This is a genomic window from Paenibacillus sp. VCA1, from assembly GCF_031583795.1.
Taxonomy (GTDB): domain Bacteria; phylum Bacillota; class Bacilli; order Paenibacillales; family Paenibacillaceae; genus Paenibacillus_AQ; species Paenibacillus_AQ albilobatus.
The window spans coordinates 57,672-288,357 of sequence record NZ_JAVLSX010000005.1; the positions used below are offsets into that span (position 1 = coordinate 57,672).

218 protein-coding genes and 2 pseudogenes (2 of these 220 only partly in view) are annotated in these 230,686 nt (G+C 53.1%); 176 read left to right on the plus strand and 44 right to left on the minus strand.

The features are described 5' to 3' along the window. The 15 genes from RJP21_RS12120 to RJP21_RS12190 form a co-directional block, all read left to right on the plus strand. A protein-coding gene (locus tag RJP21_RS12120; protein ID WP_310859514.1) for a spore germination protein crosses the window boundary here: on the plus strand, nucleotides 1–1,286 show its 3' portion. It extends 286 nt beyond the left edge of the window; the window shows 1,286 of its 1,572 coding nt (coding positions 287–1,572); the start codon falls outside the window, past its left edge; it ends in the stop codon at nucleotides 1,284–1,286. Beyond that, entirely contained in the window at nucleotides 1,283–2,491 is a 1,209-nt protein-coding gene (locus RJP21_RS12125) for a Ger(x)C family spore germination protein (protein WP_310859515.1), read from the plus strand. The genes RJP21_RS12120 and RJP21_RS12125 overlap by 4 nt, the downstream gene beginning before the upstream one ends. After that, entirely contained in the window at nucleotides 2,488–2,712 is a 225-nt protein-coding gene (locus RJP21_RS12130; protein ID WP_310859516.1) for a hypothetical protein, read from the plus strand. The genes RJP21_RS12125 and RJP21_RS12130 overlap by 4 nt, the downstream gene beginning before the upstream one ends. Nucleotides 2,713–2,729: 17 nt before the next feature. Continuing rightward, nucleotides 2,730–3,836 (plus strand): GerAB/ArcD/ProY family transporter, encoded by a 1,107-nt coding sequence (locus RJP21_RS12135; RefSeq protein ID WP_310859517.1) that lies wholly within the window; start codon nucleotides 2,730–2,732, stop codon nucleotides 3,834–3,836. Nucleotides 3,837–3,997: 161 nt separating this feature from the next. Next, nucleotides 3,998–4,981, plus strand: a complete 984-nt coding sequence (locus RJP21_RS12140; protein WP_310859518.1) for a hypothetical protein — start codon at nucleotides 3,998–4,000, stop codon at nucleotides 4,979–4,981. Between the two features lie 287 nt (nucleotides 4,982–5,268). Beyond that, nucleotides 5,269–5,829, plus strand: coding sequence for an ECF-type riboflavin transporter substrate-binding protein (locus RJP21_RS12145; RefSeq protein WP_373309139.1), 561 nt, complete (start codon nucleotides 5,269–5,271; stop codon nucleotides 5,827–5,829). Between the two features lie 43 nt (nucleotides 5,830–5,872). Beyond that, nucleotides 5,873–7,579 carry an ABC transporter ATP-binding protein gene (locus RJP21_RS12150; protein WP_310859519.1) on the plus strand — a complete coding sequence of 569 codons (1,707 nt, stop codon included), beginning with the start codon at nucleotides 5,873–5,875 and terminating at the stop codon, nucleotides 7,577–7,579. After that, nucleotides 7,572–8,402 (plus strand): energy-coupling factor transporter transmembrane component T family protein, encoded by an 831-nt coding sequence (locus RJP21_RS12155; protein WP_310859520.1) that lies wholly within the window; start codon nucleotides 7,572–7,574, stop codon nucleotides 8,400–8,402. The genes RJP21_RS12150 and RJP21_RS12155 overlap by 8 nt, the downstream gene beginning before the upstream one ends. Nucleotides 8,403–8,712: 310 nt before the next feature. Continuing rightward, the gene (locus tag RJP21_RS12160; protein ID WP_310859521.1) at nucleotides 8,713–9,861 is read left to right on the plus strand and encodes a TolC family protein; all 1,149 of its coding nucleotides are present in this window, start codon (nucleotides 8,713–8,715) and stop codon (nucleotides 9,859–9,861) included. A gap of 152 nt (nucleotides 9,862–10,013) precedes the next feature. Continuing rightward, nucleotides 10,014–11,627 (plus strand): efflux RND transporter periplasmic adaptor subunit, encoded by a 1,614-nt coding sequence (locus tag RJP21_RS12165; RefSeq protein ID WP_310859522.1) that lies wholly within the window; start codon nucleotides 10,014–10,016, stop codon nucleotides 11,625–11,627. A gap of 33 nt (nucleotides 11,628–11,660) precedes the next feature. Continuing rightward, nucleotides 11,661–12,380: an ABC transporter ATP-binding protein gene (locus RJP21_RS12170; protein ID WP_310859523.1), complete on the plus strand. Its 720-nt coding sequence runs from the start codon at nucleotides 11,661–11,663 to the stop codon at nucleotides 12,378–12,380. Further along, nucleotides 12,377–13,588, plus strand: a complete 1,212-nt coding sequence (locus RJP21_RS12175) for an ABC transporter permease (protein ID WP_310859524.1) — start codon at nucleotides 12,377–12,379, stop codon at nucleotides 13,586–13,588. The genes RJP21_RS12170 and RJP21_RS12175 overlap by 4 nt, the downstream gene beginning before the upstream one ends. Before the next feature lie 65 nt (nucleotides 13,589–13,653). Then, nucleotides 13,654–14,412: a TrmB family transcriptional regulator gene (locus RJP21_RS12180; protein WP_310859525.1), complete on the plus strand. Its 759-nt coding sequence runs from the start codon at nucleotides 13,654–13,656 to the stop codon at nucleotides 14,410–14,412. Nucleotides 14,413–14,603: 191 nt separating this feature from the next. Next, complete coding sequence (locus RJP21_RS12185; protein ID WP_310859526.1) at nucleotides 14,604–15,791, plus strand: MFS transporter; 1,188 nt, start codon at nucleotides 14,604–14,606, stop codon at nucleotides 15,789–15,791. A 15-nt stretch (nucleotides 15,792–15,806) separates the two neighbouring features. After that, entirely contained in the window at nucleotides 15,807–16,376 is a 570-nt protein-coding gene (locus tag RJP21_RS12190) for a hypothetical protein (RefSeq protein ID WP_310859527.1), read from the plus strand. A 246-nt stretch (nucleotides 16,377–16,622) separates the two neighbouring features. Here RJP21_RS12190 and RJP21_RS12195 read toward each other — a convergent pair whose 3' ends face one another. The 5 genes from RJP21_RS12195 to RJP21_RS12215 form a co-directional block, all read right to left on the minus strand. After that, nucleotides 16,623–17,198, minus strand: a complete 576-nt coding sequence (locus RJP21_RS12195; RefSeq protein ID WP_310859528.1) for a PadR family transcriptional regulator — start codon at nucleotides 17,196–17,198, stop codon at nucleotides 16,623–16,625. 268 nt (nucleotides 17,199–17,466) lie between these two features. Further along, entirely contained in the window at nucleotides 17,467–17,706 is a 240-nt protein-coding gene (locus RJP21_RS12200) for an MFS transporter (RefSeq protein WP_310859529.1), read from the minus strand. A gap of 43 nt (nucleotides 17,707–17,749) precedes the next feature. Next, nucleotides 17,750–18,100 carry a VOC family protein gene (locus RJP21_RS12205; RefSeq protein WP_310859530.1) on the minus strand — a complete coding sequence of 117 codons (351 nt, stop codon included), beginning with the start codon at nucleotides 18,098–18,100 and terminating at the stop codon, nucleotides 17,750–17,752. 341 nt (nucleotides 18,101–18,441) lie between these two features. Beyond that, nucleotides 18,442–19,077: a LysE family translocator gene (locus RJP21_RS12210; protein WP_310859531.1), complete on the minus strand. Its 636-nt coding sequence runs from the start codon at nucleotides 19,075–19,077 to the stop codon at nucleotides 18,442–18,444. A gap of 94 nt (nucleotides 19,078–19,171) precedes the next feature. Next, nucleotides 19,172–19,717, minus strand: a complete 546-nt coding sequence (locus RJP21_RS12215) for a hypothetical protein (RefSeq protein WP_310859532.1) — start codon at nucleotides 19,715–19,717, stop codon at nucleotides 19,172–19,174. 437 nt (nucleotides 19,718–20,154) lie between these two features. On the opposite strand from RJP21_RS12215, the gene RJP21_RS12220 reads away from it, so the two are divergent. Further along, entirely contained in the window at nucleotides 20,155–21,630 is a 1,476-nt protein-coding gene (locus tag RJP21_RS12220) for an MDR family MFS transporter (protein ID WP_310859533.1), read from the plus strand. 71 nt (nucleotides 21,631–21,701) lie between these two features. Here RJP21_RS12220 and RJP21_RS12225 read toward each other — a convergent pair. Further along, nucleotides 21,702–22,207 (minus strand): annotated as a pseudogene (locus RJP21_RS12225) (RrF2 family transcriptional regulator). Between the two features lie 371 nt (nucleotides 22,208–22,578). On the opposite strand from RJP21_RS12225, the gene RJP21_RS12230 reads away from it, so the two are divergent. Then, nucleotides 22,579–23,238 carry an FMN-dependent NADH-azoreductase gene (locus RJP21_RS12230; RefSeq protein WP_310859534.1) on the plus strand — a complete coding sequence of 220 codons (660 nt, stop codon included), beginning with the start codon at nucleotides 22,579–22,581 and terminating at the stop codon, nucleotides 23,236–23,238. Between the two features lie 164 nt (nucleotides 23,239–23,402). On the opposite strand, the gene RJP21_RS12235 is transcribed toward RJP21_RS12230, so the two are convergent. From RJP21_RS12235 to kduI, 6 genes are all read right to left on the minus strand, one after another. Next, nucleotides 23,403–24,170, minus strand: a complete 768-nt coding sequence (locus RJP21_RS12235) for a MerR family transcriptional regulator (protein WP_310859535.1) — start codon at nucleotides 24,168–24,170, stop codon at nucleotides 23,403–23,405. Further along, nucleotides 24,145–25,071 carry a DUF2268 domain-containing putative Zn-dependent protease gene (locus RJP21_RS12240; RefSeq protein ID WP_310859536.1) on the minus strand — a complete coding sequence of 309 codons (927 nt, stop codon included), beginning with the start codon at nucleotides 25,069–25,071 and terminating at the stop codon, nucleotides 24,145–24,147. The genes RJP21_RS12235 and RJP21_RS12240 overlap by 26 nt, the downstream gene beginning before the upstream one ends. Nucleotides 25,072–25,210: 139 nt before the next feature. Continuing rightward, nucleotides 25,211–25,522, minus strand: a complete 312-nt coding sequence (locus RJP21_RS12245; protein ID WP_310859537.1) for an NUDIX hydrolase — start codon at nucleotides 25,520–25,522, stop codon at nucleotides 25,211–25,213. 222 nt (nucleotides 25,523–25,744) lie between these two features. Then, nucleotides 25,745–26,497, minus strand: a complete 753-nt coding sequence (gene kduD / locus RJP21_RS12250) for a 2-dehydro-3-deoxy-D-gluconate 5-dehydrogenase KduD (RefSeq protein ID WP_310859538.1) — start codon at nucleotides 26,495–26,497, stop codon at nucleotides 25,745–25,747. Nucleotides 26,498–26,529: 32 nt separating this feature from the next. Beyond that, nucleotides 26,530–27,294: a DeoR/GlpR family DNA-binding transcription regulator gene (locus tag RJP21_RS12255; RefSeq protein WP_310859539.1), complete on the minus strand. Its 765-nt coding sequence runs from the start codon at nucleotides 27,292–27,294 to the stop codon at nucleotides 26,530–26,532. A gap of 169 nt (nucleotides 27,295–27,463) precedes the next feature. Beyond that, a complete protein-coding gene (kduI, locus tag RJP21_RS12260; protein WP_212957631.1) occupies nucleotides 27,464–28,297 on the minus strand; it encodes a 5-dehydro-4-deoxy-D-glucuronate isomerase in 834 nt (277 codons plus the stop codon). A 283-nt stretch (nucleotides 28,298–28,580) separates the two neighbouring features. Between kduI and RJP21_RS12265 the strand changes: the two genes are divergently transcribed. From RJP21_RS12265 to RJP21_RS12355, 19 genes are all read left to right on the plus strand, one after another. Continuing rightward, nucleotides 28,581–29,771, plus strand: coding sequence for a glycine C-acetyltransferase (locus RJP21_RS12265; RefSeq protein ID WP_310859540.1), 1,191 nt, complete (start codon nucleotides 28,581–28,583; stop codon nucleotides 29,769–29,771). A gap of 58 nt (nucleotides 29,772–29,829) precedes the next feature. Beyond that, a complete protein-coding gene (locus tag RJP21_RS12270; RefSeq protein WP_310859541.1) occupies nucleotides 29,830–30,792 on the plus strand; it encodes an L-threonine 3-dehydrogenase in 963 nt (320 codons plus the stop codon). 224 nt (nucleotides 30,793–31,016) lie between these two features. After that, nucleotides 31,017–32,831, plus strand: coding sequence for a S9 family peptidase (locus RJP21_RS12275; RefSeq protein WP_310859542.1), 1,815 nt, complete (start codon nucleotides 31,017–31,019; stop codon nucleotides 32,829–32,831). Nucleotides 32,832–33,092: 261 nt separating this feature from the next. Continuing rightward, a complete protein-coding gene (locus RJP21_RS12280) occupies nucleotides 33,093–34,220 on the plus strand; it encodes a GntR family transcriptional regulator (protein ID WP_310859543.1) in 1,128 nt (375 codons plus the stop codon). Between the two features lie 508 nt (nucleotides 34,221–34,728). Beyond that, a complete protein-coding gene (locus tag RJP21_RS12285; protein ID WP_310859884.1) occupies nucleotides 34,729–36,138 on the plus strand; it encodes an ABC transporter substrate-binding protein in 1,410 nt (469 codons plus the stop codon). A gap of 91 nt (nucleotides 36,139–36,229) precedes the next feature. After that, nucleotides 36,230–39,202, plus strand: a complete 2,973-nt coding sequence (locus RJP21_RS12290; RefSeq protein ID WP_310859544.1) for an extracellular solute-binding protein — start codon at nucleotides 36,230–36,232, stop codon at nucleotides 39,200–39,202. Nucleotides 39,203–39,270: 68 nt separating this feature from the next. Beyond that, nucleotides 39,271–40,179 (plus strand): carbohydrate ABC transporter permease, encoded by a 909-nt coding sequence (locus RJP21_RS12295; protein ID WP_310859885.1) that lies wholly within the window; start codon nucleotides 39,271–39,273, stop codon nucleotides 40,177–40,179. A gap of 2 nt (nucleotides 40,180–40,181) precedes the next feature. Next, nucleotides 40,182–41,054, plus strand: coding sequence for a carbohydrate ABC transporter permease (locus RJP21_RS12300; RefSeq protein WP_310859545.1), 873 nt, complete (start codon nucleotides 40,182–40,184; stop codon nucleotides 41,052–41,054). A gap of 15 nt (nucleotides 41,055–41,069) precedes the next feature. Next, nucleotides 41,070–43,127, plus strand: coding sequence for a YIP1 family protein (locus tag RJP21_RS12305; protein WP_310859546.1), 2,058 nt, complete (start codon nucleotides 41,070–41,072; stop codon nucleotides 43,125–43,127). Between the two features lie 21 nt (nucleotides 43,128–43,148). Further along, the gene (locus RJP21_RS12310; protein WP_310859547.1) at nucleotides 43,149–45,731 is read left to right on the plus strand and encodes a DUF5696 domain-containing protein; all 2,583 of its coding nucleotides are present in this window, start codon (nucleotides 43,149–43,151) and stop codon (nucleotides 45,729–45,731) included. 1 nt (nucleotide 45,732) lies between these two features. Then, entirely contained in the window at nucleotides 45,733–46,629 is an 897-nt protein-coding gene (locus tag RJP21_RS12315) for a carbohydrate ABC transporter permease (RefSeq protein WP_160040015.1), read from the plus strand. Nucleotides 46,630–46,644: 15 nt separating this feature from the next. Next, nucleotides 46,645–47,598 carry a carbohydrate ABC transporter permease gene (locus RJP21_RS12320; RefSeq protein ID WP_310859548.1) on the plus strand — a complete coding sequence of 318 codons (954 nt, stop codon included), beginning with the start codon at nucleotides 46,645–46,647 and terminating at the stop codon, nucleotides 47,596–47,598. A gap of 83 nt (nucleotides 47,599–47,681) precedes the next feature. Next, a complete protein-coding gene (locus RJP21_RS12325) occupies nucleotides 47,682–50,510 on the plus strand; it encodes an alpha-mannosidase (protein WP_483874788.1) in 2,829 nt (942 codons plus the stop codon). A 251-nt stretch (nucleotides 50,511–50,761) separates the two neighbouring features. Then, a complete protein-coding gene (locus RJP21_RS12330) occupies nucleotides 50,762–52,591 on the plus strand; it encodes a sensor histidine kinase (RefSeq protein ID WP_310859550.1) in 1,830 nt (609 codons plus the stop codon). Next, on the plus strand, nucleotides 52,584–54,179 hold the full coding sequence (locus RJP21_RS12335) for a response regulator (RefSeq protein ID WP_310859551.1): 1,596 nt from the start codon (nucleotides 52,584–52,586) through the stop codon (nucleotides 54,177–54,179). Before RJP21_RS12330 ends, RJP21_RS12335 begins: the two co-directional genes overlap by 8 nt. 162 nt (nucleotides 54,180–54,341) lie before the next feature. After that, nucleotides 54,342–55,745: a carbohydrate ABC transporter substrate-binding protein gene (locus RJP21_RS12340; RefSeq protein WP_310859552.1), complete on the plus strand. Its 1,404-nt coding sequence runs from the start codon at nucleotides 54,342–54,344 to the stop codon at nucleotides 55,743–55,745. 128 nt (nucleotides 55,746–55,873) lie between these two features. Beyond that, nucleotides 55,874–56,758: a carbohydrate ABC transporter permease gene (locus RJP21_RS12345; protein ID WP_310859553.1), complete on the plus strand. Its 885-nt coding sequence runs from the start codon at nucleotides 55,874–55,876 to the stop codon at nucleotides 56,756–56,758. Between the two features lies 1 nt (nucleotide 56,759). Next, nucleotides 56,760–57,650: a carbohydrate ABC transporter permease gene (locus RJP21_RS12350; protein WP_310859554.1), complete on the plus strand. Its 891-nt coding sequence runs from the start codon at nucleotides 56,760–56,762 to the stop codon at nucleotides 57,648–57,650. 136 nt (nucleotides 57,651–57,786) lie between these two features. After that, on the plus strand, nucleotides 57,787–59,544 hold the full coding sequence (locus tag RJP21_RS12355; RefSeq protein ID WP_310859555.1) for a glycoside hydrolase family 35 protein: 1,758 nt from the start codon (nucleotides 57,787–57,789) through the stop codon (nucleotides 59,542–59,544). A 38-nt stretch (nucleotides 59,545–59,582) separates the two neighbouring features. Here RJP21_RS12355 and RJP21_RS12360 read toward each other — a convergent pair whose 3' ends face one another. The 3 genes and pseudogenes from RJP21_RS12360 to RJP21_RS12370 form a co-directional block, all read right to left on the minus strand. Beyond that, nucleotides 59,583–60,476: a cation diffusion facilitator family transporter gene (locus RJP21_RS12360; RefSeq protein WP_310859556.1), complete on the minus strand. Its 894-nt coding sequence runs from the start codon at nucleotides 60,474–60,476 to the stop codon at nucleotides 59,583–59,585. Nucleotides 60,477–60,836: 360 nt separating this feature from the next. Beyond that, on the minus strand, nucleotides 60,837–61,484 hold the full coding sequence (locus tag RJP21_RS12365) for a metal-dependent hydrolase (protein ID WP_310859557.1): 648 nt from the start codon (nucleotides 61,482–61,484) through the stop codon (nucleotides 60,837–60,839). Nucleotides 61,485–61,787: 303 nt separating this feature from the next. Beyond that, nucleotides 61,788–61,979, minus strand: a pseudogene (locus tag RJP21_RS12370) (helix-turn-helix domain-containing protein); the annotation flags it as partial. 305 nt (nucleotides 61,980–62,284) lie between these two features. On the opposite strand from RJP21_RS12370, the gene RJP21_RS12375 reads away from it, so the two are divergent. The 19 genes from RJP21_RS12375 (at nucleotide 62,285) to tdh (ending at nucleotide 83,801) form a co-directional block, all read left to right on the plus strand. Continuing rightward, the gene (locus RJP21_RS12375; protein ID WP_310859558.1) at nucleotides 62,285–63,016 is read left to right on the plus strand and encodes a tyrosine-protein phosphatase; all 732 of its coding nucleotides are present in this window, start codon (nucleotides 62,285–62,287) and stop codon (nucleotides 63,014–63,016) included. Between the two features lie 53 nt (nucleotides 63,017–63,069). Further along, nucleotides 63,070–63,819, plus strand: a complete 750-nt coding sequence (locus tag RJP21_RS12380) for a YveK family protein (protein ID WP_310859559.1) — start codon at nucleotides 63,070–63,072, stop codon at nucleotides 63,817–63,819. Continuing rightward, the gene (locus tag RJP21_RS12385; RefSeq protein WP_310859560.1) at nucleotides 63,800–64,477 is read left to right on the plus strand and encodes a CpsD/CapB family tyrosine-protein kinase; all 678 of its coding nucleotides are present in this window, start codon (nucleotides 63,800–63,802) and stop codon (nucleotides 64,475–64,477) included. Before RJP21_RS12380 ends, RJP21_RS12385 begins: the two co-directional genes overlap by 20 nt. 308 nt (nucleotides 64,478–64,785) lie before the next feature. Next, nucleotides 64,786–65,685 (plus strand): UTP--glucose-1-phosphate uridylyltransferase GalU, encoded by a 900-nt coding sequence (galU, locus tag RJP21_RS12390; RefSeq protein ID WP_310859561.1) that lies wholly within the window; start codon nucleotides 64,786–64,788, stop codon nucleotides 65,683–65,685. Nucleotides 65,686–65,699: 14 nt separating this feature from the next. After that, complete coding sequence (gene wecC, locus RJP21_RS12395; protein ID WP_310859562.1) at nucleotides 65,700–66,950, plus strand: UDP-N-acetyl-D-mannosamine dehydrogenase; 1,251 nt, start codon at nucleotides 65,700–65,702, stop codon at nucleotides 66,948–66,950. A 253-nt stretch (nucleotides 66,951–67,203) separates the two neighbouring features. Further along, on the plus strand, nucleotides 67,204–69,018 hold the full coding sequence (locus RJP21_RS12400; protein WP_310859563.1) for an alginate lyase family protein: 1,815 nt from the start codon (nucleotides 67,204–67,206) through the stop codon (nucleotides 69,016–69,018). Next, nucleotides 69,015–70,361 (plus strand): hypothetical protein, encoded by a 1,347-nt coding sequence (locus RJP21_RS12405; protein ID WP_310859564.1) that lies wholly within the window; start codon nucleotides 69,015–69,017, stop codon nucleotides 70,359–70,361. The genes RJP21_RS12400 and RJP21_RS12405 overlap by 4 nt, the downstream gene beginning before the upstream one ends. After that, nucleotides 70,358–71,482: a glycosyltransferase family 4 protein gene (locus tag RJP21_RS12410; RefSeq protein WP_310859565.1), complete on the plus strand. Its 1,125-nt coding sequence runs from the start codon at nucleotides 70,358–70,360 to the stop codon at nucleotides 71,480–71,482. The genes RJP21_RS12405 and RJP21_RS12410 overlap by 4 nt, the downstream gene beginning before the upstream one ends. After that, nucleotides 71,466–72,953, plus strand: coding sequence for a lipopolysaccharide biosynthesis protein (locus RJP21_RS12415; protein WP_310859566.1), 1,488 nt, complete (start codon nucleotides 71,466–71,468; stop codon nucleotides 72,951–72,953). The genes RJP21_RS12410 and RJP21_RS12415 overlap by 17 nt, the downstream gene beginning before the upstream one ends. After that, a complete protein-coding gene (locus RJP21_RS12420; RefSeq protein WP_310859567.1) occupies nucleotides 72,950–74,071 on the plus strand; it encodes a GNAT family N-acetyltransferase in 1,122 nt (373 codons plus the stop codon). The genes RJP21_RS12415 and RJP21_RS12420 overlap by 4 nt, the downstream gene beginning before the upstream one ends. Before the next feature lie 55 nt (nucleotides 74,072–74,126). Then, nucleotides 74,127–75,338, plus strand: coding sequence for a hypothetical protein (locus RJP21_RS12425; protein WP_310859568.1), 1,212 nt, complete (start codon nucleotides 74,127–74,129; stop codon nucleotides 75,336–75,338). A gap of 16 nt (nucleotides 75,339–75,354) precedes the next feature. Then, nucleotides 75,355–76,647 (plus strand): hypothetical protein, encoded by a 1,293-nt coding sequence (locus tag RJP21_RS12430; protein WP_310859569.1) that lies wholly within the window; start codon nucleotides 75,355–75,357, stop codon nucleotides 76,645–76,647. A 12-nt stretch (nucleotides 76,648–76,659) separates the two neighbouring features. Further along, the gene (locus RJP21_RS12435; protein ID WP_310859570.1) at nucleotides 76,660–77,499 is read left to right on the plus strand and encodes a glycosyltransferase family 2 protein; all 840 of its coding nucleotides are present in this window, start codon (nucleotides 76,660–76,662) and stop codon (nucleotides 77,497–77,499) included. Between the two features lie 7 nt (nucleotides 77,500–77,506). After that, nucleotides 77,507–77,956 (plus strand): PssD/Cps14F family polysaccharide biosynthesis glycosyltransferase, encoded by a 450-nt coding sequence (gene pssD, locus RJP21_RS12440; protein ID WP_310859571.1) that lies wholly within the window; start codon nucleotides 77,507–77,509, stop codon nucleotides 77,954–77,956. Then, a complete protein-coding gene (locus RJP21_RS12445) occupies nucleotides 77,953–78,456 on the plus strand; it encodes a glycosyltransferase (protein WP_310859572.1) in 504 nt (167 codons plus the stop codon). The genes pssD and RJP21_RS12445 overlap by 4 nt, the downstream gene beginning before the upstream one ends. A 24-nt stretch (nucleotides 78,457–78,480) precedes the next feature. After that, on the plus strand, nucleotides 78,481–79,632 hold the full coding sequence (locus RJP21_RS12450; RefSeq protein WP_310859573.1) for a glycosyltransferase: 1,152 nt from the start codon (nucleotides 78,481–78,483) through the stop codon (nucleotides 79,630–79,632). A gap of 189 nt (nucleotides 79,633–79,821) precedes the next feature. Further along, nucleotides 79,822–81,393, plus strand: coding sequence for a right-handed parallel beta-helix repeat-containing protein (locus tag RJP21_RS12455; protein WP_310859574.1), 1,572 nt, complete (start codon nucleotides 79,822–79,824; stop codon nucleotides 81,391–81,393). A gap of 104 nt (nucleotides 81,394–81,497) precedes the next feature. After that, nucleotides 81,498–82,682, plus strand: a complete 1,185-nt coding sequence (locus RJP21_RS12460; protein ID WP_310859575.1) for an acyltransferase family protein — start codon at nucleotides 81,498–81,500, stop codon at nucleotides 82,680–82,682. 18 nt (nucleotides 82,683–82,700) lie between these two features. Then, complete coding sequence (tdh, locus tag RJP21_RS12465) at nucleotides 82,701–83,801, plus strand: L-threonine 3-dehydrogenase (RefSeq protein WP_310859576.1); 1,101 nt, start codon at nucleotides 82,701–82,703, stop codon at nucleotides 83,799–83,801. A 75-nt stretch (nucleotides 83,802–83,876) separates the two neighbouring features. Here the strand turns inward: tdh and RJP21_RS12470 are convergent, their stop codons facing one another. The 4 genes from RJP21_RS12470 to RJP21_RS12485 all read right to left on the minus strand — a co-directional run bounded on the left by RJP21_RS12470 (nucleotide 83,877) and on the right by RJP21_RS12485 (nucleotide 87,515). Further along, complete coding sequence (locus RJP21_RS12470) at nucleotides 83,877–84,881, minus strand: ABC transporter ATP-binding protein (RefSeq protein WP_310859886.1); 1,005 nt, start codon at nucleotides 84,879–84,881, stop codon at nucleotides 83,877–83,879. 87 nt (nucleotides 84,882–84,968) lie between these two features. Beyond that, nucleotides 84,969–85,769: an ABC transporter permease gene (locus RJP21_RS12475; protein WP_310859577.1), complete on the minus strand. Its 801-nt coding sequence runs from the start codon at nucleotides 85,767–85,769 to the stop codon at nucleotides 84,969–84,971. Continuing rightward, nucleotides 85,766–86,542, minus strand: a complete 777-nt coding sequence (locus tag RJP21_RS12480; protein WP_160039988.1) for an ABC transporter permease — start codon at nucleotides 86,540–86,542, stop codon at nucleotides 85,766–85,768. Before RJP21_RS12480 ends, RJP21_RS12475 begins: the two co-directional genes overlap by 4 nt. A 145-nt stretch (nucleotides 86,543–86,687) precedes the next feature. Next, nucleotides 86,688–87,515 carry a hypothetical protein gene (locus RJP21_RS12485; RefSeq protein ID WP_310859578.1) on the minus strand — a complete coding sequence of 276 codons (828 nt, stop codon included), beginning with the start codon at nucleotides 87,513–87,515 and terminating at the stop codon, nucleotides 86,688–86,690. 378 nt (nucleotides 87,516–87,893) lie between these two features. Here RJP21_RS12485 and rhaD point away from each other — a divergent pair, with 378 nt between their 5' ends. From rhaD to RJP21_RS12510, 5 genes are all read left to right on the plus strand, one after another. After that, the gene (rhaD, locus tag RJP21_RS12490) at nucleotides 87,894–88,700 is read left to right on the plus strand and encodes a rhamnulose-1-phosphate aldolase (protein WP_310859887.1); all 807 of its coding nucleotides are present in this window, start codon (nucleotides 87,894–87,896) and stop codon (nucleotides 88,698–88,700) included. Nucleotides 88,701–88,981: 281 nt separating this feature from the next. Next, nucleotides 88,982–90,241: an MFS transporter gene (locus tag RJP21_RS12495; RefSeq protein ID WP_310859579.1), complete on the plus strand. Its 1,260-nt coding sequence runs from the start codon at nucleotides 88,982–88,984 to the stop codon at nucleotides 90,239–90,241. Nucleotides 90,242–90,536: 295 nt separating this feature from the next. Then, a complete protein-coding gene (locus RJP21_RS12500; protein WP_310859580.1) occupies nucleotides 90,537–91,961 on the plus strand; it encodes an NAD-dependent succinate-semialdehyde dehydrogenase in 1,425 nt (474 codons plus the stop codon). 156 nt (nucleotides 91,962–92,117) lie between these two features. Beyond that, nucleotides 92,118–93,563: a sensor histidine kinase gene (locus RJP21_RS12505; protein WP_310859581.1), complete on the plus strand. Its 1,446-nt coding sequence runs from the start codon at nucleotides 92,118–92,120 to the stop codon at nucleotides 93,561–93,563. After that, nucleotides 93,532–94,227 carry a response regulator transcription factor gene (locus tag RJP21_RS12510; protein ID WP_160039980.1) on the plus strand — a complete coding sequence of 232 codons (696 nt, stop codon included), beginning with the start codon at nucleotides 93,532–93,534 and terminating at the stop codon, nucleotides 94,225–94,227. Before RJP21_RS12505 ends, RJP21_RS12510 begins: the two co-directional genes overlap by 32 nt. A gap of 89 nt (nucleotides 94,228–94,316) precedes the next feature. Here RJP21_RS12510 and RJP21_RS12515 read toward each other — a convergent pair whose 3' ends face one another. The 4 genes from RJP21_RS12515 to RJP21_RS12530 form a co-directional block, all read right to left on the minus strand. Then, nucleotides 94,317–95,441: a peptidylprolyl isomerase gene (locus RJP21_RS12515; RefSeq protein ID WP_310859582.1), complete on the minus strand. Its 1,125-nt coding sequence runs from the start codon at nucleotides 95,439–95,441 to the stop codon at nucleotides 94,317–94,319. 185 nt (nucleotides 95,442–95,626) lie between these two features. Beyond that, nucleotides 95,627–96,637, minus strand: coding sequence for a stage V sporulation protein AD (gene spoVAD / locus RJP21_RS12520; RefSeq protein WP_310859583.1), 1,011 nt, complete (start codon nucleotides 96,635–96,637; stop codon nucleotides 95,627–95,629). A gap of 6 nt (nucleotides 96,638–96,643) precedes the next feature. Continuing rightward, nucleotides 96,644–97,126 (minus strand): stage V sporulation protein AC, encoded by a 483-nt coding sequence (gene spoVAC, locus RJP21_RS12525; RefSeq protein ID WP_310859584.1) that lies wholly within the window; start codon nucleotides 97,124–97,126, stop codon nucleotides 96,644–96,646. Between the two features lie 12 nt (nucleotides 97,127–97,138). Continuing rightward, nucleotides 97,139–97,999 (minus strand): DUF421 domain-containing protein, encoded by an 861-nt coding sequence (locus RJP21_RS12530; protein WP_310859585.1) that lies wholly within the window; start codon nucleotides 97,997–97,999, stop codon nucleotides 97,139–97,141. Nucleotides 98,000–98,125: 126 nt separating this feature from the next. On the opposite strand from RJP21_RS12530, the gene RJP21_RS12535 reads away from it, so the two are divergent. The 3 genes from RJP21_RS12535 to RJP21_RS12545 all read left to right on the plus strand — a co-directional run bounded on the left by RJP21_RS12535 (nucleotide 98,126) and on the right by RJP21_RS12545 (nucleotide 100,377). Further along, nucleotides 98,126–98,332: a DUF1657 domain-containing protein gene (locus RJP21_RS12535; protein WP_127599620.1), complete on the plus strand. Its 207-nt coding sequence runs from the start codon at nucleotides 98,126–98,128 to the stop codon at nucleotides 98,330–98,332. A gap of 220 nt (nucleotides 98,333–98,552) precedes the next feature. Then, a complete protein-coding gene (locus RJP21_RS12540) occupies nucleotides 98,553–99,191 on the plus strand; it encodes a phosphatase PAP2 family protein (RefSeq protein ID WP_310859586.1) in 639 nt (212 codons plus the stop codon). A gap of 106 nt (nucleotides 99,192–99,297) precedes the next feature. Next, on the plus strand, nucleotides 99,298–100,377 hold the full coding sequence (locus RJP21_RS12545; protein ID WP_310859587.1) for an AI-2E family transporter: 1,080 nt from the start codon (nucleotides 99,298–99,300) through the stop codon (nucleotides 100,375–100,377). 52 nt (nucleotides 100,378–100,429) lie between these two features. Here the strand turns inward: RJP21_RS12545 and RJP21_RS12550 are convergent, their stop codons facing one another. Beyond that, a complete protein-coding gene (locus RJP21_RS12550) occupies nucleotides 100,430–100,930 on the minus strand; it encodes a hypothetical protein (protein WP_310859588.1) in 501 nt (166 codons plus the stop codon). Between the two features lie 221 nt (nucleotides 100,931–101,151). Between RJP21_RS12550 and RJP21_RS12555 the strand changes: the two genes are divergently transcribed. Beyond that, on the plus strand, nucleotides 101,152–102,204 hold the full coding sequence (locus RJP21_RS12555; protein WP_310859589.1) for an aromatic acid exporter family protein: 1,053 nt from the start codon (nucleotides 101,152–101,154) through the stop codon (nucleotides 102,202–102,204). A gap of 96 nt (nucleotides 102,205–102,300) precedes the next feature. Here RJP21_RS12555 and RJP21_RS12560 read toward each other — a convergent pair whose 3' ends face one another. Genes RJP21_RS12560 through RJP21_RS12570 form a run of 3 tightly spaced genes read right to left on the minus strand, consistent with a single transcriptional unit; the run spans nucleotide 102,301 to nucleotide 105,065 of the window. Continuing rightward, nucleotides 102,301–103,404, minus strand: coding sequence for a sensor histidine kinase (locus tag RJP21_RS12560; RefSeq protein ID WP_310859590.1), 1,104 nt, complete (start codon nucleotides 103,402–103,404; stop codon nucleotides 102,301–102,303). Continuing rightward, nucleotides 103,397–104,095: a response regulator transcription factor gene (locus tag RJP21_RS12565; protein WP_160039960.1), complete on the minus strand. Its 699-nt coding sequence runs from the start codon at nucleotides 104,093–104,095 to the stop codon at nucleotides 103,397–103,399. Before RJP21_RS12565 ends, RJP21_RS12560 begins: the two co-directional genes overlap by 8 nt. Nucleotides 104,096–104,129: 34 nt before the next feature. Then, nucleotides 104,130–105,065 carry a D-alanyl-D-alanine carboxypeptidase family protein gene (locus RJP21_RS12570; RefSeq protein WP_310859591.1) on the minus strand — a complete coding sequence of 312 codons (936 nt, stop codon included), beginning with the start codon at nucleotides 105,063–105,065 and terminating at the stop codon, nucleotides 104,130–104,132. Between the two features lie 194 nt (nucleotides 105,066–105,259). Between RJP21_RS12570 and RJP21_RS12575 the strand changes: the two genes are divergently transcribed. The 3 genes from RJP21_RS12575 (at nucleotide 105,260) to bcbE (ending at nucleotide 111,224) form a co-directional block, all read left to right on the plus strand. After that, a complete protein-coding gene (locus RJP21_RS12575) occupies nucleotides 105,260–107,077 on the plus strand; it encodes an adenine deaminase (RefSeq protein ID WP_310859592.1) in 1,818 nt (605 codons plus the stop codon). Between the two features lie 309 nt (nucleotides 107,078–107,386). Then, the gene (gene helD / locus RJP21_RS12580) at nucleotides 107,387–109,738 is read left to right on the plus strand and encodes an RNA polymerase recycling motor HelD (protein ID WP_310859593.1); all 2,352 of its coding nucleotides are present in this window, start codon (nucleotides 107,387–107,389) and stop codon (nucleotides 109,736–109,738) included. Between the two features lie 214 nt (nucleotides 109,739–109,952). Continuing rightward, nucleotides 109,953–111,224 carry a bacillibactin exporter BcbE gene (bcbE, locus tag RJP21_RS12585; protein WP_310859594.1) on the plus strand — a complete coding sequence of 424 codons (1,272 nt, stop codon included), beginning with the start codon at nucleotides 109,953–109,955 and terminating at the stop codon, nucleotides 111,222–111,224. 386 nt (nucleotides 111,225–111,610) lie between these two features. Here bcbE and RJP21_RS12590 read toward each other — a convergent pair whose 3' ends face one another. Further along, the gene (locus RJP21_RS12590; RefSeq protein WP_310859595.1) at nucleotides 111,611–112,552 is read right to left on the minus strand and encodes an urea transporter; all 942 of its coding nucleotides are present in this window, start codon (nucleotides 112,550–112,552) and stop codon (nucleotides 111,611–111,613) included. Nucleotides 112,553–112,827: 275 nt separating this feature from the next. Between RJP21_RS12590 and RJP21_RS12595 the strand changes: the two genes are divergently transcribed. The 14 genes from RJP21_RS12595 (at nucleotide 112,828) to RJP21_RS12660 (ending at nucleotide 126,093) form a co-directional block, all read left to right on the plus strand. Beyond that, a complete protein-coding gene (locus tag RJP21_RS12595; RefSeq protein WP_310859596.1) occupies nucleotides 112,828–113,130 on the plus strand; it encodes an urease subunit gamma in 303 nt (100 codons plus the stop codon). A 24-nt stretch (nucleotides 113,131–113,154) separates the two neighbouring features. Next, on the plus strand, nucleotides 113,155–113,478 hold the full coding sequence (locus RJP21_RS12600) for an urease subunit beta (protein ID WP_160039946.1): 324 nt from the start codon (nucleotides 113,155–113,157) through the stop codon (nucleotides 113,476–113,478). Beyond that, on the plus strand, nucleotides 113,475–115,187 hold the full coding sequence (ureC, locus tag RJP21_RS12605) for an urease subunit alpha (protein WP_310859597.1): 1,713 nt from the start codon (nucleotides 113,475–113,477) through the stop codon (nucleotides 115,185–115,187). Before RJP21_RS12600 ends, ureC begins: the two co-directional genes overlap by 4 nt. 11 nt (nucleotides 115,188–115,198) lie before the next feature. Then, on the plus strand, nucleotides 115,199–115,654 hold the full coding sequence (ureE, locus tag RJP21_RS12610; RefSeq protein WP_310859598.1) for an urease accessory protein UreE: 456 nt from the start codon (nucleotides 115,199–115,201) through the stop codon (nucleotides 115,652–115,654). Continuing rightward, nucleotides 115,647–116,333 (plus strand): urease accessory protein UreF, encoded by a 687-nt coding sequence (locus RJP21_RS12615; protein ID WP_310859599.1) that lies wholly within the window; start codon nucleotides 115,647–115,649, stop codon nucleotides 116,331–116,333. The genes ureE and RJP21_RS12615 overlap by 8 nt, the downstream gene beginning before the upstream one ends. Before the next feature lie 31 nt (nucleotides 116,334–116,364). Next, nucleotides 116,365–116,976: an urease accessory protein UreG gene (gene ureG, locus RJP21_RS12620; RefSeq protein WP_160039938.1), complete on the plus strand. Its 612-nt coding sequence runs from the start codon at nucleotides 116,365–116,367 to the stop codon at nucleotides 116,974–116,976. A gap of 1 nt (nucleotide 116,977) precedes the next feature. Continuing rightward, nucleotides 116,978–117,802, plus strand: coding sequence for an urease accessory protein UreD (locus tag RJP21_RS12625; RefSeq protein WP_310859600.1), 825 nt, complete (start codon nucleotides 116,978–116,980; stop codon nucleotides 117,800–117,802). Between the two features lie 162 nt (nucleotides 117,803–117,964). Then, nucleotides 117,965–118,582: a PadR family transcriptional regulator gene (locus RJP21_RS12630; protein ID WP_310859601.1), complete on the plus strand. Its 618-nt coding sequence runs from the start codon at nucleotides 117,965–117,967 to the stop codon at nucleotides 118,580–118,582. Between the two features lie 90 nt (nucleotides 118,583–118,672). Next, nucleotides 118,673–119,674, plus strand: coding sequence for a HoxN/HupN/NixA family nickel/cobalt transporter (locus RJP21_RS12635; RefSeq protein WP_310859602.1), 1,002 nt, complete (start codon nucleotides 118,673–118,675; stop codon nucleotides 119,672–119,674). 328 nt (nucleotides 119,675–120,002) lie between these two features. Beyond that, complete coding sequence (locus tag RJP21_RS12640) at nucleotides 120,003–122,069, plus strand: bifunctional aldolase/short-chain dehydrogenase (protein ID WP_310859603.1); 2,067 nt, start codon at nucleotides 120,003–120,005, stop codon at nucleotides 122,067–122,069. A gap of 193 nt (nucleotides 122,070–122,262) precedes the next feature. After that, the gene (locus tag RJP21_RS12645) at nucleotides 122,263–123,012 is read left to right on the plus strand and encodes a (Fe-S)-binding protein (RefSeq protein WP_310859604.1); all 750 of its coding nucleotides are present in this window, start codon (nucleotides 122,263–122,265) and stop codon (nucleotides 123,010–123,012) included. Beyond that, on the plus strand, nucleotides 122,990–124,495 hold the full coding sequence (locus tag RJP21_RS12650) for a LutB/LldF family L-lactate oxidation iron-sulfur protein (protein WP_310859605.1): 1,506 nt from the start codon (nucleotides 122,990–122,992) through the stop codon (nucleotides 124,493–124,495). Before RJP21_RS12645 ends, RJP21_RS12650 begins: the two co-directional genes overlap by 23 nt. After that, nucleotides 124,492–125,217, plus strand: a complete 726-nt coding sequence (locus RJP21_RS12655; protein WP_310859606.1) for a LutC/YkgG family protein — start codon at nucleotides 124,492–124,494, stop codon at nucleotides 125,215–125,217. The genes RJP21_RS12650 and RJP21_RS12655 overlap by 4 nt, the downstream gene beginning before the upstream one ends. 114 nt (nucleotides 125,218–125,331) lie before the next feature. Beyond that, nucleotides 125,332–126,093, plus strand: coding sequence for a DeoR/GlpR family DNA-binding transcription regulator (locus RJP21_RS12660; protein WP_160039922.1), 762 nt, complete (start codon nucleotides 125,332–125,334; stop codon nucleotides 126,091–126,093). A 75-nt stretch (nucleotides 126,094–126,168) separates the two neighbouring features. On the opposite strand, the gene RJP21_RS12665 is transcribed toward RJP21_RS12660, so the two are convergent. Both RJP21_RS12665 and RJP21_RS12670 read right to left on the minus strand, forming a co-directional pair. Continuing rightward, nucleotides 126,169–127,935, minus strand: a complete 1,767-nt coding sequence (locus tag RJP21_RS12665; protein WP_310859607.1) for a sulfatase-like hydrolase/transferase — start codon at nucleotides 127,933–127,935, stop codon at nucleotides 126,169–126,171. A 269-nt stretch (nucleotides 127,936–128,204) separates the two neighbouring features. After that, a complete protein-coding gene (locus RJP21_RS12670; protein WP_310859608.1) occupies nucleotides 128,205–128,807 on the minus strand; it encodes a TetR/AcrR family transcriptional regulator in 603 nt (200 codons plus the stop codon). 168 nt (nucleotides 128,808–128,975) lie between these two features. On the opposite strand from RJP21_RS12670, the gene RJP21_RS12675 reads away from it, so the two are divergent. From RJP21_RS12675 to RJP21_RS12720, 10 genes are all read left to right on the plus strand, one after another. After that, nucleotides 128,976–129,860 carry an ABC transporter ATP-binding protein gene (locus RJP21_RS12675; RefSeq protein ID WP_310859609.1) on the plus strand — a complete coding sequence of 295 codons (885 nt, stop codon included), beginning with the start codon at nucleotides 128,976–128,978 and terminating at the stop codon, nucleotides 129,858–129,860. A gap of 1 nt (nucleotide 129,861) precedes the next feature. After that, nucleotides 129,862–130,674 (plus strand): ABC transporter permease subunit, encoded by an 813-nt coding sequence (locus tag RJP21_RS12680; RefSeq protein ID WP_310859610.1) that lies wholly within the window; start codon nucleotides 129,862–129,864, stop codon nucleotides 130,672–130,674. A gap of 225 nt (nucleotides 130,675–130,899) precedes the next feature. Next, nucleotides 130,900–131,361 (plus strand): DinB family protein, encoded by a 462-nt coding sequence (locus tag RJP21_RS12685; RefSeq protein ID WP_310859611.1) that lies wholly within the window; start codon nucleotides 130,900–130,902, stop codon nucleotides 131,359–131,361. Continuing rightward, nucleotides 131,358–131,912, plus strand: a complete 555-nt coding sequence (locus RJP21_RS12690) for a GNAT family N-acetyltransferase (RefSeq protein ID WP_310859612.1) — start codon at nucleotides 131,358–131,360, stop codon at nucleotides 131,910–131,912. The genes RJP21_RS12685 and RJP21_RS12690 overlap by 4 nt, the downstream gene beginning before the upstream one ends. Nucleotides 131,913–132,102: 190 nt before the next feature. Continuing rightward, nucleotides 132,103–133,053 (plus strand): GNAT family N-acetyltransferase, encoded by a 951-nt coding sequence (locus RJP21_RS12695; protein WP_310859613.1) that lies wholly within the window; start codon nucleotides 132,103–132,105, stop codon nucleotides 133,051–133,053. 476 nt (nucleotides 133,054–133,529) lie between these two features. Then, nucleotides 133,530–135,386, plus strand: a complete 1,857-nt coding sequence (locus RJP21_RS12700) for an anaerobic ribonucleoside triphosphate reductase (protein ID WP_236575484.1) — start codon at nucleotides 133,530–133,532, stop codon at nucleotides 135,384–135,386. A 15-nt stretch (nucleotides 135,387–135,401) separates the two neighbouring features. After that, nucleotides 135,402–135,971 (plus strand): anaerobic ribonucleoside-triphosphate reductase activating protein, encoded by a 570-nt coding sequence (nrdG, locus tag RJP21_RS12705; RefSeq protein ID WP_310859614.1) that lies wholly within the window; start codon nucleotides 135,402–135,404, stop codon nucleotides 135,969–135,971. Between the two features lie 215 nt (nucleotides 135,972–136,186). Beyond that, nucleotides 136,187–137,104 carry an EamA family transporter gene (locus RJP21_RS12710; RefSeq protein ID WP_310859615.1) on the plus strand — a complete coding sequence of 306 codons (918 nt, stop codon included), beginning with the start codon at nucleotides 136,187–136,189 and terminating at the stop codon, nucleotides 137,102–137,104. A 348-nt stretch (nucleotides 137,105–137,452) separates the two neighbouring features. Next, nucleotides 137,453–137,977 carry a GNAT family N-acetyltransferase gene (locus RJP21_RS12715; RefSeq protein WP_160039902.1) on the plus strand — a complete coding sequence of 175 codons (525 nt, stop codon included), beginning with the start codon at nucleotides 137,453–137,455 and terminating at the stop codon, nucleotides 137,975–137,977. 59 nt (nucleotides 137,978–138,036) lie between these two features. Next, the gene (locus tag RJP21_RS12720; RefSeq protein WP_160039900.1) at nucleotides 138,037–138,456 is read left to right on the plus strand and encodes a hypothetical protein; all 420 of its coding nucleotides are present in this window, start codon (nucleotides 138,037–138,039) and stop codon (nucleotides 138,454–138,456) included. Between the two features lie 18 nt (nucleotides 138,457–138,474). Here the strand turns inward: RJP21_RS12720 and RJP21_RS12725 are convergent, their stop codons facing one another. Next, nucleotides 138,475–138,672, minus strand: coding sequence for a hypothetical protein (locus RJP21_RS12725; protein WP_160039898.1), 198 nt, complete (start codon nucleotides 138,670–138,672; stop codon nucleotides 138,475–138,477). A gap of 110 nt (nucleotides 138,673–138,782) precedes the next feature. On the opposite strand from RJP21_RS12725, the gene rpiA reads away from it, so the two are divergent. Together rpiA and RJP21_RS12735 are read left to right on the plus strand one after the other, a co-directional pair. Beyond that, nucleotides 138,783–139,469 carry a ribose-5-phosphate isomerase RpiA gene (rpiA, locus tag RJP21_RS12730; protein WP_310859616.1) on the plus strand — a complete coding sequence of 229 codons (687 nt, stop codon included), beginning with the start codon at nucleotides 138,783–138,785 and terminating at the stop codon, nucleotides 139,467–139,469. A gap of 58 nt (nucleotides 139,470–139,527) precedes the next feature. Continuing rightward, on the plus strand, nucleotides 139,528–139,989 hold the full coding sequence (locus tag RJP21_RS12735) for a MarR family winged helix-turn-helix transcriptional regulator (RefSeq protein WP_160039894.1): 462 nt from the start codon (nucleotides 139,528–139,530) through the stop codon (nucleotides 139,987–139,989). Nucleotides 139,990–140,089: 100 nt separating this feature from the next. Here the strand turns inward: RJP21_RS12735 and RJP21_RS12740 are convergent, their stop codons facing one another. Together RJP21_RS12740 and RJP21_RS12745 are read right to left on the minus strand one after the other, a co-directional pair. Next, nucleotides 140,090–140,389: a hypothetical protein gene (locus tag RJP21_RS12740; protein ID WP_310859617.1), complete on the minus strand. Its 300-nt coding sequence runs from the start codon at nucleotides 140,387–140,389 to the stop codon at nucleotides 140,090–140,092. A gap of 4 nt (nucleotides 140,390–140,393) precedes the next feature. After that, entirely contained in the window at nucleotides 140,394–141,260 is an 867-nt protein-coding gene (locus RJP21_RS12745) for a helix-turn-helix transcriptional regulator (protein WP_310859618.1), read from the minus strand. A gap of 143 nt (nucleotides 141,261–141,403) precedes the next feature. Between RJP21_RS12745 and fabF (RJP21_RS12750) the strand changes: the two genes are divergently transcribed. Together fabF (RJP21_RS12750) and RJP21_RS12755 are read left to right on the plus strand one after the other, a co-directional pair. Continuing rightward, a complete protein-coding gene (gene fabF, locus RJP21_RS12750; protein ID WP_310859619.1) occupies nucleotides 141,404–142,642 on the plus strand; it encodes a beta-ketoacyl-ACP synthase II in 1,239 nt (412 codons plus the stop codon). Between the two features lie 116 nt (nucleotides 142,643–142,758). Beyond that, entirely contained in the window at nucleotides 142,759–143,139 is a 381-nt protein-coding gene (locus RJP21_RS12755) for a hypothetical protein (protein ID WP_310859620.1), read from the plus strand. 95 nt (nucleotides 143,140–143,234) lie between these two features. Here the strand turns inward: RJP21_RS12755 and RJP21_RS12760 are convergent, their stop codons facing one another. Continuing rightward, nucleotides 143,235–144,431: an MFS transporter gene (locus RJP21_RS12760; RefSeq protein WP_310859621.1), complete on the minus strand. Its 1,197-nt coding sequence runs from the start codon at nucleotides 144,429–144,431 to the stop codon at nucleotides 143,235–143,237. 240 nt (nucleotides 144,432–144,671) lie between these two features. Here RJP21_RS12760 and RJP21_RS12765 point away from each other — a divergent pair, with 240 nt between their 5' ends. Both RJP21_RS12765 and RJP21_RS12770 read left to right on the plus strand, forming a co-directional pair. Then, nucleotides 144,672–145,103, plus strand: a complete 432-nt coding sequence (locus RJP21_RS12765; RefSeq protein WP_310859622.1) for a GNAT family N-acetyltransferase — start codon at nucleotides 144,672–144,674, stop codon at nucleotides 145,101–145,103. A 210-nt stretch (nucleotides 145,104–145,313) separates the two neighbouring features. Beyond that, nucleotides 145,314–145,946: an SGNH/GDSL hydrolase family protein gene (locus tag RJP21_RS12770; RefSeq protein WP_310859623.1), complete on the plus strand. Its 633-nt coding sequence runs from the start codon at nucleotides 145,314–145,316 to the stop codon at nucleotides 145,944–145,946. Between the two features lie 56 nt (nucleotides 145,947–146,002). Here the strand turns inward: RJP21_RS12770 and RJP21_RS12775 are convergent, their stop codons facing one another. After that, the gene (locus RJP21_RS12775) at nucleotides 146,003–146,668 is read right to left on the minus strand and encodes a tetratricopeptide repeat protein (RefSeq protein ID WP_310859624.1); all 666 of its coding nucleotides are present in this window, start codon (nucleotides 146,666–146,668) and stop codon (nucleotides 146,003–146,005) included. Nucleotides 146,669–147,096: 428 nt separating this feature from the next. On the opposite strand from RJP21_RS12775, the gene RJP21_RS12780 reads away from it, so the two are divergent. The 4 genes from RJP21_RS12780 to RJP21_RS12795 all read left to right on the plus strand — a co-directional run bounded on the left by RJP21_RS12780 (nucleotide 147,097) and on the right by RJP21_RS12795 (nucleotide 149,300). Next, entirely contained in the window at nucleotides 147,097–147,687 is a 591-nt protein-coding gene (locus RJP21_RS12780; RefSeq protein WP_310859625.1) for an HD domain-containing protein, read from the plus strand. Nucleotides 147,688–147,839: 152 nt separating this feature from the next. After that, a complete protein-coding gene (locus tag RJP21_RS12785) occupies nucleotides 147,840–148,058 on the plus strand; it encodes a helix-turn-helix domain-containing protein (protein WP_160045639.1) in 219 nt (72 codons plus the stop codon). 202 nt (nucleotides 148,059–148,260) lie between these two features. Then, nucleotides 148,261–149,073, plus strand: a complete 813-nt coding sequence (locus tag RJP21_RS12790) for a glycoside hydrolase family 25 protein (RefSeq protein ID WP_310859626.1) — start codon at nucleotides 148,261–148,263, stop codon at nucleotides 149,071–149,073. A 116-nt stretch (nucleotides 149,074–149,189) separates the two neighbouring features. Beyond that, a complete protein-coding gene (locus RJP21_RS12795) occupies nucleotides 149,190–149,300 on the plus strand; it encodes a sporulation protein YjcZ (protein ID WP_201452276.1) in 111 nt (36 codons plus the stop codon). Nucleotides 149,301–149,562: 262 nt separating this feature from the next. Here the strand turns inward: RJP21_RS12795 and RJP21_RS12800 are convergent, their stop codons facing one another. From RJP21_RS12800 to RJP21_RS12815, 4 genes are all read right to left on the minus strand, one after another. After that, on the minus strand, nucleotides 149,563–149,889 hold the full coding sequence (locus RJP21_RS12800) for an SPW repeat protein (RefSeq protein WP_036711775.1): 327 nt from the start codon (nucleotides 149,887–149,889) through the stop codon (nucleotides 149,563–149,565). 391 nt (nucleotides 149,890–150,280) lie between these two features. Continuing rightward, the gene (locus tag RJP21_RS12805) at nucleotides 150,281–150,874 is read right to left on the minus strand and encodes a hypothetical protein (RefSeq protein ID WP_310859627.1); all 594 of its coding nucleotides are present in this window, start codon (nucleotides 150,872–150,874) and stop codon (nucleotides 150,281–150,283) included. Nucleotides 150,875–151,408: 534 nt separating this feature from the next. Beyond that, nucleotides 151,409–152,257 (minus strand): alpha/beta hydrolase family protein, encoded by an 849-nt coding sequence (locus RJP21_RS12810; protein ID WP_310859628.1) that lies wholly within the window; start codon nucleotides 152,255–152,257, stop codon nucleotides 151,409–151,411. Nucleotides 152,258–152,330: 73 nt separating this feature from the next. Beyond that, entirely contained in the window at nucleotides 152,331–153,080 is a 750-nt protein-coding gene (locus tag RJP21_RS12815) for a YwqG family protein (protein WP_310859629.1), read from the minus strand. A 762-nt stretch (nucleotides 153,081–153,842) separates the two neighbouring features. Between RJP21_RS12815 and rsmD the strand changes: the two genes are divergently transcribed. Together rsmD and coaD are read left to right on the plus strand one after the other, a co-directional pair. Further along, nucleotides 153,843–154,457 (plus strand): 16S rRNA (guanine(966)-N(2))-methyltransferase RsmD, encoded by a 615-nt coding sequence (gene rsmD / locus RJP21_RS12820; RefSeq protein WP_310859630.1) that lies wholly within the window; start codon nucleotides 153,843–153,845, stop codon nucleotides 154,455–154,457. Then, the gene (gene coaD, locus RJP21_RS12825; protein WP_160037337.1) at nucleotides 154,441–154,935 is read left to right on the plus strand and encodes a pantetheine-phosphate adenylyltransferase; all 495 of its coding nucleotides are present in this window, start codon (nucleotides 154,441–154,443) and stop codon (nucleotides 154,933–154,935) included. The genes rsmD and coaD overlap by 17 nt, the downstream gene beginning before the upstream one ends. Here coaD and RJP21_RS12830 read toward each other — a convergent pair. Beyond that, nucleotides 154,932–156,152, minus strand: coding sequence for a nucleoside recognition domain-containing protein (locus tag RJP21_RS12830; protein WP_310859631.1), 1,221 nt, complete (start codon nucleotides 156,150–156,152; stop codon nucleotides 154,932–154,934). The genes coaD and RJP21_RS12830 overlap by 4 nt on opposite strands. 101 nt (nucleotides 156,153–156,253) lie before the next feature. Between RJP21_RS12830 and RJP21_RS12835 the strand changes: the two genes are divergently transcribed. Further along, entirely contained in the window at nucleotides 156,254–157,294 is a 1,041-nt protein-coding gene (locus tag RJP21_RS12835) for a SepM family pheromone-processing serine protease (protein ID WP_397386218.1), read from the plus strand. A gap of 22 nt (nucleotides 157,295–157,316) precedes the next feature. Here RJP21_RS12835 and RJP21_RS12840 read toward each other — a convergent pair whose 3' ends face one another. Continuing rightward, nucleotides 157,317–158,555, minus strand: coding sequence for a nucleotidyltransferase (locus tag RJP21_RS12840; protein ID WP_310859633.1), 1,239 nt, complete (start codon nucleotides 158,553–158,555; stop codon nucleotides 157,317–157,319). Between the two features lie 199 nt (nucleotides 158,556–158,754). Between RJP21_RS12840 and RJP21_RS12845 the strand changes: the two genes are divergently transcribed. The 20 genes from RJP21_RS12845 to RJP21_RS12940 all read left to right on the plus strand — a co-directional run bounded on the left by RJP21_RS12845 (nucleotide 158,755) and on the right by RJP21_RS12940 (nucleotide 177,891). Continuing rightward, the gene (locus RJP21_RS12845) at nucleotides 158,755–159,264 is read left to right on the plus strand and encodes a YceD family protein (protein WP_310859634.1); all 510 of its coding nucleotides are present in this window, start codon (nucleotides 158,755–158,757) and stop codon (nucleotides 159,262–159,264) included. Between the two features lie 59 nt (nucleotides 159,265–159,323). Beyond that, entirely contained in the window at nucleotides 159,324–159,497 is a 174-nt protein-coding gene (gene rpmF, locus RJP21_RS12850; RefSeq protein ID WP_036645943.1) for a 50S ribosomal protein L32, read from the plus strand. A 198-nt stretch (nucleotides 159,498–159,695) separates the two neighbouring features. Next, nucleotides 159,696–160,274 carry a transcription factor FapR gene (gene fapR / locus RJP21_RS12855; protein ID WP_160038407.1) on the plus strand — a complete coding sequence of 193 codons (579 nt, stop codon included), beginning with the start codon at nucleotides 159,696–159,698 and terminating at the stop codon, nucleotides 160,272–160,274. 1 nt (nucleotide 160,275) lies between these two features. Next, nucleotides 160,276–161,286, plus strand: a complete 1,011-nt coding sequence (gene plsX, locus RJP21_RS12860; protein WP_160037341.1) for a phosphate acyltransferase PlsX — start codon at nucleotides 160,276–160,278, stop codon at nucleotides 161,284–161,286. Next, on the plus strand, nucleotides 161,283–162,272 hold the full coding sequence (locus RJP21_RS12865) for a beta-ketoacyl-ACP synthase III (RefSeq protein ID WP_310859635.1): 990 nt from the start codon (nucleotides 161,283–161,285) through the stop codon (nucleotides 162,270–162,272). Before plsX ends, RJP21_RS12865 begins: the two co-directional genes overlap by 4 nt. 147 nt (nucleotides 162,273–162,419) lie before the next feature. After that, nucleotides 162,420–163,343 (plus strand): ACP S-malonyltransferase, encoded by a 924-nt coding sequence (gene fabD / locus RJP21_RS12870; protein ID WP_310859636.1) that lies wholly within the window; start codon nucleotides 162,420–162,422, stop codon nucleotides 163,341–163,343. Between the two features lie 50 nt (nucleotides 163,344–163,393). Next, the gene (gene fabG / locus RJP21_RS12875) at nucleotides 163,394–164,143 is read left to right on the plus strand and encodes a 3-oxoacyl-[acyl-carrier-protein] reductase (RefSeq protein WP_160037344.1); all 750 of its coding nucleotides are present in this window, start codon (nucleotides 163,394–163,396) and stop codon (nucleotides 164,141–164,143) included. 101 nt (nucleotides 164,144–164,244) lie between these two features. Then, nucleotides 164,245–164,478: an acyl carrier protein gene (gene acpP / locus RJP21_RS12880; RefSeq protein ID WP_019638123.1), complete on the plus strand. Its 234-nt coding sequence runs from the start codon at nucleotides 164,245–164,247 to the stop codon at nucleotides 164,476–164,478. Nucleotides 164,479–164,610: 132 nt separating this feature from the next. Further along, complete coding sequence (fabF, locus tag RJP21_RS12885; protein WP_310859637.1) at nucleotides 164,611–165,849, plus strand: beta-ketoacyl-ACP synthase II; 1,239 nt, start codon at nucleotides 164,611–164,613, stop codon at nucleotides 165,847–165,849. Between the two features lie 12 nt (nucleotides 165,850–165,861). After that, nucleotides 165,862–166,572, plus strand: a complete 711-nt coding sequence (gene rnc / locus RJP21_RS12890; RefSeq protein WP_160037346.1) for a ribonuclease III — start codon at nucleotides 165,862–165,864, stop codon at nucleotides 166,570–166,572. Nucleotides 166,573–166,729: 157 nt separating this feature from the next. Further along, nucleotides 166,730–170,299, plus strand: a complete 3,570-nt coding sequence (gene smc / locus RJP21_RS12895; RefSeq protein ID WP_310859638.1) for a chromosome segregation protein SMC — start codon at nucleotides 166,730–166,732, stop codon at nucleotides 170,297–170,299. Between the two features lie 33 nt (nucleotides 170,300–170,332). Beyond that, complete coding sequence (gene ftsY / locus RJP21_RS12900; RefSeq protein ID WP_160037348.1) at nucleotides 170,333–171,343, plus strand: signal recognition particle-docking protein FtsY; 1,011 nt, start codon at nucleotides 170,333–170,335, stop codon at nucleotides 171,341–171,343. A 482-nt stretch (nucleotides 171,344–171,825) separates the two neighbouring features. Then, nucleotides 171,826–172,473, plus strand: a complete 648-nt coding sequence (trhA, locus tag RJP21_RS12905; RefSeq protein ID WP_160038409.1) for a PAQR family membrane homeostasis protein TrhA — start codon at nucleotides 171,826–171,828, stop codon at nucleotides 172,471–172,473. A gap of 161 nt (nucleotides 172,474–172,634) precedes the next feature. Beyond that, nucleotides 172,635–172,991, plus strand: coding sequence for a putative DNA-binding protein (locus RJP21_RS12910; RefSeq protein WP_310859639.1), 357 nt, complete (start codon nucleotides 172,635–172,637; stop codon nucleotides 172,989–172,991). Between the two features lie 24 nt (nucleotides 172,992–173,015). Continuing rightward, the gene (gene ffh, locus RJP21_RS12915; RefSeq protein WP_160037350.1) at nucleotides 173,016–174,398 is read left to right on the plus strand and encodes a signal recognition particle protein; all 1,383 of its coding nucleotides are present in this window, start codon (nucleotides 173,016–173,018) and stop codon (nucleotides 174,396–174,398) included. Between the two features lie 38 nt (nucleotides 174,399–174,436). Beyond that, entirely contained in the window at nucleotides 174,437–174,709 is a 273-nt protein-coding gene (rpsP, locus tag RJP21_RS12920) for a 30S ribosomal protein S16 (RefSeq protein ID WP_036714483.1), read from the plus strand. A gap of 22 nt (nucleotides 174,710–174,731) precedes the next feature. Then, nucleotides 174,732–174,962, plus strand: coding sequence for a KH domain-containing protein (locus RJP21_RS12925; RefSeq protein ID WP_160037351.1), 231 nt, complete (start codon nucleotides 174,732–174,734; stop codon nucleotides 174,960–174,962). Between the two features lie 232 nt (nucleotides 174,963–175,194). Continuing rightward, nucleotides 175,195–175,713, plus strand: coding sequence for a ribosome maturation factor RimM (rimM, locus tag RJP21_RS12930; RefSeq protein ID WP_160037352.1), 519 nt, complete (start codon nucleotides 175,195–175,197; stop codon nucleotides 175,711–175,713). Nucleotides 175,714–175,717: 4 nt separating this feature from the next. Continuing rightward, entirely contained in the window at nucleotides 175,718–176,467 is a 750-nt protein-coding gene (trmD, locus tag RJP21_RS12935; protein WP_310859888.1) for a tRNA (guanosine(37)-N1)-methyltransferase TrmD, read from the plus strand. A gap of 68 nt (nucleotides 176,468–176,535) precedes the next feature. Next, a complete protein-coding gene (locus RJP21_RS12940) occupies nucleotides 176,536–177,891 on the plus strand; it encodes a dipeptidase (protein WP_310859640.1) in 1,356 nt (451 codons plus the stop codon). Between the two features lie 85 nt (nucleotides 177,892–177,976). Here RJP21_RS12940 and RJP21_RS12945 read toward each other — a convergent pair whose 3' ends face one another. Further along, on the minus strand, nucleotides 177,977–178,918 hold the full coding sequence (locus tag RJP21_RS12945) for a helix-turn-helix transcriptional regulator (RefSeq protein WP_310859641.1): 942 nt from the start codon (nucleotides 178,916–178,918) through the stop codon (nucleotides 177,977–177,979). A 373-nt stretch (nucleotides 178,919–179,291) separates the two neighbouring features. On the opposite strand from RJP21_RS12945, the gene RJP21_RS12950 reads away from it, so the two are divergent. Continuing rightward, nucleotides 179,292–180,251 (plus strand): GNAT family N-acetyltransferase, encoded by a 960-nt coding sequence (locus RJP21_RS12950; RefSeq protein WP_310859642.1) that lies wholly within the window; start codon nucleotides 179,292–179,294, stop codon nucleotides 180,249–180,251. 89 nt (nucleotides 180,252–180,340) lie between these two features. Here the strand turns inward: RJP21_RS12950 and RJP21_RS12955 are convergent, their stop codons facing one another. Then, the gene (locus RJP21_RS12955; protein ID WP_236575318.1) at nucleotides 180,341–180,892 is read right to left on the minus strand and encodes a winged helix-turn-helix domain-containing protein; all 552 of its coding nucleotides are present in this window, start codon (nucleotides 180,890–180,892) and stop codon (nucleotides 180,341–180,343) included. 167 nt (nucleotides 180,893–181,059) lie between these two features. After that, nucleotides 181,060–182,340, minus strand: coding sequence for an MFS transporter (locus RJP21_RS12960; protein WP_310859643.1), 1,281 nt, complete (start codon nucleotides 182,338–182,340; stop codon nucleotides 181,060–181,062). A gap of 404 nt (nucleotides 182,341–182,744) precedes the next feature. Between RJP21_RS12960 and rplS the strand changes: the two genes are divergently transcribed. From rplS to RJP21_RS13215, 51 genes are all read left to right on the plus strand, one after another. Next, the gene (gene rplS, locus RJP21_RS12965; RefSeq protein WP_127599436.1) at nucleotides 182,745–183,089 is read left to right on the plus strand and encodes a 50S ribosomal protein L19; all 345 of its coding nucleotides are present in this window, start codon (nucleotides 182,745–182,747) and stop codon (nucleotides 183,087–183,089) included. Between the two features lie 152 nt (nucleotides 183,090–183,241). After that, the gene (lepB, locus tag RJP21_RS12970; protein ID WP_160037356.1) at nucleotides 183,242–183,862 is read left to right on the plus strand and encodes a signal peptidase I; all 621 of its coding nucleotides are present in this window, start codon (nucleotides 183,242–183,244) and stop codon (nucleotides 183,860–183,862) included. Nucleotides 183,863–183,912: 50 nt separating this feature from the next. Further along, complete coding sequence (gene ylqF / locus RJP21_RS12975) at nucleotides 183,913–184,779, plus strand: ribosome biogenesis GTPase YlqF (RefSeq protein ID WP_160037357.1); 867 nt, start codon at nucleotides 183,913–183,915, stop codon at nucleotides 184,777–184,779. A 315-nt stretch (nucleotides 184,780–185,094) separates the two neighbouring features. After that, nucleotides 185,095–186,264, plus strand: a complete 1,170-nt coding sequence (locus tag RJP21_RS12980; protein WP_310859644.1) for a polysaccharide deacetylase family protein — start codon at nucleotides 185,095–185,097, stop codon at nucleotides 186,262–186,264. A 107-nt stretch (nucleotides 186,265–186,371) separates the two neighbouring features. Further along, nucleotides 186,372–186,992: a ribonuclease HII gene (locus RJP21_RS12985; protein WP_310859645.1), complete on the plus strand. Its 621-nt coding sequence runs from the start codon at nucleotides 186,372–186,374 to the stop codon at nucleotides 186,990–186,992. A gap of 75 nt (nucleotides 186,993–187,067) precedes the next feature. Then, the gene (locus tag RJP21_RS12990) at nucleotides 187,068–189,026 is read left to right on the plus strand and encodes a hypothetical protein (RefSeq protein ID WP_310859646.1); all 1,959 of its coding nucleotides are present in this window, start codon (nucleotides 187,068–187,070) and stop codon (nucleotides 189,024–189,026) included. Next, nucleotides 189,023–189,337, plus strand: coding sequence for an EscU/YscU/HrcU family type III secretion system export apparatus switch protein (locus tag RJP21_RS12995; RefSeq protein ID WP_160037361.1), 315 nt, complete (start codon nucleotides 189,023–189,025; stop codon nucleotides 189,335–189,337). The genes RJP21_RS12990 and RJP21_RS12995 overlap by 4 nt, the downstream gene beginning before the upstream one ends. Continuing rightward, complete coding sequence (locus RJP21_RS13000; RefSeq protein WP_310859647.1) at nucleotides 189,322–189,705, plus strand: YraN family protein; 384 nt, start codon at nucleotides 189,322–189,324, stop codon at nucleotides 189,703–189,705. The genes RJP21_RS12995 and RJP21_RS13000 overlap by 16 nt, the downstream gene beginning before the upstream one ends. A 163-nt stretch (nucleotides 189,706–189,868) precedes the next feature. Then, nucleotides 189,869–191,455 carry a YifB family Mg chelatase-like AAA ATPase gene (locus tag RJP21_RS13005; protein ID WP_310859648.1) on the plus strand — a complete coding sequence of 529 codons (1,587 nt, stop codon included), beginning with the start codon at nucleotides 189,869–189,871 and terminating at the stop codon, nucleotides 191,453–191,455. A 205-nt stretch (nucleotides 191,456–191,660) separates the two neighbouring features. Beyond that, nucleotides 191,661–192,209: a hypothetical protein gene (locus RJP21_RS13010; protein WP_310859649.1), complete on the plus strand. Its 549-nt coding sequence runs from the start codon at nucleotides 191,661–191,663 to the stop codon at nucleotides 192,207–192,209. Nucleotides 192,210–192,827: 618 nt separating this feature from the next. Beyond that, nucleotides 192,828–193,988, plus strand: a complete 1,161-nt coding sequence (gene sucC / locus RJP21_RS13015) for an ADP-forming succinate--CoA ligase subunit beta (RefSeq protein WP_160037364.1) — start codon at nucleotides 192,828–192,830, stop codon at nucleotides 193,986–193,988. 36 nt (nucleotides 193,989–194,024) lie between these two features. After that, on the plus strand, nucleotides 194,025–194,954 hold the full coding sequence (gene sucD, locus RJP21_RS13020) for a succinate--CoA ligase subunit alpha (protein WP_160037365.1): 930 nt from the start codon (nucleotides 194,025–194,027) through the stop codon (nucleotides 194,952–194,954). A gap of 110 nt (nucleotides 194,955–195,064) precedes the next feature. Further along, nucleotides 195,065–196,210, plus strand: coding sequence for a DNA-processing protein DprA (gene dprA / locus RJP21_RS13025; RefSeq protein ID WP_310859650.1), 1,146 nt, complete (start codon nucleotides 195,065–195,067; stop codon nucleotides 196,208–196,210). 68 nt (nucleotides 196,211–196,278) lie between these two features. Further along, entirely contained in the window at nucleotides 196,279–198,375 is a 2,097-nt protein-coding gene (gene topA, locus RJP21_RS13030; RefSeq protein WP_310859651.1) for a type I DNA topoisomerase, read from the plus strand. 36 nt (nucleotides 198,376–198,411) lie between these two features. Next, entirely contained in the window at nucleotides 198,412–199,758 is a 1,347-nt protein-coding gene (gene trmFO / locus RJP21_RS13035; RefSeq protein ID WP_310859652.1) for an FADH(2)-oxidizing methylenetetrahydrofolate--tRNA-(uracil(54)-C(5))-methyltransferase TrmFO, read from the plus strand. Nucleotides 199,759–199,772: 14 nt separating this feature from the next. After that, nucleotides 199,773–200,315 (plus strand): ATP-dependent protease subunit HslV, encoded by a 543-nt coding sequence (hslV, locus tag RJP21_RS13040; RefSeq protein WP_310859653.1) that lies wholly within the window; start codon nucleotides 199,773–199,775, stop codon nucleotides 200,313–200,315. A 16-nt stretch (nucleotides 200,316–200,331) separates the two neighbouring features. Next, entirely contained in the window at nucleotides 200,332–201,735 is a 1,404-nt protein-coding gene (gene hslU / locus RJP21_RS13045) for an ATP-dependent protease ATPase subunit HslU (protein WP_160037370.1), read from the plus strand. A gap of 468 nt (nucleotides 201,736–202,203) precedes the next feature. After that, nucleotides 202,204–202,611, plus strand: coding sequence for a flagellar basal body rod protein FlgB (gene flgB, locus RJP21_RS13050; RefSeq protein WP_160037371.1), 408 nt, complete (start codon nucleotides 202,204–202,206; stop codon nucleotides 202,609–202,611). 6 nt (nucleotides 202,612–202,617) lie between these two features. Then, the gene (flgC, locus tag RJP21_RS13055; RefSeq protein WP_160037372.1) at nucleotides 202,618–203,070 is read left to right on the plus strand and encodes a flagellar basal body rod protein FlgC; all 453 of its coding nucleotides are present in this window, start codon (nucleotides 202,618–202,620) and stop codon (nucleotides 203,068–203,070) included. A 37-nt stretch (nucleotides 203,071–203,107) separates the two neighbouring features. Continuing rightward, nucleotides 203,108–203,419 (plus strand): flagellar hook-basal body complex protein FliE, encoded by a 312-nt coding sequence (gene fliE / locus RJP21_RS13060; RefSeq protein ID WP_160037373.1) that lies wholly within the window; start codon nucleotides 203,108–203,110, stop codon nucleotides 203,417–203,419. 38 nt (nucleotides 203,420–203,457) lie between these two features. Continuing rightward, complete coding sequence (fliF, locus tag RJP21_RS13065; protein ID WP_310859654.1) at nucleotides 203,458–205,038, plus strand: flagellar basal-body MS-ring/collar protein FliF; 1,581 nt, start codon at nucleotides 203,458–203,460, stop codon at nucleotides 205,036–205,038. A 15-nt stretch (nucleotides 205,039–205,053) separates the two neighbouring features. Continuing rightward, nucleotides 205,054–206,070, plus strand: coding sequence for a flagellar motor switch protein FliG (gene fliG / locus RJP21_RS13070; protein WP_160037375.1), 1,017 nt, complete (start codon nucleotides 205,054–205,056; stop codon nucleotides 206,068–206,070). Next, the gene (locus RJP21_RS13075) at nucleotides 206,063–206,911 is read left to right on the plus strand and encodes a FliH/SctL family protein (RefSeq protein ID WP_310859655.1); all 849 of its coding nucleotides are present in this window, start codon (nucleotides 206,063–206,065) and stop codon (nucleotides 206,909–206,911) included. Before fliG ends, RJP21_RS13075 begins: the two co-directional genes overlap by 8 nt. Further along, the gene (gene fliI / locus RJP21_RS13080; RefSeq protein ID WP_160037377.1) at nucleotides 206,898–208,217 is read left to right on the plus strand and encodes a flagellar protein export ATPase FliI; all 1,320 of its coding nucleotides are present in this window, start codon (nucleotides 206,898–206,900) and stop codon (nucleotides 208,215–208,217) included. The genes RJP21_RS13075 and fliI overlap by 14 nt, the downstream gene beginning before the upstream one ends. A 9-nt stretch (nucleotides 208,218–208,226) precedes the next feature. Next, nucleotides 208,227–208,670: a flagellar export protein FliJ gene (fliJ, locus tag RJP21_RS13085; RefSeq protein ID WP_310859656.1), complete on the plus strand. Its 444-nt coding sequence runs from the start codon at nucleotides 208,227–208,229 to the stop codon at nucleotides 208,668–208,670. Between the two features lie 46 nt (nucleotides 208,671–208,716). Next, a complete protein-coding gene (locus RJP21_RS13090) occupies nucleotides 208,717–209,643 on the plus strand; it encodes a MotE family protein (protein ID WP_236575320.1) in 927 nt (308 codons plus the stop codon). 40 nt (nucleotides 209,644–209,683) lie between these two features. Continuing rightward, nucleotides 209,684–210,991 carry a flagellar hook-length control protein FliK gene (locus RJP21_RS13095; RefSeq protein ID WP_310859657.1) on the plus strand — a complete coding sequence of 436 codons (1,308 nt, stop codon included), beginning with the start codon at nucleotides 209,684–209,686 and terminating at the stop codon, nucleotides 210,989–210,991. Between the two features lie 20 nt (nucleotides 210,992–211,011). Further along, complete coding sequence (locus RJP21_RS13100) at nucleotides 211,012–211,590, plus strand: flagellar hook capping FlgD N-terminal domain-containing protein (RefSeq protein ID WP_310859658.1); 579 nt, start codon at nucleotides 211,012–211,014, stop codon at nucleotides 211,588–211,590. Further along, the gene (locus RJP21_RS13105) at nucleotides 211,587–211,970 is read left to right on the plus strand and encodes a TIGR02530 family flagellar biosynthesis protein (RefSeq protein ID WP_160037381.1); all 384 of its coding nucleotides are present in this window, start codon (nucleotides 211,587–211,589) and stop codon (nucleotides 211,968–211,970) included. Before RJP21_RS13100 ends, RJP21_RS13105 begins: the two co-directional genes overlap by 4 nt. Before the next feature lie 79 nt (nucleotides 211,971–212,049). Beyond that, a complete protein-coding gene (locus tag RJP21_RS13110; RefSeq protein WP_160037382.1) occupies nucleotides 212,050–212,871 on the plus strand; it encodes a flagellar hook-basal body complex protein in 822 nt (273 codons plus the stop codon). 58 nt (nucleotides 212,872–212,929) lie between these two features. Next, nucleotides 212,930–213,154, plus strand: coding sequence for a flagellar FlbD family protein (locus RJP21_RS13115; protein WP_160037383.1), 225 nt, complete (start codon nucleotides 212,930–212,932; stop codon nucleotides 213,152–213,154). Beyond that, nucleotides 213,151–213,615 (plus strand): flagellar basal body-associated FliL family protein, encoded by a 465-nt coding sequence (locus RJP21_RS13120; protein ID WP_310859659.1) that lies wholly within the window; start codon nucleotides 213,151–213,153, stop codon nucleotides 213,613–213,615. The genes RJP21_RS13115 and RJP21_RS13120 overlap by 4 nt, the downstream gene beginning before the upstream one ends. 62 nt (nucleotides 213,616–213,677) lie before the next feature. Beyond that, on the plus strand, nucleotides 213,678–214,676 hold the full coding sequence (gene fliM / locus RJP21_RS13125) for a flagellar motor switch protein FliM (protein WP_310859660.1): 999 nt from the start codon (nucleotides 213,678–213,680) through the stop codon (nucleotides 214,674–214,676). Continuing rightward, complete coding sequence (gene fliY / locus RJP21_RS13130; RefSeq protein WP_310859661.1) at nucleotides 214,666–215,940, plus strand: flagellar motor switch phosphatase FliY; 1,275 nt, start codon at nucleotides 214,666–214,668, stop codon at nucleotides 215,938–215,940. The genes fliM and fliY overlap by 11 nt, the downstream gene beginning before the upstream one ends. 27 nt (nucleotides 215,941–215,967) lie before the next feature. Then, the gene (locus tag RJP21_RS13135; RefSeq protein WP_127607528.1) at nucleotides 215,968–216,333 is read left to right on the plus strand and encodes a response regulator; all 366 of its coding nucleotides are present in this window, start codon (nucleotides 215,968–215,970) and stop codon (nucleotides 216,331–216,333) included. Between the two features lie 5 nt (nucleotides 216,334–216,338). Next, entirely contained in the window at nucleotides 216,339–216,878 is a 540-nt protein-coding gene (locus tag RJP21_RS13140) for a flagellar biosynthetic protein FliO (protein WP_160037387.1), read from the plus strand. Further along, on the plus strand, nucleotides 216,875–217,627 hold the full coding sequence (gene fliP, locus RJP21_RS13145; RefSeq protein ID WP_310859662.1) for a flagellar type III secretion system pore protein FliP: 753 nt from the start codon (nucleotides 216,875–216,877) through the stop codon (nucleotides 217,625–217,627). Before RJP21_RS13140 ends, fliP begins: the two co-directional genes overlap by 4 nt. A 28-nt stretch (nucleotides 217,628–217,655) precedes the next feature. Beyond that, nucleotides 217,656–217,925, plus strand: coding sequence for a flagellar biosynthesis protein FliQ (gene fliQ, locus RJP21_RS13150; protein ID WP_160037389.1), 270 nt, complete (start codon nucleotides 217,656–217,658; stop codon nucleotides 217,923–217,925). A 13-nt stretch (nucleotides 217,926–217,938) separates the two neighbouring features. Beyond that, a complete protein-coding gene (gene fliR / locus RJP21_RS13155) occupies nucleotides 217,939–218,727 on the plus strand; it encodes a flagellar biosynthetic protein FliR (RefSeq protein ID WP_310859663.1) in 789 nt (262 codons plus the stop codon). A 24-nt stretch (nucleotides 218,728–218,751) separates the two neighbouring features. Beyond that, nucleotides 218,752–219,840, plus strand: a complete 1,089-nt coding sequence (gene flhB / locus RJP21_RS13160) for a flagellar biosynthesis protein FlhB (protein ID WP_310859664.1) — start codon at nucleotides 218,752–218,754, stop codon at nucleotides 219,838–219,840. Nucleotides 219,841–219,868: 28 nt separating this feature from the next. Further along, nucleotides 219,869–221,902 (plus strand): flagellar biosynthesis protein FlhA, encoded by a 2,034-nt coding sequence (gene flhA, locus RJP21_RS13165; RefSeq protein WP_310859665.1) that lies wholly within the window; start codon nucleotides 219,869–219,871, stop codon nucleotides 221,900–221,902. Further along, nucleotides 221,899–223,308 (plus strand): flagellar biosynthesis GTPase FlhF, encoded by a 1,410-nt coding sequence (gene flhF, locus RJP21_RS13170; RefSeq protein ID WP_310859666.1) that lies wholly within the window; start codon nucleotides 221,899–221,901, stop codon nucleotides 223,306–223,308. Before flhA ends, flhF begins: the two co-directional genes overlap by 4 nt. Further along, complete coding sequence (locus RJP21_RS13175) at nucleotides 223,305–224,204, plus strand: MinD/ParA family protein (protein WP_310859667.1); 900 nt, start codon at nucleotides 223,305–223,307, stop codon at nucleotides 224,202–224,204. Before flhF ends, RJP21_RS13175 begins: the two co-directional genes overlap by 4 nt. A gap of 34 nt (nucleotides 224,205–224,238) precedes the next feature. Further along, entirely contained in the window at nucleotides 224,239–225,540 is a 1,302-nt protein-coding gene (locus RJP21_RS13180; protein ID WP_310859668.1) for a protein-glutamate methylesterase/protein-glutamine glutaminase, read from the plus strand. A gap of 23 nt (nucleotides 225,541–225,563) precedes the next feature. Further along, nucleotides 225,564–227,642, plus strand: coding sequence for a chemotaxis protein CheA (locus RJP21_RS13185; RefSeq protein WP_310859669.1), 2,079 nt, complete (start codon nucleotides 225,564–225,566; stop codon nucleotides 227,640–227,642). 30 nt (nucleotides 227,643–227,672) lie between these two features. After that, the gene (locus tag RJP21_RS13190; protein WP_160037397.1) at nucleotides 227,673–228,134 is read left to right on the plus strand and encodes a chemotaxis protein CheW; all 462 of its coding nucleotides are present in this window, start codon (nucleotides 227,673–227,675) and stop codon (nucleotides 228,132–228,134) included. Nucleotides 228,135–228,171: 37 nt separating this feature from the next. Next, the gene (locus tag RJP21_RS13195; RefSeq protein WP_373309166.1) at nucleotides 228,172–228,765 is read left to right on the plus strand and encodes a chemotaxis protein CheC; all 594 of its coding nucleotides are present in this window, start codon (nucleotides 228,172–228,174) and stop codon (nucleotides 228,763–228,765) included. Beyond that, on the plus strand, nucleotides 228,758–229,255 hold the full coding sequence (locus RJP21_RS13200) for a chemotaxis protein CheD (RefSeq protein ID WP_160037399.1): 498 nt from the start codon (nucleotides 228,758–228,760) through the stop codon (nucleotides 229,253–229,255). The genes RJP21_RS13195 and RJP21_RS13200 overlap by 8 nt, the downstream gene beginning before the upstream one ends. Nucleotides 229,256–229,257: 2 nt before the next feature. Beyond that, complete coding sequence (locus RJP21_RS13205; RefSeq protein ID WP_310859670.1) at nucleotides 229,258–229,668, plus strand: hypothetical protein; 411 nt, start codon at nucleotides 229,258–229,260, stop codon at nucleotides 229,666–229,668. Nucleotides 229,669–229,682: 14 nt separating this feature from the next. Continuing rightward, on the plus strand, nucleotides 229,683–230,471 hold the full coding sequence (locus RJP21_RS13210) for a FliA/WhiG family RNA polymerase sigma factor (RefSeq protein ID WP_160037401.1): 789 nt from the start codon (nucleotides 229,683–229,685) through the stop codon (nucleotides 230,469–230,471). A gap of 30 nt (nucleotides 230,472–230,501) precedes the next feature. Then, a protein-coding gene (locus RJP21_RS13215) for a flagellar assembly protein A (RefSeq protein WP_310859671.1) crosses the window boundary here: on the plus strand, nucleotides 230,502–230,686 show its beginning. 1,225 nt of this gene lie beyond the right edge of the window; 185 of the gene's 1,410 nt are visible here — the first part of the coding sequence; it begins with the start codon at nucleotides 230,502–230,504; the stop codon falls past the right edge of the window.

The following is a 230,686-nucleotide window of genomic DNA, read 5'->3' on the forward strand; positions in this document are numbered from 1 at the left end:
ATGACGCGTTGAAATTTCGCGAACAAATTTTCGATTTTAAAAGGCTCCCGGTCACCGATCTGAAAGTTGTCTGCGAATTGCCGGAAGGTCTCTCGGCGATTTTGAACGGCCACGTCCTGCTGCTCGTTGACGGCGACAAGCGCATGATCGAGGTTCTCTGCTCCTCTTTTGAGAAAAGGTCGATTGAAGAGGCGCCGAACGAATCCGTGATCCGCGGGCCGCGCGAGTCCTTTATCGAGGATATGGACGTCAATCTCACTTTGCTGCGGAGAAGGCTGAAGACCTCCTTTTTTAAGACGGAATCGATGGAGATCGGCATGCAAACGAAGACCAAAGTGGTGGTTTGCTACATGCAGGGCATCTGCAAACAAGAGCTTCTGGATGAAGTCAAAAGAAGGTTGTCGGGGATTCAAATCGACAGCGTGCAGGGAAGCAGTTATTTGGAGGAATTTATTAAAGACAGCCCTTTTTCGCCCTTTCCTCAAATTCAATATACCGAACGTCCCGACGTGGTTTCGGCTTCGTTATTGGAAGGCAGGGTGGCGATTATCGTTGACGGCACGCCGATCGTTTTGCTTGCCCCGGTGACGATTTTCATGCTGATGCAGGCGGCGGAGGACTATTATCAGCATTATGTCGCCGCCACCTGGATCCGGTGGATCCGTTACGTCTTTATCGTGGCCTCTTTAGTGCTGCCCTCCACGTACATTGCCATCACGTCATTCCATCCGGAAATCATTCCTTCAAGACTGCTTATTTCCATCGCGGCTTCCAGGGAAATCGTTCCTTTTCCCGCGCTTGTCGAAGCCTTTATCATGGAAATCGCATTCGAGGCGCTCCGGGAAGCGACCGTTCGCATTCCGAAGGCGATCGGACAATCCGTATCCATCATCGGGGCATTAATCATCGGGCAGGCTGCGGTTCAAGCGGGGATCGTATCGTCGTTTATGGTCATCATCGTTTCGTTGACCGGGATTGCTTCCTTCATCAGCCCCCACTTTGATTTGGGATTGGCATTTCGGCTGCTGAGGTTCCCGATCATGATTTTGTCGGGAATCTTCGGCTTGTTCGGCATGGCCTGCGGGTTGCTTTTCATCTATATCCATTTGATCAATTTGCGTTCTTTCGGCACGCCGTATTTATCTCCGCTTACGCCGCTGAAAATCAGCGATCTGAAAGATATTTTCATCCGGGTGCCATGGCCGTTCATGAATAAACGACCGGCTTTTTCGGGGGCAAACCGCATCAGGCAACCACACGCCGCCAAGGAGGATGAAGGGGATTGAAATACTCGCCATGGGGACGGAAAGCGGCCGTTTTGGCCATCTCATTATTTTCGCTCTTCATGCTTGGCGGATGCTGGTCATCGTTGGAGCTGAATGAGCGGATTTTTGTAAGACTGCTGGTTGTGGATAAATCGGAAGAGGGCGTACAGCTAACGCTCGGCTTTCCCCTCCCCAATCGGATGATTCCGGGGATGGCGGAAGGCTCGGGACAGGCCGGGGGAAAGGCCTATTCCTATGTTACCAAATCCGGCGCGGACATCGGCCAAGCTTTTCGCAAAATCCAGGTCAGCCTTTCCCGCAAAATCAACTTTGGGCAAACGCGCGTCATCGTGGTCGGAAGGGAACTCGCGGAGGAGGGGATCGAACCCGTATTGGAATTCGCCGCCCGCCATCCGTCTCTTTATATCAATGCCAATTTATACGTCACGACCGGAGAAGCAAAAGATGTAAGCACGATTGCCACCGTAAGCGAAAGATTTCCGAGCGAGATCCTGTCGGCCTTCGCCAGGCTGCATTCGGTGATTGACACGACTTGCAAAGATTTTATGGCTGCCAACTATAACGGAGGGGATATTGTCGTCTCCGTGCTGCGCCTTAAAACGCAAAGAATAGAAACGGAAAAGGAAAAGGAGCAGATTTGGGTCGAACCTGTCGGTGCGGCGATTTTCAAGCAAGGGAAAATGGTGGGGACGCTGAACATGAAGGAGATGCGGGGAGGGTTATGGCTCCTGAACAAATTGAGGGATGCGGAAATTACGATCCATTCCCCGACAGACGGCAAAGACGTCAGCTTTATGGTTCGCCGCATGAAAACACACATCAAACCCCAGGTCGGCCGAAATCGCGTTTTGATTCGGATCTACTCCAAAGGGGAAGCGGAGGTCATCTCCTCGGATTCCGGGATTGATCTGAACAACCCGCAGGAATTGAGAAGGATCGAGCACAGCTTGTCGGCGGAGGTGACGAAAAGGATCGGCAAAGCCATCGGCAAGTCGATTGACCTTCAATCGGATGCATTTCATTTCGGCAGTTATATCGATTGGAAGTACCCCCGGGAATGGGAGCGGATCAAGCCCCGCTGGCGGGACATTTACGGGAGCAGCCTCGATTATGCCACCCGGGTGGACGTTAAAATCAAACGCCTCGGCACCATCAAGGAACCGGTCGGGAAAACGCTCGGGCCGAACACGAAGGAGGAGTCATGATCTTCATCGGGATCGCGTTCATTTGCATCATCGGATACGAATGGCGGTACATGACCAAAAAAAACAGAAAAAAACGCACTTTTTTTCTTGTGATCGGTTCCGCCGTTTTTATGGGTATATGCGTGGAAGCTTTATGTTTTTTTAGGGAACAATGGACGATTGCCATGCTGATCGAGGGGATTTTCGGACCTGCCGTAAAGATCCTGAATGCAGGGGAATGAAAGGAAGTCGGATGCCGGTGGAAAAAGTATCGCAATCCCAAGTTTATATGCTGTATTCCCAGTATTTGTACACGACCACGCTCGGATTCATCATGCCTTTGCTTATCAAAATCGCCCAGTACATGGCATGGTTTACGCTGATTCCAGGCGCCGCCATGGGCTTGCTGGTCGCCTACGGCGCATATCGTTTGGGCATCAAAAGGCCGGGAAGGACGTTTGCCAGCTACGGCGGAGAAGTGATCGGAAAATGGCTGCATTATCCGCTCATGTTCTTCATGTTGTTTTCGAGCTTGGTTGTTGCCGCATTTATTTTGCGGGAGCTGCTGGATCTCATCATCACGATTTATTTGGAGGACACGCCGGACTGGGCGATCGCCTTGCTGTTCGGATGCGCCTTTGTATACGTCGTCCGCTCCGGGGTCGGATCGATTTTTCGGGTCGCGCAGGGCTTTTTCTTTATCAGCGTCATTTGGATTTTCATGGTTCCCCCGTTTGTCTCCCATGAGCTGAACTTCAACATGGCGGTTGCGCTCGTGAACCACATCAATTTGAAAGGGATCTGGAACGGTTCGTACATCATGGCGACCCAATACGCGGAAATGGCGTTTATTATTTTTCTGTTTCCCTATATCACCCGGCAGGAAAAAACGATGAAGTCGCTAGTTTGGGCTACCATAACCTCGATCGCGATCGTACTGACCGGCCTGGTTTCGACCCTGTTGCTGTTCGGACCCGGCCTGGCCGGTAATTTATCCTACCCTGAGCTGGAGCTGATTCGCTACATCCCGCCGGGAGGATTTTTTGAAAATTTGGATCCTTTGATTATCGCGATCTGGTTGTCCAGCTTATTCGTCAAAATCAGCCTGCTGCTGTTTATTTCCGTGATCGGTTTGACGCATGCCTTCGGGCTCAAAGACCATAAGCCCTTTTCGCTTTCCATGACGGCCATGATGATAGGGTTGGCCTTGTTTATGGTCCGGACGGGGCCGGAGCTCGATCATTTGGTCACCCACGGATTCGTTCCATTTCTTCTTGTGTCCGAGTTGATTCCGCTTTTGTATCTGGCCGCGGACGGCATCGGATCCTTGCGTTCCAAACGAAAGGCCCGCAGCAAGGCGATGTAGAGGCGGTAAGGGCGCGGAATATCGGATCAAACGCTTTTCGGAATATGCCGGAGGCGTTTTTGTATTTTATAGGCTGCCGTACGAAAAAAAACGCAGTTAACACTGAAACAAAGGCCAGCGTTTTAACGTTAATTCATAAAAAAGTCCAAGGGAGCATGGAGATGAAAAAATTGCTTTTTCTAGTTCTGGCGGCGTGCATGATCGGAGGTTGTTCCGGTACCAAAGCGGAAAAAAACGACCAGGGTGCCGATACGGTGAAGGGCGCAATTTCCGGGGAAGCGGTCGACGGCGGCAGCAAACCTGTAGCGGGGGGAGTCTCCGGCAAAGGCCCCGTCGAAACGGATTCCGAAAACGGGAAGGACGCGGGACCGGGGGAAACGGTGCAAAAGGACAGCGAAAGCGGGAGCAAGCCGTATTTGGACACGACCAAACTGCAAAACACCTACGGTTTCGCCGACAACACCGGGAGGTACATTCTTTCCTACGATAATACGGAAAACGCCGATTTGAACAAAGCCATCGGAAAAAACGGCCAGGTGCTGAGCGTAAAATTCGTTAAAAAGCAGGCGCAGGGCAGCCAGGATAACGGAAGGCAGACCGCAAACAACTTTCATAACGTGCCGGGCCTGCTGTTTGAAGTCGAGGGCGGCAATGCCCAGCCGAATGAAACGTATTATTTGGCAAGCGGCGAAGCGTTTAACGTCGAATCCCTTTTAAAGGTGAAGGAAGTGAACGCCGAAGGCGCGGACGACGCCTTAAAACGGAACATCGAGGAAGCGAAATCCCAAAAGATCGAAAAAATTTGGAAAATCGCCGACATTGAGCCGGAGCAAGCCGTCTATTTGGTGCGGTTCCAAAAGCAAGGACGACAAGTGACGGCATCGCTTGTGCTCGTACAAGGCGACCGGATCGCGGCGAAGGATTTTACGGCCGATTACGATCCGATTTCGACCTGGCGCGTGGACGATGGCGGCGAGATCCTTCCGGAGATGTTTTCTTTCCTGTTTGCCGCTTCAAGCCGTGAAGGAACCGTTTTGGCCGTTGCCTGGTCCGGAGCCGAAGGCGAAAATGATAACATATACAAGCAACAAGGAACAGAACTGGTCGATCTGAATTTATCGTCAGGCAGGTATATGGTGCCCTGATGGTGCGGGAATGCCGGCAGGTCCAAATACAGGGCCAATGGTCGAAAAAGCAAACAATCGTGAAAAAGACCCTATTTCCGATCAAGGAAATGGGTCTTTTTTTTGCTTTTGCAAATGATTTTGCGTCACTCCGTGCTTATCCGCAAAAAAATCTATATGCCCATTTACAAAAAAAGTTTTGCCTTCCCGTCCAAGTCCCCTTATATTAAGAGTACAATAAACGTTTAATGTTCGTTTTTGAACGTGAATGTTGTTGGAATATTTCGATTGGGAAAGGTGACTCTGCATTGAAAAAATCCATCTTTCAATTCAACACGAGAACGGTGGTGACCATAGGCATCGGCGCGGCTCTGTATGGAGCCACCAGCTTTATCGGCATCCCCGTGGGACCCGACACCTCGCTGCGGCCGGCCATCGCGCTGCTCGCGATTTTCGGCGCGTTGTTCGGGCCTGTCGTCGGATTCATTGCCGGACTCATCGGCCACGTATTGAACGACCTGCTGACCAGCGGCACGGTATGGTGGGGCTGGGCGCTGGGGTCGGGCATTACGGCTGCGTTTATGGGACTCATTTATTTGGCCAAGGGATTTGATCCGCAAAACGGAAGCTTTAAAGGAAAACATATCGGTTTGTTTATTGTTTACGGCATCGTCGGGATCGTTTTGTCGCTGCTTTTCTCCGGCTGGTTCGACATCGCGTTTATGGGCGAGCCTTCCGACAAGCTGGTCGTGCAGGTAACGGCCGCTTCGATTTCCAACATCATCGTCTTTTTGGTGCTTGGCGTGCCGGCCGTCATCGGCTTTGCGAAAAGAAACGCCAAAACGAGCCATTTGAGCGTCAACGAGTAGGCGCGCGGGAAGCGCCCCGAAGGAATAGGAGTTTTTGAAGGTTATGCAGCCAATCATCTCGTTTCAACAATACGGATTCAAGTATAAAAACCAGTCGGAGCCTACGCTGAAAGAGATTACGCTGGATATTTATCCCGGCGAAAAAATCTGGATCGCCGGTCCCAGCGGCTCCGGCAAATCGACATTGGCCCATTGCATCAATGGGCTTATTCCTTTTACGTACGGTGGCGAAACCAGCGGCAGCCTGAAGATCGCCGGTCAAAACCCGGCGGAGTTAAGCATCTTTAAGCTGAGCCGCACCGTCGGGACCATTTTGCAGGATCAGGATTCCCAGTTCGTGGGGCTGACGGTGGCGGAAGATACCGCCTTCGTCATGGAAAACAAGGCGATGCCGCGCCAGGAAATGAAGCGGGAGGTGGCAGCCGCGCTGAATAGGGTCGGGATGCTGGAATATATCGAGCATAGCCCGTACGAGCTGTCGGGCGGGCAAAAGCAAAGCGTGTCCCTGGCCGGCGTCTTGTCGACGGATGCGGACGTGCTGTTGTTCGACGAGCCGCTGGCGAATTTGGACCCGGCAAGCGGACGGAAGGCGATGCAGCTGATCGACGACATCCACCGCGAGAGCGGCAAAACGGTCATCATCATCGAGCATCGCGTCGAGGACGTTTTGCAGCAGCCGGTGGACCGGATCGTGCTGATGAATGACGGGCGGATCGCGGCCATCGGGACGCCCGACGAAATTTTGTCCTCCGGAGCCCTCCACGGCTACGGTTTGCGGCCGCCGCTGTATGTCGATGCGCTCCGCCATGCCGGAGTTCCGCTGGAAGGCGTCAGCGGTTTGCGGCTGCCGCAGCGCCTTGATATCCCTGGGCTTCAAGAGAAGCTCGACCATTGGAGCGAAGCGGCCGGGGCCGCTTCGGACCGGCCTTCTCCCGCCGCGCTGCTGGAGGTCGAGGGGCTGAATTTCGGCTACGAGCCGGAGCATCCGGTCATCAAGGACGTGTCCCTGCGGATCGGCGCAGGGGAAATCGTGGCGCTTCTCGGCAATAACGGGGCGGGCAAATCGACGTTGTCCCAGCTTATTACGGGCATTTTGAAGCCGCAATCGGGCTCGCTGCGTTATGACGGGCAGGATATCGGTTCTTGGTCGATCCGCCGCCGGGGCGAAGCGATCGGGTACGTCATGCAAAATCCGAACCGGATGATCACGCAGCATATGATTGCTGAAGAGGCAGGCTTAGGACTGAAAGCAAGAGGCGTGCCGGCGGCCGAGATCAAGGTGCGGGTGGAGGAGGCGCTGAAGGTGTGCGGGCTGTTCCCGTTCCGCAATTGGCCGGTGTCCGCGCTTAGCTACGGACAGAAAAAACGGCTCAGCATCGCTTCCATTTTGGTGCTTGAACCGAAATTGATCCTGTTGGACGAGCCGACGGCAGGGCAGGATTACCGCCACTACAAGGAGTTCATGGATTTTATCGCTTCGTTGGCCGGGCAAGGCATCGGCTTTTTGCTGATCACCCATGACATGTACCTTGCGCTCGAGTATGCCGCCCGTGCGATCGTCCTGAGCGCCGGTCGCGTCATCGCCGAAGATTCGGTGGCGGCGGTGCTGAGCAATCCGGATATTACGGAGGCCGCCCATCTGAAGGAAACGTCGCTGTCCCGGTTTGCGAAAGCCAACGGGTTAACGTCGCCTGAGAGGTTCGTTCAGGCATTTATCAACGCAGAGAAAAAGGGGAAAGGCCATGAATAGAACGGGAAGCCTGTACGTTACGGGGAACTCGCTGTTTCACCGGCTGGACGGCGCGGTCAAGCTGGTGCTTTTTATGGCCTGGACGGTCATGACATACATGTTTTTGGATTTGCGCGTATTCGTGCCGATGCTGATCGTCGGCATCGTGTTGCTTGTCACCGCGGGCATTCCGTTTAAACGGATGGCGTTTTTGTTTTGGCTGATGATCATTTTTACGGTGCTGAACAGCATTTTTATCGTGCTGATTACGCCGACGTTTGCGACGAGGCTTACGGGAACGGATACGCCCGTCATTCCGCTTGGCTACAACACGATCAATAGCGAAACGCTCTTTTACGTGCTGACGCTGTCGGCCAAATATTTGACGCTGCTGCCGATGACGATCCTGTGCATTTTCACGACGCAGCCGAGCGCATTTGCGGCAAGCCTGAACCGGATCGGCGTTCCGTACAAAATCGCTTACGCGGTCAGCATCGCCCTCCGGTACATCCCGGACCTGACCGAGGAATTCCGCGGCACGCTGAATTCGATGCAGGCCCGCGGGATGGGGATTTCCAAGGAGGACGGAAGCATCCTGCAGCGCATTCGCAATTTGGCGGCCGTGGTGGTGCCCGTGCTTCAATCCGCATTGCACCGGATCGATTCCGTCACAAACGCGATGGAGCTGCGCGGCTTTGGCACGCAAAAACGCCGCACCTGGTACAGCGGCAAGGATATGGAACCTCTGGATTGGACGTTTGTTGTCCTTGGCGTCGTTCTTTTGGCCGCGGGAATCTGGCTGAAGGTCAAGGTGCTGCGCGGCTTCTGGTATCCTTTTTCATAACATCCCATCCCTGCTGAGGCTCCAAAATGAAGGGAACCCGGAGAAGACGGTCATCCGCTCCGGGTTCTTTTTTGCGTTGAGATAGAATGAATTAAAGTTCTACTTGTCATTCCTTGATCCACGGGGAAATCCAGTGTCTCTTTAATACAATCTGCTTAGATGACAAAAATGTAAGGCAAATGTAAGGGATAACGATGGAATGACCCTATTCGCAATGGTACAGTGTTATGGGAATATATCCCATGATTTATGGGTTCCGGATGGTTGGCGTAAGCCGGCATGAAGAAAGATCAGGATCGGGAGGGCGAAAATGAAAGGGAGTGGACGTTTAGCTTTGGCCGCTGCCGCGGCGGCTTTTGTCGCATTGACGATGCTGCAGCCTGCGCGGGCGGAAACGGTGGTCCAAGGTTATATTGTGGAATCAAGCACCACCCAGGTAAAGCTGACATTAGAGCAGGCAACCAAATGGGCGCAAGAAAACAGCCTTTTGCTCAAGACGGCCAATCAAACCGTGGAACGGAACGCGATCATGCTTCAAAGCGCCGCGGATGAAATGAAGCAGGTTACCAGGCGGGACAACCATGAAGGTGAGGATACCGACGGGCCGGATGATGCGGAAGCGCTGCGCGCGGCGTACAAACGATACGCAGCCGCTGCAAGCATGTACGAAGATGCACAGAAGCAAATTCCCCTGGTCATGGATCAATTGGAACTCCAAACGATGAAAGCCTACTATGAGGCGATAACGGCTGCCAATAATGAGGCAACGGATAAAGAAGCGTTGGACGTTGCGCTTCAGGAGGAGAACATCGCGCTCGCCAAGGCTGCCCGCGGCAAAATATCGGAGAACGACAAAGCGAAGGCGGTTCGGGCGAAAAAGGAAGCCGAGAAAAAACTAGCGGAAAGCAAAGCCGCTTCGCAGAAAGCCGAGGATGCCCTGAGCAAACTGATGGGGAGAAAGCAGGGAACGACATACGAACTGGTGGACATACCGAAATACAGCAAGCCCAAAGCGCTTGACATCGAGTTACATATTCAGGAAATGACATCTTCCGGCAGCCCGGCGTTGTACAAGCAGGAAAATGCCGTGAAACAAGCGATGGCGGAAGCGTCTTTTTACAATGGGACCGCGGTGGGCGAATATCGGCTGAAAGCGCTGGACGTGGAAGCGGCCAAGATGGAGCTTTCCCAAGCCAAGGAGCAATTGGCGGAATCGCTAAAAACCGCTTATTTGAGCATTCAGCAGTACCAATCGCAGTACGAAGAGCTGCTGCGCAATCTTCAGAATGCCCGGGATGAACTATCGCTTGCCGAAAATAAATGGAAAAGAGGGCTCATACCCGGCATGGAAATCAAAACGAACGAGATCAAGGTGAAGCAGTGGGAAAGAAAGGCGACGGAGCTCGCGATCCAGCAAAAGCAAGCGGAATTTACGCTGTATAAACCGTGGCTTTTGTAAGAGTCAACGAGTTCTACCTTTGTGAAAGGCTATTGGAGGCGGGCGGCGATCGGAAGAACGATCCGTAACCGCAGCGGTCGCCTCGCACAATGCAAAGAACAAATTTCAGTATTGAGCCAGAACATGTAATGATGAATGTGGAGGAAAACGGCGTGCTTGAAATCGAAAATCACCAGACATTAACCTCTCTGAGGCGGCAGCGCAGAAAACGTTGGATTTGGATTGCGGCTGTGATCGTCATCTTATGCGGTGCCGGCATCTTTATTTATTTTAAAACAACCCCGAAACCTGTCGCGGCGCCCCCGAATGAAACCGTCAAGGTTGAGCAGGGAGACGTAACGGATACGCTTAGCTTGGCGGGGATCGTACAGGCGACCAAAGAAGCGAACTTGAACTTTACAAGCGCAGGGACAAGCAAGCTGATCAAGGTGAACGTCAAGGCCGGAGACAGCGTGAAAGCCGGACAAGTCCTGGCGCAGCTTGACGATTCGGAAGCGAAAATGCAGATCAAAAGCGCGGAATCCAATTTGGCGATTGTCAAAGCAAAGCTGGACGAGGTGAAAAAAGGCGCCAAGCCAAACGAAATCGAGGCGCAAAAAGAGAATGTCGTCAAAGCGAAAATGGCATTGGATTCGGTGAATGATCCATTTACCCTGAAGGAAGCCGAAAACCAGAAGGCGGCGGCCAAAGCAAATCTGGAAAAAGCCAAGCAGGCCGTCCTGGAGCAGGGCGAAAACGCCGCATTAAAGGAAGCGGAGCAGCAAATTGCGGCGGCGAAAGCCAATTTGGATAAAAGCCAGAAGGAGTATGACGACCAGTCCTATTTATTCGGGCTTGGGGCCGTTTCCTTGAATGAAGCGACGGAGGCCGAACGGAACCTGGAAAAAGCCAAAAATGAATATGAGAACGCCAAACTTCAGTATGCCAAAGCCCAAACGGCTTTGCAGGATGCGCTGGATAAAGCGCAAAAAGAATATGAAAACGCGGAGCTGCAATATGAGAGAACGGTGTCAAAAGGCAACCAGGCGGAGGAGGAGGCCAAACTTTCCTACCAATCCGCTTTGGCGGGCTTAAAAGCCGCCGAAGCGCCGCCGGAGCCTTCCGCGGTAATGTCGGCCGAAGCCGCCGTGCTGCAGGCGGAAGCGGATTTGAAACAGAAGGAAAGCGAGCTGTCCAAACTGCAGATCACCGCTCCGTGGGACGGATTGATTTTGAAGGTGAACGGGGATGTCGGAACAATCCCGACCGCTCCATTTATCGTCATGAACAATTCGAACTCCAACCAATTGAAAGTGCAGGCTAAAGTGGACGAAACCGACATTGCGAAAATGAAAATGGGGCTTAAAGCGACCATGCGGACGGATTCTTACCCTGACAAGCAATACGAAGGCAAAATCAGCTTCGTTTCGCCGCAAGCCGTGACCGATGCCGGGATCACGAGTTACACCGTGGAGCTTTCGATTCAGGATCCGGAAGGAACGCTCAAGACGGGGATGAATATGCAGATATCGATCGAATTGACTACGCATAACAATGTTTTGTATATACCTTTGGCTGCGCTGCAGTCGGAAGGCGGCCAAGACGGCGTGTATTTGGCGTCCGATCCGGCTCACCCTGAAACGTACACGTTCCAGCCCGTTGAAATCGGCATTTACACATCTGACCGGGTAGAAATTATATCAGGCGTGAACAAAGGAGCCACCGTCGTCATCCCGGCCGAACCTCCAGCGGAAAACAGCCCCGAGAACGCCGGCTTTGGCGGTTAAACAGAAACACGCATAAGGGGGGAGCATGAGCATATGAAAACGGTAATCCAAATCGAAGACATGAAAAAGGTATATCATGTGGGAGATCAGAAAATAGAAGCCCTCCGCGGCGTAAACCTGACCATTGGCGAAGGGGAGTTTGTGGCGATTATGGGTCCCTCCGGATCGGGGAAGTCGACGATGATGAACATGATCGGTTGCCTGGATCGGCCCACTTCCGGAAAATACAATCTCGACGGCTATTCGATTTTGGAGGCGAAGGAACATGAGCTGGCGATCATTCGAAATCGAAAAATCGGGTTCGTATTTCAAAAGTTTAATCTTCTTCCGCGGGCGACGGCGCTCGCCAATGTGGAATTGCCGATGATGTACGCGGGAGTTCCCGCCAAGGAACGCCGTAAAAGAGCGATTGAAGCTTTGGTTCAGGTAGGACTGGGGGACCGGCTGTTCAACAAACCAAGCGAGCTGTCAGGGGGACAGCAGCAGCGGGTGACCATCGCGCGGGCGCTCGTGAACCATCCGGTCATTTTGCTGGCGGATGAACCTACGGGCGCCCTTGACAGCCGGACAAGCATGGAAATTATGGAGATCTTCCAAAGGCTGAATGACCGGGGAGCCACCATATTGCTTGTCACGCATGAAATGGAAACGGCCGAATATGCCAAACGGCTGGTCGATTTCCGGGGCGGAGCGATTGTAGGGTCAAGGGCCATCATGAACCGCAGAATGGCGGCGGAGGAATCGGGCAGATGAATGTAATGGAAATCGTACGCGTGTCGCTTGCGAGTCTGACGGCCAATAAGCTTCGTTCCCTGCTGACCATGCTGGGGATCATCATCGGGGTCGGGGCGGTCATCGCGATCGTAGCCATCGGCAAAGGCTCAACGGCCAGCATTGAAAAAGAAATTAAGAGTATGGGCAATAACGTGATCTTTGTTTATTCTTATGCTCCGGATTATTCCGAAAACGGAAGAAATTCCTATGAGGCCAACCGGATGACACTGGATGACGTTCAAAGGATTGAAAAACTGGACACCGTAGCCGGCGTGGCGCCTAAAGGAGCTTCAGCCAGCGCGAAGGTGGCAAGAGGACCTCAGCATTACGATATTCAAGTCGAAGGGACCTTAAAGCGGTTTGACCGGGTATTCGGATTTAAATTCGCGCAAGGCAGAAATTTTACCCAATATGAAATGCAGCACGGCATGAATGTGGTCATTCTTGAAAGCGAAGCCGCGAAACGGCTGTTTTCCGGGGATAAAGGGAATTTAATCGGCCAGACGATCCAGATCAACCGGATTCCGTATACGGTCATCGGCGTGCTTGAAAAATTGGAAGGTTTCACGACCCAAAACGATCAGGCATACATTCCTATTACCACGATGAAAAACCGCTTTGGCGCGAAAAGAATCGACACGATGGTCATCTCGGCGAAAACCCCGGAACTGATCGACAAAGCGAGCGCGGATATCGGAGAGTCGCTCCGGATTCAGCATAATTTGAAGCCAAGCGACGCCAGAAATTTCAGAATCGAAACCCAGAAGGAATATTTGGAGTCGGCGCAGGGCGTCAACCGGATCATGACCAACCTGCTTCAGGGGGTCGCCGCGATATCGCTGTTCATCGGGGGCGTCGGCATTATGAACATCATGATCGTATCCGTGACGGAAAGGACGCGCGAAATCGGGATACGCAAGGCGATTGGGGCGGGGCGCGGACATATTATGACGCAGTTTCTGGCCGAAGCGGTAATCCTCAGCATGCTGGGCGGGGTGATCGGCATATTGTTTGGCATCGGAGCGGCGGTCCTGCTCGAAAAATTCGCCTCTTTGCCGATCGTCATTACGCTTCCGCCCATCCTGCTGTCCTTCCTTAGCGCAGTAGGGATCGGCATCCTGTTTGGCGTTTATCCGGCCTATAAGGCTTCGCGATTGAAACCGATCGATGCGTTAAGTTACGAATAAATGCGCAGGGAAGCCGGATTTATGGTACATTAATACCAAGTTCGAAAGATCGGGAGTTGGACAAGTTGCTCTATAAATTCGGTTTTTCCCAGTATGAAAGCAAAGTTTATGAAACGTTGGCGCAGACGATGCAGCCGATGGACGCGACGATGATCGTCAAATATTCGGGCGTGCCCAAAGCGAAAATATACGAGGTCATTTCCCGGATGGTTGAGAAGGGGATGGTGCTGGAGTCGATTTCGGAAAAGAAAAAGCTGTATACGGCGCTGCCGATTCCGCTTGTCGTCGAAAAGCTGACCGCCGAGTTTCAAGCGGATATCCAGGAGCTTGAGCGGCGGAAGGCGAAAAAGGAGATCGTGGACGACCGCGTCTGGAGTTTGAAGGCCGACGCCTCGATCCACGCCCAGATCAAGCAAATGCTGCTGGAAGCGAAAAGTTCGATCCGGTATTCGTCGTGGAAGGACGATTTTACAGCGGTTTTGCCGATCCTCGAGGAAAAAGAGCGCGAAGGCGTTGCCGTCGAGGCGCTTTCCGTCGGGGAAGTCCGCAGCGAATTGAAAAATATGGCCGTGATGGAGCCGAACGAGCAGCATGTGACGCTGGAGCGTTTCAGGCTGCTGATCGTGGACGATGCGGAAGCCATCTTTGCAGGCATGGAAGACGGCTCCTGGCAGGCGATCAAAACAAGATCCCAGCCGTTTGTGCGCGTTTTTACGGATTATTTCCACCACGACGTGCTGCTTACCAAAATTACGACCAAATATAACGATGTTTTGATGAACGACAAGGAAATCATGGCGCAGCTCCTGCAGCTGCGGTACTGATCCACGTCGGACGTTACATGATGTCCAATCCAGCGGATGGAGCTTATGCTCCGTCCGCTTTTTATGTTTTTTAAATCCATGGTTCAAGGTTCATTTTTTACGGAAAAAAATGTGCTTGCTGCCGATTTTGATATGAGTTACTATTACGGTAGTAACCATAGAACGACAACCAGAGAGAAAGGAGCAACAACGTGAACTACAAGATATACATTTTGGCGATCGCCTGTTTCGTGACGGGTATGGTCGAACTGATCGTCGGCGGCATTTTGGATCTGATCTCCAAGGATCTTCACATTTCCTTAAGCGCCGCCGGGCAGCTCATCACGCTGTATTCGATCGTGTTTGCGCTTTCCGGACCGCTGCTGCTGACGGCGACGGCACGCATGGAGCGTAAGCGGTTGTACCAGTCTGCGCTTCTCGTTTTTATCGTCGGGAACGTCCTGTCGATGGTGAGCCCTAATTTTATGACGATGGTCATCGCCCGGGTTCTGTCGGCCGCCAGCAGTGCGCTCATTACCGTATTGTCGATTACGATGGCTTCGAGGATGGCGAGTGAGGAATATAAAGCGAGAGCCATCGGCGTCATCTTTATGGGCGTCAGCGGTTCGCTCGTGCTTGGTGTGCCGCTGGGCATGATGCTCGGCAATGCGTTCGGGTGGCGTGCGCCGTTTGTGATGATTACGGTCCTGTCCGTCATTTCGCTCATCGCGATCCAGCTTTTTATCCCGAAAACCGCGCCGGAGGCGGCCATTCCGCTGCGCCGTCAGCTCGCTTCCCTGAAGAGCGGCAAAATCATTTTCGGCCAGCTGATATCGGTGTTGATGCTGACGGGACATTTGACGCTTTACGCGTATTTGACGCCGTTTTTGCAGGAAACGCTGCATTTGAATCCTTCGGTGCTCAGCCTGTTTTATCTTCTGTTCGGCATCGCGGCCGTGCTCGGCGGCGGTTTCGGAGGCTGGGTGACGGATAAGTTCGGGGCGGAAAAAAGCATTTTGGCGATCGTGGGCGTGTTTGCCGTCGTGATGTTCCTGATGCCGCTGTCCACCGTTTCGATGTATGTATGCCTGGTCGTCATGCTTGTATGGAGCGCGCTGAGCTGGTCGATTTCTCCGTCGATGCAAAGCTACCTGATCAAATCCGCTCCGGAATCGTCCAACATTCAGCAAAGCCTGAACAGCTCGGCGAGTCATGTCGGAATCGCGGTCGGTTCCGCCGTCGGCGGGATTGTGATCGAAAGCTCTTCGGTATATTACAATGCTTGGGTCGGGGTTGCTTTCGTCATCCTGGCGCTCGCAAGCGCCGTGACGTCGATCAAGTGGAAGTCTTCGCGGAAGGCGGCCTCCGAGGCGGCCGCGGCTGCCCGCACGCTGCATTAAACCTGGATGGGGGGGATGCCGTTACAGGATCGTGACGGCGGCAACATGAATGGATCCTATTGGTTTGAATCGGTGAAATGCATGGCGTTAACGCTGCAGCTGATCCAGGGGGCCCCGATGGGGGATGCGGCGGCTCTAACGGACTCGAAAAGTTCGATGGGATGCGAGCAGGCCCAAGCATCGTTCAAAAAGGGATTGGCAGGAGAGAAAGGGGCCTTCACCCGTTCCACAGGCATCGGTCAAGGGGAAGTCAGCCGGAAGTCATTGCTGGATTTTTACGATCAATTGGCCATGCTGCGAAGCCATCCGTTCATCAACGAGCTGTTGACGGAAGGGAAATTCAGGCTGGCCGCGCCCGAACATGCGCATGTGTTTGCTTATGAACGCAGCCATTCGGGCAGGAGGTTGTTGACCGTTTCGAATTGGAGCAAAGAACCGCTTGATTTCGCCTTGGAACGCGATTTCGCCCGGGGCGAAGTGCAGGTGTCCGTTTATCCGGAAATCGTTTTGACGGAAAACATGCGGCTGCGGCCTTTTGAGGCGTTTGCGGTACTGGTGCAGCCCGATATTCAAACGAGATTATAAATTATGCGAGGCGAACGATTCCGGTTATAGATGGTTCTTTGGATTCGCTGCTATAAAAAAGCTTGGCATTGCGCCAAGCATCAGATTGCCGAGAAACCCTGTCCTTTTACAGAGGAACAGGGTTTCTTTTATTTGTATATGAACCCCCCGGTCGAACCGGGGGTTTTCATATACAAAACAAAGGGGCCGACCTTTTTAGCTCGCCCCCATCCTATTAATGATCTGCTATCCTTAAGCCTTTCAATTTCACTCCCGCTCAAGCCCTTGTCCCTCCGCGCGATGGCTCTCGATTAACTGCATAACCCACGTTTCATCAAATCGAAGCTTTTCCAACCGATGCCGGAAAAAGATCTGAATATATTTCTGCTCCCCGCCGGGAATCCGTTCGTCTTTGCTAGCATATTCCAACCGTTCTTCCTCGTGACGGATTTCATAACGCAGGTAATCTTTGTATTGATGCAAAATTAAAAACTGCAATTCTTTGCTGATCAGTTCAAAATTTTTCAGTTTCGTATAAAAATGCAGCTCGTAATCCGGCGAATATGGAATCGGTTCTTCCATCAACCGAAAAAAACGTATTCTGCCTTCGTCCGTAAGTTTATAAGTCTTTATTTTTTTTCCTCTTCCTTGTTTGGAACCCTCCGGTTGCTCATCGGGAACCTGTTCGATCAGCCCGTCCGCAAGCATGCCGTGGATCAGCGGATAAATCGCCCCCCAGCTGACTTTTCGCGTAGGACCAACGATCCCGTTCAAAATCTGATGCAGCAAATAGCCGTGCATCGGGTTATTCATCAATTCGCCGAGTATGAACAATTCGTACAAACGAAAGGCCCCCCCTTGTAGGTTTTACTGCTTTTAAGCAAACAACAGTATAACATACGGCTGCCTGAAAAAACAGAAAAGCCGCAGGTCGCGGCTTCTCCTGGCCGCATCGTTTGCGGCCGGTTCCGGTATTTCGCTTTGTCACCCTGCCGTTACGCCGAATGCTGCTGCGCCATCACTTGGCGGTGCTTCGGCAGGAACAATACGGCGAGCAGGTTCGCAATCGCTATCCCCAACATGAGCAGAAAAACGGCATGCATTCCGGCAGTCAGCCCGCGGCGAACACGGGTTTGCGCCCGAATAAATCGGCGAGCTTGCCGAAAATGGGGGTCGCCACGCAGGTGGTCAACGTATAAACCGCAAACACCCAACTGAACAGCGTCTCGCCGTGCAAATCCTTGATCATATGCGGGGTAGCGGTAGCGACGACGGTCGCATCCAACGCGCCAATAAACATCGCTGCCAGCAGACCGGCGACAACCATGTTGACCTTGGTTTTCGAGGCCATGCGAAAAACGCCTCCTTACATTTTCTTTATGCCGCCCTTTGGCTTAACGATTGCAAACCAAGTAAAGGGTATTGCCTTCGGGATCGTTGAAATGCACGACATTAGGCGCCTTGCCTTCCACGGAATCGTGGAATTGAACGCCGCGGGTTTTCAGCGTTTCGATGGCTGACTCCATGTCTTCCACCTCAAACCCTATGGTCATGCTGCCCGATTTTTCCGGAAGGGAACCTTGTTCTCCCGCAAGATGCAGGAGACCGATCGTCAATCCGGGTGCCGCGATTTGCGCAAAATGCCCGTCACCGTGCTGCAGCTCCAATCCCAAGGTTTCCGCGTAAAATTTTACCGCTTTTTTCATATCCGCTACCATTACAGTCACATTGCCGCTTTTGAACAATTATATTTCCTCCTTATTCGTTTGATCGATTTTATTATATCAAAATAATATAATAAGTAAACATATCATATTGTTATATTTTTATGGAAAAATGGTGAGGAGCTACGTAAAAAAGAGAACGCCCCCAAAGGGCGCTCTGTCTATCCGGGCAGCCTTGCGTCGCCCTCGATCCTGCCGCACGCGATGTGCCTTTCTCAATGATGGGAGAAGTATGCTAGACTAAAACAGCCTTAGCCCGATGGGAAGCTCGAGCTAAGGCGGCTTAGACATTTTGTTTTATTCCACCGTCTACTTGACGATATCACTAAAGGGCGGCCTTCAATCTTGACGTTATTGCATCATTACTGTCTTTGGAATGCAACCTTTAGGCCAAGTCCGATATAGATTGCTCCGACGAATTTGCCGCTCAGGCGGCTTAAACGGCTTATCCACGTCGTCCGTTTAACCATTTTTCCAAGCGCAGAAATGCCTAATACAATCGAGGTTGTATACAATGCACTTAAGATGACAAAGACGACACCAAGCATCAAAAACTGCGTGGCGGCTTGACCTCGTTCAGGATGAACAAATTGAGGCAAAAAGGCCAGAAAAAACAGAGCCGTCTTTGGATTAAGGACTTCTGCAACCGTTGCCAAAAAGAATGACTTTAAAGCTCCCGCCGTTTTAACCTTTGGAAGTTGCGGTTCCGATGGCTTGCTCATCATTTCGCGAACTCCTAAATACAGCAAGTATGCCGCTCCTGCATATTTAACAACATTGAAAGCGATAGCCGAGGTCATCAGTACAGTGGAAAGCCCGACAGTAGCAAACAAGGTGTGAAGAAAATCCCCGGTTGCGATGCCAAGCCCTGCCATAATGCCTCCTTTGCGCCCATTTTGAACTGTACGGGTAATGGTAAGAAGAACGGCCGGTCCTGGAATTAAAAAAAGTAAAACGACAACGATAACATACGCCAATAAAGTTGAAAAATCCGGCATTTGGTTTCCCCCTTCAAAATCAAGATGAAATCAAGATGATATATTGTTGCGGTTTTGCACCCATTGTTCGGATTCGGCGGGCGTCGGTGTTATGTTAGGCCTTGCCATAGTGATCGACAGCGAACCCAAACAACACTTTCAGCGTAAATAATTGGCAAATGATCAACATATACGGCTGGATATGGGGCAGCAAGGGGACGCAACTCAAGCCGATGGACAGAAGCAAACTTGCGACAAACAGTTGGGACTGCCTTCCGATAAGCGAGTTCACGATAAATGCTCCAGCTATTGTATACGCCCATACCGCTATTGAATATCCGATCGCTGCGTTTAATAAAACCGAAATGATCACGATATGAATATGGATGGAAATGAACACAATGCGATTCTTTTTCCTTGCCGCATAAAAGTTGCTTGTTGAAGGCGTAAAATTAGCTATACAACCTGCGAAAATATCGAAAATGAGCAATAGAGCCAAGGTGCTTCGCCACACGGGCAAATTAATGGTCATTTCGGGATACATCAAATACAACACAGCAGTCAGCAACCCGCCAAACAACAGGATCGCAAGAATGAGTAAAATAGGTTGTTTTTCGCCAAAAACATCATGCAAGACTGATGGAATTCGTACTTGTTTCATATTTCTTTTCCCCTCCTCCCGCCTTCATAAGCAGCCCCTACGATAAGCATGCATCGGCTCCTCGGTCGGAAAACAAAGTACGGCTAAAGCGACAGATGATTTTTCACCCAAGTTATTTCCAGGTTTTGTTAGTCATAACATTACTAATAAAAGTAATCTTATGTCAAGAAGGCACCACGCATTTGCAATTATTTAAATATCATCGTTTTTCGTATATTTTTGTTGACAACATCCCGGCCATTAAAGATAATTTTTATAAATAAATGTATATAAAGTCGAAATGGGTGCCGGCGAAATACTTGCTTGGGAAGACGGTCGCTCATCACCTTGATTCGGGATAGAGGTGCGAACGATGGGGATCACCTTGTGTATAAATAAATGCCCTCCTTTATTTGGGACGCTACTCATGCGAATTCAAACAAAGGAGATGTTTCCAAATGAATCGATCCATGGTGATGATTTCGATTTTAATAGCCACGTTTCTGGCTGCTGCAGAATCATCGATTGTGACGACGGCCATGCCCAAAATTGTCGGCTCCCTTCAGGGCATCGAGCTGATGAACGGAGTATTTACGGTCTATTTGCTGGCTTCTACCGTGACTGTATTGATATTCGGAAAGCTATCCGATTTGTACGGCAGAAAGCTGATTTTCACTGTCGGGGCCGTGTTTTTCTTAATCGGATCGGTTTTATGCGGGATGGCCCAGACGATGGAGCAGTTGATTGCCTTTCGGCTTATTCAAGGAATCGGCGCGGGAGCGATATTGCCGGTTACACAGACGATTATCGCCGACATTTATCCCTCTGAGGAAAAGCGTGCCCGGATGATCGGACTTACCGCTTTCGTCTGGGGAGGCGCCGGGGTGGTCGGACCGTTGCTCGGGGGATTTTTCGTCGATTATGTTTCCTGGCACTGGATTTTCTATTTTAACCTTCCATTTGGTTTGCTTGCCATTCTTTTCATGCTGATCTTTCTCAAAGAAAAAGTGGAGAAGAGCAAAAAAACGATTGACTACCCGGGCATTCTGGCTTTCTCCTTAGGGATGCTTGCCTTATTATTTGCCGTCCAAAAGGGAGGGGAAGGACATTGGCTGTCTTGGCCGGTCCTTCTATGCATCGCCGCTTTTGTCGTTTTGATGGGGCTATTCGTATGGATCGAGACGAAAGCGGCGGAACCGATCTTGCCCTTGGCCATGTTTCGGCGACGCCAAATCGTATCTTCCAACCTGATTCAGTTTCTCGTCAATGCGATCATGATGGGAACTTTGGTGTATATGCCGCTCTGGTTTCAGGGAGGACTCGGAACGGGGGCGATCGAAGCCGGACTCATGCTCGCTCCATTGGCCATCGTTTGGGCTTTCGGCTCCTATTTGTGCGGGAAAATGCTTGTGAAACAGGGGATGCGCGTCACCTCGCTCGCGGGAAATATGGTTCTCGTTCTATCCGGTGCGGGGCTGGCAGCCATGCAGTTGTCGAGCGGCCAATATGGCTTTTACTTGATTTCAGCATTGCTCGGCCTCAGTTTCGGAATCACGGTCACTTTGTATACCGTTGTCGTTCAATCCGCTGTGGCACCTTCCTTGAGCGGCGTTGCGACGGCGACCAATTCGCTGTTTCGCTCGTTAGGACAAATGCTGGGAGCATCCGTATTCGGAAGCTACTTCAATTCCCGGATCGCTTTTCGCCTGTCTGCCGAAAAAACGGAGGATGTAAATATGGGTCAGATGAATCGATTGATCGACGCATCGGATACGAGTCAAATTCCCGCTTCGCTGCTATCCAAGCTGCAGCACATTCTCGTCTCCGGAATTCATGACGTTTTCATTGTATTTCTGGGGCTGGCTGTCGTTTGCGTAATGGCTACGCTATTATTGCCGAGATCAAAGCAGAACGCGGCCAAGGAATCAGCCTAGCTTTTTTTGAGTCTCATATCGAACAAGGGTAATCGGCATTTCCGGTTGCCCTTGTTTTTTTTGCAACATGTTCAGGTTGGATTTTCATTCCTAAAATAGTTCCGACTGTCCGTCCGTACTTTCTCAGTCAAAACATGATCCAGCTCCTTGTTTAACCAAGCAAGCGTTTTATTACGCAAAGCCTCGCGCATATACTCTTCAGCTTCCAGCATTGCCAAGTTAATTGTACATTTTGGATTGCTTTGAGTACATGACGAGCATTCTTCAGTATCACGATACATTAAATTCGTTTTTAAAATATTTTTGCACTGAAAAATAGGTTTCTTTCCTTCAACTGCTTCAATTACATCCCAAAAGGTAATTTCCTCGGAAAGTATAATTTATATCCCCCTTTTACTCCGGGCGTTGAACTCACAATACCAGCCCGGGACAATTTACCGAAAACTTTCGAGAGGTACGTTTCCGAAAGCCCTTGAAATTCTGAAAGGTCTTTTATTCCTATCGTTTTTTCATCCGGAGCATCAACTAAATAAACAAGGCTATGCAAAGCATATTCGACCATTACGCTATAATGCATAGATCATATCACCTGCTTCCGTGTTAATAAGCACACACAAAAACATGGTATAGCATCCATTTTATTTTGTGAATTTCAGAGATTACATGGCTGTAATTGACATTCGACGGGTCATGTTTTATTACGGATTAAGTTAATCGTCGATTAAGGTGATCGTTAATATAAATTGCCGATTGACGTTGCCGCTGGTGAAGACATAGCTAAGTAAACTCGCATCGCACGGGCCGTGAATTTCTCCCAGACGGAGAGCTGCACATGGATCTAAAAGTCATCCGGATTTTATTCGAAACGGGAAATACTCCAGGACGAAGCTGCGACGAGGAGAGAGAAAACAGGAGAACATATCACTTTGTAGTGGGAGGGAAATAACCGTGAGCAAATTACTGATCATCAATGCACACCCAGATATTGATTCTAAAACCTCCGTAAGTCTGGATGTGTTTAAATGCTTTTTAAAAACATACAAAGAAAATCATTCGAAAGACGAAGTCATCGAACAAATAAATCTATACGAAGATGAAGTCCCCCTGATAGATAAAAATGTACTTAGCGCATGGGAGAAACAAGCAGAAGGAAAAGAATTAACAAGTCAAGAAAAAAAAGCAACGGACCGCATGAGCGAGATATTAAAACAATTCAAAAGTGCTAATAAGTACGTCATTGTTTTTCCGTTGCATAATTTTAATATCCCTTCAAAATTAAAGGATTACATGGATAATATTATGATTCCGAGAGAAACGTTTAAATATACTGAGACCGCATCGGCCAATGGAAGAAGATCCGTCGGTCTTCTCAATGATGGAAGAAGTGTGGTAGTCATTCAAGCCAGCGGATCCATATACACCAATAATGACTATTATACCGAGGTGGAGTATTCGCTTAAGTTTTTGAAGTCCATGTTTCATTTGATGGGAATCGAAGATTTTGAAACCATTCGAGTACAAGGAATAGCTGTTTTGGGCAGAAATGAAGTATTGCAAAAAGGGTATAGGGAAGGCGAGGAGCAAGCTTTAAAATTAGCAGCTAAATAGGAAAATACGTTTTGTTTAATGAAGCAGCAAGAACCCGTCGAATGGAGTCACCTCGCAGGTTCTTGCAGCAAGCGACAAGTGGAAATGAAGCAGTAATTAGCAAAACAAGCGGCCGAGCGAGCGACGGCTTTAATGGCGTGATGAAACAATTATTTTCCTTTCGATCAGGATAATGGGGAGACGTTCAACCGATTGATATTGTGCATAATTGCACGGTAAAGAAAATCTGCCAAATCCTCAGTACTATATTGATTAAAGTAGCTTTTGAATCGAGCATCGGATTTGTAGGTATTGGCAATGCAAGCCAGTAACTCTTCGTCACAAGGCATGAATTGCATTAATATTTGTTTCCACTCTTCGATGAATTGCTGAACTTCATCGGAGGAAGGATTCTGATGGATACAAGACGCCACTTTTTTGAATATTTCCTCCATGGCTGAAAAACGTTCCTCTTTTTCATCCGGTGAACATTTTTCCATCGTTTCATTAAACGCCTGATACGCCTCTGTTTCACCGTAAACGAATCTCGCCTCATTTGCATATTGTTCTTTCAATGGCAAAGCGGAAGTACTGTTGAAGATTTGCAAATGGCTGATATCATTTCCCGAAACGTATTCTTCGAGAGCCGCCATGATGGTTTCCAGTCTTTGTTTTTTCGATAATAAGGTTTGCCTCTGCTTCTTTAATATTTGTTTCTGTTCTTGCTTAGTCAACTTTAAAATGTCCGCAATTTCTTTCAAGGAAAAATCCAATTCCTTTAAGAACAAAATCGTTTGAAGTTTTTCCAAACTGCTTCGATCGTATAGGCGATACCCTTTTTCCGTCAGATGCGTCGGTTTAAACAAATGAATTCTATCGTAATAATGCAGGGTCCGGCCTGTAATGCCAGTAATTCGAACAATATCTTTAACCGTTAATAATGGTTTCTTCATCCCAAAATCCTTTGGCTTCGTCCAGTATTTGAGCAGCGGGCGTAATGGTTGCCTCGAAAATCGTTTTTCCTGTTTTTCTTAAATAATATTGGATTAAATGATACCCGCAAGCGTATCCAGCGCTATATGGCATGTTGACCGGTTTAAAGTTTTGAAGTTTTGCGATCTCGTCGCCGTAAAGATAAGGAGCAATTTGATCAAACCCGGTTAAATGCAATTGCTCTCTAAGCACTGGCTTTATGCGTTTGTTAAGCGTGTCTGCGTTTGTTTTCGTTACCCAAGGGCCGAGGAATTTTTCGCCAAACATGAATGCAGCATAGTTTTCGGCTAATCCTTCACTTACAATGAGCTCGCCCAAATGAACGGTGTGATCCCATTGAATAAACTGATATCGCACATTATGGTTGCATTCATGCGCCAGCGCAGCCTTCATTCGAGGAATCGTGTACTCATTTGGCAAGAGCGTACCCCAAATAAACCCGGGAATGCCCCCAAAGCCGCTATATCCTTCGTTTATGACCAAGGCACGGCTTTCCGGATTCCCTAGTTGAATGGTAAACAAATATTCGGATACGGGGAGGCTGATTTCATGTTCCACAAATAAACGTAGGCTTTTCTTCACAGCCTGCTCACACTCTAACCAAAAGGATTCGGACGAAATCAGCTCGATCTCCGCCGAAATCCGAGGGGTAATCTGATCAGGGGATCGATGCATCATGCTATTAAACGCAATAACGTCAAACCCATGCGGCTCTTCAGCTTTAAAAGGAATCTGTTGAATTTGCCATTGCTTCATAAAGGGGGCCATCATTTCGTTTCTGAATAATTCAAGTTTTTCTTCGGGCGAAGCTTGGGCAACTTTTTGGTAAATCTGATCTGAACGCAGTGTTTTTATATTCATAGCTCTCACTCCAAGTCGTTTTATAGTGAGAATTATGCGCTATGACCTAACGTCATAGTCAAGTATCTTGGATCAAAATTCTAAACGGATTTGTTTTTTAACAGTTACGATCAAGCTTTTTGGAGCCGGCTTATTCCTTTCACTGCTGCAAAATGCCGCTCATTTTGACCTGTTCGATCATATGCCCAATATTGCCTTCGCCCGCGTACAAGGTCATGTCGAAAAAGTTTTGGCCGAGGTCGGACCAATACAGCTCGTTTTCATCTCCCGCGGCGATGACGCTGCTTTTCAGCCTGCCGGCATATACTTCGACATAACATTGCTGCAGGTAGTATGTAAAATCCATGACGTGATGGAGCGTCACATCCTTTTTGGATATCCCGGTTTCCTCCAAAAGCTCCCGGTACGCGGCATCCATCCCGTGTTCGCCAGGTTCGATTTTTCCGCCCACCAGATTGCTTAATCCTTAGTAAGGCTCCTTCCGCCGCTTGCACATGAGCAGCCGGTCCATATCTTTATTGTATATCATGATAACGTTGTATCCCTGCATGATCCGATCTCCTTATAAAGCAACGTATATTTGATCATGACGATAGCATAAAAGAGGGGGGGGGCGGACAATGTTAAAAGGCGTGCCGGTCGGGAAAGCCCGATTGCACGCCTTGACTTTGTTTTATCTTGCCATCCAGCCGCCGTCCACGCAAAGGACATGCCCGTTCACATAATCCGACGCGGAGGAAGCGAGGAAAACCGCCGCGCCTTGAATGTCTTCCGGCGTACCCCAGCGTCCGGCGGGAATCCGTTCGGTGATGGAAGCTTTGCGTTTTTCGTCGGCCAAAATTTGCGCCGTATTGTCCGTGACCATATACCCCGGCGCAATGCCGTTGACCTGAACGCCGCTGGCCGCCCATTCGTTGGCAAACGCTTTGGTCAAGCCGGCGACGCCGTGTTTGCTTGCCGTATACCCCGGCACGTTGATGCCGCCCTGGTACGACAGCATGGAGCAAATGTTGATGATTTTGCCGCTGCCGCGCGCGATCATATGCCTGCCGGCGATTTGCGACAGCAGGAACACGGAGTTCAGGTTGAGGTCGATGACGTCGAACCAGTCTTTTTCGCTGTGGTCTTTGGCCGGCGTCCGGCGGATGGTGCCTGCATTGTTGACGAGAATGTCGATGCTGCCCGTCAGCTGCAAAGCTTCGTCGAACACCGCCTGAAGCCCGGACGCGTCGCTTAAATCGGCTTTGATCGCCGCGGCTTTGCGCCCGATGGCTTTTGCTTTTTCGACGGCCGCCTCGGATGAACCGCGGGCCACGCACACCACGTTCGCGCCGGCTTCGGCGAGACCGGTCGCGATGGCCTGCCCCAGGCCGCCGGAGGTTCCGGTAACCAGCGCTGTTTTGCCTTCCAAATTAAACAGATTCATGCTTTCATCCGCTCCTTGACTAGACTAGTAATTCAGCGGTCTTCCGCGAGCTCGATCGGAACGCCGGCTTTTTGGTATTCCGCTAGCACCGTTTCCGGCAGTCCGTCGTCCGTAATCAGGCCGTGCAGCTCCTCCAGCCGGGCGAAGGTCCGGAGCGCGGTTTGTCCGAATTTATGATGATCCGCCACCGCGATGGTTTCGCGGGCGGTATCGACGAGCGCCCGCTTGAATGCGATCAATTCGCCGGTGTAGACGGACAGGCCATGCTCCAAATGGACGCCGGTCGCGGAAATAAACGCTTTTTGTATGTTCAGCTCTTTGACATACGCCACGGCTTCGGGGCCGGTGAGTATGTTACGTACCCGGTACCCTCCGGGAACCACGAGATGGATATGGTCTTTCCTGGAAAGCTCGCTGATGATATATACGTCATTCGTAATGACCGTATACGGCTGGTTGGGCAGAAGGCGGGCGATTTCCAGCGTCGTGCTGCCGCCGTCAAGGGCGATGATATCGCCTTGCCGAATATGGTTTAAGGCAGCCTGCGCGATGCTTTTTTTCATGTCCAAATGTTTGGATATCGGTTCCTTGGACGGCAGGATGCCGAACTGGTCCGCCTGGGCCAAAACGGCGCCGCCGTGAACGCGGCGGATCAGACCTTGCTCCTCAAGCCTGGTCAGGTCCTCGCGGATCGTTTTGCCCGTCACCTTCAATATGTCGCTTAACTCCGCCACCGTGACCTCTTTGTTCGTCAGCAGCGCTTCCATAATCTTCTCGTGCCGCAGTATCGGGTTCATGAACAAGCCTCATTTCGAATCAGGGATAAACTTGGTTTTTACGAAAATATTGCAAAATTCCAAATAGCGACTTTCAATCGGCGATATAGAGAGCGAAACGGTTTCGTACGTCTATATTTTGGATCAGGAAGCAGCCGGAATCGAAGTTTGCAAAATTCTGCTGTAAATCTTATTTTAATTCCTTCATGTCTACCGGGTCCATATCGGAATAAATTTTGTTGTCCCCGGCCATGCCCCAAATGAACGTATAATTGCTCGTGCCGACGCCGCTGTGGATCGACCAGCTCGGGGAGATGACGGCTTGCTCGTTCCGCATGACGATATGGCGCGTTTCGCTTGGCTCGCCCATCAAATGGAACACGACGGCGTCCTCCGGAAGGTCGAAATACATATACGCCTCCATCCGGCGCGGATGCACGTGGGCAGGCATCGTATTCCACATGTTGCCCGTTTTCAAGAGCGTCATGCCCATCACCAGCTGGGAGCTTTGAATGCCGTTCTGATGGATGAAACGGTAAATGGTCCGTTCGTTGGAATTTTCGATCGAGCCAAGATCGGCCGATTCCGCCTCGGCGAGCGTCGCTTTTTGCGTTGGGTAGGTTTGATGCGCAGGCGCGGAATTCAGGTAAAACTTCGCAGGTTTGGCGGCATCTTCGCTTTTGAAAACGACTTCCTTGTTGCCCATGCCGACAAACAGGCATTCCTTGTGGTCAAGCTCGTAAGATTCGCCTTCGACGACGACGACGCCTTTGCCGCCGACATTAATGATGCCGATTTCCCTGCGTTCCAAAAAGTAACCGACTCCAAGCTCCTTCAAATCCACGTCGAGGCGGACCGATTCGTTTACCGGATACGCGCCGCCGATAATCATGCGGTCTTCGTGCGTCAGCACAAGCTCAAGACGGTCCGGAGTGAACAGCACCGGAATGTGGAATTCCCCGCGCAAACGCGCCGTATCAAATTGCTTGACTTCCCGTGGATGCGATGCATATCTTCTTTCCAAAAGAAACACTCCCTTTTCGTTCATTTATGTTCATATCGTTCATATACGTTCACTTTATTCCTTTTCCGTACGTTTTGCAACCGATTTTTTGGTATCTGCCCGCTGGATGATTCCGGCGCAGCGGATAGGGTTAAAAAATATTTTGGAAACGATGTCCTTGGTGGATGTACAAATCAGAAAAAAGGTGCTACATTGAATATAGTTAATCGCTTGTATATAAAGGATTCTTAATGATATTAACGTCCGCCATTGGAGGACATATGTATATTTGGGAGGGATTCGCATGCCGAGTCATTCACTGGACCGGTTTTTAACGGAAAACATCGAAGATTTGAAAAGCAAAGGTTTGTACAACGTCATCGACCCGCTTCAAGGACCCAACGGACCGACCATTCTCATCGGAGGGAAAACGCTGATCAACTTGTCCTCGAACAATTATTTGGGACTCGCGACGGACGAAAGATTGGTAAGCGCATCCATCGAGGCGACAAAAACGTACGGCGCCGGGGCCGGAGCGGTCCGGACGATCAACGGCACCTTGGAATTGCACCTGGAGCTGGAACGCAAGCTGGCCGAATTCAAGCATACGGAAGCGGTCATCGCTTACCAGTCCGGCTTCAACTGCAACATGGCGGCCATTTCCGCGGTCATGGACAAAAACGACGCCATCCTGTCGGATGAGCTGAACCATGCTTCCATCATCGACGGGTGCCGCCTGTCGAAGGCGAAAATCATCCGCTTCAAGCACTCGGATATGGAAGATTTGAGAGCGCAGGCCAAAGCCGCAAAGGAATCCGGCTTGTACAACAAAATCATGGTCATCACGGACGGGGTGTTTTCGATGGACGGCGACATCGCGAAGCTGCCGGAGATCGTGCAAATCGCCGAAGAATTCGACCTGATCACGTACGTGGATGACGCGCACGGTTCCGGAGTATTGGGCGAAGGAGCCGGCACGGTGAAGCATTTCGGCTTGTCGGACCGGATCGATTTCCAAATCGGCACCCTTTCGAAAGCGATCGGCGTCGTCGGCGGTTACGTGGCCGGTTCGAAAAAATTGATCGAATGGCTGAAGCTGAGAAGCCGCCCGTTCCTCTTTTCGACAGCTTTGCCGCCTGCGCCCGTGGCTGCGTGCATCGCGTCGGTGGACATTTTGATGAACGACAAAACGCTGATCAAGAAGCTGTGGGAGAACGGGGATTATTTGAAACAAGGCTTGAAAAAGCTCGGCTTCGACATCGGAAACAGCGAAACGCCGATTACGCCATGCATTATCGGGGATGAAGTGAAAACCCAAGAGTTCAGCAAACGGTTGTACGAGGAAGGCGTTTACGCCAAAGCGATCGTGTTCCCGACGGTGCCGAAAGGAACCGGACGGATCCGGAACATGCCTACGGCCGCCCACGGCCAGGAGATGCTGGACCAGGTTCTGGGCGTTTACGAAAAAGTCGGCAAGGAGCTCGGGATCATTTAACCTTGAGTCGTCCAAAATGCGAATTCCGGTTGCGGGGAAGCAATAGGGAGGAATAACGATGAAAAACATATTGGTGACGGGAGCGCTGGGACAAATCGGATCCGAATTGGTCGCCAAATTGAGACATATCTACGGCGCCGACCGCGTCGTTGCGACCGATATCCGGATGTCCGGACACGAGGTCACGCGCTCCGGCCCTTTTGAGACGTTGGATGTGACCGACGGCAAAGCGATGCTCGAAATTGCCAAGCGGCATCAGGTGGACACGATCATACATCTGGCGGCGCTGCTTTCCGCCACGGCGGAGGAAAAGCCGCTGCTGGCCTGGAACCTGAACATGGGCGGGCTGGTCAATGCCCTCGAAGTGGCGAGGGAACTCGGATGCCAGTTTTTCACGCCAAGCTCGATCGGGGCCTTCGGGCCTTCGACGCCGAAAAGCCATACGCCGCAGGACACCATTCAGCGCCCGACGACGATGTACGGCGTAAACAAAGTGTCGGGCGAATTGCTGTGCGACTACTATTTTCATAAATACGGCCTGGATACGAGGGGACTGCGGTTTCCGGGCCTCATCTCGTACGTAACCCCTCCCGGCGGAGGCACGACCGATTATGCGGTCGAAATCTATTATGATGCCGTCAGCAAAGGGCGGTATACGTCGTTTATCGGTCAAGGCACCTACATGGACATGATGTACATGCCGGATGCGCTGGATGCGATCGTGCAGCTGATGGAAGCGGACGGCTCGAAGCTGAAGCACCGGAACGCGTTTAACGTGACGGCGATGAGCGTCGATCCGGAGGCGATCGCCGCCTCCATCCGGAAGGTGCTGCCGTCCTTCGTGCTGGAATACGACGTCGATCCGAAGAGACAGGCTATCGCCGAGAGCTGGCCGGACTGCATCGACGCAACCGCCGCTGCCGAAGAATGGGGCTTCCGGGCAAAATACGGCCTCGATGCGATGACGGCGGATATGCTGAGCCAGCTTGGCGCCAAGGAACGGATGGCCCGGAACGCCTGAGATTTTCGGGATGGAATAATGGAATAAAGCAGCATGCAGCAGCTCAAAACACGCAGCCTGCCTTGCCCTTCGATGGGCGAAGGCAGGCTGTTTTTTTAGGGCGAAAACAAGACGATCGCCGGCTTTCTTGAAGTGGTCATACCGGTCGCGGATGGTCTATAATATGAAGCAAGCCCCGGTTTGACCGGAGGTCAATTTTCAGGGAGACAGGAGCTGTATAATCCATGATTTCATTTCCGAAGCCTGATGTGGAGCAGTTTTTCCAGACGTACCTTATTCGGTCGTTTGGGGTAAGCAAGGATGAATCGCGGCTGGTGTTCAGCAGCACATTAAACGGCAAGTTCAATTTGTGGGCGATGGATTTGAATAGGGAAACTTCGTATCCGTATCCGCTGACCTACAACGACCAGATGTGCAATTTCATTAAGCTGGACCCGCAGGGCCGGCATCTATTGACCGGTTTTGACCGAGACGGGGACGAAAATTACCAGCTGCACGCCCTTCGCTGGAACGGCGGCGAACCGATGCCGCTATTCGAGAACGTCTCTCCGGACGATAAGCATGAATTCGTGCATTTGTCCGAGGACGGCAAACGCCTTTATTACACGACCTCCAAAGATAATCCGAACTTCCTCAATTCCCGCGTCTACGATTTGGAAACGAAGCAGGATCGCCTGATTTTGGAGGGCCGGGATACGGTCACCGAGATTTCCGCCGTCAGCCCGGATGAGAAGACGTTTGCTTACACGAAAATTTACGCCAACACCCACTACGTAAGTTATGTTTTGCTTGAAGACGGCAAAGAGATTTGCCTCACGCCTTCTCCGGAGCAGCCGCATATGTCCGCCAACGTGCAGTTCCTGGACAACGACAACGTCGTGTTCGCCACGGATTTTGACTCGGATTTTACATACATGGCGCATTACAACATCAAGGAAGGGACCTTTAAACGGCTGTGCGAGATCGATCGGGAATCGATCAGTGCGCTACGTTTGCATAAGGAGGCGCAAATCGTTTACGTCGTGACGGAAAAAGGCGTCGAGGACCGGCTGTACGCATACTCCCTGAAATCCGGAGAGCTTGCTCCCATTCCGCTTCCGGTGGATATTGTCGAGCAGATCGCCGTCGCGGCTTCCGGCAGCCTGTATATGTTGGGACGCGGCGCGGTCAAACCGCTGAACATCTACCGTTATGACGGCAGCGGGTGGACGATGCTTACGAAAAACGTGCTGACCGGGCTCACGGAAGAGGATCTTGTGGCGCCGGAAACGGTGACCTACAAATCATTTGACGGGATGGAGATCGAAGCGCTTTTGTTCCGCGCGAAAGCGGAAACCGCAAACGGCTGCACGGTTTTTTGGCCGCACGGCGGGCCGCAGGCGGCGGAGCGCAAGCAGTTCCGCGCGATGTTCCAATACATCCTTGCCCATGGTTACAACATTTTCTGCCCGAATTTCCGCGGCAGCACCGGCTACGGCAGCTCGTTCACGAAGCTGGTCGAGCAGGATTGGGGCGAAGGCCCGCGCAAGGATTGCCTGGCGGGGATGGATTGGCTGTTCGATCAGGGCATTTCGAGCCCGGAGCGGCTGTTTGTGGTCGGAGGCAGCTACGGCGGTTATATGACGCTGCTGCTTGCCGGACGGAATCCGGAATATTTCAAAGCGGCCATCGACATTTTCGGCGTCAGCAACCTGTTTTCGTTCCATGGTTCGGTGCCGGATCATTGGAAGCCGATCATGGAGCAGTGGCTGGGCGATCCGGAACGGGATCGCGAACGTTTCGTCAAGGACTCTCCGATTACGTACCTCGACCAAATGGTAAATCCGATGCTCATTATTCAAGGGGCCAACGACCCGCGCGTTGTCAAAGCCGAATCGGATCAAATCGTGGAGGCGCTGCGGGCTAAAGGGCGCGACGTGGAATATATCGTCTTTGACGACGAAGGCCACGGCATCACGAAGAAAGCGAACGAAAAAATCGCTTATGCGCGGATGGTCGAGTTCCTGAACCGTTTTCAATTCGCAGTGAGCAAACCTTAAACGGGAAGCTCCCATGAGTTTCGGTTTTGATCCGATGGATCGAATCGAATAAGACATGCTGCGGCGGCCTGCACCGGCGATATTTTGCCGGCTTGGGCCGCCTTATTTCGGAGCATTATAAACGCGGCAATGCCTTTGCCGCAACCTACATAGAACCTTGGATTCAAATTTGGTATATGGTTTGCATAATTTAAGCTTAATTTGATATAATCAACCGAGGCAATAGCATGTGAATAAAAGGACAGACTGGAAGTGAGTGGGATGCAGTCAAGCCAAAAACCGCTGTACTTGATCATCATGGAAGACTTGAAGGAAAAGATCCTCTCCGGTCACTATAAAGAAGACGAGCAGCTTCCGACCGAAGTGGAGCTGGCCGAGTTGTCCGGCGTCAGCCGGATCACGTCCAAGAGAGCTTTGATCGAGCTGGAGCGCGAAGGCCTGATCTACCGCAAACGCGGCAGCGGGAGCTACGTGAAAAGGCAGGAGCCGAAGGGCGCGTTCGAAGGCGCGGCATCCGCGGCGGCACCGATCATTTCCATGGTTCTGCCTTATATGGCGACAAGCGAGCTGGATTTCATTAAAGGCGCGACGGACTACCTGGATGCAAAAGGCTATTATTTGAGCATCCACAACAGCAACTGGAGCAGCGAACGCGAGCGCGAATTTTTGCTTCGGATGCCGAAAAGCGGCTCCGCAGGCATCATCCTGTACCCGATCAGCACGAACAGCAACAACGATTTGCTGAACATGCTGTATTGGAACGATTATCCGTTCGTGATGATCGACCAGTATGCGGACAGCCTGCCGGTAACGAGCGTCGTTTCCGATAACGTCATGGGCGGGTATATGACCGCCAAACATTTGCTGGAACTCGGGCATGAACGAATCGCGTTCGTTTCCAGCATCAGCATCGAGTTCCGCAGCTCGGTCCGCGACCGGTACCAGGGCTACTGCAAAGCGCTGCGGGACCACGGGATCCCGATCGATCCGGAGCTCGTCATCACCGATTTTTACCGCGAAGCCGACAAGGACGAGAGCAATACCTTTTACCGGAGGCTCGTCGGCCAAGTGATGGAGCTTGGAGCAACGGCAATCCAGGCCGAACATGACCATTTGGCCGTCGAACTGCTGCGCAGCGCTATAAGCCTCGGCATCGACGTGCCCGGACAGCTGTCCATCGCTGGGTTCGATAACCATATGATATCGAGCCTGGTCGAAGTGCCGCTGACCACCGTCGCCCAAGACTACAGCGAAATCGGCCGCAAAGCGGCGGAATGGATCGTCGGCCGGATCGAAGATCGGGAGAAATCCGGCGGGCGGACGCTCGTTCCGGTGCGGCTCATCGAAAGGGCGTCTACGTCCGTAGCGGCGAATGCCAATCCCTTATAAAACAAGCAGTTCAGAAAGCTAAAATGGTTTTCGAATAACGCAGGCTCCGGAATGTTTCCGGGGCCTGATTTTGCTTTTTGGCGAGGAAGGATGCGGCCCGGATCGCTTTGTAAATATAAAAAAGTGCAAGTTACGGCTCATGTTTCCATATATCGTAAGAAAAACTGCTTTTAGATATAATTAATATTATAAAAATGGAATATAAGATATATTCACTATTTACAAAAACTAGGCGGAAGATTATAATAACTCGTGTAAGCGGTATAAAGGATATATCTAATATGATATATAACGCAGTTTCGTTCTGATTTTCTATGGCTTCAGAATGCATGTGCATATCGCTTATTTTTTTGTGCAATTCATGTAAGCGCATTCTTTTTTGCGGGTTCCGCAAGCTGAAAAAGGGGGGATCGGTTTTATTGCTTCGGTTTCATTGGTCTTTTCTGTATTGGCGATTCAACAATTCTAATCCGAAACGGAAAAAATGGGGGATGAACGCGTGAAGAAGATGAAAGGACTCTCCATGCTGCTCGCAGCGATGCTGTTTGTATTCGTGATTGCAGGCTGCTCAGGCGGCGGCAACGGGGAAAGCGGTTCCAATGAGAGCAATAAAGCCGCGCAGCAGGAGCCTGCGCAAGAGACGGCCAAGGAGCCCGAAAAGCAGGAGCCGGCTGCGGAAGAGAAAAAAATCGACCTCGGCGGGGACACGATCAAAATCGGCGTATGGTATGACGATGCCGATCCACGACTGCTCAAGGAAAAAGGTCCTGCGGACGAAGAGCAGATCAAACTCATTGATGAAGTGGAAAAGAAATACAACACTAAAATCGAATTCGTCAAATTCGGCGATTACAACAAATACGTCGAGAACTTCACCACGACCTCCCTTTCGGGCGAGCCGTTTGCCGACATCGTGCTGCTTGAACTGTTCTGGGCTTTCCCGACGCTTGTGAACAAGGATTTTATCCAGCCGATCGACGACAAGCTTGATCTGAACGATCCGAAATACATCGACTGGATGAAAAAAGGCGGCAGCTTCAAAGGCAAGCAATACGGCATGACCGACTCCGCCCCTTCGCCATACGGTCTGTTTTACAACAAAACGCTTGTGAAAAAGCTGGGTCTTGAAGATCCGTACGAACTGCAGCAAAAAGGCGAATGGACCTGGGAGAAATTCCGCGACTTCGCCAAAAAGGCGACAAAAGACACAAACGGCGACGGCAAAACGGATATTTTCGGCATCGCCGGCGCTTACGGCAAAACCAACTATTTCACAGAGCAAATGGTTTACTCGAACAAAGGCTCCGTCGACAAGGATGCCGAAGGCAACATCAAATTCTCCTTGGACGGCGAAAACGCGATCGAAGCCTTGCAGTTCGTGTCCGATCTGTACAACAAGGATAAATCCATCATGCAGCCTGTTCCGGAAGACGCAAGCAAGGAGTTTGTCGCTGGCAAAGGGGTTATGTACGGCGGTTTCAGCTGGGAGCTCGGCGGACTGCTCGACAACATGAAAAACCAGGAGCTTGGTTACGTCTTTTTCCCGAAAGGGCCAAAATCGGATAAATATGTGTCTTATACGCCGTTCGGCAACATGTTTATGGTCGCGAAATATTCCAAGCACGCCGACGTGGCCGCAAAAATCATGGACGAAATCAGTCTGCACGATACGGGACGGAAGCTGGCACAGCAGTCATGGCAAAATTCCTATCCGAACAAGGAATCGCTTGACACGCGCAAACAAATGGCCGACAGCATCGATTACATCTCCTATTACGCCATTCCGGACGGCGGAAAGCTGTTCGAAAACGTCGTCAAAGACATCACGACAGGCAAAATCTCTCCCGCTACCGCGGTCGACAAGGTTAAGCCGCAGTTCGAAGCCAACATCAACAAGCTGCTTCAGGACAGCAAATAACCGCCCGGCAGCATAGTAACTCTGGAAAGCATGCCCCTGTTTCCTTTGCGAAAAGAAAATAGGGGCATTGCTGAAGAGAAAGGGGGAGCCCATGCACAGACCGATATTCAAGGCAGCATCCATCCTGCTTGCGGCGGCGCTGTCCGCAGGCGCAATCACCGCCGCGCTGGGACCGTCTTCCCGCGAGGTTTCGGCCTCGGCCGAACAAACGCCGGTAAAGCTGGACCTGAGCGGCATCAAGCAATCCATCAAAGCGGGCGGATACGAAGCGTACCTGTCCAATCATCAGCAAGCGGCGCCCTCAACGGAAGACGTCGTCATCGAAGGGGCCTCCTTCAGCAAGGCTGATGGGATGCAGGCTTCCGTACTGCAGGACTACCAAGGCGAGCAGGGCAAGTCGATTCTTACGGCGGATTCCGGCAGCGTGACATGGGAATTCGACGTGAAGCAGGCCGGGCTGTACAACATCCGGCTGAAAATGTTCACGGAGCCGGGGAAAGATTCCGACATCGAACGGGAGCTGGCCATCGACGGGGACGTGCCTTTTTCGGAAGCGAAAAGCCTGGTGTTCAACCGGGTATGGAAAAACGAAAAACCTTCATTCGATCGGGACGAATCCGGCAACGATCTGACGCCGGGGCAAGTGGAGGAGCATGTATGGCAGGAAGTGACTTTGAAGGACAGCACCGGCGCTTACGAAGATCCGTTCATGTTTTATTTTTCCGCAGGCAAGCACAGATTGTCGCTAACTTCCATCAAAGAACCGATGGTCATCCGCCAAATTACGCTGTCTGCGCCTTCCGGTTTGCCATCGTACGAAGAAGCGGCATCCGGATATGAGCGGCAAGGGCTGAAGCCGGCAACCGGCGTTTTTATGAAAGTGCAGGCGGAAGAGGCGTTGTATAAATCTTCGCCAAGCCTGCTACCGTACAACGACAGGTCCAATCCGGCGGTGGAACCATTCCATGTTTCGAAGCTGCGCAACAACGCCATGGGCGGATACGGCTGGAGGCTTCCGGGACAATGGATCGAGTGGGAAGTCGACGTGCCGCAGGACGGATTATACCAGATCGCCATTAAAAATCGGCAAAACTATCTGCGGGGCCTTTCCGTGCTTCGTTCGATTTACATAGACGGCAAGCTGCCGTTCAAGGAAATGCAAACCGTGCCATTCCCTTACGGCAGCGCCTGGCAGATGAAGGTGGTCGGCCCCGGCGGCGGCGAGCCGTACCTGTTTCATCTGACCCCGGGAAAACACCGGATCCGGATGGAGGTTACCCTCGGGGATATCGCTCCGATCCTGCGTTCCGTGGAATCGAATATTTTGGAATTAAACGCGATGTACCGCAAAATCATCAGCTACACGGGCACCGTTCCCGATGCGTTCCGCGACTATAACCTGGAACAACGCATTCCGGAGATGACCAAGGTGTTCCGCGACTCCAGCGAGCAGCTGGAAGCGATCGCCAAAGCGATCGAAGGCCCGTCCGGCCAAAGCGACGATCGGACCTCGATCATCCATACGGTCGCTTACCAGCTGAAAGACATGGCGGATAAGCCGGAAACGGTGCCGTCCCGCGTCGAAACGTTCAAAACCAACGTCGGCGCGCTCAGCTCATGGATGCTGACGGTGAACGAGCAGCCGCTTGCGCTCGACTATTTGATCGTCAGTTCGCCGGGGAGCAAGCTGCCTGCGGCCCAGGCCGGAACCTGGAAAAAGCTGACCGCAGGCGTGGACGCCTTTTTTGCTTCCTTTTATGAAAACTACGACGACATTTCAAGCGATGGCGATACGGGCGGCAAAAACAGCGTCTCCGTATGGGTAACGTCCGCCCGGGATCAGGCGCAGGTGATCAAACGGCTCGTCGAGGATCAATTTACGCCGCAGACGGGGATTCAGGTCAATCTGAAGCTGGTGGCGTCGGATGTGATTTTGCCTTCGACTGTTGCGGGCAAGGGACCGGACATCGCGCTGCAGATCGGAAATGATCTCCCGGTCAATTATGCAAGCCGCAGCGCGCTGCAGGATTTGTCCGCTTTCCCGGACTTCGGAGAAGTAAAGGAACGGTTTCAGGCAAGCGCTCTCGTGCCTTATGAATACAACGGGTCGTATTATGCGCTGCCGGAGCAGCAAACGTTCCCGATGCTTTTTTACCGGAAGGATATTCTTGAGGACGAGCTGCATCTGAAGGTGCCGCAAACATGGGAAGACGTATACGAGATGCTGCCGGTGCTGCAAAAGCATAATCTGCAGTTCGGCCTGCCGCAGAAGCCGCTTGATTCCCTAGGCAACGAGGTGTCGAACGCCAATATCGCCACGATGCCGCCGAACCCTGCGTTTGCGATGTTTTTGTACCAAAACCAGGGACGGTTTTACAAGGACGGCGGCAAAGCCGTCGACCTCGATTCCGAAACCGGCATCAAGGAATTCAAGCAGTGGACGGATTTTTACGTCAATTATAAAATTCCGATTTCGGTCGATTTCGCCAACCGGTTCCGTACCGGGGAAATGCCGATCGGGATCGTCGATTACACGATGTACAACAAGCTGAGCGTGTTTGCGCCCGAAATCAAAGGGTTGTGGGCTTTTGCGCCGGTACCGGGAACGCCCGGCACGGACGGCAAGCTTCATCGCGAGGTGGGCAGCAGCGGATCGGCGACCGTCATGTTCAAAGGGGCGGCAAATAAAGACGCCGCCTGGGAGTTCATGAAATGGTGGACCGGCAAAGAAACGCAAATTGCCTACGGGCGGCAAATGGAAATCCGCATGGGCGCTTCCGCCCGTTATCCGACTGCCAATAAGGAAGCGCTTGCCCAGCTCCCGTGGCCGACGCAGGATTTGCGCAAGCTGCAGGACCAGATGCAGTGGGTTCAAGGCATACCGGAAGTTCCCGGCGGTTATTTGACCGGACGAAACATCGACAATGCGTTCCGCCGCGTCGTCGTGCAGGGGGAAGACCCGCGCGAGACGATGGACAATTACGTCAGGGCGATGAATGAAGAAATCACGCTTAAGCGCAAAGAATTTAATCTCCCTACCATAGAAACGAGGGACCTTCCATGAAACAGCAAATCGCCGAACGTCCCGTCATGGCGGGGGCGAAGTTACCTAACCGGGGCGCGCCGGGGCGCATGCTCCGCAGCAAGGCCGCGCGGGTATGGACGGAAATGAAAAAAAACAAGCACGCCTACGTGCTGATGGCGCCTTATTTCCTTATTTTTTGTACCTTCACCGTCATCCCGGTGCTGTTATCCCTTGCTTTGAGCTTCACCAATTTTAATCTGTTGGAGCGGCCGCAGTGGATCGGTTGGCAAAATTACGCGAGATTGTTCGTGCAGGACGACATTTTTCTGATCGCTTTGAAAAACACGCTCCTGTTTGCCGCCATCACCGGACCGATCAGCTATATGGCCTGCTTTATTTTCGCCTGGCTGATCAACGAGCTGCCCCCCAAGCTGCGGGCCGTGCTCACGCTGGTGCTGTACGCGCCTTCCATCTCGGGCAACACCTATTTGATCTGGACGCTGCTGTTCGCCGGCGATTCCTACGGATATGCCAACTCGTTTCTGATGAAATGGGGTTTCATCATGGAGCCGATCCAGTGGCTGCAGGACACGAGATACGTGCTGATGATTCTCATTCTGGTGCAGCTGTGGCTCAGCTTGGGAACTTCCTTTCTCGCTTTTATCGCCGGGCTGCAAAACGTCGACCGGACGATGTACGAGGCGGGCAGCATCGACGGCATCCGCAACCGCTGGCAGGAGCTGTGGTTCATCACCCTTCCCGCGATGCGGCCGCAGCTCATGTTCGGCGCGGTCATTCAGATCGCTTCGGCGTTTTCCGTCGCGGAAATTTCGATCTATCTGCTCGGCTTCCCGAGCGTGGATTATGCCGCGCATACGATCGTCACCCATTTGGTCGATTACGGCACGATCCGCTTCGAAATGGGGTACGCCTCGGCCATCGCGACCGTCCTGTTCACGATCATGCTGACCGTGAACCTGATGACCCAGAAGCTTCTAGGAAAAGTGGGTGAGTAAGCGTGAAATTGGTTTTGAAAATGCCAAAACGATTGAACAGGTCCTGGGGCGTCGACATTTTGCTGTTCGTGCTGCTGGGCGGCGTTGCGTGTTTCATGGCGCTTCCGCTCGTGTTTACGATCAGCAACGCGTTTAAGCCGATCGACGAAATTTTTACGTTTCCGCCCAAATTGTTCGTGCGCCATCCGACATTCAAAAACTTTACGGACCTGGCGGGAATTTTCAGCGATTCTTGGGTGCCGTTTTCAAGATACGTGTTTAATACGTTTTTTATCGCGATCGTCGGTACGGCGGGGCATGTCATTTTGGCTTCGGCGGCGGCCTATCCGCTGGCGAAGATCCGTTTTCCGGGCAGAAGGCTCCTCTTCAGCATCGTCGTGCTTTCGCTGATGTTTACGGCATACGTGACCCAGGTTCCGAACTACATGATCATTTCGTACCTGGGGATGATCAATACGTATTGGGCCATATTGCTGCCGGCGTTCGGCATGACGCTCGGGTTGTATTTAATGAAGCAGTTCATGGAGCAGATTCCGGACGCGCTGCTCGAAGCGGGAAAAATCGACGGGGCGAGCGAATACCGCATTTATTGGCAGATCGTCATGCCGATCGTGCGGCCCGCATGGCTCACGCTGATCATTTTTTCGCTGCAAAGCCTTTGGACGAACGGTTCGGTCACGAGCCACAAATATATTTACAGCGAACAGCTGAAGACGGTGGACTATGTGTTCGGGCAAATCGCAAGCGGCGGTTTGGTCCGGACGGGACCGGTGGCGGCCGTGACGCTGCTGATGATGATCGTGCCGATCACGGTGTTTATCGTCACCCAAAGCAGCATCATTCAAACGATGTCCACGTCGGGCTTGAAGGAATAACAGGGGGGCTGACAGATGAAGAGATGGTTCGCTGCAATCATGATCGCGCTGCTTCTGGCCTCCGGCACCGAGGCGGCCCCGGCGTCGGCAAACGAAACTTACAATTATTCGTATTGGGGAACGCCGGTCCCGGCTCCCGATCCTTATGCCTTGGAGCAGGTGATTTACGGAAGCGACTGGAGCGCGGGACCGTTGTCCGCTCCCCAGGATCTGTACGCCGGTCCCGGCGGCAAGTTGTACATCGCCGATACCGGCAACAACCGGATTGTGATTTTGGATCGTGATTTGAAGCTTGCGGGAGTTGTCGGCGGTTTCGACCATGACGGGAAAAAAGACGCCTTAAGCGGGCCGCAGGGCGTTTTTGCGGATCGGGACGGGAACATGTATGTCGCCGATACGGATAACCGCCGCATTGTCGAGTTTGACAACGGCGGAAAGCTGAAAAGGATCATCCCGGAGCCGGAATCGACGCTCCTTCGGAAGGGCTTCCAGTATACGCCGACCAAGCTTGCGGTCGATAAAGCGGGACGGCTGTACGTCATCAGCCAGGGGAGTTATGAAGGCATCATGGAATTCGAGTCGGACGGGGCCTTCAGCGGCTTTATTGGCACCAACCGCGTCAAGTTCAGCCCGGTAGACCTGTTCTGGAAACGGATTTCCACAAAGGCGCAACGCGAGCAGATGCAGCAGTTTATCCCGATCGAATTCAACAATTTGGACGTGGACGAAAACGGATTTATCTATACCTCCACGTCCGAGGAAAATTCGGATCAGCCACTGAAGCGGCTCAATCCTTCCGGCACGGACATTTTGCGCAGCAAAGGTTATTTCCCGCCCAAAGGGGATGTCGGGAATCTCGAGGGCGCAAGCGTCACCGGCAGCTCGATCTTTGTTGACGTAATAGCGGATCGGGCCGGGATGTACAGCGCGCTGGATGCGAAGCGCGGCCGGGTGTTCACCTACGACAAGGACGGCAACCTGCTGTACGAATTCGGCGGTCTCGGGAGCCAGCAGGGCAATTTCCGCACGCCGGCGGCGATCGGCATGCTGGGCGACCGGATCGCCGTGCTGGATAAGGATAACAGCCGTTTGTCGGTGTTTGCGCCGACGACCTACGGCAGCCTGATCCGAAGCGCCGTGCTTGCGCTCGGCGAAGGCAAAACGGATGAGTCCACCGCGGACTGGAAGCGGGTGCTCCAGCTGAACGCGAATTTCGACGTCGCTTACATCGGCATCGGCAAATCGCTGCTCAAGCAGGGGGATAACCGCGAGGCGATGAGCTACTTCAAGCTCGGGAACAGCCGCGAGTATTATTCCGAAGCGTTCAAACGCTATCGCAAGGAAGTCGTATTCGAGCATTTCGGCACGATCGTCCTCGTCATCGCGCTGGCGATCGCCGTCGTGATCGCGGCCGTGAAGCTGGCGGGCCGTAAAACGAAGGGGCAGTTCTACCGGGAATTCGGCATCATCCGGAATCCGTTCTACACGCTGCTTCATCCGTTTAACGGGTTTTGGGAAATGAAATACGAGCGGAAGGGAAGGCTCGGCGTGGCTTTTTCCATCGTGGCGCTGCTCGTTGTAGCCATGATCGTAAAACGCCAGTGGGGAGGCTTTGTCGTCAATTTCAACAACCCGGACCAATTGAGCACGCTGAATGAGCTGAAGTTCATCCTCCTTCCGTTTTTTCTATGGTGCATCGCCAACTGGTCGCTGACGACGCTCATGGACGGGGAAGGGAAGTTCACCGAAATCATGATCGCGACGGCGTATTCCCTGCTGCCGCTGGTGCTGATTTATTTTCCGCAGGTGCTTTACAGCAACGCGATTACGGCGGATGAAAGCTCATTTTATTATTTGCTGGATACGATCGCGATGATTTGGTTCGTTTGGCTGCTGTTTACGGGCACCATGACCGTGCACCAATATTCCGCCGGGAAAACGATAGTTACGATGCTGCTGACCCTGGTGGTTATGGGGATCATCATCTTCCTTGGCGTGCTTTTTTTCAGCATGCTGCAGCAAATGATCAATTTCGCAAGCTCCATCTACAGGGAAATCACGTTCAGGATGTAGCGCCAGAAGGAGGGATGGAACGTGGGCATTCGCAAAAAACAAGCGGCAGCCATCCTGTGCGCGCTGCTTTTGACGGCGGGCGCCGCAGGGGCTGCGGCCGTCATGCCGCAAGGGAAAGCGGCGGCCGAAACGGAAGCTTCGAAACAAGGCGGGGCGGCAACAGCTTCGGCAGGACAGAGCTTTTCCGTGAACCTCACGCAGCATAAGCAGGCGTCTCCGAACACGCCGGAAGAGCTTAAGGCGCTGGAAACGATGGAAGTGGCGGCGGAAAACGATCGGCTGAAGCTGTTCGTGAACCGGGAGACGGCGGAAATGGCCGTGCAGGAGAAGGAAAACGGGTACGTATGGTTCACCAATCCGCCGCAGCGAAACGAAGATCCGAAAGCGTCTCCGCTTTACAAATCCGAGCTGTCGGCGCAGGTGCTGCTTACTTACTACAACGAAAAAGGGCAAATAAACGCTTTTAACAGCTTTGACGACAGCGTGGCCAAGCAGCAGTTCAAGATGACACCCGCCGATAACGGGATCCGCGTGGATTACCGGATGGGCAACGTAAAGCAGTCCTTCCCGAACATCCCGAAAGCGATCGGCAAGGAACGGTTCGAACAGGAAATTCTCGCCAAAATCAAAGATCCGGAAAAGCGGGATGACATCAAATACAAGTTCCGCTTTGACGAAAAGAAGCAGGTATATGAAGCAAGGAAACTTCAGGATTACGTAGCGGAGGAGATGTCCGCCGTGCTGGAGGAGGCCGGTTATACCGCCGAGGATGCCGCGCAGGACAACAAAGCGAACGGGGCCGGCGAAGAGGCCGCATCCGAGGAAGCGGAATTTACCGTCCCGGTGGTTTATGCGCTGGACGGGGACAGCCTCGTCGTATGGGTTCCCGCGAAGGAGCTGAAAGCAAGCAAGTCGTTTCCGATCGCCTCGCTGCAGCTGTTAAAATTTTTCGGCGCGGCGGATACCGGAAAACAAGGATATATTTTTGTGCCCGACGGCTCCGGGGCGCTCATTCGCCTGAACAACCAAAAGCTGAACGCCGAAGGGTACGATCTGCCGATCTACGGCAATGACGGGGCTTTCGACGTGAAAGAGAAAATCCAGACGAACGAAGTATCCCGCCTGCCGGTGTTCGGGCTGAAGCAAAACGACCATGCGCTCGTCGGCATCATCGAGGACGGGGAAGCGGGCGCCAGCGTGGCGGCGGATATAAGCGGGCGCAACGATTCCTACAATACGGTCAGCGGCAAATTCCAGGTTACGGCGATGGATTATTACACGCTGTCTTCGGGCACGAAAACGAGTGCGGTGCCGATGTTTCAGACAGGCAAATATCAAGGAAACCTGCAGGTCCGGTATGCGTTTTTGTCCGGCGATGCCGCAAATTATACCGGAATGGCGGCGGCTTACCGCAGCTATATGGCGGGCCAATACGATTTAAAGCCTTTGGAGGCTTCCGCCGATAGCCCGTTTATGCTCGAACTCGAAGGGGCGTTCCAAAAACAAAAATCGCTGCTCGGCATTCCTTACCGGTCGACGGAGCCGTTGACGACCTTCGCGGAGGCGGAAACGATCGTCGGCAAGCTGAAAACCGCTGGCGTCCAAAATATCGACCTGCGGTTCGTCGGCTGGTTTAACGGCGGGATCCGCCACGCATCCCCGGACGACGTTTCTGCGGCCGGAGCTTTGGGCGGCAAGAAGGGCTTGTTGAAGCTGGCGGATTTCATGAAACGAAACGGATTCGGGTTTTACCCGGACGCCGCGTTTTTGGAAAAATACAAAGGTGCGAAAGGCGCGGCAACGCTGCTTGACCGCAGCAAGGCGGAGGTATTCGCTTATAATCCGGTGACGCATGCGAAGGATACGGGCAAGTTTTCCCACTACCTCCTTTCGCCGCGGCAGCTGCCAAAGCAGGTGGACGGATTTTTGGCCGACTACGCCAAGCTTGGCGTTCCAGGGCTGTCGCTGCGGGATTTGGGGCGCGAGGTCCATTCCGATTTCGATCCTAGCCATCCCGTCAGCAGGCAGGATTCGCAGGCGGCTTCGGTAAAGGCGATGGAGCTTCTCCGAACGAAAACCGGTTCGCTTATGGTCGAAGGCGGCAACGCGTACAGCCTGCCGTACGCCGATTGGATCGTTAACGCGCCGGAACGCAGCAGCAGGCTCAATATTACCGACGAAGAGATTCCGTTTTTCCAAATCGCGCTTCACGGCTATTTCGATATCGCCGGGGCTCCGTACAACATGGGCGAGCTGCAGAATCCGCGCCTGGCCATGCTGAAATCGCTGGAAACCGGCTCAGCCGTATATTACCAATGGTTCGCCAGCGACGCTTCCACGGTAAAGGATACGGATTATAACGGCTTGTACGCCCTGAACTATAAGGATTGGATCGACGAGGCGGCCAGGCTGTACGGCGAGTCGAACCCGGTGCTGGCGAAGGTGAGGAACCAAGTCATTACGGCCCACGTTCGCCTGGCTCCGGGCGTCGTCCGAACGACATACGAAAACGGGATAACCGTGACGGTCAATTACAACCGGGCGGCGGTGGCCGTGGACGGCCTGCAGCTTCAGCCGCAGAGCTATCACGTAGGCGGTGAATAACATGTTCAGAAAATCGTTAACCTTGTCCCAAAAAAAGCAGCTCTACGGCGTTTTGTTTGCCACGCCGCTCATATTGGGGCTTATCATCCTGTTTCTGCTGCCGCTGATCCAGTCCTTCCGGTTCAGCCTCAGCACGATCCGGCTCGTTGAAGGCGGTTTTGCCGTCGATTACAAAGGCTGGTCCAACTATTCGGGCCTGTTTACGACCAACCCGGATTATCCGCGCAAGCTGACCGAATCGGTCACGAACATGGTCGTCAACGTGCCGATCATCATCATTTTCAGCTTGTTCGCCGCCGTGCTGCTCAACCAGAAATTCCGGGGAAGGGCACTGGCGAGAGCGATCTTTTTCCTGCCGGTCATTTTGGCATCCGCAGCGATCGCCAATCTGGACATCAGCAGCTTTGTCGGCGGCTCGACCTTGTCGGGAAGCAGCGGGGGCAGCGGCGGCGGAATGCTGCAAAGCTTCGAGCTGAAAAAAATGCTGACGGACTCGGGACTTGCGCCGGTGTTCGTCAACTACATTACGGGCGCCGTTGACCGGATATATGAAATCATCAGCTCGTCCGGGGTGCAGATTCTCATTTTTCTGGCGGGGCTGCAATCAATTTCCCCGTCTTTGTACGAAGCGTCGCGGATCGAAGGGGCAACGGGTTACGAAATTTTTTGGAAGGTGACGTTTCCGATGATGACGCCGCTCATCCTGACGAATACGGTGTATTCGATCATCGATTCCTTCAGCCGTAATTCGATCAACTCCCTTATATCCGAAACGGCGTTCAAATCGTTCGAATTCGGCCAAAGCGCGGCGATGTCCTGGGTTTATTTTGCAGTGGTGACGGCGATCTTGGGCATTTCGACGGCCATCATTTCCAGAAAGGTATTCTATTATGACTGATAGGAGGAAAAGGCTATGAAATCGCCTGCCGCATACGCGGATATCATCCAGTACCGGTTTAACCCTCTGGAAAAATCCAAACTTTGGCTGTGGATAGTCGTGCGCACCGTCATGATCGTAGGCTTTTGCTTCATCATTTTGTTCCCGCTGTTTTTGCGGCTGTCGGTGGCTTTCCGCAGCAAAGTCGACATCTACGATCCGACCGTGCTTTGGATTCCGCGGCATTTTACGCTGGACAACATCAAAATCGCCATAGAGGCGACCCGATATTTCCCCGCCCTGCTGAATACGTTTTTGATCTCGGCGGGAACGACGATCATTCAGCTGGCTTCCTGCGCGCTTGCGGCCTATGCCTTTGCGAGGCTGAAGTTCCGGGGCAGCGGCCTGCTGTTCGGACTCGTCATTTTCACGATCGTGGTGCCGCCGCAGACCATCATGATTCCGCTGTATTTAACGTACCGGTATTTCGACTTATTCGGTTTGATCAAGCTTGTTACGGGCAAATCCAGCCTGAACCTGATCGACACCTTCTGGCCGTTCCTCATTTCCTCGGCGACCGCGATGGGGCTGAAAAACGGCTTGTACATCTATATTTTCCGCCAGTTTTTCCGCGGGATTCCGAAGGAGATCGAAGAGTCGGCGTTCGTGGACGGCGCGGGCGTGCTCCGAACCTTTTGGCGGATCATGCTGCCGAACGCGGTGCCCGCCATCGTTACCGTCGTCCTGTTTTCGTTCGTGTGGCAGTGGAATGACAGCTATTACGTCTCGCTTTTCCTGAGCAAGGTGAAGGTGCTTTCCACGCAGCTGATGGATATGGGATCGGCGCTCGGCAAAGAACCGGATTTGGTGTACCAGTCGATGCTCCTCAACACCGGGGTGCTGCTCCTGACCGCGCCGCTCATCATTTTGTACCTGTTTGTGCAGCGGTATTTCGTGGAAAGCGTGGAACGGACGGGCATCGTCGGTTAAACGTCTAAGACATGCGGCCCGCAACATGCGGCACGAAACGCGGATGGCGGGCCACTGGCTTTTGCTCTAGAAAAAACCACAGAATGGAGAGCGGAATATTGGCACAATCCAAAACAGTACATATCGTTTCACACACGCATTGGGACAGGGAATGGTATCTGCCTTACGAAAAACATCATGTGCGGCTGATTAAGCTGATGGACGAGCTGCTGGCCATCCTTGAAAAAGATCCGGATTTCAAAAGCTTTCATCTCGACGGGCAAACGATCATGCTGGACGATTACTTGCAGATTCGCCCGGAAAAGCGGGAACAGGTTGAAAAATATGTCCGGGAAGGCCGCATCCATGCCGGCCCTTGGTATATTTTGCAGGACGAGTTTCTGACCAGCGGCGAAGCCAATGTGCGCAATCTGCTGTACGGGCACCGGGACGCGGTCCGCTACGGCGCGGTAAGCAAAATCGGTTATTTTCCCGATTCGTTCGGCAATATGGGGCAAGCGCCGCAGCTGCTGCGGCAGGCCGGCATCGGCAACGCGTTTTTCGGCCGGGGCGTCAAGCCGACGGGCTTCAATAACGAGGTGAGCAAGACGGCGGCGTACGAATCCCCTTATTCCGAAATGATCTGGGAAGCCCCCGACGGTTCGCGGGTGCTCGGCATTTTGTTCGCCAACTGGTACAGCAACGGCAACGAAATGCCGACGGAACCCGGGGATGCGCGCGCCTACTGGGAGCAAAAGCTGAAGGATGCGGAAAGGTACGCCTCCACGCCGCATGTGTTGATGATGAACGGATGCGATCACCAGCCGGTGCAGTCGGATGCGGCAGAAGCGATCCGAACGGCGCAACGTTTGTTCCCGGCGCATCGTTTCGTCCATTCCAATCTGGCGGATTACGCTCTCGCGGTGGAAGGGACCGTGCCGGAGCATCTGTCCGTCGTACGGGGCGAGCTTCGCAGCCAGCATACGGACGGTTGGTCGACGTTGGTCAATACGGCATCCTCCCGCATCTACCTGAAGCAGATGAACAACCGGGGACAGGCGCTGTTGGAAAAGGCAGCCGAGCCGCTGGCCGTTTTCGCCCATTTGACGGGGAAAGCGCCGTACCCGCATCATTTGCTCGAATATGCCTGGAAAACGCTAATGCAAAACCATCCTCACGACAGCATTTGCGGATGCAGCGTGGACGAGGTTCATGACGAAATGGTGGCGCGGTTTGCGAAAAGCAGGCATGTGGGCGAGGCGATCGTCACCGACAGCCTGGATGTGCTTGCAGGCGACATCGATACGAGCCCGTTTCGCAATGTTCTTCGGGAGGGGGAAACGGCGTATCCGCTGGCGGTGTGGAATACGACCGGTTGGGAGCGTTCCGGCGTCGCAACGGCGGAGCTTGCGCTGGAGCGGATCTATTTCCGGAGCGGGATCGGTTTTGCCGAAATGAAAAAAACGCTGCGTACGCTGCCGATCGGACCTCTGCGGCTGGTCGATCCGGATGGAAACGAAATTCCGTTTGATGATGAGGATCTAGGAATCGCGTTTGGTTACGATTTGCCGGAGGACCGCTTCCGCCAGCCTTATTTTGAAAGAAAAATCCGGGTACGGTTCGAAGCCTTTCGGGTACCCGCGCTGGGGCATAAGGTTTTCGCCGTCATCCATGGAAAGCAAGGGGGGACCGGCTCCGATCCCCATACGGATTCATTCGAATCGGCTAACGGATCGGCCCGAAACGTCTCCGAGCGCGCTTCGCTAGTGACCGGACGAAACCGCATGGAAAACGAATATTTGGCGGTGACGATCGAAAAAAACGGCTCCCTGACCGTCTTGGACAAGGCGACCGGCCGGATTTTGCGCGATTTATGCATTTACGAGGACACCGGCGACATCGGGAACGAATATATGTACAAGCAGCCGGACGGCGATTTGCCGATTACGACGAGGGATCTTGCTGCAAGCGTCACACTGGCCGAAGACGAGCCGTTTCGGGCATCCTTCGACATTGCGCATACACTGCGAATTCCTGTCTCCGCGGACGAGACGCTCCGCAAGGAGCAGCGGGAGCTGGTATGGTTTACGGGGCGGAGCGCGGGCCGGTCTTCCGTCATGACGGAATTCCGCATTCATACCCGGGTGACGCTGGAACGCGAAGGCAAGGGCATCCTTGTCGAGTCCGCATTCGATAACCAAGCGGAAGATCATCGGCTCCGGATGTTGTTCAAGCCGGGCATCGCCGCGGAAACGCATCAGGCGGATTCCATCTTTGAAGTGGCGGAAAGAAACAATGTCCCGGCGGCGGAATGGAGGAATCCGAGCAACTGTCATCATCAGCAGGCTTTTGTTTCGCTCCGTGATGAAACGCAGGGCCTCCTGATCGCCAACCAGGGGCTGCCGGAATATGAAATCATGCAGGAGGATTCGGCGGTGATTGCCGTAACGCTGCTGAGAGCGGTTGGCGAGATGGGCGACTGGGGTCATTTTCCGACGCCCGGGGCGCAGTGCAAAGGGAAACATGCGGCACGCCTCATGATCATCCCGTTTGTCCCGGCTGAATCTGGCCGCACGGAAGCGCGTTTGGATGAAGAAGGGGCCATGATTTTGGCGCATCAATTCCAGGTGCCATGGCTGGCGCTGCAGACCGGCGTTCATGAAGGCAGCCTTCCGGCCGTCCATTCTTATCTGTCCTGGGAAGGGAAAGGTTTGATGCTTTCCGCGCTAAAAATGTCCGCCGACGGCGCTGTCGTGGCGCGCTGGTTTAATACGGCGAATGAGGAGCGGCTTCTGACGGTCAAGCCCGCCTTCCCGGTACAAGAAGCGAGACACAGCAATATTATGGAGGAGCCGCTGGATCAAGCCGACCTCGGCGCGATCGCCGCGGGACCGGCGGAGATCAAAACGATTTTGTTTCAATTGCCGTCATAGGCTGATGACAACCGCTGCGGGGACGCTTACGTCCTCTGCGGCGTTTTTTCTTTTTTCGGAATAGGAATCCGGCTCTCGGATTATCAGAACTGGACATGGCTAAAGCCATGTTTCGGACGACCGGCTCGTCTTTTCGGGAACCCGGACTTAGACCGTTTTTACGTTGACGGTTTTCGACAGTGGCGGTTAGTATAGGTTATAACTTCCGGGAAGAGCCTCGGATCGAGGACATCATAAGCGGGGTGAATTCGATGTTTTTCCGTAATTTAGGTTCCCGAATCAAAAGCAAGTCCTTCGTCATGCGGCGCTTGTCGATCAAAAACCGGCTGCTGGCCGCCTTTGTCATTACCTCGCTGTTGCCGGTCGTTATCGTAAGCGTCTATTCCAACATGAAGTACCAGGCTTCGGTAACGAACAAGATCAGCGCGTACTCCATGCAGATTTTGGACGAGCTTTCCCAAAACGCCGCGCGCGAGCTCGAGCAATATGAAACCTTGAGCGAAAACATCATCATCAACCCTTCCATCCAAGACGGCCTTCAGCGTTTCGATACGATGAGCGACTACGAAAAAAACCAGTTGAAGGTCCGGATCGGGAACGAGATGGGGCAGCAAATTTTCCAGCTCGGCAACATCAGCAGCGTCATGATTTTGAACAACGGCAGCGAGACGTTTTTCGATCTCGGGTTCGAGTTGTATCCGTCGGCATCCATTCAAGCGATGCTGGAGCAAACGAGCCATTCCGTTGGAAACGCTTACTGGACGTATCTTCGTTCCAGCCGGGGGACCAATACGATCGCGCTCAGCCGGATCATTTACTCGGAGGACGCGCTGAACAAGCAACTCGGATACGTGATCATTTTTATCGACGAAAAGGTGTTTTCGCGCAACATTTATAAATTCGTCAATTTGGGGACGGGCAGCAGCATTTACATTACGGATGCCAGCGGCATGGTGATTTCGTCGATTTCGGACGACATTCCGAAAGGAACCCGGTTTGCGGCGGACGAGATCCATGCCGTCATCGACCGGCAGTTTCACCGGGAGGGGAGGCTGGCGGCGTTCCATGCCAACGTGGACAAACGCGAATTCCTCGTGGGCAGCTCCTACATCCGCTCGGCCAACTGGTTTTTCGTCGGCATGATTCCGCAAAAATTCATCGTTTCGGAGCTGTCGGAAATGCAGCGGAACCTGGTATTCATCTGCCTCATCATCGTGCTTGTGTCCGGCATGATTTCGATGTGGATTTATTTTACGATCCATAGTCCGATGCGCTCGCTGCTCATGTACGCCAAGCAAATCCGGATGGGCAGGCTTGAGGCCAAAGCCGAAGCGCGCTCCATGTATCCGGACGAAATGGACATGTTGACCGAAACGATCGACGGGATGGTGGAGCAGCTGAAGCAGCTGATCGCCCAGGTTCAAACGGAGCAGCAGGCCAAACGCGATGCGGAGCTGAAAATGCTGCAAGCGCAGATCAACCCGCATTTTTTGTTCAACACGTTAAATTCGTTGAAATGGACCGCCATGCTTGGAGGAAACGAATCGGTTACGAGCGGCATCGAGTCGCTGTCGGAGCTGCTGCGAAGCACGATCATGCTTAAGGACGAATTCATTCCGCTGCGGACCGAAATCGAAAACCTGCGCCATTACGCCAACATCCAGCGCATCCGTTACGGCGATTCCTTCGTGCTCCATATCGAAGTGGACGAGGAGCTTTCCGAGAGCCTGGTGCCCAAATTCATTTTGCAGCCGATCGTGGAAAACTCCATTCTGCATGGCGTGGGAGACGATGAGAAACGGGTTGGCATATGGGTAAAAGGGACCTGCCGCAATCATATATTGACGATTCGGATTACCGATGACGGCAAAGGGTTCGACATGAACGCGATGAAGCCAAAGCCGGCTTCAACCCGCTCAAAGCTGTCGGGCCTCGGGATCGCCAACGTCGATGAACGCATCAAGCTTCATTTCGGAGCTCCCTTTGGGCTGGCGACGTCCAGTGCGCCCGGGAAAGGCACCGAGACGGTCATTACGATTCCAATCTATCGAAGCGAGGGGGAACCGGAGCGTTATGTATAAAGTGCTTATCGTCGACGATGAAATGATCGTCCGCCATGCCGTGAAAACGCTGATCCGCTGGGAGGGAAGCCGCTTCCTGTATTCGGGGTCGGCTTCCAGCGGCGCGTCCGCGCTGAAGATCGCTCGCGAGCAGCGTCCCGATATCGTCATCACCGACATTAAAATGCCGGAGATGGACGGGATCGAGCTGATTAAACGGCTTATGGCTTCCGGCTTTGACGGGGAGATCCTGGTGCTGAGCAACTTCAACGATTTCGAACTGGTGCGCGAAGCGCTGAAATGCGGCGCCCATGACTACATGCTGAAGCTGACGCTCAAAAGCGATAATTTCATGCAAACCTTAGACGAAATCGCCGAAAAGCTGGACGAGAAAAAGCGCCAGCCGAGCGTTGCGCATACGGCGATGCAGACGGAAAGAACAAACCGGCTTCATGATCTTCTGCATGCGTTGTACGATTCCGCAGAAGAGGACCGGCTTCCCGGCCTGAACCCGGAAGCGGCATCGCAGCTGCTGCCGCCGGGCCATGGCGTGTCCTTGTTCGTTATTCAAGTGGATACGGTAGGTGAAAAAAGGGACGAAACTTCGCTAAAGCGTTCCCTTAGCCAGTTGTGGAGCGACGTATACCCGGGAAGCAGCTGGCAGTGTACCTTGGCCGAAGAAGAACGCAGATTTCTGCTCGCCGCGGCTTATCCGGCAGAATCTCAATCGGCAGAGCCGGCGGAGATGGCCGGGCGGATGGCCAGCCTGGCCGCCATGTACTACAGCATGAACGTCGATATCATATACGGAAAACCGGCATTCGGCCCGGAAGAACTGATCGAAGAGATGCGGCGCTGCCGCAAAGCCCGGGCGTTGTTGTTTTACCAAGAAGCGGGGAGTGTCTCTTTGTCCAGCGATACCGAAGCCGTCGAACATGACCCGGCGTACGAGCGGATGGAAGCGGAATGGACGGAGGACATCCGCGTGGGCAGGCCTGAGTTTGCCGCCGAATGGGAGCTGCGGGCGCTGCGGATCATCAGGGAAGGCGCCGTGCGCAGGCTGCTGCCGCGGGTCGTCAAACGGACGATTTGCGAAGCGATGTGGACCCTAAGCCGGAAGCTGGGGCTCGAACAGCGGAGGGAATTCGACCCTTCGCTTTGGCTGGAACGGATTACCGGGGCTGCAAGCGACACGGAACTGCTCATGATCGCCTCGGAGTTGTCGCAGGAGGTGCTTGCCCTTGCAGAGAGCGGCATCGCGCTTCGGGCGAATCGGCCCGAGATCCGAAAGGCGCTTGCCTATTTGGAAGAGCATTACGCCAAACCGGTCTCGATTCGCGACGTAGCGTCGCATGTCAATTTGTCGGAAACGTATTTATGCCAAATTTTCAAAACGGAAACCGGAAAAAGCATCATGACTTGCCTGAATGAGCTGCGCATGGCCAAGGCATATGAGCTGCTCGCTTCCGGCCAACTGCTGGTCAAGGAGGCTGCCGCCGAGGTGGGCATTTCCGATCCGTTTTATTTCAATCGGCTGTTCAAAAAGCATTTCGGCATCGCCCCGAAACATGTCAAACCGAAAGAAAGTCCAGCTTTGAAGCAAAAATAACGCCGACATGCAACATTTTAAGCAGTCATCCTAAAATCGTACAGGTTAGACGCAAGCGGTTTCAAAATGAACATAAAATCATCCATGTCATTCGTTCTGTGCTCCATTTGGCGCCGTTTGAGGCAGAGGTATAATGACAACAAAGAAAAAGGAGGTCATGGAATGAAATGGAATAAGCTTCTCACGGCTGTAAGCGCTTGCGCATTATCCGTATCCCTGATTGCAGGCTGCGGAAACGGCGGCAGCACGGGTGCTTCCGGAGGAAATGAAAGCGGCGCGGATGCTGCGGGATCGGGCGGCGACGGCTCGAAAAAAGTCGCCAACGGCGAGCTGAACGTCGCTGTTTTCCAGGGTGGCTACGGACGCGAATATTGGGATCAGGTCATCGAAGCATTCATGAAGGATCATCCCGGCACAAAAATCAATTTGACGGCCAGCCCGAAAATCGCCGAGCTCGTGCGTCCGAAAATCGTGGCGGGAAATCCCCCGGATTTGCTATACATCGCCGGGGGAGACAACATCCCGCTGCTTGACGGACTGATCAAGGACAAGGCGCTGCTGGATTTGACCGGTATTTTTAACGAAGACGACGGCAGCGGCCCGCTGAAGGATAAAATTCTGCCGGGCGTGTTGGAATCGCGCGCGATGTCCCCTTACGGCGACGGCAAAATCTATCTGGCGCCGTTCAACTTCGGCGTGCTGGGCCTATGGTACAACAAAACGCTGTTTGACGAAAAGGGATTCCAGCCTCCGAAAACCTGGGATCAGCTGTTTGCGATGAACGCGGCGGCCAAGGAAAACGGCCGGGCGCTGTTTACCTACCAAGGCATCTATCCGGGCTACCTGGAAGAAATCATCGTTCCGGCCATCTACGATCTTGGCGGCCAGAAGGCACTCGACCAATTTTTCAATTATGATCCGGAGTTTTGGAAAAGCGACGTGTTCAAGCAGGTATGGGGCAACATCCTCAAGTTCGCAAACGAAGACAACGGCTTGATGAAAGGCACCGTGGCGCTAAACCATACGCAGGCGCAAACCGCGTTTATGCAGGGCAAAGCGATGTTTATCCCGAACGGAACGTGGTTCGAAGACGAAATGAAGGATGCGCCGCGCGAAAACGGCTTCCAGTTCGGTTTTCTCGGCATCCCGTCCTTTAACGGCGGCAGCGTCAAGGCGCAAAGCAATATCGAACAAATCGTCATTCCGGCCAAAGCGAAAAATCCGGAGCTTGCTTCCGAATTTCTGAAGTACATCTATTCCGACGAAAGCATCAAGCTCAATGCCGAAAAATCGAAGGCGGTCATGGCGGTCAAGGACGCGGCCGATTTGGCGAAGCCGTATATTTCGGAATCGACGTACAACGTATACAAAGCCGTGGACAACGGGATGGAGCTGGTCAACGGCACGTTCCAGACGGTAGCGAAAGGCAGCAAATACAATCCGAAGGATGACGTGTACAAAGCGATTTCTTCCCTGGTCAACAAACAGATGACGCTCGAGGAATATGGACAGAAGATGTACGACATGTACACCGAAGTCAGCAATGAATTAAAAGAGGCCAAGTAATTCCCTCATTCCCCATTGGAAGTAAACTTGAAGGGCAGACAAAAAGGCCGTCGCAACCCGTTTTTGGGCTTTTAAAACAAATTCGGGCTGCGTCGGCCGAAAAAAAACCATTGGAAGGAAGTGAGGGAATGACGCTGAAAACGAGGCGGCTGCTGTTCATGGCCGTTTGCCTGGTTCCGGGGCTGGCCATGTTTGTATTATTCAAGCTGTACCCGACGATTCAGGTGTTCTACAAATCGTTTTTTCTATGGACGGGAATCGGGGATGAGCCCAAATTCATCGGCTTCAAAAACTTCGTGGAAATGTTCCGCGACGATGCGTTTCTGTTGTCTCTCCGCAACACCGGATTTTTGATGGTCATCGTTCCCGTGTTCACGCTGCTGATCGCCCTGGTCAACGCTTCGATATTGACGAGGACGAAGCTGAAGGAGCGGGGACTTTACCGTACGCTGTTCTTTTTCCCGAGCATTTTGTCTTTTGTCGTCATCGCGATCCTTTGGTCGTTCATTTACCACCCGACGATCGGATTTTTGAACTCGGGGCTGGAACTGTCCGGACTGGGGCAATACGCGATGCCGTGGCTTGGCGATTCCCGCACCGTGCTGTGGGCGCTGGCAGTGACGATGATCTGGCAGGCCGCCGGATATTACATGGTCATATACATGGCAGGCATCGACGGCATTTCGCCCGATTTGTATGAGGCTGCAAGCATCGACGGCGCAACGCCCATGAAGCAATTCATTCATATCACGATTCCGATGCTATGGGAAATCATCCGCATCACGATCATCTTCAGCATCAACGGCGTGCTGTCGATCAGCTTCGTCATCGTGACGATCATGACGGCGGGCGGGCCGGACCGGCATTCGGAAGTGGTCATGACGTATTTGTACCAGCAGGCGTTTACGAACTCCAACTTCGGTTACGCGATGGCCATCGGCGTATTCGTGTTTGCTTTTTCCGTGATCCTGTCGCTGATCAGCAACAAACTTACGGAAAGGGGCTCTTATTGATATGGCACAAATACAGACTAGCGCGGCGTTTCCTTCCCCAAGGGAACATCGGCCGGTGAAAGCGGCTGTCATCGTACGCAATGGGCTCCTCCGGATCCTGCTCGTCATCCAGGCGCTGGCGGTCGCGTATCCGCTGCTGTGGAACGTGATGGCCTCCTTCAAAACGAACGAAGAAGTGATGGAAAGCCCGTGGTCTCTGCCGAAATCGCTGCAGTGGGACAACTATGTCCGGGCGTTCACGACCGCCAAAATCGGCGATTATATGCTCAACTCTGTGCTGGTCGTGGTCTTGTCCATGATCATGCTGATCATCATGGCGGTACCGACCGCCTACGTGCTGGGGCGGATGCGCTTCCGCGGGCAAAAGCTCATTTCCAACCTGTATATGGCGGGGTTGTTCATCGGAGGAGTGTATATCATCGTGCCGCTGTTCATCCTGATGAACGACCTGCATATGCTCGACAACAGGTTTTGGCTCAGCGCGGTTTATGCGACGGGGACCTTGTCCTTTTCGATTTATTTGCTTACGGGCTTCATGAAGTCGATTCCGGCCGATTTTGAAGAGGCGGCGATGATCGACGGCTGCGGATATTTTTCAACGCTCTTCCGGATCATCATGCCGATGGTGCGTCCCGGCATCATCACGATGGTCGTGTTCAGCTTTTTCGACTTCTGGAACGAATACGTGCTGGCCATGACGCTCGTGACAAGCGACGCCAAAAAGACGATCCCGATCGGCCTCAGCAACCTGATGCAAATCCAGCAGTTTGCCACGGATTGGGGCTCTTTGTTCGCGGGACTCGTCATCGTTTTGGTGCCGACCGTCGTCATTTACACGCTGCTGCAGAAGAAGCTGACCGAAGGCCTGATGCTTGGCGGAGTCAAAGGTTGATTTTTTTGCGAAATATTTGTCAAAATTGTTCACCCACTGGCCCTGATTCTGGCTTATAATAAGCCGGACAGGGCTATTGGCAGGAAAGGCCAAAAAACGGCCAAAAAAAGGCACAGAGAGGGAGAGATCAAGCTCAATGGCAGAGTTTATGGTTCAAGGGAATGATTTTGTTTATGAAGGCACACCTCTTCGCATTTTTTCCGGTTCCATCCATTATTTTCGCGTAGTGCCTGAATATTGGCGCGACCGGCTGCTGAAGCTGAAAGCGTGCGGATTCAATACCGTCGAGACGTACGTGGCATGGAATATTCACGAACCGGAAGAAGGAAAATTCGTCTTTGACGGACTGGCGGACATCGAAGCGTTTATCCGGTTAGCCGGTGAATTGGGGCTTCACGTTATCGTGCGTCCGAGCCCGTACATATGCGCCGAATGGGAATTTGGCGGACTTCCTGCCTGGCTGCTCGCGGATTCCTCCATGCGGCTTCGCTGCTTCGATCGCGCGTTCCTCGATAAAGTGGACCGCTATTTCGACGAGCTGCTGCCAAGATTGAAACCGCTTCAATGCACAAACGGCGGGCCGATCATCGCGATGCAGATCGAAAACGAATACGGCAGCTACGGCAATGACAAGCAGTATTTGAATTACTTGAAAGAAGGCATGATCAGCCGCGGCATCGACGTGCTGCTGTTCACCTCCGACGGTCCTGAAGACCATATGCTTCAAGGCGGCATGGTGGATGGCGTGCTGGAGACGGTCAACTTCGGTTCCAGAGCGAAGGAGGCGTTCGCGAAGCTGCGCGAATACCAGCCGGAAGGTCCGCTGATGTGCATGGAGTTTTGGAACGGCTGGTTTGACCATTGGACGGAGGAGCATCACACACGGCCTGCGGAAGATGTGGCGAAGGCGCTCGAAGAGATGCTTGAGGAAGGCGCTTCGGTGAACTTTTACATGTTCCATGGCGGAACCAATTTCGGCTTTTATAACGGAGCCAACCACGGCCAGCAGTTCGAGCCGACGGTTACGAGCTACGATTACGATACGCTGCTCAGCGAGTGGGGAGATCCGACGCCGAAGTTTTATGCCGTACGCGAGGTGCTTTCCCGTTACATGGACCTGCCGGAGCTTGAATTGCCTGAGCCGATCCGCAAAAAGGCGTACGGTACCGTGAAAATGACGGAACAGGCCGAATTGTTCGGCCAGCTGGATCAGCTGTCGCAGCCGGTCCGCAGTGCGTGTCCGGAGCCGATGGAAAAGGTGGGCCAAAATTACGGCTTTATCCTTTATTCCACGCGGATCAGCGGTCCGCGGCACGGCTTTGAGCTGGTGCTGCAGGACGTGCGCGACCGGGCGCTCATTTTTGCGAACGGTGAGTACGTCGGCACGGTGGAACGTTGGAATCCGGCAGGCATTCCGCTCGAAATCCCGGCCGAAGGGCTGCAGCTTGACGTGCTCGTGGAAAACATGGGCCGCGTGAATTACGGGCCGCTGATGAGGGATCCGAAAGGCATTACCGAAGGCATTCGTCTCGGCAACCAGTTCCTGTACGACTGGACGATCCGTCCGCTGCCGCTTAGCGACTTGTCGGCATTGTCCTTTGCGCCGCTGAAGGAAGGCGAGGATAATGCGAAGTCGGCAGCGCCGGCGTTTTATAAAGGCCTGTTCGAAGTCAGCGAAAAAGCGGATACCTTTATCCGTCTAGACGGCTGGACGAAAGGCGTCGTTTATATCAACGGCTTCAACCTCGGACGTTACTGGAAAGCCGGGCCGCAAAAAGCGTTGTACATTCCGGCTCCGCTGCTGAAAACGGGCAGCAACGAGCTTGTCATTTTCGAGCTTCACGGAACGGACCGTACGGAAGTCAGCCTGACGGATGTGCCGGATCTCGGATAATAAACAGGGACTGCCCCAACCTTGGGCAGTCCCTTTCTTTATTCCTCTTCTCCGTCCGCGTACCACGGGTTCAAGTGGACCATAACATCCCCGACATGTTTCATCCGCCTCATGATGCTTTGCTTCACTTCGCGGCTCACGTCATGTCCTTCTTTGACGGTCAATTGGTTCGGAACGCTTACCTTTACATCCACGATAATCGCGTTGCCCAGTTCCCTGGCGCGGATGCTGTCCACCCGTTTCACGTTCGGAACCGAATAAATGATCGAGGTCAGCTGCTGCAGCTGCTCGTTCGTCACGTTTTTGTCCATCAAAATATCGATGGCCTCCCGGCCCATTTTATAGCCAAGCCGGATGACGAGATAGGAGACGATGATGCCCGCGGCGGAATCTCCGTATTCCGTATACGCGATATGGTATTTGTCGCCGATCAGCGAAACGGCGATCCCGATCACGGCGGCGGCTGACGCGTAGACGTCGGCAATATGGTCGTAGGCGGTTGCGATCAGGCTGCGGCTGTTTTCCGCTTTCCCGATCCGGATGCAATACATATACAGCGCCTGTTTCCATATCAAAGAGATCAAGGCGGCGATCAGCGAAATCCAACTGGCCGCGGCAGGGGGAGAAAAGAAAGATTCGATGGACTTGTAAACCATAAGCAGCGCCGCCATGATCAAAATGATGGACACCAGGCCGGATGCGATCGCCTCGGCTTTGCCATGGCCGTAAGGATGGTCTTCATCGGCCGGTTTTCTGGCGACAAGAGCGGAAGTCAAGGCGGCGATGGTCGCCACGACGTCTCCGGCGTTATGGATCCCGTCCGCGACGAGAACTTTACTATTAAAAACAAGACCCGTGACGATTTTGAGCGCCGTCAGCACCACGTTGCTGATCAGGCTGATCCAAACGGCAAAAATCGATTTTTTAGCCACCCGCTCTTCTCCTTAAATGCAGAATATGATGAATGAAGTCGGTCTCTTACAATATGTACCACTTGTGGCGCGAACCTTCAAGTTAAAAGTATCTGCATTGGAAATGATTATATGCATCGAATAAGCATAGGGCTGCCATTTTAAGGGCAGAACCAAAAAACTCCCCAAACGCCGCGCATGTCTCCTGGAATACAGAGTCCACACGCAGTGCTGAAGAGTTCATTTGGACGTGTTTCGGCACGTAAGCGGTTTCGGTTGATCTGTTTGTACCGATCTTTCGTCGTGAGGCCTTCGTTGCCATAGCTTCCTCATGCGCGGCATGGATGGTCCATCGGACCGGCGGAAAGGAACGAATCCCGCTTATGCTATCGGAAGCTTAAAAGATTTTTTGAGGATGGGGGCCAGCCACTTCACGCCGCTTGGCGTAAGCGTATCGGCAACCAAATGCGAAAGGTAACCTGCGGTTGCCACCAGCATGATGCCTTCAACCCGAAGCTGTTCTTCAAGGCCGGAACCTATGTATGCCCATAATCCGAGCGCCCATACGGTATGCGTTAAACCCCGGTGTTTAAGCCATGGGGCGACCGCCACAAACAATCCGAACCCGATCAACCACGGCATCTGGCGGGACAGGCCGATATAAGCCAGCGCCACGCCGATGGCGCAGACAAAAATGTTGCGGAAAAGACCGTCTTTAATAATGAGGCCGAGCAGAAACAGGCTGAGCGCTGCAAACGAATACTCCATCACAAAAAAATGCTTGGCGAAGTACAGCCAGGCAAGGATAACGATCAGGAGCAGACCCGACCAATACAGCATTTCCCGCAGCCATTTGGAAAACTGCCCGATCTTTGCGCTGAGCATGCTGGGTCCGTCAAGATCGGGGCTAAGCGCCGAAAGCGCGGAAACCGCAACGTAAATCGCGGCATGCTCCAGCGTGAACGGATAATGGGCAGCCGCGGCCGCTCCGATGGCGACGCCGATCGCCAAATGCGTAGAACCTTTCATGATGCCTCCTCTGACTGACGATGTCGAAATAGGCAAACATATGTTTGCTAGTCCATTATACATGCTGGACGTCCGGCGCGCAAAGCTTATTGCATCATTTTTTTGGATTTAGCGTTAAGGGTGTATAGCAGGCCCGGATACCGTTTGCGCCGTTTCGATTGCTTTTGTCGGGGGCTATACACCAGCAAAGCCCTTTTCGCGTTAAATTTGGACCAAACCTATGTATCGGGATTGTAGCTTCGCTCGTTTTCAAGGCTCCGGAACATTCAGCTCCGATTCTGCGGAACCATCGGCTATTTCCCTCCTTCCCAACAGATAGTCGATCGAAACCTGGAACAGGTCCGCCAGCCGATTTAACGTTTCATAATCCGGCTTTCTCCGGTTTTTCTCATAATGAGACAGCGCAGCTCTGCTGATGCCGATCGAAGCGGATAACTGCTCTTGAGTCCAACCTCTCCGTTCCCGCAACTCTGCAATCCGGTGACCACTCTTCATTCGTTCCCACCCTCCGTATACGATTCCAAGCGCAGAGAAATAACTGCTTGACATGATACAAAATGTATCGTAAATTAACAGTGTCGTCAATAGCGAATGTTTATTTTGAAACCATATACCTAAGAAATCAGGTTCCTAAACCCCTTGATAACACACATGATTTGCCTCTTGGCGCAAGGATTTCGCATCGTCCGTCTTTTCGCCAAAGCTCCCCTGATTTCAATTCGAATCAACAAAAGATGCTGTCGATCCGTTCTGTAACGATACATATTGTTACAAAAGTTATGAAAACAGGTGTTGATACGATGATTGATACCCACTGTCACATCCTTCCCGGCGTGGACGATGGTCCAAGTACGATGGAAGGCGCGCTCCGGATGGCCAAAGCTGCGGTCGGCGAAGGCATTCAAACCGTGATCGCCACACCGCATCATGCCACCAAAAGATATGCCAATACCGCCGGCAAAATTCGGCGCCGCGTGGCCGCTTTGAACCTTAGGCTGAAAAAAAGCGGCATTCCGCTGAACGTGCTGCCGGGGCAGGAATTCCGGTTAACCGACTCGTTCCGGGCGGAACATCGGGCGGGAAGGCTTCAGACATTGGCCGGAAGCCGCTATCTGCTGGTCGAGCTTCCGGCCCGCGGCGTGCCGGGCTGCTTCAACGATTTTGTCTCCTATATGAAAAAGCACGGCATTCATCCCGTGATCGCGCATCCCGAGCGGAACCTTGGCGTCATCCGAAATCCGGATCAAGTGCGGCGCTGGATCGAGGAAGACGGCGTCAGGCTTCAGGTGACGACCCAGTCGCTGGCCGGACTTTTCGGCAAAGAAGTTCAGCAGACGGCGTTTTATTTATGCGGTAAACGGTGGATCCATTTGATCGGGAGCGACGCGCACAACCCGCAGCGGCGGAATTTTTTTACGAAGGAAGGACATGAGGCGATCGAAAGGCTGTGCGGTTCATCGTATCTGGAGACGCTGCGGCAGCATGCAGCCCAATTGATCCTTGGAGGAAACATCGGCAATGCGCATATTTGAATCCGGGAAAAAATGCCGCCCGGTGAAATCGGACAAAAGTGGGGGAGTTTGTCATGGAATTGAAATTAATGATGCAGATGCTGAGAAAAAAACTGTGGTTTTTGATCGTCTTCGTAGCGGTTTGCACCGCCGGCGCCGGATTGTACAGCAAATTCATGATGACGCCGGAATATGAGGCCCAAAGCACGCTGATCGTCAACAAAATGAGCGCGGACCGGAACGGGGCGCAGTCTCTGGATATTAACGAAATCAATTCGAATATCATGCTGATCAATTCCTATAAGGTCATTATTTCGTCGGCGTCCATCATGGACAAAGTTGTAAGCAGGTTCCCTGAAATAAAAGAGACCTCCGCGGATTTAAGCGAACGAATAAAAGTCGTTACCACCCAAAATTCACAAGTGATCACGCTCAAAATACGCGATGTTTCCTATAGTCACGCCATGCAGATCGTAAACGCCGTATCGCAAGTGTTTAAAGAAGAAATTCCGCAAATCATGAAAATCGATAACATCACTATTTTGGATAAGGCAAAACCGGAGTCCGACCCCGTGCCGGTCAGCCCGAATGTCAAGCTAAACGTCGCCATCACATTCATAGCTTCGCTGATGATCGCCATCGGTATTGCATTTTTGCTGGATTACTTGGATGACACGGTAAAAACAGAACAGGATGTTGAAAAATATTTGGAGCTTACGACGCTGGGAGCGATCCGAAAAATGAAAAGAAAAGATCTTAAGACGCGTTCCTCCGCAAAAATTAAAAAACAGGTGGGTGAAAACTATGCGCAGCTCAGCCAATAAAACCAAACTTATTATGAATATCAATCGCAGGTCGAATATATCGGAGAGTTACCGCAATCTGCGCACAAACATCCAATTTCTAGGATGGAATCATAAAATTCAAATTTTAGCGGTGACTTCAACCAAGGCCGCGGAAGGGAAAACAACGACAATAAGCAATTTGGCGGTGGCATTTGCCCAGGAAGGAAAAAGGGTTCTATTGGTCGATGCCGATTTGAGAAGGCCTTCTCTGCAGGGGATTTTCAATGTTTCGAATAAAACCGGATTATCGAACATTCTGGCGAATCAAAGCATTTGCGAAGAAATCATACATAACACAGGCATCGATAACCTGCAGCTTATTACCTCAGGCCCGGTGCCGCCAAATCCAACGGAACTGCTCTCGTCCGGAAAGCTGAAAGAAATCATGGAGAGCTGGAGGGACGAATACGATGTGATCCTCATTGACACTCCGCCGGTGATGGCAGTGGCCGACGGCCTGATTGTAGCTTCGGTCAGTGACGGCGTTGTTATCGTCGTGCAGGCAGGCAAGGTGAAAAGGGAACATGTCCAAAAAACCAAAGAAAAACTGGAGCTCGCCAAAGCTAACATTCTCGGCGTGGTCTTAAACAATAAAAGGACCGGCAAAGCGGAATCCCATTATTATTACGGCAGTTAATTCCGGTCCATTGGTAACGAAGATGAGGTTATGTCTACTGAACCTTTATCACAAGTAGGCACTCGGTCATGCTGTGGGTATGCGAATACCTTAGACGTTTATCGTCAGTGGTGTGATGTGAGGACGGGTTAGATGCCCACCGATTTTATTGGAATTTTTTTCGAATCGAAGCATGAGCTATGTCGGAGGATGGGGCTATAGCATATGCTTCGATTTTATTTGAAGAGAGGCCTGTCCCTGTGAGCGCACAGCATGGGCCGTTGAGTTCAATACATAAAAAAAGACCGGACAAGAGGGGGAGAATCATCATGAATAAAGTTAAAAAAGCCATTATACCGGCAGCCGGACTCGGAACGAGGTTTTTGCCTGCGACCAAGGCGATGCCCAAAGAAATGCTTCCGATTGTAGATAAGCCAACCATTCAATATATCGTCGAAGAAGCGATCGCAGCCGGCATCGAAGACATTATTATTGTGACCGGCAAGGGCAAGCGCTCCATCGAAGATCATTTCGATTATTCGCATGAGCTTGAACATCATTTGCTTGAAAAAGGGAAGCTGGAAGTTCTGGAGGAAGTACGCCGCTCATCCGAAGTGGAAATCCACTACATCCGCCAAAAGGAAGCGAAAGGGCTCGGCCATGCCATCTGGTGCGCAAGAAACTTTATCGGGCAAGAGCCGTTTGCCGTTCTTCTCGGCGATGATATCGTCAGGTCGGAAATCCCTTGTATCGGCCAGTTGGTTCAACAATATGAAATATACGGGACTTCAGTCGTCGGCGTAAAAACCGTTCCCAGGGAACAAACGCACAGGTATGGCGTAATCGATCCCTGGGGTCAACTGGACGCCGATGGAAGGACCTACAGACTGCGCAGCGTCGTTGAGAAACCGGAGCCGGCATTGGCACCCTCGAATCTGGCTATTATCGGAAGATACGTTTTAACGCCGGAGATATTCCTGTTGTTAGAAGGGCAGGAAGCCGGGTATGGAGGCGAAATCCAGCTTACCGATGCGATCGAGCAGTTAATTCTCCGGCAGGGGTGCATTGGCTACGAATTTAAAGGCGAGCGATTTGATGTAGGGGAGAAATTGGGATACATCCTTACTACCATTCAATTTGCTCTTCAACAAAGTGATCTGAAGCTTCCGCTTATGCATGAGATAGAGCAAATTTTAAGCCGGGAGAAGCAAAAAATCGAAATTTTTTAAGAGGTGGATAAACCTTGAACGGAACAGTTCACAAAGTTTGCGTCGTAGGCCTCGGTTACATCGGGCTTCCTACAGCCAGTCTGCTGGCTATTAAAGGATTTCAAGTTCATGGAGTTGACACCAATCTAAACGTCGTGAAGTTGATCAATGACGGCGGGGTTCATATCTTTGAACCCGATCTCGACATCATGGTCAAAGCCGCCGTGCAAAGCGGAAAACTCCGTGCCTCAATGGAACCGGAAGAAGCCGATGTTTTTATTCTGGCCGTGCCTACGCCTTTTACGGAACATCACAAACCGGATTTAACTTATGTGCGGCAAGCAACGCAGACGATCATCCCTCTGCTTAAACCGGGCAATATTGTCATTCTCGAATCTACCAGCCCGGTTGGAACCACCGAGAAAATCGCGGACTGGATCTTGGAAGCAAGAAATGACTTAAGCTTGTCCGATGCGCCGCAGTCGGTGTGCAATCGAATTTTTATCGCGCATTGCCCCGAAAGAGTCATGCCTGGACAAATCCTGCGCGAACTGGTAGAAAACGATCGGGTCATCGGCGGCATCGATCATGCATCAACCCAGCGTACAACGGAATTCTATAAATCCTTCATTAACGGAAAGGTTCTCGAGACGAATGCAAGAACAGCTGAAATGACGAAGCTGACGGAGAACTCGTTCCGGGATGTAAACATAGCATTTGCCAATGAGCTGTCCGTCATTTGCGACCATTTGCAGATTAATGTATGGGAACTGATCAGGCTGGCTAACCATCATCCCCGCGTCAGCATTTTGCAGCCGGGCCCTGGAGTGGGGGGGCATTGCATAGCGGTGGATCCATGGTTTTTAATCGACGCCGCGCCCGAACAATCGAAATTGATACAAACTGCAAGAGCCGTAAACAACTTTAAACCCGGCTACATCGTCGACCGTGTCATTGAAAAGGCTGAACGTTTTAAAGAACCGGTCATTGCATGTCTGGGGTTGTCGTTTAAGGCTGACATTGAGGATTTGCGGGAAAGTCCTGCCGTTGATATCGTCAAGCATCTTTCTGCCCGTCAAATCGGAAAACTTAATATCGTTGAACCTTATGTGAATCAACTGCCGGAATTTCTGCAGCTGGAGCACACGGTATTGATGGGAAAGGAAGAAGCCATCCGGGAGTCCGATATCGTGTTATTGCTGGTCAATCATCATGCGTTTTCAGACATCGACCGGAACCTCCTAAAGGAAAAGATTCTTATTGACACCCGCGGCTTCTTTAATTAATTTGACAAAACATGATGGAGAGTGAAGGATGCCGACGGCTTCGTTTTTGGCTAAAGTAAAAAAACTCCGAGACATGCCGGCAGATGCTGCATTAAAAAAGATTTGGCGAAAAGGGTTCGACCGGCTGTATTTTTTCTTTAGAAAATATCGGTTGCTTGCTTTTCCGACAAAGGCTGTTTCGATTCATTTGGAAGGTTTTCATACTCGGAGCCGATATCTCTTCAATCCCCAACAACAAGCGGACTACGTTGAAATGATGCGGACATTAAACTGCGAGCAGGACATCATTGAGGAGGCGGAGCTTATTTGTTCGCACTACTTTGATTTGTTAGGGTCGGGTTTAACCTATCTGGGAGAGCGCCTCCCATGGAATGCAGACTTCAAAACAAATTACCGTTGGGAGAACCGATTTTATAAAGAGATCCCCATCATCGATTTAAGCAATGCTGCAGACGTGAAGGTTCCTTGGGAACTTTCCCGTTTCCAGCATTTTTTTACGTTGGGGAAAGCATATTGGCTTACGGGGAATGAAAAATACGCATTGGAATTTAAGGCGCAGGTCGAAGATTGGATCATACAGAATCCGGTCGAAATGTCCGTAAACTGGACTTGTGCGATGGACGTGGCCATCCGGGCCGTGAACTGGATCGCCGCATACCATTTTTTTTCGGAAAGCCCGTCTCTTCACGAAGCTTTTTGGAGAAGGTTTAACCAGACGCTGTTTATGCACGGAAAATATATCATCAGAAATTTGGAGAACCGCGGCGACCATACGGGGAATCATTACTTGTCGAACCTCGTGGGCCTTATCAGTTTAGGTTTATTTTTCAGGGATGCTTCAAAGGGTCTGCACGCATGGGGCAAAGATGCCGAGGTTTGGCTGACCTACGGAACCCGGGAAATCGAGCGGGAAATGTTCGTTCAGGTGCATGGGGACGGGAGCAACTATGAGGCTTCGACGTCCTATCATCGGCTGGTTACGGAATGCTTTTTGGTGGTGACCATATTATGCCTGCGCAATGATCTATTGTTCTCCGATCGCTATATGCACCGGTTGGAGAAAATGTGCGAATGTATTATGCACACCATGAAACCCGATGGCCGGACCCCGCTCATCGGGGATGCCGATGACGGGCGTTTGCTTATCGCATCCCGATATGGAAAATGGATTAAAAACGATTTTCGGCACATCTTGTCCGTTGCGGGAGAATTATTTGACAGGGACGATTTCCGGGTAATCGGGCGTGACTTTTCCGAAGAAGCGTTTTGGATGACGGGAAAACCACCGAAGCAAGCTTTGCCGGAGTCCATCCCGTTAACATCGTGCTCCTATCCGGACGGCGGATATTTCATTCTCCGCAACGAAGAGGCCTATTGTTTGGTGCGGTGCGGAGAATTGTCGTTCCATGGCCAAGGAACCCATAGCCATAATGATCAGCTGAGCTTCGAACTCCAAATCAATCAGGAAGATATTTTTATCGATCCGGGTTGTTACGTCTATACTGCGGATTACCGGATGCGCAATTATTTTCGCGGCACGCAATCACATAATACGATTCAAATTAACGGCAAGGAGCAAAATGATTTTGAGGAGCTTCATCTTTTTGAAATGAGGGAGGAAACCTTCAGCCAATGCGTTGCTTTCCAAGAAAACTATTTTAAAGGAATGCACCATGGGTATGCGAACAAATGCGGTTTGGTCCACTGCCGGGAGTTGACGCTAAGGCCCGGCGAATTCGAGATTCGGGATCGTTTGGAGCCGGCCCAATCTTCCGCGCCGCAAGCAGCGGACGTAAATTTTTGTTCAACATACATTCTGCCGCCGGCTATGAACATTCTGGAGCGGACTGACAAGTGCATCATCTATAACGAAAACATATCCGTGGAGCTGGTCTGGGACGAATTCAGCCAAGCCCAAATCGATGAATGCTGGGTTTCGGAAAGTTACGGCGTTCGCGTTCCGAGCAAGGCCATTCGGATATTTTCTTCACAATTCCAAATGAAGACATGGATACGCTGGCATGTTGTTTGGAAAAACTTAAAACGTTGTGGAGTTGAAAGAATATGAGTTTAACGAAAGAGATTGCCAAGGAGATTTTGTCATATTTGCCCTACCGCTATGTGAACTTGGACAAAGAATTCTACGTTTGGCTTGAAAAATTCGAACAAATGAAAGAAATGACGCAGGAACAAATTGCCGAAGAGCAGTTCAAGTCCTTTTCCGCGGTCGTAAAGATGGCTTATGACGAAAGCCCGTTCTACCGGGAGCTGTACGACAAATACGGATTCCATCCAAGGCAATTGAACGATATGTCCGATATCCGGCGAATCCCGGTGATTCAAAAAGCGATGGTCAAGGAATGCGGTCGCGACATTATCCCGCACAGGCATCGATCAAAGAGGGTCTTCCTTAGTTCAACCAGCGGAAGCACGGGAGCTTCGCTAACGTTATATTCCAATCGGAAGGTTGAGCAGCGGGAATGGGCCGCCGTCTGTTTCTTTTGGTCTCAAGTCGGTTATAGGCCAGGGGATGGCAGGATTGAATTCAGAGGTTTTTTCCCGGGCAACGAAGAGTACAAAGTGGATCGGTATCAGCGGGTTCTTCGGATCAATGTCTCAAAGCTAACCCATCAGAACATCGAAAAAATGATAGAGCTGATCGAGCAAACCGGATACCGGTATTTTCACGGTTATCCGTCATCGCTCAGCCTGCTTTCCAAGCTTGTGCTTGAAAAAAACCTTGCGCATCGGCTTCAACCTAGGGCGCTTCTGATCGCTTCGGAAACGCTTCATGAGTATCAGATGCATTCGATGAAGAAAGCCTTTCCGGATGCCGAACTGTATTCTTTTTACGGCCAATCGGAAAAAACCGTTATCGCAGGCTGGACAAACTCCGCCACGTCATACAGTTTCAACCCGTTATATGGGTATGTGGAATTCAAGCCGGGAACCAATGCGATTATCGGGACTTCGTTTATTAACGACGTGATGCCGTTGATCAGATATGAACTTATGGATATCGCTTCAACTCCGGTCATTTCCAATCCGGATGCGCATTATTTGTTCCCGACGATTCATTCGATTGAGGGAAGGGTGGGAGAAATCATGTATAAACCGAATGGCGACATGGTTTCTTCCTCGCTGGTTGCCATTGCCCTTCGCGGAACAAAATCGGTTACGGCCTGCAAACTCATACAGCATCAATATGATGATATTGAAATTTTGCTGGAAACTTTTCAGCCTATGGAATGGATTATCGAGGAGTTTAGGCCGGTCATTCAAAAGCTGTATTCTATATTCACGGCAAACATGAAATTCAGAATGAGAGTCGTAGACCATATTCCGCGCGAAGCGTCCGGGAAATTCAAGAGCATAGAGGTTATGGTAAAACGGGATGGGATTCAAATATGAAGATTGTGATCATCGGTCCGGCGCCTCCTCCGAACGGAGGAATCTCCATTCACATCAAACGGATCATGCACGGCTTGAAGACCCGTGGAATGGATTACACGTTATACAATGAGAGCCCAACCTCAATCCAGGATAAGCACATCGTTTCGCTCAAAAGCTACAAAAAGTTTTTTCTCAAATTTTCTTTTATTCGCGGAGATGTGTTTCATTTTCATTCGATAAACAAACATCTTAGAATGCTGCTCGGGGTTTATGCGTTATTAGGAAAAAAAATTATATTGACGGTTCATGGCGAAAGTTTAATCCAGCAACTCCAAAGCGCAGGCCCATGGACAAGATTTTTATTGATCCAAAGTCTCCGCCGAATCGATGGCATCATTTGCGTCAATGCCGCCCATACAAACGAACTGGTCAAATGGGGTTTCCATGAAGAGAAAATCCAGACGATACCTTCATATCTCGAACCCGTGGAAAGCCCGGAGGATGCGGCAAGGATTCCGGAATACGTTTATCAATGGATGGAATCCGCTCCGTTTCTGATCAGTGCCAACGGGTCCGTCCGTTTATTGGACGGCAAGGATTTGTATGGAATAGATCAACTCATTGAACTAATGCGTCGGTTGAAGGACTCCGGATTTGATGCATGCCTGCTGTTCACCGTTTTGGGGGCATCGGCTCTAAATGAAGGGGAGCGCCGTTATTATAATGAATTAAAACAGAAGATCGTACGGAATGGCTTGGAAAGCCGGTTTTGGTTCTATGAAGCCGAAGATACCGAATTTTATCCGATTCTTCAAAAAAGCAAGCTGTTTATCCGTCCAACCCTTCAGGATGGGTATGGCGTATCTATTGCCGAAGCTCTTCATTACGGGGTTCCGTCTATAGCAAGTGATGTTTGCGTGCGTCCCGAAGGAACCCTCGGTTACCGTGCCGGAGACGTCAGCGATCTCCTGGATAAAGTAAAGGAGATCGTGCAGAACTACGATCAAGTGAAGCAGCGAATACAGCGGTCTAGGCCGACCGGTTACTTTGACGAACTGCTAGCTGCATATGAAAGGATATCCGGATCGAGAACATTTGTTGGCAAAGGTAAAGTGATCTCCGATGAATATTATAAATAAAAAAATGTTCTCTGGCGGCATCGTCTATTTATTTTCATCGATACTGACGCAGGGCATGAACTTGATATTGATTCCCATGTATACCAGGAACTTAAGCCAGGAGCAGTATGGACATTATGATTTAATCATCACGATTCAGCAGCTGCTGGCGATTATCATCACTCTCGGAGTTTACTCGGGAATGATTCGGTTTTATAACGAATTCGAGAACAAAATCGAGCTTAAAAACACGGCCATGACCTTTTCGATATTGTGGGGCGTTTTTTGCGCGGGTGCCGCCTTCTTGCTGACTCCGGCTCTATATCCGCTGCTCTTTCCGCATGTCCAGGGAGGTTTTTGGATCATTCCTCTATTGGTCATGAGTTCGGTTCTGGTCTGCTTGAACATGATCTATTCGAGCTATTTCGCCATGGGTTTCAAGGCTTTGAAATCAGGCCTGATTCAAGTCTCCACGATGTTTTTAATGATGCTCTTCGCTTTTTATTATTTTATCCATTTGAAGCTCGGCATCACGGGGATTCTTATGGCGCAGCTGTCCGGCAATCTTGCCGTGTTCCTGTTCTTATTTGCATTTGATCTGAGAACATACAGGCCCGTCCTGGTCATTCACAAGCTCCGAAAAATGTTACGCTACGGCACCGGATTGCTCATGGGAGATATTTCGGGATGGGTACTGACGCTAAGCGACCGTTTTCTCATTAAAGGGTATATGAATCTGTCGTCGGTGGCCGTGTATTCCATCGGATATAAAATCGGGATGCTGATCAATCCGGTGTTCGTGAACCCGTTTACGTCCGTCTTTACCCCTTTCAAATACAAGGTATACCAAGAGGAGGAGGGGAGCAGGCAAATTGAACGGATGTTCCGCATCTATAATTTTCTGGGGTGGTTCTGCGTTTTGGGATTATCGCTGTTCGCCCATCTGGCCGTTCGTTTGGTTGCAACGGATCAGTACAGCCAAGCCGACTTGCTTGTGCCGCTTATTTCGCTGTCCTATTTTTTATCCGGGGCCATCTCGTTTTATTCATTAGGACTTCACATCGCCAATAAAATGAAAACCAATTCGTTGATCATCATTTTAGCCTCCGTCATTAACATCGTCGCCAATGTGATTTTGATTCCGTGGTTAGGCATCTACGGCTCGGCGCTTGCCACGGTCATCTCTTATGCGGTTGCCAATCTCGTGTTCTACCATTACGGCTCCAAATATTACCCGCTTGGCCTCGGGTGGCTGTACCCATACAAGTACCTTGTCATCTTTACCCCGTTATACGGGGTTTATTTTGTTTGCAAAGGTTTGTTTCATAACATGTTCTTTGAGATCTTGCTGAATGGAGCGTTATGCCTGTTTTTTATTTTGCTCAGCTTGAAATTCAAGTTTATTGCCAAAGAGGAACTGATCGGCGTGTTTACCCGACTCCGTCTCAAAAAGTTGGAAAAAACGCAGGTAAAAGGGGTAGCAGACATATGAGTTGCAAAATCGTTACCGATCTTGAAGGTTTTAAAAACCTCGAGGAGGACTGGAGAAAGCTTGAATGCAGAATGGCGGGTTTGAGCTACTACAGTACCTTTCGGTTCAATTATTTTTGGTGGGAAACCTATGCAGTCCATCATAACCATAAGCTGTTCATCATTTGCTCGTATCGGGATAATCAGCTGACGGGGATCGCCCCGTTGATGATCCGGACATCCAAAAGAAAATGGCTGAACTGCCAAACCCTGTGCTTTATCGGAAAGGGCGATTATTTTAACTTTATCGTCGATTCCAGCCGGCACTCCCCTTTATCGATCATTAAAGAGATGTTTGGAGTCATCGAGGATCATGCCGATCAGTGGACAAAAGTGGAGCTTTCGCATATCGCCATGGACACGGAGTTAATGCACTTTCTGTTAAGGCATGACCGCTACAATCATCATGTTTCTTATTTAACGTCCTGTCCAAGAATCGATTTAAGTTTGTATACTTGCCTTTCGCATTTCGAGAGAGCGGCGATGAGCTCCAGGATCAAACGCAAGCTTGAAAAGCTGAAGAAAGAGCATCATTACCGTTTTAAAGTGACGGCAGGCATGGAAAAAGGCGATTTATACGACCTCTTCTCCGGCATTCACCGGTTGGAAAAGCAATATTTGCAGGAACAAAAGGGGAGGACGGACAGAAAAAGCATTTTTGATGATAAAAACAACGAGGCTTTTTTCAGAACGCTGTTCCATAATAATCCCCATGTCGTAGCCATGTATATGGAAACGGATAACCATGAAATTATTGCCTATCAATTATGTTATTTTTTTAACAATACCTTCTATGGCTGGAACACCGGATATTCGCCTGAATTTGTAAAGTTTGGCGTTTTCGATGTCCTCATGCTCGAAACGATGAATTATTTGTTTGAGCATCATCCGACATCGTTATTCGATTTAGGAGCGGGCAGCTATTCCTGGAAATACCGTTGGACGAGCGATTTTATGGTGAACTATTCCTTTAAAATGTGGAATTCGGCCATCAAGAAGACACGAATCTTCAAGCTGGCCGAAAAAGCGAGGCGGTTTGTACAGATTTTTCAGAAAAAAAGCCATTCGTTCACATCCTAAGCGAATGTTTCATCTATACCAATTCCTTAAAGCGTAGAAAGGTTAAAGAAAAACGATGGATATTAAAATATGCAAGTGGTTGAATGACGCGGATTCCCCCGTCATGTTTATGATCGATGATTTGGCTAACACTTGGGTCGACATGAATCGGAACGGACAGGTGGAGCCGGGCGAGGACTGGGGATATTTCAAAGATCACGAACATTCTTCCTTCCGTTATTTGGAGCGGCAGCTATTGTCGCCCTTTCCGGACGTGAAGGTGACGTTTTTCGTACCGGTCGGCGTCCGGTCCGGCATCATTAAGCAGCCTTTGTTTAAGCAAATATCCAAACCGATCAACGCGGATGAGGAAAGCAGACGGTTTTTCAGTTATATTCATTCCCATCCCCGATTTGAACTGGCGTACCATGGCACGACGCATGGCCAAGCGGGAGAGAAGGCAGAGGATTTCATCCAAGAATGGGATTCCTTTTCGAATGTGGAGGACGCGGTGCAAAGGACTGAACAAGGCATTGAAACTTTCAAGGATGCCGTGGGCGTTAGGCCTCAAGGCGGCAAGTACTGCGGTTATGTCAGCAACCGTTATTCGGATGACAGCATCGACGCAACCGGTTTTTTATGGTGGTGCAGATATTGGAATCGGGGGGTATTGGAAAGGAACAGCGGGGACATCAGCGGCCGGGATTTCGATAAGCGCTCTAACTTCGACGTTAAAAGATTCGGAAAAAACGGGGTCGTCGACATTCCTTCCACGGTCAACGGCGAAATGTTGAACAGTTTGTATTTCCCGGGCAAAACGGTTAAAGGGCTCGTGAAACGAATGCTTAAAAAACCGCTGCTCCGGATGAAACTTCTGGAAATCGATTATTTGCTCAAACATAAATTGGTCATCAGCATTCAGGAGCATATCGCCCCGGCAAGGGATGACGGCAAAAGGCAGAATCCCAATATTTTTGACGACCGGCAGAGCTTGACGCATATTTTTCGTTATTTGCAGAAAAAAAAGGTCTGGTATTGTACGGGGACCGAGCTTGCGGTTTATGTCAATACGCGGGATAAGGTGAACGTCGTCGTTCAGGAAGGCCGGAATTTTAGGTTGGAATATGATCCTTGCGCGCATCATCAGATGATCACATTGAGATTTAAACAAAAACGCGGAAGTGTTTTGCTGCCGGATCAAACGAGCGTAACTATTACGAATGGAATCGCGAATTTGAAAGTGATGGACGGAAACTACACGGTCATCGAATCTGCAAGGAAAACGTGAGCGAGGGGATGTGCGGATGGGGAAGATGAGGCAAACGCTTGGACAACGGTCTTCCAAACTTACCGGGATGATCGTATTGGCATGGATATCCGTCTATTTTTTTACGGAAAACATTCGCAGCATCGGTGTAAATGAACAGTTCGGCTATTACAATGTGTTATTTATGGTCATTGGCGGCATATTGCTTATTCTCTTCATGAAAAAGCAAAATGTAAACTTTGCTATTGCATATGTTGTTCTGGCCTTTTCGGTCATATGGTGTTCATACAGCTTCCTGTTTTTGCATTATTCCTTCATGCGGTTATTGCAGACCGCCATCAGTCTTTGCTTGCCGCTGTTTTTCGTTGGCGTGAAGTTGAAGCAGGATGTCATTATGCCGGCATTTCGCATTTTTCTCATCCTGTTTAACTGGCTAATTGTTCTGTTGCTTATTGTAGGCGCAGCCGATTTTTTATCCGGCGGGTCTATTCAACTATATATGGCCGGGACGCTTTACAACGGGCTCGAAATGGGGCAGCTGATCCGATTGGAGCACTCGTTCGGCGTATACCGCTTTTATTCTTTTATGGGGCACCCGTTGACCAACGCCCAATATTTCCTGACGTTTTTTATCCTCAATCACGTATACGCGCGCCGGAATCATTTTCTTATCAACAAGTACCTGATTACATGCATGACGCTATTGGGGCTGTTGTTAAGCAGCAGCAAGACGGCGCTGGTTTTAGGCGTATTTCTTGTTCTTTTTTGCAGCAGCGTGAAGAAAAACAGGATCTTGTATTACATGGGGATGTTCATCATTCTCATCGGCATCCTGAATACCCCGTTGTTCCAAAACAATCTGATGCAGCGTTACATCAGCGGCCTGGAAAGCGGAGACATCACGAGTGGAAGAAACGGGCTGCTGGAGGTATGGATGAACAGCCGCGTGGAGAGTCCGGGCATGATATTCGGCGGGGGGATCGGCCATTCCAGAGAAGTCGCGGAAAGTCTGAACGGAAATATATTTAATTTCGAATATCCTCTGATTATGCTTGCTTACGATTATGGAATCTTGGGGACAGTTATTATTTATTTGGTGATTTTGCTTTATCCGGCTTATTTACTGATCAAAGATAGAAGTTACTATGAATTCGTTCTATTTCTTGTCATTACCGCCATGGTGAATTCCAATAACGGACTCGCGAATTTGGGAAGCGATGCGGTTGCCCAGCTGTGCTTGCTCTTTTTTATCATCAGAAATACTGCGCTTAGGGAGAGGGAGCAACCGGTCCCGGCAAAAGCGGCAAACGAAAACTACCTATTGGCTTAGGAGGCGTATTTCTTGTATTCGAATGATATCGAGGTCAGCGTGATCATCCCGTATTATAATAGCGAAATGACAATCGAGCGCGCATTAATGTCGGTTTATCGCCAAACGTTCCGGCAGCCTATAGAAATCATATTGATCAATGACGGATCAACCGACCGCAGCCCATCGATCGTGGAATCGTTCATCCGGCAGCACCCGGAGATGAAGATCAAGCATTTGGAGCAGGTGAACTCGGGACCTTCGCGCGCAAGAAACAAAGGGCTGGATACAGCGGAAGGAAAGTACGCCGCATTTTTGGATTCCGATGATACTTGGAGCCCGGAAAAGCTGGAGGTTCAGACGGAATTTATGAACAAACATCCTGAAGTGGCCATATCGGGAACCAATTACTTCATCAACTCGGATGAAACGACAAAATACGGCCGGGAAGAGAATTGGATTCAAGCCGATTTCAAAAGGATGTTATTTAAGGTGTTCTTTTGCATGTCGACGGTCATGGTAAAGCGCAGCGTGATGGAGGAAAACCGTTTCCGTTTTCTGGAGGGCAAACACTACGGCGAGGATCTGTTATTTTTTCTGCAAATCGTAAGACGGTATCCGGGAGCCCGACTCTCGAAGCCTTTGGCCAAACAATACAAGTTTTTGTACGGTCAAGGAGGACTCACCCAAAATCTGCGGAAGCTGTTGGTTCACGATTTGGATAACGTTCGGATTTTATACCGGCAAAACGGGGGCAATCCTGTCAAAATCGGGTTCTTATTACATAAATGGCTGTTTGTCTACAGCTTTCTAAAGCATGTCGTGCGGCTGTATAAAAGCCGTAAGTACAGAAAACCCGTCAAGGGGGTATGAACGCAATATGAAAATAGGATTGGTCGGTTCAAGCGGAGGGCACTTGACTCATTTACTGTTGCTGGAAGAATGGTGGAAAGAAGAGGAACGGTTTTGGGTTACGTTTCAAAAAGAAGATTCGGAATCGGCGCTTGAAAACGAGAAGGTTTATTGGTGTTTTCATCCTACGAACCGAAACATTTACAATTTAATCCGAAACACGATACTCGCTTGGAAGCTGCTGAGAAAAGAAAAACCGGATGTTTTGATTTCGTCGGGTGCCGCGGTCGCAGTGCCTTTTTTTTATCTTGGGAAATTGTTGGGGATCAAGCTGGTATACCTTGAAGTCTATGACAGAATCACGACACCCACTTTAACGGGCAAACTGGTTTATCCTATTGCGGATGCATTTTTGGTTCAATGGGAGGAGCAAAAAAAATTTTACTCCAAAGGTCATTATATGGGGGGATTGTTTTGATTTTCGTCACCGTTGGCACCCATGAGCAGCAGTTCAACAGGCTGTTGTCCGAGGTGGACCGTCTGAAGCAGGAAGGCTTGATTCGAACGAACGTCGTCATGCAAAGCGGCTATTCCGATTATGTGCCCGCAGCCTGCGAGCATTATCGGATGATGGCTCCAAAACAAATGGAACAGCATATGAAGGCTGCTGACATCGTCATCACCCACGGAGGGCCCGGAAGCATTTTCGGAGCGCTCAAGGAATTCAAAATTCCCATTGTCGTTCCCCGCAGAGTTGATTTCAAGGAACATGTGGATATGCACCAGGTTGAATTTACGAAGCATCTACACCTCAAAGGCCAAATTCTCCCCGTTTACGAGATTCATGAACTGGAAAATAACATTTTGCAGTATGAGGATCGTGTCCGGGAGCTGAAAAGCGGTTTTCAGGGGAGAGAGAACCGGAAGGCTTTTGTGCAAGAACTGAAAAGCATCGTGAATCGGCTGCTGGAAGTTTGACAAAGAACCGGGAGGACGGACCCTGTGAAAAAAGTTGTTTTTGCCGATTTTGTGGAATATAACGATCCAAACAGCAAATTGGGCAACTATCATTATTGCAATTCGTTTATTCGGGATGGATACGAAGCCCTTTGGGTGTCCAATTCCTACAACGGTTTGATTTATTTGAAAAATAAACAGGATTATATGTTCAAAAAAAGCATTTCGACGGCCCAAAGGCATGAGCTCGCTCCAGGAATATACGGGTTTTCCGCGTTTGCGTCCCGGTTGTACGGGAACTATCTGTTTTCGAGAAATCCGCATATTGCGTTGCATCAGGAGCGTTATATCAGACCGGACGTTCGCGAAACCCTGCGGCAGCTTCAATTTGACAAGGCGGATATATTATGGATTTCGAACCCCAAGCTGTACTGGCTTACGAATGTCGTGGATTACGGAAAGCTTGTTTACAGAGTTGCGGACGATTACTCCAAATTCAAAGAATTTCCGAATATCGAAGTCGTGGAAAATCACTTGCTGTCGAAAGCGGATCTGATCCTCGCAACCTCACGGAAGCTGCTCGATAAAGTTACGCAAAAAGGATACAGGGCATTTTTGGTGAATAATGGCGTAGAGTATGAACACTTCGCTCCGGAAACGACGCCCGAACCTGCCGAATACGCTGCCAGCCGGCGGATGAGAGTCATTTATGTCGGCGCGATTAAATATTGGTTTGACGTGGATGCGATCGAAACGTTGGCCAAAGAAACGGATGCGGATATTTACCTCGTCGGAAAGGTGGAAACGGATTTAAGCAAACTTAAGCCCCTGGAAAATGTTCATATTCTCGGCGGGAGACCTTATGCATCCATACCAGGGTATTTAAAACACGCGGATGTGGCGGTGATTCCGTTCAAAAAAATGGAAGCGACGGATGCGGTAAGTCCGATCAAACTGTATGAGTATTGTTCCGCGGGAACGGCCGTCGTGACGACGGATATGGAAGAGGTAAAGCGCATGAACGCTCCCGTTTACATCGCCAAAGACCAAGAGGATTTTGTTCGGGGGGTAAAGGCTTATTTACGCGACGGTTATGACAGAACGCCTCTCACCGATTTCGGCAAAAATAACTCTTGGGGCAAACGGTACCAGTCGATTCAGCAGCTTTTGGCCGAAAAGGCGCTTGTGCACAAGTAATTTGACCGGACGGAACGTCCCCGTCTTTCCCCTTGTCATTGAACCGACTGGGAGTCCGATATTTTTCAAGTTTGAATCCTCATTTTTGACGGCTTATAGGATAAATGACCGAACACTAATCAAAGGATTGAATATCTTGAATATGATATTGGACATCCCAAAGGGTGATGTGACAAGGAGGTTGCAAACATGAAACGGCTTGTTGATCGTTTAACGAATGTATTGAAAGATACGATCAGGCGATTCGGATCACAACAGCAGGCGCACACAAGGGGGACGGGGGGAACAGGTCCCATCACTACGTCCTTATTGGCCGACAAAGCGGTCACGAATCCCAAAATTGCCGATAATGCGGTAAATACCCGAACATTAGCCAGCTTATCCGTTACAAACGATAAAATCGCCGATCAGTCCATTCTTCTCAGCAAATTAAACGTGCCCTGGCTGAGTGTAGCCGGCAATAACAACTTCAAGGATGCATTAAATAAAGTCACGTCAGCCGGAGGCGGAGTTTTGGTATTGCCGAAGGGCAATTACAGCATCAGCGACAATGTGACCGTAAGCGAAAACGTCACCCTCCACTTCATGAACGGGGCGGTGCTCGTGATCGATTCGGGAAAGACGCTGACGATTAATGGGAGCATTGAAGCCGGACTGTACCAAATCTTTGACGGGGCGGGCGCCGTGAACGGCAATATGAAGGTCGGCCAGGTATATGCCCAATGGTTCGGAGCCAAAGCGGATGGGGTGAATGACGATACCAACGCCGTTGAAAAAGCGCTTCAGTTTCTGGATCGAAGAAAAGGAGGCTTGTTGTTCCTTCCTGCCGGAACGTATCTATTGAGGAATCTTTACCTTAGATCTTTGGTGACGGTGCAGGGGACCGGCAACGGTACGATATTAAAGCTGAAGAACGGCACAAACGGAAATCTGGTCAGCCTGAAAGATAATTCCGTGATGCAGTTTCGGATCAGCAACCTGTTGATCGACGGAAACAAAAGCAATAACGTTTCTGGAAGCGGTATATATATAAACAAAACATCCTATGTTTATTCCGATGTAGTGAAGCAAGGGAACTACAGCGACATGAATTCCAGCATTGAGGACGTTTTCATTTTCGAATGCGCCGATCACGGGATATATATTGACCGAACGGACACCAGCGATAATTTCATCAATATCCGGGGCATTTATTGCAATAATGTCCAGGTGATCAGCTGCGGTAAAACAGGAATCAAGCTGAATCAAAACACGGATGGACGGTTTTGCAATATCATCAGCACGGGAAACGGTTACAGCGGTTTTGAAATCCAGGGATGCGCCAACAATTATTATTTGAACTGCAAAACCTTTTACAACGGGTTTAACTCTCCGTCGAACAACTACGGAGGTTTTGTCATTACCGACAGCGGCCGGAGCTCCTTTGTGGGATGCGAAGCGCAGGAGGAATACAAATACGGTTTTTATGTAAGCGGCGGCAACATGCTTGTCTTTTCGGCTTGCTGCGGCGACTCGAACGGGCAGCAGAATTCAACCTACTCGGGATTTTATTTCAAAAATAATCAGCTGTCCAATCTGATCGGATGTACAGGCACTTCGTTTCATACGCCCAGCTGGCAGTACACCGGGTTCACTTTTGAAGACTGCAGCGCCATAACGGCCATTCTTTCCGTCAATAATCAGCTGAGCAAATCCAACTATATTTTGAAGGGAACAAATACGAAGATGAAATTAACGGTCAACGGCGAAGTTGTTCTTTAACAAATTCAATAGAAAATTGAATAACTATTGGAACTTCGGTCAAATCTTCCAGGATAAGAACGAAGTTTTTTTGTTGTGAGATTCTATGAAAACGGGGGCTTAAAATGAATGCCGTCAATTTGGAAACAAGCACGAAAAAAGGCGACCTGCCTGCTCTGACGGGTGTACGTGCGCTCGCTGCTTTATGGGTGGTGCTTTTTCATTTCTCGGATCTGATCGTTTCGCTGGTCCCCGGACTAAAATGGCTCATGCCGTTTTTCGAAAAGGGATGGCTCGGAGTCAATGTGTTTTTCGTCTTAAGCGGTTTTATTATTACGTATAACTACCAAGCTTATTTCTCCAAGTTTGACATTCACAAATACAAAAGGTTTCTCGGCTTGCGTTTGGCCAGAATATATCCCGTGTATATATTTTCCTTGCTGTTAATGGTTTTGATGTTCGCCGCGGCATCGGTTTTGCACGTGGAGCTCAACAAGCAGGGCGATTACTCGCTTGCAGGTTTTATCGCATACATATTCATGGTTCAGGGATGGGCGGACTCGGGATGGTATCCATGGAACGGGCCGGCATGGTCCGTCAGCGCGGAATGGTTTGCATACATAGGGTTTCCAGTGGTCTTGCTTTTGGTCAATAAAATGAAAACCAACACGCAAGCGATTGCGGCTATGGGTGTCGTTTTTATGATCGGATTCGGTCTGTCGGAAACACGGGTTTTGCAAGTTTTGACGACTTATGATTTCGAAAATATTGTAAATGTAATCACTTGTTTTACCGCAGGTTCTTTGGCCTATGTAATATTTCAGAAAAACGGGTGGAGAAGGGGGAAGTGGAATGGCATCTGCCTGCTTCTTTTGGTGTTTTTTGTGGGGACGGCCGTGTTCTTTTCGTCGTTAACCTCTTTTTCAACGGTATTTATTCCCTTTTTGATTCTTGGTCTGGCTTATGGAAGAAATATCATCAGCAAATGTCTTGCTTCTCCGGTCATCGTATACCTCGGAAAAATTTCCTATTCCGTATACCTGTTGCATATGATCGTAAAATTCTTTGTCCTGGGCACCGTAATGAAATATTTTTCGCATGGTTCATTGCCGGTCCGAATGCTGCTTTTATTCTTAACCTTTGCTTTAGTGATTGCTTCCGCATCTATTACCTATCATGTTGTAGAGGAACCACTGCGCAAGAAAATGCGCGATTTGCTTCATCGCAAGACAGACAAAAAAATGCATGATGTTACTGTGAGTTCTTCAGTGCCTTCCCAATATGTTGATCTGTGTGATAAAAAAAGTTGAATATAAGGAGTTATATCCATGCCAAAAACAATGACCGGCCTCGTGAAAGAGCGCAGCGCTCCAGGGGCCGTATACAAAAACATTCCCGTTCCCGCCATCGGTCCGGACGAGGTGCTCGTGAAGATCAAGGCGAGCTCGATTTGCGGCACGGATGTACATATTTACAATTGGGATGCGTGGGCGCAAAAGTCGGTTGTAACCGGAAACGTATTCGGCCATGAATTTGCCGGCATCGTCGTCGAAACAGGCCGGCAAGTAAAAGATGTGAGGATCGGAGACCATGTATCCGCCGAAGGCCATATGGTTTGCGGGACATGCAAGGCATGCCGCACAGGCCGCGCGCATGTGTGCCGCCACACCCGCAGCTTCGGCATTACCGCGCCGGGATGTTTTGCGGAGTATGCGGTCGTCAAAGCGGACAGCATCATTCATAATGATCCGGAGATGCCCTTTGAGCTGGCTTGTTTGCAGGACCCTTTGGGCAATGCGGTACACGCGGTGCTCGCCGGCGAAATCGTCGGGAAATCGGTGCTGGTCGTCGGGGCGGGATTGATCGGGCTCATGGCCATTTCCGTCGCAAAAGCCTGCGGGGCCGGACGGATCATAGCGGCCGACGTTCATCCTTACCGCCTGCAAAAAGCGCGGGAGATGGGGGCGGACGTCGTCGTCGACAGCGCCGGTTCCGATTTGGCCGAAATGGTGAACAAAGCAACGGGCGGGGAAGGCGCGGAGGTCGTACTGGAGATGTCGGGGCATCCGCAGGGCATTCGGGACGGATTCGAGGCGGCGGCCCGTGCGGCACGCGTGTCGATGCTCGGCATTCCCAGCAGCGAAGTGGCGATGGATTGGGGGCAAGTCATTTTTAAGGGGCTCCGCGTCGAAGGGATTACCGGACGGCGCATGCACGAAACGTGGTACCAGATGAAGGGACTTTTGCAAAGCGGCAAGCTCGGGTTGGAAAAGCTGGTGACCCATACCTGCTCGCTTGACCGATATGAGGAAGCATTTACGCTGATGAACAGCGGTTTTTGCGGAAAAATCGTCTTTTTGAACGAACGGGACAACCACTTTGAGGTGGTGGAGCATGCGGGCCCGCCGGTGCTTCTTCATACCCTATGACGCAGCAATAAAGACAGGGGCAGCCGTCACGGAAGGCCCGATGCTTCCGCCGTCCTGCCTCCTGTCTCTGCAACACTAATATACCCGGTGAATGATCTCCTCGAAATCGGGTTCCTCCATATGAATATCCGCAATTTCGCCCCAGCCGCCGACCGTCCGCAAAATGTCCATGGCTTTGACCTGCTGCCGGTTTGCTTCGATCAGCACTTCGTTGCCGCTTGCTTCGACGATCCGATACGAACCTTCCGTATCCAGGTTCAGCTGTATCGGCAGCCCGGAACTATCAGAGGCAGGCAGCCGGTAGGACCCGCGGAACACGATGCGGATGACCGTCGGAAGCCCGATTTTTTCCCGCAGATGTTCGATGGTTCCTTCGTAGCTGAGCTCCCCGTGATTGATGACCATCACCCGTTCGCAGAGCTGTTCGATGTCGTCCATATCGTGGGTGGTCAGCAAAATCGTTTTGCCGAACTCGCTGTTCAGCGTTTTTAAAAATCCGCGGATGCTGCGTTTGGCCGTGACGTCCAGGCCGATGGTCGGCTCATCCAGAAAAAGCACGTCGGGATCATGCAGCATGGAGGCGGCGATATCGGCGCGCATGCGCTGTCCGAGCGACAGCTTGCGGACCGGCGTTTCCCAAAATTCACGCAGATCGAGCAGTTCCCCCAACTCGTCCAGCCGCTTTTCTTTTTCGGATGCGGACACTTTGTACATATGGGCCAAAATGTCGTACGAGTCTTTGACGGGCAGATCCCACCACAGCTGGCTGCGCTGCCCGAACACGACGCCAAGCTTTTTGGCGACCTGCCGCCTGTGCTTATGGGGATCGACTCCATTGATTTTGACCTCACCCGAAGAAGGATGGAGGATGCCTGTCAGCATTTTGATCGTCGTCGATTTGCCGGCTCCGTTCGGGCCGATGTACCCGACGAAATCTCCTTTTTCGATCGTAAAGTTGATATCCTTCACCGCCTCCTTGAGACGGTATTCCTTCGTAAACAACGTGCGGAATCCGGCGAAACGGCCTTCTTTGACGACCGGCGTCCGGAACTGCTTGTGCAGGCCGCATGCTTCTATCATGGCTCCCATGACCAGCTCTCCTTTTCTTTTAGAGGTCGTTCCACAATCTTCCCGGCGCTGAAAACCGACCTTTCTGAACATGCATTTTTAGCTTCCCGTGCTTTGATAGCGAGAAAGTCCAAACTTCCAAAATTTCATGGCGAGGCCCAGGACGATGGCGGCAAGCAGCGCGATGGCACAAATCAGCCACGGGCCGTATTCGCCCCGCAAGATGTACAAGGAAGGGACATAATTGACGAAACCGACGGGAATGGCGACAAGCAGCAGGGAGCGGAGCCAGGCCGGGTACAGCACAAGCGGGTAGCGGGCCGCCGTCTGCGAAGCGTCCTCCGTCAACGTCTGCAGCTCCTCGATCCGCGTCGTCCAAAAGCCCGCCGTCGCGGTCGCGAGCCCGATGGAGAACAGGATCACGGCGCCGATCGCGATGACGACCAAGGTATACGGAAGAGCCGTCCATGTGATCTGGCCGCTTGCGATCAAACCGTGCATCGACCAGTACAAAATGCCGCCTCCCTGCAGCAGTTCGCCCGGCATCAAACGGACATTTTGGCTCATCAGGGCGAGCAGAATCGGCACCGGCCGCGTCAGCAGCTGATCGAGCTCCCCTGTCGTCAAATACCTCTCCAAGTGGTGGACGTCGCTGGCGAAGGTGCGGTACAGCGTTTTGGATAACGTCATGACGGCAAACAGATACCCTACCTCATACAGCGACCAGCCTTTGACGGCGCCGAATTTGTTCAGAATGATGGCGATCATCAAAAATTCCGCGATTTGGATGATGGCGGCAAGAAGGGTACCAAGCGCAAAATTGAACCTGTATTGCATCCGGCTTCGGATGCTTGAACGGATAAGTACGGCATAGAGTTCCAGCCAATATTTCATTGTCATCCCCCTTGCACCTCCACTTTCCGTCTGACCAGGGCCGTGACGAGCAGGCAGAGCAGCGTGAGAAGCACGCACCATGCAAACGAGCCGGCCAGGACTCCGGCATGTTCGTACCCCATGTACATTCTTGTCGGGACGTACATCAGATAAGGATACGGGGACAACCAGCTGACCGTCTGCAGCCAAGACGGCAGCCATTCCACGGGGATGAGGAACCCCGCAAGCAAATTGATAAGCGCGTGGTTCACCCAGGTCAACCAGCTTGATTCCGTAGTCCAGAGAGATGTCGCGCCAATGATGTAATTGATGCAGATGGACATGTATCCGGCAGCCGCGAGGGCGATCACCGCAAACAGCAGCGCCGCCGGATGCGAGGGCAGCGAAAGTTTGAACACAAGCATGTAGAGCAGGTAAATGGGGAGGGATTTATAAACGAATTGATACGCGATCTGTCCCCATTCCCTGCACATGCACATGACAAACAAATGGACAGGCCGCATCAAATCGAGCGAGATTTGGCCTGTCCTGACCGCTTGCGGTATGCCGAGTCCGTTCGTCATAAAGCCGGACACCCACAGCGATGCCTGATTAAAAGCAATGTAGCCGACCATGCCGTGCACGCCGTATTCGCCAAGCGGGTGGTCCTGTCCGATTCCGATCCAGATGCAGGCATACAGGTAGCCGAAAAGAGCGCTTGCAACGTTGTGCAGCATGTGCGCCCCGCGGTAGTGCAAATTGCGGGCGTACGCTTTGGAAGCCAAAGTGAAATAGAGCATGGAACACCTCCGATAAGTTTTGTGGCGACGTAAACCGTCAACTTCAGTCAAGGCGTAATGAGTGAGAAGGATTCCATCATACCAAAATCTGGCTGGAGGCGCAATCGAAATTTCGGAGGTCGGCTCATTTCACCAGGCGGCGGGTTTACGACACGGAAGCAAGCTGGGATTTGGCGTTTTGCAGGATGCCGCCGATCTGGTTTTCAAGCGATAGAATTTTTTGCTTTTGGGCTTGGACTTGCCGAAGCTGCGACACAAGGGTATTCAGTGTATTGTATATTTGTTTTCCGTTTCCGCCTTTGACGGATTGGGTGACGTTCCGCCACATCGGGCTGACGTTTTTGTTCAGGCTGCTCGCCGTGCTTTTTTCGGCTTTGATCCGGATGCGGAGCGGATCGGCTGAGGCCATGATCCCCCGGATTTTTTTCTGCGCGGCGGTCCGTTTCGTTTTGGCGGCGGCCAGCGCCTGCTCCTTGTTTTTTATGTCCGCTTTGGCGATTTGCACCGCGACTTTCATCGTGTCGGCCTGGGTTTTGAGCGCGGAGGAAAGCTGCTTGTTTTTGAGCTTGCTTGCGGTTTGGATCTGCTGGTTGAGCGACGTGTACATCGAAAACAAAGGTTTGTATTTGTCTTTCGCCTGCTTGGCGGCAGCTTCGAGTTTGGCGATTTTGTCCGCGTCGATCAGCTTGATTTGCTTCGTCAGGTTCGATTTGATTTCTTCGTTTTTGTAATGCAGCGCATTGATCTCCTGATCGGCCTTGCGCAGCTGTTCCTGCAGGTCCGTGAACGTGCGGTACAGCGTAGACAGTTGGACGCGAAGTCCGGCGTCCGAGGCGACGGCGCGATCAACGGCGTTTTGCTGGGACGAAGACCACTGCATCGAAGCTGCGGCTTCAGCGCTGCGGGGGTCAAATAGACACAACGAGATCGCGAGCGACAGGGCGGTAAGGGCCAATTTTACAAAGGGTTTCATCAACATTCTCCTTTACGGTAAAAAATGGGATGAGCGGCTGTGAACATGTAGGCCATGAAATGCAAAAAAAGCACCCGCAAAAAAAGGCATGGCAGCCTTTTTCTTACGAGTGCTTCAACGTAAGCCGATCATCGATAAAATTTCTAATAATATAAATCGAATTCCTGAAAATGTCAATATAAACAGGATAAAAAGACGTATAACGATTATAAACAGACATAAAAAATACAAAATCAAAGATAAATAAACATGGTTATCTTTGTTTGTGTTGACTTCATGGAACCTCGAAGCGTAGGATGAAGGTGAACCATACAGATCATATCAAAGGAGAGGCTTACTGTGAGCACGACAATCATAACGTCGGACCGCTGCTTTTCAATGGCGGAAATCCCGGCCGTTCGCGAAATGGCGGAGATCGCATACCAAATGTGGACACTCGGGTGGGACGAGCGCAATGGCGGGAATATCAGCCGGATTTTAGAGGAGGCGGAGATCGCCCCTTATGTAAACCTTCGCGGAACGGGCCGGACCATCGCCTTATCGTTCCCGGTGCCGGAGCTTGCCGGCAAACTGTTTCTGGTCACCGGATCGGGGAAATACTTCCGCAATATCATTTCCGATCCTGCCGCCAACCTGGGAGTGATTCGCGTAACGACCGACGGCGGGCATGTCGAAGTATTATGGGGGTTTGAAGGAAATGCGCAACCCACCAGCGAATTGGCTTCGCATTTCATGAGCCATATCGAGCGGCTGAACGTCGATCGCGGCCACCGCGTCGTCATGCATACCCATGCCACGCATGTAATCGCCATGACCTTTGTCCATGACTTGGATGAGAAAAAATTCACAAAAACGCTGTGGCAAATGTGCACCGAATGTATCGTCGTGTTTCCCGAAGGCGTCGGCATGCTGCCTTGGATGGTTCCGGGCGGAGCGGAAATCGGACGGAAAACGGCCGGCAAAATGAGGGGCCAACGCGTCGTCGTATGGCCGCATCACGGCATTTTTGCAACCGGATCGACGATCGACGAAACGTTCGGCCTGATCGAAACGGTGGAAAAGGCCGCCCGGATCTACATGCTTGCCGCCGGACACGGCATCAAACAGGCGATCGCCGACCGGGAGCTGTCGGAACTTGCCGAAGCATTCGGCGTGACGCCGGCTCCGGGGATACTTCGAGCGTGACGGGACCAAGCCGCGCAGGAAGAAGGGGCTCATTTGAGGAATTTTTGAGTCCGGCTTGAGGCTTTGTTCCGCAGCGATCCATGACCTTAAAATATAACGTTTTCGGAGCGGCATTTCCACGTGAACTCGCACAAATATTTTTGTGATTTGAGGCCGTCCGTTCATATTGACTCGATTCCCTTTGCGAGTAGAATGAGGATCAAAGAGAAGAAAAAACGGCCTTCGCCCTCTGCCGTTCATGCCCGAAGTTAACAAACTGGAGCCTCGAAGGAGAGTACACCATGATTTCATTTAGAACGAGACGGCAGTACCCGCGCAGGACATCGGTCCAGCGCAAAAACCTGAGGATTGCCACGATGGAAGGCGTGCCCGCGGTGATGTTCCAGACGCTGCTCGGCGGCCAATTCCTGACAGGGTATTTGCTGTATCTCGGAGCGAACTCCAGTCAACTTGGCTTCGTGCTTGCGATCACGACGTTCGTAAATATCGCCCAGCTGTTCGCGGCGTTTTTGATCCAACGGCTGCGGAGCCGGAAATGGACTTTGGTCCTGTTCGTAGCCATCCACCGGCTGCTGTGGGGGGCCACGGGTTTGATCCCGTTCCTTTTTCCCAAGCCGTTATGGGTCACGGCATTTATCATTTTGTATACGCTTGCTTTTACGTTTAACACCGTCGGCGGGATTCTATGGAACTCGCTGATCAGCGATATCGTTCCGGCGCGCGTCAGGGGAAGGTATTTCGGCATCCGCAACACGATGCTGAACGCCCTCGGGACCCTTGTCATGTACGGCGGAGGAATGATCCTGGACCATGAACCCGGGGGCAGAGGGTATCTGATCCTGTACGTCATCGTCTGGATTTGCATCGCCGCCAACATCGCGATGTTTTTCTTTTATCCCGATATGCCGTTCGAGCATTCCTCGGAGCGCCGCTTTGTCCCGATGCTGAAAAAACCGCTTCAGGACGGGGCATTCATGAAAGCGACCCTTTTTTTGGGCGGGTTTCTGTTTTTGCAAAACCTGGTGGTTCCGCTGTATTCCTTCGTCATGCTCGAGCTGCTGCACATCAATCATCAAACGTTGTCGCTTTTGAACGTTGCCCAGACCGTTTTTATGATGGGAAGCTTTTATGTCTGGGGCAGCCTGAATACGCGGTACGGCAATAGGCGCCTGCTTTTTTGGACGCTGCCGGTCATCGCCCTGTCTTGTTTGCTGTGGGGGCTCTTGTGCGTGCTGCCGATGCTTGCCGTCCTGTTTGCCGCTCATATCGTCTTGGGGGTCGGAGTTGGCGGCTTTAACCAGCTGGCCTTCAATTTCATGATCGGCGATACGCCCAAAAGCGAACGTCCGATGTACATGGCGATGTACGCTGCGATTACGGGCGTGTCCGCTTTTTTCGGTCCGCTGCTCGGCGGCAACATCTCCGAAGCGATCCAGCATGGGCCCGAATGGATCCGGATTTACGGCATGCAGCTGATCGTTGGGCTCGCCATGATTGGCGTTACAATGACGTTCGGGCGGAAAATATTGCGGGCCGGCTGAGGCTGCAGAATTGAACATGATCGTTTCAGGAAAACCATCCGATCCGGGAGATCGGATGGTTTTTTTGGCGTTTTTATCCATTTTCCGGATCCGCATTGACGGCACGACCCTCAAAAGGGGTATATTTAATATGTAAGAAAGTATACATTTCAAGAACACGAGGGGGATACATCCCAAAGAACTTCTGCCATATGCAGTCTATTTTTGGGGGATGTCGATAGACGTGTTTTTAATAGGGGAACGTGTTGCGTCAATCAACCTATGACACGCACGCAAAGAAAGGAGAGGCAAACGGATGTATATCCAGAAGATGTATATTAACGGTCAATGGAAAAGCTGCACGGAGGAGATGGAGGTCCGGAACCCGGCCACGCTCGAAGTCATCGGCACGATTCCAAGAGGCGGCGCCGAAGAAGCGTCCCAAGCCGTCGATGCGGCTTTCGCCGCGCTTGGTGCCTGGTCGGCGCTGACGGCGGGCGAGCGTGCGCAGCTGCTGATGAAATGGCATGCCCTGATCGAAACGCACACGCAGGAGCTCGCCGAAATCATGACGACGGAGCAGGGCAAACCGCTCAAGGAAGCGGCGGGGGAAATCGCGTATGCGAACAGCTTCGTCTCCTGGTACGCCGAGGAAGGCAAGCGGGTGTACGGACAGACCATTCCGGCGTCTTCCCCGAATAAACGGATTTGGGTGCAAAAACAGCCGGTCGGCGTCATCGCGGCGATTACGCCATGGAATTTTCCGGCGTCGATGATTACGCGCAAAGTGGCGCCGGCTTTGGCCGCGGGCTGCACGGTGGTCTTGAAGCCTTCGGAGGAAACGCCGTTTACCGCCTTGAAGCTGGCTCAGCTTGCCGAACAAGCCGGCATTCCCGCGGGCGTGCTGAACGTCGTGACAGGGGATGCAGCCCCGATTGCCGAAGCATGGCAGCAGGACGAACGCGTCCGGAAAATTTCGTTTACCGGATCGACGGCGGTCGGAAAAACGCTGATGCGCGGCGCGGCCGACACGGTGAAAAAAATTTCCTTGGAACTCGGCGGCCACGCGCCGTTTATCGTCACGGCGAATGCGGATCTGGACAAGGCGGTGGACGGATTTATCGCCTCCAAATTCCGCAACGGGGGACAAACCTGCGTATGCACGAACCGGGTATACGTGGAGGAAGGAATCGCGGAGGAATTTGCCGCAAGGGCCGCGGCGCGCACGTCCGCCCTTAAAGTCGGCAACGGTATGGTGGAGGGCGTGGACGTCGGTCCCTTGATCAATGCGAAAGCCGTCGACAAAGTGAAACGCCAGATCGCGGATGCGAAAGCCAAAGGCGGCCGGGTCCTGGCGGGCGGAGACGCGCCGGAGGATGCGAGCGGCTATTTCATGATGCCGACGGTCATCATGGATGCCACCGACGAGATGGAGTGCATGAACGAAGAGACGTTCGGACCGCTGGCGCCGATTGCGACCTTCCGCACGCTGGAGGAGGCGGTAAAACGCGCCAACCGCAGCCCCTACGGGCTGGCGGCATACGTCTTCACCGAACGGATCCGGGAAGCCATCTATGCCGCGGAAGCGCTGGAATACGGCATCGTCGGCGTCAATGATCCGCTGCCTTCGACGGCGCAGGCTCCGTTCGGCGGTTTCAAGCAAAGCGGACTCGGCCGGGAGGGCGGCCATTTCGGCATCGAGGAATATTTGGAGATCAAATATATATCGCTCGGACTTTAACAATGGAAATTGGGGCTTCGTGACGCAAGCAAGTTCATGAATTCTACACATTTTAAGGATATACTGGGCGGGTAGACTTGCATGATGATCCGGCAGCCTGAATCTGCCGCGAACGCGGCGCTGCCGTGACATGCCAAGAAGGAGCAAGGGATCGCAATGAATAGATGGAACCGGATCGACTTCAAGCTTGGCGCCGTCATGCTCGGCCTGTTTATCGTCGTGCTGCTGCTTCTGGGCGTCGTCTTTAACGGCCTGTTTACGAAATTCACGACGAAGCAGAGCCATAACGAAGCCGAGGAGCTGGCGGCCCACGTCGTCGGCATGCTGAAAAAACAACCGTCCGCATCCGCCAATCTCATCGGCACGATGTCCGAATTTTCGAACGTGGATATTTTTATGCTGCGCGAGGACGGCACCTTTTCCGAAAGGGATATGAGGCTCATCCGCGAGCGCGGCTACCCGGACGGGATTTGGGACAAGCCGAGCTTGCTCGCGTCCCGTCAGGTGGAGACGGAATTTGCGGTAAACGGAAAATGGCTGCTGCTTCACGGCAAACCCATGCAGGATTCCGGGGGCCGGTTCAGCGGGGGCATATACGTCATCAGTTCGCTGGAGGCGATGAAGCATTCGATCCGGACGATCCGGATGATGATTTTGATGACGGGGGCGGGAGCGCTGATCGTTACGCTCGGACTCGTGTTCGTGCTTTCAAGGAAGCTGTCGCGTCCCCTGCTTCAGATCGAAAAAGCGGCGCGGAGGATCGCAAAAGGGGAGTTCGAAACCCGGATGCCCGTCGCGCGGAAAGACGAAATCGGGTCGCTGATCGGGGCGATCAACGATTTGGCCGGCGAGCTGCAGCGGTACAGGGATACGCGGAACGAGTTTTTTGCCAACATCTCGCACGAGCTGCGGACGCCGGTCACGTACCTGGAAGGGTATGCCGACGTCCTTGCGAAGGGACTGATCCGGGACGAGGAGGAGCAACAGGAAACCTTGGGCATCATCGCCCGGGAAGCGCGCCGCCTCATGGTCCTGATCCGCGAGCTTTTCGACCTGGCGAAAATGGAGGAGGGCCGGATCGATCTCTGTCCCGAATGGGTGGACGTAAACGAACTTTTGGATCAAAGCGCGCTGAAAGTGAAGCTTCGGGCGGAAGACAAAGGCGTCGCCGTTCGCGTGAGCCATCCGGAGAAGGAGCTGCATATTTGGGCCGACGTCAATCGGATGGAGCAAATTTTAATGAACCTGCTGGACAATGCCGTTACCTTTACGTCCGAAGGAGAAATCGTACTCGCCGCAACCCGGGAAAAGGACCGCATAAGGATTGAAGTCCGGGATTCCGGGCCCGGCATACCGGACGAAGAGCTGCCGTACGTATTCGAGCGTTTTTACCGGGTGGAAAAATCCCGCTCGCGGCAATACGGGGGCAGCGGTCTCGGTCTTTCCATCGTGAAAAAACTGGCGGAGCTTCAGGGCGCGGCGGTGGAGGTTCGCAGCGGGCTTGGCGAAGGAACCTCCTTTGCCGTCGTGTTTCCGGCCGGGGCTTGCGCCGAAGAGAAAGGAATCGGAAATGAGCCAGGATCAAGTATTGATCGTCGATGATGAATGGAATATGCGCAACTTGCTGCGCATTTATTTGATGCAGGCCGGGTTTGGCGTCAGGGAAGCCGCAAGCGGCAGGGAAGCGCTGGACCTGCTCCGGGCGAACGCTTTTGATGCCGTCATTCTCGACATCATGATGCCCGATATGGACGGATGGCAGGTATGCGGGGAGCTTCGCGCCTTTTCGGCGGCGCCTGTATTGATGCTGAGCGCCCGCTCCGATACGAAAGACATCGTCAAAGGGTTGAAAATCGGCGCCGACGATTATTTGCCGAAGCCGTTCCAGCCCGAAGAGCTGACCGAAAGGATCCGCGCCCTGATCCGCCGATCGAGGCAATCCCGGATCCAGGCCGGGCATGTCCGGAAGCTTGAGCTGCCCGGAATGACGATTTACCCGGAAGGCAGGGAAGTGCTCGTGCACGATACGCCGGTGGATCTGACGCAAAAGGAATTCGACATTTTGCTGCTGCTGGCGGAAAACGAACATCGGGTGTATTCGCGGGACATGCTGATCGAAAGTCTGTGGGGGAACGATTATGCCGGAGATTACCGGGTCGTGGATACCCATGTCAAAAACATACGCGAAAAGGTCCAGCGGGCAGGACTTTCCTATACCCCGATTCAAACGGTGTGGGGAATCGGATACAGATGGCAACGGGAGTGACCTCATCGTAAGGCAAAATCATGGAATGCTTATATCCTGAATGCAAAAAAAAGGATACGCCGCCTGGCGTATCCTTTTTGATGTACCGATTATTTGCTTTCCTCTTTGCTGGAAGCTGCCGCTTTTTCCAGGCTGTTCGTAATTTTCGCTTTGGCTTTGATGTCGGCAAGCCAAGTCGGCGCTTTCTGCATGAGCTGCTGGAAGATCAGCTGCTCCTTGATGTCCGCTTTTTTCTCATCCAACGTAGCGGTATGAGCCGCTTTGTAGCCCGTTTTCTTAATGATATGGTAACCGGCTTGCGTCTTGACGACGCCGCTCAGTTCGCCGTCCTTCAGCTTAAACGCGGCATCCTCGAATTCTTTGTACATTTTGCCGCGCGGGAAGTACCCGAGATCGCCGCCTTGGTCCTTGGAGCCCGGATCCGTCGATTTTTCCTTGGCCAGCTTCGCGAAATCCGCGCCGTTTTTCAGCTGCTTCAGAATGTCTTCGGCTTCTTCCTTGGTGGCTACAAGGATATGGGAAGCTTTCACTTCTTCAGGCGTATCGAAGGAAGCTTTGTTTTCCTCGAAATATTTTTTTACGTCTTCGTCGGTGACCTTCACTTCAGGCTCGAGCAGCTTGCGCAGCTTCGCCTGCATCTCCATCTGATCGTTGAAGTCTTCTTCGCTCATGCCGCTTTGGGCAAGCGCGGATTGGAAGGTTTCTTCGTCGCCGTATTGCTTTTTGATGAACGCTTTTTCTTTATCGATGTCGGCTTGGGTAACCTTGAGGCCTTTTTTGGAAAGCTCCTGGTTCAGAAGCGTTTCGGAAATCAGGGTGTCCAGCGTTTGCGTGCCGCCGACCTTCACCAAGGCGCCGTACAGCTTGTCCTTCGTAATTTTTTCGCCGTTGACCGTTGCGACCGCTTCGCTGCTTACGCCTTTGGCGAATGGAGGTTTGATCAGCACGACGACCAAAACGATCGCCAGCACTAAGGAAACGACCATCCACAATTTGCTGCCGGCGGCAGGAGACGGTGTCGGCGGCACGGAGCCGGCTTTTGGCGCGGCAGGCGATTTGGCGGAAGCCGGAGCTGCCTTTTCTGTCTTTACAGGAGCCGGTTTTTCCGCGGCAGGCTTGTCCGAAGGCTGCGCGTCCTGCCCTTGGTTTACCCCCGATTGCTCTTCAGGTTTGAGGTTTTCTTCATTCAATGTGTCTTTTTCTTTTTCTGACATTAAATCTAACTCCTCCTTTGATATAACAATAACACTTATGCGTATCACTTTACCAGATTCGGGACCATTTATCCTTAAGAAGAAATAAATTGTGAAGAAAAAATTTTAATGCAGTTTTAAGAAACGGCAAAAAACATGGCCGTTTTTCGCCAAAAGCGACGGAAACAGCCATGTTTTCCGGACGTTTATTTCTCCCGTTCGATGGACACCGCGTGGGCGATGCAAGGGATCGATTCGTTCTGCTGATAGGTCAGCGGGGACAGGAGAGCGCCGGTGGCGACGACCAAAATCCGGTTCAATTCGCCGCGGCGCATCCGGTTCAGCAGATGGCCGTAGGTTACGACCGCAGAGCAGGCGCAGCCGCTCGCACCCGCCTGCACGTTTTGCTTTTCGTAATCGTAGATCATCATGCCGCAGTCCGAGTACGTGGTCTGCTGCATGGGAATGTTATGTTTTTTGAACAGATCGGAGGCGATTTGATACCCGACCTTCGAGAGGTCTCCGGTCACGATCAGGTCGTAATACCCGGGTTCGATCTGCAAATCGCGGAAATGGGCTTCGATCGTATCGACCGCCGCCGGCGCCATGGCCGCTCCCATATTAAAGGGATCGGTGATCCCCATGTCGACGACCCGGCCGATCGTCGCGGAGGTGACGTACGGGCCGCTCCCGTCCTGCCCGATAACGGCTGCCCCGGCCCCGGTGACGGTAAATTGGGCCGTCGGCGGCTTTTGCGACCCGTATTCGGTCGGGTACCTGAACTGTTTTTCGACGCTGGCGTTATGGCTGCAGGTGGCGGCAAGCGCATGTTTCGCGCCGCCGGAATTGACGACGTACGCGGCGAGCGCAAGGGTTTCCATCGAGGTGGAGCACGCCCCGAACATGCCGACGTATGGAATGGCCAGCGTTCTTGCGGCAAAGCTGCTCGACACGATCTGGTTCATGAGGTCGCCGCCGAAATGGAACTGAATTTGCCCTTCGGTCAATCCGGCATGCTGGATCGCCATTTTGGCCGCTTCCTCGAGGAAAGCCCGCTCGGCTTTCTCCCAGCTGTCTTGTCCGAGGTAAAGCTCGCCGTGAACGATATCGAAGTCTTCTGCCAGCGGTCCTTGTCCCTCGAACGGGCCGACCGTCGTTGCGGTGGAAAGGATGGAAGGCTTGTTTTCAAACAGCCAGCTTTGATGGCCTTTCAGCATAGCGGTTCAACCTCCTACTATTTTGGGATCGAATATGACGTAGGCGATGCCGACGGCAAACGCCGCAAGGGTGCCGAAAACGATGACCGGCCCGGCTACCTTGAAAATGCTGCCGCCCAGCCCGATCACGACGCCGTCCCGGCGGTATTCGATCGCCGCCGATGCCATGGCGTTGGCAAAGCCGGTGACCGGCACGGCGGTGCCCGCTCCCGCCCATTGGGCGATTTTGTCGTATACGCCGAGGCTTGTCAGGATGACGGAGATCAGAACCAGCACGCCAACCGTAGGGCTGCCGGCTTCCTTTATGGTGAAACCGCCGAAACGGACAAACAGCTGCTGAATGCATTGCCCTAGCAGGCAAATGATGCCGCCGACGAGAAATGCCCTGCACAGTTTGTTGAAGGCGAATTTGCTCGGCTCGCGTTTTTTGGCAAGCTCCTGGTATTCCTGCATGACAGGGGTGAGCTTTTTTTTCTTTTTGCTGACCATATCATTGTCCTCCTAACGCGTTAATAACGGCTTGACGTCGTCGATCACCTGATCGAGCCGGGTGGCGCATTGCCCATATAGCGTTTTGGCGTCCAGCCTGTCCGTGGACAATCCGAACATTTCAAGATCCGCCTGGCATTTTTTCAATTCGGCGAACAACATCGCTTTTTGCTGCGGCTGGGGTACCTTGATCTGGTCGTCGTACAAATCGACGTACAGCTGCCCGTAAGCGTCCACTTGCCCTAAAAATACGTTGTCCAGGGAAACCCCCAGTTTTTCCAGCTCCGCATGGATCCATCTCCGGTTGAGTCCCCGCGTAGCCAGCGGCTCATCCATGATCTTCCCGTCGAGGATGACGGCTTGCGGCTCGGATTCGGGACCGACCTTGATGCCCAGATGCGTCGGCGTAAGAGGCTGGTTTTCTTTTTTGAGCAGGACGTTGATTTCACCGTTGGGCTCCATGACGGCAAATTCCACTTCGGCCGCTTTGAAGGCATTTTTGCTCCGCAGCAGCTGCATGAGCTCCTCGTTGGTCAGACGCTCTTTTTTCAGGTTGTCGTCCATAACCTTGCCGTCCTTGATCAGGACGGTGCTTTTGCTGTCGAGGAAATCGCGGGCTTTTTTACTTTTCAGCTGCAAAAACTCGATGCCCAGCGATACAAGCACCCATACGGTCAAAGAGATGACTCCCAAATACCAGGCTTCCTTGACATTAAGCGAAATCGCCGCCGCCAGATCCCCGATCGTAATCCCGGTTATATATTCGAAGAAGGAGAGCTGGGAAATTTGTCTTTTGCCAAGGAGCTTGGTCAAACCAAACAATACAACGATGGATGCCAGGGTGCGGATAATGACCTCGACCCATTCCGGCATAGCATAACCCCCATTTCAGTCTGAATAACCAAATTATTTGCATCGCTCCCCCATTTTATGAATTTTTTCAATCCATGCAGGTTAGATTATGATTCGTACTCATTCTGCAAAGGAGGTGAGACCGACATGACAGTTTCTTCCCAAGTGAAAACGACTCTCGCTTCTCTGAAAAGCGCGCAAGCCAGCTTGGAGACGTTTGCGCTCAGCACGCAAAACCAGGAAGCCAAAAACCTGTTCACCAATGCCGCTCAGCAAACCCAGCAAATCGTGCAGCAGGTAGAAAGCAGAGTGCAGCAGCTGGAAAACGAAGAACCGCAATACAAAGGATTCTAATCCTTCCTGCAGGGGGTCTCGTTACATACCGGACTTGACCCGTAGACGCGAGCAGCGGCAAACAGCCGCTGCTCGTTTTCTATCTTTCGGGCATCCCAAGCATCGGGAAAAACAACAGGAACAGGGGACGTTCTGCCGAGCGCGTGACAAAAGCATCGGGTTTATGGATAATAGGAAAAGACTGTAGAGGCTTATCCAAAAGTTGGGAGGATGTTTTGTCATGGAATCGCGCCGCGGACCGATTAAAATAGCGCTTATCGCCGGCCTTGTTTTCGGCGTTTTATTTATTGCCGTAACGCTCCTGATCGTTACCGGCCGCATCGCGCCGTTTGACGACGCCGTCATTGCCGCCGTGCAGGGGATGGAGAACGACCGTCTGACTTCCGTCATGAAATTTTTCACCCTTTTAGGTTCTTCGTTAATGGCGGTTATTCTTTCCGTGGCGGCTTTTTTGTTCCTGATGATTGTGCTCAAGCACCGGCGGGAACTGCTGATGTTCGTGGTTGCCGTAGGCGGCTCCGAATTTTGGAACGTGCTGCTGAAAAATCTCGTTCAGCGCGCCAGGCCGAATATGCACCGGCTGATCGAAATCTCCGGATACAGCTTTCCGAGCGGCCATTCGATGGGGGCGTTTTCGCTTTACGGCGCCTTCGCCTTTTTGTTGTGGAGGCATATCCCCGCATTTGCCGGAAAAATCGCGATGATCGTAGTCGGGGTCGCGCTTACGCTGATGATCGGGATAAGCCGGATTTATTTGGGGGTTCATTACCCGAGCGACGTGCTTGGAGGGTATTTGGCGAGCGCTTCCTGGCTCATGTTTTCCATCGCCTTGTTCGAAAAGCATTGGCGGCGCGCGTAAAACTTGCATGGCAAGCCGGGCCTCGCGTAATATGGTGACATAGAGCATTTTTATAAAAAGACATGGAGAGAAACTCTGTAGATTAAAGGAGACTGATTGCAAAGCAATGACGTCATTCAAAGAAGTGTTGCAGCTTCCCGCCGTCAAAAGAGGCGTGGTACTCGTTTTGCTCATCGTGTTTCTGTATCTGTTCAGGAGCATGATGAATCTCATCCTGATTACCTTTATTCTGACGTATCTCGTCAACCGGGTGCATTCTTCCATCACCCGCAGGCTGACGAACCGGATGGGAATCAGCAAAAAAATCGCGCTTATTCTGATCTACGTGCTGTTTGTGGCCGCACTGTCGATCGGAGCCTACCTGTACGCGCCCAAGCTCATTTCGGAGCTGAACGGCCTCATTAACCAGGTCATTTATTTTTACAGCAACCCTTTGGTGTTAACCAACAACATGGTGATGGACTACATTTTGGATTACATCCACAAAATCGACTTTGCCGCTTATATCAAGCAAGGGTTTGACATCGTCTCCAGCACGATCTCGAACGTCGGGAAATTCAGCTTGAATTTGGCGCTCGCCATCATTATGAGCCTGTTTTTTATGCTGGAAAAAGAGAAAGTGACGAATTTCACGGGAAAATTCAGAACGAGCAAGTTATCCTATGTTTACGAGGAGCTGGCTTATTTCGGCAAAAAGTTTACGGATTCTTTCGGCAAAGTCATCGAAGTGCAATTCCTCATCTCCGTGATCAATGCGGTATTTTCGACGCTGTTTCTATGGATCATGGGCTTTCCGAACCTGTTCGCGCTGGCCATCATGATTTTCCTGCTCGGGTTGATCCCGGTCATGGGGGTTATCGTATCGCTGATTCCGCTATGCGCGATTGCCTTCAGCCTTGGAGGCATCCCGAAGGTCATTTACGTGCTGCTGATGGTGGCCGTTTTACATGCGTTCGAAGCCTATGTGATGAATCCGAAGTTTATGTCCGACAAAACGCATCTTCCGATTTTTTATACGTTTGCGGTACTGATCGTTTCCGAGCATTTCTTCGGGGTATGGGGATTGATTCTCGGCGTGCCCGTGTTTATGTTTTTGCTGGATCTTCTCGATGTGCCCGTCATGAATTCGCATAAAGACCCGCCGACGGAACGGCCGGAAAGCAAGGGACCGACGAACGGGGGTTAAAAAACAAAAAATCCTAACGAAACCGTTAGGATTTTATTGTGCGGCAAAACGACTATATGGCGGAATGGGCGGCAGGCAATCTCCGGTCCTGGCCCGGTTGGTATTTATGCTCCGTGAAGCGTTTCAGCATTCCCGGCAGCTTTTTCTTGAGCTGCTGCGCCTGCTGGTCCGTCATTTTTCCGGCTTTGACCGCTTGGTCGATTTTCGCGCTTTGAACGTCCGTCAGCTTTTGCACAAATACTTCGGCATCCCAGTTCTTTTTCTCCTTGGCGATTTGCTGAAGCGTTTTGCCCTGCTTCCATTCTTTTTTCAGGTCCGTTTCGGTCATGTCAAGCAGGGTGGCGGCGTCTTTGAACAATACGAATTTGCGGCCGTGGTGGCCGGGGCGTTTGTGACGCTCTCCGTCATGCTGTTCGGGTTCGGCCGGCGGTTTTACTTCGGATGGGCTCGTCGGTGTATTGTCCGCCGCAGCTATATGCCCAAAGGAGAAACCAACTCCGGCCAGAATGCAGGATAGGACCCCTGCCAATAATGTTTTTCTGAAATGGTTCATCAGGTCACCTCTTTGATGTTATGGTTAAACTTTCATAATGTGTATTATGGGCCTTTTTGGAAAAAACATACTTTCTTTTTGGAAAACGGGGCCGGGGATCCGGTCTGCATCAGAACAAAGGACAACGGGTAACATTTCGTATAGAGGAAAATTGAAGCAAAGCCCCGCCTGAAATCGTATATATCATTCAAACGGGATTAGAATTAGGAGGAGATGAAGCCGTGACATTCGGAGCGCGAATGTTAAAGACGGGAATCGCCGTCACGCTCGCATTGTATATCAGCATGTGGCTGCATTTATCCTCGCCGGTCATCGCGGGTGTAGCCGCCATTTTTGCGATGCAGCCTTCCATCTACCGTTCCTGGCGTTATTTTCTGGACCAGCTCCAGACGAACACGCTTGGCGCCGTGCTGGCATTGATTGCCGGTCTGGTATTTTCCAACGAACCGATCGCGGTAGGACTCGTATGCATTATCGTGATCATGATTTGCTTGAAATTGAAAATGGGCGACACGATCGGATTGACCCTCGTCACCGTCATCGTCGTCATGGAGGCGTCGGGCCAATGGCAGTTTGCGTTGACGCGTTTTTCGCTCAGTTTGATCGGAATCGTGTCGGCGTTTTTGATCAACATTTTGCTGTTTCCGCCAAAACCCAAAGTGCAGTTTACGGCATCGATCCAGACGACGTTCGACCAGATGTCGCTGCTGATGCGGACGGCGATATCCGACGAAATCAAGGAAAACATTTTCCGCGACAAAAAACGGGCGCTTGAGGATTCCATCAAATCGCTTTCGGACAAATACAAGCTGCTGGAAGAAGAGCAGAAGAAGATGAAGCGGGCTTCGTTCAGCCAAAACCGGCATCTTGTGGTGTACAAGCAAATGCTGAACACGCTCCGCAAAGGGCGCGAGGTGCTCGACGCGGTGGAAGAGCATTATTTTCAGTCCGAACGAACGGAGGAAACGGACAGGATGTTCGACCATCAGCTGGAGAAGCTGATCAAGCTGCACGAGCATGTGCTGCTCAAGTTCGAGGATAATTTGAAGCCCAACAGCGTGGAAACATGCCAATTGCTGCAGGAGAGCGAGGAATTCGTGAAAGATGTGCTCCGGTATTCCGCGGAACAGCCGGAAAGCCGGCTGCGCCTGTCGATCGTCGCTTCGACCATGTACGATTACGGCTACCAGCTGGAACGGCTGAACCGGCTTGTAGAGCATTACCACAAATCGGATGACGATGAGGCGCTGTGGTTGTCCTGGCTCAAAAAATAAGCGGGCGTTTGCCGTAAGAATCGTTCGCAGTAAGAAAAAGAGGCTGTCAAAGGAGAAGGGATTCTCCAAGACAAGCCTCTTTTTAAATGAAGCCGTTTATTGGGATTGAAGCGGAAGCCGGACGATAAACTCGGTCTGCTGCGGATTGCTGAGCGCCAGAATGGTTCCTTCGTGGAGTTCGACAATGCTTTTGACGATGGCGAGCCCGAGACCCGCGCCCCCCGTATCCAGCGAACGGGATTTTTCCACGCGGTAAAACCGGTCGAAAATGTACGGCAGCTCCATGGAGGGAATCGGGGGACCGAAATTAATGACCTTTACGACGGCGTGGTTATTTTCTTTCGATGCATGAATTTCGATTTTTTTGCCATCTTTGCCGTAGCGGATCGCGTTCGTGATGAGGTTCTCGAAAGCCTGCATCAGTTTGTCTCCATCTCCGAGGACAAGCAGCTTCTCCTGCGGAGGATGCCATTCGATTTCCATCTTGTGGTTTCGGACCTGCAATGCGAATTCGGCCGTCAGCTGGCCGACCAGCTGCACGAGATCGATGGAAGTCCGGTTTAGTGCGATTTGGCCGAAACCCATGCGGGTATAATCGAACAGGTCGCTCACGAGCCGGTTCATGCGCTTGGATTTTTCGTAGGCGATGTTGACGTAATACCGGAGCTCGACCTCGTCCTTATATTTATCCTCTTCAATAAGCCGCAAATAACCGATGATGGAAGTCAGCGGCGTCCGCAAATCATGGGATACGTTGGTGATCAGCTCGTTTTTCGCCTGCGTCGCCATCCGCTCCTCCGCCAGGGACAGCTGAAGCTGCTCGGCCATCGCGTTGATCTGGTCCGCAAGCATGCCGATTTCGTCGCTCGAGCGCACCGGAATCCGCTCATCCAAATGGCCCTCGGCCATTTTTTTCACCCCGCGGATAATCCGGGTCAATTTCCGTGTCGTTCCCCAGCTCAGCAGCATGACGTAAAAAATGAAAAGGAAGATAACGACAACCGATTGCCACAGCGAAAAACCGACGTAGCGATTCACGCTGATAATCCGGAGCACAAGCGGGTACAGCTGGGGCCTATACCGATGGTATATTATATCCAGAACCTGAACCATTACATAAAGCGTGGCAAACGTCAAGGCAAGGCTGAAAAAAAACAGCAGGATGATTTTCCATTGCAGTTTGTTCGAAAAACTACGCATCGATTTTATAACCTACTCCCCACACGGTTTGAATCAGCTTATAGCCAAGCTCCTTTTCCAGCTTGTCCCGCAAATTGCTGATATGAACCATGACCGTATTGTTGGATACATAATATTTTTCCTTCCATACCCGCTGAAAAATTTCCTCGGCGCTGAACACCCGCCCCGGGTGGGAAGCGAGCAGGCTCAGAATGTCGAATTCCCTCCCGGTCAGCTGGATGTCCTTGCCGTCCGCCACGACGCGGTGCGTGCTCCGGTTGATTTCGACGTCCTGAATGCGCAGCACCCCGTCATCCTGGCTTCTGGTTTCCGAGTTGTACTGGAAGGTGCGGCGCAGGAGCGTCTTCACCCGTACCGTCAATTCCAGCGGGTTAAAAGGCTTGATCATGTAATCGTCCGCGCCCGTCATCAGGCCGAGAATTTTGTCCATGTCTTCCGTTTTGGCGCTGAGCATCAGAATCGGAACGACGGAGGCGGTGTTCCGGACCTGCCGGCATACCTCCAGTCCGTCGATTTTCGGCATCATGATGTCGAGCACGATCAGGTCAAACGACTGCTCCGGATCGTTCAGCAGCTTCAGCGCTTCTTCGCCGTCATGGGCGCAGCGGATGTGAAAACCTTCGTTTTTCAAATAGATGGAAATAAGATTGGCGATTTCTTTGTCGTCGTCCACGACCAATATGTTTCTCATTTAAAAAGTCCTCCAAGCAATCGTTCACGGATCGTTATTCTTTTAAAGCAAACCATCTTGCGACGGCGGGAACGCCGCTGTCCTTAAAGGCGTAGTTGAACATTTTGGCGGCGTCCTCAAAGCGCGTGCGGGCATCCGGCGCCCCCATCACGACGGCGATAACACGACGGCCGTCCCTCTGGGCGGTCCCGGTAAAGCAGTAGCCGGCTCTTTGGGTAAAGCCCGTTTTAAAGCCGTCGTTCCCGCTGTACCCAAAAGCCTCGCCGGGCAGCATGGCGTTGGTCGTATGCAGCGTCAGCCGTTTTTCGGGGATGCGCAGCTCCGTTTTGGCGGTCACGTCCAAAATTTCCGGGTAAGCATCGATGAGATACCGGGTCAGCAATGCCAAGTCCTTGGCTGTCATGACCGTTTCCCGATCCGACGAAGCCGATTTGAAAGGCTTCAAATCATGCGACGACAAACCGGTCGCATTGGCAAACACGGTTTGCCGGGATAACCCGATCTCCCGCGCCATGTCATTCATTTGCTTCACGAATTCCCGCTCGCTTCCGCCGATGTGCTCGGCAAGCGCAATGGCGGCGTCGTTGGCGGAATGAATGGCCATCGCCTCGAACATCGTCCGCAGCGTCAGCGTTTCGCCGGGACGAAGCCCGATTTCGGAACCGGTCACATTTGCGGCATACTTGCTGGCCGTTACCGGCTCATCCCAGGAATAACGCCCTTCTTTGAGGTTTTTCAGCACAAGCAGCTCCGTCATCATTTTGGACATGCTGGCCGGCGGCAGCGCCGCCGATGCGTTATGTTCATAATATACCTTTCCGGTTTTGACATCCATAAGTATCGCTGCGGAGGCGTCGATTTTGAACGTCGGAAACCGGATAGACAGTGTGGATACCGCGAGCGCCGCCAAAAAAAGCAGCGCCAGCGCCACCAGATGCCGTTTTCTTTTTTTCCTTCGGATAACCTTCATTTCTCCCTACCTCGTTTATGCATTTTTTCATACACATCATTATTTCCATCTTAGCCGCGACTGTTTAAGCCCCGACTAAGAAAATCTTAAGATTTTTAAAGAATTGATTTTTGTTTTCGGGGAGATGTATGATGATTAGAACCGTAGTAGAGATATAAGCAGTGGTTTTGGGTAAAGAGAAATGGAGGGTTTACATGAACACGACAGCATGGGGAAGACAACCTTTCGCGGAATGCGTGCCGGAACTGGTGGCGGCGGCCCGCGGCGATTTGAAGGCAAGCCTGGTCATCCGAAACGTCCGACTGGTGAACGTCATCTCGGGAGAGATTTTGCCGGGCATGTCGATTGCGGCAAGAGGCGCCCGGATCGTTTACGTGGGCCGGGACGTAAGCCATACGATCGGCGAGGATACAAAAATCATCGACGCGGGAGGGAAATATGCCGCGCCGGGTCTGCTTGACGGTCACTGCCATATCGAAAGCACGCAGATGACGGCGACGGAGTTTGCCCGGGCGGTGCTGCCGCTCGGAACGACCGGCGGATTTTTCGACGCGCATGAAATATCGAACGTGCTCGGACTGGACGGGCTGCGTTTTATGCTGGAAGAGGCGAGATCGACTCCGCTGGCGGCGTATATGCAGGTCGCGTCCTGCGTCCCTTCGACGCACCCTGGCCTCGAAACGACCGGCGCCTTCATCGGACCGGAAGAGGTTGCCGAGGCGTTGAGCTGGGGAGACGACATGATCGGGCTCGGCGAAGTGATGAATTTTCCGGGCGTTGTGTACGGCGACGATAAAATGATCGGGGAAATCCAGGCGACGCTTGCCGCGGGGAAAATGGCCGACGGGCATTTCACATGGAGATCCGACGATTGGCGGCTGCCGGTATACGCGGCCAGCGGGGTGAACGGCGATCACGAATGCGTCACCGCCGAGGATGTGATCGAGCGGGTGCGCCTCGGCATGTATGCGAAAATGCGCCAAGGATCGGCCTGGCATGACGTAGCGGCCACGATCAAAGCGCATACCGAAGGCGGATTGGACACGCGCCGGATGATGTTGGTCACCGACGACCGCAGCTCGGAATCGCTGAAAAACGAGGGGCACATGAATTTTGTCGTCCGCCATGCGATTGCCCAGGGCGTGAAGCCGGTGACGGCCTTCCAGATGGCGACGATCAACACGGCGGAACGGTTCGGCTTGTCCCGGGACATCGGAGCGATCATCCCCGGCGCTTACGCCGACATCATCCTGCTGGACGGGAATTTGGCGGACGTAAACGTCACGATGACGATCGCCGCCGGGCAGGTTGTCGCCGAAAACGGCCGGATGGCCATCGATTGGGAGCGATATGAGCTGCCGGCGTCCGCATTCAATACGGTCAAGCTGAACCGGGAACTGACCGCTGACGATTTTGCCATTGCAGCGCCGGTTGCCGAAGGCAAGGCCGCGGCCCGCGCGATCGAAGTCGTTGAAAATCATGTGGAAACCATTGAGCGCCATGTGCAGGTAAACGTGAAAAACGGCATCGCGCTGCCGGATCCAGGCGAGGATCTTTGCAAAATGGCCGTATTTGAACGGCATGGCAAAGGCGGCGGGCATGCCCTCGGCCTCGTAAAAGGCATCGGATTTGTGAAACGGGCGGCCATTGCAATGACCGTCGCGCATGACAGCCATAACCTGACCGTGATCGGCAACGACGACAAGCTGATGGCTCAAGCGGGCAACCGGGTGGCGGAAATGCAGGGCGGCGTCGTGATGCTGACCGAAGACGGCATGACGGAGTTCCCTTTGGCAGTCGGCGGCATCATGTCGGATGAGCCGTTCGAAACGGTGGCAAGCCGGTCCGAAGCGATCAGCCAGGCGCTGTTGCAGGCGGGATGTCCGCTGAACAACGCCTTCATGACCTTGTCTTTGCTCGCTTTGGTGGTCATTCCGGAAATCCGGCTGTCGGACAAAGGTTTGGTGCGGATCTCCGCGGAAGGCATCGATATCGTGCCGTTGTTTGTTTAAGATTGCCTTTAGGAATGATTTAAACCGATTGAACGCAAGGAAAACGTCTATCGATGTACGTTCACAGAAGACGGACTGCGCTTGACGGAAATTTTCTTTAAGGTATAAGGAAGCAGTCCCTTCGAAACATATGCTTTTAAATCATAAAAAGGGGAGCCTGACGGCTCCCCTTAAACGTTTGATTTTCGGTATCGATCTTGATAAAATAGAGCATACGGCCCTTAATAGGGTATATACGCAAAAAGATTCTCTAAATATTATAACATATTAGAAAGAGAATGTCAAATATAAAAGGGGATGAAGACGGGCATGGATTTGAACGATCAGGATTGGCAGGACGAACAGCGGCGGGTAGACATGGTAACCGGCAAAGTCGCCGTCCGCAAAAAAGCGCTTGAAGCGGACGTGGGCGCTGTTCGGGGCGATGTCGTCGAGCTCAGGAAAGATTTCTGGGATGAAGTCAGGGTCAACTTCAGCAGCTCCGACGATCTGGGCGAAACGTCCACCAGCTTGCGGCAGCAATCCCAAGTGTTATCCGAACGTGAACGCGCGCATTTGCAGGCATCGGAGACGCTGAAGAAGCTGAAGCTTCTCGTCGACTCTCCTTATTTCGGACGCATCGATTTTACTGAAGAAGGGCAGCCGCGGACGGAACAAATCTATCTCGGCATCGCTTCGTTCCTCGACGACGATCAGGAGACGTTTCTCGTTTATGACTGGCGCGCTCCGGTTTCGAGCCTGTATTACGACGGCGCTCCGGGCCCGGCATCCTACGAAACGCCCGGCGGCGAGATCAGCGGCCGAATGGAGCTGAAGCGCCAGTTCGTCATTCGCGACGGCCGCATCAAGGTCATGTTCGATACCGGCGTCACGATCGGCGACGAGCTGCTCCAGCAGGTGCTCAGCCACTCCTCGGACAGCCAAATGAAAAGCATCGTGGCGACGATTCAAAAGGAACAGAACGCCGTGATCCGCAACGACAAAAGCCGGATGCTTGTCGTGCAGGGGGCTGCCGGCAGCGGGAAAACCTCGGCGGCGCTCCAAAGGGTAGCCTATCTGTTGTACAAATACAGGGAGACGCTAAAAGCGGATCAGGTTCTTCTGTTTTCCCCGAACCCGATGTTCAACAGCTATGTCTCGACCGTGCTGCCCGAACTCGGGGAGGAGAATATGCTGCAGACGACATTCCAGGCATATCTGGAGCATCGGCTTGGCAGGGAATTCGACCTGGAGGACGTATTTTCGCAGATGGAGGCGATCTTGAAAGCCGAGGAAGGGCCGTGGCTGCAAGCAAAGCGGGCTTCGATCGCATATAAATCCTCCCCGCATTTTCTCGAAACAATCCAGCGGTACAAGGAACGGTTGGAGCATCGCGGGATGAAATTCAAGCCGGTCCGGTTCAAGGGCCGCCTGATCGTTTCCGAGCAGGCGATGGAGGAGAAGTTTTACGGTTTTGACCAAGGCGTTCGCCTTGCCAACCGGGTTGAACTGCTCAAGGATTGGCTGCTGAAGGAGCTGGCGCAATTCGCCAAGCAGGAACGGAAAGAGCCTTGGGTGGACGAACAAATTCAGCTGCTTGATCCGGATGAATACCAGAAGGCTTATACGCGCATGCGGCGGAAGCAAGGAGCCAAAAACGCAACCTTCGACGACTTCGAGCTCGAGCGCAGCCTGTTGGCCAAAATGGTGGTCAACGAATGGCTGAAGCCGGTGCGTAAATGGATCAAAAGAACGCGGTTTGTGGACGTGAAGGCGATGTACGAGGAGCTGTTCCTGAACGAAGAACTGTTCTTGGAAGTCAGCGAAGGCAAGCTGCCGGACGAATGGGACGAGATCGGGAAACAAACGGTTTTAACGATCCGCGAAGGCAAGCTTTCTTATGAAGATGTGACGCCTTATCTGTATTTGCAGGATCTTTTGAAAGGCTTCCAGGTGAACAACGTCATCCGCCACGTTTTCATCGACGAAGTGCAGGATTACTCCCCGTTCCAGCTTGAATACGTCAAGCGGATTTTTCCGCGCGCACGCATGACGGCGCTCGGGGATTTGAACCAAGGGATATACGCCCACACGGACGTGCTTGGCGGCAGTCTTGAATCTTTGAAAAAGCTGTACGGGGAAGAACATACCGAGGTCATCTCCCTCACGCGCAGCTACCGCTCGACGCATGAAATCGTCGATTTCACGCGCAGCATGATGCCGGGTGGCGAATCGATCGTGCCGTTCAACCGCCATGGGGAAAAACCCGTGCTGCGGAAGGTCAACGGCCGGGAGGAGCTCCATCAACTTATCGTGCAAAAAATCAAGGAATTAAAAAACGAGGGTTATGAGCATACGGCGATCATTTGCAAAACGGCCGAAGAATCCGAATTCGTATACGAATCTTTAAAAGAAGAGCTTCCGCTCAAAAAAATAGCCAAAACGACGCCTTCGTTCGTGACAGGCACCCTGGTCATTCCCTCTTACCTGGCCAAGGGCGTCGAGTTTGACGCAGTGGTCATCTACGACGCATCTTCGGACGCATACGACCGGGAATCGGAGCGCAAGCTGTTTTATACGGCCTGCACACGCGCGATGCACCAGCTTTGCATGTTCAGCTTGGGCGAGCCAAGCCGGTTTATCCGTGACATCGATCCGGCAAAATATACATTGGAAACTTAGGAGAAGAACTGGATTTTCTGGCCGCCGTCTTCAGCGTAATTGCTGGGGAGGCGGCTTTTTTACTTGGATATCGCTAACAAAAGGCGCGGGATATTGCGGCTTTTTTCAAAATGTATCGGGAACAAGGGAAGCGCATTAAGTTCCTGCTGTATAGTTCCGGACAAAAGAAACCACAATAAAACAAGTTGTTAACGAACATAAAGGTGGTTCTGCCATGGAAGACAAAAAGTGGGATTTGGCGGCGCTGGCATCCATTCCTTTGATCATGACGCTTGGCAATTCCATGCTGATTCCCATTTTGCCGCAAATATCGGCGCAGCTGCATGTCGGTCCGTTCCAGGTCAGCATGCTCATTACCGTATACGCCATCGTTGCGATTCTTTTGATCCCGATCGCCGGTTATTTGTCGGACCGATACGGGCGGAAAGCCGTCATTATTCCCAGTTTGATCATTGCCGCCGTAGGCGGTGCAATATGCGGGGTCGCGGCGTGGATGACCGGAGGCATCACCGCGTACTGGATCATTCTTGCCGGCCGTTTTTTGCAGGGGATCGGTGCTGCCGGGGCGTTCCCGATCGTTCTGCCGCTCATCGGGGACATGTTCAAGGAGGAGGATGACGTCAGCAAAAGCCTGGGGATCATCGAAACCTCCAATACGTTCGGCAAGGTGCTGAGCCCCATTCTCGGAGCTTTATTGGCAAGCGTCATTTGGTATTTGCCGTTTCTGAGCATTCCGGTTTTATGCGTCATTTCGTTGTTAATGGTCGCGTTTTTCGTCAAACCTCCAAAGAAGACGGAGGATAGCGACCATTCGATCAGCCGGTTCCTGCGCGACACGAAAACCATTCTGCGGCAAAAAGGAAGATGGCTGTACGCCATTTTTGCCGTCGGCGGAATCAGCATGTTCATTTTGTTCGGCGTTCTTTTTTATTTGTCCGAAACGCTCGAAAGCCAATACGGTCTGCACGGCGTCGTTAAGGGCCTGGTGCTGGCGATTCCGCTGGCGCTGCTCTGCCTTGCGTCTTTCGTGGCCGGGAAGGTGATCGGCAAACACAAAAAACGGATGAAATGGACCGGGTTTTGCGGCATGGCGGTGTTGACCGTTTGTCTCGTCATTACCGGATTCAGCAGCCAAATCATATTCGTCGTCGCTTTTTTTTCGCTTTGCGGCGCCGGCATCGGGACCGCTTTGCCCTGCATGGATGCACTCATAACTGAAGGCATCGAACAAAAGCAGCGCGGAACGATTACCTCCCTTTACAGCAGTATGCGTTTTATCGGCGTTTCCTTGGGACCGCCGGCGGTTTCTCTTCTGATGAAGACGAATCATTGGGTGTTGTTTGGCGTTATGGCCGTCGTGGGGGCGGTTGGCGGATTGCTGACCTTGTTTGCGGTCAAACCGGAGCAGAACAAGACGGACGAGCCGGAGGAACGGAAAACCGAGCCCTCGCGCGGAACGTTCATGAAGCGGGCAAAGGCAAGATAGCTTTCGAAAACGCGAAAAGTTTGTCATGTCTTCGGGCGCTGCCTTATACAATATAGTGATGTCCCTGTCCCTTGCGCCATAGTTTCGCGGAGCTCATTCGAACCGTGAAACGCCGCCCGAATCTCCTTGGCCGGGAGCCGCCCGGAAAGATCATGTCGGCGAGATCCGGCTGCCTTTGAATACGGAAGTGCAGCGTAGGAACGGAAGCCAAACGGACGGTTTTTCATCGTACCAGCGGATGGTGCCGGCAGCCGACATGATGCGAAAGGCTCCCGTTGCTCCAAGGGGAGGGACATCCGAATTTACAGCATGGCCCCAAAACAAGTTTGGGGCTTTTTTTCTGATATAAGAGTTGGCCCCCGCTTTACACGGGGGTTTTTTGCGCATCAAATTTTCGGGACGACCTTTCTTGCCGCCAGAAACACCCAGGCGCACAGCACGAAAGGGAAGGTAAAAGCAGGCAGGCCGTAAGGCAGCAGCCAGCTGTCGATGCTCGCCGTCACCGGCACGGACACGATGGCCGCAATGATTCCCGTTACCTTCGCCATGCGGCTGCCCGCATCGAATACAACCCCGACCGCCAGAATCGTCAGCACCGCGTTGTAACCGTAAAGCCCCGCATTCAGCAGCGTAATCTCCCCGCTTAAACCGTAAACGGTCAGGCAGGCGATGGCCGACCCGATGATCGTAAACAGCCCGATTTTGCGGCCGCCCCACACGACCCCTGCCAGAATAATGACCCCCGACCAAAATCCGCCTTGAAAATAGACTTGTCCAATGCCCCGCACAAGCCCGCTGATCCAGTTGAACGTCCCTTCCTGATGCAGCTTCCAATTCGAAAGATCCTGCGGAACGAGCGTCGGATTCAGCCGAATCGAACCGAGCCGGTATGAAGCCAGCAGCACGAACCAGCTCACGACGATGTACGGAAACGTAAACACGGGGATGCCCGCATTGCGCATGAAATGCATCATGGCTGCAGTCACGAAAGCGGTGATGACCGCTCCGGCCAGGGCGATCGGCCAGCGGTAGCCGCCCGTCAAATTGATGGCAATGGCGATGCCGGCCAAGGCGGGGTTGAAGCCCATCAAACCTTGCCGGACGATCGTTTTGTCCATTCCTCCAAACCATCCGATGCATGCGCCGATCAAAGACGACAACAGCGCGATGATGCCGACGGGAACCGAAGCCAGTAAAATGGCGATCAAAACCAAAAGCCCCGTCACCGCATTTTCAATAAAAATGACCTGGGAAATCCCTTTCAACGTTGCGCTCCCTAAAGTGAACAACAAGTTCCCGTTTGATTCATTCGGAGCATGTTCCTCCATCAATCTTCCCTTCCTTCCGGTAGTATGTAAAAAAATTCGCCGGGTTCGCCTCCTTCCAGATCGGAATGGAAAGCCAAGAATAATAATTCTTGGAATTTACATATATAGAAAGATATATATGTAATCAACAAACATATATAACTTGTTATATATGTAACAATTATGATATATTAAGACGCGTAGAGGATCAATCTCAAATTTGCGAAAGGAGATGAGGCCCGCAAACAAAGGGAGTTTTTCCAAAATCCATACCTATTTGAAAGGAGGGCTTGTTCATGCAATTATTGCCTCGCGAAATTGACAAGCTGCTGATCGTGGTCGCCGCGGATCTGGCCCGGCGCAGAAAGGAAAGAGGGCTTAAGCTGAATCATCCCGAATCGGTTGCTTACATCACGTATGAGGTGCTGGAAGGGGCACGGGACGGGAAAACGGTTGCGGAGCTGATGGAATTCGGAGCCACCATTTTGACCCGGGATGACGTCATGGAAGGCGTGCCGGAAATGATCCACGATATTCAAGTCGAAGCGACGTTTCCGGACGGAACGAAACTGGTGACGGTACATAACCCGATCCGATAGAGAATGCCGATGGAGGGACAATCGATGATACCAGGGCAAATCATTTTGAAAAACGAAGATATCGTTTGCAACGCCGGAAAAACCGCATCAAAAGTGACCGTCAGAAACACGGGGGACCGTCCCGTGCAGGTCGGGTCTCATTTTCATTTTTATGAAGTCAATGAAGCGCTTGTTTTTCAGCGGGAGGCAGGATTCGGGAAGCGCCTGAACATTCCGGCCGGAGCCGCGGTTCGTTTTGAGCCGGGGGATGAAAAAGAAGTTGAACTGATCGACTATGCCGGCGAACGCCGGGTGTATGGATTTAACAACAAAACGGACGGATCCGTAGAAAGCGGGGATCGCAAATGAGTTTTAGCATGCCACGAAGCCAATATTCCCAAATGTACGGTCCGACGACCGGGGACTCGATCCGCCTCGCCGATACCGACATTTTCATCCGAATTGAAAAGGATTACACCTCGTACGGCGACGAGGTCGTGTTCGGCGGAGGCAAAGTGATCCGCGACGGCATGGGCCAGCATCCGCTTGTGACCCGCGGGGACGGTATTCCGGACGTGGTCATTACGAACGCGGTCATTTTGGACTACACAGGCATTTATAAAGCGGACATCGGGATCCGCGACGGAAAAATTTCCGGCATCGGCAAAGCGGGCAATCCGCTCATTATGGACCATGTCGATATCGTGATCGGCGCCTCCACGGAAATTATCGCCGGGGAAGGCATGATCGTGACGGCCGGCGGGATCGATACGCATGTTCACTTCATCAATCCGGGCCAAATCGAAACGGCGCTGTCTTCCGGCTTGACGACGCTTATCGGCGGGGGGACCGGTCCTGCGGCGGGTTCGAAGGCGACGACCGTCACCCCTGGCGAATGGAATATTCACCGCATGCTGCAGGCGGCCGAAGGCTTGCCGATCAACATCGGCTTTACCGGAAAAGGCCAGGCCGCAACCGAGGAGCCTCTCGCCGAGCAGGTGCGGGCAGGCGCGATCGGCTTGAAGGTCCATGAGGACTGGGGAGCGACCGCATCTGCGCTGGATCATGCGCTTAGCGTAGCGGACAAATACGACGTGCAGGTTGCGGTGCATGCCGACACGCTGAACGAAGGCGGTTTCATGGAAAACACGATGGCTGCCATCAAAGGCCGCGTCATCCATATGTACCATACCGAAGGCGCGGGCGGCGGACACGCCCCGGATTTGATCAAATCCGCGAGCTACATGAACGTGCTTCCTTCATCCACCAACCCGACGCTGCCGTATACGGTGAACACGATCGACGAGCATTTGGACATGCTGATGGTTTGCCACCATTTGAATCCGTCCATCCCGGAAGACTTGGCGTTTGCCGATTCCCGGATCCGGCGCGAAACGATCGCCGCCGAGGACATTTTGCAGGACATGGGCGTGTTCAGCATGGTCAGCTCGGATGCGCAGGCGATGGGCCGGATCGGCGAAGTGATTTTGCGGACGTGGCAGACGGCCGACAAGATGAAAAAACAACGGGGTTCGCTGTCCGGAGACGGCGAATACGCCGACAACAACCGTGCCAAACGTTACGTGGCCAAATATACGATCAACCCGGCGATTACGCACGGCATTTCGGAATACGTCGGTTCGGTCGAAGTGGGCAAAATGGCGGATCTCGTGGTGTGGTCGCCGGCATTTTTCGGCGTCAAGCCTGAGATGATTTTGAAAAACGGCATGGTTGTGCAAAGTCTGATGGGCGATGCAAACGCATCGATTCCGACGCCGCAGCCGGTCATTTACCGCCCGATGTTCGCCCAATACGGCAAGGCGCTTGCCAAGAGCTCGGCTACCTTCATTTCCCAGCATGCGTTTGACCATAAGGTGCACGAACAGCTGGGGCTGGAAAAAATGATTCTTCCCGTCCGCGGCATTCGCGGGTTGACGAAAAAAGACATGAAGCTGAACAGCGAGACGCCGGAAATTACGGTCGATCCGCAAACCTACGAGGTTCGGGTCAACGGGGAATGGATCACCTGCGATCCGGTCGACTACGTGCCGATGGGGCAACGTTATTTCTTATTCTAGAGGTGAAATCATTGATTATTGAAAAGGTCATTGCGAATATCGAACAAATGGACCGGGATGAGATCGGAAAACGCCATATCGAAAAAGTGTATTTGGAAAGCAGCGATCTCGTCAAACGGATTCAGCGGGTAACGACCGACCACGGCAACGAGCTCGGCATCCGGCTCGCGGAACCGCGTGATCTTGTGGCCGGGGACGTGTTATACATGGATGACAAAAACATGATCGTGGTGGACGTTCATTCCGACGATTTGCTGGTCATCCGACCCCGGACCCTGATGGAAATGGGGAATATCGCGCACCAACTCGGCAACCGGCACCTGCCGGCCCAATTCGAAGGGGACGAAATGCTTGTGCAGTACGACTACCTGGTAGAGGAGCTGCTGACGCAGTTTGGCATTCCGTATGCGAGGGAAAAACGGAAAGTGAAGCAGGCATTCCGCCATATCGGCCATAGCCATGGATAATCGGAACCTTGCTTTGTTCCAGCTGTGCGATTCCAACTTCCCGACCGGAGCGTTCAGCCATTCCTACGGATTGGAGAGCTACATTCAGGAAGACCGGGTGCACGATCATGCGACGTTCGCCGAATGGCTGCATACGTTCGTCCACGGTCAACTCGTTTATGCGGACGGTTTGGCCGTGCGTCTGGCGTATGAAGCGTTACGGAACGGAAATCTGGATGACATATGGAAGCTGGACCGGATGCTGCATGCGCAAAACTTGCCCCGGGAAACGAGGGAAGGGACGCAAAAAATGGGTGAACGGATGCTCGGACTGGTTGCGACGTTGTATCCGGAGCCGGCGTTATCCGCATACCGCAAACGGATCGCCGCCAAACAGAGCTTCGGCCATCCGGCCCTTGTTTTTGCGATGGCGGGTTATCATTTGGAAGCGTCCGGCCCGACGACCGTTACGTATTATCTCTATTCGGTCGTTTCAAGCCTTGTACAAAATGCGGTGCGCGCCATTCCTTTGGGGCAGACGGCCGGACAGAAGGTCCTTCGCCATTTTCAGGAGGAGATCGCCGTCGCTGCGGAAAAGGTCGGACGCATGGACCGGGACGATTTCGGCATCGTGTCGCCGGGGCTTGAACGGTCGCAAATGGAGCATGAGCGAATTCATGTTCGGATCTTTATGTCTTGACATCAATACCTTTTAGAAAGAAGTGTGGAATATGGGACCTATTAAGATTGGAATCGGTGGACCTGTCGGTGCAGGAAAAACGATGCTGGTGGAAAAGCTGACCCGCCATCTCGACGGCGAAATCAGCATGGCGGTCGTGACCAATGACATTTATACGAAAGAGGACGCCAAGTTTTTGATGGCCAACGGCGTTTTGCCCGCCGACCGGATCATCGGCGTGGAAACCGGCGGCTGTCCCCACACGGCCATCCGCGAGGATGCTTCGATGAACTTTGCCGCGATCGACGAGCTTTTGGAGCGGCATCCGGACGTCGAGCTTGTTTTCGTGGAAAGCGGCGGAGACAATCTGGCAGCGACGTTCAGCCCCGAGCTGGTGGATTTTTCGATTTACATCATCGACGTGGCGCAAGGCGAGAAAATTCCGCGGAAAGCCGGGCAAGGCATGATCAAATCGGATTTGTTCATCATCAACAAAACCGATTTGGCGCCGTATGTCGGCGCCAGCCTGGAAGTGATGGAGTCGGATACGAAGGTGTTCCGCGGGAACAAGCCGTTTGTTTTCACGAACCTGAAGGACAACCAGGGTCTGGACAAGGTCATCGACTGGATCAAGCAAAACGCGTTTTTAAAGGGTTTGGAATAGAATGGGCGATTGGACGGGCATTCTTCGGCTCGACGCAGAGGAGAGAAGCGGAAAAACGGTTGCCGGAAACGTCTATTTTCAAGGAGCGTTCAAGGTCATGCGGCCGGTGTACCACGATCATTCCGGGCAGGCCTGCTACTATATTTTGAATCCGGGCGGCGGCTATTTGGACGGGGACCGCTACCAAATGAAAATTTCATTGCGGGAAGGCGCCCGTTTGACGCTGACGACGCAATCGGCCACGAAAATATACAAAACGCCGAACCGTCCGGCTTATCAGGAAACCGAAATCATCCTTAAAAAGGGAAGCTACCTTGAATATATCGCGGACCCGTTGATCGGGTACAAAAACGCGCGCTACAAGCAAAAAACGGCGATCCGAATGGAAAAGGGAGCGTCGCTGCTATATTCGGAAATCGTCACCCCCGGCTGGTCTCCGGACGGGGAACAATTCAGCTACGATTGCCTTCAGTTCGTCAATGAAATTTATGTGGACGAGGAATTGGCGGTATACGACCATATCAAATTGAACCCGGTGGAGCAGCCGATGCATGCGATCGGCGTCATGGAAGGCTACACGCATATGGGGTCGATGATGGTGGTTCATGACCGAATCGATCAGGATTTTCTCGACCGGCTGTATAACGAGTTGCAGCAGGCCTCGGGCCCGGTCAGCTTCGGCATGTCCCTGCTGCCGATTCCGGGCCTGATGCTCCGCGTGCTGGGCCGCTCGACCCAATCCATCGAATCCATGCACTCGGCATGCCACCGGTGGATCAGCGGGGAATTGTTCGGCACGACTCCAAGCTTTTTGCGCAAATATTAATGTATAAGACCCGGCACGGCTTTTTTGGAATGCCGGGTTTCTTTTCCCGCAAGCGATAAAAACTTTTGTGCTTTATGAACGACAGCTGGTACAATAAGTAGGAAAATCGGACCATATGTAGGTCTTGACACCACTTATACAGATGTAGGGAATGAAGAAGATATGAACACGCTGGAATACGCTATTCTTAGCGCGCTTGGCAGGAAACCGTGCTCCGGGTACGAGTTGGCGGCCTATTTGGAACTGTTGTGGCCGGCCAAACACAGCCAGATTTATCCGCATTTGACCAAATTGGAGCAAAAGGGATTGTTGGTTTACGAACATGTGGAACAAACGGGCAAACCGGACAAAAAAGTATACTCCATCACGGACGAAGGAAAAGAAGCATTAAAGGCTTGGATCGTCGAACATCCGGCGGAACCGGCGCTTAGGGACGAGTTTTTGATTAAAGTCAACGCGATGTGGCTGGCGGACGAAGACGGCGCCAAAAAGCTGCTCTATGACCGGATATCGGCTCTCGGAAAAAAAGTGGAGCAGCGCGAGAAAAAAATCGCGAAAGTGGAGAAGGAGCATAAGGAAACCGGCCCTGCCGCAGGCTCGAAGCACTTCGGGCGGTACATCCTGCTCAACCGGCGAAATATGCTCGACCGCGAGGAAATATCCTGGTGCCAATGGGTATTGGGATTGTTTGGGGATTCCAAACTTGTAAAGCTTGTGCTTGGCATCGTCGGCGCGGAAGCGCTGGTCGGCATGTTTCAAGGCATGGAATTTTTTGGATGATTTCAGATTTAAGGGTAAACCGTTCACGAGGGCGAGGTGGAGGCGAAGCGATTGCTGACTTGATCAAGAAACCGGACGAAGGGGAGAAGCATGAGATTTATTTTAAACCGTTATTTGTTTATCGTTCTTATCATCCACGTGCTTGGCATCGCGGCTTTGTTTACCGTCGTGCCGGCACACCCGTCTTTTATCGGGATGGGGATCGCGGCGTACGTTTTCGGCCTGCGCCATGCTTTCGATATCGACCATATCGCCGCGGTGGACAATACCATCCGCAAGCTGGTCGCGCAAAAGAAGGATTCCCGGGGCGTCGGCTTTTATTTTTCGCTCGGCCATTCGACGGTTGTCTTTCTGCTGGCCGTATTGACCGCGGTGTCCGTCAAGTTCGTGGCCAAATACATGTCCAATATGCAGGAAATCGGCGGAATGATCGGCGTGACGGTTTCGGGCGTCTTTCTCGTGTTTTTGGCTGTGCTCAACCTCGTTTTGTTCATCCAGCTTTGGAACGCGTTCCGCAAAATAAAGGAAGAAAAGATAAGGGAATCCGAGCTGGAAAGCATGTTTGAGGCGAAGGGCTTTTTCACCCGTTACTTGGGTTCCTTATTCAAGCTGGTAACGAAAAGCTGGCATATCTATCCGATCGGTTTTTTGTTCGGACTCGGGTTCGACACGGCTACGGAAATATCGCTGCTGACGATGTCGGCGGGCGCGGCGAACAACAATCTTCCGGTGCTGGGCATCATCGCCCTCCCGCTGTTGTTTGCGGCCGGCATGAGCCTGTTTGATACGCTGGACGGCATCATGATGACCAAGAGTTACGCGTGGGCGAACGACCGTCCGGTGCGCAAAGTGTACTATAACCTGATCGTAACGGCGATTTCCGTCGTGGCCGCGCTGGCGGTCGGCATCGTGGAGCTGGCGCAAATGACAACCGAAAAGCTTCATTTATCCGGTGGCGTATGGAATGCGGTCGCCGCCATCGATTTCGGCAATTTGGGCTATTTCCTGGTAGCGATGTTTTTGGTGATCTGGGGGCTCGCGGTTTTTATCTGGAAATATTTCAAGATCGAAGAACGTTATACCGTAAAATAAGGACCATGTCATTTTGCTCGCGGATCGAATTTCGTGACTTTTCTTTTTGATGATCATAGCCAGAATGTATAAGTTTTCTGCGCAGCTGAAAAATTATGACCGCAAAAATAATCTCCGCTAAACGCGTGATCAACATGGTTCATATGATTGAAAAGAGGCGTGACCGGCACTGCTGCCGGTTCCGTCTTTTTTTGTTATTGACGGTTTAAAAATAATCAGACATAAAACGAAGAAAATGGGTGTAAAATCAAAAGCGTTCTGTTATAATCAAATCAATTCAAATATAAACAAACAAAAACAAAACCATTCAATATAGGAGGCATCATTCATGGTTCAAAGTCTTTGGAATAACGAAGAAGCATCCAAATCGAAAGCGGGCGTGGAAGAACTCGTCTACCGCTCCAACCTGATCGGCAGCGACCGGAGCGTCTGCAACTGGGGCGGCGGAAACACCTCGCTGAAAACGACCGAAAAGGATTTCCGCGGCCGCGACGTGGAAGTGATGTGGGTAAAGGGGAGCGGCTCCGACCTGGCGACGATGAAAGCCGGGCATTTTACGGGACTGCGCCTGGAGGATATCCGTCCGCTCATCGAACGCGATGAAATGCCGGACGAGGAGATGGTCGCTTACTTGTCGCACTGCATGATCGACAGCAAACATCCGCGGGCTTCGATCGAAACGCTTCTGCACGCATTCCTGCCTTATCCGCACGTGGACCATACGCATCCGGATGCCATTATCAGCCTGTGCTGCGCGGATAACGGCAAAGAAATCGCAAAAGAAATTTACGGGGACACCTTCGTATGGGTGCCTTATATCCGTCCGGGCTTCACGTTATCCAAAATGATCGCCGAAGGCGTCAAAAACAATCCGAACGCCCAGCTCGTCCTGATGGAAAAACACGGCCTGGTCACTTGGGGCGAAACGTCGGAAGCCTGCTACAACCAAACGATCGCCATGATCCAAAAAGCTGAGCGCTACATCAACGAACGCATTCAGGAGGATCAAGTCTTCGGCGGACGCCAGGCGGAAACATTGCCGGAAGAGAAGCGCAAAGCGATCCTCGCGGAAGTGATGCCGGTCATTCGCGGCGCGGTCAGCGACGGCAAAAAAATGATCTGCTCTTACGATGACGGGGACGACGTGCTCCAGTTCGTCAACAGCAAAAACGCCAAGGAGCTTTCCCAGGTCGGCGCGGCTTGCCCGGATCACCTGGTGCATACGAAACGCGTTCCGTTGTTCGTGGAATGGTCGCCGTCCGACGGGGCAGCCGGACTGAAGGAAGCGGTGCGCAAAGGCATCGAAGAATACAAGGAGGAATACAAAGCTTATTTCGAACGGAACAAGCATGAAGGAGACGTCATGTTCGAAGCGGCTCCGCGCGTCATCCTCATTCCGGGAATCGGCATGGTCAACACCGGAAAAAGCCTGGCGATGGCCGGCGTCAGCGGCGCGCTGTACCACCGCGCGATTGCCGTCATGAAAGGCGCGACGGCCCTCGGCGAATTCGTGTCGCTGAACGAAAACGAATCCTACAACGTGGAATATTGGCCGCTTGAGCTGTATAAGCTGACGCTGGCCCCTGCCGAAGCGGAGTTTTCGCGCAAGGTCGCGTTTATTACCGGCGGCGCGGGCGGCATCGGCAGCGAAACGGCCCGGCGCCTCGTCTCCGAAGGGGCCCATGTCGTGTTGGCGGACCTCAATCTTGAAGGCGCCGAGAAGGTAGCGGCCGAAATCAATGCGCAATATGGCGAAGGACGGGCCAAAGCGGTTAAAATGGACGTGACCAGCGAAGAAATGGTCATCGCGGCGCTTGGCGAAACGGCGCTCGCTTACGGCGGCGTCGATATTATCGTCAACAACGCGGGGCTTGCGACCTCCAGCCCGTTCGACGAAACATCGCTCAAGGAATGGAACCTGAACATGAACGTGCTGGGCACGGGCTACTTCCTCGTGGCACGCGAAGCATTCAAGCAGATGAAGGAGCAGGGACTCGGCGGCAGCATGATTTTCGTCGGGTCGAAAAACTCTGTCTATGCAGGCAAAAACGTGACCGCCTACAGTTCCGTCAAAGCGCTTGAAGCGCATCTGGCACGCTGCATCGCGGCTGAAGGCGGGGAACACGGCATCCGCGTCAACACGATTTTGCCGGACGCGATTTTGCAGGGTTCCGCGATTTGGAATTCCAACTGGCGCAATGAACGCGCCGCGGCTTACGGCATCGAACCGGATCAGCTGGAAGAGCATTACCGGAAAAGAACGACGCTTCTCGTCAATATTTATCCGAAGGACGTGGCGGAAGGCATCGCCTTCTTCGCATCGTCGAAAGCCGAAAAAACGACCGGCTGCATGCTGACGATCGACGGCGGGGTGCCTGCGGCGTTTACGCGGTAATTCCTGCCCGCTCCCGTTTGCCGTCATCTTGATGTCATAAATAACCCAATCCCCGTCATGCCTGAACAAGCGCAAAGCGAGAAGCGCCCCGGGCATGTGGGGATTGATTTTCTATCCGGGCGTCGGCCCGAATCGATTTTTACTTGAGGATTTTGCAAAATCCTGACCTGGGAGCAAAGGAGGAGAAGCCGGGATGAAAGTGTCGCTTTTTATTACATGCATCAGCGATGCGCTGTTTCCGCCGATCGGCGAAGCGATGGCGCAGCTGTTGGCCCGATACGGGGTAAGGCTGGATTTTCCGAAGGTACAGACCTGCTGCGGCCAGCCGGCCTTTAACAGCGGCTATTGGGATGAAGCCCGGGCGTCGGCCAAAACGATTTTGGAAGCGTTTGACGACTGCGATTTTGTCATTGCACCTTCGGGATCGTGTACGGGCATGATCCATCATTATTATCCGAAGCTGTTCGAAAACGACCCTGTGCTGCTTGAAAAAAGCAACCGTCTGAAAGAAAAAACGTACGAGTTCACCCAATTTCTCGTCCAGGTGCTGGGCGTTACGGATGTCGGGGCGTATTTTCCGCATAAAGTGACCTACCATCCTTCCTGTCACGGCTCGCGGCTATTGGGGATCAAGGACGAGCCGATGGAGCTGATGAGCCACGTCGAAGGCATGGAATACGTCCCGCTGCCTTATGCCGAAGACTGCTGCGGTTTTGGCGGCACGTTCGCCATCAAGATGAGCGAAATTTCCGGGGCGATGGTCACGGAAAAAAGCCAGCATGTGCTGGAGACGGAAGCCGAAGTGCTCGTCGGGCTGGACATGGGCTGCTTGCTGAACATCGGCGGGAATCTGAAATTCCAAGGTAAGCCGGTCCGCGTGATGCATCTGGCCGAGCTGCTGTACGAAGGGGTGAGGAACCGTGAGCAAACCGCAGGGGTCTAACGTCAAGGAGCGGGCCAAAACCGCCCTTCAGGACGAATTCCTGATCGACGCCGTCAAGTTTACGACCGAAAGGCTGAAAAACGGGAAAAAGGCGGCGACGGCCGAACACGGCAACTGGGAGGAGTGGCGGGAGCGCGGACGGCAAATCCGGGCCCACACGGTCGCGCACCTCGATTATTATTTGAGCCGGTTTATCGACAATGCCCGCGCGCAAGGCGTTCACGTCCATTTTGCGCCGGAAGGGAAGGATGCCGCCCGAATCGCCCTGGACATCGCGAAACACCGGGGAGCGAAATCCGTGGTGAAATCCAAATCGATGGTCTCCGAGGAGGTCCATATCAACGAAGCTTTCGAACAAATCGGGATCGAATCGATCGAAAGCGATCTGGGCGAATACATCATCCAGTTGGCCAACGAACCGCCGTCCCATATCATTATTCCGGCCATTCACAAAAACCGCCGCCAAATCGCCGAGCTGCTGTCGAAGGAGGCCGGAGAAACGCTGCCGCCGGAAACGAAGGTGCTCGCCGGTTTTGCGAGACGCAAGCTGCGCGACAAGTTTCTTGAAGCGGACATCGGGCTGACGGGCTGCAATTTCGGCATCGCCGAAACCGGCACCGTCGTCATTTTCGAAAACGAAGGCAACGCCCGCATGGTCAGCACGGTGCCCAAAATCCAGATTACGCTCATGGGAATGGAACGGCTCATTCCGACTTGGGACGATCTCGAAGTGATGGCCACGCTGCTGCCCAGATCGGCGACCGGGCAAAAGATGACGATGTACATGTCCGGCATCACAGGCCCAAGGCGGACGGCAGACGGGGACGGCCCCGAAGAAATGCATATCATCATCGTGGATAACGGGCGGTCGCTGCAGCTCGGGGACCCGGATTTTCAGGAGCTGCTCAATTGCATCCGCTGCGGCGCCTGCCTGAATGCCTGCCCGGTGTACCGGCATATCGGCGGGCATTCCTATCCCGGAACGTACAGCGGCCCGATCGGGGCGGTGCTGACCCCGGCGCTCAACAAAAACGCGGAGGAGTGGCGCGACATCGCCAATGCGTCCAGCCTTTGCGGCGCCTGTTATGAAGCTTGTCCCGTCAAAATCCCGCTGCATGACATGCTCGTTTACTTGCGCAACCGGAAGGTGGAACGAGGGGTGACCGCCCCCGGCGAAAAAATGGCGATGAAAGGCTTCAAAATGCTGATGGGAAATCACGCCTGGTTCGAGCGTGCGGTCAAGGCGGGGCAGCTGGGACAAAAGCTGCTTGTACGCGATGGGGTCATCAAATCGCGCATCGGACCGCTCGGCGGCTGGACGGCATACCGCCATATTCCGGCGCTGCCTGAAAAGTCGTTCCGGGAGCAATGGGCGAAGCTGGCTTCGGAAGCGGAGCATTCGTTCAAACCGATGACGGACGAGATGAAGTCGCGCATGGAAAAAATCGTTCAGGACCGGGCGAAGGGAGGAAGGCAAACATGACCAAATCCGATCCGGAATTTTTAGCCGGATTATACCGCGAATCGCTTGAGGCGGAAAAGCGGTTTATCGGCAACATCGCAAGCAGGCTGGGGCGATCGGCGGTTAGCCCGGCCCCGGTGCATCCGTTCCGGGGGGCGCCGGATTTCTGGACCTCCTACGAGTTGGGGGCCGAAGACAAAATCACGCGGTTCATGGACAATTGGAAGGCAGCCGGCGGATATCCCGAACGAATCGCTTCGATGTCCGAACTGCCGCAGGTCATCGCCCGCATCGCCAGGGAGCAGCAGGCGAAGTCCACCGTCCGGCAAAACTTGCCTGAGCTCGAGGGGCTTGCGCTGGAGAGCGTCCTGCCCGAGCTTTCGCATCATGCCTGGAACGGCCTCGATCCCGAAGGATCCGGTTCCATCTGCGAGCATGCGGATGTCGGAATCGTGCTCGTCGATCATGCGGTTGCTTACACCGGTACCATTGTCGTGACATCCTCCAAGGACAAAGGCCGCTCGGTATCGCTGCTGCCGAACGTGCTCATCGCCGTCATTCCGGCGGAGCGCATGCTAACGCGGCTTGGCGAAGCGATGAGAGAGATCGCGAGCGTCCCCGGGGACCGTTTCCCGGCAGGCGTGCATTTTATCTCCGGGCCCAGCCGATCCTCGGACATCGAAAACGACCTCACGATCGGCGTCCATGGCCCGGGCGTGGCCTATGCGTTGATTGTCGGATAGGCCGCTTCAAGAACATGCGCCTGCTCCCGGAGTTTTGGTATAATAGGTTTTGATTTTGCGAAATTCCAAGGTGAATCCGGCTGGCGGGAAGGCCGGCGATGAAAGAGGGTAGCTATGTTAGTTGCGGAAAGATACGATAAAATCGTAAGCCTCGTCAACGAAAGGGGCAGCATCCGGGTATCCGAGCTGAGCGAGCTGTGCGGGGTCACGGAAGAAACGATCCGACGCGATCTGGACCGTCTGGAGCAGCAGGGCAAGCTTCGGCGCAGCCACGGCGGGGCGGTCAGCGTCAAAGAGACGCAGGCCGAAACGCCGTATTTCGAACGGGAAGTGATGCATCAGGAGGAAAAGAAACGCATCGCCAAAGCGGCTGTCGCCCTGATCGAGCCGCATGACCGGATCGCGCTGGACGCCAGCTCGACGGCATGGTACATGGCGTCGATCCTGCCGGATATTCCGCTTACGGTGTTGACCAATTCCATCAAGGTGGCGCTGGAGCTGTCGTCGAAGGAAAAAATCGAGGTCATCTCGACCGGCGGCATTTTGGCGGCAAGATCCCTTTCGTACGTCGGTCCGATGGCCGAGCGCAGCCTGGAAGCCTACTATGTCGAAAAAGCGTTCGTTTCATGCAAAGGGGTTCACCCGGAGCGGGGCATCAGCGAATCGAACGAGCTGCAGGCGATGGTCAAACATAAGCTGATCAAACAGGCCGCAAACGTGTATTTATTGGCCGATGCCAGCAAGATCGGCGTGCAGGCGTTTACGCATGTGGCCGGCTGGGAAGAGATCGACACGGTCATTACGGACAGCCACATCGCAGGCACGGATGCCAGGCTGCTGCGGGAAAAAGGGATCGAGCTCATCGTCGCGGAGTGAAAGATAAAAAACACACAAGCCTCCATGGAGAGGATGCTTGTGTGTTTTTTTGCGCTTTTCGATAACGGGCCGTAATTATTCCCGCTTCGGCAGCAGTTTGACGTATTCGTCCGACAGCTTCATTTGCGACAGGTTGTATTCGTAATCCGTTTTGTATTTGGCGAAATCGGCGACGGGTTCGAGCGTGTCGAGGTTGACCGCGCTGCCGTCCTCAAACGTTTTGCCCGGAACGTACAAAATGTCGTCGTTAAAGAAGGATCCCGTCGGCAAGTAATAACGGCTGCCGACAATGTTATGGTCGATGTTCAACAAATCATGGCCAAACGCGGTGAAGTTCTCTTCCTTCAGCGATATCCCGAGCAGGTTGGCGAGCGTCGGCATGATGTCCACCTGTCCGCCGACCTGCTTCACTTCCTGTCCCGGCAAGCCGGGCACGTGGATCAGAAGCGGGATGTTAAAGCGCGTGACGCTCGGATCGTATTTGATGCCCAGCGCCTGGCTGACCATCGCGGGATCGTTATCCTGCGGCTGCAGGCCGAAGTGGTCGCCGTAGATGACCAGCACGGTGTCGTCCCACATGCCGTTTTGCTTCAATTGGTCGATCAAGGTTCCGATCGCATAATCCGTGTAATTGACGGCAGCCAAATAATTGCCGAGCTGCGTTCCTTTCAAGGCATCCGGGATGCTGATTTTCATCCGGTCTTCCGGCACGTTGAACGGAAAATGGCTGGATACCGTCACGAACTGCGCGTAAAAAGGTTTATTCTCCTGGTGGAGCTTGGACAGCGTTTGGACGCCGAATTTGTACAATTCTTCGTCCGACGCGCCAAACTCGTTAAAGTGGTCGTTTTTATAGTTCGGTTTGTCGTAGTAATGGGTAAAATTCAAGGCCGGGTACAGCTTGTCCCGATCCCAAAACTTGACGTCGTTCACGTGAAACGTGTCTGCTTCGTAATTTCTTTTCTCGAGCAGCCGCGGCATGCTTGGAAGCTCGCGGTCGCCGAAGCCCGTCGACATGGCGATGGTCGCCGTCGGATAAATCGAGGTGTTGCTCATGAATTCCGCGTCGGAGGTGTTGCCTTGTCCGATCTGCTGGAATACGCGCGGGAAGTAAAAGCTGTCTTTGGCCAGGCTGTTCAGCACCGGGGTCAATTCCTGGTTATCCAGACTCAAATGGATCGGGAAGTTCTGGAACGCCTCCATTTGGATGACGATGACGTTTTTGCCTTTGGCCGCCCCAAAAAACTTCGGCTGCGCTCCCGGATGATCCTGATATGTGAACGACGCTTCCTTCGACTCGATTTTCTGCACCGTTTCCTCGATATTGCCGGAAGCGACGATGGCGGCTTCCTCTTTGGCTTTGAGCCCCGCGGCTACCTGATAATTAAAGAAGCCGAGGTGTTCGGCTTGGAGCACTTCGTTCGTGATGCCCCGGTCATTGGCGATAAAAAATACCGTGGCGGCAAGGGCGGCAACGCCGATGACCGCCGGCCATCTTTTGCGAAGCGGAGCGGACATGCCCGGTCTCCGTCCCATCAGCCTGCCGACGACCCAAACCAATGTGATCACGACGACATCGGCAAAAAAGAGATAATTCGCCGTTTCGATGGTCGACTGCACGCTGTCCTTGATTCCTCCCACCTGCTTCAGCTCGGAGAGGGCGGTGTAGGTCGGAACGGTGTTGAAATGCTGAAAGTACACCGCCGACGCAAAAAACATAAACGAGCACAGCAAGTTGAGCAGCCAGTACACGATACCCTTCGCTTTGTTGGGGATGACGAGCTCCAGCAGGGACAGAAGCACCAGCAGCGAGGCGGCGTCCGCCGCGATCCGGCTCCACATGATCTCATGAAAGAAAAAATAACGCAAAAGCAACAGCTTAAGCAGCAACAGAATGAAGATGGCGACTACAGGTGTTTTTGGCTTTGATGAACGTAAGGAAAAGTCTATCATTCCGGCTCCTTTCTAAACAACATGGTTTGATGAATGTTGGGGTCGTTCATCATTTTCGGATTCGGTCGGCGACCCCGATGATCATTGCTAACCATTACTATATTCGTTTTTTTACACGATGAAAACATAAAATTAACATAGATTTTACAATTGTTGAATCATTTTTGGGATTTGGGCCCACAAATGCCATAAAAAAATACATGCACCATTTCCTCGATGAGTTTGTCCTGATCTTCGCCGTATTGCGTCGATTCGAGCATGCGCACGGATGAATCGTAAAGCATGTTCAAATACAAAATGACCGTTTCGACCGATATGCCGTCCGAAATTTCCCCGTTTGCCTTTGCTTTGCCGACCAGTTCCGCCACGAGCGGCAAACTTTTCTCCTCGTAATTTCGGCGGACGATCTCCCGGATTTCCGGATCCTCCTGCATCAATTCCGCGAGGACGGAAGGATGGAAGGTGTGGGAGTTTTTTTTCTTTTGCAAAATGATGTATTCGATCTTTTCTTTTAACGTGGAGTTCCCGCGGACGACGGATTCGAATTCATCTATGGCGCCCTGGACGTAGTCTCGGAATACTTCCCGGATCAGGGCTTCCTTGCTGCCGAAATAATTATAGATCGTCACTTGGGAAACGCCGGCTTCCCCAGCGATGTCCGCGATGCGGATTTGCTTAGTGCTGCAAGAGGCGAGCATCTTTAACGTCGTCTCTTTAATGCGGTTTTTGATCTGCTGTGCTCTACGTTCAAAGCCGTTCACTCGTATATCAGCTCCATTTTCCGGCATTCGCCGCCTAATGATGAAATTATAACACATAAATATTTCATAACTCTATTGACGGGGAGAATCCTCCGGCGTATGATCTGGTCATGAAATATTCGAAAGATTATATTTCATAATTTTATTCCCAAGCGGGAGGCGCTGGCTATGCTAACGGTGTCGCATGTAACGAAGGTGTTTCCAGGAGGCAAAGGGATATTCGACGTCTCTTTTACCGTGGAAAAAGGGGAGGTATTCGGCTTTCTCGGTCCGAACGGGGCCGGCAAATCCACGACGATCCGGCATATTATGGGCTTCATGAAGCCCGAAAAAGGATATGTCCGGATTCAGGATTGCGATACGTGGAAAGACCAAGGGAAATTTCAGAAGCTGGTCGGATATTTGCCCGGAGAGATCGCTTTTATGGAAGGCATGACCGGGAAATCCTTTCTTGATTTTATGTCCCGGATGCAGGGAGGCGTCGATCCGAAGCGCAGGGAGGAGCTCGTCCGGCGGTTGCAGTTCGACGAACGGACGCCGATCCGGAAGATGTCCAAGGGCATGAAGCAAAAGGTCGGCATCGTGGCCGCGTTTATGCACGAACCCCGGGTGATCATTTTGGATGAGCCGACGTCGGGGCTTGATCCGCTGATGCAAAAGGTGTTCATCGAGTTAGTTTTGGAGGAAAAGGCGAAAGGCACGACGTTTTTAATGTCTTCGCACAGCTTTCCGGAAATCGAGCGGACCTGCGACCGGGCGGCGATCATCAAGGACGGGAAAATCATTGCCGTCAAAAACGTCCATGAGCTGCAGGCCGTGCAGCGGAAGCTGTTCGAGGTGACCTTTGAGTTTGCGGAAGACCGGGATGCATTTCTTTGCAGCGGCATGAAAATCGACTCTTGCCAAGACAACAAGGTGCGCGTCGCGGTGCAGGGAGACTATAACCGTTTCGTGCAGGAAACGGCCAAGTACAGAATCCGCAGCATCGACGTGTTTTCGCAAAACCTGGAGGATGTCTTTATGGATTATTACGACCGGACGGGAGGCAAATGACATGAACATGGCGTTGTACGGGCAAATGCTCAAAAACCATCTGCGGACGATGACGAGTTACGCGTTCGGATCCGCTTTTTACATCCTGCTCATGTTCTGGATCTATCCGAGCATGGCCACGCAGTCGGAAAACTTGAATGCGATCATTGCGTCGATGCCGGAAGGAGTCAGCAAGGCGTTTAGCCTGGAAAACGGGTTCGGCAGCGTCGAGTCGTTTATTTCCGGGGAATATTACGGGCTTTTGTTCGTGCTCATTTTATCCATCTTCAGCATCATGACGGCCACCCAGCTGATGGCGCGCCTCGTCGATCAAGGTTCGATGGCGTACCTGCTTGCCGCCCCGACGACCCGGGTCAAGGTGGCGCTTACGCAGGCGGCGGTCCTGCTTACGGGGTTGTTCCTCATTTCGCTCGTCACGACGCTTGCCGGATACGGAGGATACGCATGGTTCATCGGCGATGTCGGCGAGCTTGATTCCGGCAGCTTTTTGCTGCTGAATCTGGGCGCGTTTTTGCTCTTTTTTGCCGTTTGCGGCATCAGCTTTTTTATTTCTGCGGTTTCGGGCGACGAAAAACGGGCGCTAGGCCTTTCCGGCTTCATCGTATTTGGATTTTTCAGCCTGAATTTGGTGGGCAAAATCAGCGAGAAGCTGTCCTGGATGCAGCATATTTCCTTGTTTTCGCTGTTCAATACCGCGGATATCGTCAAGGGGGCGGTCCATTGGACGCCGGTCGTCCTGATTTTGCTGGCGGTCGGCATCGCCGGATTTGCGGCAGGAATCCTCTTGTTCCGGAAAAAAAGCTTGCTGCTGTAATTCATTATATAGGGGGTGGGGAGCCGCGATCGGCGGCGGTTTTGGATGAAGCGGCTTTCGCGACGTTCGGCGGTCGTATTTTCGTTGTTGCAGCTTGGCGGCTTCCCGCTTTCCCAGTAGTTTTTTATCAAGTGGGGCCAAACAAACGTTCTTGTCTGGAAATCCGTTGAATGGTATGATCAGGAAAGGAAACCCATTCGAATCATGCCAAGGAGGAGTTTCGAAATGAATACGAAGCAGGAAAAATTGGCGGCTTTCGCCGAACTGGTCGGATTTGCCGAATCGTTGGAACGTTTGACCGAGGAGGCGTGGGTCGGGCCGATCGCGGAAGGGAAATGGTCGCCGCGCGACATTATCAGCCATATGATGCTGTGGGACAATTACTTTTTGGAAAATGCGGTTCGGCCCATGGCGGAGCATCGCCCAATGACGCTGAAGCCGCTCGATTTCGACGAGTTCAATCGCGACGCTGCGGCTTACGGGCGAACCCGGAGCAAGCAGGATTTGATCCGCCAAACGGTGGAAGCGCGCAAGCGGCTCATCGAGGTCATCGAAAGCATCCCGGAATCGGAGTTCGGGCATAAGTATGAAGACAAGCTGTCGGTCGACGAATATTTGCTGGATTTTTACGAGCATGACCGCCATCATATGGGGCAAATCAATACATATCTCGCGGAGCTGGCATGATTCGGATTCGCGAAGGGGAGCTTTCGGTGCGATCCCTGGCGGAGGAAGACGCCCCGCTGCTGGCAGCGTGGCTCAGCGACCCGCGCGTGCTTGAATTTTACGAAGGCCGGGACCGGCCGCATGACCTGGAGCAGGTGTACGCGCACTTTTACCGGAAGGACAGCGATTCGGTCCGGAACATCGTGATGTACGGGGACCGGCCCGTGGGTTACGTTCAATATTATGAAATCGACGAGGAGGAACGGGAGCTGTACGGGTATGCAAGTACGCGGGAGCGGATCTTCGGCATGGACCAGTTTATCGGCGAGACGGACTGCTGGAACCGCGGAATCGGTACGCGGCTGGTTCACGCGGTGGCGAAATATTTGCTGTCGGAGCTGCAGGCGGACCGGATCGTTATGGATCCGCAGGCATGGAATGCCCGCGCGCTCCGCGTCTACGAAAAATGCGGGTTCGTGAAGAAAAAGCTGCTGCCGCGGCATGAATGGCATGAAGGGGCATACCGGGACTGCTGGCAGATCGAGCTGGACGGACGAACCTCACGAACATAAAGTTGAAAAGCAAGGGCTGTACCCGAGGTCTGTTAAAGACCGGGGTACAGCCCTTTTTATTAGTGTAATGATAATCCACTGCTTCCTGGTATTGCAAGAAAAACGACCTTGCCTGATTAGTGGCATGAAAACGGACAATGGGGTCGTAAGCTAAAGAGGAAGCCTTTTTAGGCGGAAGGGAGCGATCGGCGTGGACAAAAAGGAGCGGCTGAAACACCTGCATCATCTCGACCTTGGGGAGGGATTTTGCTTGCGCAGGGCCGAGGCTGCGGAATGGGAGACGTATGCCGGCGTCTATTATCATCAGGCGACGGTCGGCTTTTACCGGAACGGGAATGGCGCCGGAGGCCTTCTTCCTGCGGGGGATGAGCCCTTTTGGCTTCAAAGGGATGAGGCCGTTCAAGGCGGACTTGCCTTGTCGGCCGGGGCGTTCCGGCATCTTTTTGCGCTTCCGCCCTTTCGGACCGATGCGGAGCTGATCAGGCGGATCGCGCAAGCGCTGCGTCGGGTCGGCGGGCCGGGGCAGCCGCTTCGGGCATGGGATGTCCCGGACGATGGCGCGGAGGCGTACATCCGGGCAGGATTCCGGCCGGACCCGTGCAGATTCCGCTGGATGCAGCGCCCGGCCGCGGAATTTGCGGATATGCTTCCCGATCCGCTGGCATGGCGCCCGGTAGAAGTCCTGCGGGATTCGGCCGGGGCAAGGATGGCGTTGGAACGCGAAGCCGGGCTTTTGCTATTCAAGCATGCGCCGGAAGCGGGACGACTGGAACTGACGCCCCCCTCATTCGCGCAGACGCTGCACCGGCTTCGCGAATGGGCAGCCCGCAGCTCGAAGGCCGGGCTTGACGCATCAAGTCTCGTTTACGACGGCGCCACGCGCGCTTTGATCGGCGTATGCCTGATCGGATACGCGGAAGGATGCCCGACAATCGACGGGCTGGCCGTATTGCCAACGTTCCGGGGCAGGGGAGTGGCGACGCGTATGCTGGGAAGGGCCATGACCGTTTTGGCCCGCAACGGGGAGCGGCTTTTCCGCATTCGGATCATGCACGGCCATCCGATCGAGTCGTTGTGTTACCGACTCGGCTTTATGCCCGGCCCGCTGTTTATGCCGGAGATGACGTTTGTCCGTTCCTGAACCCGGCCGATCAGAGGGCGCAGCTTTTTTCCATAATATCAGAAAGCATAAACTACAGAGCCGTTGCTTCCTGATATTGCAAGAAAAACTTCCTTGTAAACGCGGTCTGTCTTCTCAGGAAGTACGTTCGATAGACGTTTTTGTTATAAATATCAGAAAGCATAAACTGCAGAGCCATTGCTTCCTGATATTGCAAGAAAAACTTCCTTTAAACGCGGTCTGTCTTCTTAGGAAGTACGTCGATAGACGTTTTTGTTATAAATATCAGAAAGCATAAACTGCAGAGCCGTTGCTTCCTGATATTGCAAGAAAAACTTCCTTTAAACGCGGTCTGTCTTCTTAGCGAGTACGTCGATAGACGTTTTTGTTATTATCGGGGTGTGACAATATATATAGTGTTGATTCGAATGGTTGAGTACTATATATGGTGTCGGATGGGCGGCCCATCCCATTATCGCCGTAAGGAGGAAGTTGTAATGATGACATACGAACAGGATCGGACCGGACATCTTTGGCGTTCCTTTCATGATATGCTGCAAGCCGGCAGCCCGGATGTGCTTCGGGAAAACGCAAACGTGGACGGGAAATCGCCGATGGGGCTCATGAGCAAGTTTGCCAGCGAAAGCGCCAAAATGTACACGGTCGAGCATTTATTGGCGCCGGAAGTGCGGGAAGCGATGGAACAAAATTTGATCTATCCCCATGACCTCGATTTTTATGCCGCAGGGACGACCACCTGCTGCCAAATTCCGCTCGGCAAGCTGCTGCGGGGAGGGTTTAACACCGGCCATGGCCATATGCGCGAGCCGCAGGACATCAAAAGCGCCATGGCGCTTGCTTCGATCATTTTGCAGGCCAACCAGAACCAGCAGCACGGGGGACAAGCTTTTCCGATGTTTGATGCCGATTTGGCGCCGTATGTGCGGAAAACGTACGAAAGAAAGCTCCGCATGCTGCGGGAGCTGCCGCTGCGGGACGATTTCGACCTGGAGCGGGAAGCTTGGAGCATGACGGAGCGGGACGTTTATCAGGCCTGCGAAGCATTCATTCATAACGCGAATTCGATGCACTCCCGCGGGGGCGGACAAGTGCCCTTCATATCGGTCAACTATGGGACGGACACGTCCGATTGCGGCCGGATGCTGACAAGGCAGCTGCTGCTCGCGACCCAGCGCGGACTCGGGCGCGGCGAAACGCCGATATTTCCGATTCAAATTTTCAAAGTGAAATCCGGGGTGAATTTCCGGCCGGAGGACCCGAACTACGATTTGTACAAGCTTGCGCTTGAAACGACCGCCCGCAGGCTGTTCCCGAATTTTGCCTTTCTCGATTCGCCGTTCAATAAAGCCTACGACCGGGGAACGCGGGAAAGCGAGGTCTGCTACATGGGCTGCCGGACGCGCGTGATGGGAAACGTGAACGGGGAGGAAACCGCCGTCGGCCGCGGAAACCTGTCGTTTACGTCGGTTAACCTTGTCAAGCTTGCGCTGTTGTCCGCCGGTCCGGAGGAGTTTGACCGCAGACTCGAAAAAGCGATGGACGTGGCGGTTCGCCAGCTTCATGACCGTTTCCGCTACCAGGCAGGCCGGCAGGCCGGAAACTTCCGTTTTTTGTATTCCCAAGGCGTATGGCGGGGCGGTGAACGTTTGCGGCCCGATGACCGGCTGGGCGACGTGCTTAAGCAGGGGACGCTGAGCGTCGGCTTCATCGGGCTGGCCGAAGCCTTGACGGCGCTCTACGGCCGCCATCACGGCCAGGACGAGGAGATGCAGCGGCAAGGGCTTCGGATCATCCGCCGCATGCGCGAACGGATGGACCGCGAGACGCGGGACAGCGGGCTGAATTTTACGCTGATCGCAACCCCTGCGGAAGGGCTGGCGGGAAAATTCGTGAACAAGGACCGGGAGCTGTTTGGGACCATCCCGGGCATCACGGACCGCGACTATTACACGAATTCGTTCCACATCCCCGTTTATTTCCCGATCAAGGCGGCGGATAAAATCCGTTTGGAGGCGCCGTACCATGAGCTTTGCAACGCCGGACACATCACCTACGTCGAAGTGGACGGATCGGTTATTCACAACGTGGCGGCGCTGGACCGGATCGTGCGCTGCATGGCCGAGAACCGGATCGGCTACGGTTCGATCAATCACCCGGTCGACCGCTGCAAAACATGCGGCCACGGCGGGATTATCGACGACCGCTGCCCGGGATGCGGCGGTGCGGAGATCGAGCGGATTCGGCGGATCACCGGGTATTTGGTCGGCGATATGGACAAATGGAATTCGGCCAAACGCGCGGAGGAAGCCGACCGTCTGAAACATGGCAGATAAGGAGCGAGAAGGCATATGGGTACGGAAACGGAGTTTGTTCCGGCATTTTCCCGTGAAGGGGAGGCAACGGTATGGATCATGGATATCGTACATGACAGCGTCGTGGACGGCGAAGGGCTTCGTACCGTCATTTTTTGCGCAGGATGTCCGCACCGGTGCGCCGGCTGCCACAACCCGGAATCGTGGAAGCTGCGCAGCGGCAGGCGCTTGAGCATCGCCGAAGTCGTCCGGGAAGCGGGGAGCAACCCGCTGACGGACATCACGCTCTCGGGCGGCGACCCTTTCCTGCAGGCGCGGGGCATGAGCCTGGCGGCAAGGGAGCTGAAAGGGCGGGGAAAGCATATTTGGGCGTATACCGGCTACACGCTCGAGGAGCTGCTTGCAAGCGGCGACCGCCACAAACAGGAGCTTCTCGACTGCTGCGACGTGCTGGTGGACGGCCGTTTCCAGCTTGAGCAGCGGGACTTGTCCATTCCGTTCCGGGGAAGCCGGAACCAGCGGATATGGGCAAGGAGGGACGGAGGCTGGGAAGAAATCTATCCGCTTGACCCGTCCGGCGGGACATCCTTTATTCTGGTAACGTAACTCATTGACGCCCCCGGAAGAATGTTTTAATATTCAATCTTGAAGGCAACAAGATACGCAACATAAACATGACGCAGCACCTGTCTTAAACTCCGATTCGTTCGCGAGTGGCGAAATTTTAACGATGGCTCGGCCATCGGTTTCGTTCGCCCCCTGTCTATTCCGACGGGGGGTTTTTGGTTGTTGCGCGGCTTGCATCAAAGGGGGAATCATACATGAACAAACTTAAATATTCGCTGCTCATTTTGATCGGGGCGGTCAGCTACGGCTTGCTGTCTTCGATCATGAAGGTCGGCATGAAGGAAGGTTTTACCGTCAGCCAAATGCTGGGCGGGCAATACGTATTCGGCTGGACATTTTTGCTGATCTTAATGCTTGTTTTTTCGCGCAAAAAGCTGTCCCCGAAGCAGTGGCTGTCTCTGCTGGCCGTCGGGATCACGATGAGCGGCACTTCGGTATTTTACGGAAAAGCCGTTGAGCTGCTGCCCGCATCGATCGCCGTCGTCCTTTTATTCCAGTTCACCTGGATCGGCGTGCTGCTGGAAGCGGTAGCGGACCGGCGTTTCCCGAATAAGAGCAAAATCGCTTCCATCATTGTGCTGTTGGCGGGAACGCTGCTCGCCGGAGGCGTCATCGGTCAACAAAGCGGAGCGCTGGACATGAAAGGCGTCATCTTCGGGCTGCTCTCCGCCTTTACGTTTGCGCTGTACATGTTTGTCAGTGGGCGTGTAGGAACGGAAGTGCCTGCTTTCAATAAAAGCTTTTTCATGACGACGGGCTCCGGCGTGATCGTGTTGTCGGTGTTTTCTCCAACATTTTTATGGGATGGGGCCCTTGGCGCCGGTTTATGGAAATATGGCATCACGCTGGGCTTTCTCGGCATTTTGATACCCGTTGTTTTCTTTGCGATCGGCATGCCGAAGGTCGGCTCGGGAACCGGAGCGATCCTTGGCGCCGCCGAGCTGCCCGCTGCGGTGGTCGCGTCGGTGCTTCTCGTGCATGAACACGTCAGCGGCCTGCAATGGATGGGCATCGTGCTGATTTTTATCGGGATCGCCATTCCGCAAATCCGGTTTTCCAGACAGAAAAAGCCGCCGCTTTACGAGACCCAAAAGTCTGCGGCGAATCTCTGACCTTTTTCGTGGCGGATTGCGGGTTAACGACCGCTGCGCAGGGTAATGTATGAATGTAGACTTCTCTTCATTATTTTTTTGGCCTCGGCTTGTTCAGCCGCAGGCTCTTTTTTTGTATCAGGATTTTGCAAAATTCGATTCCGGCCGTTCCCGGGTCCAATATTTAGACGGACGAAACATCTTCGCTTTATATATGATTGAAAGTCGCTCTTTGGATTTTTGCAATATCCTCGTATAATAGGATCAAAAAGGAGGGTGTACGGTTATTCCAAAAAGACGCATCGCATTTCCAAATTCAACTATGGCAAAAGGGAGGGATTCTAACAAACATATTGGAGGAAACAAGCGATGATCATTAGAACGATGCAGCTTCATGAATCCGGCTTGATCCGGCAAATCGACAGATCGGAGACGATCGGAAGCATTTATAAAATAAACGATGGCGTGCTTGAAGCCGTCCCCGCAGGGCATGAATGCCCGACCTGGGATGAAAGGCATGCGCAGGAAATGATGGAACGTTTCGAATATGAGCTGAAGCGCGGCGGAACGGCCTACGGCGCTTTCGACGGGGATACGCTCGCCGGTTTCGGCGTGCTCGGGCACCGTTTCCGCGGCGAAAATCAAGACCGGCTGCAGGTCGATCTGATGTACGTCAGCCGCCCGTACCGCAGGCAGGGCATCGGAACGCGAATCATGGAGGAGCTTTCCAAGGCGGCGAAAGAACGCGGAGCGTCCTATTTGTACATCTCTTCCACGGAAACGGAGTCGGCGGTTCATTTTTACATGGCCAACGGCGGCAAAGTGACCGACCAGGTGGATGAAGAACTGTTCCAAATGGAGCCCGAAGACATCCACATGCTGAAAAAGCTTTAGCATGATGCCTAGACGGATGGCGGCACGCCGAAACGAATGGAATGGATGAAGGTGAAGACTTGTTAGTTTATGTCGGATATGTGATAGGAATTTTGATCCTTGCGGCGGCAGGTTACCTCGCATGGCGAAATTCGAGGATCATTGCGGAGCAGAAGGACAAAAAAGGCGACGTTCCCGCCGTTTCTTCGTACACGGTGCAGGTCGAACGCCAGGCCGAAACAGGCGAAGGCGCAAACGCGACTCCGCTGCTTGAGGCGGTGTACCGCGAAGCCGAGGGAACGGTGCAAGTTCGTTTAAGCCGGGTGAACGGCACGATCGGCGAGCTGCAGCTGGAGCATGCGGTGCAGATTATGGAGCATACCTGCTCCGGATTGGCGTCCAAGGGCGAGACGGTCCGCATCGCAGCCTTCGATGGGGCGATCTTGAACGAGGAAGAAAAACAAGCCGTCGTCCGGCTTGAGCGGAGACTGCGGCGTTAGCGCACAGGCAGGCAACCGCTACATATGATAACTTCCGCTCGGTTCGTGCAGCACCCATTCCAGCATGCTGATCATGTCTTCGAGCCGAAGAAGCTGGGCGTTCAGCGAGGCATGCGCCGGCGTGTCCGGTTCTGCCGAATCGATGCGGGCCATAAGGGATTTCTTTTGCAGCGTAAGTTCATTGATTTTGGATTTGATCTGATTTTCGGTTCTCATGTTCGATACCTCCAAAGACTGTCATCTTATGTCTGATTATATCAGGTCATGGGCAAGATCCCTAATGAACCGAAATATCGAATGAATCATGATTAAGGAGCGTGGAGAGTATGAACATGAAACAGCTGGCCGCGGAAAAAGCGGTGGAATACGTCAAGGACGGCATGCGCGTCGGGCTGGGAACGGGTTCGACGGCTTATTGGGCCATCCGCAAAATCGGCGAGCGCGTTCGGGCGGGACTGAACATTCAGGCGGTCGCGACGTCCAAGGCTTCGGAAAAGCTCGCGGAGGAGGAAGGCATCCCTTTGATTCCTTTTGACCGCATCGACGGGCTGGATTTGACGATCGACGGCGCCGACGAGCTCGACCGCGAGCTTCACCTGATCAAAGGCGGCGGCGGTGCGCTGCTGCGCGAGAAAATCGTGGCGTACCACAGCAAGGAATTGATCGTCATCGCCGATGAAAGCAAGTACGTGGACAAGCTCGGCAGCTTCCCGCTGCCGGTGGAAATCGTTCCTTTTGCCAATGAATGGACGATGGCCGCGCTGGAAAAACTCGGGGCCAAACCGATGCTGAGAACGGACGGCGAGCGCATCTACGTGACGGATAACGGCAACTACATTGCCGACTGCCGTTTCGGCGTCATCGAAAACCCCGCAGAGCTTCACCGGACGCTGCTGGCGCTGCCGGGCGTCGTGGACAACGGCCTGTTTATCGGAATGGCCTCCCGGGCCGTCATTGGGCGTCAGGACGGTACCGTAACCGTCATGAATCCGCCGGACGTAAACGGACGTTGACATTTTGGCGGCTTTCCACTATCTTTATATTAAGATAGTAGTTTTGGAGGTTTCTCGTATGGCAGACAAAATGAACAATGACGAATTGTCCCTGGAGCTCTTTATCGTGCTCGCGCGCGCGTACAATTCGGTCGTAGCCCATTCCTCGCGCGATATTCAAAGCCACGGGCTGAATACCACCGAGTTTGGCGTGCTTGATCTTCTGTACCACAAAGGGCCGCAGCCTTTGCAAAAAATCGGCGAGAAGGTGCTTATTTCCAGCGGAAACATTACTTACGTGGCCGATAAGCTGCAGAAAAAAAATCTGCTCGTGCGCAAAGCCTCGCCGGACGACCGCCGCGTCATTTTTGCGGACTTGACGGATGAAGGGCGCGATTTCTTCGGGAAGATTTTCCCGAACCATCAGCAGGTGCTTGTTCATGCAGTCGAAGGACTGAACGAGGACGAGAAAAAACAGGCCGTCGAGCTTTTGAAAAAGCTTGGACTTTCTGCCGAAGAGAGCTTTAAAGCCGGCCGCTAAAAGCGATAAAAAAATGCATATCGATGACAGCAAAACAGCCGCGTCGCCGCGCTTGAACAAGCGGAGGGACGGGCTGTTTTTCGTTTGCAAAGGTCCGCATTTACAGCTTAAACCGCTCCACATGGTCCCAAAGCTTCTCCTCGATCAAAATTTCCTTCTGCTTCGGACCGATCAGGTCAAAATGCGGAAACGGATTCCGGTTATGGATATGCCGGGAGGGCAAACCGTGCGTCTCGCACCATGATTTGAGCCGTTCCAGGTCCGAGCAGCCCACTTTGGTTACCGTCGTCATTCCCGGAAATCGCGGATCAAGCCAGAAATGGGTCAAAAACGCGATTTCGCCCCGGCTGACCGCCTGCTTCCAAGCTTCAAGTTCTTTCCGGTTTATACCAAAAGCCATGATTTTATCCTCCCCGAACGTTCATTTCATCCGCCGATGTTTTCATCAGCCGTTTGAGCTTGGCTTCCGTCGAGGAGCCGGCGGCAGGCGTGTATACGCTGCAGCGGAGATCGGCCCCGCCCTGGACTTGGAGCGAAGTCAGGTCAAAGAGCATTTTTCCCATTTTGGCATGCCGGAATTCGATGACGACCTCCGGGGCGCTGCTGACCTGACTGTGCTTCCATAAAGGCAGAAATTCCGGATCGACCTGCTCCATTTCCTGCAAAAACTGCTCGTACCAGGCATCTTCCACGTATTGCCCGTAATAGGAACGGAAAATCGAAAGAAAACCCATGACAAAATGCTCCCAATTGACCGCGAGCCGCCGGAATTCCTTGCGGGTGAACAGCAGGCGGATCATGTTCCGCTGCTCCGGCGGAATCCGTTCAAAGGCCAGAAACACGTGGGAGGCCGCGCGGTTCCAGCCTACGATCTGACAATGGCGGTCGGAAATGATCGTCGGGCAGTAGTGGAGCTCGTCCACCATTTTTTGCAGCGACGGGCTGATCTTGGGCTCCTCCTGCTGCGTCAAAATGGAGCTCGCCGGCGTTTCCATGGCCAGGGCAAACAAATATTTCCGCTCGTCGGGCGTCAGGCGCAGGGCGGAAGCGATACAGTCGAGCACCGACGAGGAAACGTTGATGTCCCGGCCTTGCTCAAGCCACGTATACCAGGTACTGCTGACGCCGGCCAGCTGGGCGACCTCTTCTCTGCGCAGCCCGGGCGTACGGCGGCGTCCCCCTGAAGGCAAACCGACCGTTTCGGGCTGGATTTTGGCGCGCTGCTCGGTCAGGAAGGCCGACAGCGCCTTGAGACGGGTGTCGCGGTTCATCGTATTTCCCCCTTTGAATGAAAGCGGCTAAGCTCCCAAAGTATCAGCATAGTATTCATTATAATAGGATAAAGAGCAACTTGTAATAGGATAACACCTGTGAAAAGATAATGCCATAAAGGATTGTACAGGAGGAATCGAGTATGGAAAGAGTTGTCATCACTGGAGCTGGTTTGGTCTCGCCGCTGGGTAACGACGTTTCGGCATTTTGGAATGCGCTGCTGCAAGGAAAGTCGGGAATTTCACGGATCGACGATTGGGACACTTCAGGCATGGAAACGTCGCTGGCGGGCGTGGTGCGCGATTTTGACGGCGATGCCCGTTTCGGTAAAAAGGAAGCCCGGCGCATGGACCGTTTCTGCCAGTTTGCGATGGCGGCCGCCGAAGATGCGATTCGGGACGCGAACCTATCGCTAGAGCAGGTGAACAAGGAGCGGATGGGCGTCTATGTCGGCTCCGGCATCGGCGGCATATCCACCTTGATGGAGCAGACGGAGGTTCTTCGTTCGCGCGGTCCGTCCCGCGTCAGCCCGCTGCTGGTGCCGATGATGATCTCCAACATGGCTGCCGCGATGATCAGCATTCGGACGGGAGCGCAGGGCCCGACCCTTTCCCCCGTAACGGCATGCTCGATCGGCAACACGGGGATCGGCGAAGCATTCCGGCTGATCCGCGCAGGCGGTGCGGACGTTATTCTGGCCGGAGGCGCCGAAGCTGCGATCTCGGAAATATCGATGGCCGGATTCGGCAACTCGACCGCGCTTTCAGGCTGGGACGGCGATCCCGCCCGGGCAAGCCGGCCGTTTGATGCCGGGCGGGACGGATTCGTCATGGCAGAGGGAGCAGGCATCCTGGTATTGGAAAGCTTGTCCCATGCACAAAAACGCGGTGCGCGGATCTACGCGGAAGTGACCGGGTACGGCGCGACGTCTGATGCATACCATGTCGTTGCTTCCCATCCGGAAGGAAAAGGGGCCTATCTGGCCATGAAGCTGGCGCTGCAAGAGGCGGCCATAGAGCCCGAAAACGTGGACGTGATCAGCGCCCATGCGACGAGCACGGAGGTCGGGGACCGGTCCGAGGTTGCGGCCATTAAGCGGCTGTTCGGGGAAGCGGCCCACCGGATTCCGGTAACGGCCAACAAATCGATGATCGGCCACATGTTTGGCGCCGCCGGCGGCGTGGAAGCGATCGCGCTGGTGCAGATGATCCGCGAAGGCAAAATCCCGCCGACGATCAACCAGGAGACGGCCGATCCGGAATGCGACCTGGATTTTGTGCCGAACGAAGCCCGGGAGAAAAACGTTCGCGTCGGCATATCCAATTCCTTCGGTTTCGGGGGACATAATGCGGTCATCGTGCTGGAAAAGTTCGAGCCATAAGCCGATCGTAAGTTTCTCCGTTTATATGCATCATCCGTTGCCGATCGGTTAGCGACTCGATTTACATTTTTTGTTATACTGAAGAAAACCGATAGGGTATGCAAAGGGTGAGTGGGTTGCCTGTAAAAATTTGTCCCGGATGCGGCGCATCGAACGATGAAAAAGCCGGTTCCTGCATCGTTTGCGGCGCTTCGCTTGAGCAGGTCAAAGCCGTGCGCCCCTTAAAAACGGGCAACGATTTCGATATTTTAGAAGAAGATCCATATGTTCCTTCCCGAAACCGGGGGTTGCGGTTTGATTTATCCGGCAGCGGCTGGCTGATGGCCATGCTGGTGGTTGCGACGGTCATCTATCCGATTTTGGGCATGATCGTCGGCGGTCTGGTGGCCCTCCTGGGCGATCACGAGGAAAAACGCAATACCGGGAAATTATTGCTGCTGCTGGGCCTGATCATCTGGCTCGTCCGGGTCTTGTTCGTACAGCTGCTGATGCGATAGTTCGCCATTTCAAGATTTCAGACTGAAAAAGCCGGGCAGAGCACTTCAATTTACGCTCATTAGCCCGGCTTTTTTAGTTTAAAGGGATGTGCTGGTCATGCGGCTGCGTGGCGCCGTTGAAGCTTGGCAAGCAGCGTGGACAGCAGCAGCGCGGCAGCCAGGAAGCCGGCGATCATGCCGACTACGCCGCGCCAGCCGTACGCCCCCCAGAAGGTGCCGCCCAGCGTGCCGCCGACGCTCGAACCACCGTAATAAAAAAACAAATAAAGCGAGGATGCCTGCGCTTTTTCATGCTTGGCCCGAATGCCGATCCAGGAGCTGGCGATGGAATGGGAGCCAAAAAATCCGAAGGTGAAAATGATGATGCCGGCGATTTTAACCTCCAGCAGCGGACTCAGCGTAAGCAGCGCGCCGCTCAGAAAAATGGCGAGCCCGATCCGCAGCATGAGCGGCCTGCCGTGCGCATCGGCCATTTTTCCCATCCAGGTGGAGCTGAAGGTTCCGGCTATATAAACGATAAAAATGAATCCGACCAGCGTCTGGCTGAGGGAATAAGGCGGCGCGATCAGCTGGTAACCGATGTAGTTGTACAGTGAAACGAAACTGCCCATCAGCAAAAAGCCAAGCGCGTACAAAATAAGCAGGCCGGGATCCCGGAACTGGCTGCCAAGCGAACGCAGCAGCGGCTTGAACCGCAGCGGCCGGGCTTCGAAATGCCGGGACGGCGGCAGCAGGGCCAGGAAGACGAAGCTGAAGATCAGGCCGAGAAGTCCGATCGCGGCGACGGCGATCCGCCAATTCCACAGATCCGTCAGCGCTCCGGTGATCACCCGGCCGCCCATGCCGCCGATGGAATTGCCGCTGATGTACAGCCCCATCACCGCCCCCAGGCTGCTTGGGGCGATTTCTTCGCCCAGGTAAGCCATCGCGATGGCCGGAAGGCCGGCCAAGACGGCGCCCAGGATGATCCGGAAGATCAGCAGCATATGAAAATTCGGAACCCACGCGGTCGCAAGCGTCAGAACGGATGCGGCAATCATGGCGACGGTCATGACCGGCTTGCGTCCCCAGGATTCGCTGAGGGAACCGACGATGATCATGCTGAAGGCCAGCACCAGCGTCGTCAGCGACAGCGAAAGGCTGGCGGTCACCGGGGAAATGCCGAATTCCTTGGAGAACTCGGGCATCAGCGGCTGGGTATAATAAAGGATGGCAAACGTATTAAAACCCCCTGCAAAAAGGGCCAAACTCGTTTTGCGAAATGCGGAGGTACCGTGTTGGATATAACTCATGATGCAAAGCCTCTTTCCGTGAAAATTATTGAAAACGAAGCATTTTCTTTCTTAACAAGTGTACGCCTGTTTGCAAGCCGGATTCAATATCGCTATAGCATCGCATTCATGCCTAAAGCTTATGGTTTTGGCGGAACAAGCTTTTTCATTTCACGCAAAAAGTTGAAATTTTTCGCGAAGCGGGGTAAAGTAACGGCAGCAAACGAAATCAAAGAAGTGGATCAAGTGGAGGTCATAAACATGCTGTTAAACATTAAATCATACATACGCAAAGCCCAGGTCGCCGAGTTGTTTTCTTACGCGGTGTTCCCGGATGACAAGTCGATCGAACAAGCCGTTCAAGCCTATGAATCGAACGACGCCTGGCAGCTGTACGGATATGAGGACGGGGAGCTGCTCGTCGGCATGATCGGTTACGAGAAATCGGGGAATGACCTGATCGTGCATCATATTTCCGTCATCCCCGAAAATCGGGGGCTGGGGTACGGCAGAGGAATGATTCTGGAAGCGATGACGAAGGAAAAACCGAAGCGGGTGATCGCGGAAACGGACGAAGAGGCCGTCGACTTTTACCGGAACATCGGTTTCATCGTGCAGAGCCTCGGCGAGCAGTATCCCGGAACGGAGCGCTTCCGCTGCGTCTACGAGGTCGATGAGGCGGAAGAGGAATAACTCGATCCAATGCGGCAAGCAGCGCCGGTTCCCGAAGGGGGCCGGTTTTTTGCATAGGGCGAAACTCTTTGCCCTCATAGGACGAATCCGCATCCTACGCCCATTTTCGCCCAATCTTTGAACAGCCCCGAGTATTGTCCCTTTCAACTTTCCCGGCCGATTCATACAATGCTATAGATGAATCCAGGAAAAGCGAAGGAGGCGAAGGTTGTGGCGATTCCATACACGGCTGTCGGCGACTCGCTGACGGTAGGATTCGGGGCGATGCCCGGCAACGGCTTCGTGCCGGCCTACCGGAGCTTGGCGCAGCGGAGAATCGGGGAACAGGTGGCTTACGAGAACTGGGGGGTCAACGGGCTGACCTCTTCGGAATTGTACGACAATGTCAGGCATCATCCGCGGCTGCGCGCTTCGTTAAGGGACGCGCAGATCATTACGATTTCGATCGGCGGCAACGATTTGATCCGGGCTGCGAAAAGCGCGCCTTCCCAAAACATGTCCCAGCATTTCAATAAGGCGCTCACGCAATGCCAATCCAATTTTTCAGGGATCATGCAGACGATCAGCCAGCTGAAATCCGGCAGCAGAACGCCGTATATCGTTCGGGCCGTCGGTCTCTATAACCCTTATCCGCAAGTGGCTGCCGCCACGCAGTGGGTGCAGCAGTTCAACGGTTACATGGGCGGACATTGGGGCAGCGGATATGCTGCGGCCAACATATTTTCCTCCTTTTACGGCCGGGAAAGGGAGCTGTTGTCATTCGACCATCTGCATCCGAACGGCAAGGGGTATAAGGTCATTGCCGAGCATCTGAACCGGCTGGGATATTATCCGCTCGCTTGACTCGGCCTGCCGGAAAACGAAACAGACCCGTCCGGGGTCTGTTTTTTCGTCGTTTTTTATTTTTTGATCATGCTGAGCACCGCCCACTTCCGCTCCTGGCGTTTTTTGTACTTCGGGAGGGAACGGTAGATGTCGATCGATTCTTGAAAAGCGGCCCTGGCTTCCTCCTTTCGGTCGAGCGACTTGTACATCATGCCAAGCAGATAGTAACCTTCGCAAGAGGAAGAGTGGATTTCCTGAAAGCGGTGCACGTATTCGACCGCCTTGGCGCGGTCGCTGTGTTTGTATACTTCGGCCAAACGCAGATACGGCTGGCCGTATTTGACGCGGGGATTCATCTCCAGCGCCTTGAGGATGCAGGCTTCGCCTTCGCCGATGTTACCCTGCCGCAAATAAACGGTGCCAAGATCATCCCAAAATTCGGCCGAGTCTTCCGATTGCGGCTGGATCGACAGAAGCAGCTTCAACGCCTCGTCGTCTTTTTTTCGCTCGATCAAAAGCCTTGCCAGCTCGTGTTTCGACGAGACGTCGCTTGGATTCATGCCGATTTGGGTGCGCAGCTTGGAAATTCGGCCCATCCGTTTAAAAGGTTTGGTCAAGCTCGGAAAGATGCCGACGAAACGCCGGTCGAGCAAATAGACGATGACAAGCAGGACGAGAATGGCCAGGAACGGGTTCCCCAGCAGTCTCCATAACAGCATGAAACCTAAAATTTTACCCATATAAAACCTCCATCGCATTCGATAATGCCCTTTATTGACAGCCGGGAGCCTGTGTCCCGCGCCGTTAGCGCCGAGATTCGATTCACGATCCCTTTGTTGCCTTTGATCCGAAGCTTTGTTTTTTGATTGCTCCGGAGTGTTCCGGTGCGGTTGTGTCTTCCATGCAAGCAAACCTGTCTATCCAATGGATTCCGATCTGGATTGGCTCCACATAGAATAATAGCCTGTTTTACCAGAATATTCTACATGTTCACGGGAAAAAATGGTCCGGTGACACGCTGCCGAAAGAGTTTAAACCGTCCGGTGCGGCCACAGCCTGCCGCGGTTATTCGCTGCTGAAAAAAAAGCTTGGCCTGTCTTTCGGACCGGCTGCGATATATACTAAACGGGATCGTGTTAATCATAGGGGACGAATGGAGGGAGACCCGTTGAACGAAAGATTAAGCCGCCAGCTCGCTTTTATCCGCGAGGTCGACAAGCTGAAGACGATTTTTCGGCAAACGTATTTGCTGGACGCGTCCCGGCGTGAAAACGATGCGGAGCACAGCTGGCATATCACGCTCATGGCTTGCCTGCTGGAGGAGCATCTCGAAGGGAAAAAACTCGACTTGCCGCGGGTCATAAAAATGCTGCTGATCCACGATGTGGTTGAAATCGATGCGGGCGATACGTTTGCCTACGACGTTCAGGGGCATGAAGACAAATTCGAACGGGAGCAGCAGGCAGCAAGGCGGATTTTCGGTCTTTTGCCGCCGGACCAGTCTGCCGACATGATGGAGCTTTGGCTTGAATTCGAGCGCAGGGAAACGGCCGAAGCCCGTTATGCGGCAGCGATGGACCGGATTCAGCCGCTGCTTCACAATTATTATACGGAAGGCAAGGCCTGGCGCGAGCATCAAGTGACCTCGGGCCGGGTGCTGGAGCGGATCCGCTTCTTGAAGCAGGAGCTGCCGGATCTGCATGCGCTCGTAACCGGACTCATTCGGGATGCCGTCGATAAGGGCTACCTGCTGCCTTGAAACCGAAGGCGCAAGTCCGGGAGACTATTTTGCGACCGAAACAAGGAAAATGTATTTGATTTCCATTTTAAACAAGGGCCTTTAGAACTATTTGTTTGAATACAATGAAATGCAGCAGGCCATCCGCCGATAAAGTAGTTGAGGTGATACGGATGGCCAAAAAGGGACAGACGTTCTGTTCTTACAGTTTGGATACCAAGAAGAAGGCCGTGAACATGCGTCTCCAAGGAATGACCAAAAAAGAGGTCGCCGAAGCGTTGGGAATTGCCGACATCGGCCGTTTGAAGGTATGGATGCGAAAATACCGAGAGCAAGGGGATTCCGGATTAATAGACCAACGGGGGCGCTCCAAAGGAACGTTCCATTATTAAAACAAACGAACATGTACTTCTTGGGGAAAGAGGCCTTTATTCAAGGGCTTCTTTTTCTGTGCCTGTAACGTTTTCTAAAAGCGAAGGCGGCCGCACATTTTCCCCGGGCGGGGGAGGAAGCGTCTACACGGGGGGATAACAGTATACATACATATAGGTACGTGCAGATCCATGGTCTGCAGACCTAAGTGGAGGTGATGCTGTGCAAAGCCGAAGCGGCTATCATGCCAAGGGAATCGACGTCTCGCATTGGCAGGGCGTCATCGATTGGAAGCAGGTTAAAAACGCAGGTTACTCTTTCGCGTTTCTGAAAGCGACGGAAGGACCGAAGCTGGTCGACGACCGGTTCAGAATCAACGCGCAGGGGGCGCGGGCAGCCGGACTTTTGACAGGCGCTTATCATTTTACGCGGGCTCGGAACGTGGCGGAAGTCAAGGCTGAGCTGGAGCATTTCGTGCAGACCGTCGACAGCGCCGGGGGATTAGGAGCATTCAAGCTGCCTCTTGCCGTTGACATCGAAACGAAAGAAGGCGGGACGCGGGAGAACATTACGGCCATCGCGCAGGAGTGGGTGAAGCAATACAAGCAGCAAACGGGAAGAACGCTGATGATATACACGTATCCGGACTTTATCGATACGTCGTTAGACGGCACGCTGGGGAACGTCCCGCTATGGTACGCCTATTACAGCAGCAGAGTCCCCGCAAATAGAGGCGGCTGGGTCTCATGGGAGTTTCTTCAATATACGAATAAAGGCAGCGTGCCAGGAATCAACGGAAACGTGGATTTAAACGAATATAAAGGAAGCGAGGCGGAGCTATTGAATGCATACGATACGCCGAATCCCGGTTCCAAAGGAAGCGTGCCGCAATGGAAGGAAGCAGGAAGGCAGTGGCTTATCGACCATGCGGGGATCAGCGAGGATTGGAAAGCGGAGGATCCGCTGGATATCGGCACGCTCGGAGCGATTTTGGCCAAGTATACGGCGTCGGTGATCGGCAAAAAAGACGTGTAAAACGGCGCTTGTCCTTGAAAATAGGCGTTTTTCCGTCCCGATTTGGGGAGGAGTCTATGCCAAACGTCCAGTGTCCCACATACTGTAGAGTATGCTACATGGAAGGAGGGAATGGAATGAGCGGAGTTGTTGGCGGAGTAGGTTGTTACAATCCTTTCGCTTCTACAGGTGCCATTTTGGTTCTCTTTATTTTGCTGGTTATTATTACGCGTTCTTTCTGGCTGTAATCGGTTCGTACTTCCGGCAAGACCGTTGATTTCCGAAAGAGATCGCCTGTCATGGCTTCAGCGAGGCCTGCCTTGCAGGCGATTTTACATACATGCCGCATTGGAATCCGTCCAGGCTGCATACGAAAAAATAGCGCAGTCCCGAATGAAGCGGGATCTGCGCATGCGATGGCTGTAAAACTTAAGCGGGAAACACAGGTGATTGGACGCCCCTGTTGGCCTTACAACAACCTGCCTTGCCCTTGGCCGGTTCGCCCGGCCGTCAATCCTTGGCGGACAAGGTAATCAAATTGAGAAGTACGGTCACCGCACCCAAAATGATGCTGCTCCACATGACGTTGGATTCGACGGTGTAAACAAACGGAAAAACAATGAACCAGACGCCGGCAAGCAGCGAAATCCAGTTTTGCCAGGAGCCCCATCCGGACCCGGAAAAAGCCCACAAGGATGCGATCAATTGAACGGCCCCGACAATGACACTCGTCCATAACGCCCCTTTGTCATCGGAGTAACCTGCAATCCACGGCGCAATGATAAACCAGATCCCGATGAGGGCGACAATGGTATTATCGACGCTTCTTAGCTTCATCCACACACACCTCCGTTTAAAATCGATGCCAACACGAGGGCACGTAAAAATCATATGCAGCAAAAAAGCGAACATTACTAAATATGTAACTAAAGTCATGACAGCTCGGCAAAATGTGGCGTACCCGCTCGAATCGTTCCCGATGGATCCGCGGTTTGCCGTAAAACGATTTTTTATTTAACTTTAATCCGCATATAAGGTTGTTTTCATGTTTCACCGGAACGTTTTCTGTATATTAATATGTATAACCCCCCTTTGATATATAGTTCGGATTTGGCTCCGGCGATGCGATAACGCCGGGGCCGCTTTTTTTGAGGCGGCCGGCCGGAAAGCCTTCCCTCACTGAAGAAACGGATATGCCGCAGTGGCATATCCGTTTCTTTTTTCATCGTTATTTTAGGTAAGCTCGCGTTTTTAACTGATCTTTATAATGAAGCGACTTATATAGATGAGGGTGGATCTTGTACCAGCTTGCATGTTTAAAAAGCATGGCATAATCGTCCACCGGAGCTTGAAAGACGTCCCGCGCCTTTTGCAAATCCTCGCGGCTGACCGCTACAGAGATCGTTTCCTTGGCTGCATGTTTGGCGTTTCCCGGTTCCGGGTTGCCGTACAAGCAAACCTCCACCGTGCCGATGCCTTTGTTCTCGAGCAAAATGCCGCTGTACGCGATGAGCGTCGCCGCCGCATCTTTCATCAATTGATCCGGATCCGGGGACTCATGCTTGAGATCGACCGTAATCGTTTTGTTGTTGGCTCCTTGAACCTGGATGTCTTTGATTTGCGACGCTGCGATGACACCGGCGCCTCCAGCTTGTTCAAGAACAAGCCTGACGCTTTCGCGGGTCACTTCGGCATTGGACCAGACATCCTTTTTCTGCGCAACATTGACTTTGGCCGGGTCGGAATTTCGCGAGCAGGAGGCCAGCAGAAAGCACGCCGCGATCATCATGCATATAACCTTTAAAGGCGATCTGGGCTGCAACTTCATCCCCCTTTCCCAAAAGCATAATACAAATGAAGTCTATCAGAACACACATGAGAATGGAATAGATAAACCAATTATGACAATTTAGACAACTGCCGTTACAATTCTTTTACCTCTTTCATTTATTGATAGAAAAGGAGGGAATTCATAGATGAAAAATAGACGTGTTGCACAAAATCGCGTAATCCGTCTTCGCAGAGGCCAAACCATCCGGCTGGTATGCGGCATAGGGATCGTCTCCCGACGGATCACCTTGCGTCCGGGCGAATTCGTCGTAGTTACGTGCGCAGGCAGTGCGAGAGTTGTCACTGTCGGCTGCCAGGAGTTCAACCGCAGGATCAGAATCCATCTTGCTCGGGGACAACAGCTGTTCGTCCATTGTGACTGTTAAGCTTGCAAACGGTTGCTTAAGGCCGGTGAGGAATTGGAACGGTCGGGGGATTTTTAACGAACCCTTTTTAGTTTATTCGAAGCAAGACGTTGTAGGGAAACGGCAGGCGCGCGGCGTTTTTTACGCCGGCCCTGCCGTTTTTAAGTAAAGGCCTGATGTTTTCGGATCCAATCGAACATCCGTTTAATGGCCATCATATGCGTTTCATAGGGTAAATGGTGGCCGTAGCCCTCGTACCAGTGCAGCTCTGCATCTTTGCCCAGTTCCTTAAGCCGTTCATACATCCGAAGGCCATGGCCGGGATGGACCTGCTCATCTTCGCTTCCGTGGATGATCAGCACCGGACAGCGGATGCGTTTTGCCATGTTTATCGGGGAGCGTGTTTCGTATGCCAAAGGGGATTTATTCGGATTGCCCACGACCCGCTTCAGCATCCGGCGCAGATCCACCCGCTCCTCATAGGTTTTGGCCAGATCCGAAACGCCGCCCCACAGGACAAGCTGCGAGATGTATCCCGTTTCCGCCGCCGCATATGCCGCATTAATGGAGCCGCGGGAGAAGCCCATCGCCGCGATGCGGTTCCGGTCGACGAAAGGGAGGCTCTCAAGCAGCCTGCATGCTGCCGGAACGTCTTCCATATCCGCGCCGCCGAATTCGTCCCGCCCTTCTCCGCCTTGCGTTCCCCGGTATACGGGGGCAAAAACGATAAACCCGCTCCGCGAAAATCGCTCGAGCCACTCGGTTTTCACCTGCCCGACTCTGCCGATGCCGCCGCGGCAATAAATGAGAACGGGCCACTTCCGTTCATGGATATCCAGCCGCTCCCGCTCCACGTTGTTCGCTATGACGGTCATGGGAAGCCGTTCCCCGCCGTATATGTTGCGGACATGCGCTTCCAGCATTTCCGGTTCGACCTTGTATCCATACGGAAGGGAGAGATAGCCCTTTACCTGATATTCGCCGGAGCGGTATGTCAAATGAATCATCATGGAGATCAGCTGCCTTTTCGTTTGCTTCTTCTTAATTGTCGCTTGTTCCGATTTCGAGCGCAGTCACGAATGACTATAGGCAGTCCCAGGTATAGAACACGTTCGAAAAATCCAAGCGTTTCAAATCCTCCCGGCGGATAAAAAAATTGCCGACGCCGGAATCTCCCCAAGAGACATAATACTGCTTGTCGTCGCCTTCGATGTCCAACTGAAGGAGAAGTTCCCAGTCCCCTTCCGGTCTTGGGTCCTCCTGCGCAAAATAAGGGTACCCTCCGATGCGCGACCCGCTGGAATCCGCCAAATCCCAATATTTCGAGTAGGCTGCTTCGTCCCGGTCGAACGCGGGCAGATCCCACTTGTCGGAACCCCGGTCCACTGGCGGGATGTACTGCTTCTCAAGGTTTCCGGTCAGCTTGTAAGGCCCTCCCAAAACCGGACTGTACAAGTCGGGATCTTCCGGGCGGTAAGGATCGATATCTTCCAGTTCGGCCGCTTCTTCAACATGAAGGATGCGATAGGATTGGTCAAACAGACCGAACGTATCGTCCTGCTTCACGAAAAGACTCGTCAATCCGCGGGCGGGGAAACCTTCAAGGCGGGGCAATTGGGCCCAATTGATTTGGGCGATGAACAGATAGTCGTTTCCGTCTTCATCCCGGGGCCATGGAGATTGGGGCGGAAGCCAAGGCGTTCCTCCTACTTTGCTGTCGGTCAACCGTACGGTTTCTTTCGTAAGCTTCAGCCTCACCGACGGTTTGGCGGTTTTTTCGAGGTAATCCAAAAATTCCGGAGTCCACCTGTTGTCGCCGTCAAGAAATTGCATCTTGATTGTTCACCTCGATTTCAATATGTATGATTTCTTTTTACCGCATGAGGAAACAAAACCTACGTTTATTGTAGTCGAGCCGCAGCATAGTCCGCAAACGGGTGGCCGCTCCGGATGCGGTTCTTTCCCGGCAGATTGCTTTCCTTTGTTATTAGATATGTTTGCAGTCATAAGACTGGGTTGGCGGGAGGACAACCGGGCCTATTCTGTCTGCGGGGTTCCTTAAAGGCCTCGGAATGGGTATGGGTGCGAACGACCCCGTTTAAGTCCAGATGATAGTTCGAAAATTCACTTGGCATTGACAATGACGAGCTGCCTAAGGCCGTCATTTTTTTCTCTTTTAATTAACGCCGGTTAAGGAATAGGTGGGAAATTGATCAAAGTAGACTAGCCGATCCGCAGCAGTATGTGAACAGGGAGGTCGAGATTTATTCTTGAGTTATAAGGTGTTTTTGGACAATAAAATCGGGCGCCCCTTTCGGGACGCCCTTTCATGGGAGAGGAGAAACCGGACGAAGAGCTTATGGGGAAACGTAAGCTTTCCGCGGTTGTCTACGACATTCGTTGATGTCGATAGTTAAAGCATTCCCCTTATAGCCCTCTTTATACATCCCTTTCCAAAAAAATTGTCCGAGGGGTTCATTTTTCAAATTCGGGTTGGTTGTGGTACGATATTCGTCAGAAAAAGGCATGCTGCGAACTTCTGAATGGACAGCATCGCACAAAAGAATTTTTAACGACGAAAATGGGTGAAACAACGTGAGAGTAGTATCGGGGAGCGCCAAAGGAAGGCCGCTGAAGGCAGTCCCGGGCATGGGGACGCGTCCGACGACGGATAAGGTGAAGGAAGCGATTTTCAGCATGATCGGTCCATTTTTTGACGGGGGAGTTGCCCTCGATCTGTTCGCGGGGACCGGAGGACTTGCGATCGAGGCGCTGAGCCGGGGGATGGAAAAGGCGATTTTTATCGACATGGACCCGAAAAGCATCGAAACGGTCCGGGCCAACCTGAAGGCCGCCAAGCTGGAGGAAAAGGCCGAAGTGTACCGCAATGAGGCGGAACGGGCGCTCAAAGCGCTCGCAAAGCGCGGGGTCGTGCTGGACGTCGTGTTTTTGGACCCGCCGTACCGGATGAAAAACGGAGACAAGCTGATGGAAACGATGCACGAAAAAAACATGCTGGCAAGCGGGGCGACGATCGTTCTCGAACATGAATCGGGTTACGAATACCCGGCCGAGTTCGGCCCTTTTGCTTGCGTCCGGCATGCGGTGTACGGGGAAACGGCGGTTTCCATTTACAAATATGACGAACATGATGCGGCCTCGTCCGAAGACGAAGCCGCCGGGGAGGCCGAGAATGAGCTCGACGAATAAAAGAATCGCGGTATATCCGGGAAGTTTCGATCCGGTCACGATGGGCCATTTGGACATCATTCAGCGCGCGGCAAGGCAATTTGACGTTCTGGTGGTCGCCGTGCTGGTCAACCGGAGCAAACAGCCGCTGTTTTCGCTTGAAGAAAGGATGGATTTGATCCGAAAAGTAACGACCCACCTGCCCAATGTGGAGGTGGACAGCTTTCATGACCTGACGGCCAATTACGTGCGTCTGCGGAACGCGCAAGCGATCGTGCGCGGGGTACGCTCCGTGACGGATTTCGAATACGAGCTGCAGATGGCGTCCGCCAATCATAAGCTGAATCCGGATGCCGAAACCGTCTTTATGATGACCAATCCGAAATATTCGTATTTAAGCTCGAGCATTGTCAGAGAGATCGCAGCCTATCAGGGGGACGTCAAGGATCTGGTTCCGCCTGAGGTGGAGGATGCGCTGCGCCTGAAATTCGGCGGCTAACGCGGAAATTTGCGGGATGGCTGCAGCAGCATGAACAAAAGCGAGCATACCAGCATGGCGGCCAGCATCATACCCTGCCACTGAAACAGCTGCGGCACGATTTTCCATAACGTCAAATAACCGCTCCAATCGGCCGCAAGCTCTCCGTTGCCGTTAAACGCGTTGCTCGCGTTTTTCGGAAAATAGCGGAGAAGCGGCCAGGCGAACCAAGTGCCCGCGAAAGCGAGCGCGCCGTGAAGCAGGCGGACAAGCATGAAACGGAACCAGCGGATGCCCGTCTTTCTCAGCAACGACATGGATTGCAGCATGGCGCAGATGCCGCCGAAGCCGAGCAGGGCCGAAATGACGGACCACTGCATCCGATCCGCGGCAAAGACCGCCGCGCTGGCGTCCCTTGTTCCGAGATGCACCTCGAAAGCTCCGGACAACACGTAAGCGGGAAGGCCGGACGGCAGAAAACGGCTGGCGATTTGGATGACGACCGCAAAAACAATGATATAGCCGCCGATCATCATCAAGGTTTGCACGGCGTTCGTGACCGAATCGCCCAGCAGCCTTCCGAATCCGCGGGCGTCTTTGGCATGGGCCACCTTGGCGGCATGAAGGGAGCGGACGAGCAGTGAACGCCCGTCTTTGCGGTTGCCTTTATTCCCTGCATCATTTCCCGAGGTTTTGCTATCGGCGGGGCGCTTTCGTCCGAGCAAAAGAAATGCGAGCAGACCGGCGGCCCAATGAACGGCCAGCACGATATACCCTGCCGAAGGTTCGTGCATCAATCCGGTCGCGATGACGACGAGAACCAGCATCGGGTTGCAAAAATGGGAAAGGGCGGCGAGCCTGTTGGCATCCTCACCGCTTAATTCCCCTTGGTCGAACAGCCGCCGGGCGGATTGGGCTCCTCCGGGATAACCCGTCGTCATGCCCATCGCCAGAACCCAGCCGCCAACGCCGGGAAGCCCGAACAGTCGTTTCATCAGCGGCTCGAGCCATGCGCCCAAGGCATGTATCCAGCCGTACGCGATCAATATTTCGGATAAAACAAGAAAAGGAAGCAGCGCCGGAAAAACGATCTGCCACCATAATCGCAGACCCTGCAGGGAAGCCTGAAAGGCCGGTGCGGGAGAACTGACGACGGCAGCCACCAGCGCCAGGGCGCCTGCCCCTAGCAGCACCGTGGCGGCAGAGGGCGTTAAGCGGAGAGGGGCTTTTTTTTTCATGATTTTCACCTCTTCTGAGTAAACATAGCTAGTACACAATCTATGCGGGAAAGACAACCATAAGACCAGGGGAGCAGGATGGAATGAGAGAAGGGAAAAATATGCAGCGCACGAAAAAACGGGAATCGGCCCGCCTGATCCTCTACATTTTTGCGGTGGCCCTGCTGGTATACGTGACGGTTTACATGCCGACGCCGTATATCATTTACCAGCCGGGAAGCGCGGACGAAGTCAAGCCGATGCTTTCCGTCCAAAAAGGGGACCCCGAGGAAAAAGGCGCTTTTATGATGACGACGGTATCGGCGAGTTACGCCAATCTGGTCATGCTTGTCGTTTCGGCATTTAATCCGAACGCGGAAATCGACAAAAAGCAGGCGCGATTGGGCGACCGCAGCGAAGACGAATATGCCGCGGAGCAGGTATATCTGATGAGCGATTCGCAATCCTCGGCCATGGAAGCGGCGTACCATGAAGCGCATGTTCCGTACAGCATCGAACCGCAATATTTGTTTATTTTTTCAACGCCGGAAGGAGACGAAGCACGCAAAAACTTCAAGCCGGGCGACCGCCTTTCCGAAGTCGACGGGAAGCCGGTGACCGACAATAAAAGCTTGGCCGACCTGCTTCAAACGAAAAAAGTGGGGGATCAGGTTACCGTCAAATTGATCCGGAGCGGCAAAACGCTGGAGGAAAACGTGAAGCTGATCGAGCTGAAGGATAAGGACACCAACAAAACGCGTCCGGGGCTTGGCGTCACGATCGCAACGATGCAAAAAGTCGTATCCCGGGATCCGGGGCTGCAGGTCAATTTCGAAAATACCCGCGTCGGCGGGCCGTCCGCCGGCCTGATGTTCACGATGGAAATCTACAATCAGCTGACGAAGGGTGATTTGTCCAAAGGTTACCAGGTTGCGGGCACGGGTACGATCGACAAGGACGGCAACGTCGGCCCGATCGGCGGGGTTCAGCATAAAATCGTCGCCGCCGACCGGAAACATGCGGAAATCTTTTTCGTACCGAAGGATAATTACGCGGAAGCGAAAGCGAAAGCGGACAAAATAAAAACCGGCATGAAACTCGTGCCGGTGGAAAAGCTGGAGGATGCCATCGGCTATATGGAGAAACTTCAGGCCAAATCCTGACGCCGGGGGTTGGAATCCAACCTTATTCGGGATAACGGATCGGCGCCTCAAGATAATCCCTGAACATGCTCTGCGTCGTTGGGTGCGGAAACGCATTGGCGTATGCCGCCGAAGCCCTGAGATCGAGCGTGAGCTGGGGGTGCTCGAAGGAAGACGGCTTGACGATGACCGGTAGGGAGGCGGTCTTCTTCATTCGCTTCAACAGCTGCCGTCCCCGGCCGTTAAAGCCCAGGACGCGCAAATATCCCGGCCCTTCGGCAAGCGCTTCGGGGGACATCTCCCGTTTCGTGTGGCCAAGCATAATATGCGTCAGCATCCGCTGAAGCTTCGTATGCGTGTAACGTTTCGTTTTGAGGGCTTGCAGCAGCTCGCCTACGGTTGGTTCCTTCAGGGTAAACAGAAGCCGCCGCAGACGGTGTTCCAGCCCTTCCGTCACCTCGTGCAGACCGGCCAAGTCTTGCGGTGCGCCGGTCAGGAGGATATGCACCAGCGACCCGCGGAAGGAATTCCAGGTGACCGGTCCGCGTCCCTCACGGAATTCCCGATCGAGAATGCGGAGCGTCGATTCGGGGATATAGGGGCTGGCCGCCGCCAAATCCTGCTCCACGATCATCTTCCGGACTGCCGTTGCGCTGGCGATCGCCGCATGGGAAGGCTGCTCGTCATGATACGCGGCATGGATTCTCGGGATGGTCAGCGGGCGGATCGGGCTCCCCAGGCGGTTCAGCGCGATCAGGTAATGCAGGCCAAGCGTGTGGTTCGGCTGCTGAAGCGTCTGCAACACATCGCTTTCATCTCCTGGCATGTTCGCAGCTTCCGCCGCGGCGCGGCTGTATGCGGCGGGATAATTCATTCCGTCCCGCAAATGAAATGCGATACGCTCTTGAAGCTCCGGGCTTTCTTCCGCGAGGATCCGCGAGAGGGGAAGCAGCAGGTCAAGCGTGCCGCTTTCCGTCCCGAAGCAAAGGCTGTCCACGACGCCCGTGGCGTGCAGCAGGGAGACGGCACCGAAGGCAAACCATTCCGCAGGCTGCACGGCGTAAGCGGCCGGGAGCTCGAGGACGAGATCGGCCCCCATCGCCAGAGCCATTTCGGCCCGGGCGAATTTGCTGACGATGCCCGGTTCGCCGCGCTGAAGAAATGGGCCGCTCAGTACGGCGACGGCGTGCTCCGCGCCTGTGATTTCCTTGGCTTTGTTAAAATGATGGACATGACCGTTATGTAAAGGGTTGTATTCGACGATAATTCCGACGGCAGACATCAAGTTCAACTCCATCCGCTTTGTTCATTCCAGTCCAATATAACATAAAAGACGGCCGTCTCTGCAACAATAAGCGGTATGGGGACCTATGGACCGTTCCGTGCGAACGAAACTCCAAAAAGGCAAAGTAAAGGTCGAACTATTGACAAAGCTTCCAAGGTATCGGTATAATAATTTTTGTTTGTTTGGAGTGATGTTTATGCACTTTCAATTTAAGAAAATGGCAGCCGGCAGCCAGCCGCTGCAGGTCCGTCAGCAAGTGGATGTAAGCCGATTAGTTCAAGGACTTGGCGATATAAGAGCACCCCGGCCGCTTTTGGCGGAACTGGAGGTTTCCTGCGTCGGACAGGATGCGGTAGAAGTCCAAGGAAAGCTCTCCGTAGAGCTGGACATGGCCTGCTCCCGCTGCTTGAAACCCGTGCATCAGCATCTGAACATTCCATTCCACGAGCGGTTCAAGCTTGTGAAGGCGCCTGAAGAAATTCAGGATGAAGATGACGATACCATTTACGTGGACGATGAGACAGTGGATCTTGTTCCGTACGTGGAGGAATCATTTGTGCTTCATATTCCGATGACCGCGGTTTGCAAGGAAGATTGCAAAGGGCTGTGCCCGAATTGCGGGGCGGACTTGAATGAAGGAGCCTGCGACTGTGATACCGAAACGGTCGATCCACGGCTTGCGGCACTGAAAGATTTTTTTAAATGAGTATGCAAGCATGACCGGAGGCTGACGCCGACGGTTGATTGAAATAAGGAGGTGGGAACATGGCAGTACCTCAACGGAGAACGTCCAAAACGCGTCGTGACAAACGTCGTACTCACTTTAAACTGGCGGTGCCAGGCATGGTGAAATGTGAACAATGCGGAGAATTGAAGCTTGCTCACCACGTATGCAAAGTGTGCGGAACGTATAAATCGAGAGAAATTATTTCGCAGTAATGCGGGAAATCAAGTAGTACTTCATCTTTGGTGAGGTGCTATTTTTTTTGTCTCCTCTTCCTTTTTGGCTTGCCATGCTATATACTGTTTTAGTACCAGGTTCTAAAATGATCGGACGAATCGGTTGCAAAAACCCGTTTTACAATAAATCATTGCCGGATAAGTTAAGGAGCGTAGGAGGTGCCTCTGATCGAACGGTTGCCCAAGAAACAGCGACATCAGCAGTTGTTGAAAATCATAGAAGATAATCCGTTTGTGACGGATCGCGAGTTGACCCGCGAGCTGAAGGTCAGCATTCAAACGATCCGCCTGGACCGCATGGAACTCGGGATTCCCGAACTTCGGGAGCGCATGAAGCAAATGGCCGAGCATTCCTACGACCAAGTGCGTTCCCTTCCGTTGGACGAGGTGATCGGCGATGTTGTGGATCTGCAGCTGGACAAAAGCGGCATCTCCATATTCGAAATCCGGGAAGAGCACGTCTTTTCACGGACGCATATAGCGCGCGGCCATTACGTCTTTGCCCAGGCCAACTCGTTGGCGGTGGCCCTGATCAACGATGAAATCGCGCTGACCGCCTCGGCGGACATCCGCTTTTTGCGGCAGGTTCATCTCGGCGAGAAATGCATCGCCAAGGCTTATGTAAGGTCGATGAACGGACACAAAGGAAAAGCCAAGGTCGAAGTTTTCACCTATGTCGGCGAAGAAATGGTGTTCCAAGGCAATTTCGTCATTTACAGGTCAACAGGGGAAGATCATATTGAAGGGGGAATGTAGTATGCGGATCGCCATTGACGCCATGGGAGGCGACAATGCTCCCGCTTGCAACGTTGAAGGGGCTTTGGCCGCAGCTGCCGAATGGAAGGATACGGAAATCATATTGGTGGGTGACGAATCGAAACTTCACCCGCTGCTTCACAAAACGAACGGCCAGGTTCCTTCCAACCTGACCGTCCGCCATGCGGGCGAAGTGATCGAGCCCGAGGACGAGCCCGTCAAGGCGGTGCGACGCAAAAAGGACGCCTCCATGGTCGTGGCCGGACGCATGCTAAAGGAAAAAGAGGCCGATGCGATGATTTCGGCCGGCAACACCGGGGCGCTGATGACCACGGGGCTGTTGGTCGTCGGCAGAATGGAGGGCATCGAACGGCCGGCCCTTGCCCCGATGATTCCGACGCTGGACGGGGCCGGCGTCCTGGCGCTGGATTTGGGCGCCAATATGGACGCCAAACCCGAGCACCTCGCTCAGTACGCCTTGATGGGAAGCCTGTACAGACAAAAGGTGATGGGCGTCGAGCGGCCGCGCGTCGGCCTGCTGAACGTCGGCACGGAGCCGGGCAAAGGGAATGAGCTGACGAAGCACACGTACCCGCTGCTTGAGCAGATGCCGATTCATTTCGTCGGCAACGTGGAAGCCCGCGACATCATGACGGGCAACTGCGACGTGCTCGTGTGCGACGGCTTTGCGGGCAACATTTTGCTGAAGGCTGTCGAAGGCACGGCGGGAGCGATGTTCAAGCTTTTGAAGGAGCAGTTCACGGCCAATTTCAAAAGCAAGCTGGGAGCCGCCCTTCTGATGCCCCAAATGCGCGGGCTGAAGGAAAAGCTGGATTACAAGGAACACGGCGGCGCGCCGCTTCTCGGCCTGAGCGGATTGATCGTAAAAAGCCACGGTTCGGCTGACGGCAACGCGATCAAAAACGCGGTCCGCCAAGCCCGGATCGCCCTTCGGAACAAGTTGGTAGAAAGCATTTCAAACGAAATTAGCGGGAAGAGAGTGACGATATGAATACATTGCGGCCAGTAGGGATCATCGGCACGGGAATGTACGTGCCCGAGAAGGTTTTGACAAACGCCGACCTGGAAAAAATGGTGGACACCAATGACGAATGGATCGTATCCCGTACGGGAATCCGTGAACGCCATATCGCGGCGGACGATCAGGCGACTTCCGATCTTTGCTACGAAGCGGCGGTAAAAGCGCTGGAATCCGCCGGCATGACGGCCGACCAGCTCGACCTGATTATCGTGGCGACGATTACGCCGGATACGTTCTTCCCGTCCACCGCGTGCATTTTGCAGGATAAGCTTGGGGCGAAAAAAGCGGCCGCATTCGATTTGTCGGCGGCCTGCTCCGGTTTCGTGTACGGCCTTGCGACGGCAAGCAATTTTATCGGATCGGGCATGTACAACAATGCTTTGGTCATCGGAGCGGATTGCCTTTCCCGCATTACGGACTACACCGACCGCAACACATGCGTGCTTTTCGGGGACGGAGCGGGGGCCGTCATTCTCGGCGAGGTGCCTGAAGGGCGCGGGTTCCAATCCTTCGACCTGGGCGCCGAAGGTGCGGGAGGCACCCTGCTTAAGCTCGAAGCCGGAGGTTCCAGAATGCCTGCTTCGGTCGAAACGGTGGAAGGCAAAAAGCATTACATTTACATGAACGGCCGCGAAGTCTTCAAGTTTGCCGTACGCGTCATGAACACCGCTACGGGGGACGTACTCAAGAAAGCGGGCAAAACCAAAGAGGATATCGACCTGTTCGTGCCGCACCAGGCGAACATCCGGATCATCCAATCCGCCATGGAGCGGCTGGAGCTATCCGAGAGCAAGGTGGTCATTAACGTGGACAAATACGCGAACACGTCCGCGGCTTCGATACCGCTCGCTTTGGTCGAAGCGGCGGAGCAGGGACGGATCAAGGAAGGCGACTGCGTGCTGATGGTCGGCTTCGGCGGCGGACTGACTTGGGGAGCTTCCGTTCTCATTTGGTAAGATCCGCCTGCGTACGGGGAACTCGTGAATTCCCGTGTCGTTTCTATATACGTCAGCGCCGACCATGACGCGGACAACCTCCGTGCACTGCAAGGGGCGGTCCGGCGTTTTGCGAGGCGTCAACCGAGAATGAGAGGAGCGTAAAAGATGGGTAAAACGGCATTTGTATTTCCCGGACAGGGAGCCCAGTCCGTCGGAATGGGCAAAGACTTTTACGAAGCGGTCCCCGCTTCGCGCGATATTATCGACAGCGCGGACCGCGCGCTTGGATTTTCGATTTCCAAGCTGATGTTCGAAGGTCCGGACGACGAATTAAAAAAGACGTTTAATACGCAGCCCGCCTTGCTGACCGCAAGCGTCGCCGCCTTGGCGGCACTGCGCGAGAAAGGAATCGCTCCCGACTTCGTGGCGGGCCACAGCCTGGGCGAATACAGCGCGCTGGTCGCGGCCGGCGTGCTCGGATTCGAGGACGCGGTTCGGATCGTGCGCGCACGGGGCGAATTCATGGAGGCGGCGGTTCCCGGCGGGCAAGGCGCCATGGCAGCCGTGCTCGGCGCCGACCGCTCCGCCTTGGAGCAGTTGTGCCGGAGCATTACCGAAGAGGGCCGTCTGGTAGAGATGGCCAACATCAACTGCCCGGGCCAAATCGTCGTATCCGGTTCCAAAGAAGGCGTGGCCGCCGTCGGCGAGCGCGTGAAGGAAGCGGGGGGCAAGCGGGCGATCCCGCTGGAAGTCAGCGGACCTTTCCATTCTTCTTTGATGAAGGACGCGGCGGAGCAGCTGGGGGCCAAGCTTAAGGAGGCAACGTTCCATGAACCTGCTGTTCCGGTCGTTGCCAACGTAACGGCCCGTCCGGCCGAAAGCGCGGACCGGATCCGCGAGCTTTTGGTGGAGCAGGTTTATTCTCCCGTGCTTTGGGAAGACACGGTGGCCTACCTGATCGCGGAAGGCGTCGACACGTTCGTCGAGATCGGGCCGGGCAGCGTGCTGACGGGGCTCGTCAAAAAAATGGACAAAACCGCGAAACTCATCAACATCAACACGCTTGAAAGCCTGTCTGCAAGTTTTTAAGATGAAGCGACAGGCATCCGAGGTATACTAAGAAGAAAGGAGAATTTCGCATGTCCAAACCACTGCAGGGACAAGCCGCGCTGGTTACCGGCGCATCCCGCGGGATCGGCCGCAGCATCGCGCTTGCGCTTGCCGAAGCGGGGGCGAACGTCGCCGTCAACTATTCGGGCAGCGAGGCTGCCGCGCAGGCCGTCGTCGAGGAAATCAAGCGGCTCGGCGTTGAGGCGTTCGCCATTCAGGCCAACGTAGGACAATCGGATCAGGCCGAAACCCTCATTAAAGAGGTAACGAACGTTTTCGGCCGGATCGACATCCTGGTCAACAACGCCGGAATTACGAGAGACAATCTGATCATGCGCATGAAAGAGGAAGAATTCGACCAAGTGATCGAAACGAACCTCAAAGGCGTGTTCAATTGCCTCAAATCCGCGAGCCGTCCGATGATGAAACAGCGCTACGGCCGGATCATCAACATTTCGTCGGTTGTCGGCGTGCTCGGCAACGCGGGGCAGGCCAACTATGTCGCGGCGAAAGCCGGCGTCATCGGCCTGACGAAATCGTCGGCGCGCGAGCTTGCTTCGCGCGGCATTACGGTAAACTGCGTGGCTCCGGGATTCATCGATACCGACATGACCCGCGAGCTTTCGGATGAACTGAGAGACAAAATGATTCAGGATATTCCGCTCGCCCGCCTCGGCCAGCCGGAGGAAATTGCCAAGGTCGTGGTTTTCCTGGCTTCCGAAGGGGCATCCTATATGACAGGACAAACTCTTCATGTAGATGGCGGCATGTACATGTAATGCCCGCTAAACCGGCGCAGACGCCAATAAGAGAACCGTTTTCATAGCCTCTGGCATTTTGAAAACATTTCTCGTATAATACCAAGGAGGAGGTGAACCGGATGTCCGATGTATTGGAGCGTGTAAAGCGCATCGTCGTGGATCGTTTGGGTGCTGACGAAGCTGAGGTAACACTGGAAGCATCTTTTAAAGATGATCTTGGTGCTGATTCTCTCGACGTTGTTGAACTCGTCATGGAATTGGAAGACGAATTCGATCTGGAAATCTCTGATGAAGACGCAGAGAAAATTACGACCGTAGGTGAAGTTGTAAATTACATACAATCTCATACCTAAGTCATTTGATAAGTCCCGTACTGCTCTACAGGCGGGACTTCTCCTCATTTTGAAAGTGAAACGCCAGACGACATGAATATATTTGCAGCGGGCCCGCTTTGGTCCGTGCATTCGATATAGAGGTGAATGTATTTGAAGCATAGAGTGGTTGTAACCGGGATGGGCGTTGTGACGGCACTCGGCCATGACCTGGACACGTTTTGGAATAACTTGATGGCCGGCAAGTCGGGAGTTTCCCGGATCGAATCGTTTGACATCAGCGAATACCCGACACAAATCGCGGCTTCGGTCAAGGATTTTAATCCCGAAGACTTCATGGACAAGAAGGAAGCCCGCAAGATGGACCGTTTCGTCCAGTTTGCCGTCGCGGCCGGGAAATCCGCCCTTCAGCATAGCGGCCTTGACATCGAAAAGGATGCGGACGCCAACCGCGTCGGCGTTTCGATCGGGTCCGGCATCGGCGGTCTCGGAACATGGGAAGACCAGCACAACATTTTGCTCGAAAAGGGACCGAAACGCGTAAGCCCGTTCTTCATCCCGATGATGATCGCCAACATGGCTTCCGGACAGCTGTCCATCATGCTCGGGGCGAAAGGACCGAACACGACGCCGGTCACGGCCTGCGCAACCGGTTCGCATGCCATCGGCGATTCCTTCAAGCTGATCCAGCGCGGCGACGCGGACGTTATGGTTTGCGGCGGCGCGGAAGCGACGATCCGTCCAACCGGCATGGCGGGATTTTGCGCGATGCGCGCGATGTCCACCCGCAACGACGAACCTGAAAAAGCGAGCCGCCCGTTCGACATTGACCGCGACGGATTTGTTATGGGCGAAGGCGCGGGCATTCTGGTGCTCGAATCGCTCGAACATGCGCAAAAACGCGGTGCGCGCATTATCGCCGAAGTCGTCGGCTACGGCCTGAGCGGCGATGCTTACCACATTACCGAGCCGGATCCGGACGGCCCGGCACGCTGCATGACGATGGCGCTTCGCGACGCCGGCCTTGCTCCGGATGCGGTCGACTACATCAACGCGCACGGGACTTCGACGCCTGTCGGCGACCGTTCCGAAACGATCGCAATCAAGAAGGCGCTGGGAGACCACGCTTCCAAAGTAGCGGTCAGCTCGACCAAATCGATGACCGGCCATCTGCTTGGCGCGGCAGGCGGGGTCGAAGCGGTCATTTGCGGATTGTCGCTCGAACATCAAAAAATCGCGCCGACGATCAATTTGGACAACCAGGATCCGGAATGCGATTTGGACTACGTTCCGAACAAGGCGCGCGACGCGAAGCTTAATGTCGTCATGTCCAACTCTTTTGGCTTTGGCGGTCACAACGCCACGATCATTCTTAAAAAATTCGATGAGTAAGGGGACGATTTGTTGAGTGGAGATCTGAAGCAGTTACAGCAGAAACTTCAAATCCAATTTCACAATCGGCTGCTGCTGAAACAGGCCTTTACCCACGCTTCTTATGTCAACGAACACCGCTTCAGCCAGCAGCAGGATAACGAGCGTCTGGAATTTCTGGGCGATGCCGTGCTGGAGCTGACGGTATCCGAATATTTGTACCGGCTTTTTCCGAACCGTCCCGAAGGTGAACTGACAAAGCTGCGCGCGGCCATCGTCTGCGAGCCGTCGCTCGTGAAGTTTGCGGAAAGTTTGGAATTCGGGCAGTACGTGCTGCTCGGCAAAGGGGAAGAGCTGACCGGCGGGCGAACCCGCCCGGCTTTGCTCGCGGACGTTTTCGAATCGTTTGTCGGCGCCCTTTATCTCGATCAGGGGCTGGATGCCGCCCGTTCGTTTTTGCAAACCTATGTGTTTCCCCTGGTTGAAGCCGGAGGCAACCTCCATATGAGCGATTACAAGACAGAGCTGCAGGAATTGACGCAGCATCATAACATGGGCGCTTTGGAATACCGGATCGTCGAAGAACGGGGTCCGGCGCATGAACGTGAGTTTGTCTCCGAGGTTTATATGGGGAATGAGCGTGTAGGAAGAGGAACGGGCCGCTCTAAAAAAGAAGCCGAGCAGCAGGCTGCCGCAGTCGCGTTAAAGCAGCTGAAGCTGGCTGGCATTGACGGCTCCCTGTAAATAGTCAAGGACAAACAAAGAGCAAAGAGCAGTCGCACTTTAATGAACGGCAGTAGCCTTCAGACTGCTTTTTGCTCTTTCTTCGTTGAAAGCCGGCGGGATTCCCAATGAAGCGCGGGGTTATGGTATTATAAGGTTTAGAGGTGATTTGGGAAAAATGTTTTTGAAGCGGATTGAATTAGCGGGTTTTAAATCGTTTGCCGATAAAACCGAAATGGAGTTTGTCCGCGGCATTACGGCGGTCGTGGGTCCGAACGGCAGCGGCAAAAGCAACATTTCCGACGGGATCCGCTGGGTTCTTGGGGAACAAAGCGCCAAATCGCTGCGCGGAGGCAAGATGGAGGACATTATTTTTGCGGGAAGCGACGCGCGCAAAGCGGTCAATTTCGGCGAGGTGTCGTTAACGCTGGATAATGAGGACTATGCCTTGCCTCTTGATTTTAACGAGGTGACGGTGACGCGCCGGGTGCACCGGAGCGGAGACAGCGAATATTTTATCAACAGGCAATCATGCAGACTGAAAGACATTACCGAATTGTTTATGGATACCGGCATCGGGAAAGAAGCGTATTCCATCATCGGACAAGGCCGGATCGAAGAGATTTTGAGCACGAGGTCCGAGGATCGCAGGGGGATTTTTGAAGAAGCCTCCGGTATCGTCAAATATAAATCGCGGAAAAAGGATGCGGTGCGCAAGCTGGATGAAACCGAGCAAAACCTGCTCCGCATTCACGATTTGGTCACCGAGCTCGAAGATCAGATCGGGCCGCTGAAGGAACAGTCCGAAAAGGCCATTCATTACAAACAGCTGCGCGAGCAGCTTAAAACGAAAGAGATATCGCTGTACGTGTACCAGATCGAGCAGATCCACGCCGCCTGGAGCGAGGCGAACGCCAAGCTGAAGGTGCTGCAGGAGGAGCAGCTTCAGCTGTCCACGGTCGTGTCCGCGCATGACGCCAAGCTGGAAAGCGATCGCGCTGCGCTGCGCAAGCTGGAGACGGAAGTCGAGACGCTGCAGGGTGAACTGCTGCAGTACAGCGAAGCTTACGAGAAAAGCGAAGGTTACGCGGAAGTGCTGCGGGAGCGCAAGCGGAATCTGGAGGCGAACCGGGAACAGCTTCTGAGCACGTTGAGCAGCGGCGACGAGCGTTTTGAAGACCGGAAAGCCGAAATCGAGCTGCTAAAAACGAAGCTGGAGGCTTCGCAGGAGGAACTGAAGCAGCTGCGCGAGCAGCTTTCCGCCGAAGAAACCAAGCTTGCGGGCTTGACGGGCGGGATCAGCCAGCAGCAGGAGGAAAGCCTGAAGGGCAACCTGCTCGAGCTGATGAACCAAATGGCCCAGGCACGCAACGAAATCCGTTACGCGGACCAGCAGCAGGAAGCCTTGTCCCGCCGGATGAGCCGTGCCGATGAGGAAACGGACAAATGGGAAAGCAAAAAAACAGAGCTCATGGGGCGCAAGCAGCAGCTTGACCAGGCGATCGAAAAAATCGGGCAGGAGATTCGGGATCTGCGGGGCGGCTACATTACCGAAAGCGAACGCTACCAGTCGCTGCAGCGGCTGCTGGACGAAAGCCAAAGCATGCTGCGGAAGTGGGAGCAGAAGCGCGAGGCGCAAATTTCGCGCCGCGACACGATGAAGGAAATGGCCGATGACTTCGACGGCTTTATGCTTGGCGTCAAGGAAGTATTGAAGGCCGCCCGCAAATCGGTGCTTCACGGCGTACACGGCGCCGTCGCGGATCTCATCCGTGTCCCTGAGCGGCTGGAGCTTGCGGTGGAAACCGCGCTCGGCGCGTCGCTTCAGCATGTGGTCATGGACAACGAGGCGGTGTCGCGCCAGGCGATCGCGTTCTTGAAGCAGCGGCAGCTTGGCCGGGCGACATTTCTGCCGCTCGACGTTATCCGCGCGCGGAATATTGCCTCCGGCGACCGTTCCATGGTCGAGGGCGTAGAAGGTTACGTCGGCATAGCGGCGGATCTCGTGCAATACGACGGCAAGTATGCTCCGATCGTCGGCAGCCTGCTCGGCAACGTCATTTTGGCGGAAAGCCTTGAGGTCGCGAACAAAATCGCGGCGCGCTGCCAATACCGTTACCGGGTCGTCACGCTCGAAGGCGACGTGGTGAACGCCGGCGGTTCGATGACGGGCGGAAGCCAGCACAAAAAAAACAACAACCTGCTTGGCCGCAAACGCCAGCTTGAACAATTGGACCAAGAAATAACCGATACGGAAAATCAGCTTTGCAAGCTGACTCAAAGCATTCAGGACGTGAAAAACCAGCTGAACGAAACGCAGGAAAAGCTGGATGAGCTTCGCCAAGCCGGCGACGAGAAGCGGGTCGAAGAACAAAGCCTTTCCGGCGACCTCAAGCAGCTGGAGCATGAGCTTCGGCATGTGCTGGAGCAGGTCGAACTGGCCGGTCAGGAGAAAAACGGATTCAATGAAGAAAACGAGCAGCTGCAGAAAACCCGGGAAGAAGCCGTCAAAAAGCTCGCCCAGCTGGAAGAGGAAGAGAAAGCGACGCATCAAGCGATCCAGGCTGCCGAGTTTGCCCGCAAGGCAAGCGAAACGGCCAAGGAGGAGCTGCAAACCCAGCTGACCCAGCACAAAGTCCGGGAAGGCAAGCTGGATCAGGAATGTTTCTCGCTCGAGGAGCAGCTGCGCCGGATGCAAAACGAGTTTAATTCCCAGGACAAGGAGCTGCGCCAATCGAAGACGCTTCTGGCTTCCATCGAGGCGGATCTCGAAACCAACGCCAAGGAATCCATCCAGAGAATCGAGGACCTCAACCGTTACAAGCTGAAGAAGGAGCAGGCTTCCGAGCAGCTGGATTTCAAACGGGCCGCGCGGATGCAGCTTTCCAAAAAGCTGGAGCAGGACGAAAGCGAAACGAAAGAGCAGCGGACGCGTCTGAAAGCGGTGGAGGACCAGCTGCGGCAGACGGAAATCGGCGTGAACCGGCTCGACGTGGAGCTTGAGAATATCCTCAAGAAGTTGAGCGAGGACTACGAGCTGAGCTATGAGCTGGCGAAAGCGAGATATCCGGTTCCGGAAGACGTGCCGGCCGTGCAGGCCGATGTTCGCGAATTGAAGCACGGCATCGCGGCGCTGGGAGATGTGAACCTCGGCGCCATCGAGGAGTATCAGCGCGTCAACGAGCGCTACCAGTTCCTCAGCGAACAGAAGGCCGATTTGATCGAGGCCAAAACGACGCTGTACGAGGTCATCCGCGAAATGGACGATGAAATGTCCAAACGGTTCAAACAGACCTTTGACGCGATCCGGCATGAATTCGGCACGGTATTCGTCAAGCTGTTCGGCGGCGGCCGCGCCGATCTGGTGCTGCTCGATCCCGAGCATCTGCTTGAGACGGGGATCGACATCGTCGCCCAGCCTCCGGGCAAAAAGCTGCAAAACCTCCAGCTGCTTTCCGGCGGCGAACGCGCTCTGACCGCCATGGCGCTGCTGTTTGCGATTTTGCAGGTCAAGCCGGTGCCGTTCTGCGTGCTGGACGAAGTGGAGGCGGCGCTCGACGAAGCCAACGTCGTCCGGTTTGCCCAATATTTGCGCGAATTTTCCGAGCAAACGCAATTTATCGTTGTGACGCACCGCAAAGGCACGATGGAAGAAGCGGATGTGCTGTACGGCGTGACGATGGAAGAGGGCGGAGTTTCCAAACTGGTGTCCGTCCGTCTTGAAAACGACGAGGCAGAAATCGCCTGATCCAGGCAATAGCGACAGAGATGGAGGAGACGTATGAGCTTTTTCAAAAAGCTGAAAGAAAGCATTTCCAGCAAAACGGAGGCGGTGACAAGCAAATTCCGCGACGGGCTGGAGAAAACCCGCAAAGGGTTTGTCGAGAAAGTGGCGGACCTGATGATTCGCCGCAAAAAAATCGACGAGGAATTTTACGAGGAGCTTGAAGAAATTTTGATCGGCGCCGACGTCGGAGTGAACACCGTCATGGATCTTATTGACGATCTGCGCGCCGAAGTGAAAAAACAGCGGATCGAAGATGCGTCCGAGCTGCAGCCGATTTTGTCGCAAAAGCTGATGGAGCTGCTGCGCGGAGACGACGACAACGCGATCCGGATGAATCCGGACGGCATTACGGTCGTTTTGTTCGTCGGCGTCAACGGCGTCGGCAAAACGACGACGATCGGCAAGCTTGCGCACCGCTTCAAGCAGGAAGGCAAAAAGGTGATTCTCGCCGCAGGCGACACGTTCCGTGCCGGAGCGATCGAGCAGCTTGAAGTATGGGGAGAACGCGCCGGCGTCGAGGTGATCAAGCAGCATGCCGGATCGGATCCTGCGGCCGTCATGTACGATGCCGTTCAAGCCGCCAAGCAGCGGCAGGCGGATGTGCTCATCTGCGATACGGCGGGACGTTTGCAGAACAAAACCAATCTGATGGAAGAGCTCAACAAAATTTTCCGCGTCATCCAGCGGGAAATTCCGGGCGCGCCGCATGAAGTGCTCATGGTGCTCGATGCAACGACCGGACAAAACGCGCTGAACCAGGCGAAGCTTTTCGGCGAAAAAAGCGGCGTTACCGGCCTCGTGCTCACAAAGCTGGATGGAACGGCCAAAGGCGGGATCGTCGTGGCGATCCGCCAAGAGCTCAACCTGCCGGTGAAATTCGTCGGTCTCGGCGAAAAAATGGAAGACCTGCAGCCGTTTGATTCCGAGCAGTTCGTACATGCGCTTTTCGCCGGACTGATTCAGGAGCAAGAGCAAGGCGATGAGACCGAAACGGCTAATGATTAAAGGTTATCCGTCTTAGTACGGGGTCATGATCCGAGTCGTGATATAAAAAAGGCTTTGCCATGGAAGGTCCGGGTTTCCGGGGAAAACCGCTTCCTTCGCAAAGCCTTTTTTCTTATTAGAGCGCTGATCCGTGAAGCAGTAGAGGGCGGTGAAGCGGGGGCCGCGTCTTCTGCCCGGCCGTGTACAGGCACACCTTCGGGGCGATTTTCATAAGCTTTAACAGGCTTAAGTCTAGGCGAAAAACCGGTACATAAAAAAATCCTTTCTTGCGGTACGCTCGAACATGATGTTTTTGGCATCAGTCAGCTGCAGCACCTAAAGTTACAGCAATATTTCATATCTCTTCATCGTTTTTTTATAGCAAATTTCCCCTTTGAACCTTCCAACGGAACAGCTGAGGACGGCCGGGATCCCGCGAGAGTGGAAATGGTAGAGGAGGGACGGTTATAATGTTAATAAAAGAAACGATGAGAGGGTTGTTTATGGCCAACACTTATACCTACAGCCGGCGGGAAGAAGTGGCCAACGCCATTACCCACGGCATCGGCGCCTTGCTTAGCGTCGCGGCCCTAGTGGCGCTGGTCGTCTTTTCGACGATGAAAGGAACGGCGTGGCATATCGCCAGCTTTTCCGTATACGGGGCGACGATGCTGATTCTGTATTTGAATTCCACCCTGGTGCATAGCTTTAAAGAGGGAAAAATCAAGGACCTGTTCGAAATTTTCGACCATTCCTCGATCTATTTGTTTATCGCGGGCACGTACACGCCGTTTATGCTGGTGGCGATCCGCGGCACGCTTGGCTGGACCTTGTTCGGGATCGTGTGGGGAATCGCCGTGCTGGGCTGTATTTTTAAAGCCTTTTTCACGAAACGGTTTTTGTTTATGTCCACGATTTTTTATTTGATCATGGGCTGGATGGTCGTCGTGGCTTGGGGTCCTTTGACCGCGGCGGTTGCGCCCGGCGGGATTGCGCTGCTGACGGCAGGAGGCATATTGTATACGCTGGGAACGATTTTTTACGTGTGGCGGGGATTTCCCTACCATCATGCCATTTGGCATTTGTTCGTGCTGGCCGGAAGTATCGTTCACTTTTTCGCCGTGCTGGTTTATTTGCTGCCATGGTCGTAAAAAGCCCGTCATGACGGGGAGAAAGCGTTCCTGGATTCCGAGGGAAGATCCGCTCCAAAGATGACAAGGAATAATGCTTGACATCTTTCCTGGATTTATGTATGATAAGGAACGTTAATGAACTGTAAAGTGTTTTTCCTTGACGAAGGGAGTGCCCCTGGATGAGTCAGGAGAATCGGCTCGAGAAAACGAACCGCATCAATCTGCTGTTTGATTTTTATGAACTTTTGCTGACTGAGAAGCAGCAGACGTTCCTTAAATACTACTTTCACGATGATTTTTCCCTCGGGGAAATCGCCGCCGAGTTCGAAATCAGCCGGCAGGCGGTATATGAACATATTAAACGGGCCGAACAGGTGTTGGAGCAATACGAGGAAAAGCTCGGGCTGCTGAAAAAACACGAACGACGCGTTCAAGAGCTGGAAAAGCTGCGTGAGCTGGTCAATGCCAGCGCGATCGCGCAGGACCGGAAAACGGACATCAACGATATTGTGGATCAATTGGAAGCATGGGAATAAAGCAAACGAAGGAGGTGGCGGTTCATGGCATTTGAAGGATTGACCAGCAGGTTGCAGAACGTGTTCAGCAAGCTGCGCGGCAAAGGGAAGGTATCCGAGGACGACGTAAACGAAGCGATGCGCGAAGTGCGTCTGGCCCTTCTCGAAGCGGACGTCAACTTTAAAGTCGTCAAGGATTTCGTAGCCAAGGTGAAAGAAAAAGCCATCGGTACCGAAGTGATGCAAAGTTTCACGCCGGGCATGGTGATCATCGACATTGTCAACAAGGAACTCACCGAGCTGATGGGCGGAAGTCAGGCGAAGCTGGCGAAAGCGAACAAGCCGCCAACCGTGATCATGATGGTCGGTCTGCAGGGCGCGGGTAAAACCACGACTTCCGGCAAGCTGGCGAAGATGCTGCTGAAGCAAAACCACCGTCCGCTGCTCGTAGCAGGCGATATATACCGGCCGGCTGCGATCAAGCAGCTTCAAGTGTTGGGCGAACAGATCCATGTGCCGGTATTTTCGCTTGGCGACAAGACAAGCCCGGTGGAGATCGCCAAACAGGGCTTGCAGCACGCCAAAGACAACGGCCATGACTATCTGATCGTCGACACCGCCGGTCGTCTTCATGTCGATGAAGAGCTGATGGAGGAACTGCGGCAGATACACGCCGAAATCAAGCCGGACGAAGTGCTGCTCGTCGTCGATGCCATGACGGGGCAGGATGCCGTCAATGTCGCGGAGACGTTTAACAAAGAGCTCGAACTGACAGGGGTTGTCTTGACGAAGCTCGACGGCGATACGCGCGGCGGCGCCGCGTTGTCCGTCAAAGCGGTAACCGGCTGTCCGATCAAATTCGCCGCGCTTGGCGAAAAGGTCGATGCGCTCGAGCCTTTCCATCCGGAACGGATGGCTTCGCGGATTCTCGGCATGGGCGACATGCTGTCCCTGATCGAAAAGGCGCAGGCCAATATCGACACCGAAAAAGCCAAGGAAATGGAGCGCAAAATGCGCAACGCCGAATTTACCTTCGACGATTTCCTGGAGCAGATGGAGCAGGTTAAGAAGCTTGGTCCGATCGATCAGATCATGGACATGATTCCCGGCATGGGTAAGCTGAAGCAGGCGAAAGATTTGAAAGTCGACGAGAAACAGATGAGCCGCATCGAAGCCATCGTCTTCTCGATGACGAAAGAGGAGAAGCAGCATCCGGATATCATCAACCATAACCGCCGCAAGCGGATTGCGACAGGCAGCGGAACCTCGCTTGCCGAAGTGAACCGGCTGATCAAGCAGTTCGACGAAATGCGCCGGATGATGAAACAGTTCTCCGATATGATGGGTCCGAAAGGCCCTAAAGGCAAAGCTTTGAAACAGCTTAAAGGATTGGCCGGCAAAGGCGGAATGAGATTCCCGTTCCGTTAAGCCTGGATATATATATTTTGTTGAAGGAGGTGAATTTCGTGGCAGTACGTATTCGTCTGAAACGCATGGGTGCTCATAAAGCCCCTTTCTACCGCATCGTGGTATCGGATTCCCGTTCCCCGCGTGACGGTCGTTTTATCGAAGAAATCGGTTACTACAACCCGGTTCAACAACCGGCTGAAGTCAAAATCGATGAAGATAAAGCTCTTGCTTGGCTCCAAAATGGCGCACAAGCTTCCGATACGGTTCGCAACCTGCTGAGCAAAGCAGGCGTGTTGAAGAAGTTCCATGAGCTGAAGCAACAGAAATAATGACTGATGGTGAGGGTTATCTATGGAAGAATTAGTTGGAGTTATTGCTAAGGCTTTAGTGGATCATCCCGAAGATGTGACCGTGAAAACGGTGGAGAAGGATCACCTGATTGTGTATGAACTGACCGTGCATCCCGACGATGTAGGCAAAGTCATCGGCAAGCAGGGGCGGATCGCGAAGGCGTTTCGCACGGTCGTCACTTCCGCAGCAGTCAAAATGGATAAACGCGTAACCGTGGATATTATATCTTAAAGGTACGAAGGGGGCTAGGATGTATTTCCTAGCCCTTTTTTTCAAAATATAAAGGATGAAACTTGAAGGATTTAAGCCTTGTCCACGGTATTATATATAGTAAAGAGAACATGCCGCCGGGCAAGCGGCGGTTATTTGTTTTATATGCCGGATTTTGTTTTTTTGAAAAACGCCGAGAGACGTTTCCGTCTCGGCCTTTAGGCCGAAACCGCAATAAACGCAGGAGGAAAATATGCCGCAAACACTTTTAAATGTAGGCAAAATCGTAAACACGCATGGAATCCGGGGCGAGATCAAGGTATTGCCGCACACGGATTTTCCCGAAGTGCGCTTTGCCAAGGGCAGCGAGCTTTTGGTCGTCCCGCCGGACGGAAAAACGCCGGTGCCCGTTACCGTTCAAACCTCGAGATTTCATAAGAATATGTACATCGTGAAGTTGAAAGAGTACGATAATATTAATGACGTCGAAAAATTAAAGGGCGGCATGCTGAAAGTGACCGGGGAGGATTTGGTCGAACTGCCCGAAAACGAGTTCTACTTCCATGAAATCATCGGCTGCGAGGTCGTGACGGACGAAGGACGGGAACTGGGCGTGATCACGGAAATTTTGACGCCGGGAGCCAACGATGTCTGGGTCGTGCAGCCGAAATCGGGCAAAAGCATCCTCATTCCGTACATCGACGACGTCGTGCTGGACGTCAACGTCAAAGACCGGAAAGTGCTTGTGCATCTCATGGAAGGATTGCTGTAGCATGATGAAGGTGGATGTGCTGACATTGTTCCCGGAGATGATGGATGGCGTGTTTCGCTCGAGCATTCTCGGAAAAGCGCAGGAAAAAGGCATCGTCAGCTTAAACGCCGTGAATTTTCGCGAGTATTCGAGCAGCAAACATGGCACCGTGGATGATACCCCATACGGCGGCGGCGGCGGCATGGTGCTGAAGCCGGAGCCGATTTTTGCGGCGGTCGAGGATTTGCTGACACGTACCTCCGCCCCGCCGCGCGTTATTCTGATGTGCCCGCAGGGCGAGACCTTCACGCAGCGGAAAGCGGAGGAGCTTGCCCAGGAAGAGCATCTTATCTTCATCTGCGGCCATTATGAAGGTTATGATGAACGAATCCGCGAGCATCTGGTGACGGACGAGCTGTCGATCGGCGACTATGTGCTGACCGGCGGGGAACTGCCGGCCATGGTGGCCATCGATTCCATCGTGCGTCTGCTGCCGGGGGTGCTTGGAAACGAAACCTCCGCGGTGACCGATTCGTTCAGCACGGGGCTGCTCGAGTATCCTCATTACACCCGTCCAGCCGAATTCAGGGGCTGGAAGGTGCCCGATATTCTGCTCAGCGGACATCATGCCAACATCGAGCTTTGGCGCCGCGAGCAGGCCTTAAAACGCACGCTGGAGCGCCGTCCGGACCTGCTGGAGAAGATAGAGCTTACCGATCAAGACCGCAAAGTGTTGAAGCGGCTGCGGCAGGAGAAGCAGGAAGGCGGCCGATAGGCCGTGTTCCTGCCTGATATTATGACGGCCCGCTCAGTTTAAATTCATCTTTTAAAGGAGGAATATCCATGGATTACAAAAATTATTTCCAGGGCAATAGAGACAAACATTTGAACGAATTGAAGGAATGGTTGTCGATCCCAAGCATTTCGGCATTGTCCGAGCATAAGGGGGATGTCAAGCGGGCGGCTCAATGGCTGGCCGATACGATGACCCGCGCCGGACTCGAAAACGTCACGATCCATGAAACGAAAGGGCATCCGATCGTATATGCCGATTATATGCATGCGGAAGGCAAACCGACGGTTCTGGTTTACGGCCATTATGACGTGCAGCCGGTCGATCCGCTCAATCTGTGGCAAACGCCGCCGTTCCAGCCCGACATCCGCGACGGGAAACTGTACGCCAGAGGCGCGACGGACGATAAAGGCCAACTTTTCCTACATATCAAAGCGGTAGAAGCTATTCTTGCCGAAGAAAAAGAGCTGCCCATCAACATCAAGTTTTGCGTCGAAGGCGAAGAAGAAGTGTCGAGCCCGAACCTGCCGATCTTCCTTGAAGAACATCAAGATATGCTCAAAGCCGACGTGGTGCTCATTTCCGACACCTCGCTGCTCGAAAAAGGAAAACCGGCGATCTGCACCGGCCTGCGCGGTCTCTGCTCCCTGGAAGTGGCGTTATACACCGCCAATACGGACCTGCACTCCGGCACGTACGGCGGCGGGGTTCCAAACGCGTTGCATGCGATGGTCAGCCTGCTGAACTCCTTGCATGACGAAAAGGGACGGGTCAGCGTGGAAGGTTTCTACAAAGGCGTGCTGGAGCTTACGCCGGAGGACCGCGAAGAATTCAAAAAGCAAAACGTCGACGAAAACAAGCTGAAACAGGATTTGGGGCTCGACGAGCTGTTCGGGGAAGAAGGATTCACCTTTGCCGAAAGAACGGGAGCGCGGCCTACGCTTGAGCTGAACGGGGTATACGGCGGCTTCCAAGGCGAAGGCAGCAAAACGGTCATTCCGAAGGAAGCGCATGCGAAAATTACATGCCGTCTCGTCGGACATCAAGATCCGCAGGACATTCTCGACAAAATCGAAAAACATATCTACAGCCATGTGCCTACCGGCGCGAAAGTCGTCGTGACGCCGATGGAAAAAGGAAACCCGTTTACGATCGACCCATCCACGCCGGTGCTGCAAAAGGCTGCGGATGCTTATGAGCATGTCTATGGCACGCGTCCGGTATTCACCCGCGACGGCGGTTCGATTCCGATTGTCGAAACGTTCTCGCGTGTTCTTGAAGCTCCTGTCGTGTGCATGGGCTTTGGACTTCCGGACGAAAACCTGCATGCGCCAAACGAGCATTTCAACCTTGAAAACTTCGATCTGGGTCTGCTGACCATCGTCGATTTTCTCAAAAGGGTGTAATAACGCCTGAAACATAACTGCCGCTTAAGCAAAGCGAACCTTTGCTTAAGCGGCAGTTTTTCATTTGAAGCGCTGCAGGCCGGATTTACCCGTATTTGGTCATAAGGCCATCGAGAACCTTTCGGATGTGCAGCCGGAGCTCCGGAGCGCCTTTTAATTCGGCTTCATCCCCTAATCCGATCATAAACTTCGCAAAAAAATCCAGTTCGTTTTCCGGCATGTTTCCTTCAAGCCAGCCGCTGCCGTCCTCCCGCCTATGAAGCATCGGTTCGGCCCAAGGTTCCGCTTCGCAAATCTGAACCCCGACAGGGGTCAACTCGGCCAACAGGGGGATGCAATGCTGATCCGAGCGGTGTGCCGGCTCGCGGTTTTCGAATTGGATATGGCGAAGGTCCCGGGGCGGCGTTTCCGAAGGAAAGGCCGAACGGATCCGGTCGCACCGGAAGACGCGGAAGCCGTCGGTTTGATAGCAATACGCGGGACAATACCATAACCCGTTTCTCGTGTAGATGCCGATCGGCTGGATGTCGCGCTGGGACCGCTTTTCCCGGGAGGCGTATTCGATCTTCAGGACCTGCTGGCGGATCGCCGCATCCAGCAGCATGGCCAGATGCGGGGAAGCCGCCTGCCTTTTTGGCGTGACGAAATCGATGCGTTGTTTCATCTGGTCGATGCGATCCTGCGTGTCCTCCGGCATGTAGTGGTAAAACTTTTTCAGCGCCGAGGAAGATTCCGCTGCAAACGGCAGGGACGTATAATGGCGGAGCGCATGAACGGCAAAAAAGACCGATACCGCTTCTTCTTCTGTAAACGCAATCGGAGGCAGCATTCTTTCGTTCAGCACCCGATATCCGCCGTGAGGCCCGACTTCCGAATATAAAGGCACGCCCAGCTCGCTCAGCTCCTGCAAATCGCGCAGGATCGTCCTGGGCGATACGCCGAAATCGGAAGCCAGCTCCTTGACGGTAAAGCGGCGCTTCCGGTTAACGGCCATCATAAGCTCCATCAGTCTTTTGGATTTGGACATCGTTTTTCTCCATCGGATTTGACGGGATATTCGGATACCCCGATCCGTTTTTTAAAAGATTTTTTGATCATGACAATAGTTGTCACTATTATGAGCTAAACGGATCCCAAAGTCCAGAAGGACCTTGCGGCATCCTAAAATAACGAAGGAGATGATGGGGATGTCTTATGAACGGTCGCTGGGCGCCGTCGTCGTGTTCAAACACGGCTGCGGATGTAAATACCTTGCAGATAAGCCGAACATCCGGCATATGTGAATTACCGCAAATAGGTTGAAGTATAGAGGGATATCCAATATAATTTCAATATGAAATAAAATTTTATTTTAATATCCTATTTATGAAATATTATTCTGATTTTCGGGAGGACTTAACGTGAAATTCATACCGCTTCATGAGGATTGGCTGGCTTCGATGTGCGAGCTTTGGAACCGGGAGCTTGGCGGACTTTTCCCGATGCGCGAGCAGCTGATGCGGCAAAATACGTTTCAGGATCAAAACATGTACGTTGAAGGCTCCAGGCTTGCAGTCGATGACGAGGGACGGTTGGCGGGTTTCGTCATTGCGAAATTGTGGCGGGAGCGGCAGCGCGAAATGACGCTTGGCGACGGCGGAGGTTGGATTCAGGCGATTGTAGTCCGCAGCGATGCAAGGGGGCAGGGCGTCGGCAGCTCGCTGTTGGAGCAGGCCGAACGGGCGCTGCAAGAAGCGGGCGCGAAGCTGGCCTACGTCGGCCGGGACCCGTGGCACTATTTTCCTGGAATTCCGCATGAGCTGCCTGAGGCCAAGGCATGGTTTGCGCGCCGGGGATACGAAGTATTGTACGACGTCTATGATTTGGTCAATCGGTCGGGGGAACACGAAGGACGCCAGCAATATGCCGAAGGGGCTTATGCCCGCCTGCTCGAAGCCAAGGACCGTGAAGAAATGCTGCGCTTTTTCAAACGCTGCTTCCCCGGACGCTGGCTTTACGAGGCGGAAACATATTGGGAGCGCGGAGGCGAAGGCAGGGAGTTTGTAGGGCTGTTCAAGGGCGAAGAAATGATCGGTTTCTGCAGGGTGAATGACGACAAATCGCCGCTGATTGCCCAAAATACGTACTGGGCGCCGCTGTTTGACGGCCCGTTGGGCGGGATCGGCCCGCTGGGGGTTGACGACCGTTTCCGCGGAAAAGGCTACGGCCTTGCGATCGTGAAAGACGGGGTAGCAGAGCTGGCCGGCCGCGGCGTAAACAACCTCGTGATCGACTGGACCGGATTGATCGATTTTTACGCAAAACTCGGATTTACCGTATGGAAGGGCTACGATCTGGCTAAAAAAGACTTGAAGCAGTAAGGTCCCCGAACGATATCAAAACGTGGATAATAGGACAACCCCCTTGGCAGCATGCCGAGGGGGTTGCGTTTTGTCGCCGCATATCCGGTTTAGTCTTCCATCCACTTGGTAATCGTCGTAAAAATGCTGTATTTGACCTGGTCCGGATGTTTCCGTTTATGATGCTCTTCCAAGAACCGATTGATTTTTTCGAAAAATTCCTTCGCTTCCTCTTCGGTCAAATACACCTCGGAATTGGTCAAATTGCTGTGGGGTTTATCCAGCGTTTGAGCTTTTAAAAATCGCTGCTTGTTATCCTCGTACAAATCCGATAGGAGCTTTTGCGTCTCCGATATAAAAATCTTTTTTGCGGCTTCGTCCGCGCCGTCGTCGCGTTTGATCCGCACCGCCCCTTTGAACGGTTCGTAATATTTGGCGTTGATGCCGTTGATTTCTTTGGTGCTTACCAATTGGAGCAGTCCGATGCTTTCCAGCTTTTTGGCGTGGTAGTATACCTTGGCCGGAATCTCGCCCATGTCGTCGGCAATTTCCTTAATGGTCGCGGGGTGATCCATCCGCTGGAAATGGCTTAATATTTTCATCCGGTAGGGGTCGGAATAAATCCGGATTTCCTCAATCGTGCTAAGTTCCTTCGTTTCCAATACAATCGCACCTCATTATTTCATGCATTTACGTTCAGCGTATTTTGCCAATAAGACTATTATATAGCCCGAATGGATAAAGCACAAAGCATGTTTGTTCAAAACGGCGCATATTCCGGGGCCGATGTTTCCGCTTGAGGCAGGATGGAGGTGCGGGCGCCGGCGATTTACAGGCTCATAAAACTTTTTTGCGTCAGAAGCGCCAGTCCCGGCAAGATCATCAGCAACCCGAAAACGAGAAATACCGTGTTTGTGCTCATCCAGCTGCCGGCAAAACCGGCGATGACGCCGCCGAGAGGGATGGTGCACGTCGCGATCATGCCGGACAAAGCCCCGATGCGCCCAAGCATGTTCTGCGGCGTAACCTCCATCGTATACGTCGATATCGGCGTGTTTACGAACGAGATGGCAAAGCCCATGCCGAAGCTGAACAAGGAGGCTGCATAAAGCGGATATTTGGCGATAAACGCCGGAAAATAAAGCAGGCTGTAGGTCACCCCAAGCAGCAGGAAGCCAAAAACGATCAGGGTGCTTTTTTTGTAGCGGTTTCCCTTTTGGCTGATCCAAAGGCCGCTCAAAATCATGCCGACCACGAGCGTAATGCCGAGCAAACTGAGCCCGAACGGTCCGGCATGCAGCACTTCCTTCACATAGACGGGCTGAAGCACGTTCCACGGACAAAGGCAAAGGTTCACGAAAGCGCCCGCCAGCATGGTCAGCAGAATCAGCCGTTTTTTTCCGACGAACCGCAGGCCGGACAAAAATTGTTTCCAATACGAGCTTCGGCTGTCCTCTTCGGTATCTCCGTGCGGTTCATCCGCAGGCTTTTCCGCCGGATTGGGCCGAATGAAGAAAAACAGCAGCGCTTCGATCAAAAAAGTCGCGGCATCGATCACCATCGTGCCGGAAATGCCGACAAAGGCGATGAGTCCGCCTGCGGCGGCCATTCCGCCAAGCTCCGCGGTCCGGGAGACGGAGGAGGTCAACGAGTTGCCCGTCAGCAGCAGCTCCTTGGGCAGCAGCCTGGGAACCAGTGACATCTCGGCCGGAGTCGAAAAACATTCAAAAGTGGAGTTCAGCACAGTAAACACGAACAAATGCCAAGCCTCAAGATGGCCCGTAAAATAAAGCAGTGCGGTTAACGTAACGGTGGCGCCCCTCCCGGTCCCGGCGACGATGACGACTTTTTTCTTGGACCAACGGTCCACCAGTACGCCGGTAAAAGGGCTGAGGGCAATGCCCGGGATGAAATTGACCGCAAACAACGTCCCCATCAGCACTTCCGAGCCGGTCAGCATGTAAACCATCCAGCTGTACGCGATCGAATCGACCGAATCCCCAAAACGCGAAATGATTTTTGCGGCGATCATGATCAGATAAGACGGGTGTGCGCGCAATGCCCGGATGCCCTGCCTCGGCTGTGATTGAACCAGAACCGTTTCCCCCATGTTCACAACTCCATTCAACTTTTATTAATGATAAAATATTTTTAACGTTAGATTTATTTTATGAATTATCCGGCAAATTTCAAGAGGTTTTTGGCAAAACGTTAAAATTTTTTTGACGACGATGAAGCTTGGATGAACAACGGCTCTGGCGGCAGTCTCAGTCGCTGGGCGGAACAATTTTAGGCATTAGATGAAGCGAAGCGGAAACCGCGGCTTTTTGATTCGCAACGAAGAGCCGAAACTTCGCCGGAAGGCTTGTTCAATTTATTGTTGCAAACGCCGATGCGGATATGATACAATTAACGCTGTTGTGTGGAATACGGTGGTCCGCTGCGGATGATGAAGGAGAACAGAGGGTTTTCCGGAAGAGGCAAGAACACCTGTACGGAAGGAGGGAGTCCTAGATGAATATCCTACAAGCGATCACTCAAGAACAGCTTCGTAAAGATATCCCAAGTTTTCGTCCTGGCGACACTTTGAAAGTGCACGTTAAGGTAATCGAGGGATCTCGCGAACGTATCCAGTTGTTCGAAGGTGTTGTTATTAAACGTCGCGGTGGCGGAATCAGTGAGACTTTTACGGTTCGTAAAATTTCTTACGGTGTTGGTGTGGAAAGAACGTTCCCGATCAACTCGCCAAAAATTGAGAAAATCGAAGTGGCTCGCCGTGGTAAAGTGCGTCGTGCGAAGCTTTATTATCTTCGTGAACTTCGCGGTAAAGCAGCAAGAATTAAAGAAATTCGCCGTTAATATGCGGTGCAGCGTAAAGGGCTTGATTTCAAGCCCTTTTCGTTTTAGGATAAGAAATGTTACGGCTCCGTATAGGAGCTTTTCTTTTCGGCAAAAAATGAAAATGCGCGCAAGCTCATGAAAAAGATGATGCGAGGAGAGGACGGTGACGTATGCAGCAGGACATTCAGAATGACGGGGCGGAGTTGCAGGAGCAGGATCAGAAACCGCCCAAAAAAGCGAAAAATGAAGTTGTGGAATGGCTAAAAGCAATCGTGATTGCTCTTATTCTGGTGGCTCTCATCCGCTGGCTTCTCTTTAAACCGTTTATCGTGGACGGGCCGTCGATGCAGCCGAACTTCCATACGGGTGAACGGCTGATCGTAAACGAAATTCTATACGACATCCGGAAGCCGCAACGCGGAGAAGTCATTGTGTTCCATGTGCCTTCCGAAGGCAAGGATTTCATCAAGCGGGTCATCGCCGTCGCGGGCGACACCGTCAAGGTCGAAGGCGATACGGTGACGGTCAACGGGAAACCGGTCAATGAAACCTACATACAGGGTGCGATTGACGAGAGCCATAAAGAGGGCAAACTGTATAATGACAAGGACTTTCCGAACAGCGCGTTCCCGGACGGGAAGGTGCCGGAGGGCCATGTCTTCGTGATGGGCGACAACCGTTCCGACAGTACGGACAGCCGGATGATCGGATATGTGCCGCTGAGCGATATCGTCGGGCGCGCGGATTTGATTTTCTGGCCGATCAAAGACGTTCAATTGATCAAACATTAAACCATCCACCGGTCTAGCGGCTGGTTGTAGGCAAAAATGAGGTGATGACGGTGACGATTCAATGGTTTCCAGGTCATATGACACGAGCGCGCCGCCAAATACAGGAAAAGCTGAAGCTGATCGACGTGGTCATCGAGCTGATCGATGCGCGTCTTCCGCTGTCCAGCCGCAATCCGATGATTGACGAAATACTGCAGGGCAAACCGCGGCTGATCATCATGAACAAAGCGGATCTTGCGGATGCCGCGGTCACCAGGGAATGGCAAAATTATTTCAAGGAGCAGGGACATACAGCATTCCCGGTCGACGCCTCGACCGGAACCGGCGTGAAGGATATCCCGGGCCAGCTGAAGCTGCTGCTGAAGGAAAAAATCGACAAGCAAATCGCCAAAGGCATGAATCCGCGGGCGATCCGGGCGCTGATCGTCGGCATTCCGAACGTCGGCAAATCGACGCTCATCAACCGGCTGGCCGGACGCAGCATCGCCGCGACGGGCGATCGTCCGGGGGTGACCAAAGGCCAGCAGTGGATCAAGGTCGGCGGCGAAATCGAGCTTTTGGATACGCCGGGCATTTTATGGCCGAAATTCGAAGACCAGAACGTCGGCTACAAGCTGGCGGTCACGGGGGCGATCAAAGAGGAGATCCTGAACGCCGAGGACATTGCTTTTTTCGCCGTGAAATATTTGGTCGGCTATTATTGGGATGCGTTCCGGGAACGCTTTGAGCTGGACGAGAACACCCCGCATAACCCGGATGACAGCGACGAAATCGTGGCCATCATGGAAGCGGTCGGCCGCAAGCGCGGCTGCCTGGTCAGCGGGGGACGGGTCGATCTGGAAAAGGCTTCGAGAACGCTGCTGCGGGAGCTGCGGGCAGGCAAAATGGGCCGTTTTTCCCTCGAATCGCCATATTGAAACGAAAATAACGCAGGCCGCCGGAAGGCGGCTTTTTGCGTTGAAGCGAGTCAACCAAACGGTTGGCTCTTTTTTTTGAAATCCAAGTTCCGGGAGCTCTGCATAGTAGCTGAATCCGTTTCGAAGCCAGGCATGGGAGTTGTGGGGGGGATTGCAAATACGGTCTGGTTTTTTAGGGGGGCATCGATAGACGGTTTTCTTAATATATAAAATCAAAGGCGATTCCATCTGCGGGAACCGGAAGAAAGGTGAATGGCGGAAATTTGGCGATATAGCCATCTGAATTGCGAGTCTGAAGCATAAGGGGAGAGGCGTTTGAAGCGGAAACGGCGGATCTATGCAGGAGCGGGTGCCATAGTTGCGGCAGTGATGTTCGCGGGAGTAAGCGGAATGCTGGTCTGGAGCTTCGGAGCCGGAGATCATGCATCCGCGCCGCATGGAAGGGCAGCGACTGCGGCCGCCCTGCCGGAACCCCGCGTGGCGACGAACGGGACGGAAGGGCAAACGGGAACCGGACCGGCTGCGGCCCGAGCGGAATCCGCTGCTGGAAAAAGCGCGATGACGCTTCAGGACACGTCATTTCAACAGGAACACCCGGCCCGGATTTATTACCGCGATAAGGTCATCGCGCTGATGTATCATGAGGTGACGCCCGGCCAGAAAGACAGGCAGAGCCTCGATGTCGTCAAGTTTGAGCGGCAGTTGAGCTTGATGAAAGAAAGCGGATTTCAATGGATTACGATGAAGCAATACGCGGCGTTTGTGTTGCATGGCAGTCCGGTGCCTCCCAACGCGGTGCTGATGACCTTCGACGACGGCTACGAGTCGTTTTACGAATACGCGTACCCGCTGCTTCTCAAGTACCATGTGCCTGCGACAAGTTTTCTGATCGTCAATACGGTCGGCAATCCGAAACATGCCGGCATTCCGAAGCTGGACTGGGAGCAGGTGCGGGAGATGCATGCCAACGGCGTCGATTTTTACAGCCATTCCTTCGATTCGCATAGGTATGCGCCTTTGGATGCCGCCGGAAAGCGTTCGAAGGCGGTATTAAGGGGACCGGTCTGGAACGCGCAGCTTGGCCGCAAGGAAACGCAAGGGGAATACGCCGCGCGCGTGCGGCGGGATTTGGAACAGGCCAATGCCGTTTTGCGCGAAAAGCTAGGCAACACGATGCAAGTGATCGCTTTCCCTTACGGGGTGTTTTCGCCTTCGCTGCTGCGCATATGCAAGGAGCTCGATATGCAGGTGACCTTCACGGTGATGCCGGGCATCAACCGGCCGGGCGGATTAAACGGATATCGCCTTAATGCCGGCGGCGCGGACAACGATCCCGAAAGTTTGATCGCGCTGATGAAAATGGGGGCGGTACCCGCTTCGAATCAAACGAAACCGGGCTCGGGACGATCCGGGGCGAAGTCCCCGGCAAAGCCGCCGATAACGGCGAAGCCCAAAACCGGCGGCATGCGAATCGCAGCAGAATAATGGAAAATGCCGTAAAAGTCATGCGCCCTGGCTGCGGATCAAGTATAATATTTTAGAATGGAAGCTTGGGAGACGGGGAAACCGTCCGTGGGAGCAGGAGGAACAACATGACGGACTTGTTGAAGCATGAAAAAGAGCATTGGGAACAATCCTATCAATATATCGCGGGCATCGACGAAGTCGGGCGCGGCTGCTTGTTTGGGGATGTGGTCGCCGCAGCCGTCATCCTTCCCGCCGGTCTGGTATTGGAAGGCGTAGACGATTCGAAAAAATTGAGCGAGAAAAAACGCGAAGCGCTGTTTGAACAAATTATGGAACAGGCGGTGGACGTATCGGTCGGTTATGCGGACGCGGAGACGATCGACCGGATCAACATCAAGCAGGCGGCCAGGCTGGCGATGAAAAGGGCGGTTCTCGGGCTGGCCGTGGCCCCGGACATGCTGTTCATCGATGCGGAAAAGGTCGATGTGGACCTGCCGCAGCTTTCGATCATCAAAGGAGACGCGACCAGCCAGTCCATTGCGGCGGCATCGATTATCGCCAAGGTGACGCGGGACCGGCTTTGCAAAGGGGAATGGGAAGCAAGGTATCCCGAATACGGAATCGCGATACATAAAGGTTACGCCACCAAATTTCACCGCGAGCAAATTCTTGCCTTGGGTCCGACGCCGATGCACCGGCGCAGCTTTTTGAAAAATCTGGAGGTCGTGCAGGAAACCTTGTTTTAAGGCGATGCTTCACAGCCGGGAGGCCGGCGCCGATATATAGAAAAAAGGGTTCTCATGATTGAAGGAGGAAGCGGCGTGAATATCGGTTCGTTGATTCGCGGCCTGCTTGGCGACACTAAACCGGGGGAAGCCAGGCAGCTGGAGATGAAAACCGGCCAGGTGGTCAGAGGCATGGTGCTCAGCGTCTCGGAAGACGGCCAGGAAGCCGTCGTACAGATTCAGGGAGTCAAGGTAAGGGCGGTGCTCGAAACGCCGCTGCAGGCAGGCCAGGCGACGCTTTTGCAAGTGCAGCCGCCTACGGCCGGCGGGATGACCGTTTTGAAGCCGTTGTCCGATTCGCCTTATTCGTCGCTGCCGTCAAAATCGGTTGCCGACGTGCTGAATGCGCTCGGGCTGGCGGATACGGACGACAACCGGGCCATGATTCAGGCGATGCAGGCAAGCGGCGTGCCGCTGACAAAGGAAAATGCCGAGCTGTTCAGCCGGATGCTGCAGCAAAAGCCTGCCTCCGTTCCGGTCGCGGAATGGGTTCAAGCCGCCGCGATTGCGCTGCAGCGGGGTTTGCCCGTGACGGGGGAAAGCGTCCGCGGGCTGCAGCAGGCGGTGTTTGGCCCCCAGGTTCACGAGCTGCTGGCCGCGCTCGAAACGCGGCTGGAAGAGGCGTTGGCCGCATCAGGGCAAGGCAAACCCGCGGCGGGACCGGCGGCGGGTGGCGGTCATCAGGCCGCTTCGGCTGCCGCATCTGACGGCATTTTTACGCCTGCGGAGGCAAAGGAAGGGACAAACCCTGCTTCTCAGGCAAAAGGCACGGCGGCCGGCCTCGAGAACGGCGGAACGGCAGCGTTGAAGGCGGGAGCGGCCGAAGGCGATCCAGGCCTGCCCCCGCTGCTGGCCAAGCTGCAGCAGGTGCTTGGACAGCTGCGCGCGGCGCCCGCCCTGGCTTCGCTCCAGGGCGGCGGCGCGGCCGGCTCCGCTGGAGCGCCGGCCGCGGGAATGGCGCCGCCGCAAGAGTCGGCGGCGCCGATGGGCTCCGGCAGCCAAGCGGCGCCGGAGCAGCCAAAGACCCACGGCGCGGAGCCGTGGGTCGGGCGGCTTTTGAAGCTGCTCGGTGCGGAGCACGAGCAGCAGGGCGTGCGCGGGGCGATGCCGCCCGCGCAAACGGCGGCCGCGGCGCAAGGCGCGCGGCCGGGAGGCGCCGCACCGGCCATCGGCCAGGGTGCGGCGCCGGAAGCGGGCCCGGCTGGGCCGGGGCCCGCAACGGGCGGCGGCGCGGCAGGTGCCGCCGCCGTGAAGCCGCCCGCGTCCGCTAGCGCGGGCGGGGCGGGCCTGCAGCCGCCGGCGGCCGACGCTTCGGCTCCGGCCGTGCAAGGGCAGCAGGCCCGCCCGGTGGCTGCCGGTGTACATCTTCCGGCAGCCGCGCAGGTCCCGGCCCTCGAGACGGCCGGGACCCGCGCCGAGCATGCCCTGCAGGGCGCAGGTACGCAGCAGGACACGCTGAAGGGCGTTTTGCTGCAGCTGCTAAGCCATGACGATACGCCGCCGCAGCTGAAAGAAGCGGCGCAGCAGCTGGTTTCCCATTTGACCGGGCAGCAGCTGCTGCTGAACACGGACCGGACCGCGCCTTTTGCCCAGGTGACGCTGATGCTGCCGCTGAACGGTCCGGACGGGCAAGAAACGGCGTCGGTTCAAATCCAGTCCCGCCGGGGAGCCAAAGGCGAGCTGGATGCCTCCAACTGCCGGTTATGGTTTGACCTGCAAATGAAACATCTGGGCCAGACGCTTGTGGATGTGCAGGTCGTCGACCGGATCGTCAGCTTAAAAGTGCACAACGCCCACGATTGGGCCGGGGAGCTGCTGGAAAACTACAGGGAAGACATCTCCGGAGCGATCGAGTCGATCGGATACCAGCTGCTGACCCTAAAGGCGGAGCCGATGCCGGTGAAAGAAACCGATTCGGAGTCCGGTTTCGCGGCCAATGCAGCGGTCAGCGATTATGTTCCCCAACGCTATAGAGGGGTGGATTTTCGGGTATGAACGAAAATGGACAGGAACCGCCCTATTCGATGAAAAAGGCGGTAGCCTTGAAATATAGCCCGGGAGAAGCCGCGGCGCCCGTGGTGGCCGCCAAAGGCCGGGGAAAGGTCGCCGAGGCGATCCTGGAAAAAGCCAAAGAGCACGGCGTCCCCGTTCAGGAGGACGCGGCGCTGGTGGAGGTGCTGTCCAAGCTGGATTTGGACCAGCAGATTCCTCCCGAGCTTTATCAGCTTGTTGCGGAGGTGCTAAGCTATATTTACCGGACAGACCGCTTGGCACGGGAAAGGGAGAGGGAATGGCTGAAGGAATGACGAGGGAAAAGGATAACCGGCGGGATAAAGGAGCTGCAGCCGAACAGGCTGCCTGCGACTATTTGGTTGGGCTGGGTTATGCCATTAAAGACCGCAATTGGCGCTGCCGCGGCGGGGAGCTGGATATTGTCGCCGAGCTCGGCCGTCTGCTGGTCATCGTCGAAGTCCGGAGCCGGAGCGGCAGCCGCTACGGCACGGCGGCCGAATCGGTCGATTACCGCAAAATCCGCCGGGTTCGCGGCATCGCGTCGACCTATTTGCATTATAAACAGCTGGAGGAGCGGGAGCTTCGGTTTGACGTGGTCGCGATTGAACTGGATGCGGCTTGGAACGCCGTGTCGCTTCAGCATATCGAAGGGGCTTTTTGAATGCGGGTTGCGAGGCGAATCCGATGCCTTGACTTTTTTCTGCCGCAATTTTACAATTTGATCATATCGATATTCGAAAATAAGGAAGCACCTTTTTTCGACAGGAACGTTGCTGCTATACGATTGCAGCGAAACGATCTGTTAGAAAGGGTGCTTTTGTCGTATGTACGGAAAAATGTACAGTGCATGTTTATACGGAATCGACGGGGTTCTTATACAGGTTGAGGTCGATATCTCGAACGGTCTGCCCCAAACGTCGATCATCGGTTTGCCTGATTCGGCGATCAGGGAAGCGGTGGAACGCGTCCGGGCAGGAATCAAAAACTGCGGTTTCACCTTCCCTCTGCAGCGGACGACGATCAACCTGGCACCTGCCGATTTGCGCAAAGAAGGCTCCGCCTTTGATCTGGCCATCGCCCTCGGCATACTGTGCACGAGCGGACAGCTTATCCTGCCCCAGGAGGAAAAGCTGCTGCTGATCGGGGAAATGGCGCTGGACGGGAGCCTGCGGCCGGTAACGGGCGTGTTGCCGATGGTCGACCGCGCCAAAAGGGAGGGGTTTTCCGCCGTCCTGCTTCCGAAGGATAATGCGGCGGAAGCCGCTCTAATCGAAAATATGAATATTTATGCAATCGGGCATTTGAATGAGCTGCTGGCTCTGGGGCAAAAGGAAGCCGGTCTGGCAGCCTCGGATAAAAACAGCCCGCTTCGTATTATATCTTTGGAGGGTTTGCGATTTAAAAGGGGCCTTCACCCCGACCAACAAGTGCACCAGGCGGAAGATTATGCCGATGTGCTCGGACAGCATCACGTAAAGAGGGCGCTGACAATCGCCGCCGCCGGCATGCATAACATTATGCTGATCGGTCCGCCGGGAACCGGGAAAACGATGCTGATCAAACGCCTTCCGACCATTCTGCCGCCCATGACGGAGCAGGAGGCGCTGGAGACGACAAAAATTTTCAGTGCGGCAGGGAAGCTGAAGGAACCGGCGGCGGGTCTGCTTCGAACCCGGCCGTTCCGCTCCCCGCACCATACCATTTCAAGCGGCGGTTTGATCGGCGGGGGAACGATTCCGAAGCCGGGGGAAGTCAGCCTTGCCCACCGCGGAATCCTGTTTCTCGACGAGCTGCCGGAATTTAATCGCCAAGTGCTGGAGGTGCTGCGCCAACCGCTGGAAGACAAATGCGTAACGATCAGCCGGGCGAGGGCGGTACATACCTTCCCTGCGAGATTCATGCTGGCGGCCTCGATGAATCCCTGCCCTTGCGGTTACCTGGGCAGCGAACATCCCGGCCATCCTTGCATATGCAGCCCGTCAAGAATCGCGCAGTACCGTTCGAAGATTTCCGGACCGCTGCTGGATCGGATCGATCTTCAGGTCGATGTGCCGAGGCCAAGGGAGTGGACGAGGGAGAAGTTCAGCCTTTCCTCGGCGGAAATGCGCGCCCAGGTTCTGGAAGCGCATGAAAGACAAATACAACGTTACGAAAAGCTCCAGATCAGCTGGAACAGCGAGCTGGCCGGGACCGCGCTGCGGCGGTTTACGAAGCTGGATTCGGATACCGCCGACATGCTTCATCAAACGATCGAGGCACTGGGTTTGAGCATGCGCGCTTACGACCGGATACTAAAGCTTTCCCGAACCATCGCCGACCTGGACGGAAAGGACCGCATATCGTCCTCCCACGTCGCCGAAGCCATCCAATACCGGAATTTGGACCGTCCCCAAAACGAAACGGTAGTCTAGAATCTCAACAAATCAATATTATTTTTTCGTTATCGCTGAAGGGCGCCCGTACAGGTTATTTCAGAGCTCTACGAAGGAAATGACCAAGCGGAATAAATCGTCATGAATGGCGGCCGCTTCTATCAGCGGTCCTCAACTTGGAATTGGCTGCCTATAACACCTATGGTAAACTTAGGAAAATGGCAACGGCACGAGGAGGATATGAATGAAAAAGCTTGCAATATTGTTTGCGGTTTTCATGATCATGACTAGCGCCTGCAGCGCCGGGAAGTTTTCGGATAAGTTCTCTCAGGATGATATGGCAATCGTTAAAGATGACAGTGGTAAAAAGGTGAAATACGGAATGAGTAGGGCGGAAGCCGAGGAAATATTGGGGAGCGGTTCAAAATCCGAAATATTAAATGCGGTTGAATATCCTCAGGGGGTAAGCCTATTTTACAGAAATGATACCGTAGCTGGAATCATACTTACTTCTGATTCGAAAGGCGTTTACAAGACAGCGCGCGGCGCCGAAACCGGAATGCTCAAAGAGAAAATTGAGAAACTGTATGGAGATCAACATACAAAGAGCGAATCGGGAAGGAATTTGGATTATGTTTATAATGCGAAAGATGAAAAATTCCTGATCAATGATCTACCTAAGAATGAAGACGAGGCACACAATACCTACGTTATTTCAGCTACGTTTGATGATAACGGGTATTCGGAACGGATTTTTCTGATGGATGCTAAATACGCGATCTACTTGAATTAAGACGGCGATTTAAGGAAGCCTTCTGAATTTGACATTTTAAGAATGGCTTGCATTATGCTCTCATTGATACAACCTTTTCCGAAAGAAGGTTATGGGGGATTCATGGTTGGATTATGAACCATTTTAACAGGTAAACGGTAGAGGCCGTTGGAGTTCAAGAAATGATTCAAGATCACATTTTAATAACATAACGTTTGCCGAAAACCATGAGAGTCATTCGACAAATGTTTGCTTCAGTGGTCATGTTTTCTTGGATGCAACGGCCATTTTGCGTTCCCTTGAAATGCGGTAATACTGAATCCATGAGATGATGTTAACAATGCTAGGAAAGCGGCAGGCGGGGACATCAGAGGTTTCAGAAGCAAAGCGGCAGAAAGCGTTTTTCATTTATCCGATCAGGGCTGAATGGCAGAAGAAAGGAATTCAAAACCGAATTAAATGTAAATAAATTCCAAACATTCTCTGAAACGGATTAAACCGATATCAAAAAGCTGTCGATATTCCTTCAGTTTATTAAGGTAAGCGTTTTAAAAACATGGTACAATAGCTTGGGTTTATATTATTTTCCAAGAGAAAAACCCGCCTTGTAGCAGTCATGTTGATAGGAGGATTCCGTAAATGAATATCCATGAATATCAAGGAAAACAGGTATTGAAGCAGTATGGGGTTGCCGTTCCGAACGGAAAGGTCGCTTATACGGTGGAAGAAGCCGTCGAAGCGGCAAAAGAGCTGGGCAGCCAGGTCACGGTCGTCAAAGCTCAAATCCATGCCGGCGGACGCGGTAAGGCAGGCGGCGTCAAAGTTGCGAAAAACCTTGACGAAGTCCGCGCTTATGCCGAAGAAATTCTCGGCAAGGTTCTCGTTACGCATCAGACAGGCCCGGAAGGCAAGGAAGTGAAACGCCTTTTGATCGAAGAAGGCTGCGATATCCGAAAGGAATATTACGTGGGCGTCGTCGTTGACCGTGCGACTGGCCGCGTCGTTATGATGGGTTCGGAAGAAGGCGGTACGGAGATCGAAGAAGTGGCTGCAAAAACTCCGGAGAAAATTTTCAAAGAAGTGGTTGATCCGGCCGTAGGACTGCAGGTATTCCAAGCGCGCAGACTCGCCTATGCCATCAACATCCCTAAAGAACTGGTAAACAAAGCCGTTCAATTTATGATGGCCCTTTATACGGCTTTCGTGGATAAAGACTGCTCGATCGCAGAGATCAACCCGCTGGTGGTAACGGGCGACGGCAACGTCATGGCGCTGGATGCCAAGCTTAACTTTGACTCCAACGCATTGTTCCGCCATAAGGACATTCAAGAACTTCGCGATCTGGATGAAGAAAACGAAAAAGAAATCGAAGCGTCCAAATACGACCTGAGCTACATCGCCCTAGACGGCAACATCGGCTGCATGGTTAACGGCGCGGGGCTTGCCATGGCAACGATGGACATCATCAAATACTACGGCGGCGACCCTGCCAACTTCCTCGACGTTGGGGGCGGCGCAACGACGGAGAAGGTAACGGAAGCGTTCAAAATCATTCTCTCCGACGAGCAGGTCAAAGGCATTTTCGTCAACATTTTCGGCGGCATCATGCGCTGTGACGTCATCGCCGAAGGCGTGGTCGAAGCGGCGAAGCAGCTTGGCTTGACCCGTCCGCTGGTTGTGCGCCTGGAAGGCACCAACGTGGATCTCGGCAAGAAAATTTTGGCCGAATCCGGCCTGAACATCGTTCCTGCCGATTCCATGGCCGACGGCGCGCAAAAAATCGTCTCGCTCGTAAAATAAGGACCTTTAAATAAGATTAGGGGATGTGAACGAATCGTGAGTATTTTGGTCGATAAAAATACAAAAGTGATTACCCAGGGCATCACCGGGAAAACCGCCCTTTTCCATGCAAAAGGAGCCCTTGATTACGGAACTCAAATGGTTGGAGGCACTTCGCCGGGCAAAGGCGGCACAACGGTCGATATCGAGCTGGAAAACGGAACGTCCGTCAGCCTGCCCGTGTTTAATACGGTTGCCGAAGCCAAAGCGGCTACGGGCGCAACGGCGAGCGTTATTTACGTACCGCCGGCATTTGCCGCCGACTCCATCATGGAAGCGGTTGAAGCCGAAATGGATCTCGTGATCTGCATTACGGAAGGCATTCCGGTGCTCGACATGGTTAAAGTCTCCCGTTACATGGAAGGCAAAAAGACCGTCCTGATCGGACCGAACTGCCCTGGCGTCATTACGCCCGGCGAATGCAAAATCGGCATCATGCCGGGATATATCCATACGCCTGGCCATGTAGGCGTCGTATCCCGCAGCGGAACGCTGACGTACGAGGCCGTTCACCAGCTGACGACCCGCGGCATCGGGCAGTCCACGGCCGTAGGCATCGGCGGCGACCCTGTCAAAGGGACGGAATTTATCGACGTGCTGAAACGCTTCAACGAGGATCCGAATACTTACGCGGTGATCATGATCGGCGAAATCGGCGGCACGGCCGAAGAAGAGGCCGCGGAATGGATCCGCGACAACATGACGAAACCTGTCGTCGGCTTCATCGGCGGCGTTACCGCTCCTCCGGGAAAACGCATGGGCCATGCAGGCGCCATCATTTCCGGCGGGAAAGGCACGGCGAAAGAAAAAATCGCCAAGATGGAAGAGTGCGGCATCAAGGTCGCTCCAACGCCTTCCGAAATGGGCTCCACGCTGGTCGACGTTTTGAAGGAACGCGGCCTGCTGGACAAATGCTTGACACACTAATCCGGCATCGGGTTATTATAGATTCAAAGGTAAGCAACCTTTTATTTCTCTCCAGGGGAATAAAAGGTTGCTTTTTTGTTTATAAATTTTGATGTTTGGGGTGATCCGTGATGGATATGCGATGGCTGCTGATCGGTTTGCACGAGTTTAAGGGGCTTGGCAGAAGGAGCATCGCCCGTTTGATGAAGGAAGGCATGCTGACGGAAGAGATGTTCCATTTTAATAGTAAGGATTGGGAAAACTTCGGCTTTTCCGTCGAATTGTCGGAGCGGCTGGCGAACGAATTAACGGTCGATTATGTTCGGCGGAAACAGGAGGAACAGGAACAACAGGAACAACAGGAGCAACAGGAGCAACGATCGGGGACCCGCATCATCACCATTTTGGACGACCATTTTCCGGCGTTGCTGAAGGAAAGCCCCGATCCTCCGCAGGTGCTGTATGCGATGGGGGACGCCAGTCTGCTGCACGTTCCGTCGGTGGCGATGGTTGGGACAAGGGTGCCGACCGCGTACGGGCGGAAAATGGGAGCGGATTTGGCGCAGGGGTTATGTGCCGGCGGGCTGGCGATCGTAAGCGGACTTGCCAGAGGAATCGACAGCATTTGCCACGACGCTGCGTTATTATGCGGAGGAGGAACGATAGCCGTCATGGCGACAGGGGCGGATATCATATATCCCCCGGAAAACAAATCGCTTTTTGCCAAAATTGCCGAAAACGGCCTGGTCGTCACGGAATATCCTCCGGGGACAAGGCCCCATCCCGGATTGTTTCCGCAGCGGAACCGGATCATCGCGGGATTGTCGCTGGGTACGATCGTGGTGGAAGCCGATGAATGGAGCGGGTCGCTTATTACGGCGGATCTGGCGCTGGATGCCGGACGGGACGTGTTTGCCGTGCCCGGCCAGGCGAATTCGCCGAAATGCCGGGGAACGCTCAATCTGATACGCCAGGGAGCCAAAATGGCCTGTTCCGCGGCCGACGTTTTGGAGGAATACGATTCATGGTTGCCAAACGGGCATAAGAATACATACAATAGGGAACGCCAGGCAAAAGAGGCGGCTGAAAGCGCAGCGGGTCATTTGACAACGGATGAGTTGGAACTATACCATATACTGGAGCAGGGGCCGTTCACGCTGGACGAACTGCTGCAGCATAGCCGGTGGGATTTTGGACATTTGCATTCAGTTCTGTTATCTTTAATCATAAAAAAGCAGATTACCCAATTGCCTGGTGCTATATATAAGATGATCTGACAACTTTTAAATTTTGGATCGCATCAAAGCGAACGAATCTTTTGAATGTAGGAGAGGAGGATGAACCGATGGCTGATTCACTGGTGATCGTGGAGTCGCCCGCCAAGGCGAAAACGATCGGCAAATACTTGGGCAACAAATTTATCGTAAAGGCTTCCATGGGCCATGTTCGCGATTTGCCAAAGAGCCAAATCGGGGTTGAAATAGAAAACGAGTTCAATCCGAAATATATTACGATCCGCGGAAAAGGTTCCGTGCTCAAAGAGCTGAAAGACGCCAGCAAAAAGGTTAAAAAGGTTTATCTCGCAGCCGACCCCGATCGCGAAGGGGAAGCGATTGCCTGGCATTTGGCGCATGCGCTTGAGCTGGACGGCAAGGAAAGCTGCCGGGTCGTATTCAACGAAATTACGAAGCAAGCCGTCAAGGACGCGTTCAAAACGCCGCGCAAAATCAACATGGATCTGGTGAACGCCCAGCAGGCAAGGCGGATTTTGGACCGTTTGGTTGGTTACAAGATCAGCCCATTATTATGGAAGAAAGTCAAAAAGGGCTTGTCGGCGGGACGGGTGCAATCGGTTGCCGTCAAAATCATCATCGACCGCGAAAACGAAATCAACGCTTTCGTCCCTGAAGAATACTGGTCCATCACCGCCAAGCTTGCCAAGGGCAGCTCCGTGTTCGAAGCGAAGTTTCATCAGCTTGAAGGGCAAAAGAAGGAGCTTTCGAAGGAAGAGGACGTTCAGGAAGTTCTGAAGGCGATTAAAGGGGCCACCTTCAAGGTGGCGGAAGTCAAGGAGAAGGAGCGCCAGCGGCATCCGTCGCCGCCGTTTACGACAAGCTCCCTTCAGCAGGAGGCTGCCCGCAAGCTGAACTTCCGCGCAGCCAAGACGATGTCCGTCGCCCAGCAGCTGTATGAAGGTGTCGAACTCGGCAAGGAAGGCACCGTCGGTCTGATCACCTACATGCGTACCGACTCGACAAGAATCGCCGCATCCGCGCAGGAGGAAGCAAAAGCCTTCATCGAGGAAAAATTCGGCGGCGATTTCGTTCCGGAATCCCCGCGCGAATATTCGAAAAAAGCGGCGAATGCGCAGGATGCGCACGAAGCGATCCGCCCGACATCGGTGCTGCGCGATCCGGAGTCCGTCAAGGCTTACATGAGCCGCGATCAACTCCGCCTCTACAAGCTGATCTGGGAGCGGTTCGTGGCCAGCCAGATGGCTTCCGCGCTGCTCGATACGCTGTCGGTGGACATTGCGGCCGGTACCGCGGTATTCCGCGCTTCCGGTTCCAAGGTGCGTTTTCCGGGTTTCATGAAGGTATATGTCGAAGGAAACGATGACGGCACCACGGAGGAAGAGAAGTTTTTGCCCGAGCTTGCGCCGGGCGATAAGCTGAAGAAGGAAGAAATCGAGCCGAAGCAGCATTTTACACAGCCTCCGCCGCGGTACACCGAAGCGCGTCTCGTGCGCACGATGGAAGAGCTTGGAATCGGTCGTCCGAGCACGTATGCGCCGACGCTTGAAACAATCCAGAAACGCGGGTACGTGGCGATCGAAGACAAGAAGTTCGTACCGACCGAACTTGGCGAGCTGGTCATCGAACAGATGGAGCAGTTTTTTCCCGAAATTCTGGATGCCGAGTTCACCGCCCATATGGAGGAAGATCTTGACCATGTGGAGGAAGGTTCCGAGGATTGGGTAAAGGTGTTGAAGGAATTTTACGAATCTTTCGAAAAACGCCTCGAGGTCGCCGAAGAAGAAATGAAGGAAATCGAAATCGAAGACGAGGTTTCCGACGAAATTTGCGACAAATGCGGCCGGCCGATGGTATACAAGCTGGGACGGTTCGGCAAGTTTCTGGCCTGCTCGGGATTTCCGGAATGCCGAAACACGAAACCGATCGTCAAGGATATCGGCGTGACCTGTCCCAAATGCAAGGAAGGACACGTCGTGGAACGCCGAAGCAAAAAGGGACGCATCTTTTACGGGTGCGATCGTTATCCGGAATGCGATTTCGTATCCTGGGACCGCCCTTCCAGCGTTCCGTGCCCGAAATGCGGCTCGTGGATGGTGGAGAAACGGAACAAGCAGGGAGCCAAGCTGCAGTGCACCTCCTGCGATCACACCCAGGAGATCGAAGAAAACGAAGAAGAAACAGTCTGACAGCATGTTGTATGCAACTGTAGGAGGTAATGAAAGTTGAATGAAATCAAACAGGTAACCGTCATCGGCGCGGGTCTGGCAGGCAGCGAAGCTGCCTGGCAGATCGCAAGCCGCGGCGTTCCCGTGAAATTATACGAAATGCGTCCGGTCGTAAAAACGCCTGCCCACCATACGGACAAGTTTGCCGAACTGGTGTGCACCAACTCTTTGAGAGCAAACGGCTTAACCAATGCTGTCGGCGTCCTTAAGGAAGAAATGCGGATGCTGGACTCGATCATTTTGAAGTCGGCGGACAAAAACGCGGTTCCGGCCGGAGGCGCCTTAGCGGTCGACCGGGACGGGTTTTCCGGCGACATTACCGACATTCTGCACAACCATCCGCTGATTGAGGTCGTAAACGAAGAAATCCAGCATATACCTGAAGAGGGGATCGTTGTCATTGCGACAGGCCCTTTGACGTCGCCTTCTCTCTCAGCCGAGATCAAAGCGCTCATGGGCGAGGAGTATTTTTATTTTTACGATGCCGCAGCTCCGATCGTCGAAAAAGATTCCATCGATATGAGCAAAGTGTACCTGGCTTCCCGTTACGACAAAGGCGAAGCCGCTTATTTGAACTGCCCGATGACCGAAGAGGAATTCAACGCGTTTTATGACGCGCTGGTTTCGGCCGAGGTCGCGCAGCTGAAGGAATTCGAAAAAGAGATCTATTTCGAGGGCTGCATGCCGATCGAAGTGATGATGAAACGCGGCAAACAGACGGCGCTGTTCGGCCCGATGAAGCCGGTTGGCCTCGTGAACCCTCATACGGGAGAACTTCCGTATGCGGTGGTGCAGCTGCGCCAGGATAATGCGGCAGGGACGCTTTATAACCTGGTAGGCTTCCAGACGCATTTGAAATGGGGCGAGCAGAAGCGCGTGTTTTCCATGATTCCGGGACTCGAAAATGCCGAATTCGTCCGGTACGGCGTCATGCACCGCAACACGTTCATCAATTCCCCGCGCCTGCTTAAGCCTACATATCAGCTTAAGACGAACGAAAACCTGTTTTTCGCCGGGCAAATGACAGGGGTGGAAGGATATGTCGAATCGGCCGCTTCCGGGCTTATAGCGGGCATTAACGCCGCGAGAAAGGCAAAAGGCGAAGAGCTCGTCGTCCTTCCCGAGACCAGTACGATCGGCAGCATGGCCCATTATGTCACGAATGCCGATCCGAAACATTTCCAGCCGATGAATGCGAACTTCGGCTTGCTGCCCGCCCTGGACAAAAAAATCCGCAACAAAAAAGAAAAAAACGAGGCGCTTGCCAATCGGGCGCTCGCCAGCATCGCCGAATTCGTTAAAGAATACGGCGTTTCGAAAGCAGAGGCAGGAAGTATAGAGTAGGAGGCTTGACGGATATGGAGATGTCATTTCACGCAACGACGATTTGCGCCGTGCGCCACAACGGGAATGCCGCCATCGCGGGCGACGGCCAAGTGACGTTCGGCGAAAACATGATCATGAAGCAAACGGCCAAAAAGGTACGCCGGCTCTACAGAGGGCAGGTCGTAGCCGGCTTTGCCGGTTCCGTGGCGGACGCAATTACGCTGTTTGAAAAGTTCGAAAGCAAACTCGAAGAGCACCATGGAAATCTGCAGCGTGCAGCGGTTGAACTTGCCAAAGACTGGAGATCGGACCGCGTGCTCCGCAAGCTCGAAGCGCTTATGATCGTCATGGACAAAAGCAGCATGCTGCTGATCTCCGGCGGCGGCGAAATCATTGAGCCCGACGATGACGTGATCGCGATCGGGTCGGGAGGCAGCTTTGCCTTGTCGGCCGCCCGGGCGTTGAAACGCCATGCCCAGAATCTCGAAGCCAAGGACATCGCGCGCGAGGCGCTGAAAATCGCTTCGGAAATTTGCGTATATACGAATGGAAATATCATCGTGGAAGAGCTGTAAGGACAGGGGGATGAATATGGTTAATCAGAACATGACGCCAAGACAGATTGTCGCCGAATTGGATAAATATATCGTCGGCCAGAAACAGGCCAAAAAATCCGTAGCCGTCGCCCTTCGCAACCGGTATCGCCGCAGTCTTCTTCCCGATGAGGACCGCGATGAGATCGTGCCGAAGAACATTTTGATGATCGGGCCTACAGGCGTAGGCAAAACGGAAATCGCCAGACGTTTGGCCAAACTGGTCAACGCGCCGTTCGTCAAAATCGAAGCGACGAAGTTTACGGAGGTCGGTTACGTCGGCCGCGACGTGGAGTCGATGGTCCGCGATTTAATCGAAACGTCGATCCGGATGGTGAAGGCCGAGCGGACGGAAAAGGTAAAGGACCGCGCGGAGGAGCTTGCGAACGAGCGTATCGTTAAAATTCTCGTTCCACGGATCAACAAAAACAAAAGCCAGCGCAATCCGTTCGAAATGCTGTTCGGAAACGGAAGCCAGGATCCGCAGGAGCAGGAGGAAGACAAGGAACTGGACGGCTCCATCGCGGAGCGCCGGCGCCAGGTCAAATTCAAGCTGCTTTCCGGCAGCATGGAGGACGACCTGATCGAAATCGACGTGGAAGACACGACGCCGACGATGATGGATATGCTGGCAGGCCAGGGCAATGACCAGATGGGAATGAACCTTCAGGAAATGTTCGGCAGTCTGCTGCCGAAGCGGACCAAAAAACGCAAGCTTACGATTAAGGAAGCGCGCAAGGTGCTGATCCAGGAAGAGGCGACCAAGCTGATCGACATGGACGACGTCATCTCCGAGTCGGTATACCGCGCAGAGCAATCCGGCATCATTTTTATCGACGAGATCGACAAGGTGGCCAGCCAAGGCAAAGGATCGGGCCCTGACGTGTCCAGAGAAGGGGTACAGAGGGATATTCTTCCTATTGTCGAAGGTTCTACCGTCATGACCAAATACGGCCCCGTAAAGACCGATTTTATTCTGTTTATCGCGGCCGGCGCTTTTCACATCGCTAAGCCGTCCGATTTGATCCCGGAACTGCAGGGACGTTTCCCGATTCGTGTCGAATTGAACAGTTTGTCGCTGGACGATTTCGTGTCGATTTTGACGGAGCCGAAAAACGCGATCACGAAACAGTACAAGGATTTGCTGAAAACGGAAAACCTCGAAATCGACTTCTCGCCCGAAGCGATCCGCGAGATCGCGAAGATTGCGGCGACGGTGAACGAAAACATGGAAAACATCGGCGCGCGCAGACTCCATACCATTTTGGAGAAGCTGCTTGAGGACCTCTCTTTTGAAGCGCCCGAGCTGACGCTGGAGAAAATGACGATCACGCCGGAATATGTGCGCGAGAAACTCGCAGGAATTGCACAGGACCGCGATCTGAGCCAATATATTTTGTGATTCTGGACTTAAATAACCCGATCGGAAGCCTAAAGGGCATATATTCTGATCGGGTTATTTGGCGTTTTACAGGTCTATTGGTAGCAGATCCGAAAAAATGAAAACTTTTCGAAAATTATAACTTTCGCAAATCGGAAAAATCGGGACTATTTCGCTGTGGTTTTGGCGAAAACTGGCGATACGCAACGGTGTCCTGAACCTCTAATCCCTTATCTGGTGCAGAATTAGAAATATTTTGATGCAAAATAAGAAAAAAGCCCCTCTTTCGTCCCAAAGATAGGGCTTTTTTCTTATTGTAATAAATCCCAATCTCTAAGAAACTTAGGATATACGACAAGTTAGTAATTTTTTCTACTTAAGTCCTAAAAATGTTCTTTATTTTGATTGGTTTTGTCGAAAAAGACAAAATTTAGGGAGGACGAAGTGGAAAATGGTTATACAAGATTTGTAAAAAAAGGGGGACAGAAAATGGATTTGTTGAATAGCAGCAGCTTCCGGCTGATGGAGGCCGGCTTGCGTGCGGCCAACCTAAGGCAGGGCGTTATTTCCAACAACATCGCGAACCAAGAAACGCCGTATTTCAAGCGGTCGGACGTCTCGTTCGAAAATCTGCTGCAGCAGGAAATGAACGAAGCGATGCCCCGGTTGCGCGGAAGGGTAACGGATCCCCGGCATTTTGTCATAGGACCTGCAAATTCGATTCCCGAACCGGTCGTCACCATGGACCAGTCCACCGTGATGAACAACAACCAGAACAACGTCGATGTCGACAGCGAAATGGCGAACATGGCAGCCAACCAAATTCAGTACAATTCTTACATCCAGCAAATCAATGAACAAATCAAAATGATGCGCGTAGCGGTAGAAGGGAGATAGGAATAAATGAATTTGAACAGCGGCTTTGGCATCAGCGCATCAGGTCTGACGGCCCAGCGCCTCAGGATGGATGTCATTTCTTCCAACATTGCCAATGCGGAGACGACCCGGGCATCCGTGGTCAACGGCAAGGCCGTGCCTTATCGCCGGAAAATGGTCGTTCTATCGCCGAACGAGTCGAATTTCGCGAATATGCTTCAAGCGCAAATGAATGGGGATGAGGGTTCGGGGCGCGGCGTGAAGGTTGCCGCGATTCAAGAGGACCAGACCCCTTTTAAGCCTGTCTACAACCCGAGTCATCCGGATGCGGATGCGCAGGGGTATGTCTATATGCCTAACGTTGACCTCACCAAGGAAATGGTGGACCTGATTTCGGCATCGCACGCGTACAATGCGAACGTGACGGCGTTAAACGCCTCGAAAGCGATGGTTATGAAGGCTTTGGAAATAGGTCGATAGTTTCATTCGGATCTAAATTCATAAGGGAGGGACATTGATGATTCAGAACACCATGTTTAACGCACTCAACGTACAACCGCTTAAACTGCAGGAAAGCAGTTCCAGCAGCAAGGATACGCCAGCGGAATCTCTTAGCAAGTTCGGTACATACCTGGAGGATGCCTTAAGCCAAATCGCAGACCAGGAAAAGACGTCCAAGGAAATGAGCACGAAGTTCATGCTCGGGCAAGTGGATGTGGACCAAGTCATGATTTCCTCGGAAAAAGCGCTGCTGAGCCTTCAGCTTGCTTCCCAAGTCCGCAACAAGGTCATCGAGGCCTATCAGGAAATCATGCGTACGCAAATCTAATCGTAAATTGCTAAGATTCGGGTAGGGTGGGTGACGTTGTGAATGAAAGAATCGCCCAATATAAGGACAAAATCGTCCAATATTGGAATCAGTTCAGCAAGAAACAGAAAACCATTTTTATTTCAACGCTCGCATTAATCATCATTGCGATCGTGGTGCTGACCGTTCAGCTTTCCAAAACGGAATACGAGGTCGCCTTCAAGGATTTGAACGCAAGCGACTCCGCGGGCATCATGAATTATCTGGACACGAACAACATTCCGTACAAGCTCGGTCCGGACGGAAAAACGATCTCGGTCCCAAGCGCGCAAGCCGCCCGCATCAAAGTGGACGTCGGGTCCCAAGGAATTATCCAAAACGGGTCCATCGGATTCCGCGCATTCGACAATTCTTCCTCGATCGGAACGACGGACAGCGAATTTAACGTGAAGTACAACAATGCCTTAAACGGCGAGGTTGAGCAGCTTCTCAAGCAAATGAACGGAATCGCCCAGGCAAAGGTGCTCGTCACTCTGCCGAAGGAAAGCGTCTTTGCAGGAATGGACGAACAGGAAAAAGGTAATGCATCCGTCGTACTAACCTTCAAGCCGGGATACCATCCGAATCAGGCGACGATCGACGGATACTTCAATCTCGTCAAAACGGCGGTGCCGAACCTTCCGATCGAAAACATCACGATGATGGAAGGCGAAGGCAATGCGGAGCTCCTCCCGTCATCCCGTGGCGGACAAGGAACGCTGAGCAGTTCGGTGGAAGAAAACTTCGCGCTGCAAAAGAAATTCGAAAACGAAGTGCGCCAAAACGTCAAGCAATTCCTGGGCCAATTCATGGGTCCTAACAAAGTCGACGTGCTGGTTGTATCGAAATTGAACTTCGACAAAGTTCAGAGCAAAGAGAACCTGGTAACGCCGGTCGATGCCGAAAACATGAAGGGCATTGAAATCAGCGTGCAGGAAATATCGAAAAACTATACGGGCAAAAGCAATCCCGAAGGTGGCGTAGCAGGTACCGGACAAACGCAAGTACCGACCTATCCGGGAGGTTCGACATCAGGCGACGTTACTTCGGAGGATCTGTCCAAAACGATCAACTACGAAGTGAACCGTATAACGAGGGATATCGTATCCAGCCCATATACCGTTAAAGATTTAACCATTAATGTGGCCGTTGAACCGCCTACGGGACAAAAAACGGTGGATCAGCAAACGAAAGATGCCATTCAAAACATTTTGGTAAACATCGTAAGGGCATCCCTTGCGGATTCGGGCTCTACATATACAGACGCAGATCTGGCCAAAAAAGTTTCGGTTTATTCGCAACCTTTTGGAGAAGAACAAACCCAAACGAAAGGGCTGCAGCTTTCCAAAGGAGTTCTGTGGGGCATCGGTCTCGCCGCGCTTGCTTTGCTTGCGGGAGGTGCGTTCCTCATTTACCGCCGCCGCAAACAAAACGAAGAACTGGAAGAGGATCTTCCGCTGCCGGCTCCGACAGAGTTTCCGTCCATCAGTTTGGAGAGCGTGACGAACGAAAGCCAAGTGCGGAAGCAGCTTGAAACGCTGGCCAAGAAAAAGCCGGAGGAATTTGTCAATCTGCTGCGCACATGGCTCGCTGACGAATAGAGGTAGGTGAATCCATTGGTAAAACCAAACAGCCAGGGGCTGAGCGGGAGGCAAAAAGCGGCGATCCTGCTCATCACCCTGGGACCGGAAGTTTCCGCTCAAATCTTCAAGCATTTGCGGGATGAAGAAATCGAGCAGTTAACCTTAGAGATTGCGAACGTACGTAAAGTGGACAGCGTGGAAAAAGACATGATCCTGTCGGAGTTCCACCAAATCTGTCTCGCTCAGGAATATATATCCCAAGGCGGCATCAACTACGCCAAGGAAATTTTGGAGAAGGCGCTTGGACCGCAAAAAGCGATCGAGGTCATCAACCGCCTGACGGCGACGCTGCAGGTCAGACCTTTCGACTTTGCGCGCAAAGCGGATCCAAACCAGATTTTGAACTTCATTCAAAACGAAAACGCGCAAACCATCGCCCTTGTCCTGTCGTATTTGCAGTTTGAGCAAGCGGCTTCCATCTTGTCTTCGCTGCCGCAGGAAAAGCAAGCCGATGTGGCGAGACGGATCGCGGTCATGGACAGCACGTCGCCTGAAGTCATTTCCCAGGTCGAACGGGTTCTCGAGCAGAAGCTCTCCGCTACGGTCACGCAGGATTACACGAATGCCGGCGGCATCGAGTCGATCGTTCAAATCCTGAACGGCGTCGACCGCGGCACGGAACGGACGATCCTCGATTCGCTCGAAATCCAGGATCCGGAGCTGGCCGAAGAGATCAAAAAACGGATGTTCGTGTTCGAGGATATCGTCAACGTGGACAACCGCTCCATTCAGCGGATCATCCGCGACGTCGAAAATTCCGACCTGCAGCTGGCCCTCAAAGTGGCGAGCGAAGAAGTGCGGGACGTCATTTTCCGCAACATGTCCAAACGGATGGCCGAGACCTTCAAGGAAGAAATGGAATACATGGGTCCGGTGCGGCTGCGTGACGTCGAAGAAGCGCAGACGCGCATCGTAGGCACGATCCGCAGACTGGAAGAAGCCGGAGAGATCATCATCGCTCGCGGCGGAGGGGATGACATTATTGTCTAATCTGATTAAATCTTCCCAATACGTGCCGGTCGAGCAGCTGAAAAGATTGGATTTGGGCCACCGCTACGTGCCGCAAGCGGAAGCCGCCGCCTCCGAAGAAAGGCCGCCGGAAGAAATCCGGAAAATCGAGGCGGACGAAGAAGCGAAACGCCTCAGCAAGGAGATGCTCGAGGATGCGCGCGAGTTTGCGGAACGGCAGCTGCGCGAAGCTTCCGAAGAGGCTGAACGCATGCTGGCGGAAGCCGGCGAGCAAATCGACGGCTGGTGGCAGGAGCGGAGGCTTCAGGACGAGCATTTGGTCGAAGCGTTGAAATCCGAAGGTTATGACACGGGTTACCGTGAAGGCTCGGAGAAGGCGCTCGCCGATTTGCGGGACCAAATCGCCCGAATGATGGAGGAGGCCCAGACGGTATTAAAGCAGGCTTATTTAATGAAGGAGCAGATTATCCAGGAAGCCGAGCCGTTTCTGGTCGAACTGAGCTGCGCCATTGCCGAGAAGGTGATCGACAAGCAGCTGACGGTTGAACCGGATTACGTGCTCGACCTGATCAAAAATAGCTTGTCCCGCAAGCGGGAACAAGGCATCATCACGCTTTGCGTGGCGCCGAAACATTTTGCGTTCGTGCAGGCGGCGAGGGAAGAACTGGCGGCCGCGATCGACTCCCAGGCCGAGCTGCAAATTTTGCCGGATTCAACGGTCCGGGACCAAGGCTGCGTCATTCGTTCCTCGTTCGGCAGCATCGACGCCAGAATCGACACGCAGCTTACCGAAATCAAAAAAGAACTGATCCGGATCGCGTTGGATGATGAGGAGCGGAGTAACCGGGATGAAGATGCTTAACAGCGAACGATACATGGAACATCTGCGAAACGTCGACCCCGTGCGAATTAACGGCAAAGTCACCCAAGTGATCGGGCTGATGGTAGAGTCCGAAGGGCCGGACGCAAGCGTCGGGGACGTCTGCTACATATACCCGACGAAAAGCGCCAAGCCGCTGCAAGCTGAAGTCGTCGGCTTCCGGGACAACAAGGTGCTGCTGATGCCGCTCGGGGAGCTCCATTCCATCGGACCGGGCTGCGACGTTGTGGGGACAGGCAAACCGCTTAGCGTTCAAGTCGGCTCCGAGCTGCTTGGCAAAGTGCTGGACGGACTTGGCCAGCCTCTCGATGGATCGCTGATCCCGACGCGGATGCCGTATAGTTCCACTTACAATGAACCGTCGAATCCGTTAAACCGTCCCAGGGTCAAAGATCCGATCAGCATCGGAGTCCGGGCCATCGACGGCCTTCTGACGATCGGCAAAGGACAAAGGGTCGGCATTTTTGCGGGTTCCGGCGTCGGCAAAAGCACCTTGATGGGCATGATCGCCCGCAACACGTCGGCCGACGTCAACGTGATCGCATTGATCGGCGAACGGGGACGCGAGGTGCTGGACTTTATCGAGAGGGACCTGGGGCCTGAAGGGCTTCAGCGTTCGGTCGTCGTGGTGGCTACGTCGGATCAGCCGGCGCTGGTACGAATCAAAGGAGCGTTGATCGCCACGACGATTGCAGAATATTTCCGCGACCGGGGCATGAACGTCATGCTCATGATGGACTCGGTGACCCGCTACGCGATGGCCCAGCGCGAAGTAGGGCTTGCCGTCGGCGAACCGCCGGCCATGAGGGGTTATACGCCGTCCGTATTCGCCAGCTTGCCGAAACTGCTGGAGCGTGCCGGGACCGGCCCGGTCGGTTCGATTACCGCGTTTTACACCGTTTTGGTCGACGGCGACGACATGAACGAACCGATTGCCGATGCGGTGCGGGGGATTTTGGACGGGCACATCGTGTTGAACCGAAACATCGCCAACAAAGGGCATTTTCCGGCCATCGACGTGCTAGCGAGCATCAGCCGGGTGATGAAGGACATCGCGCCAAAGGAGCAGATCGAAGCGGCGGACAATTTGAAACGGCTGATGGCCGTGTACAAGGACTCCGAGGATTTGATCAACATCGGCGCCTACCAAAGGGGCTCCAACGAACAAATTGACGAGTCGATCGACTACATTCAGCAGATTTGGGATTTTACGAAACAAAAGGTGGACGAAAAAGTAACGCTCGAGCAGGTGCAGGAGCGTTTGATTTCCGAATTTTCGAGGAGTTGACCTTAAGGGATGAAATTTCAGTATGCGTTCCAGAAAATCGTGGATTTGAAAACCAATGAGAAAACACAGGCGGAATGGATGCTTTCCAGCGCAATCGGAAGGTTGCAGGAAGAAAAAAAGTCTCTTGAAGAGCTGCTTGAAAGCAGGGAACAGATGGCGAAACAGCTCCAGGAGGCCGCCGAGCGGCGGGCGCCGGTATCGAAAATCCGCGAATTCCAAATGTATGCCGATCATTTGCAGCAATGCATCGAAAGGAAATATTCCGACGTAGCGCAGGCGGACAGCAATGTGCAGATGAAGAAAAAGCAGCTGTCCCATAAGATGCTGGACGAAAAGGTCTGGCTCAAAGCTAGGGATAAAGCGAAAAGTTCCTTCCAGCAAAACATGCTCCTGAGGGAACAGAATGAACTGGATGAAATGGCAACAGTCAGGTTCGCCATGAAAGCGAGATAGACGGAACGAATCGAAACGAAGCTGTTGCCTCGGGGGTGGATTGATTGTGGCAGATAAAGATTTTGATTTAGAGAAGGAGTCTGCGGGAGGATTCGAAAAATTTCTGTTTTTCATGATTCCGATCATTTTTACGGTCGTGCTGATCGGCGTGCTGTTGACCCTCTTTAACGTGGATGTCCGCAATAACGTGCTTGGCATTGCGAACAAAATTCCCGTCGTCAAAAATTGGGTGCCGGACCCTGTAAAGGATCCTGAAAAAACGAAGCTGCAAGACGCGAAGGAACAGGTCAAAAGCGCAAACGCGACGATAAACGAGCTTAAAAACAAGCTGGCGGCGAAAGAGGCGGACCTGCAGAAGGCGAAGGAAGAGAAGACGCAGCAGGACGAAAAGGTAAAAAGCTTGCAGGACCAGCTGGATTCCGCCCAGCAATCGGCTGCGGGGACGCAGGGCGCGGAAGCTGCAGATGCCGATCCCTACGAAAAGCAAATCAAGGATCTGGCCAAAATGTACGCCGACATGAGCCCAAGCAAAGCGGCTCCGATCATGCAGAACATGACAACCGAAGAAATGGTGCAGCTGCTCAGCAATATGAAGTCCGACAGCCGGACGGCCATTTTGGCCAAGATGGATCCGAAAGTTGCGGCGGACGTGTCGATGAAGCTGAAGGACGCCGTGTCTTCGAGCGATTTGGCGATCGCTGCGCTGCAGTCCAGAATGGGCAAGGATACGGCGGCGGACAAAACCAATGCGGCAGCCGGTCTCGACAAGACGCAAATCAGCCAAACGTTTGCGAGCATGCCGGCCAAAAGCGCGGCGGACCTGCTGCTTGCGACCTATAAAATTTCGCCGGAAAAAGTGCTGAAAATTTTGAACGAGGTCGCCGATTCGACACGGTCCGGAATTCTCGACAAGATGAACGAAAAAGATCCGAAAACGGCAGCCGTCATTTTGAACAAATTGATGACCAAATAGTTATAGCCTTGTTCCTTTTATGAAAGGAGGTGAAAACAATATGAGTCTCATTTTTCAAAATATTGCGGGCGGAAACGCCGCAAGCGGGAAAACGGCCGCGGCCGGCGGAAAGCAAGCGGCGGGAGCGGGTGCCGTCGCGGGCATGTTCGACCAATCGCTTGCGCAAATGATGACGGGCGAAGGAGCGCAGCAAAACGCCGCCGCCATCATGAATGCGGGCACGCTGCTCGAAGGGTTGTTGAAGCTTGCCGGCTTAAGCGCCGCTTCCGACGAATCGGGCACCGGCGGGCAAAACGCCGCAGATCTTCTGCAAAGCCTGATCGGCGACGCGGACAAGCTGGACGAGGCGGTTGCCGCCGATCCCGAGCTTTTGGCGGCGCTTCAAGGCTGGCTGCAGCAAGTCCAAAATCTGCTGAACCAGGCAAACCCGGCAGGGAATACGGCTACGCCCGATCAGGCGGACGTATTGACCGGACCGCTGTCCGAAAGCCCGGCCACGATCCGCTTCGTCGTTCAAGAAGGCATTGCGCAGCTTGCGGTTTTGCTCCAAAAGCCGGATGGAAACGTCGGAAAGGGGCAGCATCAAGCGCTTCAGCTTCTCCAATCGTTCCAGGAGCTGGTAAAAGACGCGACGTCTGCACAACCGAAGCCGACCGATGCAGTAGCGTTAACGCAGTTGCGTAAAAATGCAACCGCTGAAACAAACATCGGTGCATGGCTTAAAAGCGGACAATCTGCGGGCGACGAGCCAACGCGTTCCGGGGATCAGGAGCAGCCTCACGATCTATTTGCCGCCCAGCATACGGTTACCGCAGGCCAGCTCGCATTAAGGCACGGCATCAACGCTTCGGCAAAGGCTGCGGCACCGGTACCGGTAGAGAAATTTTCGGAAGAAATGAGCGGCTTTGTCGTTAAAAACCTGGAATTCGTGAAGCAGCAAGGGATGACGGAAGCCCGAATCACGCTTTATCCGGAACGTTTGGGCCAGGTCGACGTCAAGCTGACGATGCAGAACGGCCAGTTGATCGCCCAGTTTTCGACCGAACATGCGGCGACGAAGGATTTGCTCGAGCAGCAGATGAGCCAGCTTCGTTCTTCGCTCCAGACGCAAGGCGTGCAGGTGGAAAAGCTGGTCGTCACCCAAAACCAATCGCCGCAATCGCAAATGTACCAGGACGGCGGCCGCCAACCGGGAGCGGGGCAGCAGCAGTCCAACCGCCGCTCCAAGGAAAAGGAAGCCCCGACCGATGACGCGCTGAAAATCGCGGAAATGGGCGAGGAGCTCAACGAATGGCTGGCTGCCCAGGAAGAGGCAAACGGCGGCAACATGTTTACAGCAAAAGCTTAGCTTAGGCGGAGGTGAAAAAAATGGCTTCGGATATCATTTCCACGCCGAATATATGGCCTAACTACTCGGCTTCGAACGTCGCAAGAGCAAGCAGCAAAAAACAGGAGCTAGGCAAAGACCAGTTCTTGAGCATTTTGATCAAACAGCTGCAAAACCAGGATCCGATGCAGCCGATGGAGGACAAGGAGTTTATCGCGCAGATGGCCCAGTTTTCTTCGGTGGAGCAGCTCATCAACATATCCAACCAGCTGAAAACGATGAGCCAATCGCTGGGCAGCGTGTCCGGCCTGATCGGCAAAGAAATCAGCTGGATCGACGATTCGAAATCGGATCAAGGGAGCGATAGCAAAAGCGAGCTGAAATCCGGCGTCGTGGACTCCATTATCGTCAAAGACGGCGTTCAATACGCTTCCGTTGGTTCGCTGGCGATTCCGTTAGACAAAGTCGTCGAGATCAAGGACCCGCAATCCAACGGGGAAGCGAATCCGGCTCCGGAACAAACGCCCGTATCCGACGGTTCGAAACAAGCGGATCCGGCTGAAGGCGCTTCGAACGGGGCGTCGAATCCAACCGGTCCCGCAAGCGGTGAATCCTTATGAGCGAACGCATAACGATCGGGCAGCTGTATCCATCCAAGATTTATCCCGCAGCCCAGAACGCGGCCCAGCGGAGTTCGCAGCAGGAAGCTTCACGCACCTCTTTTGGCGAGATATTCCAGCATGAGCTGCTCAAATTCAGCAACCATGCGGCCAAACGCCTGGAACAAAGAGGCATCGAACTGAAAGGGGATCAGTTGGCCAAAATCCAAAATGCCGTCGACAAAGCGGCAGCCAAGGGAAGCAAGGAATCGCTGATCCTGATGAAAGACATGGCGCTGATCGTCAACGTGGCGAACCGTACGGTCGTAACGGCGATGGACGGCAATTCGATGAAGGATAATGTTTTTACCCAAATTGACAGCGCAGTAGTGATATCTTGACCTGGCTGGCCCGACAGGAAAGCCAGTGGGCCGCTGACCGACAGAAGCGGTCCATCCATAACAAGGGAGGAAAAAGACTATGATGAGATCCATGTATTCGGGCGTTTCAGGCATGCGCGGTTTCCAAACCAAGCTTGACGTCATCGGCAACAACATCGCAAACGTGAATACGATCGGTTTCAAATCCGGCCGGGTGATGTTCAAGGATGTCATAAGCCAGACCGTAGCAGGCGTTACGGCCCCGGAGGATTCCGTACAAGGCGGCGTGAACGCCAAGCAGATCGGCCTTGGCGTATCCATCGGCTCCATCGATACGATGCATCTGGGCGGCAGTGCGATGATGACGAATAATCCAACCGACCTGCGCATCGACGGAGACGGATTTTTTCTTGTAAAGCTGGATCCCGCACAGGATCCTCCGTTCCTGTCCCGAGCAGGGGATTTTCATATCGATGCTTTGAAGCAGCTCGTAACTTCGGACGGTTTGTTCGTATGCGATACGGACGGGGCGCCGATCAAATTGCAGGATAGTACGGTCTCTTTTTCGATATCGCAGGACGGAACGATCATCCAGAAGCTCGATGACGGAACGACGGATAACGGAACGAAGATCGGCGTGGGCAAAGTGCCAAACCCGGAAGGCCTGGAGAAAATCGGCGGGAACCTGTTCCGGATGACGCTCAACGCCAAAGAGGACGGACTGGTCGACTTCCCGGCCGACGCCAATGACGCCACGAAGGGCACGGGCGCGATCATCGCCGGACAGCTGGAGATGTCCAACGTGGACCTGACGAGCGAGTTCACGGAAATGATCGTGGCTCAGCGCGGCTTCCAAGCCAACTCGCGGATCATTACGACGTCCGACGAGGTGCTTCAAGAGGTCGTGAATCTGAAACGTTAGTAGATGCGAGTAGCGGGAGAGGCTCCGCCTCTCCCGAATTTCCATAGGAGGCGCTGCTATGATTTCTGTTACCCGGTTAAACGGCTCACCAATATGGCTGAACGCTTTGCTTATCGAAACAGTGGAAGAAACGCCAGACACATATATTACATTGGTCACAGGCAAACGCATGATTGTTTTGGAAAAAGCAGCTGAGGTCATTTCCTTGGTGAAACAATACAATCAGGAAATCGGCGTTCACAATGCCACTATAAAAGTGCAACAAACGGAGGAAAACTCATGAAAAAAATGCTGCCCTGGCTGATTACTATACTTCTGGCTATTACACTGATCGTGATTGCTGCAGTTCTGCTCAAGCCACAGCTGCTCGGAGAAGGCAACAATTCGAAAACTGGGGCTCATGCGGTCGAGGGGAAAAAATTATCAGCGGATGAACTTGTGGAAATGACGTCTGAAATCAAAGATATCAAGACCAATCTTGCAGATCAGGATTATATCGTATTGATGAATTTTGCGTTCCAATTGAACGATAAGAAATCCAAGGAAGCATTCGACAAGATCAAAGAGTTCAAAATCAAGCCGATTATTATCAAAACCCTAGCCGATACCAAGCCGGAAGAATTGAAGGGCTCGAACGGCAAGGACCAATTAAGCGCAAAATTGATCAATCTGATCAATAAGACTCTGACTGATGGGAAGCTGAACCAGATCGAAATCACCGAATATCTGGTAACGCCGATCTAAGAAAGGATTCTTCCTAACATGCCGAAGAGAACCCAAGACAATCCTTTAAGGGGGTGAGATGATTGGTTGACGTATTATCGCAAAACGAGATCGACGCCCTGCTTGCCGCGCTTTCGTCCGGCGAAATGGATGCGGAGGAGCTGAAAAAAGAGGATACGCAGAAAAAAGTCCGTTCCTATGACTTTAAACGGGCAGTCCGCTTTTCGAAAGACCATATCCGAAGCCTCACCCGCATCCATGAAAACTTTGCCCGCTTCCTGACGACGTATTTCTCGGCACAGCTGCGTACTTTCGTACAAATTAGCGTAGTCCAGGTGGAGCAGCTTCCTTATGACGAATTCATCCGCTCGATTCCTAAGATGACGATATTGAACATTTTCGAAGCCGAGCCTTTAAAAGGAAGAATGGTGCTTGAGGTTCATCCCAACGTTGCGTACGCGATGCTGGATCGCTTGCTTGGCGGCGTAGGCAATGCGCCCACGAAGATCAATACCCTGACGGAAATCGAAACGACCATCATGGAGAGGATTTTCAGCCGCGCCTTCGACAGCCTTGCGGAAGCTTGGAAAACCGTGTTGGATATTTCCCCGCGGATGGAAGCGATGGAGACGAATCCGCAATTTATGCAAATCGTGTCCCCGAACGAAACGATTGCGCTCATTTCACTGAGCACAAAAATCGGGGATACGACGGGGATGATCAACCTTTGTATACCGCATGTCGTGCTGGAGCCGATCATGTCCAAGCTTTCGGCGCATGAATGGTTTATATCGGAGAAGAAGTCCAGTTTGCCGGAGGAAGCGGAATCGCTGAAATACCGGATCAGCCAAGCGAAGCTGAACATCGTCGCCGAGCTCGGCTCGAGCTATATATCGGTTTCCGAGTTTTTAGGCCTCAGCGTAGGGGACGTTATCAGCCTCAACAAATCGGTGGGCACCGGCCTTTCGATCAGGGTGGGTGACCGTCTCAAATTCATCGGAAGCCCGGGAACGCTGAAGGACCGGGTAGCCGTTCAAATCGACGAAATTGTCAGCGAAGGAGTTGAGGAATTTGACGAGTAACGAATATTTGTCGCAAGAAGAAATAGACGCCTTGCTGAAGCAATCCGAATCGGATTATTCCAAAGGCACGGGCATGATGACGGTTGACGATTATTTGACGCCGCTGGAGCAGGACGCGCTCGGCGAGATCGGCAACATTACGTTCGGCAGCGCCGCGACGGCACTCTCCACGCTGCTGGGCAAAAAAGTGGACATCACGACGCCGAAAGTATCCATTATTACGCGCGGGCAGTTTGAATCGGAATTCCCCAAACCGCATGTCGCCGTCCATGTCACCTATGTGGACGGATTTGAAGGGATCAACTCGCTTGTCATCAAAACGCGCGATGCCCAGGTCATTGCCGATCTGATGCTTGGCGGGGAAGGAAATCCGGAGAATCAAGAGTTAAACGAAATACATATCAGCGCGGTTCAGGAAGCGATGAACCAGATGATGGGCTCGTCCGCCACCTCGATGTCCACGATTTTCAATCGATTCGTGAACATCTCCCCGCCGGGCATCGATATATTGGACGTGGCGAGTGGAGACGGCGTCAGCAGCCTTCCGGCAGACGAAACGCTCATCAAAATTTCGTTCCGGCTGACGATCGGGGACCTGATCGATTCGACCATTATGCAGCTTCTGCCGGTACAATTCGCCAAGGATATGGTCAACATTTTGATTCACGGCACCGATTCCGTCGAGCAGCTGGTCGAGGAAACGGCCGCCGCGGCTCAGGCTCCCGAAAAGCCGGCTGCAAGCCCGCAGGCTGCGCCGGCAGAGCCGCCGCAGCAGTCGATGCCGCCGCAGCAACCTGCGCCCGGCCAGCAGCCTCCGGCTTATCCGGAAGGGTATGCACAGGGAGGGCAAGGCGTTCCTTCGCCGATGCCGGGATACGAGCAAAACCCGCAGATGCCGCCGTATGGCATGCCGCAGCATTACGGCACGCCATATAACCGCAACGTCAATGTGCAGCCGGTTCAGTTTTCGAATTTGCAATCCGCCGCCTACGGGTCGGTCGATCAAAATAATTTGAACTTATTGATGGACATTCCTCTTAAAGTCACCGTAGAATTAGGAAGGACCCAGAAGCAAATTAAGGATATCTTGGAAATGTCTCAAGGTTCCATCATCGAACTGGACAAGCTTGCGGGCGAACCGGTGGATATTCTCGTGAACAACAAACTGATCGCCAAAGGCGAAGTCGTTGTCATCGATGAGAACTTTGGAGTGCGCGTGACGGACATTCTCAGCCAATGGGACCGAATACAAAAATTACAATAAGCAAAATTTAGGGAGGATTTTTAATCAATGGCAAACCGTATTCTTATCGTGGATGATGCAGCATTTATGAGAATGATGATCCGTGATATTTTGTCTAAAAATGGTTTCGAGGTCGTAGGCGAAGCGCAGGATGGAGCGCAGGCGATCGAAAAATTTAAAGAACTTCGTCCGGACCTGATCACGATGGATATCACCATGCCTGAAATGGACGGCATCGCCGCTTTGAAGGAAATCAAGAAGCTGGATCCAAGCGCGAAGGTCATCATGTGCTCGGCCATGGGCCAACAAGCGATGGTTATCGACGCGATCCAGGCCGGCGCCAAGGACTTCATCGTGAAGCCGTTCCAAACGGACCGCGTCATCGAAGCGATCAACAAAACGCTGGGCGTATAAGCTCCATGCTGATCGCAGCTGATATAGATACGCCCCAAAGCCCGGGAAATTATGCGCTGAATCTGATGTACGTCATTTTTGTTTTGGCGGTCATCGTCGTACTTATTATACTTTTGATTCGTTTCCTGGGCAGGAAAAACAAAACGTGGTTTACCAGTCGTGCCGTTCGGACCTTGGGCGCAGTCGGGCTCGGTCCGAACAAATCCCTTCAGATCATCGAAATCGGCAGCAGCCTGTATCTGGTCGGCGTCGGCGAGGATATCCGCCTGGTCGACAAGATTACGGATCCGGAGGAAGTGAAGCTGATCATGGAGGCTTTCGAGCAGGAGGCAAGCGCCCGTCCGGGCGCCATTTCCCCCATGCTGGAAAAGCTGGCCTCCAGAATCCGCAAGCAAGGAACGTTGTCGGAAGACATTACGCTCGAGGATTCGTCCTCGTTTCACGAAGTCTTTGACGAAAAGCTGCGAAAAATGTCAAACCGAAAGGAAAAAATGGAGGAGCTTCTTCGCGAAGACAATACTACAGATCGGTTGAGGGATCCATGAAAAAGAAGGTTTTTCTTGCTTTCATCGTTTTATCGGTTATCAGTTTGCTCGCCTTGACGGCGGCATTCGCCGATCCCATACCGAACATCGATATACAGGTGGGCGATTCAGGGGGGAAACCGAGCACAAGCTCGTTGTCCATCCTTCTCCTGGTTACTGTCATCAGCATCGCGCCGGCGCTGCTGGTGCTGATGACAAGCTTCACCCGGATCGTGGTCGTGCTGGGGTTCGTGCGTACGTCGCTTGGCACGCAGCAAATGCCGCCCAACCAGGTGCTGGTCGGTCTGGCGCTGTTTTTGACGCTGTTTGTGATGACACCAACGTTTTCATCGATCAACGACGTGGCCCTGCAGCCGTATCTGAAAGGCGAGATCACCCAGACGCAGGCGCTGGACAAAGCGGCGGAGCCGATGAAAAAGTTTATGTTCTCGCAAACGAGGGAAAAAGATCTGCTGCTGTTCATGAAATACACCAAGACGGAAAAGCCCAAAACGTACAAGGATATCCCGCTCACCGTCATGGTTCCGGCATTTGCGATCAGCGAGCTGAAAACGGCGTTTCAGATGGGCTTCATGATATTTATTCCTTTTTTGATTATCGATATCGTCGTTTCAAGCACCTTGATGGCGATGGGGATGATGATGCTTCCGCCGGTCATGATATCGCTGCCGTTCAAAATTTTGCTGTTCGTGCTTGTGGACGGATGGTATTTGGTCGTCAAATCGCTGCTGATGAGTTTTAACACATGATGGATGAGAAAGGCGAAGGAGGCCGGCCATGAACTCTGATTTTATTATCGGCCTAGCGGGACAGGCGGTGTATACCGTGCTGAAGGTGAGCGCGCCGATGCTGCTGCTTGGTTTGATCGTCGGCTTGATCGTAAGCATTTTCCAGGCGACGACCCAAATTCAGGAGCAGACCCTCGCGTTCATACCGAAAATCGTGGCGGTGCTGCTGGCGCTCCTGCTGTTCGGGCCTTGGATTTTGACGACGCTCGTGGATTTCACCTACAACATATTAGATAACCTATATAAATATATCGGGTAGGCGGTAGCGATCGATGAATATGCTGCTGGATAGCTTGCCGGTGTTCATGCTTATTTTTTGTCGAATTACCTCCTTTTTTGTTGTCGCACCTGTGCTGTCCTCAAAAGGAGTACCTAACATTTTTAAAATCGGCATGTCCTTTTTTCTGTCCGTTCTCGTATTTCTGACGTACGGCGTTCATCATGAGCTGCCGGCCGACCTGACTTACATCCTGCTGATTATCCGCGAGGTTCTTATCGGCTTGGTGCTGGGGTTTGTCGCGTATCTGCTGTTTATGGTCATTCAGACTGCAGGCGCTTTGATCGATATACAGATCGGATTCGGCATCGCCAACGTCATCGATCCGATGACCGGCGCGTCGTCCCCGGTTCTCGGAAACTTCAAATATATGTTTGCCCTGTTGCTGTTTCTTACCATGAACGGGCATCATTATTTGATCGACGGCATCATACGCAGCTACGACTGGGTGCCGTTATCCAACGATTTTTTTATAAAGCTGTACAACGGAAGCATCTCCGATTTTTTGGTCAAAACCTTCGGCCAATCGTTTGTGCTGGCCTTTCAGATGGCGGCGCCGATCGTTACCGCGTTATTCCTGACGGATGTAGGACTTGGTTTCTTGGCCCGTACGGCTCCGCAGTTTAACGTCTTCGTGATCGGGATGCAGCTTAAAGTGATTGTCGGCTTGGTTGTGCTGCTGCTGCTCGTACCCAGCTTTTCGTACTTGTTCGGCGATTTGTTTCACATCATGTTCGAATCGATGCAAAATCTGCTGGGGTTGTTGGGGCATAGGCCGACTTAAGCCGGAATAAAGGAGCAAACTGGAGTGTCCTACAGATATCGGCTCGATTTGCAGTTGTTTGCCGGCGAGAAAACGGAAAAAGCGACGCCGAAAAAACGGCAGGATACCCGCAAAAAGGGTCAGGTCGCCAAAAGCCAGGAGCTTTCCGGCTCCGTGGTGCTGCTGGCCTCCTTTTTAAGCCTGCTGATGTTCGGCGGGTTTATCAAGGAACGGTTGGTGGGACTGTTTAAGGACGTGTTTCTGAACCGTCTGAATTCCGGCGTTTCGATCGGAAACGTGATGAATATGGCGATGGAGTACGTGATCCAAATTTTAATCTTAATGGCGCCGCTGTTTATCACGACGGTCGTCTTAGCGCTCGTGGCCAACGTGGCGCAGGTTGGATTCATGCTGACCGGCGAAATGCTTAAGCCGAAATTCAGCAAACTGAATCCGATCAAAGGATTTAAAAACATTTTTTCGGTCAGGTCGCTGGTGGAATGCTTGAAATCCATCTTTAAAGTGACCGTTATCGGGCTGCTGGTCTACCAGACATTGTCGGGCGCCTTGCCGAAAATCGGCAAGCTGTCGGAGATGAATCTCGAAAAGACCTTTCATTTCGCGGCGGACTTGACGATGAACCTGGGGCTGAAGATCGGCGCCGCCTTGTTTGCGATGGCGATACTGGATTATTTATATCAACGTTATGAATTCGAAAAAAGCATCCGGATGTCCAAGCAGGACATCAAGGACGAATACAAAAAAATGGAGGGCGACCCGCTGGTCAAAGGGAAGATCCGGGAGCGCCAGCGCAGAATGGCGATGCAGCGCATGATGCAGGAAGTGCCCAAAGCGGATGTCGTCATTACGAACCCGACGCACTTCGCCGTCGCCTTGAAATACGAGGGCTCCAAAATGGAAGCTCCGCAAATCATCGCCAAAGGCCAGGATTTCGTGGCGCTGCGCATGAAGGAAGTGGCCAAAGAACACGGCGTCATAACTATGGAAAACAAACCTCTCGCCCGGGCCCTGTACCACAGAGCGGAGATCGGGGACTCCATTCCCGCCGATTTGTTTCAGGCCGTGGCTGAAGTTTTGGCATATGTATACAAATTAAAAGGCAAGGTTAAATAACCCCTTGGGATCGGAGGCAGTGAAGCCATTGAAAGCAAAAGAAATTACGGTATTACTAGGTGTCATCGGCATCGTTCTCATGATGATTCTTCCGATCCCGACATGGCTTTTGGACGTTCTGCTCGTCATCAACATCTCGCTTGCTCTGCTCATTTTGCTGGTAGCGATGAACACGAAGGAAGCGCTGCAGTTTTCGATTTTCCCTTCGCTGTTGCTGATTACGACGTTGTTCAGGCTGGCGCTGAACATCTCGACGACGAAGCTGATTTTGTCCAAAGGTTTCGCCGGAACCGTGGTATCCACCTTCGGCAGCTGGATCGCCAATGGGCAAATCGCCGTTGGTTTCATCGTCTTCCTAATTCTTGTCGTCGTACAATTCATCGTAATCACCAAAGGTTCGGAACGGGTTGCGGAAGTAGCCGCACGGTTTACGCTCGATGCGATGCCGGGTAAACAGATGAGCATCGACGCCGACTTGAACGCCGGCCTCATCAACGAGCAGCAGGCGCGCGAGCGCCGTCAAAAGGTGGAACGCGAAGCCGATTACTACGGAGCGATGGACGGTGCGACCAAATTCGTCAAAGGCGATGCGATCGCCAGCATCATCATCCTCATCATCAACCTGGTCGGCGGTTTCATCATCGGGATGTCGATGAACGGAATGAATTTTCAGGACGCTTTATCTACATATTCGGTATTGACCATCGGCGACGGGCTGGTCTCCCAAATTCCGGCGCTGCTCATTTCGACGGCATCCGGTCTGATCGTGACGCGTTCCTCTTCGGAGGGCAATCTCGCCAGCGATTTGACGCAGCAGCTGATGTCTTATCCGAAGCTGCTGTACATCGTCGGCGGCACGGTCGCGCTGTTGGGATTTTTTACGCCAATACATATCATAACGACTTTGCCGTTTGCCGCTATTTTGTTATTCGCGGCATACCGGATGCAGAAAAACATGGAACGCAAACAGATCGAAGTGGAACAGCAGGAGGAGGAGCAGCAAATCGAAGAGGTTCGAAGCCCCGAAAGTGTCATCAATTTGCTGCAGGTTGACCCGATCGAATTCGAATTCGGCTACGGCTTGATCCCGCTGGCGGACGTTCAGCAGGGCGGCGACCTGCTGGACCGGATCATCATGATCCGCAGGCAGTGCGCGCTGGAGCTGGGACTCGTCGTTCCCGTCATTCGCATTCGCGACAATATTCAACTAAAACCGAATGAATATGTCATTAAAATTAAAGGGAATAGCGTCGGCGGCGGTGAATTATTACTTAATCACTATTTGGCGATGAGTCCCGGGTATGATGACGAAAGCATATCGGGTATTGAGACGCAGGAACCGGCCTTCGGACTTCCGGCCCTCTGGATCGACGAGGCGACCAAGGAAAGGGCGGAATTGTCCGGATATACCGTGGTGGATCCGCCGTCCGTCGTGGCCACGCATTTGACCGAACTGATCAAGAAACATGCGCATGAGCTGCTCGGGCGCCAGGAAACAAAAATGCTGGTCGACAATTTGCGCGAAAATTATCCGGTGCTTGTCGACGAGTTGATTCCGAACGTGCTGGCGGTCGGGGACGTGCAGAAAGTGCTGGCGAAGCTGCTTCGCGAAAAAATATCCATCCGCGACCTCGTCACCATTTTCGAAACGTTGGCGGATTACGGACAATATACGAAAGATCCGGACGTGCTTACGGAGTACGTAAGGCAATCCCTCTCCAGACAGATTACCCAGCAGTTTTCCCAGGAAGGGGAAACGATGAAGGTTATTACGGTCGGTCCGACGCTGGAGAAAAAAATCGCGGAAAGCGTGCAGCAGTCGGATCAAGGCAGCTATCTGGCCTTGGATCCGGTATCGACCCAGACGGTATTCCAAAAGCTCAGCGAGCAGGTAAACCGCCTGCTTCAGTCCGGGCAGCAGCCCATCCTCCTGACGTCGCCCACGATCCGCATGTATTTGCGGCAAGTAATCGAACGGACGATGCAGGATATTCCGGTACTATCTTACAGCGAGCTTGAGCCAAATGTTGAAATTCAAAGTGTCGGAGTGGTGAATTTATGAGAGTGAAGCGTTATCTGGTCGATACGATGCCCGAAGCGATGCTCCAGATTCGCAAAGACCTCGGCGCAAACGCCGTGATCCTGAGCACAAAGGAAACGAAAATCGGCGGTTTTCTCGGCATGTTCAAACAAAAGAAAATCGAAGTGGTTGCGGCGGTGGAAGAGGAAACGCAGGAAAAACCTTCGGCAGTCCGGGCTCCCCAGCCGAAACCCGCCATGGCGGTGCCGAAAAAAGCGGTGCCGCAAGCTTACAAAAAAACGGTTGAGATCACATCGGGCGCAGGGTCGCCTCAGGAGCAGCCGGATTCCGGACGGGAAGCCGCTCCGGTCTTTGCGGAGGCGTTCGCCGAAGCCGCCGTCTCCGCTGAAGCATTGCATACGGCGGCAGCCGCAGCACAAGGAGCATCGGCCGAGGCGGAGGAGGCCGCTCCGCCTCCGCTGCCCATGGAGGCGCAGACCGCTGTGCCAATCCGCAAGCAGCCGACCGGAGGCACGGACCTTCCGGCGGGAGAAAAGAGCAGGTCCGTTGCGGAAGACAAGCTGCTTGCGGAACTGCGCGAGATGAAGGCCTGGATGGCGAAAATTTCCCGGCAGTCCACCATGCAGCGCACGCTTCCGGACGCGCTGCAAACGGTCCAGGACCAATTGTTCCGGCAGGACATCGATTCCGAATTGATTCAGGAATGGATCGGCGCCGCTTATGAGCATTGGGACGAAAACGGACGCGGGTTAAGCGATGAGGAGCTGGAAACGATGATCCGCGGCCGGATCCAATCGTTTTTGGCGGGCCGTTTCGGCGGGGGAATCGACCCCCGTACCAAAATGGTGTACGTCGCCGGTCCGACAGGCGTCGGCAAAACGACGACGATCGCTAAATTGGCCGCGGAGCAGCTGTTCAAACACCAGCGGAAGGTCGGGTTCATTACGTCCGATACGTACCGGATTTCCGCGGTGGAACAACTGAGAACCTACGCATCGATCTTGAACGTTCCGCTCGAGGTGGTCCAGTCTCCCGGAGACATGCAGCGGGCAATGCAGCGCCTCGATTATTGCGACCTTATTCTGATGGACACGGCCGGACGCAACTATCGCAACGAGCTGCTCGTTTCCGAATTGCAGAGCCTGTTCGCCCCGGTCGAAAACAGCGAAACCTATTTAGTCCTCAGCTTGACGTCCAAAAGCCAGGACATGAATAAAATCGCGGAGCATTTCAGCAAATACGGTTTGGACAAAGTGATTTTCACCAAATTGGATGAAACGGGAAGTTACGGCCCGATCCTGAACCTGCTTCACGAGTATCCGCTTCGCCTATCGTACATGACAAACGGCCAGAACGTTCCGGACGATTTGCTTCTGCCCGGAGAAGAAACGCTTCTAGGCCTGCTGCTGGGAGAAGAAGGCATATGACCGATCAGGCGCAAACGCTCAGGGATTTGGTGATGATGCGCGAACGCGAACGCGCTGCCCGGACAAGCGGTCAGACGCCGCCCCGGAGCGCCAGGCTCATTACGGTGACAAGCGGCAAAGGCGGTGTGGGGAAATCCAACTTCACGCTCAACTTCGCACTTGCGCTGCAATCCATGGGGAAGCGGGTGCTGGTGTTCGACGCCGATATCGGAATGGCCAACATCGACGTGCTGATGGGGATTTCGGCCAAATACAATCTGTACCACCTGCTGCGGCGCGAGAAACGGATCGACGAAATCATCGAACGCGGTCCCGGATCTCTGTCGCTGATTGCCGGCGGTTCGGGAATGAGCGATCTGTTTTCCTTGTCGCAAAACGATCTGAACTATTTTATGGAGGAAATCGAAACGGTCGCGGCTCAAATGGATTACATCATTTTTGATACCGGCGCCGGTTTGTCCCAGGAAAACTTCAATTTCATTCAATCGGCGGACGAATGTCTTGTCGTGACGACGCCGGAACCGACGTCGATCACCGATGCCTATGCGCTGATCAAGGTCGTCAGGGCCAGGGAAAGCGGCTCTGTGTTCAAGCTGATCGTCAACCGGGCGGGCGACGAAAAAGAAGCCATGCAGACGGCGGACAAAATCAGGGTAGCCGCGCAGAAGTTTTTGAACGTGGATATTCCGCTGCTTGGATACATATCCGATGACCGCCATGTGGTGCAGGCCGTAAAAAAACAAGTTCCTTTTTCCACGGCTTTTCCGAACTGCGCGGCATCGCATGAAATACGGCGTATAGCGCGGCGGTACATGCTAGTCCCGGCTTCCCCGGAACCAGGTGCCTTGACGGGAATCAAAGGATTCATGCAGAAGTGGCTTCGTCGTACAAAATGATTCTTTTGTAGTAAGGAACAGGGGTGGAAATGGCATGGCGCCTTATAAGGTCCTAGTTGTGGATGACTCGGCATTTATGCGTAAAATTTTTTCGGATCTGATCGAAAAGGATCCTTCGTTCCAGGTGGTGGACACGGCCGTAAACGGGCGGGAAGCCGTCGAAAAAGCCCTCGGCTTGAAGCCTGACATCGTCACGATGGATGTGGAAATGCCTGAAATGAACGGCCTCGAGGCTTTAAAGCTGATCATGGCCAAGCATCCGATGCCCGTGATCATGCTGTCAGGGATCAACGAGGAAGGCATGAAAGAAACGATTATGGCGCTTGAATCCGGAGCGTTTGATTTTATCCGCAAACCTTCCTTGACGTATTCGCAGCATATCGATCAGGTAAGGGATGCGCTGCTGGAGCAGCTTAAGGCTGCCATGGCGGCAAGGGAAAGAAGGGCGGCGTTTCAGGCCGAAGAAAAAAAGAGAAAGCGGCAGGCGGGATCGGACCGGCCTTTCGTTTCTCCGGCAACGGCCATTCCCGAACCGAAAAAAACCAAGTATGAGCCCATTAAACGTCCGGAGCTGTTTTCACCCAAACCGGAGGTTCCGCTTGAAAGACCCGAGCGGCGGATAAAAGCGAAAAAAACCAATCCTTCCTCGCCTCCGGCCGTCACGGTCGAGGAAACCGCGGTCGCCCGGGAATATGCTGCGGCGCAAGCCCGGACAGCCGAGACGGACAAACATCCGGAGAAGCGCCTTGCGTTTGACGATCTCGTCGCCATCGGATGTTCCACCGGCGGCCCGCGGGCGCTGAAAGCGGTGCTGGAAAAACTTCCGGCCGACCTTCCCGCTCCGGTCGTGATCGTGCAGCATATGCCGCCGAATTTTACCCGGTCGCTTGCCCAGCGGTTAAACTCTTTCAGTCCATTGGAGGTCATGGAGGCCGAGGACGGGATGAAACTGCGGGCAGGTTGCGCGTACGTCGCTCCCGGAGGAAAGCATATGAGGGTGGTCAAGGAAGCGGACGGAGGCCTTGCGTTGTCCTTGTCGGAAGACCAGCCGGTAAACGGCCACAGGCCGTCGGTGGACACGCTTTTTGAATCGCTGCTGCCGCTTGCCTCCTTGCGCCGCCACGCGGTGCTGATGACCGGAATGGGCAGCGATGGGGCGAAAATGATGAAGCGCTTATATGACAGCGGCGTAAAAAGCACCTTCGCCGAAAGCGAAGAGACCTGCGTCGTGTATGGCATGCCGCGTTCGGCGGTGGAGCTCGATTGCGTCAGCCATCTATTGCCCCTTCATCAAATCGCAGCCGGCGTAGTCCGCGCTGTGAGCAACGGAAAGTGAACTTATAAAGGAGGTGTCTCGCAATGGACATGAACCAATACCTATCCATGTTTATTGATGAGTCCAATGATCATCTGCAATCACTGAACGAAAATATGCTGCTTCTCGAAAGCAGCCCGAGTGATCTCTCGATTGTACAAGTGATTTTCCGTTCGGCGCACACCTTGAAAGGGATGGCTGCGACAATGGGATTCGAGGATCTCGCCTCGCTTACCCACCAGATGGAAAACGTGTTGGACTTGGTCCGCAACGAAAAGCTGGCCATGCAGGATTTTATTTTCGATACGTTGTTCAAAGGTTTGGATGCGCTCGAATCGATGGTCCAGGATATTACCGAAGGCGGGGAAGGAAAGGCGGACGTCTCCGCGATCGTGTCCTCGCTGCAGGCGATCGTCAGGGGGGAAAACCCGTCCGCGCCGTCCGGGAATCATTCGCAAGCAGCCGCTGCCGCCAGCTCAAGTACGGCCATTCAGCTGGACGAGTTCCAGTACTCCGTCCTGAAGCAATCGATCGAAAGCGGGCATCATGTACTGTACGTCGACGTCCATATTCGCGAGAGCTGCCAGTTGAAAGCGGTGCGGGCCTATATGGTGTTCGAGCTGCTGGAGCGATCGGGCGAGGTCGTTAAATCCTTCCCGCCGGTTCAGGACATCGAACAGGAAAAGTTTGAACGCAGCTTCTCCCTTTATTACATAACGACAAAAGATCCTGCCGAACTGCAGCGGCAAATCATGAACGTGTCGGAGATCGAAAAAGCCGACGTTACGGAGCTTGACGAGGAAACGTTGAAACAAATGGGCGAAATCGGCGCCGCGTCGCAGGAAGCAGCCGCAGCCGTTGCCGCGCCTGTGGCCGAAGCCAAGGCCGAAGACGCACCGGCGAAACAGGAGCAGGCATCCGAGAAGCAGGCCCCTGCAGCCAAAACGCCGGCAAAAACCGGCGGCGCCGTTCCGACCCGCACCATCCGCGTCGACATCGAGCGGCTGGACGTGCTCATGAACTTATTCAGTGAATTATTGATAGACCGCGTTCGTCTGGAACAGCTTGCCAGCGAGGTTCAGAATCATGCGCTGACCGAGACGGTAGAACACATGACCCGCGTCAGCTCCGACCTTCAGGATATCGTCATGAAACTCCGCATGGTTCCTGTCGACACGGTCTTTAACCGCTTCCCGCGCATGGTTCGCGATTTGGCCAAATCGTTGGACAAAAAAGTCGATCTGATCATTACCGGCGCCGACACGGAGCTGGACCGGACCGTGATCGATGAAATCGGCGATCCGCTGGTGCATTTGCTGCGCAATGCGGTCGACCACGGCGTTGAGTCGGTGGACGAACGGATCCGCGCAGGCAAATCGGAGACGGGCACCGTTAACCTGCGCGCTTTTCACAGCGGCAACCATGTATTTATCGAAATCGAAGAAGACGGACGCGGCATTTACCGCGACAAGGTTTTGAAGACGGCCCTGAAAAAAGGCGTCGTGACGGAGGAGCAGGCCTCGGCCATGTCGGACGAAGAGGTGCATCAGCTTCTGTTCGCCCCGGGCTTCAGCACGGCGGAGAAAATTTCCGACGTATCCGGACGCGGGGTCGGGCTGGACGTCGTGAAAGCAAAAATCACGTCGCTCGGCGGACAAGTGACCATCTATTCCACGCCCGGCAAAGGAACGAACTTTTCGGTTCAACTCCCGCTGACCCTGTCGATCATCGCGGCGATGCTGGTCAAAATGGGTTCGGAGAAATATGCGATTCCGCTGTCGTCCATCGTGGAGACCGGCATCGTCAAAAAAGGGCAAATCCGCACCGTTCACGGCAACAAAATGGTGGAATTCCGCGGATCGCTCATTCCTTTGATTTCGCTCAGCAGCATTTTTAACATCAAGGATTTCGACGAAAACGAAGAAGCCGAAACGGAAATTATCGTCATCCATAAAGGCGAACGGCTCGCCGCATTGGCCATCGACCAATTTATCGGGCAGAACGAAATCGTCCTGAAGAGCCTCGGCAAATATTTGCCGCAAATCAAGGGCATTTCGGGGGCCACCATCCTTGGCGACGGCCAGGTAGCGCTTATTCTCGATCCGAACGTATTCATCAAGTAATCCCGGCATTCATTAAAGGAGGTTATATTCATGGGAGAAGAAATCAAAGTCATCGTATTTAAACTGGGCAGCGAAGAATACGGCATCGAAGTGGACAAGGTGCAAACCATCGAGCGCATGCTTCCCATCACCAGAGTTCCGAAAACCTATGCGTTCGTCAGAGGCGTGATCAATCTTCGCGGCGTGGTGATCCCGGTTATCGATCTTCGCGGCCGGTTCGGATTGGAAGAAACCGAATATACCGATCAGACCCGGATCATCATCGTCGCGGTGAATGACATGGAAGTCGGCTTTATCGTCGATTCCGCAAACGACGTCATCGACCTGCACACGGACCGGATCGAAACTCCGCCGGAAGTCGTCGGAGGCATCAAGGCGAAATATTTGGACGGCGTGGCGAAAATCGGCGACGACCGACTGCTCATCATGCTGAATCTGTCCGAAGTGCTCAACAAAAACGAAATCATCCAATTGGAAAGTTTAGAGGAATAGCCCCGTGGAGGTCTTTAAACATTTCAAGGAATTTAAAATGGACGTTCTGCGGGAGGTCGGGAACATCGGCGCCGGCAACGCCGCCACCGCATTGTCCCGCCTTCTGAACAAACCTGTGGACATGGCCGTGCCCAAAGTGCAGCTGCTGCCATTCGAAGAAATTTCGGAAAAGGTCGGCGGGGCCGAACAGGTCGTCATCGCCGTGTTCCTCCGCGTCGAAGGCGAAGCCCCGGGGAATTTGTTTTTTATCATGAGCCCGGAAGCGGCCAAAAGCCTGCTGAATAGACTGGTGGGCATCCGGCGCGATACGGACGGCATGTTTAATGAATTGGAGCAGTCCGCGCTTTGCGAAATCGGCAACATTTTGGCAGGCTCCTATTTGTCGTCGCTGGCCGACTTCACGAAACTCGGCATGTCCCCCACCGTTCCGGCGCTGGCGATGGATATGGCGGGCGCCATACTCAGCTACGGCTTGCTGCAGTTCGGACAAATGGGCGACGATGCCCTGCTGATCGATACGACGTTTCTTGAAGGCGACCACGAGGTGGAAGGCCAGTTTTTCCTGATTCCCGATCCGGACTCATTCGCCAAGATATTTAAATCCCTGGGAGTACCGATAGACCATGATTGAAGAGCAAAGCGTTGTGAAAGTAGGTATGGCCGACCTGAACGTGGTACAACAATCGGGAATCATCAGGACGGTCGGTCTGGGGTCGTGCATCGGCCTTACGATGTATGATCCCCAGCTCAAAATCGCCGGTATGGCGCATGTGATGCTGCCATCCTCGGACATTGCCCGCGAGGGGCAGCTGAATGTTGCGAAATATGCGGACACGGCGCTACCGGCTCTTTTGGACAAACTGCTGCAGCTGGGCGCTTCCCCTTCCCGCATCGTCGCCAAAATGGCGGGGGGAGCGCAAATGTTCGCTTTTGCCGGCACCGGGGATACGATGCGGATCGGGCCTAGGAACGTGGAGTCCTGCAAAGCCAAGCTGGAAGAACTTCAAATTCCGCTTATTGCAGAAGACACTGGGGGGAATTACGGCCGTACCATCGAATTGGACGCGGGCACGGGCAAATTGTATATCCGCAGTGTACAAACAGGTGTAAAGGAAATGTAGCCATGAAAGGAAATCTGCGATTTAATCTGGTATTCGGCGTTTTTGGATTTGTTTTGACCCTGCTGTTTTCCTTGACGAACAATCTGTTCATGACGAGCGTAATCCGCGGTCTGGTGTCGTTTGCGATCTGGTTTGCGCTTGCTTTTCTGCTCCGGTGGGCATGGACGGTCGTCAGCACTCCGCCTGCCGAAGCGGAGCTTCACGACGGAAAACGGGGGGATCAAGAGACCGGTACCCGTTTGGACTTGACGACTCCCGACGAGAGTGACGAGCTAAATGAGCTGTTGAAGCCGAAATCTGACCTGCCTCTTGAAAAGGGTGCTGGTTTTACTCCGCTCAATCCGCCAAAACTGGTCTCGAAGAAGGATCCTGAAGAATTGGCCAAAGCAGTTCGTCACCTGACAGAAAATTAAGGAGGGTGAGGGTAGTGGGCGAGCGAAAAATTTCACATCTGAACCATGCCGGACTTTGGGAAGAGTGGAAAGAAAGAGGGAACCTTGAAGCCAAAAAGAGGTTGATCGAAAACTATCTGCACATCGTGGACTACGTGTCGAGCCGGCTCGCGATCGGACTTCCAAAAAACGTCTCAAAGGACGATTTGGCCAGCAACGGCGTGATGGGCCTGATCGACGCCGTGGACAAGTTCGATTACAAGCGCGGTCTTCAGTTTGAGACGTACGCTTCCTTCCGGGTGCGGGGGGCCATTCTGGATTCGCTCCGCCAGGGCGACTGGGTGCCGCGTTCCGTTCGCGAGAAAGCGAAAAAAATCGAAGATGCCTACCAGCAGCTGGAACAAAAGCATCTTCGGTCGGTAACGGATGCTGAAATGAGCGAATATCTGAACGTTTCGGAAAAGGAATTCCAACATATGCTTCAGGAAGTGGCGGTCATGTCACTTTGCTCACTTGAGGATCCGATCAGGGAGGAAGAATCCGAAACCCGATTATCCGTCATGGTCGATGACAAAGCCAAAAACCCTGATTACAAGGTTAATGAGTTTTTTTTGAAGGAAGCGCTTGTGAAAGGGTTGGAAAAGCTTACCGAAAAAGAGCGAACTGTTGTATCATTATTATATTACGAGGATTTATCCCTTAGCGAGATTGCCGAAGTGATGTCACTTTCGCCTTCAAGAATTTCTCAACTGCATTCCAAAGCCATTTTGAGGCTGCGCGGAACGCTGGAAAAACACCGGGAATTGCTAATGCAAAACGATTGACCGCTGTAGAAATGGAAGGGAGGAAAAGGATTGACAGCTCAATTAGGGTTGGACAGCTATTTAAACGTCACGTTTTCGGATGACAAAAGCGTCGCTTATATTCAATTCTCGAAACGTGATGAAAGCTTCAAATGCACCGAAGACGAGCTGATGCTATTTTTGCGCAGCCACCAGATTCAGCACGGGATCGAAAAAGGGGTGATCAGCCGGATCGC

Excerpts from the sequence above, each read along its gene's own strand:
- RJP21_RS12130 (WP_310859516.1), top strand. The coding sequence starts at position 2,488 with ATGATCTTCATCGGGATCGCGTTCATTTGCATCATCGGATACGAATGG.
- RJP21_RS12140 (WP_310859518.1), top strand. The coding sequence starts at position 3,998 with ATGAAAAAATTGCTTTTTCTAGTTCTGGCGGCGTGCATGATCGGAGGT.
- RJP21_RS12150 (WP_310859519.1), top strand. The coding sequence starts at position 5,873 with ATGCAGCCAATCATCTCGTTTCAACAATACGGATTCAAGTATAAAAAC.
- RJP21_RS12155 (WP_310859520.1), top strand. The coding sequence starts at position 7,572 with ATGAATAGAACGGGAAGCCTGTACGTTACGGGGAACTCGCTGTTTCAC.
- RJP21_RS12160 (WP_310859521.1), top strand. The coding sequence starts at position 8,713 with ATGAAAGGGAGTGGACGTTTAGCTTTGGCCGCTGCCGCGGCGGCTTTT.
- RJP21_RS12170 (WP_310859523.1), top strand. The coding sequence starts at position 11,661 with ATGAAAACGGTAATCCAAATCGAAGACATGAAAAAGGTATATCATGTG.
- RJP21_RS12175 (WP_310859524.1), top strand. The coding sequence starts at position 12,377 with ATGAATGTAATGGAAATCGTACGCGTGTCGCTTGCGAGTCTGACGGCC.
- RJP21_RS12190 (WP_310859527.1), top strand. The coding sequence starts at position 15,807 with ATGCCGTTACAGGATCGTGACGGCGGCAACATGAATGGATCCTATTGG.
- RJP21_RS12200 (WP_310859529.1), bottom strand. The coding sequence starts at position 17,706 with ATGGCCTCGAAAACCAAGGTCAACATGGTTGTCGCCGGTCTGCTGGCA.
- RJP21_RS12210 (WP_310859531.1), bottom strand. The coding sequence starts at position 19,077 with ATGCCGGATTTTTCAACTTTATTGGCGTATGTTATCGTTGTCGTTTTA.
- RJP21_RS12215 (WP_310859532.1), bottom strand. The coding sequence starts at position 19,717 with ATGAAACAAGTACGAATTCCATCAGTCTTGCATGATGTTTTTGGCGAA.
- RJP21_RS12220 (WP_310859533.1), top strand. The coding sequence starts at position 20,155 with ATGAATCGATCCATGGTGATGATTTCGATTTTAATAGCCACGTTTCTG.
- RJP21_RS12235 (WP_310859535.1), bottom strand. The coding sequence starts at position 24,170 with ATGAAGAAACCATTATTAACGGTTAAAGATATTGTTCGAATTACTGGC.
- RJP21_RS12240 (WP_310859536.1), bottom strand. The coding sequence starts at position 25,071 with ATGAATATAAAAACACTGCGTTCAGATCAGATTTACCAAAAAGTTGCC.
- kduD (WP_310859538.1), bottom strand. The coding sequence starts at position 26,497 with ATGAATCTGTTTAATTTGGAAGGCAAAACAGCGCTGGTTACCGGAACC.
- RJP21_RS12255 (WP_310859539.1), bottom strand. The coding sequence starts at position 27,294 with ATGAACCCGATACTGCGGCACGAGAAGATTATGGAAGCGCTGCTGACG.
- RJP21_RS12265 (WP_310859540.1), top strand. The coding sequence starts at position 28,581 with ATGCCGAGTCATTCACTGGACCGGTTTTTAACGGAAAACATCGAAGAT.
- RJP21_RS12270 (WP_310859541.1), top strand. The coding sequence starts at position 29,830 with ATGAAAAACATATTGGTGACGGGAGCGCTGGGACAAATCGGATCCGAA.
- RJP21_RS12275 (WP_310859542.1), top strand. The coding sequence starts at position 31,017 with ATGATTTCATTTCCGAAGCCTGATGTGGAGCAGTTTTTCCAGACGTAC.
- RJP21_RS12280 (WP_310859543.1), top strand. The coding sequence starts at position 33,093 with ATGCAGTCAAGCCAAAAACCGCTGTACTTGATCATCATGGAAGACTTG.
- RJP21_RS12285 (WP_310859884.1), top strand. The coding sequence starts at position 34,729 with ATGAAAGGACTCTCCATGCTGCTCGCAGCGATGCTGTTTGTATTCGTG.
- RJP21_RS12290 (WP_310859544.1), top strand. The coding sequence starts at position 36,230 with ATGCACAGACCGATATTCAAGGCAGCATCCATCCTGCTTGCGGCGGCG.
- RJP21_RS12295 (WP_310859885.1), top strand. The coding sequence starts at position 39,271 with ATGCTCCGCAGCAAGGCCGCGCGGGTATGGACGGAAATGAAAAAAAAC.
- RJP21_RS12305 (WP_310859546.1), top strand. The coding sequence starts at position 41,070 with ATGAAGAGATGGTTCGCTGCAATCATGATCGCGCTGCTTCTGGCCTCC.
- RJP21_RS12315 (WP_160040015.1), top strand. The coding sequence starts at position 45,733 with ATGTTCAGAAAATCGTTAACCTTGTCCCAAAAAAAGCAGCTCTACGGC.
- RJP21_RS12320 (WP_310859548.1), top strand. The coding sequence starts at position 46,645 with ATGAAATCGCCTGCCGCATACGCGGATATCATCCAGTACCGGTTTAAC.
- RJP21_RS12325 (WP_483874788.1), top strand. The coding sequence starts at position 47,682 with ATGGAGAGCGGAATATTGGCACAATCCAAAACAGTACATATCGTTTCA.
- RJP21_RS12330 (WP_310859550.1), top strand. The coding sequence starts at position 50,762 with ATGTTTTTCCGTAATTTAGGTTCCCGAATCAAAAGCAAGTCCTTCGTC.
- RJP21_RS12335 (WP_310859551.1), top strand. The coding sequence starts at position 52,584 with ATGTATAAAGTGCTTATCGTCGACGATGAAATGATCGTCCGCCATGCC.
- RJP21_RS12340 (WP_310859552.1), top strand. The coding sequence starts at position 54,342 with ATGAAATGGAATAAGCTTCTCACGGCTGTAAGCGCTTGCGCATTATCC.
- RJP21_RS12345 (WP_310859553.1), top strand. The coding sequence starts at position 55,874 with ATGACGCTGAAAACGAGGCGGCTGCTGTTCATGGCCGTTTGCCTGGTT.
- RJP21_RS12350 (WP_310859554.1), top strand. The coding sequence starts at position 56,760 with ATGGCACAAATACAGACTAGCGCGGCGTTTCCTTCCCCAAGGGAACAT.
- RJP21_RS12355 (WP_310859555.1), top strand. The coding sequence starts at position 57,787 with ATGGCAGAGTTTATGGTTCAAGGGAATGATTTTGTTTATGAAGGCACA.
- RJP21_RS12365 (WP_310859557.1), bottom strand. The coding sequence starts at position 61,484 with ATGAAAGGTTCTACGCATTTGGCGATCGGCGTCGCCATCGGAGCGGCC.
- RJP21_RS12375 (WP_310859558.1), top strand. The coding sequence starts at position 62,285 with ATGATTGATACCCACTGTCACATCCTTCCCGGCGTGGACGATGGTCCA.
- RJP21_RS12380 (WP_310859559.1), top strand. The coding sequence starts at position 63,070 with ATGGAATTGAAATTAATGATGCAGATGCTGAGAAAAAAACTGTGGTTT.
- RJP21_RS12385 (WP_310859560.1), top strand. The coding sequence starts at position 63,800 with ATGCGCAGCTCAGCCAATAAAACCAAACTTATTATGAATATCAATCGC.
- galU (WP_310859561.1), top strand. The coding sequence starts at position 64,786 with ATGAATAAAGTTAAAAAAGCCATTATACCGGCAGCCGGACTCGGAACG.
- RJP21_RS12400 (WP_310859563.1), top strand. The coding sequence starts at position 67,204 with ATGATGCGGACATTAAACTGCGAGCAGGACATCATTGAGGAGGCGGAG.
- RJP21_RS12405 (WP_310859564.1), top strand. The coding sequence starts at position 69,015 with ATGAGTTTAACGAAAGAGATTGCCAAGGAGATTTTGTCATATTTGCCC.
- RJP21_RS12410 (WP_310859565.1), top strand. The coding sequence starts at position 70,358 with ATGAAGATTGTGATCATCGGTCCGGCGCCTCCTCCGAACGGAGGAATC.
- RJP21_RS12415 (WP_310859566.1), top strand. The coding sequence starts at position 71,466 with ATGAATATTATAAATAAAAAAATGTTCTCTGGCGGCATCGTCTATTTA.
- RJP21_RS12420 (WP_310859567.1), top strand. The coding sequence starts at position 72,950 with ATGAGTTGCAAAATCGTTACCGATCTTGAAGGTTTTAAAAACCTCGAG.
- RJP21_RS12425 (WP_310859568.1), top strand. The coding sequence starts at position 74,127 with ATGGATATTAAAATATGCAAGTGGTTGAATGACGCGGATTCCCCCGTC.
- RJP21_RS12430 (WP_310859569.1), top strand. The coding sequence starts at position 75,355 with ATGGGGAAGATGAGGCAAACGCTTGGACAACGGTCTTCCAAACTTACC.
- pssD (WP_310859571.1), top strand. The coding sequence starts at position 77,507 with ATGAAAATAGGATTGGTCGGTTCAAGCGGAGGGCACTTGACTCATTTA.
- RJP21_RS12455 (WP_310859574.1), top strand. The coding sequence starts at position 79,822 with ATGAAACGGCTTGTTGATCGTTTAACGAATGTATTGAAAGATACGATC.
- RJP21_RS12460 (WP_310859575.1), top strand. The coding sequence starts at position 81,498 with ATGAATGCCGTCAATTTGGAAACAAGCACGAAAAAAGGCGACCTGCCT.
- tdh (WP_310859576.1), top strand. The coding sequence starts at position 82,701 with ATGCCAAAAACAATGACCGGCCTCGTGAAAGAGCGCAGCGCTCCAGGG.
- RJP21_RS12470 (WP_310859886.1), bottom strand. The coding sequence starts at position 84,881 with ATGATAGAAGCATGCGGCCTGCACAAGCAGTTCCGGACGCCGGTCGTC.
- RJP21_RS12475 (WP_310859577.1), bottom strand. The coding sequence starts at position 85,769 with ATGACAATGAAATATTGGCTGGAACTCTATGCCGTACTTATCCGTTCA.
- RJP21_RS12480 (WP_160039988.1), bottom strand. The coding sequence starts at position 86,542 with ATGCTCTATTTCACTTTGGCTTCCAAAGCGTACGCCCGCAATTTGCAC.
- RJP21_RS12485 (WP_310859578.1), bottom strand. The coding sequence starts at position 87,515 with ATGAAACCCTTTGTAAAATTGGCCCTTACCGCCCTGTCGCTCGCGATC.
- rhaD (WP_310859887.1), top strand. The coding sequence starts at position 87,894 with ATGGCGGAAATCCCGGCCGTTCGCGAAATGGCGGAGATCGCATACCAA.
- RJP21_RS12495 (WP_310859579.1), top strand. The coding sequence starts at position 88,982 with ATGATTTCATTTAGAACGAGACGGCAGTACCCGCGCAGGACATCGGTC.
- RJP21_RS12500 (WP_310859580.1), top strand. The coding sequence starts at position 90,537 with ATGTATATCCAGAAGATGTATATTAACGGTCAATGGAAAAGCTGCACG.
- RJP21_RS12505 (WP_310859581.1), top strand. The coding sequence starts at position 92,118 with ATGAATAGATGGAACCGGATCGACTTCAAGCTTGGCGCCGTCATGCTC.
- RJP21_RS12510 (WP_160039980.1), top strand. The coding sequence starts at position 93,532 with ATGAGCCAGGATCAAGTATTGATCGTCGATGATGAATGGAATATGCGC.
- RJP21_RS12515 (WP_310859582.1), bottom strand. The coding sequence starts at position 95,441 with ATGTCAGAAAAAGAAAAAGACACATTGAATGAAGAAAACCTCAAACCT.
- spoVAD (WP_310859583.1), bottom strand. The coding sequence starts at position 96,637 with ATGCTGAAAGGCCATCAAAGCTGGCTGTTTGAAAACAAGCCTTCCATC.
- spoVAC (WP_310859584.1), bottom strand. The coding sequence starts at position 97,126 with ATGGTCAGCAAAAAGAAAAAAAAGCTCACCCCTGTCATGCAGGAATAC.
- RJP21_RS12530 (WP_310859585.1), bottom strand. The coding sequence starts at position 97,999 with ATGCCGGAATGGGTCGAGGTCATTATCCGCACCCTGGCATCCATCGTT.
- RJP21_RS12535 (WP_127599620.1), top strand. The coding sequence starts at position 98,126 with ATGACAGTTTCTTCCCAAGTGAAAACGACTCTCGCTTCTCTGAAAAGC.
- RJP21_RS12540 (WP_310859586.1), top strand. The coding sequence starts at position 98,553 with ATGGAATCGCGCCGCGGACCGATTAAAATAGCGCTTATCGCCGGCCTT.
- RJP21_RS12545 (WP_310859587.1), top strand. The coding sequence starts at position 99,298 with ATGACGTCATTCAAAGAAGTGTTGCAGCTTCCCGCCGTCAAAAGAGGC.
- RJP21_RS12550 (WP_310859588.1), bottom strand. The coding sequence starts at position 100,930 with ATGAACCATTTCAGAAAAACATTATTGGCAGGGGTCCTATCCTGCATT.
- RJP21_RS12560 (WP_310859590.1), bottom strand. The coding sequence starts at position 103,404 with ATGCGTAGTTTTTCGAACAAACTGCAATGGAAAATCATCCTGCTGTTT.
- RJP21_RS12565 (WP_160039960.1), bottom strand. The coding sequence starts at position 104,095 with ATGAGAAACATATTGGTCGTGGACGACGACAAAGAAATCGCCAATCTT.
- RJP21_RS12570 (WP_310859591.1), bottom strand. The coding sequence starts at position 105,065 with ATGAAGGTTATCCGAAGGAAAAAAAGAAAACGGCATCTGGTGGCGCTG.
- RJP21_RS12575 (WP_310859592.1), top strand. The coding sequence starts at position 105,260 with ATGAACACGACAGCATGGGGAAGACAACCTTTCGCGGAATGCGTGCCG.
- helD (WP_310859593.1), top strand. The coding sequence starts at position 107,387 with ATGGATTTGAACGATCAGGATTGGCAGGACGAACAGCGGCGGGTAGAC.
- bcbE (WP_310859594.1), top strand. The coding sequence starts at position 109,953 with ATGGAAGACAAAAAGTGGGATTTGGCGGCGCTGGCATCCATTCCTTTG.
- RJP21_RS12590 (WP_310859595.1), bottom strand. The coding sequence starts at position 112,552 with ATGGAGGAACATGCTCCGAATGAATCAAACGGGAACTTGTTGTTCACT.
- RJP21_RS12595 (WP_310859596.1), top strand. The coding sequence starts at position 112,828 with ATGCAATTATTGCCTCGCGAAATTGACAAGCTGCTGATCGTGGTCGCC.
- RJP21_RS12600 (WP_160039946.1), top strand. The coding sequence starts at position 113,155 with ATGATACCAGGGCAAATCATTTTGAAAAACGAAGATATCGTTTGCAAC.
- ureC (WP_310859597.1), top strand. The coding sequence starts at position 113,475 with ATGAGTTTTAGCATGCCACGAAGCCAATATTCCCAAATGTACGGTCCG.
- RJP21_RS12615 (WP_310859599.1), top strand. The coding sequence starts at position 115,647 with ATGGATAATCGGAACCTTGCTTTGTTCCAGCTGTGCGATTCCAACTTC.
- ureG (WP_160039938.1), top strand. The coding sequence starts at position 116,365 with ATGGGACCTATTAAGATTGGAATCGGTGGACCTGTCGGTGCAGGAAAA.
- RJP21_RS12625 (WP_310859600.1), top strand. The coding sequence starts at position 116,978 with ATGGGCGATTGGACGGGCATTCTTCGGCTCGACGCAGAGGAGAGAAGC.
- RJP21_RS12630 (WP_310859601.1), top strand. The coding sequence starts at position 117,965 with ATGAACACGCTGGAATACGCTATTCTTAGCGCGCTTGGCAGGAAACCG.
- RJP21_RS12635 (WP_310859602.1), top strand. The coding sequence starts at position 118,673 with ATGAGATTTATTTTAAACCGTTATTTGTTTATCGTTCTTATCATCCAC.
- RJP21_RS12640 (WP_310859603.1), top strand. The coding sequence starts at position 120,003 with ATGGTTCAAAGTCTTTGGAATAACGAAGAAGCATCCAAATCGAAAGCG.
- RJP21_RS12645 (WP_310859604.1), top strand. The coding sequence starts at position 122,263 with ATGAAAGTGTCGCTTTTTATTACATGCATCAGCGATGCGCTGTTTCCG.
- RJP21_RS12655 (WP_310859606.1), top strand. The coding sequence starts at position 124,492 with ATGACCAAATCCGATCCGGAATTTTTAGCCGGATTATACCGCGAATCG.
- RJP21_RS12660 (WP_160039922.1), top strand. The coding sequence starts at position 125,332 with ATGTTAGTTGCGGAAAGATACGATAAAATCGTAAGCCTCGTCAACGAA.
- RJP21_RS12665 (WP_310859607.1), bottom strand. The coding sequence starts at position 127,935 with ATGTGGAGCCGGATCGCGGCGGACGCCGCCTCGCTGCTGGTGCTTCTG.
- RJP21_RS12675 (WP_310859609.1), top strand. The coding sequence starts at position 128,976 with ATGCTAACGGTGTCGCATGTAACGAAGGTGTTTCCAGGAGGCAAAGGG.
- RJP21_RS12680 (WP_310859610.1), top strand. The coding sequence starts at position 129,862 with ATGAACATGGCGTTGTACGGGCAAATGCTCAAAAACCATCTGCGGACG.
- RJP21_RS12685 (WP_310859611.1), top strand. The coding sequence starts at position 130,900 with ATGAATACGAAGCAGGAAAAATTGGCGGCTTTCGCCGAACTGGTCGGA.
- RJP21_RS12690 (WP_310859612.1), top strand. The coding sequence starts at position 131,358 with ATGATTCGGATTCGCGAAGGGGAGCTTTCGGTGCGATCCCTGGCGGAG.
- RJP21_RS12700 (WP_236575484.1), top strand. The coding sequence starts at position 133,530 with ATGATGACATACGAACAGGATCGGACCGGACATCTTTGGCGTTCCTTT.
- nrdG (WP_310859614.1), top strand. The coding sequence starts at position 135,402 with ATGGGTACGGAAACGGAGTTTGTTCCGGCATTTTCCCGTGAAGGGGAG.
- RJP21_RS12710 (WP_310859615.1), top strand. The coding sequence starts at position 136,187 with ATGAACAAACTTAAATATTCGCTGCTCATTTTGATCGGGGCGGTCAGC.
- RJP21_RS12715 (WP_160039902.1), top strand. The coding sequence starts at position 137,453 with ATGATCATTAGAACGATGCAGCTTCATGAATCCGGCTTGATCCGGCAA.
- RJP21_RS12725 (WP_160039898.1), bottom strand. The coding sequence starts at position 138,672 with ATGAGAACCGAAAATCAGATCAAATCCAAAATCAATGAACTTACGCTG.
- rpiA (WP_310859616.1), top strand. The coding sequence starts at position 138,783 with ATGAACATGAAACAGCTGGCCGCGGAAAAAGCGGTGGAATACGTCAAG.
- RJP21_RS12735 (WP_160039894.1), top strand. The coding sequence starts at position 139,528 with ATGGCAGACAAAATGAACAATGACGAATTGTCCCTGGAGCTCTTTATC.
- RJP21_RS12740 (WP_310859617.1), bottom strand. The coding sequence starts at position 140,389 with ATGGCTTTTGGTATAAACCGGAAAGAACTTGAAGCTTGGAAGCAGGCG.
- RJP21_RS12745 (WP_310859618.1), bottom strand. The coding sequence starts at position 141,260 with ATGAACCGCGACACCCGTCTCAAGGCGCTGTCGGCCTTCCTGACCGAG.
- fabF (WP_310859619.1), top strand. The coding sequence starts at position 141,404 with ATGGAAAGAGTTGTCATCACTGGAGCTGGTTTGGTCTCGCCGCTGGGT.
- RJP21_RS12760 (WP_310859621.1), bottom strand. The coding sequence starts at position 144,431 with ATGAGTTATATCCAACACGGTACCTCCGCATTTCGCAAAACGAGTTTG.
- RJP21_RS12765 (WP_310859622.1), top strand. The coding sequence starts at position 144,672 with ATGCTGTTAAACATTAAATCATACATACGCAAAGCCCAGGTCGCCGAG.
- RJP21_RS12775 (WP_310859624.1), bottom strand. The coding sequence starts at position 146,668 with ATGGGTAAAATTTTAGGTTTCATGCTGTTATGGAGACTGCTGGGGAAC.
- RJP21_RS12785 (WP_160045639.1), top strand. The coding sequence starts at position 147,840 with ATGGCCAAAAAGGGACAGACGTTCTGTTCTTACAGTTTGGATACCAAG.
- RJP21_RS12795 (WP_201452276.1), top strand. The coding sequence starts at position 149,190 with ATGAGCGGAGTTGTTGGCGGAGTAGGTTGTTACAATCCTTTCGCTTCT.
- RJP21_RS12800 (WP_036711775.1), bottom strand. The coding sequence starts at position 149,889 with ATGAAGCTAAGAAGCGTCGATAATACCATTGTCGCCCTCATCGGGATC.
- RJP21_RS12810 (WP_310859628.1), bottom strand. The coding sequence starts at position 152,257 with ATGATGATTCATTTGACATACCGCTCCGGCGAATATCAGGTAAAGGGC.
- RJP21_RS12815 (WP_310859629.1), bottom strand. The coding sequence starts at position 153,080 with ATGCAATTTCTTGACGGCGACAACAGGTGGACTCCGGAATTTTTGGAT.
- coaD (WP_160037337.1), top strand. The coding sequence starts at position 154,441 with ATGAGCTCGACGAATAAAAGAATCGCGGTATATCCGGGAAGTTTCGAT.
- RJP21_RS12830 (WP_310859631.1), bottom strand. The coding sequence starts at position 156,152 with ATGAAAAAAAAAGCCCCTCTCCGCTTAACGCCCTCTGCCGCCACGGTG.
- RJP21_RS12835 (WP_397386218.1), top strand. The coding sequence starts at position 156,254 with ATGCAGCGCACGAAAAAACGGGAATCGGCCCGCCTGATCCTCTACATT.
- RJP21_RS12840 (WP_310859633.1), bottom strand. The coding sequence starts at position 158,555 with ATGTCTGCCGTCGGAATTATCGTCGAATACAACCCTTTACATAACGGT.
- RJP21_RS12845 (WP_310859634.1), top strand. The coding sequence starts at position 158,755 with ATGCACTTTCAATTTAAGAAAATGGCAGCCGGCAGCCAGCCGCTGCAG.
- rpmF (WP_036645943.1), top strand. The coding sequence starts at position 159,324 with ATGGCAGTACCTCAACGGAGAACGTCCAAAACGCGTCGTGACAAACGT.
- plsX (WP_160037341.1), top strand. The coding sequence starts at position 160,276 with ATGCGGATCGCCATTGACGCCATGGGAGGCGACAATGCTCCCGCTTGC.
- RJP21_RS12865 (WP_310859635.1), top strand. The coding sequence starts at position 161,283 with ATGAATACATTGCGGCCAGTAGGGATCATCGGCACGGGAATGTACGTG.
- fabD (WP_310859636.1), top strand. The coding sequence starts at position 162,420 with ATGGGTAAAACGGCATTTGTATTTCCCGGACAGGGAGCCCAGTCCGTC.
- fabG (WP_160037344.1), top strand. The coding sequence starts at position 163,394 with ATGTCCAAACCACTGCAGGGACAAGCCGCGCTGGTTACCGGCGCATCC.
- acpP (WP_019638123.1), top strand. The coding sequence starts at position 164,245 with ATGTCCGATGTATTGGAGCGTGTAAAGCGCATCGTCGTGGATCGTTTG.
- smc (WP_310859638.1), top strand. The coding sequence starts at position 166,730 with ATGTTTTTGAAGCGGATTGAATTAGCGGGTTTTAAATCGTTTGCCGAT.
- ftsY (WP_160037348.1), top strand. The coding sequence starts at position 170,333 with ATGAGCTTTTTCAAAAAGCTGAAAGAAAGCATTTCCAGCAAAACGGAG.
- trhA (WP_160038409.1), top strand. The coding sequence starts at position 171,826 with ATGGCCAACACTTATACCTACAGCCGGCGGGAAGAAGTGGCCAACGCC.
- RJP21_RS12910 (WP_310859639.1), top strand. The coding sequence starts at position 172,635 with ATGAGTCAGGAGAATCGGCTCGAGAAAACGAACCGCATCAATCTGCTG.
- ffh (WP_160037350.1), top strand. The coding sequence starts at position 173,016 with ATGGCATTTGAAGGATTGACCAGCAGGTTGCAGAACGTGTTCAGCAAG.
- RJP21_RS12925 (WP_160037351.1), top strand. The coding sequence starts at position 174,732 with ATGGAAGAATTAGTTGGAGTTATTGCTAAGGCTTTAGTGGATCATCCC.
- rimM (WP_160037352.1), top strand. The coding sequence starts at position 175,195 with ATGCCGCAAACACTTTTAAATGTAGGCAAAATCGTAAACACGCATGGA.
- trmD (WP_310859888.1), top strand. The coding sequence starts at position 175,718 with ATGAAGGTGGATGTGCTGACATTGTTCCCGGAGATGATGGATGGCGTG.
- RJP21_RS12940 (WP_310859640.1), top strand. The coding sequence starts at position 176,536 with ATGGATTACAAAAATTATTTCCAGGGCAATAGAGACAAACATTTGAAC.
- RJP21_RS12945 (WP_310859641.1), bottom strand. The coding sequence starts at position 178,918 with ATGTCCAAATCCAAAAGACTGATGGAGCTTATGATGGCCGTTAACCGG.
- RJP21_RS12960 (WP_310859643.1), bottom strand. The coding sequence starts at position 182,340 with ATGGGGGAAACGGTTCTGGTTCAATCACAGCCGAGGCAGGGCATCCGG.
- rplS (WP_127599436.1), top strand. The coding sequence starts at position 182,745 with ATGAATATCCTACAAGCGATCACTCAAGAACAGCTTCGTAAAGATATC.
- lepB (WP_160037356.1), top strand. The coding sequence starts at position 183,242 with ATGCAGCAGGACATTCAGAATGACGGGGCGGAGTTGCAGGAGCAGGAT.
- RJP21_RS12985 (WP_310859645.1), top strand. The coding sequence starts at position 186,372 with ATGACGGACTTGTTGAAGCATGAAAAAGAGCATTGGGAACAATCCTAT.
- RJP21_RS12995 (WP_160037361.1), top strand. The coding sequence starts at position 189,023 with ATGAACGAAAATGGACAGGAACCGCCCTATTCGATGAAAAAGGCGGTA.
- RJP21_RS13000 (WP_310859647.1), top strand. The coding sequence starts at position 189,322 with ATGGCTGAAGGAATGACGAGGGAAAAGGATAACCGGCGGGATAAAGGA.
- RJP21_RS13005 (WP_310859648.1), top strand. The coding sequence starts at position 189,869 with ATGTACGGAAAAATGTACAGTGCATGTTTATACGGAATCGACGGGGTT.
- RJP21_RS13010 (WP_310859649.1), top strand. The coding sequence starts at position 191,661 with ATGAAAAAGCTTGCAATATTGTTTGCGGTTTTCATGATCATGACTAGC.
- sucC (WP_160037364.1), top strand. The coding sequence starts at position 192,828 with ATGAATATCCATGAATATCAAGGAAAACAGGTATTGAAGCAGTATGGG.
- dprA (WP_310859650.1), top strand. The coding sequence starts at position 195,065 with ATGGATATGCGATGGCTGCTGATCGGTTTGCACGAGTTTAAGGGGCTT.
- topA (WP_310859651.1), top strand. The coding sequence starts at position 196,279 with ATGGCTGATTCACTGGTGATCGTGGAGTCGCCCGCCAAGGCGAAAACG.
- hslV (WP_310859653.1), top strand. The coding sequence starts at position 199,773 with ATGGAGATGTCATTTCACGCAACGACGATTTGCGCCGTGCGCCACAAC.
- hslU (WP_160037370.1), top strand. The coding sequence starts at position 200,332 with ATGGTTAATCAGAACATGACGCCAAGACAGATTGTCGCCGAATTGGAT.
- flgB (WP_160037371.1), top strand. The coding sequence starts at position 202,204 with ATGGATTTGTTGAATAGCAGCAGCTTCCGGCTGATGGAGGCCGGCTTG.
- flgC (WP_160037372.1), top strand. The coding sequence starts at position 202,618 with ATGAATTTGAACAGCGGCTTTGGCATCAGCGCATCAGGTCTGACGGCC.
- fliE (WP_160037373.1), top strand. The coding sequence starts at position 203,108 with ATGATTCAGAACACCATGTTTAACGCACTCAACGTACAACCGCTTAAA.
- fliI (WP_160037377.1), top strand. The coding sequence starts at position 206,898 with ATGAAGATGCTTAACAGCGAACGATACATGGAACATCTGCGAAACGTC.
- fliJ (WP_310859656.1), top strand. The coding sequence starts at position 208,227 with ATGAAATTTCAGTATGCGTTCCAGAAAATCGTGGATTTGAAAACCAAT.
- RJP21_RS13095 (WP_310859657.1), top strand. The coding sequence starts at position 209,684 with ATGAGTCTCATTTTTCAAAATATTGCGGGCGGAAACGCCGCAAGCGGG.
- RJP21_RS13100 (WP_310859658.1), top strand. The coding sequence starts at position 211,012 with ATGGCTTCGGATATCATTTCCACGCCGAATATATGGCCTAACTACTCG.
- RJP21_RS13105 (WP_160037381.1), top strand. The coding sequence starts at position 211,587 with ATGAGCGAACGCATAACGATCGGGCAGCTGTATCCATCCAAGATTTAT.
- RJP21_RS13110 (WP_160037382.1), top strand. The coding sequence starts at position 212,050 with ATGATGAGATCCATGTATTCGGGCGTTTCAGGCATGCGCGGTTTCCAA.
- RJP21_RS13115 (WP_160037383.1), top strand. The coding sequence starts at position 212,930 with ATGATTTCTGTTACCCGGTTAAACGGCTCACCAATATGGCTGAACGCT.
- RJP21_RS13120 (WP_310859659.1), top strand. The coding sequence starts at position 213,151 with ATGAAAAAAATGCTGCCCTGGCTGATTACTATACTTCTGGCTATTACA.
- RJP21_RS13135 (WP_127607528.1), top strand. The coding sequence starts at position 215,968 with ATGGCAAACCGTATTCTTATCGTGGATGATGCAGCATTTATGAGAATG.
- RJP21_RS13140 (WP_160037387.1), top strand. The coding sequence starts at position 216,339 with ATGCTGATCGCAGCTGATATAGATACGCCCCAAAGCCCGGGAAATTAT.
- fliP (WP_310859662.1), top strand. The coding sequence starts at position 216,875 with ATGAAAAAGAAGGTTTTTCTTGCTTTCATCGTTTTATCGGTTATCAGT.
- fliQ (WP_160037389.1), top strand. The coding sequence starts at position 217,656 with ATGAACTCTGATTTTATTATCGGCCTAGCGGGACAGGCGGTGTATACC.
- fliR (WP_310859663.1), top strand. The coding sequence starts at position 217,939 with ATGAATATGCTGCTGGATAGCTTGCCGGTGTTCATGCTTATTTTTTGT.
- flhF (WP_310859666.1), top strand. The coding sequence starts at position 221,899 with ATGAGAGTGAAGCGTTATCTGGTCGATACGATGCCCGAAGCGATGCTC.
- RJP21_RS13175 (WP_310859667.1), top strand. The coding sequence starts at position 223,305 with ATGACCGATCAGGCGCAAACGCTCAGGGATTTGGTGATGATGCGCGAA.
- RJP21_RS13180 (WP_310859668.1), top strand. The coding sequence starts at position 224,239 with ATGGCGCCTTATAAGGTCCTAGTTGTGGATGACTCGGCATTTATGCGT.
- RJP21_RS13185 (WP_310859669.1), top strand. The coding sequence starts at position 225,564 with ATGGACATGAACCAATACCTATCCATGTTTATTGATGAGTCCAATGAT.
- RJP21_RS13190 (WP_160037397.1), top strand. The coding sequence starts at position 227,673 with ATGGGAGAAGAAATCAAAGTCATCGTATTTAAACTGGGCAGCGAAGAA.
- RJP21_RS13195 (WP_373309166.1), top strand. The coding sequence starts at position 228,172 with ATGGACGTTCTGCGGGAGGTCGGGAACATCGGCGCCGGCAACGCCGCC.
- RJP21_RS13200 (WP_160037399.1), top strand. The coding sequence starts at position 228,758 with ATGATTGAAGAGCAAAGCGTTGTGAAAGTAGGTATGGCCGACCTGAAC.
- RJP21_RS13205 (WP_310859670.1), top strand. The coding sequence starts at position 229,258 with ATGAAAGGAAATCTGCGATTTAATCTGGTATTCGGCGTTTTTGGATTT.